The following is a 230,686-nucleotide window of genomic DNA, read 5'->3' as shown; positions in this document are numbered from 1 at the left end:
GGCGCGCGCGGACTGCGCCGGAAGGCCGACACTTCCGGGCGCCCGGTGAGCCACAAGCGCCACGGCCGATCGGCCGCCTGAGACACCCCGACCCGCGGCCCACTGCTCTGCAGACCACCTCCACCGAGTTGCAGCGTCACCGGCGAATCCGGGTCGAACACGTCGACGCCGTTGTCCTCCATCGCGACGCCCAGCGCCGAACACAGGTTGCCGGGCCCGCGGGCCAGCGCCGTCGGGCGCACCAATGCGCCCCGGCGGGCCTGGGCCAGATCCAGCCCCGACTCGATCGCGGCCGCCCGGATCAGCACCGCTGCCGCCGTGCCGTCCGGCCCACACACCACGTTGGCGCACACATGAATGCCGTGGCTTCGATAGGTATAGAGCCGACCGGGCGGACCGAACATCACCGTGTTGCGATTGCCCGGGCCCCGGAACGAGTGCGCGGCGGCATCCGGCCACGGCCCGTCCGGCGGGCCGCCGTACGCCTCGACCTCGACGATCAGTGCGCTGACTCCCCGGCAGCAGATCACCCCGCCGAGGAGCAGCCCGGCCGCCGAGACCGGGTCGGTGTCCAGCAGTTCGACGCTCACCAGAGGAAATTCTGCCCCAGGCATTGACCCGCCGGCATTCGGGGAGCATTATTCACCACGTGATGAGTTCATCGAGTGATGAATTATTGCCGGGTGATGCACCGGCCGCCGAAGCCGCGGTTCAGGCCCAGAACCTGAAAGTGGTGCGCGGTAAGCGGGTCGCACTGCACGACTTCTCCGTCCAGATCCCGCGCGGCACGATCACCGGGCTGCTGGGACCATCGGGCTGTGGCAAGACGACGCTGATGCGGAGCATTGTCGGCACTCAGATCGTGGCGTCCGGCACCGTCACCGTGCTTGGACATCCGGCCGGCTCCCCCGCGCTGCGTCACCGCGTCGGCTACGTCACCCAAGACCCGACCATCTACAACGACCTGCGCATCATCGACAACGTCCGCTATTTCGCGGCGCTCTACGGCGCTCCCCCGGAGACCGCCGACCAGGCGATCGACGATGTCGGACTGCGCGACCACGCCGGGGCCTACTGCGGCAATCTGTCCGGCGGCCAGCGCACTCGGGTGTCACTGGCCTGTGCCCTGGTCAGCCAGCCCGACCTCCTGGTGCTCGACGAGCCGACCGTCGGACTCGACCCGGTCCTGCGCGTCGATCTCTGGAACCAGTTCGACGCCCTGGCCCGCCGGGGCACCACCTTGCTGGTGTCCAGTCATGTGATGGACGAAGCCGACCACTGCAATGAGCTGCTGCTCATGCGCGAGGGCCGGCTGCTGGCCCACACCACCCCGGCCCGACTCAGAGAGGACACCGGATGCACGTCACTGGAGGAAGCGTTCCTCTCCGTCATCAGGCACAGCACCGCAACTCCCATAAGCTGAGCCCGCGCGCCTACCTCGCGACCACGGCCCGCATCCTGCGCCAGCTGCGCGCCGATCATCGAAGTGTCGCAATGATTCTCGTGGTACCCAGCGCGGTGATCACGCTGATGTACTTCATGTTCGACGACGTGCCGTCGTTCCCGGGCGCCGTGTCGCCGTTTCAGACCGCGTGCCTGATCCTGCTCGGGCTGTTCCCGCTGTTCGTGATGTTCCTGATCACGTCGATCACCATGCAGCGCGAACGGTCCTCCGGAACCCTGGAACGCATCCTCACCACCCCGCTGCGCCGGCTGGATCTGCTGGCCGCCTACGGCACGGCCTTCTCGGTCGCCGCTGCCGCGCAGGCGGTCCTGGCCTGCGTGGTGGCGTTCTGGCTGCTGGGGTTCGACACGAAGGGCAGTCCGTTCTGGGTGTTCGTCATCGCCGTCATCAACGCGGTGCTTGGTGTGGGCCTGGGATTGCTGGCAAGTGCGTTCGCCCGCACCGAGTTTCAGGCCGTGCAATTCATGCCGGTATTCATCGTCCCGCAGTTGCTGCTGGCCGGGATCATCGTGCCGCGCGATCAGATGCCGACCTGGCTGGAATGGATCAGCAACGCAATGCCGGCCAGCTATGCGCTGGAAGCCCTGCGGGAAGTCAACGCCCACACCGGACTGACCGATATCGCCATCCGGGACATCGTCGTGGTCCTGGCGTTCGCGCTGGTGGCGATGGCGCTGGCAGCGGCGACGCTGCGACGGCGCACTCCGTGAGCGCGGACCCGCAACCGAAACGTCCCGGCCGCCCCCGCGGCACCTCCGACACGCGAGACCGAATCCTAGTCAATGCGCGAGAGCTGTTCGCCCGCAACGGTATCGACAAAACATCGATCCGTGCGATCGCCGCGGCCGCCGGCGTCGACTCGGCATTGGTGCACCATTACTTCGGCACCAAGCAGCAGTTGTTCACCGCCGCGATCAACATTCCGATCGACCCGATGACCATTCTGGTACCGCTGCGGGATACGCCGGTCGAGGAACTCGGCCACGTCCTGCCCTCGATCTTGCTGCCACTGTGGGATTCGGAGATGGGCGCTGCGCTCATCGCCACGATTCGCTCGCTGATAGCGGGCTCCGACATCAGCCTGATCCGCTCGTTCCTGCAGGAGATCATCACCGCCGAGGTCGCACCCCGCATCGACAATCCGCCGGGAAGTGGGCGCCTGCGAGTGCAATTCGTCGCGTCGCAATTGGTGGGTGTGGTGATGGCCCGCTACATCATCGGCCTCGAACCGTTCGCGTCGCTGCCGGCGGAACGCGTTGCCGCGACGATCGCACCGACCCTGCAGCGCTATCTCACCGGGGACCTACCGACGGATTAAGACCCGGCCTGCGCCATCAAGCGCTCATGCTCTTCGGGTCCGACATCGACCGCCTCGTCGACCAGCAGCACCGGGATGCCGTCCTCGATGCGGTAGGCCTTGTGCAGGCGGGGGTTGTACAAAACCTCATCCACGAGGACCAGCGGACCGCGGTCGGCCGGGCACACCAGGATGTTGAGCAGCTTGTCGTCGAGCACAGTTCAGCTACTGGCCTGGCGGCAGGGGGTTGGCGGGGGCACCGCCACCGACCGGCACGCCGTTACCACCGATGGTCGGAGCGCCGTCGCTGGGCATCTGACCAGCGCCCATCACCGCATTGTTCTGCTGGCGCTCCTGCGCCTGCTGCAGAAGTGCCATCTGGGCGGCGATCTTCTGCTGGTAGCCCACGGTGTTCTGCAGCGCGGCGATCAGCGGCTTCTGGTTCGGGCGGTACTGCAGCGCGTTCTGGATCTCGGCGATGTTGGTCCGCGAGGGCTTGATGCCCTGGGCGCGCAACTTCATGACCTGCTTGATCAGGTTGGACATCTGGCCGCCGCCGGCGCCCATGTCGTACTCCTGATCAATGAAGGCCAGCAGCTGCTCGGCGCTCTGGAACTGCGGAACCCCGTTGCTGTCGGCGCTCGGGGTGGCCGGTGTGGTCGTCGGATCAGCCAGCGCCGGCTGCGTGCCCACCGCGACCAGCAGACCAGCGGTCAGGGCACCGATCGCCGTGCCGCGGACGGCGCGACGCCAGTGACGTGAAACGGTCTGGGTTGGCATGCATTCCTCCGACGCGTTGGCACCTGGGACTCTCGGCGAGCCTAACAGCGCTGCGCGACCTGGGCAGAAGCTCAGTCCTCGGTACCGGATAGATGAGCACGTGCCGCAGCCGTTAAGCGCTTGTACTTGCCCGTATCGGGCTCCAAGTGCCAGGCGTTACGAGACGCCTTCGGCACTCCCTCGGCCCGCAACGCCGACGCCGTCGGTCGAGAAGTGGCGCTGAGCGGGATTTCCGGCACCACGTGGACGACGTCGGGCGCCGGTCCGACCGGCATCGCCGCGAACGCGTCGGTGAGGTCGGCGCCGGTGACGGTCATGCCGGGCCGCAGCGTGATCGCGGTGACGGCGATCGTGCCGCCGGGCACGTCGACCCCGTATGTCGCGGCGACGTCGACCGCACCGATCCAGGTGACGGCGTCAGTGACCGACTCCGGGAACACCACACCGCGTGCGGTGCGGATCAGCAGCGGGCGGTTGCCCAGCAGCCAGAAGTCGCCGTCGGCGTCGCGGCGGAACACGTATTCGGTGGAGATCCAGGTGTCACCAGGGGCGAAGACTCCCCGCTTGACGGACGCGGTCGGGTCGATCGGCCCCCACGGCCGGGCCAGCAGCACGCCGACCTGGTTGGGTTCGGCGACCACGACGAACCCGCGGTCGTCCTCAAGGATCAGGTCGTCGGTCGCGTCGTAGGCGGCCAATTCGACCTGGCCGCCGCCGGGCAGCGGCCGGCCCTTGCTGCCGATTTTGGCCCCGGCCACGTTGGCCAGGACAGCCTGGCCATCGGTGGTGGCGAAGAACTCCACGATGTTCGCCGGCGCGAACGCCTCGACGGTCCGCAGCCACAGACCGGGCGGCATGCCCGAACCGATGAACAACCGGACCGGATGGTTGCCGCGCAGCAAGAGGGACGGTTCGACAGCGTCTTCCACCACGTCGCGCAGCATCGTCCAGGTGTAGGACACGACAGTCACGCCGTACTGGCGGATTTCGGCGCGGAAACGGTCGGGCTCCAGCCCGCGCGAGAGCGCGATCCGGGTGCCGCCGACGACCGCACCGCCGAGGCTGACCAGCAGCCCTGATTGATGGTGCAGCGGGGTCAGGCAGTAGACGGTGTCGCCGCGGCCAAGGGCGGCGGCCGAGGCCGTGCCGAACGCCGACAGCGCCCACCGGTAGTTGGTCATCTGCTTGGGCACCAAGACCCCGCCGACCGAATTGAAGGCGACGAAGGCCAGGTCACGGGCGAAACCAGGGTTGGGCCGGTACCAGCCCGGCAGCTCCACGGCGTCCGGGTCGATCTTCTCCATGTCGACGACGTTGCTGCCGCCGGGCAGATTGAGGTCACGGCTCTCGCCGCCACCGAGGACCAGCGCCTGGACCGGCAGCTTGAGCGCCGCCTCGAGGTTGCCCGGGTCGGTGATCACCTCGGTGACCCCGCCCAGCCGGACCGCCTCTTCGAGGTCGGCGTCCGGGGGCATCAGTACGGCGACCGCACCCAGCCGGGACAGCGCGGCGATGGCCACCAGTGCCGACGGCCGGGTGTCCATCAGCACACCGACCCGTCCGCCTTGACGGACGCCGACGCCGATGAGCCCGCGGACGACGTTGTTGATCCGGCGGTTGACCGCCTCATAGGTGTGCACCCGGCCGTCGAACAACAGGAATTCGCCGTTGGGGGCGCCCGCGGCCTGCTCGTCGATGATGCGGCCCAGCGAGATCCGGGTGTGGTCGTTGATCTGCCCCAGCCGGGTCAGTCTCGGCAGTGTGCGGGCGGTCTCCACCGCCAGCGTGCGCATCGACTTGTTGGCGTTGACCACCGCGTCGGCCGCGCCGCGCGCCGCCGACAGTGCCAGGCCCGAGACCTCGGCCGCCGTGTGCATCAGGCGCGCGGACAACGCCACCCCGCTCTCGTCGGCGTCGGCGGTGTTGTCCTGCATCGGCGCGATATTGGCCGGCCGGGAGTCCTGGCCGGCCTGCCAGCGCACCCAGTCCGCCACCGTCGGCCACGTGGCCGTCGCCGCCTTGGATCCCACGACCAGGCCGAAGTGGCCGGCCCGGATCATCACCTCGTAGACGTCGGCGGCGGGTGCGGCGCGTTTGATACCGCGCACCGACGCCGGCTGGCCGATGTCGTCGACCTCACCGATGAACGCCAGCACCGGGCAGGTGATGTCGGACAACGTCACCAGCTGGCCGTTGATCGCGAACCCGCCCGACATCATCCGGTTGTGCGCGATGAACTGCTTGAGCAGTTCGGACACCGCCGGGCCGGACCAGGCGATCCAGCCCTCCGAGTCCAGGAAGCGCCGCTGCTGCTCACGCGGCAGCAAGGCGTCGCGGTCGTGCAACTGGAACAGGAAGTCCAAGCGCGCCTTGGCGGTTTTCAGCGGGTCCAACATCTGAAATCCGGTGCGGGCCAGCCAGCCCGGGATGTCGATGTGATTGAAGACGTGGTCGGCCATGAAGTCGGCGGCGACCGCACCGAGGTTGGGCGGGATGCCCATCGGCAGGGCCGCCAGGGTGTCCACCGGCGAGCCGAACGCCACGATGCTGGCGATGTCTTTGGTGCGCCGGTAGGCCGCGGTCTGATAGCAGAACATGCCGCCCTGCGAGTAGCCGGCCAGATGCACGCTCTGGCCGGTGGCCTCCTTGACAGCGTCGATGGCCTCGCTGAGCGCGACAATGTGGTCGGTGAGGTTGCGTTCCATGCCGCCCTCGACCTCGTCGGGCGAACCGAAATCGATGACCCACGGGTCGATCCCGCCCGCGTGCACGATGCCGACGGCGCCGTCCTCGCGGGTGACGTCCCACATGTTCGCCGACATCATCATCGGGTGGACCATCAGGACCGGCGGCCCGGCGGGCCGCTGTCCCGGCCTGTTGTCCGGCGGGAAGTAGCGCCGCAGTTTGTACATCGGCTTGTTCTCGACGATCTGGAACGGCGAAGGCACCGCGCCGGTCTCCAGGCCGCCCCAGCGCAGCACCTCGAAGCCGTTCTGCGCCGTCGCCATCAGGCGTTCCACAGGCCTGGTGACCGCCGAGAAGTTCAGATCCACAGGTGTTCTCCCCTGTCCCACGTCGCTGTCCCACGTCGCTGTATAGGGCCCCGACAGCCAGGACATCATGGCATAACGCCCATCTGCGTCCCGGGCGTTTGGTGCCCCAGCGGGCACCACCAGTACCGTCTTCCCAGTGGCACACCTGCTCGGAGCTGAAGCCCTGCATCTGCAATTCCCGACGCAGGTGGTCTTCGAGTCGTTGACGGTCGGAGTCAACGAGGGCGACCGCATCGGCATTGTGGGCCGCAATGGCGATGGCAAATCGAGCCTGTTGGGCATGCTGACTGGCCAACTGACGCCCAACGCAGGGCGGGTGACCCGTCGCACCGGCGTCCACGTGGGCGCACTCGACCAAGCCGACACACTGGATGGCGACAGCACGGTCGGGCACGTTCTGGTCGGCGATCTGGCTGACCACGAGTGGGCCGGCGACGCTAAGGTCCGCGACGTCGTCGGCGGTCTGGTCGCGGACATCGCGTGGGATGCGCTGGTGTCCACGCTGTCTGGCGGTCAGCGCCGCCGCGTCCAGCTGGCCCAGTTGTTGATGGGCGACTGGGATGTGATCGCGCTGGACGAGCCCACCAACCACCTCGACGTGGAGGGCATCACCTGGCTGGCCGGGCACCTCAAGACACGTTGGGCCCGCACCAGCGGCGGCCTGCTGGTCGTGACCCACGATCGGTGGTTCCTCGACGAAGTTGCGTTGACGACGTGGGAGGTTCACGACGGTATCGTCGAACCGTTCGATGGCGGCTACGCGGCCTACATCCTGCAGCGGGTCGAACGGGATCGCCAGGCCGCGACGGTGGAGGCCAAGCGCCAGAACTTGATGAAGAAGGAGCTGGCGTGGTTGCGGCGCGGGGCGCCCGCTCGGACGTCGAAACCGAAGTTCCGCATCGAGGCCGCCAATCAGCTGATCGAAGACGTGCCACCACTGCGCAACCCGATCGAACTCGCCAAACTGGCGACCGCCCGGCTGGGCAAAGAGGTCATCGACCTGCTGGACGTCGGGGTGGATTACGACGGCCGACACGTGCTGCGCAATATCGAGTGGCGAATCGCGCCCGGCGAGCGCACCGGAATTCTCGGCGCGAACGGTGCCGGTAAGTCGACGCTGCTCGGCCTGATCGCCGGCACTGTCGCGGCCACCTCAGGTCGCGTGAAGCGCGGCAAGACCGTCAAGTTGGCGATGCTTGACCAGCAGGCAGGCATTTTGGCCGCCGTCGAGGGCGAGATGGTCCGCGAAGTTCTTGCCCAGCTGCAGACCGACTTTCAGGTCGACGGCAAGGACATCACGCCAGCACAGCTGCTGGAACGGCTGGGGTTCCGCCGCGAACACCTGTCCTCGCGGGTCGGGGAACTCTCCGGTGGCCAACGGCGTCGGCTCCAGCTGTTACTCACGATTTTGTCCGAGCCGAACGTGCTGGTCCTCGACGAGCCCACCAATGACGTCGACACCGACATGTTGGCGGCCACCGAGGATCTGTTGGACTCGTGGCCCGGCACGCTGATCGTGGTCTCGCATGACCGCTACCTACTCGAGCGCGTCACAGATCAGCAGTACGCGATCCTCAACGGTCACCTGCGTCATCTGCCCCGCGGCGTCGACGAGTATCTGCAGCTCGCCAAAGCGCAATCCACTGCCGTGACGCCGGACTCACCTACCCGATCCGGCTCTGCGCCGTCGACCGAGGCGCTGTCGGGTGCCGAGCTCCGTAACGTGCAAAAAGAGATCACGTCGATCGAGCGGTCATTGGTCAAACTTGACGGCCGCATCGCCGCACTGCACGCCGAGCTAGCCGCACACGATCAGTCCGACCACATCGAAATTGGAAGGCTGACAATGGAATTGCGCAGTCTCGAGGACGAAGTGGCCGCGGCCGAAGCCCGCTGGCTGGAGCTCTCGGAGCTGGTCGACTAGGCAGGCTGGTTGTGCGGGACGGCGCCGGGCATCGGAAAGACGCGAACCAGCAGTAACCCGGCCGCTGCGAACAAGCCGCAGATCAGGATCGTGGTGCTTACCCCGACCTGGGTCGCGATGAGGCCGAACAGGAAACTGCCCGCGGCCAGCGAACCCTGAAGGACCACCGTGTAGAACGACGTCATCAGACCGCGCATCTCGTCTGGCGCCGCCGTCTGCACCGACCACTGGTGAGCGACGGTCAGAATGCCCCAGCCGAATCCGGCGACCAGCAGGAACGACGCGTCGAGCAGCATGCTGTCCCACTGGCTGACGCCAAGCACCGCCAGTGAAAAAAAGGTCAGCGCAACGGAACTCAGCGTGTTCATGGCGGCCCGGTCCTGCAACCATGGCATGAGGGCGACCGCGGACACCGTGCCCACCGCGAGCGCCGTCAGCAGCCCGCCGTAGCCGATCACCTCGGTCTGGATGTTCAACTTGGCTTCCAGCGGCAACAGGGCGACCATGCCCGAGCACGGCAGCATGAACACGACACAGCGGATCATCGGCCCGTACAACGGGCGCGACGTCCGAAGGTACCCCCAGCCGTGGGTGAACGACTGTGCCGCCTCACCGAAGGATCCGGCGTCGGTGCGGTCACCGGATTTCGGCACCCGCCTCACCACAGCCATCATCACGAGGTGGGACAGGCCACGGGTGCCGAACACAATGAGCGCTCCCCTGGTGCCGACCAACACGCCACCGAGCAGCGGGCCGGCCACCTGGGCGAGCTTGTTGCTGAGCGAGTTCAGCGAGATCGCGCCGACGAGTTGATCCGACGGAAGTAGCTGGTGCAGAAAGGGTTTCCAGGCGGCCTGCTGGAACACCAGTCCGATTCCGATCAACGCCAGCCCCGCGAGCAGCCAGGCGGGATTCAGGTGGTGGCCGAGGGTGACGACCGCCAGCCCCGACACACACAGCAGCATCCAGGTGTGCGCACCGAGCAGCAGCCGCCGGTGGCCGTAAAGATCCGACATGATCCCGGCGGGGATCCCGAGCACCAGGAACGGGAGGCTGGTGACGGTCTGCACCATGCTCACCAGCAGGGGATTCGACGTCATCGTCGTCATCACCCAGGCGGCGCCCAGCAGCAACATGACCAGACCGAAACTGGTCAGCAGGTTCGCCGACCACAGTTCGCGGAACTGGCGCAGCCGAAAGAGCGCATATCCCCCACTCACCCCGGAAAGTTATCAGCGCATTCCTAGAATGTCCGGTATGCGCTACCTGTTGCGGCCGTTCAGCGTCTGGGCGCGGTACTTCCCGCAACTGATTGCCTGCTATCTGCTGGGTCTGCTTGGCCGGCACCTGGCGATCGATTGGGCAGCATGGGCCGGCTACGACAATGACTGGTGGGCCTCGCTGATCATGCCGCTGGCCGGTATGGCGCGGCTGGGCTCATATGTGGCGATGTTCCTGGTGCTGCGTGCGGCGTTCCCGGTACTGGCCACTTTCGGCCGCCGTCCGGCCCGCAGCATCGATCTGTTTTCCACCGTCATCGTGCCGTTCTTCGCGGTCTATCTGGCCTGGCAGATGTTCCGGGAGGACTGGCTCGCGTTCGAGAGCCGAGCCCTGACCTACCGCATCGGTGACTCGATGATGGCCGTGGCAGCCGGAGGGCCACCGACTGAACTGCATCCGCAATCGCTGCCCGTCGGGGCGGGCACCTGGGTGTTGATCGGCGCAGCGTTGGTGATCCGCACGGTGTTGAGCAAGCTCAAGGACCGATTGCCGTCGTGGCTCGTCGCGGTCCGGCTCTATGTCGATGCGCTCTGGGTGTTCCTGGTGCTGAGCTTCTCGGTCAATCAAGGCCTGACGGTGCTCATCAATCCGACCGGGTGGATCGCGCAGCGCCGAATCATGGTGTGGCTCAGTAGCACCCGGGCCGACCTGTTCTCACATTTCGCGCCGCTGGAGAAGGTCTGGGACGCGGTCATGTGGACGCTGGGCACCGCGTTCGGCGGCGCGGCAGTCCCGCTGATCTGGCTGGCGCTGGCCGGCATCGTCTACGGCGTCACACTGACCACCGGCTGGCGCAGCGTGGCCCAGCGAGTCGTCGGCCGTCGTGCCAACGTGGTCTTCGAGCGATCCGCCCCGGCCGGCAAGCGGTGGCAGAAGCGCTGGACCGGAGTACCGAAGACGCTGCGGGAGAAGGTCACCGAGCACGCCGTCGGGCAGCTCGGCAAATTCCGCCCGATCACCGACTCGGCGCGCGTCGTGCTGCACGCCGGCGTGCTGGCGCTGGCACTGTATGTCCTGGCCTATGCCGGTCTGGCGTGGCTGGATATGAGCGGCAGCTTTTACCGGGCGCAGCTCGGCGACAGCTATCTGCTGCGCGGTGCGGCGTGGCTGCTGGGTCCACACCCGGAGCCGTTCTGGGACGGGTTCGGCCAGACGCTGAGCCTGATTTCGCACGCCATCATCGAACCCCTGCGAATCTGCTTGATCGCCAGCACCTTTGCATATTGCCTGGAGCAGGTCGTCCAGGATCCGGCGCCGCAGCAGCCGGCTACAGCTCCAGTCGTACCCTGATCCGACCGTCCAGATCGAGCACGTCGACCGCAGTCGGTACGACATCATCCGGCAGCAGGAAACTGAACTGCACCGGCCCTTTGCCCGTGCAGCGGTTGGACGCGCCGTCTGCCACCGGCGGGCCGTACCCCGTCAGCCCCTCAGCCTGCCAGCGGCGCGGACCATCGGTGATCATGCCGGTGCACATGTCCCCATCGGGGGCACCGGTCCGGGCGATCGAGACCACCTCCAGCACCGTGCCGGCCGGTAGCGGCTTGGCCCCCGGGCCGCCCGCCTTGTCGAGGTGGCGGACCCCGGTGATGGTCCACGTCTGCCCGTCGAACGACCCGGTTTGACCCGCTGCCACGACATGAGCCGGGGCGACGGTATGCCGGTAGCGCGACCAGTCCGGAGCCAGATCGGTCACCACGAGCACCGTGAGCGCGAGTGCGGCGACGACAGCGCCGATGATGTTGCGCTGCCACAACGTGGCGGGCACTCGGAGTCGGCTCATTGTTTCACCGTCTCGGCCGGCGGCACGACGATCACCTGCGGCCGGTTGACGCTGGCGTCGCCGAGCGGAATGTCGATGACCAACCGCGAGTTGAGCCGCTCGTCACCGTCCCACACCCGCAGCACGACCGATTTCACCGAGTTCAGCAGGTCCACCGGAACGTCGAAGATCCACGCGCAGCGCAGCGTGAGGCCGGGCTGCACCATGGCATTGGTCGACAGCAGCCGATCGGTCGGCGCGTAGGTGTTGGGTCCTACCTGCAGATCGGCGCGCGGCAGCACGGGCGCATTCTTGACGTCCAGCGAGGTCGCCGCCATCAGCCAGGTCCCGGCCGCGGCGACCGGCTTGCCCGACGGCTTCTGGATCGTCGCGGCGATGCCGGCGCCGGTCACGATGGCCGAGAGGTTCTCCCCCACCGCTTCAGTATTGATCCCGGCGTGCACATCGAATGGCGCATAGATGTCGGACGGGGCAGGCAGGTGATGCCAGATCAGCGCGGCCAGTGCGACCGCGACAACGGTGAGCACTGCGGCGCCTGCGGACCGGCGGTTCACGGCGCCACCTTGACCGGGACGGTGACCTGGCCGTAGTCGGTGAGACTGTCCACCCAGGTCTGGCCGTAGGTGACCATCAGTTCGTGGAACTGCTTTTTCCAGACTCGCAATGTCACCGAATCACCATCGCGCAGTGCATCTTCCGGCAGTGTCCACAGTGTCGCGACCTGCTCGCTCAGGCCCGGCCCGAGCCGGGTGATGCGGCTGCCGTCGGCGATCCGAAACACCCCGAAAAAACGTTTGCCCGGCTCGTCGTGGAGATCGAGTTCGTTGTCGACCGAGGCGGGTACGGTGCCGTCGTTACGCAGTGTCGCGACGACGGCGAGATAGCGCAGGCCCGCGGCCTTCGGCGCCACCAGCCATGTGCCCGCGCGGACCTCGCGCGGAAACGACGCACGGTCGATGGTGATGGTGAATGCACCGTCGCTGAACTGGTCACCCGGTTTGAACGGGGTCACGGTGGTGCTGACGGTGTCCAGACCGCCGAACAGGGCGGTGGCCGCCAGGAGCGCCACCGTCAGCAGTTGGCCCATCTGCGAGAACCCGAGCCCGGCGAACCAGCGCCGGACCCGCCCCCCAGCCTGTGTGCCCGCCACGACAACGATCGTAGTGGGTCTGACAACGGGGTCAGCGTCGCAAACGAATCCGCAACCTGTCCGCGGTATCTCGCACGACGCCGAGTTGGTTGGCCACCTGCACCGGCGCCGTTCCACCGCGGGCGTCGCGGGAGGACACCGATCCGCCGATGGTCAGCACCTCACGTACCTCGGCGGTGAGCTCCGCGCTGATCTGGGCCAGCTCGTCGTCGGTCAGCTCATCGAGCCCGACGCCGCGACCCTCGGCTGCACGTACCGCTTCCCCGGCGGCTTCGTGGGCCACCCGGAACGGCACCCCTCGGCGCACAAGCCATTCGGCGACGTCGGTGGCCAGGGTGTAGCCGGCCGGGGCCAGCGCCGCCATCCGTTCGGTGTCGAATAGCAAGGTCGCGACCAGCCCCGCCATCGCGGGCAGCACCATCTCCAACTGCGCGACGGAGTCGAACACCGGTTCCTTGTCTTCCTGCAGATCCCGGTTGTAGGCCAGCGGCTGGGCCTTCAGGGTGGCGAGCAGACCGGTGAGGTTGCCGATCAGCCGCCCGGACTTGCCGCGGGCCAGCTCGGCGATGTCCGGGTTCTTCTTCTGCGGCATGATCGAACTGCCAGTGGACCAGGAGTCGTGCAGCGTGGCGTAACCGAATTCGGTTGTGCTCCACAAGATGATGTCCTCGGCCAGCCGGGACAGGTCGACGCCGATCATCGCCAGCACGAAGGCGGCTTCCGCCGCGAAGTCCCGGGATGCCGTGGCGTCAATCGAATTGTCCGCCGCCGCAGCGAATCCCAGCTCTTCCGCGATCGCGTCGGGATCCAGGCCCAGCGACGAGCCGGCCAGCGCGCCAGAACCGTAGGGCGATATCGCGGTCCGGTCGTCGAAGTCGGCGATGCGGTCGACGTCCCGCAACAGCGGATGGGCGTGGGCCAACAGATGATGCGCCAGCAGGATCGGCTGAGCGGCCTGCAGGTGGGTTTTGCCGGGCATGATCGCGGTCGGGTGCGCGGCGGCCTGCGTCGCCAGTGCCGACACCACTTCGAGCGCACCGTCTGCGACGCGGCGCATCGCGTCGCGCAGCCACATCCGAAACAGCGTGGCCACCTGGTCATTGCGGGACCGGCCTGCCCGCAGCCGGCCGCCGAGATCGGGGCCGACCCGGTCGATGAGGCCGCGTTCAAGTGCCCCGTGCACGTCCTCGTCGGTGACCAGCGGGGTGAAGCTGCCGTCGGCGACGTCTTGTCCCAGGCTGTCCAAACCGGCGAGCAGCCCGTCACGCTGCTCGTCAGTCAGCAAGCCCGCCCCGTGCAGCACCTTGGCGTGTGCCTTGGAGGCGGCGACGTCATACGGCGCGAGCACCCAGTCGAAATGCGTGGACTTGCTCAGCGCCGCCAGCGCGGGCGCGGGCCCGTCGGCGAAACGCCCACCCCACAGCGAGCCCTCGTTGGTGCTCACGTCTGATTGCCTGCCAAGTCCCGCCGTGCGGCGATCTTCGACGACAGGCCGTGCACGTGCACGAAGCCCTTGGCCGACGACTGATCGAAGGTATCCCCCTCGTCGTACGTCGCCAGATTGAAGTCGTACAGCGAGGTCGGGCTGCGCCGTCCGTTGACGGCAATGTGCCCGCCGTGCAACACCATCCGGATCTCACCGGTCACATGTTCCTGAGTGTTGGCCACGAACGCTTCCAGCGACCGCTTCAGCGGCGAGAACCACAGGCCGTCATAGACCAGCTCGCCCCACTTGCGGTCGGTCGTGCGCTTGAACCGGCCGAGCTCACGCTCCAGCGTCACGTGCTCGAGCTCGGTATGCGCGGTGATCAACACCATCGCGCCTGGGGCTTCATAGATTTCCCGGCTCTTGATGCCGACCAACCGGTCCTCGACGACGTCGAGACGGCCGACGCCCTGGGCACCGGCGCGCCGGTTGAGCTCGACGATCGCCTCCAAGACGGATACACCGCGCCCATCTACGGATACCGGCACCCCCTTCTCGAAGCCGACGATCACTTCGTCGGGGGTGTTCCAGTTGAGCGTCGGATCCTCGGTGTAGTCGTAGACATCCTTGGTGGGGGCATTCCAAAGATGCTCAAGGAAGCCGGTTTCCACCGCACGGCCCCACACGTTCTGGTCGATGGAGAACGGCGACCGCTTGCTGACGTTGATCGGGATGGCGTTCTCCTCGGCGAACGCGATCGCCTTCTCCCGGGTCCAGGCGTAGTCACGGACCGGGGCGAGCACCTCCAGATCGGGTGCCAGCGAGGCGAATCCGACCTCGAAGCGGACCTGGTCATTGCCCTTACCGGTGCAGCCGTGCGCGACGATACCGCCGCGGTGTTCACGCGCCGCAGTCACCAGGTGCTTGACGATCAGCGGCCGGCTCAGCGCCGACACCAGCGGGTAGCGGTCCATGTAGAGAGCATTGGACTGGATGGCCGGCAGGCAGTATTGCTCGGCGAACTCGTCGCGGGCATCGACGACGACCGCTTCGACGGCGCCGCAATCCAGGGCACGCTGGCGAACGACGTCCATGTCCTCGCCGCCCTGGCCGAGATCGATGGCCACGGCCACGACCTCTTTACCGGTCTCCTTGCCGATCCAGCTGATCGCCACCGAGGTGTCCAGGCCGCCGGAATACGCCAAGATGACGCGTTCGGACATGAAGTGCTCCTTTATCTTTGGTCTCTAGTGAATGGTCTCGAACATGGTGGCCAGTTGCGCGCCGGTCATCGGCTCGCGGGCCACCACAAAGATCGTGTCGTCACCGGCGATCGTGCCGACGACGTCGGGCAGCGCTGCCCGGTCGATGGCACTGGCCAGGTAATGGGCCGCCCCGGGCGGAGTCCGCAGCACGGCCAGGTTGCCACTGGCGTCGGTGGACACCAGCAGATCGGCGAGCAGGCGTGAGACGCGCTCAGTGCCGCCCGACACCCCCCGCACCGGACTGCCGTCCTCGGGCACTACGTATACGCCGACGCCGCCATCGGCGCCGCGCAGCTTGACCGCGCCGAGCTCCTCGAGGTCGCGGGACAACGTCGCCTGAGTGACGTCGATCCCCTCGTCGGCGAGCAGGGTCGCAAGCTCACTCTGGCTGTGCACCGACTGCGAGGACAGGAGCGCCACGATCCGGGCTTGACGCCCGGCTCGGGTGGTACTGACCTCGCTGGTCATGGTCGCTCCAGCAGCCACACCAGCAGCGCCTTCTGTGCATGCAGCCGGTTCTCGGCCTCGTCCCACACCGCGCTGTGTGGTCCGTCGAGCACCTCATCGGTGATCTCGTGCCCGCGGTGCGCCGGAAGGCAATGCAGTACAACGGCTTCGGAGTCAGCATGGCCGAGCAGGCCGGCGTTGAGCTGGAACGGGCGGAATGGTCCGACACGGTCCAGTCCGTCGTTCTCCTGCCCCATCGACGTCCACGTGTCGGTGACCAGCACATCGGCACCCTTGGCACCGGCCACCGCATCCGCGGTCAGCGTGACCGTGGCGCCAGTCTGCTGGCCCCTCTGCTGGGCCGCGGCGACGAACAGCGGGTCGGGTTCGAACCCGGCCGGGGCGGCGATCGTGACGTGAATGCCTGCGGTGACTCCGCCGAGCATCAGCGAGTGCGCCATGTTGTTGGCGCCGTCACCGAAGTAGGTCATCCGCAGCCCGCTCAGTGAGCCCTTGCGTTCGGCAAGGGTCTGCAGGTCGGCGAGCACCTGGCAGGGGTGACACTCGTCGGACAGCGCGTTCACGACCGGAACCGTTGCCCCGAAAGCCATTGCGTTGAGCCGCTGCTGGGCGAAGGTGCGCCAGACGATGGCGTCGACGTAGCGCGACAGCACCCGCCCGGTGTCCTCGAGGGTCTCCTCCCGGCCGAGCTGGGTGGCGCGGCCGTCCACCACGACGGCGTGCCCACCGAGTTGGGCGACGCCCATCTCGAAGGAGAACCGGGTGCGGGTGGAGTTCTTGTCGAAGATGACCGCAACACCGCGCGGGCCCTCGAGCGGGCGCCGGCTCATCGGGTCTTTCTTGAGTGCCGCGGCCAGCTCCAGGATTTCGGCCTGCTCCTCGGGAGTCAGGTCGTCGTCGCGCAGAAAGTGCCTCAGGGTGCTCATTGGGCCGCCTCGTCCAGGATCGCCGGTAATGCCGTCAAGAAGTCATCGATCTGAACTTCGGTGATGATCAGCGGAGGTGCGAGCCGGACCACGTCCGGTGCGGCCGCGTTCACCAGGAATCCGGCATCGCGAGCGGCGATTTCGACGGCCTTGCCCTGCGGTGCGGTCAGCACCACACCGCGCAACAGCCCGCGTCCTCTGACGTGGTCGACGAGCGGATGGCCCAGCGACTCGATGCCGTGGCTCAGCGACTTGCCGAGCAGATCGGCGCGGTTCACCAGGTCTTCGGCGGCCAGCACCCGCAGCACCGCCAGCGCGGCCGCGGTGCACACCGGGTTGCCGCCGAAGGTGCTGCCGTGCAGTCCGGGCGTCAGCAGGTCCGCCGTGGGACCGACGGCCAGGCATGCCCCGATCGGCAGTCCCCCGCCGAGACCCTTTGCCAGCGTGATGATGTCGGGGCTGATGCCGTCGTGCTGATGAGCGAAGAAGGTGCCGGTGCGCCCGACCCCGGTCTGGACCTCGTCAAGGACAAGCAGCGCACCGTGCCGGCTGGTGATCTCGCGCGCGGCCACCAGGTAGCCCTCCGGCGGTACGACGACGCCGCCCTCGCCCATGATCGGCTCGAGGAACAACGCGGCGGTGTCATCGGTGACAGCGGCTTCGAGCGCGTCAACGTCCCCGTACGGCACGTGCGTGACGTCGCCGGGCAGCGGTTCGAACGGCGCCTGCTTGGCCGGTTGTCCGGTCAGGGCAAGCGAACCCATCGTGCGGCCGTGGAAGGCGCCTTCGGCGGCAACGAGTTTGGTGCGCCCGGTCAGCCGGGTGATCTTGAAGGCGACCTCGTTGGCCTCGGTGCCGGAGTTGCAGAAGAACACCCGCGCCGGGGCGTCGAGCTGGTCGAGGAGTGCCTCGGCCAGCGCGATACCCGGTTCGGTGGCATACAGATTCGACGTGTGGCCCAGGGTGTTGAGCTGGGTGGTGACGGCCTCGATGATCGCGGGGTGACGATGGCCGAGGATGTTGACCGCGATGCCGCCGAGCAGGTCGAGGTAGGACTTGCCGTTCTCGTCGGTCACCACGGCACCGTCACCGCTGGCCAGTGCCAGCGGCGGTGTGCCGTAGTTGTCCATCATGACGTCGGACCATCTCTCGATCAGGCTCATGTGGGAATCACTTTCGTGCCGGTGCCTTCGTCAGTGAATAGTTCGACCAGCACACAGTGTTCGACGCGGCCGTCGATCACGTGCGCGCTGGGTACCCCGCCCTCGACGGCCCGCAGGCAGGCCTCGATCTTGGGGATCATGCCGGTCTCCAGGCTGGGCAGCAGGCCGGTCAGGGTCGCCGTGTCGATCTGGCTGACCAGCGAATCCCGGTCTGGCCAGCGGGTGTAGAGGCCTTCGACATCGGTGAGCATCAACAGCTTCTCGGCGCCAAGCGCTTCCGCCACGGCGGCGGCGGCGGTATCGGCATTGATGTTGTGCACCACGCCGTCGATGTCCGGGGCGATCGTCGAGATCACCGGAATACGGCCGGCGGCAATGAGATCCAGTACCGCGGCGGTGTTGACCCGCTCGACGTCGCCGACCAGGCCGATGTCGGTGACCACTCCGTCGACCGTGACCCCGCGCCGCACCGCGGTGAACAGGTGCGCGTCCTCGCCGGTGATACCGACGGCATAGGGGCCGTGGGCATTGATGAGATTCACCAGCTCACGACCGACCTGGCCGAACAGCACCATGCGGGCGACGTCGAGCACCTCGGGGGTGGTGACCCGGAAGCCGCCCTTGAATTCCCCTGCGATGCCGAGCCGTTTGAGCATTGCGCTGATCTGCGGTCCGCCGCCGTGCACCACCACCGGGTGAATGCCGGCGTTGCGCAGGAAGACCATGTCGTCGGCGAAGGCGGCCTTGAGCCGGTCGTCGGTCATCGCGTTGCCGCCGTACTTGACGACGACGATCTTGTCGTGCAGCGCCTTGAGCCAGGGCAGCGCCTCGGCGAGGATCGCAGCTTTGGTGTTCACGGTTGCGGTCATGAGCTGTAGGCCGAGTTTTCTTCGACGTAGGCGTGGGACAGGTCAGTGGTGCGGATGGTCGCCTGCCCGTCGCCGAGCTTCAGGTCGACGGTGACGTCGATATCGGCACCGGCCAGGTCCACGTCTCGGGCCCCGGGTGCGCCTGCGCCGTCGACACAAACCGGGAAGCCGTTGAACGACACGGTGATCCGCTGCGCATTGATCTCGAAGGGCACCATGCCGACCGCGGCCAGCACCCGGCCCCAGTTCGGGTCGGAGCCGAACAGCGCCGTCTTGACCAGGCTGTCGCGCGCGACGATCCGGGCCGCGATCACAGCGTCGTCGTCGGTCAGTGCGCCGGTGACGGTGATCGCGATCCGCTTGGTGACGCCTTCGGCGTCGGCCTGCAGCTGCGCGCACAGGTCGTCGCACACCCGCAGCACCGCCGCGTCCAGATCCTCTTGGCTGGGCGCGATCTCGCTGGCGCCGGAGGCCAGCAGCAGCACGGTGTCATTGGTCGAGCAGCTGCCGTCGACGTCGAGGCGGTCGAAGGTTTTGGCGGTGGCCCGGCGCAGGGCGGTGTCCAGCGCGACGGCGTCGGCCACCGCATCGGTGGTCAGCACCACCAGCATGGTGGCCAGCGAGGGTGCGAGCATCCCGGCACCCTTGGCCATGCCGCCGACCGTCCAGTTCTCCCCCGACTCGATCGAGTGGTGCAGCGCAACCTGTTTGGGCACGGTGTCGGTGGTCATGATGGCGCGCGCGGCTTCCTCACCGCCGGTGAGCCCGCCACCGAGTTCGTGGACGATCTCGGTCACGCCGGACAGGACCTTCTCCATCGGCAGGCGATCGCCGATCAGACCCGTCGAGCAGATCGCGACCTCGACCGGTCCGGTCTCGGTGCCCCATTCACTGAGCGCGGCGGCGACGGCTTCAGCAGTGGCGTGGGTGTCCTGGAAGCCGCCCGGCCCGGTGCACGCGTTGGCGCCACCGGAATTCAGCAGCACCGCGCGCAGCCGGCCGGTGCTGAGCACCTGCTGGCTCCACAGCACCGGGGCGGCCTTGACCTGGTTGCGGGTGAACACCCCGGCGGCCGCATAGTCGGGGCCTTCGTTGAACACCAGCGCCAGGTCCAGTGCACCCGAGGCCTTGATGCCTGCGGCGATCCCTGTCGCACGGAAGCCGGCGGGGGCGGTAACCCCTTGATTCCGAACCAGTTTGGTCTCATTTGTGACCGTCACGGCGCCACTCCCACGATCGATAATCCTTCGGTCTCCGGCCAGGCCAGCGCGAGGTTCATCGACTGCACCGCCGCACCGGCCGTGCCCTTCACCAGGTTGTCGATGGCGCACACCGCGACCAGAACGCCGGCGTCGACGTCGACGGCCACGGCCAATTGCGCGGCGTTGCTGCCGATCACCGCACCGGTGCGGGGCAGCTGGCCTTCGGGCAGCAGGTAAATGAAGGGCTCCGCGTCGTAAGCCTTCTCGTAGGCCGCGCGGATCTCGGACACCGACGCCTGAGTCCGGGCGGTGCAGGTGGCCAGGATGCCGCGTGAGGTCGGGATCAGCACCGGCGTGAACGAGACGGTGACGGTGCGATCGGTGACCGCGCGCAGACCCTGGGCGATCTCCGGGGTGTGCCGGTGCGCACCGGCGATGCTGTAGGCCCGCGCCGAGCCGATCACTTCCGAGCCCAGCAAGTCGACCTTGGCAGCGCGGCCCGCACCCGACGTGCCGCTGACCGCGACGACGGTGACAGCCGGCTCGACGAGGTCCGCGGCGACGGCGGGCAGCAAGGCCAGCAGCGCGGCCGTCGGATAACAGCCGGGCACCGCGATCCGGGTGGCCCCACGCAGCCGGTCCCGGCCGCCGGGCAGTTCGGGCAGCCCGTACGGCCAGCTGCCGGCGTGCGGGGAGCCGTAGAAACGCTGCCAGTCGTCGGCGTCGGTGAGCCGGAAGTCAGCGCCGCAGTCGATGATCAGGGTGTCGGGGCCGAGCTGTTCGGCCAGGGCCGCGGAATGGCCGTGCGGCAGGGCAAGGAACACCACGTCATGACCGGCAAGGATGTCGAGCTCGGTGGGCTCGAGCACCCGGTCGGCCAGCGGCAACAGATGCGGGTGATGCTCCGAGAGCTGGGTGCCCGCGCTGGCAGCGGCGGTGAGCGCACCGATGGTCAGGCGGCCACCCGTGTACGCCGGATGCCCGAGCAACAAGCGCAGGATCTCACCGCCGGCATAGCCACTGGCGCCGGCAATCGCCACCGAAGTCATGCGCCGATTCTGCATGGTTATGCAGAACGATGCAAATACATTCCAGATGGGTTCGCCGAGATCGACGAAATGGCGCGATCTACTCGCACAAGTTCGCCCGTTTGTCGGTTTGGGCGAACAGGGCGAGGTCAGGCGCGGAGTTCGGCGCCGACGCGCTCGGCGGCCGCGGCCACCGCGGCGTCGCGGGCAGCGCTGGCCTCGTCCTCGGTCAGCGTCCGATCCGGCGCCCGGAACCGCAACGCCAACGTCAGCGACTTGCGGTCCTCGCCGATCTGGGGCCCGGTGTAGACGTCGAACAGCGCCACGTCTTCCAGCAGCTCCCCGGCGCCGTCGCGCACCGCGTCGACCACGGCCTGGGCCGCGACATCACCGGCCACGACCAGGCTGACGTCCTGGAACACCGCCGGGAACGGCGACACCCGTGGGGCAGGCAGGCTCTCGGTGATCGGCACGGCGTCCAGATCCAGCTCGACCGCGCAGGTGCCCTTCGGCAAGCCCGAACGCTCGATCACCGCGGGATGCAACTGGCCCGCGTGCCCGACGACCCGTCCGTCGACCACAACCTCGGCACAGCGGCCCGGATGCCATGGCAGGTGCTGCGTGGCGCGCAGCGTCACGTCCACCCCGGCGGCGCGGGCGATGATGCGCACCGTCTCGAAGGCGTCGGCGGCCTCGACCGGGCGCCCCGGCCCCCACGGGCCGCGCGGCTCGCGCAGCCCGGTCAGCACGGCGCCGACGTGGACAGGCTGGTTGGGCAGCGAGGCGTCCAGCGCCGCGATTTCCTCATCGCTCGGCCGGCGATGCGTCGGGATCAGCTCGACGCCCCTGGTCTGCTCTGTCGGGTGCACGACCTGCGCGATGGAGAACAATGCGACATCAACGAAGCCACGGGAGACGTTGCGGGACAAGGCTTCCAGCAGCGCCGGCAACAGCGTGGTGGCCAGGTGCGGCCGGTCGGCCTCCAGCGGGTTGAGCACCGAAACGACGGATCGCCTGGAATCGTCGGGCGCAAGACCCCACGTATCGAAGATCCCGGCGGGCAGGAACGGGGTGGGTAGCACCTCGACATGCCCCGACAGACCCAGCGAGATGCCGATCGCGCGGCGCCTCTTCTGCTGCGCGGTGAGTCCGCGGCCGGCCGGTGCGGCGGGCAGCACCGACGGGATCTTGTCGAGCCCCTCCAGCCGCATAACCTCTTCGACCAGGTCGGCGGGCTGTACCAGGTCCGGCCGCCAGCTTGGCGGGGTCACCACGAGGATGGCGCGGTCGGCGTCGTCCTCGGTCACAACGGCACCGATCTGGGTCAACCGCTTCACCGCGGCGCCGGCTTCGTACTCGACACCCGCCATCCGGTCGGGCAGGTCGAAGCGCATCCGCACCGGCGCCTGCGACCAATCGTCGCGCGGCGGGTCACCGCGCCAGTCGGTCAGCGTGGGCTCGACGGTGCCGCCGGCGATCTCGGCGAGCAACGCGGCGCACCGGTCCACCGCGGCCACCGAAATGGCGGGATCGACCGAACGTTCGTAGCGTCGGCCCGCTTCGCTGACCAGGTGCAGGCGGCGGATCGTGCGGGACACCGCGGCGGGATCCCAGACCGCGGCCTCCAGCAGGACGTCGGTGGAGTCGTCGTCGATCTCGGTGGTGCCCGCACCCATCACGCCACCGATGGCGGCGGTCGCGACATCGTCGACGATCAGCACGTCGGCCGGATCGAGTTTGCGGTCGACGTCGTCGAGCGTGACGACGGTCTCCCCTGGCTTGGCGAACCGGACGATGAACTCGCCGTTGATGCGGCTGCGGTCGTGCGCGTGCATCGGATGCCCGATTTCGAGCATCACGTAGTTGGTGACGTCGACGGCCGGTGAGATCGGGCGAATGCCGGACAGCATCAGCCGCCTGCGCAGCCACCATGGCGACTGCGCCTTGGGGTCGATACCGGTGACCGGGCGCAGCGCGAAACGGCTGACGCCGGTGCCGGATTCGACGGTGACCGGCAACGCCGGCCCCTCGACGGGCAGCGGTGGCACGTCGGCGGGGTCGACGAAATCGAGGTCGTATGCGCACGCGATCTCGCGGGCGATGCCGCGCACCGACATGCAGTAGCCGCGGTCCGGGGTGACCGCCAGGTCGAAGATCACGTCGTCGAGACCGAGCACCGCGATGGCGTCGGCTCCGGGTTCCGCGGTTCCCGGCGGCAGCACCATGATCCCGGAATGATCTGCGCCCAAGCCCAATTCGGCGGCCGAACAGATCATGCCGTCGGACAGCCGCCCGTAGGTCTTGCGGCTGGCGATGTGGAAGTCGCCGGGCAGCGTGGCGCCGGGCAGCGCCACCACCACGAGGTCGCCGACGGCGAAGTTCGTTGCACCGCAGACGATATCGCGGTCGCCTTCCTCACCGACGTTGACCTTGCAGGCGCGGATCGGCTTCTTGAACTCGGCGAGTTCCTCGATCTCGGTGACCCGCCCGACGGTCAGCGGCCCGCTGACCGGTCCGAGGGTGATGATGTCGTCGACCTCGTGGCCGACGCGGATCAGCGCCTGCTCCAGGTCATCTGGCTGCACGTCCCAGCCCGGGGCGCCGCGCTGAACGACCTCACGCAGCCAGCTGTAGGGAAGGCGCATCAGACCCCGACCCCGAACGGCAGCGAGAACCGCACATCGCCCTCGACCATGTCGCGCATGTCGGGAATGCCGTTGCGGAACTGCAGTGTGCGCTCCAGGCCCATGCCGAACGCGAACCCGGAGTACACCTCCGGGTCGATACCGGCGGCGCGCAACACATTCGGGTTGACCATGCCGCAGCCACCCCATTCGACCCAGCCGGCGCCGCCCTTCTTGTTGGGGAACCAGATGTCCACCTCGGCCGAGGGTTCGGTAAACGGGAAGAAGTGCGGCCGCATGCGGGTGCGGGCGGTCGGCCCGAACTCCGAGCGGGCGAACGCGTCCAGCGTGCCGCGCAGGTGGGCCATTGTCAGGCCGCGATCCACCGCGAGGCCCTCCACCTGGTGGAAGACCGGCGTGTGGGTGGAGTCGAGCTCGTCGGTGCGGAAGGTGCGGCCGATCGAGACGATGTAGACCGGCAGTTCGCGGTCGAGCAGGGTGCGCACCTGCACCGGGGAGGTGTGCGTGCGCAGCAGCTGTCGCGAACCCTCCGGTGCGATGTGGAAGGTGTCGGACTCGCTGCGCGCCGGATGGTCGGGCGGGAAGTTCAGCGCGTCGAAGTTGAATTGCTCGGTCTCGACCTCGGGACCTTCGGCCAGCTCCCAGCCCATCGCGACGAAGGTGTCTGCGACGTGCTCGGCCAGGATGGTGATCGGATGCCTCGCCCCGATGGGCTCGCGGGTCGAGGGCAGGGTGACATCGATGGCCTCGGCCACCAGCACCGCCGCGTCGCGTTCGGCGCGCAGTGCCGCCAGCCGCTCGTCGTAGCTCCGCTGGGCGTCGCCGCGCGCGACGTTGACCAGCTTGCCTACCTCGGAGCGGTCCTCCTTGGGCAGGGTGGCCAGCGCTTGGCGGGCCAGCGCCAGCGGTGCGCGGTCGCCGAGGTGCTCGGTCTTGGCGCGGGCCAACGCGTCCAGGTCGGCGGCCAGCTCGAAGGCATGCCGGGCCGCGCTGACGGCCTTCGTCAACGATTCGTGCGACAAGTCGACGGGTTGGTCACCCACGCGGCGAGACGCTCCTTTAGAGACCGGGGCTGTTTGCACCACGGATGTGACGCAAGTGCCGATCATAGGTGATGCCAGAATGACGCCTCGCAGGCATTTCACCCCAAAGGACGCCCCATGCTCAGAGCCCTCGCCGTCGCAGCCGTGTGGGCGGTAGCGCTGGCCCTGGCGGGGCTGGCGCTGGAATTCGGCCCGTGGTGGTGGCTGCTCGCGGCGCCGGTGGCGGCGGTCGCGGCACTGGGCACGTGGGATCTGCTGCAGACCCGGCACACCATCCTGCGGTCCTACCCGGTGCTCGGGCACTTCCGGTTCCTGGCCGAAGCGCTGCGCCCGGAGATCCAGCAGTACTTCATCGAGTCGAGCACCGACGGCCGCCCCTTCGACCGGGAAACCCGCGACATGGTCTACGAGCGGGCCAAGGGCACCAAGAGTGACGAGCCGTTCGGCACCGAGCGCGACGTCAATGCGCTGGGCTACGAGTTCCTCCGCCATTCCCTACGCGCTCATTTCGCCTCGGAGGTGGCGCCCCGGGTGCGCCTCGGCGGCCCGGACTGCGCGCGGCCGTATGACATCGCGTTGTTCAACGTGTCGGCGATGAGCTTCGGGGCGTTGTCCGGCAATGCCATCGAAGCGCTCAACGGTGGCGCCGCCCGCGGCGGGTTCGCCCACGACACCGGCGAGGGCGGGATCAGCCCGTATCACCTCAAGTACGGCGGTGACCTGATCTGGGAGATCGGCTCGGGGTACTTCGGGTGCCGCAACGCCGACGGGCAGTTCGATGCCGCGCTGTTCGAGGAGAAGGCTGCGCTGCCGTCTGTGAAGGCCATCTCGATCAAGCTGTCTCAGGGCGCCAAGCCCGGCCTCGGCGGGGTGTTGCCCGGCGCCAAGGTGAGTGCGGAGATCGCGGCGACGCGCGGGGTGCCGATCGGCCTGACCGTCGTCTCGCCGCCGGCGCACACCGCATTCCACACGCCGGTGGAGATGATGAATTTCATTGCGACGCTGCGCAGCCTGTCCGGTGGTAAGCCGATCGGCTTCAAGCTGTGTATCGGGGCGCGCACCGAATTCCTGTCCATCTGCAAGGGCATGCTGCACACCGGTATCACCCCGGACTTCATCATCGTCGACGGCGCCGAGGGCGGAACCGGCGCGGCCCCACAGGAATTCGAGGACCACGTCGGTATGCCGCTGACCGAGGGCCTGATGCTGGTGCACAACAGCCTGGTCGGAACGGGGCTGCGCGGCCACATCCGGATCGGCGCATCGGGCAAGGTGGCCAGCGGCGTGGACATCGTCAGCCGGATCTGCCAGGGCGCCGATTTCACGATGTCGGCGCGCGCCATGATGTTCGCGGTGGGCTGCATCCAGGCGTTGAAGTGCAACACCAACAGATGCCCGACCGGGGTGGCCACCCAGGACCAGGGCCGGGCGCGGGCGCTCCATGTCCCGGACAAGACCGAGCGGGTGGTCAACTTCCAGCGGGCCACGGTGGCCAGCGCCGCACAGATCGTCGCGTCGATGGGCCTGAACGGATTCGACGAGCTCGAGCCCGCAATGCTCAACCGCCGCATCGAAGGTCAGCGCACCCGCACCTATGCCGAGATCTACGAGTGGCTGATGCCCGGCGAGCTGCTCGACGATCCACCCGAGTCCTGGCGCTCGGACTGGATCGAATCATCCGCCGACCAGTTCCGCTAGCTCGCCGCCGCGAGGTCGTCGAGTGCCGCGTACGCGGCGTTGTAGCCAGGGACGAACGTGATACCCGGCCCGCCGTGGCACCCGGCTCCCCCGAGATACAGGCCGTCGATCGGAATCGGAATATCCAGGAAGCCCTTGGGGCCAGGCCGATTCGGCCCCATCAGGTCCGGGTGCAACAGGCCGTGGCAGAAGTCACCGTCGGGTGCGGCGAACATAGTCTGCATGTGATACGGCGCGAACGTGATGTGGCGGATCTGAATGTCCTTGAAGTTCGGCACGAATTTCGTGATCTTGTTGATGACCCGGTCCGCCATTTCGTTTTTCAGGCGGCCGTGCTGGTCCCGCGGCGCTTCGACGGGGAACCCGTAGGCATACGCGCTCGCGGCGTGCATCCCGGGCGGCGCCAGTGACGGATCGGTCACCGAAGGAATCTGCATGCCGAACGACGGGTTATCGGGAAGCATTCCCGCCCTTGCTATTTCCCATTGTCGCTGCTGCTCTTCCGGTGTGCCGAACACGCCGATCGACTGCTGCATGCCGGGTTCGTTGAGGATCTCGTAGGGGGCCGCGAACCTCGGCAAGCCGCTGAGGGCGAAATGCATCTGGATGAACGTGGCGCGATGGTCGCGCCCGGTCAGGCGTTCCACCAGATTGCCGGGCAGGTGCTCGGCGCCGACCATGTCGATCAGCGTCAGGTCCGGCGACAGGTTCGATATCACCACCGGCGCAGTGAGGTCCGACCCATCGCGCAATCGAACACCCGTGGCACGCTCATTGTCGACGAGGATCTGCTCGACCTTGGTGCGGTAGCGGATTTCGCCGCCGGTGGCGATGAACACGTTCTTCAGGTGTTCGCACACCGCACCGATGCCGCCCTCGAGTTTGGTCATCATCATCGCGTCCATGCTCGGAACCGCCATGGCGAAGGCCAGACACGTTGCGCTTCCCGGCGTGAACGGGCCGCGATAGGTGGAGTTGATGGCCAGGAACGCCAGCATGCCCCGGATCGTCGCGTACTTGTCCTTGTCCGGGAAGTTGCGGTCGATGACGTCCATCGCGCTGCCGAACAGCATTTCGTGGATCGCGCGCCGCTCGGATTCGGTTGTCGCGCAGGCATACATCTGATCGAGTGTCTTCGGCGGCGTGCGCGCTTCGAATCGGCCAAGCGCACGCGCCGGGCCGGTGGCCCATTCGAGCATCTTGGCCATGCCCAAAACCGCGTCGTCACCGTGCTTCTCGGACAGGTGCGTCATATATCGCATCGGGTCGCTGTAGAGGATCATCGGCTCCTCCCCCGATTCACCGAGATTCACCGACTGCACTTCGGCGTGCACCTTCGGAATCGTGTGCAACTCCAGCGCATCAGCGACTTCCGGCGCGGTCGGAAACTGCACCGAACCGGCGATCTCGTAACGGAATCCGTCGATCAGCTCGACCGTTGCGGCCATCCCGCCGGCGTAGGTGTTCTGCTCAAGAACCACCGTCCGCAGACCCGCACGTTGCAGGATCACCGCCGCGGTCAGGCCATTGTGGCCGGCACCGACCACAATCGCGTCGTAGTCACTCATGCTTCCTCCTGATCGGCGCTTCACTCTTTGGCGAAAAAGACTGTGCGAGAATGCCGTAATGACGAACTCGCACGAGCGGCGAAAGACTTCGACGCGCGACGCGCTGCGCGAGGTGGCGCTGACGCGTTTCGCCCGTGACGGTTTCGCCAACGTGACCGTCGCTCAGCTCGCCGACGACGCGGGCGTCACCCAGCGCACGTTCTTCCGGCACTTCCCGACCAAAGAAGCCGTGCTGTTCCGGGACTACGAGACTCAGCTCGAATGGTTCGCCGAGGCATTGGCGCGGCGTCCGGCCAACGAGTCGCTCTTCGATGCGGTGCTGGGCAGTGTGGTGAGCTTCCCGCACGATCTGGAGGTCGTCCGCCAAGCCGCGATCCTGCGGGCGACGCTGATCGACGGCGACCGCGCGGCGGGGCACCTGCGGGTGGTGCAGGCATCGTTCGCCGAGGTGCTGACCGAGTTCGTCAAGCGGCGCTACCCCGACCTGCCCGACGTCGACCTGATCGCGGAAGTGGCCGGGGCCGCATTGGCCGCCGCACTGGTCACCGCGGTCGAGCGGTGGGGCCGCGACGGGTGCACAACCGACCTCAGCGAAGTCGTAGCCACCAGTGTCGATCTGGTCCGGACTGGCCTGGCACCGCTCGCCTGACATGGCGACAATCTATGTCATAACTGACTAGATTCATGTCACAACTGACAAATTGCTCCGCTACGAGGCCGCGGGCAGTGCCGCGACGGTGATGGCCAAGGCGCGACGTACCGCCCGCCTGCGGGCGATGTAGGCGACCACCAGCGCACCGAGCACGCCCAGGGTGGCCGTCATCAGGATCGACGGTCCGGTGTTGGCCATGATCAGGTAGCCGAACGACGCCGCCACCGCGAGTAGTGCGTACCGCGCGGTGGTCCAGTGCGCCGGGTGGCCGAAGCGGGTGCCGACCACCATGCCGAGGACCAGGGCGACACCATGGCCGACGTTGGTGAAGTCGGCACCGGCGCTCACCGCCGAACCGAGCGCCACCGCCAGCCACCAGCCGGTCCATGCCGCGCGCCAGCGGCGCGGGATCGCCGCGGTGAGCGCTCCCAGAACACCGACCGCGCCGTAGCTCATGCCGACATCGGTGACGTTGGCGATCGACCACGAGGTCAGCCCGGCGGCCAGTGCCGCGGCCAGGCCGGCGGCGACCAGCAGGGTTGCTCCGATGTGGCCGACGACGAACGCCAGCGCCATCCGGCGGCTGCGCCACAGCAGTTCGGCCAATCCGAGAATGGCGAACAGGCCCGGCAGCCACACGTAAATGGGTCCCCGGTCGGTGACGAAGGCGCTGCCGATGAGCGTGCCCAGGTGGCCTTCACCGAGATTGTGCAGATTGGTGCTCGTCCGCCAGACGACCTGGTCGCGGACGTGCGGCCCGAGCGCCAGCAGAACGACCGCCACCGCCGACAGCGCGGCGGTGTAACCCAGCGTGACCCGAACGCGGTCCAGCCGCGAGAGCAGTGCAAAAACCATCGCTACCTACTATGCCTGGGCCTCAAGGTCGTCCCCGTCGTCTTCGACTGGCAGATCCCTGCGGGTTTTGAGGCGATACATCACCAAATCGGTGGGTACCCCGGTTGCCCGCGGGGCGAACACCTGGCGCCGGATCCGCTTGACCGTGACCCCCAGTGAGTCGAGTTCGTCGGGCTCGATCAGCTCCAGGGTCTTCTCCGAGACGATCAGCCCGCCACGGGTGGCACGGTCCATCACCCGGGCGGTGATGTTGACGTCGACGCCGAGCCAGTCCGAGCCGATGCGTTGCGGTCGGCCGGTGTGGACACCGGCGCGCATCCGCGGCGTATACCCGTCTACCTCGACTGTTCGGACCGCGTCGCGGGCCGCCATGGTGGCGCGCACCGCGGTCGCCGGGTCGGTGAAGACGGCCATGATGCCGTCGCCCATGCGCTTGACGATGTGGCCGCCCGCGTCGAGCAGCGGCGGCTCGACGACTTGGGCGACGCGGCGCAGCAGCCGCAGGGTGGCGTCGTCGCCGGCCTGCAGCGACCAGCTGGAGAACCCGACGAGGTCGGTGAAGACCAGCGTCACCTCCCGGTCGCGTGGCCGCCCGGAGACCCGTTCAGTGAGCGCCTGCCAGAGCTGAAGTGTGGCCAAGCTCACCTCGCGGCTGGCCGCTTCGCGGTCGCGCAGCAAACGGTCGGCGGCACGCGCGGCGGCGCGGGCACCGCCATCGCCAGCTGCCGAGAGCGGGTCACCGAAGTCGGGATCGCCGGGCAGGATCCGCCGGGCACGACGAACGAGGGCGATGACGCCCGGGTTGTGGTTGGTGTTGTGCCACCACGCCGCGGGCCCTCGCCCGGGGTGGTTGACGTCAACGAGGGGATCGGGTTGATCCTCCAACGGCTCGACGTCCACGAGATCCAGCCTAGGGAACGGATTTCCGGCGAGCCAACTGTGTGACGCGGCCAACGTATCGCTATGCCAAACGTGTGGTCACAGCTTCGTCGTCAACATGGACAACGGGTGTTGTCAGTCCTATCGTGATTCGATGAGGTCAACGAAGACCACTCGCCCCGCCACGCCGACCCCGCTCGGGCCGGACTCGCTGACATGGAAATACTTCGGCGATCTGCGCACCGGAATGCTCGGGGTGTGGATCGGGTCTCTGCAAAATATGTACCCGCAGCTCGGCGCCGGGGTGGAAGAGCATTCGATCCTGTTGCGCGAGCCGCTTCAGCGGGTCGCGCGATCGGTCTACCCGATCATGGGCGTGGTCTACGACGGCGAGCGCGCCCGCCTGACCGGTGAGCAGATCAAGGGGTTCCACAAAGGGATCAAAGGCGTCGACAGCGCGGGACGGCGCTATCACGCACTGGACCCCGAGACGTTCTACTGGGCGCACGCCACGTTCTTCATGCTGATCCTGAAGGTGGCCGAGTACTTCTGCGGCGGCCTGACCGAGGCCGACAAACGCCAGCTGTTCGACGAGCACGTGCAGTGGTACGCGATGTACGGCATGAGCATGACGCCGGTGCCCGACACGTGGGAGAAATTCTGCGAGTACTGGGACCGGGTCTGTCGCGACGAGCTGGAGATCAACAAGGCGACCCTGGAGATCTTCGACATCCGGATCCCGAAGCCCAAGTTCGTCCTGATGCCGACGCCGGTCTGGGACCAGTTGTTCAAGCCGATGGTGGCCGGCCAACGCTGGATCGCTGCCGGCCTGTTCGATCCCGCGGTGCGCGAGCGGGCCGGGATGCGCTGGACACCCGGTGACGAGGTGGCGTTGCGGCTGTTCGGTAAGGCCGTCGAGTTGGCGTTCTGGGCGGTGCCCGACGAGATCCGGCTGCATCCGCGGGCGTTGTCGGCCTATCAGCGAGCCGCCGGGAAGATCCCGACCGACGCTCCGCTGGTCGAGGCACCCGGTTTCACGGCACCCCCTAAAGACCGTCGTGGCATGCCCATGCACTATGTCCCTCGACACAAGAGCCTCGTCGCCCGTGCGGGGTCGCTGGTCCACACGACGTTCTCACTTGCCGGTTTGCGGCCCGCCCGAGGACGTAACGCCGCCGCCTGAACCGGAGAACCCATGATCGAATGGTCCGACGTCGATATTGCCGTGCGCGACGCCGTCCGCGAGTTCGTCGACAAAGAGGTGCGCCCGCACATCGACGAGCTGGAGAGCGGCGATCTGGAGCCCTACCCCATTGTCCGGAAGCTGTTCACCACCTTCGGCATCGATGAGATGGCACGGGAGTCGCTGACCAAGAGGTTGGACCGGATGCGGGCCGGCACCGAGAAGAAGTCCAGCGGCGGTGGCGGCATGTTCGGCGACGGTGGCTCGGCCGGAATGGGTTTCGTCGTGATCAGTGAGCTATGCCGGGTGAGCATGGGGCTGGTCACCGGGATGGGTGTGAGCCTGGGGCTGACGGTGCCGACCATCCAGAGCCGCGGCACGCTGGCCCAGCAGGAGCGCTGGCTGCCTGGGCTGGTGACCTACGAGAAGATCGGCGCCTGGGCCATCACCGAGCCGGATTCAGGTTCGGATGCCTTCGGCGGCATGAAGTCCTACGTCGTGCGCGATGGGGACGACTACATCCTCAACGGGCAGAAGACGTTCATCACCAACGGGCCCGACGCCGACGTCGTCGTCGTGTACGCCAAGTTGGACGAGGGTGATCCATCGGTCAGCAAGCGCGACCGCAAGGTGCTGACATTCGTGTTGGATCGCGGGATGGAAGGCTTCGTTCAGGCTAAGCCGTTCCGCAAGATGGGAATTCACAGTTCGCGCACCGGTGAGCTGTTCTTCAACAACGTCCGCCTTGGCCGCGATCGGCTGCTGGGTGAGACCGAGGAGAACAAGGCCGGCGACGGCCGGGACAGCGCCCGATCGAGTTTCGCCGCGGAGCGCATCGGTGTGGTGTCGATGGCGCTCGGCGTGATCGAGGAGTGCCTGCGGCTGTGCACGGACTACGCCAAGACACGGACGTTGTGGGGCAAGGAGATCGGGCAGTTCCAGTTGATCCAGCTCAAGCTGGCCAACATGGAGGTGGCCCGAATGAACGTGCGCAACATGCTGTTCCGGGTCATCGAATGCGGGCAGACGGGTACGCCGATCTCGCTGTCCGAAGCGTCGGCGATGAAGTACTACAGCTCGCAGGCGGCAACCGATGTGGCCATGGAGGCGATCCAGCTGTTCGGCGGTAACGGGTACATGACCGAGTACCGCGTGGAACAGCTTGCCCGCGACGCGAAGTCGTTGATGATCTACGCCGGCAGCAACGAGGTGCAGATCACGCACGTAGCCAAGGGGCTGCTCAGCGAGTGAGCGTTGGGGTCGGGTCTGGTTCTCCCCACTACTAGGGTTGGTGCCCGCCTCCGAGCGACAAACTGCGCGCTTCGGCCCGTAATGCCGCAACACGCTGGTGTATTCGATGCTCGGTCCCACGTGGAATGCCCTGCGTCGCCACATATCGCCCGCGGCCACGGCGGCGAACTCGATCCCTGCCGATCTCCCATCGCAGGGCATCCGAGATTGTCTTCGACGGCCTGCCCACAACTGCGAACCCCCAACCGTCGATTGCCCTGATGAGGGCGGCGACGGTCGTCGGACCGTTCAGTTGTAGATAGCGGGTCAACACGTAGCGGAGCTCGGTCCCCCGCAACACCAGCGAATGACTCATGCCGACAACGTCGCAGAACCCACCGACAATGCACCTGTTGTCGCTCAGAGGCGGGCACAGACCCTATAGGTCGTTCAGGATCAGATCGGCAGCACGCCAGGCCATCGCCATGACCGGACCGTTGAGATTGCCGGCCAGCATCGTGGGCATCGCCGAACAATCCACGACTCGCAGGCCGTCGATCCCCCGCACCCGCAGCTGATCGTCGACGATGTCGTCGTCGCCGGGACCCATCGCGCAGCTGCCGATCGCGTGATAGCCGCTGTAGCCACCGTCGAGCGCCGCATCGGCCAGCTCGTCGTCGCTGCGCACATCGGGCCCCGGAAACAGCTCGTGGCTGATCCGGTCGGCGATCGGCGACTCGGAGAAGATCTCCCGCGCCCTGCGCACCAGGGCGGCGCTCGTCTCACGGTCGTAGTCGCTGGTGAGGTAGTTCGGTTCCAACCGAAGTGTGGCGTCGGGGTCGTTCGAGGTGATCTCGACGCTGCCTTCCGACGTCGGCCGCAGCACGAACCCCAGAACCGAGAGCCCCGGCTGGCGTTCGATGCTCATCGGTTCACCCACCTGGTAGGCCGGGATCGAGAACGGGCCGAGCAGCAGTTGGCCGTCCACCCGCGGAAGGTCGGGCGCGGTCTTGACGAACGCCAGTACGTCGAAGGTCGGCGTCGCCATCAGCCCCTTGCGGGTGAGCAGGTACTGGGCCGCGGTGGCGCCCTGTCCCATCGGGGATGACAGCTTCCGGTTGTATCCCAGGTCGGCGTTGAGCCGGTAGCGCACGACCACACAGCGGTGTTCGCGCATCCGCCGGCCCACGTTCTCACGTTCCAACAACACCGGCACACCCGCGGCGGCGAGAACCTCGCGCGGGCCAATCCCGGAGAGCTGCAACAACTTCGGGCTGCCCATGCTGCCCAGCGACACGATGACTTCCCGCCGTGCGCGGAGCTGCGAGACACCGCCCCCGCGGCGGACCTCCAGCCCAACAGCGCGCCCGTGCTCGACGACGATGCGATCGACGACGGTGCCGGTGATCACGGTGAGATTGGGGCGGCGCCTGATTGGCTTGAGGAAGGCGTCGGCGGCGCTGACCCGGCGTCCGTTCTTGATCGTCGCGGTGCTGTAGCCGATGCGCTCGTCGTCGGACTCATTGATGTCTTGGACTTCACGCAGCCCGTTTGCGGCCCCGGCCGCAACGATCTCGCCGCATAGCGGATCGAGGTCGTCCGCAACCGAAATATGCAGCGGGCCACCGGCGCCGCGCGTCGGCGAGGAACCGAATTGGTTGTCCTCGAACCCCTTGAAGATCGGCAGGATCTCGTCCCAGTTCCAGCCCTTGTTGCCGCGGCGCTCCAACTCGTCGTAATCAGCCTGCTGGCCGCGGTTGTACACCATCCCGTTGACCGAGCTTGACCCGCCGAGAACCTTCCCGCGCGTCCAGAACTCGGATTTGCCGTTCGGACCGAACGGTGCCGTGGCGTAGCGCCACACGTACTTTTCGTTCTCCAGAAGCACGGCCGAGGCCTTGGGAATGTGGATCAGCGGATGGCGGTCCGGGCCGCCCGCTTCGACCAAAAGCACCGTGGTGCGCGGGTCTTCCGACAGGCGGTTCGCCAGTACACAGCCGGCCGAACCGGCTCCCGCAATGATGTAGTCGTAACGGGTCATCGCTCCCCCGGCTCCGTCGACGATCGAGCTTTACAGATGACGCCCGAAATGTATCGTCGAGAAAGATAGCACGGCTCACCAATTCGCTTCGGCGGATTAGCCCCGCCGCAACGAACGAGCGCTCTCGTACATGCAGATAGCCGCCGCCGCGGCCACGTTCAGGCTCTCCGCACTCCCCCACATCGGCACCCGGACACGCTCGTCCGCCAGCACCGCGACGTCGGCGGCGAGGCCGTGTGCCTCGGATCCGAACAGCCACGCCGTCGGCTGGGTGAGATCCACCGCGTCCACGGTGTTGTCGGCGTCCAGCGTGGTGGCGCGCACCGCCAGTCCCGCCGACCGCAACTCGGCGACGAGCGCGGCGGAGTCGGGAGCTTCGAGCACCGGCAGCGAGAAAATGCTGCCCGCCGACGCGCGCAGGCACTTGCCGTTGTATGGGTCGACGCTGTCGTCAGTGAACACCACGGCGTCGGCGCCCATCGCATCGGCGATGCGGATCAGCGTGCCGGCGTTGCCCGGTTCGGACGTCGCGACGGCGACGAGCATGAGCCGCGGGCCTGCTGCGAGAACGTCGGCGAGGGCGACATCGGGTGGCGTGCACACCGCGTACAACCCAACCGGAGTGACGGTGTCGGACAACGACTTCGCGGCCTTGTCGGTGATTGTGTGCACCGCGACGTCGGTGAGCAGATCGGTGTAGCGCGCCAAGGCCACGTCAGTGGCGAATACCTCCACTGCCAGGCCGTGGCGCAGGGCCGCCTCGATGAGGTTGGCACCCTCGACGAGGAACCTCCCGGCACGACGACGGCCCGCCAGTCGCAGCAACTTGGCTGCCGCGACTACACGGGCCGATCGCTCGTTGAGCGGGAGGTCTATCAGGCCGCCTCGCCCGACGGTGCGTTGACATCCTCCGGCAGTGCGGCCTTGGCGACCTCGACCAGCGCGGTGAACGCAGCCGGGTCACTGACGGCGATCTCGGCGAGGTTCTTGCGGTCAACCTCGACGCCAGCGGCCTTGAGACCCTGGATCAGCCGGTTGTAGGTGATGTCATTGGCGCGGGCCGCCGCGTTGATGCGGGTGATCCACAGCTTGCGGAAATCGCCCTTGCGGGCACGACGGTCCCGGTAGGCGTAGGTCAGCGAATGCAGCTGCTGCTCTTTGGCTTTGCGATAAAGCCGCGAGCGCTGGCCGCGGTAGCCCTTGGACGCCTTCAGTATTGTGCGCCGCTTCTTCTGGGCATTCAGTGCGCGCTTCACGCGTGCCATTGCGGTCTTCCTTATTCTCGTTCGGTCAAAAAGTTAACGGGTTACGGCGCTTAGCCGTTCAGCATCGCGTTGACACGGCGGGCGTCATTGGGCGCAACAGTGGTGCGGCCGTCGAGACGACGGGTCCGCTTGCTGGCCTTGTGCTCGAGCAGGTGGCGCTTACCCGCCTTCTGCCGCACGATCTTGCCGGTGCCGGTCTTGCGGAACCGCTTGGAAGCGCCGCTGTGAGTCTTGGCCTTGGGCATTAGTCCTCAGTTCTACGTGGTCTCAGGTGTTTCGGTGGGCTGCGGCTCGGCCGGACGCCCCGCGGGGACGTCGGCGTCGTGCGCCGCCTTGGCGCGAGTCTTCGCGCCGCGGTGCGGTGCCAGCACCATCGTCATGTTGCGCCCATCCTGCTTGGCGGACGTCTCGATGAAGCCGTAGTCGGCGACATCGGCGCCCAGCCGCTGCAGGAGTCGGTACCCGAGTTCGGGCCGGGACTGCTCGCGCCCGCGGAACATGATCGTGACCTTGACCTTCGACCCCGCCTCGAGGAAGCGGATGACGTGACCCTTTTTGGTCAGGTAGTCGTGATCGTCGATCTTCGGGCGGAGCTTCTGCTCCTTGACGACGGTCTGCTGCTGGTTCTTGCGAGACTCGCGCTCCTTCAGAGCCGTCTCGTACTTGAACTTGCCGTAGTCCATGATCTTGCAAACCGGTGGTTTTGCGTCTGGAGCTACTTCGACAAGGTCGAGATCGGCGTCTAAGGCGACGCGGAGAGCATCTTCGATGCGCACGATGCCTACCTGCTCCCCACCCGGTCCGATCAATCGGACCTCAGGTACGCGGATGCGCTCGTTGACGCGGGTCTCAGTGCTGATGGGGCCTCCCTGGTTCGATTTCCTCTGCGGACCATCGCGGTGTCACACGGTGGGAGCAGCTGGGAAGAATCACGCCACCAGCATTCTGCTCAATCGAACAGAAAGGCCCTGCAAAAAGCAGGGCCCAATGCCGACCGATCACGGCTGACGCCGCCTGCGAAACCGCAGAACGGATACCGTTGAGGTATCCGTGACCGGACCGTTTACCTGCGGAAATATCCGTGGCGAACGGTGGGAGTGGGACTCCACTTGCTGTCCCTGGCGTACGCCGGGACGGTCGTGCGTGCCAGTCTAGCAGGCATGACGGACCCTACTGACATCCGCGACCTGGCCGAGATTCCCGCCGTCGAGGTGATCACCCGCGCCGCGGTGATGCTGATGAGCGCCGCCGCCGAGAAAATCGGGCTGTCCTCCCCCGATCCCGATGCCAGCGAACACCGGGACCTCGACGAGGCCCGCCGGCTGATCACCGCGCTGGCCGGCCTGGTGACCGCGTCCGTGGAGTATCTCGGCCCGCACGCAGGCCCGGTTCGCGACGGCCTGAAGAGTCTCCAGTTGGCCTTCCGGGAAGCCAGCGCGGTCCCCGACGAACCCGGCAGCGGGCCGGGCGAAAAATATACCGGCCCTGTCTGGTAGCGCACCACAGACAATTCGTATGCCGAGGGAATATCCTCGCGGCCTATGACCGTCACCACGAGTCGGCCAACCTCACGCTTCCGGTGGGTGCCTGCCGCAGCCGGCTGGATCATCGGCGTCATCGCGACGCTGTCGCTGCTGTCGAGCGTGTCCACGATCGTTCGGCACCTCATCCGGATGCCCAGGGAGTTCATCAACAGCTACCTGTTCAACTTCCCGGACACCAGCTTCGCGTGGGCGTTCGTGCTGGTGCTGCTGGCCGCCGCGCTCGCAGCCCGCAAGCGCATCGCCTGGTGGATTCTGGTGTTCTACATGGTGGCCGCGTCGGTCTGGAACATCGCCGACCTGGTGACCGGCGACGAGACAGCGGCCGTGGACGCGGGCGAGGTCATCGGCCTGATCTTCCACCTCACCGCGGCCGGCGCCCTGGTGCTGGCCTACAAGGAATTCTGGGCCCGTGTCCGGCGCGGTGCGTTGGTCAAGGCGGCCGCAGCCCTGGTGGCCGGCCTGGCCGTCGGCACGCTGATCGGCTGGGGCGTGCTCGAGTTCTTCCCCGGCACCCTGGCCCGCGAAGATCGCTTCTGGTACGCCCTGAACCGCGTCAGCGCGTTCGCCGGTGCCGGCGCCGAATCCTTCGAGGGCCATCCGCACACCTTCATCAATGCCCTGCTCGGCCTGTTCGGCGCGCTGGCGTTGATGGTGGCGGCGGTGGTGCTGTTTCAGTCCCAGCGCGCCGAGAACGCGTTGACCGGCGAGGACGAATCCGCCATCCGCGGTCTGCTGCAGGCCTACGGCAAGAACGACTCCCTCGGCTATTTCGCCACCCGCCGCGACAAGTCCGTCGTGTTCGCGGCCAACGGCCGCGCCGCGATCACCTACCGCCTCGAGGTGGGCGTCTGCCTGGCCAGCGGTGACCCGATCGGCGATCCGCGCGCCTGGCAGCAGGCGATCTCGGCATGGCTGTCGCTGTGCCAGGACTACGGCTGGGCGCCCGGCGTCATGGGCGCCAGTTCCACTGGCGCCCAGGCGTACCGCGACGCGGGCCTGAACGCGCTGCAGCTGGGCGATGAGGCGATCCTCTACCCCGACCAGTTCCACCTGTCCGGCCCGGACATGCGCGCCGTCCGCCAGGCTGTGACTCGCGCACGCCGCGCCGGGCTGACGGTCCGGATGCGGCGGCACCGCGACTTCTCCCAGGACGAGATGGCCGCGGTGACCGCCCGTGCCGACGGCTGGCGCGACACCGAGACCGAACGCGGCTTCTCGATGGCACTGGGTCGGCTCGGCGACCGAGCCGACGGTGACTGCCTGCTGGTGGAGGCCGTCGACCCCGACGACCACGTGGTCGCGATGCTCTCGCTGGTGCCGTGGGGCAACAACGGATTGTCACTGGACCTCATGCGCCGGTCGCCGACCTCTCCCAACGGAACCATCGAACTGATGGTCACCGACCTGCTGCAGAACGCCGAAGACATCGGCGTCAGCCGTATCTCGCTGAACTTTGCGATGTTCCGCGCGGCCTTCGAGCAAGGCGCCCAGCTCGGTGCCGGTCCGGTCGCGCGGCTGTGGCGGGCGATGCTGGTGTTCTTCTCGAAGTGGTGGCAGCTGGAGACCCTGTACCGATCCAACATGAAGTACCAGCCGCAGTGGGTACCGCGGTACGCCTGCTACGAGGACGCCCGGCTGGTCCCCCGGGTCGGCGTCGCCTCGGTGATCGCCGAAGGCTTCCTGGTGCTGCCGTTCACCCGGCGCAGCAAGCAGCACACCGGGCACTATTCGGCCGTCCCGGAAGACCTTGCCGCCACCGGGCGCCTGCACGCCGACGGCACCGCGCCGGATCCCGATGAATCCGAGGACGCCGACACGCAACGCGGACAGCGGCTGCCCGACCAAGTACGGGTCCGGATGGCCAAGCTGAAAACCTTGCAGCGCAACGGTGTCGACGCCTACCCGGTGGGTCAGCCGCCCACCCACACGATCGCCGCGGCGTTGACCGCCGACGACACCGTCACCCTCAGCGTCGCCGGCCGGATCCTGCGGGCCCGCGACTATGGCGGCGTGGTGTTCGCCCAGCTGCGCGACTGGTCCGGTGATGTACAGCTGCTGCTGGACAAGACCGCGCTCGACGGCGCGGCCGAGGACTTCGCCGCCGTCGACCTCGGCGATCTCGTCGAGGTGACCGGACACATGGGCCACAGCAAGAACGGCACCCGCTCGGTGCTCGTCAAGCAGTGGCGCATGCTCGGAAAGTGCTTGCGCCCCTTGCCCGATAAGTGGAAGGGCCTGCAGGACCCGGAGGCCAGGGTCCGGGCCCGTTACGTCGACCTCGCGATCAACGCCGAAGCCCGGGATCTGATCCGCGCCCGCAGCAATGTCCTGCACTCGATCCGGGAAACCTTGTTCACCAAGGGTTTTCTCGAGGTCGAGACGCCGATCCTGCAGCAGATCCACGGCGGCGCCAACGCCCGGCCGTTCAAAACCCATATCAACGCCTACGACCTCGACCTGTATCTGCGCATCGCACCCGAGCTCTATCTGAAGAAGTTGTGCGTCGGCGGCGTCGAGCGAGTCTTCGAGCTGGGCCGGGCATTTCGCAATGAGGGCGTCGACTTCAGCCACAACCCGGAGTTCACGCTGCTCGAGGCGTACCAGGCGCACGCCGACTACCGGGTGTGGATCGACGGCTGCCGCGAGCTGATCCAGAACGCGGCGATCGCCGCCAACGGTTCCGCGGTCGTGATGCGACCCCGCGATGGCGCCCCCGACCAGCTCGAGCCCGTCGACATCTCCGGGACGTGGACGGTCAAGACCGTGCACGACGCCGTCTCCGAAGCACTCGGCGAACAGATCGACGCCCAGACCGAGCTCACCGAGCTGCGCCGGTTGTGCCACGGGGCGCATATCCCCTACCTGACGCACTGGGATGCCGGCGCGGTGGTGCTGGAACTCTACGAACGGCTGGTGGAGGACGCCACCGAGGCACCGACGTTCTACACGGACTTCCCGACATCGGTGTCGCCCCTGACGCGCCCGCACCGCAGTAAGCCCGGTGTCGCGGAGCGCTGGGACCTGGTCGCGTGGGGCGTCGAGCTGGGCACCGCCTACAGCGAGCTGACCGATCCGGTCGAACAGCGGCGCCGCCTGCAGGAGCAGTCCCTGCTGGCCGCGGGCGGCGACCCCGAGGCGATGGAACTCGACGAGGACTTCCTGCAGGCGATGGAATACGCGATGCCGCCGACCGGAGGTCTTGGAGTCGGCGTCGACCGGGTGGTCATGCTGATCACCGGGCGCAGCATCCGGGAAACGCTGCCCTTCCCGCTCGCCAAACCGCGTTAGCCACGCGGTCGGGCTCACAGCGACCGCCAAGGAAGCTTGGTCACCATGAGAGCGTGACACCGACGGATCACCAACACATTTCGTTGATGCACGGATGGTTGCCGCTGACGGTGCAGATCGTGGCCGGACTCGTTCTGGTGTTGGCTGTCGGCTGGCGGACGCGCCGCTGGCGACTGGTGTGGCTGCCGCTTGCGGCCATCGTCGGGATCGCCACCGCGTGGTACGCCCAGTGGAGCATCTCCGATGGCGGACTGGCCGGCGATCCGGCGCCGCACCAGCTGTGGGTATGGATCGCCGTGACGACCCTGGCCGCTGTGGTGGCGATCGTGGGCTGGCGTGGCGCCCGCTGGTGGCGGCGTGGAGTCTCGGTGCTGGCGATACCGCTGTGCGCGCTGGCGGCGGCGCTGATGCTCAATGTATGGGTGGGGTACTTCCCCACCGTGCAGACCGCCTGGAACCAGGTGTCCGCGGGGCCGTTGCCGGACCAGACCGACCGCGCCACCGTCACCCAGATGGTGGTCGCGCACACCGTCCCCGCCAAGGGCACCGTGGTTCCGGTGACAATCTCTTCGGACGCATCGCATTTCGCGCACCGCCAGGAATTCGTCTACCTGCCCCCGGCGTACTACGCCACCAATCCGCCGCCCAAACTGCCGACGGTGATGATGATCGGCGGGGAATTCAACACGCCGGCCGACTGGCTGCGGACCGGCAACGCCATCACCACGATCGACGACTTCGCGGCCGCCCATCACGGCAACGCGCCGGTGTTCGTGTTCGTCGACTCCGGCGGAGCGTTCAACAACGACACCGAATGCGTCAACGGCCCGCGCGGCAACTCCGCCGACCACCTGACCAAAGATGTTGTGCCGTTTATGGTCTCGAACTTCGGCGTCAGCGCGGACCGCGCGAACTGGGGCGTCGTCGGCTGGTCCATGGGCGGCACCTGCGCGGTCGACCTCACCACCATGCATCCCGACATGTTCAGTACGTTCGAGGACATCGCGGGTGACTTCGCCCCGAACTCCGGCACCAAGACCCAGACAATCACCCGGCTCTTCGGCGGCAACGCGGCCGCCTACGCGAGCTTCGATCCGTCCACGATCATCACCAGACACGGTCCTTACCAGGGTGTTTCGGGATGGTTCGCGATCTCGGGCAATCCATCAGCCCAGCGCGCACTCCCGCGAGCAGCCCCGAGTCCCGGCGACCCGACCGGCGCCGCGAACGCGTTGTGCGGGGTGGGCAGCGCCAACGGGATCGACTGCGCGGTGGTGGCCGAGCCGGGTAAGCACGACTGGCCGTTCGCGGCCCGCGCGTTCGCCAGCGCGCTGCCGTGGGTGGCCGGCCGGATCGAAACGCCGGGCATCCCTTCGGTCGCCCTGCCCGGGCCGCCGGTTCGTCCACCGGGCCCGGTCACGATCGCGGCCGCAGGGAGTCCACCGGGAGTACGGTGACTCCTATGCCCGACGAACCCGTCGCCGAACCCGCACCGGATACCGGCTATAGCGACTCCGGTGTGCCCACTTTCGAATCGGTCCAGGAAAAGATCGAGACGCGGTACGGAACCGCGCTCGGCTCAGCCGAATTGGCCGCCGAAACACCCGAGGGTCGCACCGTCGAGGAGCAGTACGAAGCCCGGCAGAAGGCGGCCGCCCAGCGGCTGGAAGAAATCCGCTCGTCGATGCACAAGCCGGATCAGCCCTGACCGGGCCGGTCGTTGCGATCACCGGCGCCAGCAGCGGTATCGGCGCCGCGACGGCGCGGCTGCTCGCCGGGCGCGGTGCGGCCGTCGTCCTGGGTGCGCGCCGTGAAGATCGGCTGCGCGAGTTGGCCGACGAGATCCGGGGTGCGGGCGGGACAGCACTGACCGTCGTCACCGACGTGACGCAGCGCGCCGACGTCGAGCGACTGGTCGACGCCGCCGTACACGAGTTCGGCCGTCTCGACGTGTTCGTCGGCAATGCCGGCATCAGCAAGATCGGGCCAACGACCGACCTCGACGTCGACGGCTGGTCGGCGATGATCGACGTCAATGTTCGGGGCGTCCTGCACGGCATCGCCGCGGCGCTGCCCGTCTTTCGCCGGCAGGGTCACGGCGATTTCGTCACCGTGGTGTCGACAGCCGGCATCAAGATCGTTCCGAACATGGGCGTCTACGCGGCCACCAAGAACGCCGTGCGCACCCTTCTCGAGGCGTTGCGTCAGGAATCCACCGACGGCGTCGTCCGCACCACATCGATCTCACCCGGCTACGTCAACACCGAGCTGGATTCGTCGATCGAAGACCCGGACGCCCGTCGTCAGGCCCGTGCGGCCATGGACAGTTTCGGCATGCCACCCGAAGCGGTCGCTCGGGCAATCGCGTTCGCGATCGAGCAGCCGCGTGATGTCGAGATCGGGGACATCACCATCCGGCCGACGGTCCAGGGCTAGCTGACCTTGCGCCGCCGGGGTGCCCGGGTCGGCCGTTTGGGTGCGGGTGCCTTCAGCACGTTCGCGAGGAACGTGCCGGTGTAGCTTTCGGGCACCACAGCCACGTCCTCCGGTGTTCCCTGCGCAACCACGGTGCCGCCACCGGAGCCACCCTCGGGTCCCATGTCGATGAGCCAGTCCGAGGTCTTGATGACGTCCAGGTTGTGTTCGATGACGACCACCGAATTGCCCTTGTCGACAAGGCCGTTGATGACCTTGAGCAGTTTGCGGATGTCCTCGAAGTGCAGACCGGTGGTCGGCTCGTCGAGGATGTAGACGGTGCGACCGGTCGAGCGCTTCTGCAGTTCGGCCGCCAACTTGACGCGCTGTGCCTCACCGCCGGACAGCGTCGGCGCCGGCTGTCCCAGCCGCACGTAGCCCAGCCCGACGTCGACGAGTGTCTTGAGGTACCGGTGAATCGACGAGATCGGCTCGAAGAACTCGGCCGCGTCCTCGATGGACAGGTCGAGCACCTCGGAGATGGTCTTGCCCTTGTAGTGCACCTCGAGCGTTTCGCGGTTGTAGCGCGCGCCGTGGCACACCTCGCACGGCACATAGACGTCGGGCAGGAAGTTCATCTCGATCTTGATGGTGCCGTCACCCGAACACGCCTCGCAGCGGCCACCTTTGACGTTGAACGAGAACCGGCCGGGCTGGTAGCCGCGGACCTTGGCCTCGGTGGTGGCGGCGAACAACGTGCGGATCTTGTCGAACACCCCGGTGTAGGTGGCCGGGTTGGAGCGCGGCGTACGACCGATCGGCGACTGGTCGACCCGCACCAGCTTGTCGACATGCTCGAGCCCGTTGATCCTGGTGTGCCGGCCCGGGACCTGGCGGGCACCGTTGAGCTTGTTGGCCAGCACGGAGGCCAGGATGTCGTTGACGAGCGTGGACTTGCCCGAGCCTGACACCCCGGTCACCGCGGTCAGCACCCCGAGCGGGAACGCGACGTCGATATCGCGCAGGTTGTGCTCGCGTGCGCCGATCACGGTGAGTTGCTTGCGGCGGTCGATCGGCCGCCGAATCTCCGGCACGTCGATGCTCTGCTTGCCGGACAGGTAGGCCCCGGTGATGGAGTTTGGATTGCGCAGCAGGTCGGCATACGTCCCGCTGTGCACCACTTGGCCGCCGTGCTCACCGGCCGCCGGGCCGATGTCGACCACCCAGTCCGAATGCGCGATGGTGTCCTCGTCGTGTTCGACGACGATCAGGGTGTTGCCCAAATCCCGCAGGCGCGTGAGGGTTTCGATGAGACGACGGTTGTCGCGCTGGTGCAGCCCGATCGACGGCTCGTCGAGCACGTAGAGCACGCCGACCAAACCCGACCCGATCTGGGTGGCCAGCCGGATGCGCTGAGCCTCACCGCCGGACAGGGTGCCCGCCGCGCGGGACAGCGACAGATAGTCCAGCCCCACGTCGAGCAGGAACCCAAGCCGGGACTGCACTTCCTTGAGCACCTGCCCGGCGATGGCCGATTCCCGGCTACCGAGCGTCAGGTCGTTGAGGAACTTCGAGCAGTCGGCGATCGACAGCGCGGAGACCTCGGCGATCGACTTCGCGCCGTGCTCCCCCGCGGCCAGCGTGACCGCGAGGATCTCCGGCTTCAGCCGGGTGCCGTCGCAGACCGGGCAGGGCACGTCGCGCATGAACCCGTCGTAGCGCTCCTTCATCTGCTCGGAGTCGGTCTGCTCCATGCGACGGTGCAGGAAGGCCATCACGCCTTCGAATTCGGCGTAGTACGAACGGGTCCGGCCGTACCGGTTCTTGTAGCGGACGTGGACCTGCTCGTCGCAACCTTCCAGAATTGCCTTGCGCGCCTTGACCGGAAGCTTGCGCCACGGGGTGTCGACGTCGAAGCCCAACGCCTCGCCGAGGCCCGCCAGCATCCGGGTGAAGTACTCCGCGGTGTGGCCCATGGCCCAGGGCGCCACCGCACCCTCGGCCAGTGTCAGGTCCGGATCGGGGACGACCAGCTCGGGGTCGACCTCCTTGCGGATGCCCAGGCCGCTGCACTCCGGGCAGGCGCCATACGGCGAGTTGAACGAGAACGACCGTGGCTCGAGGTCGTCGACGGCCAGGGCGTGGCCGTTGGGGCAGGCCAGTTTCTCGGAAAACCGCTGCTCGCGGTGTGGGTGGTCGTCGTCACGGTCGACGAACTCCAGCACCACGATGCCGTCGGCGAGGCCCAGGGCGGTCTCGACCGAGTCGGTCAGCCGCTGCTTGGCGCTGGTCTTGACGGTCAGCCGGTCGACCACCACCTCGATGTCGTGCTTTTCCTGCTTTTTCAGCTTGGGTGGGTCGGTGAGCGGGTGCACCACACCGTCCACCCGGACGCGGCTGTAACCCTGGCTGTTGAGCTTGTCGAAGAGGTCGACGAATTCGCCCTTGCGGGTGCGCACCACCGGGGCCAGCACCTGGAACCGGATGCCCTCGTCCATGGCCAGCACCTGATCGACGATCTGCTGCGGGGTCTGGCGGGCGATGCGTTCACCGCAGACCGGGCAGTGCGGGGTGCCGGCGCGGGCGTAGAGCAGACGCAGGTAGTCGTAGACCTCTGTGATGGTGCCGACCGTCGAGCGCGGGTTGCGGTTGGTGGACTTCTGGTCGATCGAGACGGCCGGCGAGAGCCCCTCGATGAAGTCGACGTCCGGCTTGTCCATCTGCCCGAGGAACTGGCGGGCATAGGCCGACAGCGACTCGACGTAGCGGCGCTGGCCCTCGGCGAAAATCGTGTCGAACGCCAGCGAGGACTTGCCCGATCCGGACAGCCCCGTGAACACGATCAGAGCGTCGCGGGGTAGGTCCAAGTCGATGCTGCGCAAGTTGTGCTCGCGAGCGCCTTTGACGATTAGGCGGTCAGCCACCAGCGCCCCTTCCTGCAGGTTTGTGGGCACGAAGAAGCCGCCGAGAGAACATTCCCTCTCGTACGCGGCTCATTGATCCCCATGCTATGTCGACCCACCGACAAGTAACGTGGCGACCATGACAGTCGTCGACGACACCTACACCGGACACGTCGAACCGCAGGCCGCAGCCCGCCGGACCCTGCCCGGCGCCACCATCATCAAGATGTCGGTGGGCCCGATGGATAACAACACCTACCTGGTGACGTGTTCCCGGACCGGCGAGAGCCTGCTGATCGACGCCGCGAACGATCCGGAACTACTGGTCGACCTGGTGCGCGAGCATGGGCCCAAGCTGGGCCTGATCGTGACCAGCCACCAGCACTACGACCACTGGCAGGCGCTGGAAGCCCTGGCCGCGGCGACCGGGGTGCCGACCGCCGCCCACCAGCTCGACGCCGAGCCGCTGTCCGTCGCGCCGGACCGCTTCCTGGCCGGCGGCGACACCATCACCGTGGGCGACCTCACCTTCGACGTGATCCACCTGCGCGGGCACACCCCCGGCTCGGTGGCGCTGGCGCTGCGGCCCGCCGGCGAGCGGACCGCCACTCACCTGTTTACCGGCGACTGCCTTTTTCCCGGCGGGGTCGGCAAGACGTGGGAGCCCGGCGGGTTCGAGCAACTGCTCGGCGACGTGGACAGCCGGGTATTCGGCGCCTATGGGGATGACACCGTCGTCTACCCCGGCCACGGGGACGACACGAACCTTGGCGCAGAGCGGCCGCACCTCGACGAATGGCGTGAGCGCGGCTGGTGACGGCGGTCTAACCCGGCGCAGAAGAGGCCTGCAGGCTCTCGGCCTCCGACGCCACGATCGTCGCCTTCGGCAACCGCTTCTTCAGCCGCGCACTCTTGCGCATTTGAATGATGAGGTTGGTCGCGGTGAACATCGGGATCACCCCGAGGAACGTCCGCTCCGACGCCGTATGACCGTGCAGGTACTCCAGGCTTCCGAAGACGTAGAAGATCCCCATGGTCATGAACGTGGCAGGCACTGAATAGGCAATCGGGGATCGCCGGATGTCGATGATCCGCTCGGCGAGGTTCCATTCCTCCTGCGACATGGGCTCGTTCTTGCGGAGCTTGTGCAACGCCTTCTGGTAACTGTTCAGCTCGTCGCTGCCCGGGAGCGCCCGCAACCGCATGAGCCGTCGGGTGTAGATGAACGCCAGTGTCGCGAAGACGAACTCGAGTCCCAGGGCAATGAACATCAGCAGGCCCCAGAGACCGAAGCCCGCAGTGTGGGTGCTGAAACTCATCGCGCCACCTCCAGGAATTTCGACGGCAGCGGTCGCGCGCGCACCAGCGTCGGCCACCAGAACCACGGCCCGAGAAGCCGAATCAGCGACGGCACAATGAATGACCGCACGATCAACGTGTCCAGCAGCAGCCCGATACACACCGTGGAGCCCACCTGAGCGATCGTCGTCAAGTCACTGACGAGCATCGCGAGCATGGTGAAGGCGAACACCAGACCGGCCGACGTCACCACGCCACCGGTGCTGCCGAGCGCTCGGATCAGCGCGGTGTGCAACCCGGTGGTCTGGTACGCGCCGCCGATCTCTTCTTTGACCCTGGCGATCAGGAGCAGGTTGTAGTCCGAGCCCACCGCCACCAGGATGACGAACGTGATGGGTAACACCAGCCAGTGCAGGTGTAGGCCAATCAGGTGCTGCCACACCAGAATTGACAATCCGAACGCGCCTGCGAACGAGAACGCGACCGTGCCGGGGATCACGATGGCGGCCATCAGACTCCGAGTCAGCACCAGCATGATCAGGAAGATCAGGACGAAGGCGGCGATCGCCACGATCTTGAGATCCGAGGCGGCGTATTCCTTGATGTCCTTGTTGTTCGCGGCCGCACCGCCGATGTAGATCTTCGCCCCGGCCAACGACGTTTCCTTCAACGCCGCCTTCACCGCGTCGGGAAACGCGTTGACGTGGTCGATGCCCTCGGGTGCCATCGCGTTGCCCTCGTGGGTGATGACGAAGCGGGCAGCCTTGCCGTCCGGCGACATCATCAGCTGCATACCGGTTTTGACGTCTTCGTTGTCGAAGGCTTCTCTGGGCATGTAGAAGTAATCGTCACTGCGCGAGGTATCAAAATCGTTGCCGACGTTGATCTGATCGTCGAAAGTCTGGTTGGTCTGGGTCGATTGCAGATGCGCCGGACCGTAGTTGTTGACGATAACGGTCTGCAGCGCCTGGGTCTCGTCGCGCGTGACTTTCAACTGGGCGACCATCTGCGGCATCAGGGCATCGACGGCCTGAAAGTCGCCGACGGCGTTATGGATCTGTGCGTCCAGAGCATCGATCCCGTCGAGCCCGTCGAACAACGATCGGAATGAATAGCAGAGGGGAATGTCGTAACAGTGTGGCTCCCAATAGAAATAGTTCTTCAGGGGCCGGAGGAAATCATCGAGGTTCGAGATGTCTTCATTCATCTCGTCGGTGACCTGTTGCAGATTCTCCAGCGTAAGAACCGTGGCGTGCAGATCGTCCGCCAGCTTCTGGGTCAGGTCGATGGTCTTGCTCAGTGTCGCCACGGTGTCGGCCTGGATCTGGGCCTGCCGATCGGTGTTGTCGTTGGCATGTTCGTTGAAGGGCAACTGTTGACCGGCGGCTCCGCCCTGGACGGTGAACAGGTAAGGGATGTTCGCGTGGTCCAGTGGCCGGCCGAGCGGCCTGGTGATGCTCTGCACCATCGCGACGCCGGGCAGCCGGATCAGGGCCTTCGCGACCCGGTCGAGGGAGATGAAGTCCGCCGAATTGCGCATGTCGTGGTCGGACTCGACCATCATCATCTCGGTGAACAGCTTGCTTGGCGGGAAGTGCCGGTCCGCGGACGCGAAACCCTGGTTGGCCGCGCCAGTGGCCGGCTGGTAAGCCCGGTCGTCGTAGCTCACCCGGTAGCTCGGCACGAAGATGGCCCCAAGTAACACCACCGCGGTGCTGGCCGCGAGAATCGGCACCGGCCAGCGCACCACACTGGCACCGATCCGCCGGTACAGCCGTCCCCGGTGGGGCTGCTTGGGATCGAATAACCCAAACAGGGTGCCCAACACCAGAAGTGCCGGGGCGAGCGTCAGCGCTGCGGCGATGGTGAAGAGCATGCTGATCGCCACTGCCGGGCCCATGGTGTGGAAGTAGTCCAGACGTGCGAACGTCAGGCAGAAACACGAACCGGCGATCGTCAGTCCCGAACCGATGATGATCGGGGCCACGCCGCGGTAGGCCGTGTAGTAGGCCTCTTCCCGGCTTTCACCCAACTGCCTGGCCTCGTGATAGCGGCCCATGAGGAAGATGCCGTAATCCGTTCCGGCACCCAGAGTCAGCGATACGACGATGTTCACCGCGAACGACGACATCGGGATGAAGCCGTAGTGCCCCAGCGTCGACACGACGCCCTTGGCGATGAGGATCTGGAACAACACGCTGTACAACGGCACCGCCACGTTGGTCAGCGAGCGATACACCAACAGCAGCATCACGAGGATCAAGATGATCGTGATGATCGTGATGTTGTTCAGGCTCGAGTTCGCGATCGACAACGTGTCCGACGCCATCGGTGCCGAACCGCTGACGTAGACCTTCAGGCCCGGCGGCGGACTGTCGTGCTTGATGGTGTCGCGCACGGCTTCGACGGATTCATTGGCCTGGATCTGGCCGACGTTGCCCGCCAGCCGCAGCAGCACGTACGTGGCCTTGCCGTCGATGCTCTGCGCACCGGCCGCGGTGATCGGCTTGCCCCAGAGATCCATGACGTACTGGACGTGTTGGGTGTCTTGTTTCAGGCGCTGCACCAGGCCGTCGTAGTACTGGTGGTCCTTGTCGTCGAGCGGGTGATCGGCCTCCAGCACGACCATGGTCAGGCTGGTGGAGTTGGACTCCTGGAACTTGTCGCCGATGTGCAGGAGGGCGAATTGTGAGGGCGCGTACGTCGGGACCATGGGTCCGGCGAGTTCGGTGGCGACGTCCTCCACCTTCGGGACGAAGGTGTTGGACACGACGGCAAGAAGCGCCCAGAAGATGATGATCGGGATCGCCAGCACGCGCACCATTCTGGGAAAGAACGGCCGCTTCGCCTGATGTGCGCTCACGCGGACTTCACCCTGCAGGTGACGTCGGCATCGTCGCGGGTCGCGGATTGTTCGTCGCGCACAACGTCATTGACCAACATTCGGCAGCCGACGTGTCCGCCGTGCACTTGGGCCGAGATGCTGCCTGACACCACCGTCAGCGTCGTGGTCTCGGTGTGCGACCACGGCAGATCGGTGAGATTGACCGTGTGCGGATGGCCGTCGATATCGATGTAGGACAGCATTCCCCCACTACCGACGTCGCCGAACAACTCGTAGGTCAGCCGCTTGGGCGTGAACTCTTCAGGGGCCTGCGGGGGGTTGACGGCCAGGATCGGTCCAGGAGCCGTCGACTGGTGCACCTTGTACATGCACAGCGCCCCCACGCACACGGCGATGACGCACACCAGGGGCAGCCAGGTTCTCGACAGGATTGCCCGGCCCGTCGGACGCCCGCCGTTCGCCGCTTGTCCCATTCGCTAGCCTCCCGGAACCCGTACTCAGGTCATTGGGATTTATATCCTATGCAGAATAGATTGTTCAACCGGAACCGGCGCGCTTACGCATCCGATCCACAAAGGCTGTGAAGTTGCTGTCAGCATAGCCAGCCATACCCAGCTCTTCAGGCAGGTCAGCCGTCAACATAGCGATGCGCTTGTTTATTCCATCTACATTACTTAGATGATATAAAGGCCGCATGGAATCAGCGGCCGCAGACGGAATCGAGTCCATCTCCGAGATGATCTCGCTCGCGACAGACACCATGTGGCGCTACCTGATCGACCGCGATGAGCTGAGTGCGAGCGCGCTGTTGGTGCTCAATCGCTTGCATCGCCAGGGCCCGATGCGGCTGACGGCGCTGGCGGCCGCCGAGGGTGCCAGCCAGTCGGGCATGACGCAGCTGGTTCAGCGTCTGGAACGGCAAGGTCTACTCGAGAGGTGGAGCGATCCCGAGGACGGTCGAGCGTCGCTGGTGATGCTCGGGGAAGCCGGCCAGCGGAACTGGGCCGCACGCGCCAAGGCCCGCACGCAACACATCGCCGAGTGGATGCCCGGCGTCTCCGAGGACGATCAAGTCGCCCTGTGGCTGGCGGCAAAGGTGGTTGTCCGCGTGCTCGGCCAGATGCGGGAAGCGGCCGGCTAAAGGCAGATGGCGTCGACGGGCTTGGGTTGACCGTCGATCATCACCTTGGCCGCTACCGACCCACCGGTTGGTGCCGTAGGCGCGATGGACGAATCATCCTTCGGACAGGCCACCGCGCCGACCATCAAAATCGCCACGGCGCCAACGACATTCACACACCGGACCGTCATCGCGTTCCCCTCGAGTCCCCGTCGCCGCCGGCCGAGCCTAGCCTGCTGGCAAAAGTCCATCCGCCGCTCGCGACGCGCCAAGGACGATCGAATGCGATGCCCCCTACCCAGCCGCTATATCGGTTACTCTGAGCTCGCTCTGCACCGCTACCCTGTCCAAAATTTCGGAGGCGTCGATGTCCCAGCAACCTTATGCTCCACCACCGGCACAGCAGCCGAAGAACAACTTGGCGCTCGCGATCCTGGCGACCATCTTCTGTTTCCCGATCACCGGAATCGTCGCGATCGTGAAGGCCGCCCAGGTGAATGGGTTGTGGGTTCAGGGTCAGTACGGCGAAGCCCAGGCTTCGGCCAAGGCAGCGAAGAAGTGGGTGATCTGGAGCGTCGTCATCTGGGCCATCCTCGTCGTCGTCTACATCATTCTGCTCTCTACCGCCGTCATCAACATGGACGTCGACACCACCACGTCGTGATCTCGACAGAGGCTGGGCAGGCGGCCACCGGTCGCCTGGCCCGCCTCGGCCCGCCGCTGCTCGTGGGTGCACTGGCGGCGGGCACCTGCGTGGCCGTGTGGATCGGCGATCCGACCACACCCGGCGGGTTCATGCCTATCTGCCCGACGAAAGCCCTTCTGGGCATTGACTGTCCGGGCTGCGGAACCCTCCGCATGCTCTATTCACTGCTGCACGGCGATCTCGTTGCGGCGATCAGGTTCAACGCGTTTGCGTTGGTTGCGCTCGGTTTCTTGGCCGTCGCCTACGGGACCTGGACGTATGGACGCGTCACCGGCCGGCAGATCATCGGCTGGCAACACCATCGATGGGCCGCCCCGATAGCACTGGTGTTGGTGGCGGCGTGGTTCGTCGCGCGCAACCTGCCCTTCGCACCGTTCACCGGGCTCTACGTCTGACGGGCTACAGCCAGCCCTTCCGTTTGAACACGACGTAGAGCAAGCCGGACATCAGAATGATGATCACTGCGCTCGACACCAAACCGACGACACTCTGAAATCCCGGGTACGGCACGTTCTGGCCGTACCACCCGGTCACCGCGGTCGGCACAGCAATGATGGCCGCCCAGCCGGTGAGCTTCTTCATGATCGTGTTGAGCCGGGCGTCCTGCAGCGACAGGTTGGTCTCGAACACCGTGGTGATCATGTCGCGCAGCGACTCCGTCCACTCCGCCGCGCGGATGACATGGTCGTACAGATCCGAATACCAACCGTCGAGCTCGACGGAGTCCGGATGTTCGGCCCGGCGGCGCATGATCGTGTTGATCACTTCGCGCATCGGCAGGACGACCCGGCGCAGCTCCACAAGTTCCTTGCGCAGCCGGTAGGTGGAGCGCTGGATCGTGCGGGTCACCGCGCGGTCGTCGAACAACCCGTCCTCAAGTGATTCGATCGCGTCATCGAGTTGCTGGATGGTGTCGAACTGACCGTCGACAATCACATCGAGCAGGCCGTGCAACAGCGCAGGCGGCCCCATCTTCAGCAGGTCGGCGTTCTCATCCCACCTGCGGACCACCTCGTCGATGTCGAAAACCGGTTGCTGTGGGTCGATTTCGTGCCGCACGGTGACAATCCCGGCGGGTAGCACGAAGATCGACACCCGCGCCAACAACAGCCGCGACTCGAGGTCGTTGGTCATTGGTGGCGCGAGCGCGGTGGCGTACACGGTGAGAAAGGTGTGTGACGCGTACCGCGTGGCCTTGGTGCGTTCGGCATGCGCGACGGTGTCTTCGACGGCGTGTTGATCGAAGCCGAGTTCGTCGGCCAGCTGACACAGCACGTCGTGATCCGGGTTGCACATGTCGACCCACACCAAGGCCCCGTCCTCAGACAGGTGGTCGGAGACGTCTTGGAGGGGGAAATCCTCGGTCTTCAGTTCGCCATCGACCCACAGTCGGGTTCGGCAGTGGGTCATCAGTCCAGTTTGCAGCAGCCTGGCGTGGGCCTAACCGGTGGTGTGCACGATCAGCACGTCGGTCTTGGACCGGCGCGCCACATTGGCAGGCACCGAGCCCAGCAGGCGACCGGCGATCGTGCTCAACCCGACGTTGCCGACGATCAGCAGATCAGCGCCGACCTCTTCGGCCAGTTCCACCAGGGCGTCGACGGGGGCGCCGACAACGGCGCGCTCTTCGACCTCGGCGGCTCCGGCGGCCTTGGCGCGGTCACGCGCCTCGCGAAGGATTGCGTAGATGGGGGCGTTGCCCGCCATCTTGTAGCCCTCGTCCTTCAGCAGGTCGGCCGCGCGGGTGTCCTCAGAAGCCGGGAAGTAGGCGGTCGCCACGATGACCTTGGATCCCGGGCTGGAGGCAAGGTAGCCCGCCCGTTCGACTGCACGCAGCGATGAATCCGAGCCGTCCGTGCCGACGACTACGGTCTTGTAACCGCCCATTCGTACCCTCCCAGTCTGCAATTTCAACGCCGTCTGGAACATTAACGCCTCAGCACCACGCAAGGACGCGATTCACGCCACGCGGCAATTCCAGACAGCCAGGCGATGCCACTCTACCGGGGAAAATAGTGCACCCGACAGTGGCGTGAGCTGCCCGACACCAACCACAGTTGTAAATCCACATCGCATCGGATTCGCGATTGTCGGGGCCACCACACATCAATGATGACCAATGGGCCGAATTCAAAACCTGGTGAATTTGCCAGTTTTGGGTCCGACCGGCGTTCTTTGGTCGCGACAGGGCTACGCTCCCGCTCAACAGAAAGCGAGTCGCATGTCCGGACCTGGCGAAAACCTGACTCTGCGACTGCGCGACGGGCGGTCGGTGTGTTACGCGCAGTACGGCGCGTCTGACGGGGCCGTCGTCGTCAGCGCCCACGGCGGCCTGGCCTGCCGGCTCGACGTGGCGGCGGCCGACGCCGCGGCAGGAGCGGCCGGGGTTCGGTTGATCTCACCGGACCGCCCTGGCATCGGCGGCTCCGATCCACAGCCGGGCCGCACCATGCTGGACTGGGCCGGCGACGTGGCGGACATGCTGGATCAGCTTGGTGTCGAGCGCTTTTCGGCGATGGGCTGGTCGATGGGCGGCCAGTACGCGGCCGCACTTGCCTGGGCGCTGCCCGATCGGATGAAGCGCGTCGCCATCATCGCCGGAGCGCTGCCGCTGACCGAGCCGGGTGTGTTCGATCAACTCCCTGCCTTCGACCGGGCCTATACCCGGCTGTCGCAACGGACCCCGTGGCTGATGAAACCCATCTTCCGTGCTGCGGCGCTGGCTCCCCGAACCGCTCCCACGCTCTACGGCCGCTTCGCCGCGGGCCAGCTGGGCGCCGCCGACGCCGCCGTGCTGCGGGACCAGGGCTTCGACGAGTTCGCGCGGATGTCCGCGGAGGCGCTGCGCCGCCCCGGTGGGGTTGTCGAGGACTACCGGGCCTGGACGCGACCGTGGGGCTTCAACCCGGAACAGATCGCGATCCCCGCCGACGTCTGGGGCGGCCAGCAGGACGAGCTGGTGAAACCTGCCTGGCCGCGCGAGCTCGCGCGTCGCATTCCCGGTGCGACGCTTCACGAGCGGCCAGGTGGACACTTCCTGGCCCATCTTTACTACCCGGAAATCCTCGCCCGCCTGGCGCAATAGCACGCCCTCAGTTGTCGAACCACCGGTTCATCGGGGGCTGCTCCGTGCCGAGGATGGCGCCGGCCGGCGCCCCGGTTTCGGTGCCCGACTTCGTTGCCGACCATCCGGTGCCCATGCACAGCAGATCGCGCGGCGACGAGATCGTCGACGGCAGTGGGATACCGAAGCCCGGGATACCGGGGATCGTGATCTGCGGCGGCGAGAGCAGCGTGGCCACGCCTTGCGCCATCGTTCCGAACAGCTGCGCCGGCGGGGTCGGCAGGGTGCCGGCGGCGTCGGAGATCGGCGCCGACGGGATCAGCGTTCCCAATCCACCCGGCGTCGGTCCGACATAGTTGCCCGGGCCACCGGGGATGACTCGCGGCGGCGTCGGCGGGGTCGCGACGTGGTTGGCGCCGGGCGTGCCCGGGGTTGCGGCGGGAGGTGTCGGGATTCCGCCACCACCGCCACCACCGGGACCACCGGGCACCGCGGCGGGCGGGATGCCCGGGGTGTTGATCTCGTTGGTGAACGGAGCACCCGGGACCGCGGCCGGCGGAGTACCCGGCACGCCACCCCCACCCGGCACAAAACCAGGAGGCACAGCAGCGGGCGGAGTACCCGGCACGCCACCCCCACCCGGCACAAAACCAGGAGGCACAGCAGCGGGCGGAGTACCCGGCACGCCACCGCCACCCGGCACAAAACCAGGAGGCACAGCAGCGGGCGGAGTACCCGGCACGCCACCGCCACCCGGCACAAAACCAGGAGGCACAGCGGCCGGCGGGGTCGGGACGCCAGCACCGCCACCACCGACAGCCGCGGCGGGCACTGCCGCGCCGGCGTCTGCGGGCAGACCGGCAGCCGCCGCGGCAATCGCTTCCGCGGGAACGCCGGCCGACGGGGCAATCACGCCCGACGCGTCGGCGACTGGTGCGCCGACGGCGCCACCTGCACCGCCTGCGGTTCCGGGGACGCCGGCACCTCCGGCTCCGGCACTGTCGGACAGTGCGGCCGCCGGTGCGCCGGCTGCTCCGGCATTGTCGGTGATCGGCGCGGCCGGAACTGCTCCGGCGTTATCGGTGATCGGCGCGGCCGGTATCCCTCCAGCGTTGTCAGCGATCGGCGCGGCGGGGACTCCGCCGGGGCCAGGAACGCCACCGCCTTCGCCGACTGGCACGCCGGGCACAGCGCCCGGAGGTGTCGGCAGACCACCACCGCCACCCTCACCCGGCGTACCCGGCACAGCACCAGGAGGAGTCGGAATACCACCGCCACCACCCTCACCCGGCGTACCCGGCACAGCACCAGGAGGAGTCGGAATACCACCGCCACCACCCTCACCCGGCGTACCCGGCACAGCACCAGGAGGAGTCGGAATACCACCGCCACCACCCTCACCGGGCGTACCCGGAATGCCGGCGGGCGGGGTCAATCCGGTCTCCACGACGTTGCCGCCGGGTGTTCCGGGGACTGCCGCCGGCGGGGTGGGCACACCGCCGCCGGTACCGCCACCGGGCGCGCCGGGGACGGCCGCGGGCGGGGTCGAAAGCTCGTCCACGCCAGGGCTTCCCGGCGTGCCGGGGATGACGGTGTCCGGAGTCGGCGGAGTCATCATGCCGGGGGTTCCCGGGGTGCCGGGAACTTCGATGGGGGCACCGGGCACGTTCACGTTCAGTGGGACTCCAGGGCCGCCTGGCACCGCGGCCGGCGGCGTGCTGATGCCCGGGATGGAGGCCGCGCTGGGGACGCCGGGCAGGGTCATCCCCGGTGTGCCGGGAACGTTGAGCATGCCGCCGGGGGTTGGGACGCCCGGAATCGACGCACCGGGAGGGGGAAGAGTTCCCGACGAGTTGTTGATGACATTGCCTGGTGTCGCGGCAGGCGGAATCCCTGGCGTGTTGAGGGACAGGTTGTCGCCGCCGCCCGGGCCGCCGGGAGCCGCCGCCGGCGGGGTATCAACATGCACGGGCACTTCGCTACCGGGCACGGCAGCCGGTGGAACCGGCGGAGTTCCGCCACCGCCGGGGATCTCGCCACCGGGGACCGCGGCCGGCGGAACCGGTGGCGTCACAACAGTTTCGGGCACGTTGCCACCGGGAACGGCGGCCGGCGGGGTCCCTGGGACGCCACCACCACCGGGAATCTCGCCACCGGGCACACCGGCGGGCGGAGTCCCGGGGACGCCACCACCACCGGGCACCCCGCCAGGGGGCACTGCAGCGGGCGGAGTCCCGGGGAAGCCACCGCCACCGGGCACCTCGCCAGGGGGTACCGCAGCGGGCGGGCCGGGAGGAAAGGCGTCGGCGCCGGGAACCGGCACGGGCGGAGCAGCGGCCGGCGGCGCCGGCGCGAGACCGGACGCATCGGCCAAAGGTGCGGCGGGCACGGCGGCTGCCGGGGGCGGGACCAGTCCATTCGCATCAGAGATCGGAAGACCACCGGGAAGGGCGCCGGCTGCATCTGCCACCGGAGCACCGGGTGCACCAGCGCCAGCACCAGCACCCGAGCCGCCACCGGCACCGGCACCACCACCGGCACCGCCGCCACCACCGGGCAGACCGGCTGCCGCGGGAGCGCCACCGTCGCCCGGCAGGCCGCCGGCCGCGTCAGCTACGGGAGCGCCGATAGGTCCGGCGGGGATACCGGCGGCGTCATTCACCGGAGCAGGGGGCAATCCCCCTGGCGGGGTCGGAATGCCACCGCCACCACCACCGGGCGGAGTGCCGGGAACACCAGCGGGCGGAGTCGGGATACCGCCGCCACCACCACCGGGCGGAGTACCAGGAACACCAGCGGGCGGAGTCGGAATGCCACCGCCACCACCACCGGGCGGAGTACCAGGAACACCAGCGGGCGGAGTCGGGATACCGCCACCACCACCACCGGGCGGAGTACCAGGGACTGCGGCAGGAGGCGTCGGGATGTTGCGGGTAACGGTGGTGCCGGGAGCGCCAGGGACAGACGCCGGCGGGACGGTCACCCCGCCGGTACCTGGCGTTCCCGGCGAGCCGGGGACGCTCGCCGGCGGCACCCGGACGCTGCCGGGCACGGTGGCGGGCGGAATCGGGCCGCCGGTATTGGGCGGAGTGTTGGTGAAGATCGAGTTCGACGTGCCGGGAATGCCCTGGGACAGGTCAGGCGGGGACGTGAGGCCTTGATGGAGGATCCCCATGCACGGAATACCGGGGCTGCCGATATCGGCAACCGCACGGGGGCTGAACATTGGAACAGTCCAGAAAAACCCCGCAGTCGCCATGGCGGTGACCGCCGCCATGCGAGAGCTGGTCCGAGACATTATTTCCCCGTTTCTGTGAGAGGCCTGATGGGGAAACTACAGACGTGTAAGTACAGAAACGGGGGGCCATCCAGGGGGTTACCGAACTGATGCGAAGCAGTGTTGCTGCGGTTACACCGGCGACAATTTCACTGCGCAACTATGCGCTGAAGTGGGCCTCGCCTCGCAGAGGCTCTCAGGACTTCCGCGCTCGTTTGAACACCTTGTCCAAGTCCTTGCCGGTGATGCCCATCCGCTCGGCCTTGTGGACCTTGTGCAGCACGAGTGGACAGCGCTTACACCGGGGCTTGCTGCGGCAGCACTTTTTCTTCGGCTTCATGCCGGAGAAATCTCGCGCTTTGGCCACGGCGGAATTCTTCCAGCAGCGCTGAATCGATTTGCGAGCGAGTGACGGGATTCGAACCCGTGTGAACGGCTTTGCAGGCCGGTGCCTAGCCACTCAGCCACACCCGCGTGTCAGTCAATGACTCTGACAGTGCGGCGCCGACGCGCCCATCGTTTGGCTCAGCGTGATTGCTGACCGGACCGGCTTACGGCACATACGGTGGCGACATGCAGACCTGGTTGGCCGATCCCCCACTGCTCGGCGGTCCCGGACAGGGCACCCGGCAGGTCCTCGAACTGCTGATCGCCTTTGGCCTGACCGCCCTGATCGGCCTGGAACGCGAAATTCACGGCAAAAGCGCGGGTCTGCGTACTCAGGCGATCGTCGGCACGGCATCGGCCCTGATCCTGATCGTCAGCAAGTACGGCTTCTTCGACGTGCTGAGCGCGGGCCTCGTGGAGGTCGACCCGTCCCGGGTCGCCGCCCAGATCGTGTCGGGGATCGGCTTTCTCGGCGCTGGGCTGATCATCACCCGCCAGGGCGCGGTACACGGGCTGACCACCGCCGCGGCGATCTGGGAATGCGCGGCGATCGGCATGGCCGCGGCGGCCGGTCTGGTCAAGCTGGCGATCATCGTCACGATCCTGCACTTCGTGATCATTCTGGCGTTCAACCCGCTGAGCAGGCGCCTGACCGCGCGACTGGCGGGCTCGGTACGCCTGCGCGTCACGTACGACACTGACCACGGCGTGCTCAGCCACATCCTGGCCGTCTGCGACAAACACCAGTGGAGCCTGACCGAGCTGAGCAGCGACCCCGACGGCGGTGTCCTGCTGACACTCTCGGGCACCAAGATCCTGCACGCGCCGACGACGCTCGCCTGCGTCGCGGGCGTCACCGGCGTTCGCCGGCTCGACGAGAAGGAGGAATAGCTACTGCGCCCGGCCGCGGCCGGACCGGTAGGACGCCACGCTGCCGACGGCCGCCAGCACGGCGAACGCCCCGAACAACAGCGAACTCGCCGTCGCGTCGGGTGCGGCCCGCAGGTTCACCACAACCCCGGCCAGCCCGGCGCCGAACGCCCCGCACATGAGCTGGACGGAGTTGATCGCCGCGGCGGCCACCGCTTGCTGCGCCGGGTCGTCGACCACCGCGCCCATCGCCCACGCCGACAAGTGCGGCCACGCCATTCCAATGCCCGCACCGGTGATGACCAATGCCAGCGCCCAGAGGACCACGACTCCGCTTGGAGCGCGGTCGGTTTGGGTGAACGCCGCCAACGCCAGACCCGCGGCCATCACCAGCGGAGCGATCGCCACCACCCGCACGGTGGCCCGGACGTTGGTGATCGACGCGCTCGCGATCTCACCGACGGTCCAGCCCACCGACAGCGCCGCGCCCAAAAAGCCCGCCACGACGGGTGCCAGGCCGCCCAACCGCTGCCCGAACAGCGGGACATACATGTCCACCATCGTGGCCGCCATCAGCAGGCCGAGCGTCAGGTAGATCCACTTGAGCGGGCCAGGCTCAAAAGCCTTGCGTGGCAACACCGCAGCCGACACGCGGCGGTCGACGACGAAGAACACCACTACCAGCGCCACACCCACGGCGAGCAAGCCCGCGATGGCGGTGGCGCTATGCGGGAGCACCGCGACACTGACCGCGAGCGCCGCCATACCGAGCAGCAGTAATGACCGCAGCGGGATCCGCGTCCGGGTCAACCCTTCATCCGCTGCCGCCCGGGCCGGCAAGGCCAGCGGAACCAGCAGACTCATCGCCACGGCGAGGATCGCGAGGAGCCCGAATCCCCCACGCCAGAAACCGAATTGGGCGAACAATCCGCCGGTCGCCGGACCCACCAGCGTGCCGATCCCCCACATCGCCGATACCACCGCCGACGCACGGGTCCATAACCGGTCGGGCAACGCCGCGCTGATCACCGCATACCCCAGACCGGCCAGCACACCGCCGGCCAGGCCCTGGGCCACCCGGCCGACCAGCAGCAGCGGCATCGTCGGCGCCAACGCGCACAACGCGCTGCCGACGGCGAAGGACAACAGCGCACCCAGATACGCCGCCCGCGGCCCGAACCGCGTCAGCACCGGCCCGACCGTCGTCGCCGCCATCACCGACGCCACGAGATACACCGTCGTCACCCACGCGTACAGGCGCTGGCCGCCGATATCGGCGACCGCGCTGGGCAGCAGGCTGATCGTGATGAACTCGTTGGTGGCATAGATCGCCACGCCACCGGCCAAGACAACGGTGGCTCCGAGATGGTTCCCCAGCAGCTCCCGCCAGCTGCCCGCGGCAGACGCCGTCGTCTCGGTCATGGCATCACCGTAAAGGCTCAACCGCGGTTGAGCTCAAGCGCGCCTGCCTACTTCAGGCCCGCGGCATCCATGCCGCGCAGTTCCTTTTTCAGATCGGCGATCTCGTCGCGAATCCGGCCAGCCAACTCGAACTGCAGATCGCGTGCTGCCGCCAACATCTGAGCGGTCAAATCCTTGATCAGATCGGCCAATTCGGCCCTCGGCATGTTCGAGGTGTCGCGGCCCTCGATGATGCCCGCACTCACCGCCCGACCCGGCTCGCCCTGCGCGCGCCGTCCGCGTGAGGCGTTGCGCCCCGATCCGCCGATCTCGACCGCCTCGGTATCGTCGGCCTCCCGGTACACCTGATCGAGGATGTCGGCGATCTTCTTGCGCAACGGTTGTGGATCGACGCCGTGAGCCTCGTTGTAGGCGACCTGCTTGGCGCGGCGGCGGTCGGTTTCGTCGATCGCCTGCTTCATCGAGTCGGTCATCTTGTCGGCGTACAGATGCACCTCACCCGAGACGTTCCGGGCGGCACGGCCGATGGTCTGGATAAGGCTGCGGGCAGAGCGCAGGAAGCCTTCCTTGTCGGCGTCGAGGATCGACACCAGCGACACCTCCGGAAGGTCCAGACCCTCGCGAAGCAGGTTGATGCCGACCAGCACGTCGTAATCCCCCAGCCGAAGCTGGCGCAGCAGCTCGACCCGGCGCAGGGTGTCGACCTCGGAGTGCAGATAGCGCACCCGGATACCGGTCTCCAGCAGGTAGTCGGTGAGGTCCTCGGCCATCTTCTTGGTCAGCGTGGTGACCAGGACCCGCTCGTCACGCTCGGCTCGGGCTCGGATCTCCCCGATCAGGTCGTCGATCTGGCCCTTGGTGGGCTTGACGATCACCTTCGGGTCGATCAGTCCGGTCGGGCGGATCACCTGTTCGACGAACTCGCCGCCGGTCTGGCTGAGCTCATAGGGACCTGGCGTCGCCGACAGGTACACCGTCTGCCCGATCCGGCTGGCGAACTCTTCCCAGGTCAGCGGGCGGTTGTCGACCGCGGACGGCAGCCGGAACCCGAAGTCGACCAGGTTGCGCTTACGGGACATGTCGCCTTCGTACATGCCACCGATCTGCGGGACGGTGACGTGCGACTCGTCGATCACCATGAGGAAGTCTTCGGGGAAGTAGTCGATCAGGGTGGCGGGTGCGGACCCGGCTGCGCGGCCGTCGATATGGCGCGAGTAGTTCTCGATGCCTGAGCAGAACCCGACCTGGCGCATCATCTCGACGTCGTAGTTGGTGCGCATTCGCAGGCGCTGCGCCTCCAGCAGCTTGCCCTGGGATTCCAGTGCGGCCAGCCGCTCTTCCAACTCCTGCTCGATGCTCGAGATGGCCATCGCCATTCGCTCCGGCCCCGCGACATAGTGTGTGGCCGGGAAGATGCGCAGCGAGTCGACCTTTCGGACGACGTCACCGGTCAGCGGGTGCATGTAGTACAGCGCCTCGATCTCGTCCCCGAAGTACTCGATGCGCAGCGCCAGCTCTTCGTACGACGGGATGATCTCGACGGTGTCACCGCGCACCCGGAACGATCCGCGGGTGAAGGACATGTCGTTACGGGAGTACTGCACGTCAACCAGCAGCCGCAGCAGCGCGTCCCGCGGAACCTCGGTGCCGACCTGGAGTTCCACTGAACGGTCCAAGTAGGACTGGGGGGTGCCGAGGCCGTAGATGCACGACACCGAGGCGACCACCACCACGTCGCGCCGCGACAGCAGACTCGACGTGGCCGAGTGGCGCAGCCGCTCGACGTCGTCGTTGATCGAGCTGTCCTTCTCGATGTAGGTGTCGGTCTGAGCGATGTACGCCTCGGGCTGGTAGTAGTCGTAGTACGAGACGAAGTATTCAACCGCGTTGTGCGGCAACATCTCCCGCAACTCGTTGGCCAGCTGAGCTGCTAGCGTCTTGTTCGGGGCCATGACCAACGTCGGCCGCTGCAGCTTCTCGATGAGCCAGGCCGTGGTGGCCGACTTGCCGGTACCGGTGGCGCCCAGCAGGACGACGTCGCGCTCCCCTGCCAGGATCCGACGTTCGAGGTCTTCGATGGCGGCCGGCTGGTCCCCCGCGGGCGAATACTCGCTGACCACCTCGAAGCGACCATCTGAACGCACCATGTCCTCGACAGGGCGATGCTCCGAGTGCGCGAGCACCGGGTGTTCGGTAGCGAATGCCATAGCGTCCAGGTTAAGCGCCCCCACCGACACATTCATTCCCCATTACGCTGACACCGTGGCCGTCCATCCGCCCAAGCAGGAGACGTTCGACCTGGTCGGCTACACCAACACCGACCCGAAAGGCATCGTGCGGGCGGTCGACGAATACCTCGTCACGCCGTGGGGGCTCTACATGGCCCGCCCAACCCCAGGCCGCGCCCAGTTCCACTACCTGGAGTCATGGCTGCTGCCATCGCTGGGGCTGCGGGCCAATGTCTTCCACTTCAACCCTGGCTACGAGCGACCGCAGGACTACTACCTCGACATCGGGCACATCGAGGTCGGTGACACCGTCTGGCACACCGAGGACCACTACCTCGACCTGGTGGTCTACACCGGAGACCGCACCGACCTGATCGACACCGACGAAGTGTTCGCCGCGCACCGCGACGGCCTGCTGACCACCGAGACCGCCGAGGCGGCGCTGCAGCATGTCGTCGTCGCCATCGAGGGGCTGGCCCGCCACGGCCATGACCTCAATGCCTGGCTCGCTGCCGACGGAATGAACCTGACCTGGCGCTCTGCCGCTGCCGGCGGGCAACTAATCGGCACCCCCGTACCGAACGAGTAGTCTCGCTTCCTATGAGTCCCATCAAGCGCGGATGCTTGAGGTTCACCGCCGCGGCCGCCGTGGTGGTGGGTTCTCAGTTAACCGCGGCGACTGCGGTGGCCGACCCGGTACCGGCGCCGCCGCCCATGCCGACACCCGCGGCAAACAGCGATCCCGACCCTCAGGTGCTGCACAACATCACCTACCGGGCGCGAGCCGACGGCACCTCACGCGGGGCAATCGTCGCGTACAAGATCGACGACAACAACGTCAACAGTGACCAGCCGACACTACTGCCGGGCATGACCTTCGAGGTCAACACCGTTCTCCACGATCCCAAGAACGCCGGGATGGAAGTCTCCATCCAGTGGCCCTACGGATCGAACCTGCACTGCGAGATCCTGGTGGACGACGAGATCGTCGCGCAGGCGGACCAATTCATCGCACCGCGGCTGTTTCACCCCAAAGATGACCCGCTCTACGGCACGCTGCAATGCGGCGCTCCCCTCGACGTGCCCGCCCCGACGGCAGCGCCTGCCGAGCCAGCGCCTCCCCCGCCGCCAGCGCCCACGACCTAAAGGGACGCCCATGCAGAAATCAAATCGTGTCGCCGAAACCGGCGCCTGGCTGCTGGAAAACGGCCACCGCCTGGCGCTCGCCCTCACCGGTGGCCGCTACCCGCGCACCGTGATGGGGATGTTGACCATCGAGTTGCACACCGTCGGCCGCAAGTCCGGGAAACCGTTCGCCAACCTGTTGACGTCCCCGATCCACGACGACTCCCGCATCGTCGTCGTGGCATCCAAGGGTGGGCACCAAGATCACCCGGACTGGTACAAGAACGCGATCGCCACCCCGGATGTCACGGTGACCGTTGACGGCGCGACGGTTCCGATGCTGGCCCGTTCCGCCAACCCGGAAGAGCGAGCAGAGTTGTGGCCCCAAGTGGTGAAGGCCTACAAGGGGTATGAGGGATATCAGCGCAACACGTCCCGGGAAATCCCGTTGCTGATCTTGGAGCGCCGCTGATCGTCGCGGGATGCGACGTCAGGGACGCCAGCCGGTCGCGTCGGCCCATGCCCACGCCTGCTGGTAGACATCGTTGACCGCGAGATCGTCAGCCCGCACATCGGGGTTGGCCGCCAGCCAAGCCACGAACAGCAACGCGAACCGCTGATTGGGCCACCCGTCGACCCGGATGTGCACGTTGGTGGGTCGGCCCGGATCTCCCGAAGCATGTAAACGCTTGCCCCACAACGCCGCATCGGTGCCAGGCTTGGGCACGTCGGCGGTCACCGAATCGACCCGGGGATAGCCGGTCCGCAGTAGGTCGTCGGCGAGTTCGTCGGCAACCTCGAGGGAAGCGACCGTCACCTGGACGTCGATGACATCCTTGGCGTCCATGCCGGGCACGGCCGTCGACCCGATGTGGTCGATGCGCACGGCCCGGTGCCCGCAGGTGGTGTTGAGCCGTGCCACGATCCGCCGGGCTTGGTCGGCCCAGGTGGGGTCGGCCGGGACCAGTTCGGGCGCATTGGGTGCCGGAGTGCGGGTGGTGAGGTTGTGCGCGAACGGCAGGATGCGCTCAAACCAGAGCTCACGGGCTTGCTCGACGAGTTGATCCGAGCTGCCGGAGTTGTCCAGCCAGACGTCGGCGACCAGTCTTCTCTGCTCCTCAGTGGCCTGCGCGGCGATGCGGGCCCTGGCGTCGTCCTCGCTGAACCCGCGGTATTCGATGAGCCGCTTCACCCGGACCTCGGGGTCGGCGTTCACGATGATGACCAGCGGGAACATCGGCGCCATCTGCGATTCGACCAGCAGCGGGATGTCCTCGACGATCACCGCGTCGTCGCCCGCGGCCGCGATCAGTTCCGAGCGACGCGTGCCCACCAGCGGGTGCACGATGCTGTTAAGGGTCTGCCGCTTCTCCTCGTCGCTGAACGCGATCGCGGCCAACGCCGGCCGGTTCAGGGCGCCGTCGGGCAGCAGGATCTGAATTCCGAACGCGTCGACGAGCTTGGCCAGTCCCTCAGTGCCGGGCTCAACGACCTCACGGGAGATGACATCCCCGTCGACGACGATGGCGCCATATTCACTGAAAGTGGCTGACACAGTGGACTTTCCGGCGCCGATACCGCCGGTCAAACCGATTCGCAGCAATGCCCCGCCCTCACGTGAACAAGTGGGTGAACAAGAACCGCGCAGCACGTCTGAGACCTGCTGCGCGGCTTCACTCGGCGAATGAGTGTCTTGTGTTACGCGTTCCCGGCGAGCTTCTCGCGGAGAGCCGCGAGCTGGGCATCGCTGGCCAGCGACCCGCCAGCGGACTCACCCGAGCTCGACGACGACGAAGACGACGAGCCGTTGGCCGTTGCCGGCCGGCTGGCGGCTTCGGCCTCGGCAGCGGCGAACTTCTCCATCTGCGTGGTGTGCATCTTGTGCCGGCGCTCGGCCTCCGCGTAGCGGGCCTCCCACTCGGTGCGCTGCTTGTCGAAGCCCTCGAGCCATTCGTTGGTGTCGGGATCGAAGCCCTCCGGGAAGATGTAGTTCCCGGCCTCGTCGTAGCTGTCGGCCATGCCGTACTTCGAGGGGTCGAACTCCTCGGTGTAGTCCTCGTTGGCCTGCTTGAGGCTCAGCGAGATGCGGCGACGCTCCAGGTCGATGTCGATGACCTTGACCATGGCGTCGTCGCCGACCTGCACGACCTGATCCGGCACCTCGACGTGGCGCTCAGCCAGCTCGGAGATGTGCACCAGACCCTCGATGCCCTCTTCGACGCGGACGAATGCACCGAACGGCACCAGCTTGGTGACCTTGCCCGGCACGATCTGGCCGATCGCATGGGTGCGGGCGAAGTGGCGCCACGGATCTTCCTGAGTGGCCTTGAGCGACAGCGAAACCCGCTCGCGGTCCATGTCGACGTCCAGCACCTCGACGGTGACCTCGTCGCCCACCTGAACCACCTCGGACGGGTGATCGATGTGCTTCCAGGACAACTCGGAGACGTGCACCAGGCCGTCGACCCCACCGAGGTCGACGAATGCGCCGAAGTTGACGATCGAGGACACGACACCCTTGCGGATGGCGCCCTTCTGCAGCTGGTTGAGGAACTCGCTGCGCACCTCGGACTGGGTCTGCTCCAGCCAGGCGCGGCGGCTCAGCACCACGTTGTTGCGGTTCTTGTCCAGCTCGATGATCTTGGCCTCGATCTCCTTGCCGATGTACGGCTGCAGATCGCGGACACGACGCATTTCGACCAGCGACGCGGGCAGGAAGCCGCGCAGGCCGATATCGAGGATCAGGCCGCCCTTGACGACCTCGATGACGGTGCCCTTGACGGCCTCGTCCTTCTCCTTGAGAGCCTCGATGGTGCCCCAGGCGCGCTCGTACTGAGCCCGCTTCTTGGACAGGATCAGGCGGCCTTCTTTGTCCTCTTTGGTGAGAACGAGGGCCTCGATCTCATCGCCCACGGAAACGACCTCATTCGGGTCGACGTCGTGCTTGATGGAGAGTTCGCGGGAAGGAATGACACCTTCGGTCTTGTAGCCGATGTCGAGGAGAACCTCGTCCCGGTCCACCTTGACGATGGTGCCTTCGACGATGTCGCCATCGTTGAAGTATTTGATGGTCTTGTCGATAGCGGCGAGGAAGTCCTCGGCCGAGCCGATGTCGTTGACGGCTACTTGCGGCGAGGTGACGGTGGGACTGGGCATATTGTTGGGTTGCTCCGGACAGCTTTGGTCGTAGGGATAGTGCTTCTGGGTGATGTGCCTGTGGAGATGTACCCGCAAAGTGCACACAGGTACTGTCAGAGACTACTCGACTAGGCACACGCTGGACAAACCCGGGTCTGTGAGGCCGCTGTAGGCCCACTAATCTGCAGGGGTGACTAGCCAAGGGATGCCGCCACCGCCCTACGCCGCCCCGCCGCTGCCCCGAGCGATCCGCAAGGTCGGCGCACCCTTGGCGGTCATCATCATTCTCGGCACCATCGCCGGATTGGTCCTGGTCCTGCTGACCGCGGTGAACCCGGTCGGCACGACGATCGGGTTCCTTCTCGCTACCGTCGCGATGACCCTGGTGCTGCTGGCCTATCTCTGGCTGGATCGCTGGGAACCCGAACCGCCCCGACTGCTGATCCTGGCTTTCCTGTGGGGCGCATCGGTGGCGGTCGTGGTCTCCGTGGGACTGGAAATGATCGTCGACGCGGCGGTGAACACCGGCGGGACGGAGTCCAGCCCGATCACCATCGCGTTGGGCGCTCCGCTGATCGAGGAGGCCGCCAAGGGGCTGTTCCTGCTGCTGATGATGACGGGCGTGCGACGCAACGAACTCAATTCACTGACCGACTGCCTGGTTTACGCGGGTGTGACGGCGGTCGGGTTCGCCTGGCTGGAGAACATCTTCTACATCGCCGACGGTACGACGCTGGCCGATTCCCTTCTCACCGCGGGCATGCGCCTGGTGATGGGGCCGTTCGCCCACCCGCTGTTCACCACGTTCACCGCGATTGGCGTCTATTTCGCTCTGCAGCAACGTAATTGGCTGACGAAGGCGGGCTGCGTGCTGGTCGGCTATCTCGCCGCGGTGATCATGCACGGCTTGTGGAACGGCTCGACGCTGTTGGGCGCGGGCGCCTACTTCGGCCTGTATTTCGTGTGGATGATGCCGGTGTTCGCGCTGGCCGCAACGCTGGCCGTGCGCAGCCGCCGCCGCGAGCAGCGCATCGTCGCCGAGAAGCTGCCAGGGATGATCGCCGCCGGTCTGATCACCCCGGCCGAGGCCGGCTGGCTCGGGACGATCCGCACCCGCAAGCAGGTGGTCGCCGCAGCTACCGGGTTCGGCGGGCGACCGGCCGCGCGCGGGGTCAAAAAATTCGCCATCCAGGTCGTCGAGCTGGCGTTTGTGCGCGACCGCATCGACCGCGGTTTCGGTGACGCCCGGGTGCTCGCGCTGCAGCAACTCGAGGTCGACGGCGTTGTGGCGGCGCGATACGCCGCAGGACCGACGCTGCACTGGCTGAACGGTTATCGACCGCCCGTCGCCTAGGCGAATACCGAGCTTCGGCAGCATCAGATCGTTAGGCTCGGTGCGTGCCGGAAACGACGTACGCGTCCTGCGGCGACCTGAGCCTGGCGTATCAGGTGTTCGGCGACGGACCGATCGAGCTGGTGTACGCCGGGTCGTTCGTGAGTCACGCCGAATTGTTCTGGACCATGCCGGAGTTCGAGGCATTCATGCAGCGGCTGTCGACGTTCTGTCGCGTCGTCATGTTCGACAAAGCGGGCGTCGGGTTGTCGGATCCCGTACCGAAAGTCCGGACGCTCGACGATCGGGCGGGAGAAATCGAGGCCGTCATGGACGCCGTCGGCTTCACCAAGGCTGTCCTGTTCGGTGTCAGTGAGGGCGGCCCTGCCGCGATTGTGTTCGCGGCGACCCGTCCGCAACGAACGCAGGCGTTGATCCTCACCGGCACCTCTGCGTATTGCGGCTTTTTCGACGGATGGGCCGATGTCGACCGGGATCCGGCCGAGCTGCGGGCGCGGATGGTGTCCGAGTTGGGCGAGGACTACACGCCGTCGGCCGAACAGATCCGCCGTTGGCTCGAATTCGCCGGCGCTACCCGCTCACGATGGGGCAGCGGCGCGGCACTCCAGTGTCTCGTCCCGTCGGTGACCTCGCTGCGGCAACTGGCAATGCTGGAGCGGATGAGCGCGAGCCCGGGGATGGCTCGGGCCACACTCGAAGCCGTGATGCGACTCGACGTGCGACCGATCCTGTCCACGATCGCCGCACCGACCCTGGTCATTCACGCCTCCGGCGACGTGGTCCCGGTCCAGGGCGGCAGATACCTCGCCGACACGATTCCCGGTGCACGCTTGCTCGAGATCGAGGGCACCGACCACGCGCCGTGGTTGACCGATCCCAACATGATCTGCGGGGAGATCGAGGAGTTTCTGACCGGCAGCCACGCGGCGCCACCCCAATCCCACCGCGCCCTACGTACGGTGTTGTTCACCGACATCGTCGCGTCGACGCAGCACGCCGTGGCCAAAGGTGACGACGGGTGGCGGGCAGTGCTCCATCGCTTCGACGAGCTGACGATCGAGCGAACCCGACGGTTCGGCGGCACAGTGGTGAAAAGTACTGGCGACGGCCATCTTTCGACGTTCGATGGGCCGACGCAAGCGATCCGCTGCGCCGAAGCGTTGTGCTCGGACGCCCAGACGCTGGGCATCGAGATCCGCGCAGGCATTCATACCGGCGAATGCGAATTGCTCGACGACGACATCGGCGGAATCGCGGTGCATATCGCGGCGCGAATCCTCGGCCAGGCCGGCGCAGGGGAGATTCTCGTGTCCCGGACCGTGCGTGATCTCGTCGTGGGTTCCGGAACAGGCTTCGTCGATCGCGGCAGCGTCGAATTGCGCGGCGTGCCGGGAGTGTGGCAGCTGCTGGCGGTCGATCGCCGCGGCGCACGCGCGGGCTCCGCCGAAGCTCAGCTGGCTGCGACTCCGACTCCGGGACCGCGCAGTGGCATGCGCGCATCGGACCGGGCCCTTGCCGTGATGGCCCGACGGACGCCGCGGATCCTGAAGGGAATGGGGCGCCTCAACCAGGATCGGTAGGCGACTAGTGCGCCGCCGGAGCCGCTGGCGGCGACTAGTGCGCCGCCGTGTCCCAGCTGCGGCCGTAGCCGACCGACACCTCCAGCGCGACATCGAGCGGATAGGCGCCGCCCATCTTGTCGCGCACCAGCTCCTCGAGGGCGTCCCGCTCCCCCTCCGCGACCTCGAACAGCAGCTCGTCGTGCACCTGCAGCAGCATCCGGGAGTTCAGTCCGGAACTGCGCAGCGCCTCGTCGACCTGGATCATCGCGACCTTGATGATGTCGGCGGCGCTGCCCTGGATCGGGGCGTTCAGCGCAGCGCGCTCGGCGGCCTCGCGCAGCTGCCGGTTGCTGCTGTCGAGTTCCGGCAGATACCGCCGCCGGCCCAGCACCGTGGACGTGTAGCCGTCCTTGCGGGCCTGGTCGACCACGTCCATCAGGTAGTCGCGCACGCCACCGAACCGGGCGAAGTACGCGTCCATCTGGACCTTGGCCTCTTCGGTGGAGATCTTCAGCTGCGAGGCCAGCCCGTAGGCGCTCAACCCGTACGCCAGGCCGTACGACATGGCCTTGACCCGGCGTCGCAGCTCGGGCGTCACCTCGTCGATCGGCACCCCGAATGCCCGGGATGCGACGAAGGAGTGCAGGTCCTCCCCGGTGTTGAACGCTTCGATGAGCCCGTCGTCCTTGGACAGGTGGGCCATGATCCGCATCTCGATCTGGCTGTAGTCGGCGGTCATCAGTTCGCCATAGCCGTCGCCCACGATGAACGCGTCGCGGATCTCCCGGCCCGCGTCGGTGCGGATCGGGATGTTCTGCAGGTTCGGCTCGGTCGACGAGAGCCGCCCGGTGGCCGCGATGGTCTGGTTGAACGTGGTGTGGATCCGCCCGTCGGCGGCCGCCGATTTCAGCAGCCCGTCGACGGTGACCTTGAGCCGGGTGGCGTCGCGGTGGGCCAGCAGGTGTTCGAGGAACGGGTGCGCGGTCTTGTCGAACAGCGTCTGCAGCGCGTCGGCATCGGTGGTGTAGCCGGTCTTGGTGCGTTTGGTCTTCGGCATGCCGAGCTCGTCGAACAGCACGACCTGCAATTGTTTGGGCGAGCCCAGGTTGATCTGCTTGCCGATCACCTCGTAGGCCGCGTCGGCGGCCACCCGGATCTGCTCACCGAACTCGCGCTGCAAGGTGTCGAGCTTCTCCAGATCCACTGCGATGCCGACGTTTTCCATGCCGGCCAGCACCGCCTGCACCGGCAACTCCATCTCGCCAAGCAGCGACGACGAGTCGATACGGTCCAGCTCCTCGTCCAGCGCGACGGCAAGGTCGGCGACCGCTCGGGCCCGCAGGATGACGGTCTGCACCGCCTGGTCGTCCACGCCCTCACTGTCGTCGAGCAGCGAAAGTTGTTGTTGCTCAGGGTTATCGGCCCGGAGCTCGCGGCGCAGGTACCGCAGCGACAGGTCGTCGAGGGCGAAGCTGCGCTGCCCAGGGCGCACCAGGTACGCCGCCAGCGCGGTATCGGAGGTGACACCGCCCAGGTGCCAGCCCCGGCCTGTCAGGTCGTGCATGGCGATCTTGGCCTCGTGCAACACCTTCGGCGCACCGGTATCGGCCAGCCAGGCTCCCAGTGCGGCCTCGTCGTCGGGCGTCAGGATGGCGGTGTCGATATAGGCGCCCTCGCCGTCGGCGGTGGCGATCGCCAGTGCGGTGGCGTCACCGTCGTAAACCTGATGGGTGCCGACGACCGCGAGGCCGGAGCGGGCACCGCCGCTGGCGTGCTCGGCCAGCCAGGCCGCCACGGCACCGGGCTCCAGCGCCCCGCCGCGGACGTCGAAGCCCTCGTCCACCTCGGGTTCGACGGCGGACAGCGTGTCGAACAGGCGGTCGCGCAGCACCCGGAATTCGAGGTCGTCGAACAGCCGGTGGATCTGGTCCCGGTCCCACGGCTGCAGCCGCAGTGTGTCGGGGGTCTGGGCCAGCGGGACGTCCTTCACCAGGTCGGTGAGCTCACGGTTGAGCACGACGCTGGACAGGTTGTTGCGCAATGAATCGCCGACCTTGCCGCGCACCGAATCGACGTTGTCGACCAGTCCCTGCAGCGAGCCGTACTCGACGATCCACTTGGCCGCGGTCTTCTCGCCGACTCCCGGGATGCCGGGCAGGTTGTCGCTCGGGTCGCCACGCAGCGCCGCGAAATCGGGGTACTGCGTCGGGGTCAAGCCGTACTTCTCCACCACCGCATCCGGCGTGAACCGGGTCAGGTCGCTGACGCCCTTGCGCGGGTAGAGGACGGTGACGTCCGGGCTGACCAGTTGCAGGGCATCACGATCGCCGGTGACGATCAGTACCCGGTAGCCCTCCTGCTCGGCCTGGGTGGCCAGCGTGGCGATGATGTCGTCGGCCTCGAACCCGGGCTCGGCCAGCACGGTGATGCCGAGCGCGGCCAGCACTTCCTTGGTGATGTCGATCTGACCGCGGAACTCATCAGGGGTCGCCGAGCGATTGGCCTTGTACTCGGGGTACCGCTCGGAGCGGAAGGTCTGCCGGGACACGTCGAATGCCGCCGCGATGTGGGTGGGCTGCTCATCGCGCAACAGGTTGATCAGCATGGCGGTGAAGCCGTACACCGCGTTGGTGGTCAGCCCGTTCTTGGTCTTGAAGTTCTCGGCCGGCAGCGCATAGAAGGCCCGGAATGCCACCGAATTGCCGTCCAAGAGCAACAGCGTGGGCTTCTGGTCGGTAGCGCTCGCGGTCACGCCCCACACTCTATGCACCGCCGCCGACACGAAGTCGGCTGCGGGTCAGTACCCGAGGAGCTTGCGGAACCGCTGCCCGACGGCCATCGACTGGCCCATCCGCTGCACCCAACCGTCGAGCGCCGCCTTCGTGTCGGCCGCGTCCCACCCGCGCTCCTGACCAAGGGCGATCATGCCGGCCTCATCGGTGACACCGCGGGCCTGCGCCGCCAGCGCGAGCTCGGCGTAGTTCTCCAACGAAAGACCGTTGATCGGGGCCCAGATCGGGTCGTCGGCGGCTACTTCTCGGTTCGACGGGCCGCCCAACAGGGCGGGATCGCTCAGTTTCTTGAATAGTCCCATGCCACGAGTCCACCCCGTTTCGTGCGCTACCGATCCCAACTTCGCCCGCGCCGCGAAACTGGAACACGTTTCAATTCGCGAGTGTTGATCGCATACGATGGGCCTCGTGCCAGCTTCTCCAGACGCCCCCACCCAACTACCGGCGATCGACGGATGGTGGGACCACGACGACGCCGGTGTGCCGCATCTGATCGGCGGCAAGTGCCCGCAGTGCAGCACCTATGTTTTCCCGCCGCGGGCCAACAACTGCCCCAACCCGGCCTGTACCAGCGATGTGCTCGATGCCGTCGCGCTGTCCCGACGCGGCACGGTGTGGAGCTACACCGAGAACCGGTACAAGCCGCCACCGCCCTACCCCTCGCCCGATGAGTTCGAGCCGTTCGCCGTCGCTGCTGTGCAGCTCGCCGACGAGGGCCTGATCGTGCTGGGCAAGGTGGTCGAGGGCACGCTGGCCGCGGATCTGAAGGTCGGCATGGAGGTCGAGCTGACCACGATGCCGCTCTATACCGACGACGACGGCGTCGAGCGCGTCACCTACGCCTGGGAGATTGCGAAATGAGTGGAACTCCTGACCCGGTCTACATCCTCGGCGCGGGCATGCACCCGTGGGGCAAGTGGGGCCGCGACTTCACCGAATACGGCGTCGTGGCCGCCCGTGCCGCGCTGGCCGAATCCGGCTTGGACTGGCGCCAGATCCAGCTGGTCGCCGGCGCCGACACCATCCGTAACGGCTACCCCGGCTTCGTGGCGGGCGCGACGTTCGCGCAGAAGCTCGGCTGGAACGGCATCCCGGTCACCTCGAGCTACGCGGCCTGCGCCAGCGGCTCCCAGGCCCTGCAGAGTGCGCGAGCGCAGATCCTCGCCGGATTCTGTGACGTCGCCCTGGTCATCGGTGCCGACACCACGCCGAAGGGCTTCTTCGCCCCGGTCGGCGGTGAGCGCCGTGACGATCCGGACTGGCAGCGCTTCCACCTGATCGGCGCCACCAACACGGTGTACTTCGCGCTGCTGGCCCGCCGGCGGATGGACCTCTACGGCGCAACGCTCGAGGACTTCGCCGCGGTGAAGGTCAAGAACGCGCGGCACGGGCTGAACAACCCGAACGCCCGCTACCGCAAGGAGGCCAGCGTCGAGGACGTACTGGCCAGCCCGGTGGTGTCGGATCCGCTTCGGCTGCTGGACATTTGCGCGACCTCCGACGGCGCGGCCGCACTGATCGTGGCCAGCAAGGCGTTCGCCGAGAAGCACCTCGGATCGGTCGAGGGTGTGCCGTCGGTGCGTGCGGTGAGCTTGCAGAGTCCCCAGTACCCGCAGCATCTCCCCGAATTGCCAGATATCGCAACGGATTCCACCGCAGTGGTGCCCGGCCCGGAGCGGGTGTTCAAGGATCAAATCCTGGACGCCGCCTACGCCGAAGCCGGCATCGGCCCCGAGGATCTGTCCCTGGCCGAGGTGTACGACCTGTCCACTGCCCTGGAGCTCGACTGGTACGAGCACCTCGGGCTGTGCGCGAGGGGCGAGGCCGAGCAGCTGCTGCGCAGCGGCGCCACCACGATCGGCGGCCGGATTCCGGTCAATGCCTCCGGTGGTCTGGCGAGCTTCGGCGAGGCCATTCCTGCCCAGGCCATTGCCCAGGTCTGCGAATTGAGCTGGCAGCTCAAGGGTCAGGCCACCGGCCGTCAGGTCGAGGGCGCCAAGGTCGGCGTCACCGCCAACCAGGGTCTGTTCGGCCACGGCTCGTCGGTGGTCGTCGCCAGGTAGATTTGCCCGGCATGATCGAACTCAAGACCGCCAAGGAAATCGACAAGATGGCGGTCACCGGCCACTTCGTGGCGCAGACGCTCGCCGCGCTGACCCAGAGCGCCGAGCCTGGGGTGAACCTGCTGCAGCTCGAGCTCCAGGCCCGGGCGCTGGTCGCCGATCGCGGTGCGACGTCGTGCTACTGGGACTACGCACCCTCGTTCGGCCGCGGACCGTTCCGCAACGTCATCTGCCTATCGGTCAATGATGCGGTGCTACATGGTCTTCCATGGGACTACGTGCTGCGCGACGGTGATCTGCTCAAGATGGACTTCGCGGTCTCGATCGACGGCTGGGTGGCCGATTCGGCTGTCACCGTCGTCGTCGGCGAGAGCACGGACCCGGCGGACACCGCGCTGATCGACTCCACCCGACGGGCCCTGGACGCCGGTATCGCCGCCGCCGTCCCTGGCGGTCACCTCGGTGACATATCCGCGGCCATCGGTGACGTCGCCGCCACCGCCGGATACGCCGTCAACACCGACTTCGGCGGCCACGGCCTCGGCCGCACCATGCACGAGGACCCGCACGTCGCCAACCGCGGCCGGCCCGGGCGCGGGCTGGTGCTTCAGCCGGGCCTGACCCTCGCGCTCGAACCCTGGTGGGGACGCGGATCCAACCGATTGACCGTCGACCCGGACGGTTGGACCCTGCGCTCAGCCGACGGCTCGAACACCGCGCATTCCGAGCACACCATCGCCATCACCGAGCATGGCCCGCGCGTGCTCACGCGGGTGGTCGACTGATGTTGGGATGGGACACTTTTGCCGTCATCGTCGGCGGCGTCGGTGGTGCGCTCGTCGGATTGCTCTTCGTGGCGATCTCCATCCACGCTAAGCAGATCGGGTCCTCGGCAAGCCTGCGCGCCCGCGCCGCCCAGACGTTGGTGGTGTTCGCCACGCTGCTCTTGGTGGCGGTCGTGCTGGCCGTGCCATCGCAACCGAACCGGGTGATTGGCGCCGAGCTCACCGTGCTGGCGGTGGGGGCGGCGATCCTCATGCTCTTCCTCGACCGCAAGGCCGGGGACAGCGCCGCGGACAATGCGCTCGGCCGAACCCTGAAGCGGTTCACCCCCAATGTCACCACGGCATTGGGTATCGCGCTCACGGGCGTGCTCTTGCTGACCGGGGCGCACTGGGCTCCGTACACCCTGCTTCCCACCACGTGCGTCGCGATCATCGGAGGGTTGACCAGCGCCTACCTCTTGCTGACCAAACTCTCGGAGTGAGAGCCCACTCGCCGCTCAGGCCACGCCGAGGTAAGCCGCGCGAATACTGTCGTCGGCCAACAACTCTCGGGCAGGGCCAGTGCGGGTCACCGAACCGGTCTCCAAGATATAGGCGCGGTCGGATCGGCTCAGCGCCTGCTGCGCGTTCTGCTCCACCAGCAGCACCGTGGTGCCCTGCGCGTTGATCTCCGAGATGATCTTGAAGATCTGCGAGATGATCATCGGCGCCAGGCCCATCGACGGCTCGTCGAGCAACAGCACCCGCGGCCGCGCCATCAGCGCCCGCCCGATGGCCAGCATCTGCTGTTCGCCCCCGGACAGCGTGCCGCCGACCTGTGTCCGGCGCTCGGCCAGCCGCGGGAATGTCTCGAAAACCCAGTCCAGCTTTGCGCGACGAGCCGCCTTGGACTCAAACTTGCGTCCGTAGCAACCCATTTCGAGATTTTCCGTGACGGTCATGCCGGGAAACACGCCGCGCCCCTCGGGCGCCTGGATCAGCCCGTCGATGGCGCGCTGATGGGCTTTGACCCGGCTGATGTCGCGGCCCTCGAACCAGATCGATCCCGATGTCAGCGGTCGCAGGCCGGAGATGGCCCGCATCATCGTGGTCTTTCCCGCACCGTTGGATCCCAGCAGCGTCACCAGCTCGCCCTGCCGCACCTGCAACGAAACCCCGTGCAGCGCTTCGATCCTGCCGTAGTGCACCACGGCATCGCGAATCTCGAGAAGCACCTCGGCCTCAGAGCTCGTCATCGGGCACCCCCAGGTAGGCCGCGATGACGGCCGGGTCGTCGCGAATCTCGGCGGGCAGACCGTCGGCGATCTTGCGGCCGAACTCCAGCACCACAATCCGGTCGGTGACCCCCATGACCAGCCGCATGTCATGCTCGATCAGCAGCACCGTGTACCCGTCGTCGCGGATGGCGCGGATCAGCTCGATCAGCGCGGCCTTCTCACTGGGATTGAAGCCCGCGGCCGGCTCGTCCAGACACAACAGTTTCGGCTCGGTGGCCAGCGCGCGGGCGATCTCGAGGCGGCGCTGGTCCCCGTAGGGCAGGTTCTTGGCCTTCTCGTCGCCGCGGTGCGCGATACCGACGAATTGCAATAGTGCGGCGGCCTTTTCGATAGCCGAACGTTCCTCGCGGCGGTGCCGCGGCGTGCGAAGCAGGGCTCCGGGCACCGACGTCTTGTGCCGGGCGTCGGTGCCGACCACCACGTTCTCCAGCGCGGTCATCTCGCCCCACAGCCGGATGTTCTGGAAGGTCCTGGCAATCCCCCGCCGGGTGATCTGATGGCGCTTGATCCGCCCCAGTGGTGCCCCGTCGAACGTCACCGAACCCGAACTGGGCCGGTAGACACCGGTGATCGCGTTGAAGCAGGTGGTCTTGCCTGCGCCGTTGGGCCCGATCAGCCCGAGGATCTCACCGCGCTTGATGTCGAAGCTCACCGAATCCAGGGCGGTCAGGCCGCCGAATTTCACGGTCAGATCTTTGGTCTCCAACAGCGTTTCGCCCTCGGCGACCTCGGTGTCACGGGTGAATACGGCCAGGCTCTCGTCGATCGGGGTGGCCGGGTCGTCCTGGGTGCGGCCGGCTGCGGGTTGAGTCATACGGGCGCCTTGGAATCGTCGGCGTTGCGCAACAGGTAGCGCGCCCGTTTGCCGTAGGTCAGCAGCTGCTGGCGCACCGGGAACAGGCCCTGCGGACGGAAGATCATCAGCACCACCAGCGCAAGGCCGAAGAACAGGTACTTCAGGTCGCCGAGGTTGATGCCAAGGAAGTGCACGCCGAGCAGGCGGTTGGGCAGGTAGACGATGATGAACGCGCCGAAGATGACGCCGAGCTTGTTGCCCTGTCCGCCGAGTACCACCGCACACAGGAACAGCATCGAGTTGATGATGTTGAACGTCGGCGGCGCGACGTACTGCACCTGGCCGGCATAGAGCGCGCCGGACAGCCCCCCGATCGCGGCACCGATGACGAACGCCCAGAGCTTGAACCGGAAGGTGTTGACGCCCATGACTTCCGCGGCGTCTTCGTCTTCCCGGATGGCCACCCAAGCCCGGCCCGCCCGGCTGCGCTCGAGGTTGCCGACCAGCAGCAGGATGCCGACCATGAGGATCAAGCCCAGCCAGAACCACCACGTTCCGTAGTTCGCATGGCCGGACGAGTTACCGCTGGAGAACACCCCTTCGGGCAGGTGCTCGGTCTGCCCGACGCGCGGATAAGCCACCTTGTTGAGGCCGCGGGAGCCGTTGGTGATATCCGAGAGGTTGTCGGCCAAGAGTCGGATGATCTCGCCGAAACCCAGTGTGACGATGGCCAAGTAGTCGCCGCGCAACCGCAGGGTGGGGATGCCCAGGATCAACCCGGCGAGCGCAGTGGCGGCCATGGCGAGCGGCACACACGCCAGCCAGGCCCACTTGTCGCTGAAGGCCCCGCTGGCGGTGAGTTTGTTCCACGGGCTGTCGGGGCTGGTGAGCAGGGCAACGGTGTAGGCGCCGACGGCGTAGAAGCCGACGTAACCCAGGTCGAGCAGGCCGGCCTGGCCGACCACGACATTGAGACCGATCGCGATGATCGCGACCATGGCGAACTGAGCCATGGTGCCGCCGAAGCTGATTCCCGGAGTGTCGAAGAACGGCGGCGGATGCAGCGGCGACAGGGCCAGCAGCGTGAAGCCCAGCACACCGAAGACCCACTTCTGCACTCGGCTCAGGCCCGACCACCACTCACGCAGCCGGTCCCCGGGAGCAAGTACCCTGCCGCCCCACTTCCCCGGCGGTGCCGGTGCCTGATGACGAGCGTCGCTCATGCGCGCGCCTTTCCGAGGCTTTCCCCGAGTATCCCGGTGGGCCGGATCAGCAGCACGAGAACCAGCAGAACGAAGGCGACGACGTCGCGCCACTGGGTGCCGAACACCGCCTGGCCGTAGTTCTCCATGACGCCCAGGATCAGGCCGCCGAGCAGCGCGCCGCGCAGGTTGCCGATCCCGCCGAGTACCGCGGCCGAGAACGCCTTGATGCCCAGCAGGAAGCCGCCGGAGTAGATGATGCCCTGGGGCACCTTCAGGGTGTAGAGCAGCGCTGCCGCACCGGCCAGCAGGCCGCCGATCAAGAACGTGGTCATGATGATTCGCTCCCGGGATACCCCCATCAGCGTCGCGGTAGTCGGGTCCTGGGCCACTGCACGGATTCCGCGACCGAACTTCGTCCGGTTGATCGCGATATCGGTCAGTGCCGCCAGCAGCAGCGCCGCGGCCACCACCACAATGGTGACGTTGGAGACGGCCGCGCCGAACACCTCGAACTGAGTCTTGGGCTGTACCAGGATGATCGGCTGCTGAGCATTACTGCCGCCGTAGCCCTTGATGATCTTGGGCAAGACGAAATGCACGAACTCCTGCAGAACGAACGACATACCGATCGCGGTGATCAGGAAGGTCAACGGGCGCGCGTTTCGCCGCCGCAGCGGCCGATAGGCGACCGCCTCCAAACCCATTGCGGCCGCGCCGGATACCAGCATGGCGAACAACATTGCGATGACGAGGTAGAACACCGTCAGCAGCACGCCCTTGTTGTAGGCATTGCCGCTTGGCGAGAACCCCAGGATCATGTCCAGGCAGAAGTACGCGCCGAACATCCCCAGCATGAAGATCTCGGAATGCGCGAAGTTGATCAACCGCAGCACCCCGAATACCAGGGTGTAGCCGACGGCCACCAACGCGTAGATGGCGCCCCAGGACAGCCCATCGATGGTCAACTGCCAGAAACCATCTCGCAGATTGTCGATATTGAAACCGATATCACTGGCGAGACACGAGATCTGGCCGAGGCACTCGTGGACCATCTAGGGGGCAGCCTCCTTGGTGTCTGAAACGAGAACGCGTCCGGGCCTTGCGGTCCCGGACGCGTCTCGCGAATCAGCTACTGAACCTTGTAGATCCAGATCAGGGTGGTGGTGAGCTCACCCTTGTCGGTCCACTGGTACTTACGGGCAACGCCCTGTCCGTTGTAGTTCTTGACCCAGTCGAGCAGGTCCGGACGGGTGATCTTGCCCGCGTCGATGCCCTTCAGCAGAACGGTACCGAGGTCGTAGCCCTCGGTGCTGTACGTGCCGGGAGCCTGACCGAACTTCTTGGTGTACTCGTCGGCGAAGGTGCCGGTGGCCGGGCCGCAGGGGCAGGACAGGATGGCGTCCTTGGAGGCTTGGCCGGCCGCCTTGACGAACTCCGGATCCTTGGTGCCGTCGGCGCTGACGAACTTGCCGGTGTACCCGCCGTCGCGCAACTGCTGCACGAACGGAGCGGCTTCGGCGTAATAGCCGCTGTAGAACACCGAGTCCGGTGACTGGCCCTTGACCTGGGTCACCGCGGCCGAGAAGTCCTTGTCGCCCTTCTTGACCGAGATGTTGCAGGCGGACACCGCCACCGGGCCGAGGGTCTCCCGGACCGCCTGAGCGAGACCGGTGCCGTAGTCGGTGCTGTCGTCGACGACGCAGATTTTCTTCTGCGACAACGTGTTCTTCAGATAGTTGGCGACAGAGGGACCCTGCACACCGTCGTTGGCCAGGCCGCGGAAGAAGGTCTTCCACCCCTGCTCGGACAGCGTGACGTTGGTGGCCGACGCGGTGGCGGCGACCAGACCGGCTTGATCGAACACCGCGCCGGTGGCCTTGGTCTCGCCCGAGAACGCCGGGCCGACCAAGCCGATAGTGAAGGCGTCGTTGATGATCTGCGGAGCGATCGCCGTGGCCTTCTGCGGGTCACCCTCGGTGTCGAAGGGCTTCAGCTGCACCTGGCAGCCGGGGTTGGCCGCGTTGTGCTTGTCGATAGCCAGCTGCACGCCGTACTTGATGTTGATGCCCAGTGCGGCGTCGGGCCCGTTGAGCGCACCGGCCATCGCGATGGACACCGGCGGGCAGGTGGCCTTGCCGTCACCGGCAGGGTCAGCCGGCGTCACGCCCGTATCGGACTTGACCTCGGCACCGTTCTGGTCGATCTGTACCTGCTCGACGATCTTCAGATCGGCTTGCGAGGAGTTCCCACCATTCGACGGGGACTGCTGGTTGCAGCCGGCGATACCGAACACCGCCAGCAGCGCCGAGCTTGCGGCGATTGCACTGCGTGTCGCGCGTCCGCGCACGTTCCACCTCCGGGTCAGTTGTTTCTCAGCGCCGACATCACAGACCACTGTCCGGCCCGCTCTCGACGCTGCGGTTGAACATAGCCAACCAGTGACCGCAGCGCGTCATCTTGGCCAACGCCTGGCCGTGAGCATATTCCGGATCGCCACAAACGGCGCGGTCAGAGGAAACGCAAAGTTAACGGATCAATTCGACGGCGAGGGGTCGTTCGGCGTGTCGAGGGTCTCCAAAACGACCTCGGCGACCCGCTTCATGGTGGTCCGCCGGTCCATTGCGGCGCGCTGAATCCACTTGAACGCCTCGGGCTCGGTCATGCCCTGGTTGGTTTGCAGAAGGCCCTTGGCCCGCTCGACGAGCTTGCGCGTCTCGAGCCGGTCGGACAGGTTGGCCACTTCACGCTCGAGTTCGGCGATCTCACTGAACCGGCTGACGGCAACCTCGATGGCCGGGATCAGATCGCTGATCGAGAACGGCTTGACCAGGTAGGCCATCGCCCCGGCGTCCCGTGCCTTTTCCACCAGGTCACGCTGGCTGAAGGCGGTCAGCACCACGATCGGAGCGATGCGCTTGCTGGCGATCTCGGCAGCCGCATCGATTCCGTCGCGGCGCGGCATCTTCACGTCCATGATCACCAGGTCGGGGCGCAGTTGCTCGGCCAGCTCGACGGCCTCCTGGCCGTCGCCGGCCTCGCCAACGACGTCATAGCCCTCTTCACGAAGCATCTCGGCCAGATCCATCCGGATCAGCGCCTCGTCTTCGGCGATGACTACCCGGCGGGAGGGACGGTCTTGCGCGTCGGTGGGCCCGGTCATGCAGCCATTGTGGCGTGGCCGGGCGCAAACAGCGAACCGCAGGCGCCCAGACCCACCGGTTGGCAGCTCTGGCCCGGCAATCAACTATGGTGGGACACCGCCACAGCGGCCGGCCCTCGTATCCCAACTGGCAGAGGAAACGGATTCAAAACCCGTGCAGTGTGAGTTCGAATCTCACCGAGGGCACCAGCAACAGCCGAAGCCTCACATCGGGCACAATGCTCGCCATCGGCACCACATTCGCTCGGCCCCGTTTGGCACTGGTCTTGCTCTCCGCGGGCCTATTCGGTGTCCTCGCATTCCTGGCGGTCGAGGTCAACTCTTGGTGGCTGACACTGCTCGACACGTCGGTCTGGAATTGGTTCGACGCTCACCGGTCTCACCGGGGACAGGGCGATTCACTCGGCATCTTCGCCTATATCGGTCAACCCGTTCACGTCGCGGTCGCCGGGCTGGTGAGCGGAACGCTGCTGTCATTGCAGGCGCGATCGGCGATGCGGCTCGTTGTCGTGACCGGAGCAGTCGGCGCGGGCGCGGCGATCGAACAGACGCTCAAGGCGATAGTCGAACGGACGCCGCAGAATTTGTCCCAGTTGCGCAATGGGCCGGTGCTCGACTGGTCAATCGTTGACTACTACGCCCATTCGTTCCCCTCCGGCCATGTCACCGGAAGCGCCACGCTGTTCGGGATGAGCGCGGTATGTCTCGCTGCCGGCCGGAGTCGTGCTGTGCGGACGGCGATTTCAGGCGCGGCGGTGACTGGCGTCGTCGCCGTCTCCTGGCTCGCGTTGTACGTTCGCGCCCACATCTTCACGGATGTCATCGGCGGAATGGTGCTGGGTGGCGCGATCGTGGCCCTGTGCGCAGCCGCGATTGTGTTGCCGAACCGTACAGTGTGAGTGCGAATCTCACCCGAGGCCACCAGGAGCGCAGCGTCATGAGCATCAAACGTTCTGTGCGTCACGCAGCAGCAATCACTCTGGCCGGGGGCGCTCTTCTGGTCGGCCTAGCCGGCCCCGCCGCCGCCGACCCGGCGCCGAACTGCACTAAGGCCGATATGGCCGGCGTCATGTCGGGCGTCGGTTTCTCGATGTCGGGTTATTTGTTCACCCACCCCGACGTCAACAACTTCTTCACCAGCCTGCAGGGGCTGCCCAAAGCGCAGATCCGCGCCAAGGTTCAGGATTACCTTTCCGCCAACCCACAGGTGCGTGACGACATCAACGCGATTCGCCAACCCACCACCGATTTCCGCAGCCGCTGCGACGTCTCGGGGAACGCCGGCTAAGCCGCCCAGCGTTGGCTAGGCGGCTCACCGAATCAGGTCAGCGAACGCAGTTGTTGCCGACGATTTCCTTGCAGATCGCGCCAGGAGGTGCGGGGTTGACCGTCGGTGAGAACGAGTTGGGACCACCCGGCGCCACCGCTTTTTCGGTGGGCGACGGTGCCACGGACGACGACGGAGTGGTGGTCGTCGACGGGCTGTCCTTCGCGTTCGAGCTGCAGGCGGTCAACGCCCCCATCCCGACGATCGCGGCTCCGCCAGCAAAGAGTGCGATCTGGCGGGTAAGGCGACCATAGCTCATAGCGTTTCCTATCTGTGTGTGCCGAATGTCTGGATCATCCTGGTTTGCTGGCTCGGCTGATTTACCAACGGCCTCAGGAGGCTGGACGATCGCTGTATGTAGTTACCTCGCATTTTGCAGAGATCATACGACAAAAGCTCGCAGGATGGGCATTAGCCGTCGAATCTTGGTCCACCTCCGCGGTGAGTCGCCATTCCAACCACTCACCTGGCCATCCAGGCAAACCTTCTCAGTATAAATCGACACGCCGGTCCGAGAGCAGGTCGACGTATTCCGTCAGCGTCTTGTCATGCGTGCGGGACAGATCGACGTCGGCGATCGCGAGCCCAGGCCCCGAACCTGCCTCGGCGACCACCCAGCCGTCCGGATCGATGATGACGCTCCCCTCGGTCCACGGCTGGCCGCGCTCGACGCCGGCGCGATCGCACACCGCGACGACGACCCGGTTCAGCCGGCCGGTGGACATCGCGGTGATCACCTCGCCGGGCCGTTCCCCTTCGGGCCGTGGGAACAGCGGCCAGTTGACCGGCGCGACGATCAGCTCCACGCCGTCGACCGCGACCTGCCTGGTCACCTCGCCGAACTCGAGGTCGTAGCAGACCATCACCGCGATCACCCCGTGCCGCGTCGGCAGTACTGACGGCAGTTCGGCACCGCGGGTGAAGATCAGCTTCTCCCGGTCCCACAGATGCGTCTTGCGGTAGGTGGCGATCACGCCGTCGCGATCCAGCGCCACCGCGCTGTTGTAGAGCAGCCCGTCATCGCCGAGTTCGCAGAACCCGCCGACGACAATGGCCTCGCCGGCAGCCGAACGCCAGGCATCGAATGCGGGATCGGTGGAGCGCAACGCCGCCGAGCGGGCTTCGTCGGCATCGGCGAACATATAGCCGGAGGTCGCCAGTTCGGGCAGCACCACGATGTCGGCACCCTGCCCGACAGCGTCGGCGACGGCGTCCGCGGATAGTTCGAGGTTCGCGGCGACGGCCCCGAAGGTGGGCTCGATCTGTGCGCAGGCGATGCGGGTCACCCTTGCAGGCTAGCCTCGCCGCAACGGCTCGGCAGAGGAGAGAAACATGGCATCTGACAACGGGTTCTTGCCGGGCGACGCCGGCGTCGTCGGACCTGTCGACGCGACCAAATACCCCCGCTACACCGAACCGTCGACGTTCGCGCGGCTGCCGAGGATCTCCGACGTGCCCGGCGCCGACGTCGCGATCGTCGGTGTGCCATTCGACAGCGGGGTGTCCTACCGGCCGGGCGCGCGGTTCGGGCCCTCGCACGTGCGGGCGGCTTCCAAGCTGCTGCGGCCGTTCAACCCGGCGCTCGGTGTCGCGCCGTTCGCCACCCAGCAGGTGGCCGATTGCGGCGACATCGCGGTGAACCCGTTCAACATCGACGAAGCGATCGCGACGATCGACACTGCGATGACCGACCTGCGCAAAGACGGGGCGACCGTGCTGACGATCGGCGGTGATCACACCATCGCGCTGCCGATCCTTCGCTCGGTGGCCCGCGACCACGGCAAGGTGGCCGTCCTGCATTTCGACGCCCACCTCGACACCTGGGACACCTATTTCGGGTCGCCGTACACCCACGGCACCCCGTTCCGGCGAGCCAGTGAGGAAGGGCTGATCGACATGGAGCGCTCGCTGCACATGGGCATCCGCGGCCCGCTGTACAGCAAGACCGACCTGGAGCAGGATTCCGTGTTGGGCTTTCAGGTCATCCGCTCCGACGATTACGAATTCGACGGTGTCGCAAGCATTGTCGAGCGGATGCGCAAACGGCTCGAGGGCGGCCCGGTCTATGTGTCGATCGACATCGACGTCCTCGATCCGGCCCACGCACCCGGCACCGGAACACCCGAGGCCGGCGGGCTGACCTCCCGCGAGTTGCTCAACACCCTGCGCGGGCTGGTAGGCCTCGACATCGTCGGCGCCGACATCGTCGAGGTGGCCCCGGCCTACGACCACGCGGAGATCACCGGCATCGCCGCCGCCCACGTCGGATTCGAACTTCTCTCGGTGCTGGCGGCCAACCGATAGGCTGCGATCGTGGGCAGCCTGCGGAAATGCGCTGGTTCGGTGTCATCGGACGGGCCGAACCAGCGTGCGGACTGTGAGCGCATGCAACGCCGCGCCCCGGCCCGCAACCTGCACTGGGCCGAATCCATCAACCGCCGCCAGCGGGTGCTCAACATCGCGGCAGCCATGGCAGCCGTCGTCACCGCCGTGGTCGGGGTCCTGCAGTTCGTCACCGGCGAGCACTTGGTGGCCATCGGGCTGGTCAACCTGGGCACCGCGGCCATCTTCGCCGCGATTCCGCTGCTGCATCGTTTTGGCGAGATCCTGGCCGCGGTGACGTTCGTCTTCTTCGCCTTCGTGTCGCTGACGATCGTCGGCTGGCAGGTCGGGACGGACTCGGGGATCCAGTTCTACTACCTGGTGTCGGCGTCGCTGGCGGTCCTGGTGCTCGGGATCGAACACGTCGTCTTGGCGTCAACGATCGTCGCGATCGGCGCCGGGCTGACCATCGCGTCGCAGTTCCTGGTGCCCGGCGACACCGGGATCCAGCCGCGCTGGCTGGTCAATGCCGGTTTTGTCATCACCACGGTGTCCGCGTGCGCAATGGTGTTCGCGACGGTCTGGTACGCGATGCGCGAGGTGTCCCGGGCCGAGGCGGCGATGGAGTTCGAATACTTGCGGTCCGAGGCACTGCTGGCCAACATCCTGCCCGCGAGCATCGCTGCCCGGCTGAAGGATCCGGGCCGTGGTGTGATCGCCGACCGCTTCGACGACGCCTCGATCCTGTTCGCGGATATCGCCGGGTTCACCGAGCGGGCCAGCCAGATTCCGCCCGCCGAACTGGTGCGATTCCTCGATCGGCTGTACACCACCTTCGACCGCCTGGTCGACAAGCACGGCCTGGAGAAGATCAAGACCACGGGCGACTCCTACATGGTGGTCAGCGGCGTTCCCCAGCCCAGGGACGACCACGCCGAGGCGCTGGCGAACCTCGCCCTCGACATGGCCAAGGCCGTGCGCGACCTGCGCGACCCCAACGGACAGCCGGTGCCCTTGCGGATGGGCATGGCCGCCGGGCCGGTGGTGGCCGGAGTGGTCGGCGCACGCCGGTTCTTCTACGACGTCTGGGGCGACGCCGTCAACGTCGCCTCCCGGATGGAGAGCACCGACCCCGAGGGGCGCATCCAGGTGCCGCAGGATGTCTACGAGCGGCTCCGGGACCACTTCGTTCTCGAGGAGCGCGGCGATGTCGACGTCAAGGGCAAGGGCATCATGCACACCTGGTATCTGGTGAGCCGTCGACCAGCGCCTGCCCCGGACAGCGGTCGACCCGCCCAGGAAGAGTCTGGGCGGGTCGAAAGTTCAGCGAGTTAAACCTTGCGGTTCTCGGATTTGATCAGCCATGCCAGCTTTTCCAGCCCGTCGATGACCTGATGCAGGATGTCGGCGGTGCTGGGGTCCTCGCCGTCGACGGCATCGTGGACCTCGCGCAGGGTGCCGACGACCGCGTAGGCCGCGGTGGTGATCAGATCGACCACTTCGGTGGTGGTGTGCTCGTAGCCGGGGATCTGCGGGACGGTCGTCGTGGCCGCGACGGTGTCAGAACGCCCGTCGGGCACCGCGTCGAGTGCCCGCATGCGCTCGGCGATCGTGTCGCTTGACTCGCGGGCGAAGTCGACGAGTTCGTCGAGCTGCAAGTGCAGATCGCGGAAGTTCGTCCCGACCACGTTCCAATGCGCCTGCTTACCCTGCAGGTGCAATTCGATGAGATCCACGAGCACCCGCTGCAGGTTGCCGGCAAGCTCGGGAGATGCTTGGAATCCAGTTACGTCCGCGGAGTTTCGTCGTTGTCCGGTCGCTGTCGTCATGGCAGTTTCAACACGGCGCGAGCGGCATTTCCTGCCCGGATTCGCTGTCGGTTTCGTCACGTCTGGCGGCCAGGCTGCGCGCATAACCGGTGCCCATGGCCAGCAGCACCAACCCGACCACGATGAAGGCCACCACCCGGAAGATCCCGTCGAGCGTGCCCAGATCGAACAGGAACAGCTTGGCCATCGCGGCCGAGGTCAGCACCAGCCCGCCGGCGATCGGTGCCGCCCGCAACTCGGGCCGACGGGTCCGCAACGCCGCGGCAAACAGCCCCGCCGCCAACCCGATCCAGCAGATCGTGGCCGCCATGTGGCCGGCCAGGAACCCCTTCTCGGGCCCGCCGATCAGCACGCCGGTAGTCACCGTGAACACCGTGACCGCATAAACCGACACCAGGGCGGCGGCGCCCCAGCCGACGCGGGCCTCATCGGTGGCCACCGCGCGACCGAACCACGCCCACGCCACGGTGCCGACCCAGGCCACCAGCACGGCGCTGCCAACGAGAGCCGACACCGCAGACGCAGCCGTGAGGCGCCAGCCGTCGGCCAGGATATCGGGCGCGTTGTCGAAGAACATGACCGCGCCGGCGAAGCCCAATCCTGTTGCCGCCCAACGGGTGATGAGATCGCGGCGACCGGCGACAGCGACCACGGCGCCCAGCGCCAGCAGAACCGGTGCGGCGACCTCCCCCTCGAAGGCCACCGTGACCGCCACCAGGGCGGCCGCCGCCGAGGCCGCCGACCATACCTGCGCCACCACCCCCGCGACGCCGGGTAGCCGATCGGCGAGCAGCACGATCGCCAGCAGGCACACGGACACGGCGGCGGCCAACAGCGCCGCGAGCCAACGGTCCATCGCAATGCCCGCGGCCAGCACCGGCACCAGACCGCCGACGGTCACGATCGCCATTCCGGCCCGGTTCGCGGTCGACGGAAGCAGCAGCAGGGCACTGACGAGCGCCAGGAGCGCGGCGACGCCGGTGGCCGCACCGAGCAGCCAGGCGTCCACGGCCGACCCGAAGTAGGCGGCCACCAGCGCAACCAGCAGCGGCAGGGTCACCGCCGCCATGCGCGCCGCGTGCATCCACAGCCAATCCCGGCCGATCTGGACCAGCAGCGCCGCCGCCGACAGCGCGATCATGAACCCGATCAGCAGCAGTGTCACTCCGTCGGTGATGACCGGGGCGAGCACCACCAGCGGCACCAGAACAAGAACGGCAAGCTGCTCGGAGCCCCAGCGCCGGGCCAGGCTCAGCCCGCCGCCGCCGACGAGCGCGCCGATCACCAACGCGACCGGCGCAGCCACCCAGTCATAGATCGTCGTGACCGCCATGACATCCATGTAGAGCGCGGCAATACCGGTGGCGCTCAACGCGATCGCGCCGACTCGCCCGCCCGGCCGGGCGTGCAGCCGCATGCCGATCCCGACCAGTACCGCCCCCAGCACGCCACCGGCGGCCACCCGCAGTTCGGGTCGCAGCAGGCCGGCCTGCGCGGCGAGCACCAGCAGCAGCACCACCCCGATCAGGGTGACGCCGACGCCCGCGACGGCCAGCGCCTTGCCGATCCAGCCCCGATCCGGATCCCCCGCTGTAACCGCCGCCGGCCGTGGCGGCGCGTAGGTAGGTGTCGGGATCGGCTGCGGGTAATACTGCTGCGGATACGCCTGTGGCGGCCAATAGGGCATGGGCTGCGGCGGCGCCTGCTGCGGCTGAACCGGAGCAGAACCAAGATCCAGTTGGTTCAGAGTCGCCGAGATCCGGGCCATCTGCGCAGACATTGCGGCGAATTCCTGGGACAACCGGGCCAGCACGGCGCGCTGCGGATCGTTCATGAGTCCATCGTCAGCGCCGGCTGGCGCGGGCGGATGAGTAGTACTACCCGATCACTGCTCTTTGTCGAGCCCGTGTTCGATCGCGTAGCGGGCCAGCTCAACCCGGTTGGCAACCTGCAGTTTCCCGAAGGTGGCCTGCACGTGATTTTCCACCGTGCGGTGACTCAGCGAGAGCTTGGCGGCGATCTGCTTGGCGGTCAAGCCTTTTGCCACGTACCGCAAGATCTCGGTCTCTCGCTCGGTCAGGCTCGCGGCGGGGCCGTCGGGACTCTTCGCCATCCGGCGGTACTCCCCCAGCACCAGTCCGGCCAGCCCCGGGGTGAACACCGCACGCCCGGCAGCGGTGGCCCGCACCGCCTCGGCGAGCTCAACGCGCGACGCGCTCTTCACCAGATACCCGATCGCACCCGCCTTCACCGCCTGCAGGACATCGTCGCGCTCACCTGATGCCGACAGCACCAGCACCCGGGAGGACGGCGACACCTCCAGCACCTGGGCGGTGGCCTGCGCACCGTCGCCGTCGCCAAGACGCATGTCCATCAGCACGACGGCCGGGTGTATCACCGCGGCGCGACGGCGCGCGGAGGCCACTCCGTCGGCCGTCGCGACCACGTCGAAACCATCGTCGGCGAGGTCGCGGGCGACGGCGTCCCGCCAGATCGGGTGGTCGTCGACCACCATCACCGTCGTCGGCTCAGCCACGACCGGTCCCCCTCGGCACGCTCAGCTCCCACTCGGTTCCGCAGGAATCGCTCGACAATGTCGCGGAGCCACCCAGTGAGTGCAGCCGCCCCACAATCGATTTCGATATTCCTACCCGGCCCTCTCCGGCAGCCTGCTCGAGGCGCCCGGCCGGGATGCCCGCCCCATCGTCGCGGACCGTGACGGTGACGGCGTCGCCGAGGTCCTCCACGAACACGAACGCGCGGGCGCCCTGGCCGGCATGCGCGACCACGTTGTCGAGCGCATTGCCCACTGCAGCGTCCAATTCGGCGGCCACCGCGGACGCCAGGAGCACGGCGGTGCCCGGCAGGCTCAGCGATACCCGGTCGGATTCCCGGCGGGAGAACAGCATCCGCAAATCGACCGAGCCGGCCGTCTGCTCGGGCCCGGCGCTGGAGATCAGGCGTCGCAACGCGCGCTCCTGCTCACCGGCCAGGTTGGCGAGTTCGGTTGCCTCACCGCCCCATTCGCGGCCCTTCTTGGCCATCAGCGCCAACACCTGAACCACGCCGTCGTGCACCTGGCGCGAGAGCCGTTCCCGCTCCTCCAGTGCGGCCGAAAGGCGCACCGCGCGTTCCAGTTCGGCGTGTGCGCGCCGTGCCGTCTGGGCGGCCATGCCAACCGCCAGGCCCACCGCCAGCTCGATGACGATCGAGGCATTGCGGCCGACATCGAGGTTGACCTGGCCCTTCATCGCCGCCGCGGTGGCCATCACGGCCAGCCCGGCCGCCATTCCGCCGACCGGGCCGAGCACGATCGCGGCCGAGATCGTCGCATTGGTCGCCCACAACGTCGTCGCCAGCGACTGATTGTCCGCCACCCATTGATCGGAGGCCACGAGTTCGGTGCTGAGCATCAGGGCCACCACAACGACGATCTCGGCGATCACCCAGCCGGCTCGGCGACCGAACCCCTGCAGATAGGCCACCGCGCACGCCAGCGTCCACGCGCTGAGCACACCGAAGAAGACCCAGCCCAGCGCCGGCCGCTCCAGCTCGCCGATGCGGGTGACGACGAAATAGGCGGCGTAGCCGTAGCTGAGCAACCGGAACACCTGCGCCGCTCGCCATAGCGGCGTCGTGGGGTCCGCGCTGACCAGCACTGCGGGCTACATGACTTTCGACAGAAAGGCCTTGGTGCGGTCGTGCTGGGGATTGCTCAGGACATCCCGGGGCGCGCCGCTCTCGACGATCACGCCACCATCCATGAACACCAACTCGTCGGCGACCTCGCGGGCGAAGCCCATCTCGTGGGTCACCACGATCATCGTCATGCCCTCGCTGGCCAGCTTTTTCATCACACCCAGCACCTCGCCCACGAGCTCGGGATCCAGTGCCGACGTCGGCTCGTCGAACAGCATCAGCTTGGGGTCCATCGCCAGCGCGCGGGCGATGGCCACCCGCTGCTGTTGGCCGCCGGACAGCTGCGCCGGGTAGGCGTCAGCCTTGTCCGACATGCCCACCTGGTTGAGCAGGTCACGGGCCCGCTCCACGGCAGCAGCCTTCTTGACCCGCTTGACGTGCACCGGCGATTCGAGGATGTTCGCCAGCGCCGTGCGGTGCGGGAACAGGTTGAAGTGCTGGAACACCATCCCGATGTCACGCCGTTGCTTGGCGGCATCTCGCGGGGCCATCTCATGTAGCTTCCCGCCGCGTTCGCGATAGCCGATCAGGTCCCCGTCGACGTAAAGCCGCCCGGCACTGACATTCTCGAGGTGGTTGATGCACCGCAGGAACGTCGACTTGCCCGACCCCGACGGGCCGACGAGCACCAACACCTGGCCGCGGCCCACCGTCAGCGTCACACCCTTGAGCACTGAGAGTGCACCGAAGTCCTTGCACACCCGTTCGGCGCGCACCATGGGCTCGGTGGTGGTCATACGTGTCCAGCCTCCGTCACGGTCTGCGCCTTCGCCAATGCCTCGAGTTGCTTGGTGGTCAGCTTCCTGGAAATCCCGCGGGAGAAGTACTTCTCGAGGTAGTACTGCCCCACCATCAGCACGCTGGTGATCACCAGGTACCAGGTCGCGGCCACCAGCAGCAGCGGGACCGGTTCGAAGATCCGGGCGGCGATTTCGCGGGAGGCGATGCTGTAGAGGTCATACGAGTAGGGCACGGCGGTCACCAGTGAGGTGGTCTTCAGCATGCTGATGACCTCATTGCCGGTCGGCGGGATGATGACCCGCATCGCTTGGGGAAGCACGGTGCGCCGCATCGTCATTCCCCACGACATGCCCAGTGCGGTCGATGCCTCCGACTGCCCCTCGGGCACGGAAGTGATTCCGGCCCGGATGATCTCGGCCATGTAGGCGGCCTCATTGAGCCCGAGACCGACCACCGCCAGCAGGAACGGAATCGACAGATCCTGCAGATCGAGATGGAAGAACGACGGGCCGAACGGGATACCGAGCTGGATGTTCTGGTAGACCGTCGGGATCAGCCCCCAGAACACCAACTGCACGTACACCGGTGTGCCGCGGAAGATCCACAGGAAAACCCATGCCACCGCGCCGAATACCGGGTTGGGTGACAGTCGCATCACCGACATCACCACGCCGAGCACGATGCCGATCACCATCGCGTACACGGTCAGCTGCAGCGTGTTGAACACGCCGAGCATGATGCGGTCGTTGAACAGGTAGTCGCGATAGGTCGACCAGCCGTAAGCCGGGTTGGTGCCCGCGCCGTAGATGAACAGTGCGACCAGCACGATGATGACGGCCGCCCCCACCCACCGCCAGGGATGACGAAGTGGTACCGCGTTGATGGCAGATGGGGCCGACTCGTCGACACTCATATTGCTTAGCTGGCGCCTGAGTTAATGGCCGGCTTGGTGATCATTCCCGACTCGACGCCCCAGTTGCCGGCGATCGTCTTGTAGTCACCGGAATCGATGAGGTGTTGCAACGCCTTCTGCAGCGAGGCCGCCAGCGGCGAGCCCTTGGCGATCGGCCAGCCGTACGGAGCCGAATCGAAGATCTCACCGGCGGCCTCGAGCTTGCCGTTGCTCTGCTTGATGGCGTACGCCGTCACCGGCGAGTCTGCGGACATGGCATCAGCCTGTCCGAGCACAACGGCGTTGGTGGCGGCATCCTGGCCGTCGAACTTCAGGATCTCGATGGCGGGTTTGCCAGCGTCGGTGCACGCCTTGCTCTTACCGGGCAGCTCGTCGGTTTCCTCGGTGGTGGTCGCCTGCACGGCCACCTTCTTGCCGCACGCGTTGGTGGGGTCGATCGGCGAGCCGGGGCGCTGCGCCCAGAGCATGCCCGCCGAGAAGTAGTCGACGAAGTCCACCGACTGCTGGCGCTCCTTGGTGTCGGTGAACGACGACATGCCGACGTTGAAGGTGCCCTGCTGGATCGACGGGATGATCTTGGCGAAATCGGCTTCGCGGTACTCGGCGGTCAATCCGAGCGTGGAGGCGATGGCGTTCATCAGGTCCACGTCGAAGCCGACGATCTTGCCGCTGGAATCCTTGAATTCATTTGGCGCGTAAGGAATATTGACGCCGACGACCAGCTTGCCCGACTTCTTGATGTCGTCGGGAACGGTCGCCGCGATCTCGTCGACCTTCGGCGCCTTGGCGGCGGTCGTCGCGGTCGACGGGCCTGCGCCGGTGTCGTTCTTGCTGCTGCAGCCCGACAGGGCCAGGGAGCCTGCGACGGCGACCACCCCAGCGATGCGCCACCAGTTCTGTGTTGCCCGACGGTCTTGACATCCTGTACGCACGGTTGCCTCTTTCTCTCGACTGCATTCGGGCTGAACAGTAGTAGAGGTGCAACCATCTGGCAGCGGAACCACAGGTGCGGCCAGCTAGCGTGGCCCACCATGCCTGATCTGAGTCGAGTTCATTTCGCCGTGATGGACGGCCCGACGGCCGCGACGCTGGCGCAGGTTTTGCCGGTGCTGTTGTTGAGCCTCATGGTCGAAGTGCGCCGCACCCAGCTGCACCGTTCGACGGCCCGGTTGTACATCGGTGTGTTCTTCCTGTTTTTCGCCCTCGTCGAGACCGTTATGGTGCTGTCCATCGACGGCGAGGTCTATCCGTTCCAGTGGTCGGATCTGATCGCGGCGCTGCTCATTTTCGGGCTGATCACCATGTTGTACCGGCTGTCGGTGGCCGAGCAGACCAAGGACGACGACGAGCTCTGAGCCCAGCGTTGTGAACTGCCCAAATACCGCAACTGGCCGGGGCGCTGTGGAAGACTTCCGGCCATGACAACCACCTCTACCCCACCGCTGCTGCCGCATTTGTGGAAGTCGGTCCTGCTGTCGGGAGTTCTGGCACTCGCCCTCGGCGTGCTGGTACTCGTCTGGCCCGCCAAAACAATCATCGTCGTCGCGATCTTCTTCGGCGCCTACCTTTTGGTGACAGGCATCTCGCAGGTCTTCCACGCCTTCACGTTGCACGTGTCGGCAGGCGGGCGGGTCATGCTGTTCATCAGCGGCGCTGCCGCCATCATCCTCGCGGTGCTGTGCTTCCGCAGCCTGCAGAACTCGATTCTGCTGTTGGCCATCTGGATTGGTATCGGGTTCATCTTCCGTGGCGTCGCGACCGCGGTTTCGGCGATCAGCGATCCCGAAACCCCAGGGCGCGGTTGGGAGATCTTCATCGGTGTCATCAGCTTCATCGCGGGCTTGGTGGTGTTGGGCTCGCCGTTCGAGTCGCTGGGCACGCTGACCCTCGTGGTGGGCATCTGGCTGGTCGTGATCGGTGTCTTCGAGATCGTGGCGTCCTTCGGCGTTCGCAAAGCGTCCACGAAACTTGCCGCATCATTCACACCACCGATCACGGCCCCCTAACTCGTCACAATCTTGGGCCCAAAGCCCCTAGCGCGAACGGCGCGGATCTCTACTACACTTTGTCGTAGATAGGCGATCCGCGCCTTTCGCTTGCTTGGAGAGTTCCGCCATGAGCGCTCTTGATGTGTCCCGGTGGCAATTCGGAATCACGACCGTCTACCACTTCATCTTCGTTCCGCTCACAATCGGGCTGGCACCCCTTATCGCCGTCATGCAGACCATCTGGGTGGTGACCGACAACCCGGCCTGGTACCGAATGACGAAGTTCTTCGGGAAGATCTTCCTGATCAACTTCGCCATCGGCGTCGCGACCGGCATCGTGCAGGAATTCCAGTTCGGTATGAACTGGAGCGAGTACTCCCGGTTCGTCGGTGACGTCTTCGGTGCACCGCTGGCATTGGAGGGCCTGGTCGCCTTCTTCCTGGAGTCGACCTTCATCGGTCTGTGGATCTTCGGCTGGACCCGGCTGCCCCGATGGCTGCACCTGACCTGTATCTGGCTGGTGGCGATCGCGGTCAATCTGTCGGCGTACTTCATCATCACCGCGAATTCGTTCATGCAGCATCCGGTCGGCACCCGGTTCAATCCGGCAACCCGCCGCGCCGAGCTGCAGAGCATCGTCGAGTTGTTCACCAACAACACCGGGGTGGCGGCCTTCTGGCATGCCGTGGCGTCGGCCTTTCTCGTCGCGGCGACGTTCGTGGCGACGGTGTGCGCGTGGTGGATGGTGCGCGCCAAGGGCAGCCCGGACGCGACGAGCATGTACCGCCCCGGCGCGATCCTCGGCTCGCTGGTCGCCCTGGCCGCCTGTGTCGGTTTGTTTTTCACCGGCGACACGCAGGGCAAGCTGATGTTCCACCAGCAGCCGATGAAGATGGCGGCCGCGGAGTCGCTGTGTCACACCGAAACCGATCCGGGCTTCTCCTTCCTGACCGTCGGCACGCACAACAACTGCGACAGCATCACCCGGGTCATCGAGGTGCCCTACATCCTGCCCTTCCTGGCCGAGGGGAAGTTCAGCGGCGTCACACTGGAAGGCACCAAAGACCTTCAGCAGCAATATGAACAGAGGTTCGGCCCGGAGTGGTACGTGCCCAACCTGTTCGTCACCTACTGGTCGTTCCGCGCCATGATCGGCCTGATGGCGATCCCCTTCCTGTTCGCACTGGCCACCCTGTGGCTCACCCGCCGGGGCCGGGTGCCGGGCGGTCGGTGGTACTCCCGCGCTGCGTTGGTGACGCTTCCGACGCCGTTCCTTGCCACCATTTCCGGCTGGGTCTTCACTGAGATGGGGCGCCAGCCCTGGGTGGTCGCACCCAATCCCGATGGGGACCAACTGGTTCGGCTGACCGTCCGCCAGGGCGTATCGCTGCACGGGCCCGGCCTGGTCTGGGTGTCGCTGATCTCGTTCACGTTGCTCTATGCGGTGCTCGCGGTGATCTGGTTCTTCCTGCTGCGTCGCTACATCACCACCGGTCCGCTCGAGCACGACTCCGAACCGGCGCCGCCCACCCCACCCGGGGACGACGAGGTCGCACCTCTGTCGTTCGCGTACTGAGCCAAGAGAGGAGTTACATCATGGGACTGCAACAGATTTGGTTCATCATCGTGGCGGTACTGTTCCTCGGCTTCTTCGTCCTTGAGGGGTTCGACTTCGGCGTCGGGATGGTGATGGCCTGGCTGGGCCGGATCGGCAAGGGTGATCCCGAGTCGCACCGCCGGGCCGTGCTCAACACCATCGGGCCGGTCTGGGACGGCAACGAGGTGTGGCTGATCACCGCGGGCGGAGCCATGTTCGCGGCCTTCCCGGAGTGGTATGCCACGGTGTTCTCGACGCTGTACCTGCCGCTGCTGGTGATTCTGCTGTCGATGATCGCGCGCATCGTGGCCATCGAATGGCGGGGCAAGATCGACGATCCGAAGTGGCGCAGGTGGTGCGACATCGGGATCGCCATCGGGTCATGGCTGCCTGCGGTCCTGTGGGGCGTGGCGTTCGCGGTTCTGGTCAACGGCCTACCGGTCGGGCCGGACAAGAATGTCGTCGGGCTGTCGGTCGCCGATGTGCTCAACCCGTACACGCTGCTGGGTGGGCTGGCCACCTGCGCGCTGTTCCTGTTCCACGGTGCGGTGTTCCTCGCGCTGAAGTCCGGCGGGGCCGTGCGCACCGATGCGGTCGGACTGGCCCGCAAGCTCAGCGTGCCCGCCACGGTGCTGGTGGCCGCGTTCGGCCTGTGGACCCAACTGGCGCACGGAAAGACGTGGACATGGGCGGTGCTGGCGGTGGCGGTGGTCGCACAGCTGGCCGCCGTCGCGGCCGCGTGGGGCGTCCGTGAAGGCTGGGCATTCCTGGCGACGACGATCGTCGTCGCCGCGGTGGTGACTCTGCTGTTCGGGTCGCTGTACCCGAATCTGGTGCCGTCGACCACCGACCCGGCCTACAACCTGACGATCTTCAACGGCTCGTCGAGCCCGTACACCCTGAAGGTGATGACTTGGGCCGCACTGATATTCACCCCGATCGTCCTGATGTATCAGGGTTGGACCTACTGGATCTTCCGTAAGCGGATCTTCGCCGAGTCGATCCCGAAGTCGGTCGGTCTGCCGCTGAGGCGCGTGCCCTGAAGCGGCTGTGGGCGGCCTCGTCAGCGGTGCGCGGTTATCTGGTCGCGACGATCGCCTGCGGGACGCTGATCTCCGGCTGCGCCATCGCCGGCGCCGTCGTCCTCGGCCATGTGGTGGCCGGTGTCATCACCGACCCGCCCACCCGCAGCATCGGCTACTGGCGCACCGATCTGGTGATCCTGGCCGGGCTGTGGCTGATGCGGGCTCTGGCGCAGTGGGGGCAGGGCCGGTTGGGCCAGCGCGGCTCCAGCGCGGTGATCGCCGACCTCGGCGGCCAGGTGTTGCGGACGGTCACCGCCGCGCCGCCCGGGGTGCGCAACGCGCGCCGCGACGAGGCCGCAACGGTGATCACCAGCGGGCTCGACGGTCTGCGCCCGTATTTCACCGCTTACTTGCCCGCGCTCTTCCTGGCGGCGATCCTCACCCCGGCCACCGTTGTCGTCATCGCATTCAACGACCTTCAGTCGGCGGCGATCGTGCTCGTCGCACTGCCGCTGATCCCGGTGTTCATGGTGCTGATCGGGCTGGCCACCGCGGAGCGCTCGGCGGGGGCCCTGGAGGCGATGACCACGCTGCAGGCACGGCTGATGGATCTGATCGCGGGTATCCCCACACTGCGCGCCCTCGGCCGGGCCGATGGCCCGGCCGACCGTATCGCCAAACTCAGTGCGGCCCATCGCCGGTCGGCGATGGCCACCCTGCGCATCGCGTTCCTGTCGGCCTTGGTGCTCGAACTCATCGCCACGCTGGGGGTGGCCCTGGTCGCGGTCAGCATCGGGCTACGGCTGGTGTTCGGCGAGATGAGCCTGTCCGCCGGGCTGACCGTGCTGCTGCTGGCACCCGACGTGTTCTGGCCGCTGCGCCGCGTCGGCGTCGAGTTCCATGCCGCGCAGAACGGAAAGGCGGCCGCCGACAAGGCGTTCGCGCTGATCGAGCAATACCCCGAGCCGCCGGCCGGCACCCGGACCGTCGACGCCGCCGGTGCGGTGATCGTGCTCGACGACTTGTGTGTCGCCGGGCGAGACGGGATGTCGCCGCACCTGCTGTCGGGCCGGTTGCCTCCCGGTCAGATCACCGTGCTCACCGGTGCCAACGGCGCAGGCAAGACCACAACCCTGCTCGCGATCGCCGGCCTGGTCACCCCCACTCGCGGCCACGTCACGGTCGACGGTGTGGACGTCGGCGACCTCGACCGCCAGGCCTGGTGGCGGCAACTGGCCTGGCTGGCCCAGCGCCCGGTGCTCATCCCCGGCAGCATCGCCGACAACCTCAATCTGTTCGGACCGCTCAACGATCCCGAATCCGCCTGCCGGGCAGCGGGTTTCACCGAGGTCATCGAGCGACTACCGAACGGTCTCGACACCGTGCTTGGCCGGAGCGGAATGGGGTTGTCGCTGGGGCAGCGCCAGCGACTCGGCCTGGCACGCGCACTCGGGTCCCCCGCACCGGTACTACTGCTCGACGAACCCACATCGCACCTCGACGAGGCGACCGAATGTACTGTGCTGCAAGCGATCAGCCGACGAGCCGCGCAGGGCGCCACCGTCGTGCTCGTCGCCCACCGCGACAGTGTGGTCCGAATCGCCGATCACGTCATCGCGGTGGAGGCCAATCACCATGCCGGCGTCTGAGATGCGGGCGCTGCTGCGGCCGCGGCTGCCCCGGCTCATGCTGGCGATCGCGCTCGGCTCGCTGGCACTGGGCAGTGCGCTGGCCCTGGCCGGCGTTTCGGCCTGGCTGATCACCCGGGCCTGGCAGATGCCCCCTGTGCTGGACCTGTCGGTGGCCGTCGTGGCCGTGCGGACGTTCGGCATCTCCCGTGGTGTGCTCGGGTACTGCGAGCGGCTCGCGTCCCACGACACCGCACTGCGGGCGGCAGCCAGCGCCCGCAGCGAGATCTACCGCCGGTTGGCTCACGGCCCGGCCGACGTCACCGCACGCCTGCACAGCGGTGACGTGCTGGCCCGGGTCGGCGCCGATGTCGACACCCTCGCCGACGTCCTGGTTCGCGCCCTGGTCCCGATCGGGATCGCCACCGTCCTCGGAGTGGCCGCCACCGGCGTCATCGCCCTGATCTCCCCCGCCGCCGCTGTCGTCCTCGCGCTGGCTCTGCTGATCGCCGGCGTGCTCGCGCCGGGACTGGCCGCACGGGCGGCGCGCGCTCAGGAAGCGGTTGCCCGCCGCCTTCAATCCGACCGCGACATCGCCGCGGTCACCGCGCTCAAGCACGCGGCCGAGTTGCGGGTCGCCGGCCGACTGCCTGCCGTGATCGCGCAGGCCGAACAGCGGCAACGTGACTGGGGGGCGGCGATCGATCGGGCCGCGGCACCGGCCGCCGCGGCAGCCGCGGTGCCGACCCTGGCGATCGGTGCCAGTGTCATCGGCGCCGTCATCGTCGGCATCGGAATCGCCGCCCAGACCGCACCCACGACGCTTGCGGTGCTGATGTTGTTGCCGCTCTCCGCGTTCGAAGCCACCATCGCGCTCCCAGGCGCCGCGGTCGCGTTGACCCGCGCACGCATCGCCGCCGCAAGACTTGCCGATCTCACACCGGCTGCGACGACGACGGAGCCCGTCTCGGTCACCACCGGCGTCCGCACACCGGAGCTGCGCGCCACCGACGTTCGCGCCGGCTACCCCGGCGGTCCAGCCGGCCACGTGGTCACTCTGGCACTGCAACCCGGTGCCCGAGTGGCGATCACCGGCCGCAGCGGCGCGGGCAAGACTGCCCTGCTGATGACCCTGGCCGGCCTGCTTCCACCGGTCGGCGGTGAGGTGACTGTCGGCGGTGTCTCTACCGAGTCGCTCAGTGAATCCGAATTGCGCAGCGCCGTCTGCTATTTCGCTGAAGATGCGCACTTGTTCAGCACCACGGTTCGGGACAACCTGCTGGTGGCACGCGGCGACTGCAGCGACGAGGAGATCACGCACGCACTCTCGGCCGTCGGCTTGGGCAACTGGGTGGGTGGCCTGCCCGACGGGCTGAGCACTGTGCTGGCCGGCGGTGCTGCCGCGGTGTCGGCGGGGCAACGGCGCCGGCTGCTGCTGGCGCGGGTCTTGTTATGTCCCGCGCCGATCGTGCTGCTCGACGAGCCGACCGAGCACCTCGATGCCGTCGACGGGCAGCGGATCCTGCGCGCCCTGCTCGATGACCGGCACGGGTTGCTGTCACCGCGACGCACCGTGGTGATCGCCACCCATCAACTTGGCAACGACATCGCCTGTCCACGACTATCGATCGACAACGACGGGTAACGTGCACCTCATGACTGAGCCCCCAGAGCAGGCACCTCAGCAACCCACTCCGCCGCCCCCTCCGCAGGGGTATCCCAACCCCTATCCGACAGGCCCCTATCCGGGCTACCCGCCCGCCCCGCCGCAGCCGTATGCGGGCTACGCACCGCCGCCGGCCGCCCCGCGCAACGGACTGGGCATCGCCGCACTGATCATCGCGATCGTCGCGCTGCTGGCCTCGTTCTCCGTGGCCGGTGGCATCGTTTTGGGCATCGTCGCGGTGATCATCGGTTTCGCGGGCCGCAGTCGCGCCAAACGCGGTGAAGCCAATAACGGCGGCGTCGCACTCGCCGGCATCATCCTCGGCTTCGTCGCCATCGTCGTCGGCCTGGCCTTCATCGCCGTCTGGGTCGGGCTGTTCAAGGGCGTCGGCGCCACCGACTACATCGACTGCCTGCAGAAGGCCGGCCAGGATCAGTCTCAGGTCCAGCAGTGTGCCGATGAATTCAAGCAATCCGTGGAGAACAAGTTCAGCGTCACTCTGACGCCGACGCCATAGGGACGGGCAGGCGCCGCCGCCGCGGCAGGAACTCCAGCGACAACAGCACCACCAGCAGCGGCAGCACCTGACTCAGCGGCAGCAGCACGTACCGGCGGTCGCCGAGTGCATGGAACTTGCGCAGGTACCGGTACAGCGACTCCAGTGCGATCAGCGAGTCACCGAGGTGGATCGCCGCATAAAAGAAGCTGCGCAGTGGCCCGCGTTCCTTGTCGTTGAAAATCTCCGGGAACGCCGCGAATGCCAGTGAGAGACGCTGTGCACCAAGGTCTTTCATCGCATCGATCATGTCGACTGATAACCGCTCGTCAATGCCGTTGGGGGCGCCGCGACGCCGCCACGGAACATCGAGGGTGACATCGCTGCCGCCGCCGGCCACTGCGTAGCGATGGAATCCCTGCACCCGGCCGGCGTTGTCGCGCGCGACGATCAGCACGATGCCCGGATAGTCGCCGGTGAGTGCGCCGTCCAGGATCATCGAGAAGCCGCGCTCGGTGCGCGCACCCTTGGCCGAGGACAGCAGCACATCGGTCAGCTCGGCCAGCAGGCCGTCGTCCAGCTCTTGTTCGGCGACGATCTCGGTGGTGATGCCCACGTTGTGGGTGCGCTGCACGGCCTGGCGCAGGTTGCGGAACCGGCGGCCCACCATGGCGAACCCCGGCACGTCGATCACCACGTCGCGGCCGATCGGCACCGGCCGCAGCGTCTGGCCGATCACCGCCGGATCCCGCCACAGCCCGAGCCTGCGCTCGCTGCAGCCCAGGACCACCACCCGCCAGCCACGGGTGTGGCACATCCCGACGAAGTCGGCGATCACCTCGGTGAATCGGTCTTGGTCGCCGATCGGGTCGCCGCTGACCACGGCGTAGCCCAGCCGGGTGCGGTAGGCGATCGCCGCGGTGCCGTCGGTGCTGAAGTAGTAGCTCTTGAGCATCTGCATGGCGAACGGCGCCACCGGGTCGCCGCCAGTCGCCGTCACCAGCGCCCACACCCGGGGCAGCTGTTCCGGTTCCGGCCGTGCCGCCGTCGGCCACATCAGCGCCAGCCCGGACGACGCAATCAGGACGTCGCCGGTGACGTCGAAGGCCAGCAGATGGGCCGCAAAACCGGCGACGACGGCCGCGGCGGCCGCGATTGCGTGCGCGGCGGTCACCGGACGGCCAAGGAAGATGCCCCGCGCGATCAACGCGACCGCGGCCAGGATGGTCAGCGACCAGGCCAACCGCCCGTCGGGATGCCAGTTGGCGTGGCGGTGGGTGCGGACCACGAGTACGGCGAGCCAGCTGGCCGCGATGAGCAACCCCAGCGCGCCCACCCAGCGGGCGGCCAGGGTGTCGACATGCACGACAACCCGTTCCCTGGCGCGAAGCCGCAACGCTTCCTGGACCGGCAGTTCGGTCACCAGAAAAACGATACGCCCTCTATCAGGCATTTCCCGGGAAGTGCTTGACGATTCCTTCCTGGACGACGGTGGCCACCACGTCGCCGATCGGGCTGAAAAAGTGTCCGGTGCCCAGGCCCCGCGACTCGGCGGCGACCGGCGAGTTCGTTGAATACAAAACCCAGTCCGAGAAATCGACCTGACGGTGAAACCACACCGAATGGTTGACGGTCACCGCGAAGATCCGGTCCCAGCCCCAGGACAGGCCGTGGGTGGTGATGATCGAATCCAGCACCGTGGTGTCCGACGCGTAGACCATCGCCGCGGTGTTCAGCGTCGGGTCGTCGGACATCACCCCGTCGGCCTTGAGCCACACCTGATTTGCCGTGAGCATGCCGCCCTTTTCGCGCATGATCCAGGACGGGTCGTTGGTGTAGCGCCACTCGATCGGGCGCAGCGCCTCGACGAATCCGGGCACCACCTTTTCGTAACCCACCAGCAGCTGATCAATCGTGGGCAAGGTCTCCGGCAGGGGCAGATCAGGCATCGGGATGTTGTGCTCCAGCCCGCTGCCCGCGGACAGGTAGGACACCAGCGCGGTGGCCAGCAGCGTCCCGTTTTGCATCGCGTCGACGCGCCGGTTGGCGAAGCGTCGCTCGTCGCGCAGCCGGACGACGTGATATTCGATATCGGCGGTCGGGTCGCCACCGGCGATGAAATGCACCGACAGCGCGCTGGGCGCGATGTTGTGGACCAGGGTGCGGCTGGCCGCCACAAAGGACTGCGCCATCAGTTGCCCGCCGAAGGTGCGCGGCGGATTCTTACGGGGGTGGGCGCCGGCGAACACGTCGTCGCCCAATGGAGTGAGGTCGAGAATGGCCAGCAGGTCGTCGAGGTCTGACGTGGCCAAAGTTCTCCCTAGTGGTCGTCCTCACCGATCCGGTGCACGTGGATCAGGTTGGTCGAGCCTACTGTGCCCGGCGGAGCGCCCGCGACGATGATGACCAGGTCGCCGCGCTTGTAGCGGCCAAGATCCAGCAGCGACTTGTCGACCTGGCGAATCATGTCATCGGTGGTCTTCATGTGATCGACGATGAAGGTCTCGGTGCCCCAGGTCAGCGCCAGCTGGCTGCGCACCTCGGGCAGTGCGGTGAACGCCAGCAACGGCAGGTGCGTGTGGAGCCTGGCCAGCCGTTTGACCGTATCCCCGGACTGGGTGAACGCAACCAGCGCCTTGGCGTCGAGCCGCTCGCCGATATCGCGGGCGGCGTAGGAAATGACGCCACGCTTGGTGCGGGGCGTGTGGGTCAGCGGCGGCGCCGCGATCGAGTTGTCCTCGACGGCCTGGATGATGCGGGCCATCGTGCGCACGGCCTCCATCGGGTATTTGCCGACCGATGTCTCGCCGGACAGCATCACCGCATCGGCACCGTCGAGCACGGCGTTGGCGACATCGGAGGCCTCGGCCCGGGTGGGCCGGGAGTTCTCGATCATCGACTCGAGCATCTGGGTGGCCACGATCACCGGTTTGGCGTTCTCCCTGGCCATCTGGATGGCCCGCTTCTGCACCAGCGGGACCTCTTCGAGCGGCAGCTCGACGCCGAGGTCGCCGCGGGCGACCATGACCGCGTCGAAGGCCAGCACGATGGCCTCGAGATTATCGATCGCTTCGGGTTTCTCCAGCTTCGCAATGACGGGGACGCGCCGGCCGACCCGGTCCATCACCTCGTGCACCAATTCGACATCGGTTGGTGAGCGCACGAACGACAGCGCCACCAGGTCGACACCGAGGCGCAGCGCGAACTCCAGGTCGTCGATGTCTTTCTCGGACAGTGCGGGCGCCGAGACGTTCATACCGGGCAGCGACATGCCCTTGTTGTTGCTGACTTTGCCGCCTTCGGTGACGGTGCAGACCACGTCGTCGCCGTCGATGTGCTCGACGACGAGCCCGACGTTGCCGTCATCGACCAGCACCCGGTCGCCGGGGCTGGCGTCCTGGGCAAGCCGCTTGTAGGTGGTCGACACCCGGTCGTGGTTGCCTTCGAAGTCCTCGACCGTGATGCGCACGGTCTCGCCACTGGCCCAGTAGGTCGGGCCATCCGCGAACCGTCCGAGCCGGATCTTGGGTCCCTGCAGGTCCGCGAGGATGCCGACGGCATGGCCGGTCACGTCGGAGGCCGCGCGCACACGTTTGTAGGCGGCCTCGTGGTCGGCGTAGTCACCATGGCTGAAGTTGAGGCGGGCGACGTCCATGCCGGCCTCGACCAGAGCCCTGACCGACTCATCGGTGCCGGTGGCGGGGCCGAGAGTACAGACGATTTTGCCGCGTCTAGTCACAACGCCTCAGCATAGTCGCGGTTCACGGGCATCTCGACCGATACAGATCGCGGTGACGGGCTATTCACTCAGCCGACAGCCAACGGCAATTGGTGCGGCCGCACCGGCTCGGGGAGATCGGACTCCCCCATCAGAAAGGCGTCCACCGCGTGTGCGGCGGCCCGGCCTTCGGCGATCGCCCATACCACCAGCGACGCGCCACGATGGGCGTCACCGCAGACGAACACACCCGGTGCATCGGTCTGCCAATCCGAGCCACAGCTGATCGCCCCGCGCGGGCTCAGCGCGATATCGAGATCGTCGAGCAGCGTCATGTGCTCCACACCTTCGAACCCGATGGCCAGCAACGCCAGATCGCAAGGGATTTCCAGTGATTCACCGACCGGCGTGATGACCCGGCGCCCGTCGACGCGTTCGACCTTCACCTCGGCGATCTGCATGCCGCGCAGATTCCCCTTGTCGTCACCGACGAAGCGCTGCACGGCGACCTGGTAGTGAACGGTGCCGCCCTCGGCGTGCGCGGGCGAGCTTCGCAGCACCAAAGGCCAAGTGGGCCACGGGGACAGCTCGTCATCGCGGGCATCCGGTGGTTGCGGGTTGTAGTCCAGCTGCGTCACCGAAGCCGCACCCTGGCGGTGCGCGGTGCCGAGGCAGTCGGCGCCGGTGTCGCCGCCGCCGATGATCACCACATGCTTGCCCTTGGCGGAGATCTCCGACGGTCCGTCACCCTCGCACTCCCGGTTGGCCGGGACCAGGTGTTCCATCGCGAGGTGGACCCCGTTGAGGTGACGCCCCTCGACCTCGCTGTCGCGCCCGCGCAGCGCACCGACCGCCAGCACGACGGCGTCGAACCGGTTACGCAACTCCTCGACCGACAGATCGACACCGACCTCGCACTCGGTGACGAAACGTGTTCCCTCGGCCCGCATCTGCGACAGCCGCTGGTTCAGGGTGGCCTTCTCCAGCTTGTACTCGGGGATCCCATAGCGCAGCAGGCCGCCGAGTCGGTCGTCGCGTTCGTAGACGGTGACGTGATGCCCGGCACGGGTCAGCTGTTGGGCCGCAGCCAATCCCGCAGGCCCCGAGCCGACCACGGCGACGTTCTTACCGGTGCCGATAGCGGCGGGCTGCGCCTCGATGATGCCCAGGCGCCACGCCTGGTCGACGATGGTGTTCTCGATGCGCTTGATCGTCACGCTGCCACCGGTCTGTTCCTCCCCGATGGACAGCACACACGCCGACTCGCATGGCGCAGGACAGAGCCGGCCGGTGAATTCGGGGAAGTTATTGGTGGCGTGCAGGCGTTCACTGGCGGCATCCCAGCGGCCGCGGCGGACCAGGTCGTTCCATTCCGGGATCAGGTTGCCCAGCGGGCAGCCGGCAGTTCCGGAGTGGCAGAACGGGATTCCGCAGTCCATGCAGCGACGGGCCTGTTGCGACACCTCGCCTGCGCGGTCCTTGGGGTCTTGACGCTCATAGACCTCACGCCAGTCGCCCACCCGCTCGTCGACGGTCCGCTTGGCGGCTTCGATCTTGGGAACCTTCAGAAATCCGCTGGGATCAGCCACGTGTCGCCTCCATGATCGCGGTGTCCACGTCACGCCCCTCGGCCTTCGCCATCCGGGTGGCTTCGAGCACCTTCTGGTAGTCGGTGGGCATGATCTTGGTGAATTGGGCGCTGCGCCTTGGCCAGTCCGAGAGCACCGATTTGGCCAGTGTGCTGCCGGTGTGGTGGACGTGTCGGGCCACCACCTCGTGCAGCCATTCCAGGTCGTCGGGGTCCAGGCTCTGCAGTTCGACCATCGCGGTGTTGACCTTCGCCGGATTCAGGCCCAGCACATAGGCGATACCACCGGACATCCCGGCCGCCATGTTGCGCCCGGTGCGGCCCAGTATGACGACGCGACCGCCGGTCATGTACTCGCAGGCGTGGTCGCCGACCCCTTCGGTCACCGCCAGCGCACCGGAGTTGCGGGCGGCGAACCGCTCCCCGACGCGGCCGCGCAGGAAAACCTCGCCCGATGTGGCCCCGTACAGCAGGGTGTTGCCGGCGATCACGTTGTCCTCGGCCAGGAACAGCACGTCGTCGGGTGGCCGGACGATCACCCGGCCACCGGAAAGACCCTTGCCCACATAGTCGTTGGCGTCACCGATGAGGTCCAGGGTGATACCCGGCGGCAGGAACGCACCGATGGACTGACCGGCCGACCCGGTCAGCGTGATGTGGATGGTGTCGTCGGGCAGGCCCGCAGCTCCGTAGCGGCGGGTGACCTCCGAGCCCAGTAGCGTGCCGACGGTGCGGTTCACGTTGCGGACCGGCAATTCCAGGCGCACCGCGTGGGCATCCTCGAGAGCACCCTCGGCCAGCGCGATCAGAGTCTGGTCGAGTGCGTGTTCGAGACCGTGCTCCTGATCGCGCAGGCGGCGGCGCTGGGTCAGCCGGTCGCCGTTGGCGTCGGTGGGGACGGCGAAGATCGGGCTGAGGTCCAGGCCCTTGGTCTTCCAGTGCGCCACACCATCATCGGTGTCCAGCATCTCAGCGTGCCCGACGGCCTCGTCGATGCTGCGGAAGCCCAGCTCGGCCAGCATCGTGCGGACGTCCTCGGCGATGAACCGGAAGAAGTTCTCGACGAACTCCGGCTTGCCGTTGAAACGTGCTCGCAGTTCCGGGTTTTGGGTGGCCACGCCCACCGGGCAGGTGTCGAGGTGGCAGACCCGCATCATGATGCAGCCCGCCACGATCAGCGGAGCGGTGGAGAAGCCGAACTCCTCGGCACCGAGCAGAGCGGCGACCATGACATCGCGCGCAGTCCGCAACCCGCCGTCGCACTGCACGGTGATGCGGTCGCGAAGGCCGTTGAGCACCAACGTCTGCTGGGTGTCGGCCAGGCCGATCTCCCACGGCGCACCGGCGTGCTTGAGGCTCGTCAGCGGGGCCGCGCCGGTGCCCCCGTCGTAGCCCGAGATCAGCACGACGTCGGCGTGCGCCTTGGACACCCCTGCCGCCACGGTGCCGACCCCCACCGAGCTGACCAGCTTGACGTGAATCCTGGCCTCGGAGTTGGCGTTCTTCAGGTCGTGGATCAGCTGGGCCAGATCCTCGATGGAGTAGATGTCATGGTGCGGTGGCGGTGAGATCAGCCCGACGCCGGGTGTGGAGTGCCGGGTCTTGGCGATGTTGGGATACACCTTGAAACCGGGCAGCTGCCCACCCTCGCCCGGTTTGGCCCCCTGAGCCATCTTGATCTGGATGTCGGTCGCGTTGACCAGGTAGTCGCTGGTGACGCCGAACCGGCCGGACGCCACCTGCTTGACGGCGCTGCGCCGGCGCGGGTCGTAGAGCCGGTCTTCGTCTTCGCCGCCCTCCCCGCTGTTGGAGCGCCCGCCGATGTTGTTCATGGCGATCGCCATGGTCTCGTGGGCCTCTTGCGAGATCGAGCCGTAGCTCATGGCGCCGGTGTTGAACCGGGCACAGATGTCCTCGACGGACTCCACCTCGTGCAGTGGGATCGGCGGGCGAACACCCTTTTTGAAGCCGAACAGCCCACGTAGCGTCCCGCCCTCGCGGGACAGGCGATTGACCTCGTCGGAGTACTTGGCGAACACCTCGTTGCGGCCGGTGCGGGTCGAATGCTGGAGCAGGAAAACGGTTTCCGGGGTGAACAGGTGCAGCTCGCCCTCACGCCGGAACTGATATTCACCACCCACCTCAAGCCTGCGGTGCACCCGCTCGGTGGGGTTCTCCGGGTAGGCGCGGCGGTGCCGCTGCTTGACTTCCTCGGCCAGCACGTCGAGCCCGACGCCACCGAGCTGGCTGACGGTTCCGGTCAAGTATTCGTCGACCACATCCTTGCTCAGCCCGATGGCTTCGAAAGCCTGTGCGGCCGTGTAGGACCCGACGGTGGAGATGCCCATCTTGCTCATCACCTTCATGACGCCCTTGCCGAGCGCCTTGAGGTAGTTGCGTACCGCCGTGCCCGCGTCGATGCCGGTGAGCTCACCTTCGCGGATGAGGTCCTCGATCGATTCGAACGCCAGATAGGGGTTGACCGCGGCCGCGCCGTAGCCGATCAGCAGGGCGATGTGGTGGACCTCGCGGGCGTCACCGCTTTCCACGACGAGCGCCACCATGGTGCGCTGTTTGGTGCGCACCAGATGGTGGTGCACGGCCGCGACGGCCAGCAGCGACGGGATCGGCGCCCTGGTGTGGTCGGAGTCGCGATCGGAGATCACCAGTGTGCGTGCGCCTTTGGCGATCGCTTCAGTTGCCCGGTGGCGCAGCTCCTCGACGGCGTCGGCGAGTCCTTCTCCACCGCGTTCGACGTCGTAGAGCGAGCGCAGCACGGCGGTCTTCAGGCCCGGCTGTTCACCGTCATCGTTGATGTGGACGATGCGGTTCAGCTCGTCGTTGTCCAGAACCGGCCAGTGCAACAGGATCTGGCGGCAGGAGGCCGCGGTGGGTTCCAGCAGGTTGTGCTCGGGGCCCATGACGCGGGCCATCGAGGTGACGATCTCCTCGCGGATGGCGTCCAGCGGTGGGTTCGTCACCTGGGCGAACAGCTCCACGAAATAGTCGTAGATCAGCTTGGGGCGCTGGGACAGCACGGCCACCGGGGTGTCGGTGCCCATCGACCCGAGCGGCTCCTGGCCGGACGCCGCCATCGGCGTGAGCATGATCCGCAGGTCTTCTTCGGTGTAGCCGAACGCGATCTGACGGCGGACCACCGATTCGTGGTTGGGCGAGATGCGGGTGCGGGCCGGCAGGGTCGTGATGTCGAGCAGACCGGCGTGCAGCCATTCCCCATACGGGTGCTCGGCGGCCAGCTGACCCTTGATCTCGTCGTCGGACACGATGCGCCCGGCGGCGGTATCGATCAGGAACATCTTGCCCGGCTCCAGCCGGCCCTTGGCGACGACTTCGCCCGGCGGGATGTCCAGGACCCCGCTCTCACTGGCCAGGATCACCCGATCGTCGATGGTGCGCCACCACCGACCGGGCCGTAATCCGTTGCGGTCCAATACCGCTCCGACGACGGTGCCGTCGGTGAACGTCACGCAGGCCGGGCCGTCCCACGGCTCCATGAGTGACGCGTGGAACTGGCAGAACGCCCGCCGCGCCGGGGCAAGAGTGGTGTTGTTCTCCCAGGCCTCCGGGATCATCATCATCACCGCGTGCGGCAGGCTGCGACCGCCGAGATGCAGCAGCTCGAGCACCTGGTCGAAGGATGCCGAGTCGGAGGCGTCGGGGGTACAGATCGGCGACAGCCGGCTCAGGTCGCCGGGGATCTTCGCGCTGGCCAGCATGGCTTCCCTGGCATGCATGCGGTTGCGGTTGCCGCGCACGGTGTTGATCTCGCCGTTGTGCGCCACGAAACGGAACGGGTGCGCCAGCGGCCACGACGGAAAGGTGTTGGTGGAGAAGCGGCTATGCACGATCGCGATCGCACTCAGGCAGCGCTCGTCGCGCAGGTCGGCAAAGTACTTGGGCAGCTGCATCGTGGTGAGCATGCCTTTGTAGGCGAGCGTGCGGCTGGACAGCGATGGGAAGTAGACGGCGTCGGGACCCTGCTCGGCGCGCTTGCGTACCGGGTAGACCAGGCGGTCGAGGTCGATCCCGCCGGGGCGATTGCCGTTTCGCTCCGGAGCGGCGATGAACAGCATCGACATGTGCGGCATACACCCCAGTGCCGTCGCACCGACTTCGGCGCCGATCGGGTCGACCGGGACCGTGCGCCATCCGAGAACCTGAAGGCCCTCCTCGTCGGCGATGTCGTGCAGCCGGTCCACGGCGGCCTGTCGCGTGACGGGGTCCTGCGGCAGGAAGCAGATACCGGCGGCAAAGGTGTTGCAGCCGTTGCCCGTCGGTGCGGGCAGATCGAATTCGACGACGTCCCGGAGCAATTCGACAGGCAGCTGCAGCAGGATCCCCGCGCCGTCACCGCTGTTCGGCTCGGCGCCGGCAGCACCGCGGTGCTCGAGGTGTTCCAGCGCGGTCAGGCCGTCAGCGACGATCTGGTGCGACCGGCGGCCCTTGATATCGGCCACCATCGCGACGCCGCACGAGTCGGACTCGTGCTGCGGGTCGTAGAGACCCTGCGCTTTGGGAAGTGCTGAGAACAGCATTCCAGGCTCCTCCGCGGTCGGTCATGCGGCGGGAAAGCTGGTGTGCGCGCGACGCGCTGGCTTTGTGGCCTTGCCGCAATCTGACGTGTGATGTCTGGGACTGCGTCGGCCCGATGATTCGGCGCGAAGTTTGCGTCGCACCGATTGCCGAGTGTATCAGCGCAGGCGGATCACTACTGAGTGATTAATGTCGGCACCAGCGGGAAGCCGGGCAGGTTGCGGACCACCGTCCAGATGACCGCGGTGACCGTGATCACGGCGACCGCGGGCAACGGAAAGGCTCGCTCCCCTCGCCTGATCCGCCACAGCACCCAGATGGCCAACAGCGGCAGACCGACCAGCGCGAAGACGTTGTCGACGACGGCGGCGCCCACGTCGCCGTGAAGCAGGTCGTGGGTCATGCGCAGACCACCGCAGAACGGGCAGTTCCAGCCGGTGAGGAGATGGAACGGGCAGGGCGGGAACAGCGTGCCGGGCAGGTGTGGGTCGACCATGCCGACGTAGGCCAGGGCGCCGACCGCGAGGGCACCCGTTCCGATCGAAAGGGCACCCGTCCTAATCGAAAGAGCGCTACGTGCCATCGCGCAGGGGCCGCCCCTGCGGGTCGCGCACCTTGTCGGTGAGGATCATGATGGCGTCGATGATGCCCCAGACGATAGCGCCGATCGTGCAGGTGAGTAGTCCGACGACCAGCTGGATGATGCCCAGTTTGGTATCGCCGAGGTAGATGCGGCCGATGCCGACGAGGCCGAACAACCCGAGCAGCTGCAGCAGCCCAGCCACGACCTTGGACTTGTCCGACAGCGGCTCACCCGTGACGGGATGGCGTCCGAAAGGCGCGGCAGGGTCTACGTAGCCGCCCGGGGCCGGATACTGCGGTGGCATCGGGTAATTCGACGGGGGCAGGTTGTTGGAGGGCGGTACGCCCTCGGTGCCTCCGAACTGCGGCTCAGTCATGCCACACAGCATGCCAGAGCGGCGACCAACCTAGAAGGGTGGCGCGTCGTCGCTTGAACCGGATGGCGCCGGCCGACGCCCAGCGGCAGGTGTGCGATCTCTCCGGTTGAGGGCGCGTTCGTTGGCGATGTGGTGGGCGCGGTTTTGTCTTCGGGTCGTTGACCGCCTGGGCATCATCACCGACCGGTCGCTGCAGCGGTGGACTGCTGGAGGCGGGGTCGCCGGTGGGCCGGTCGGCGTCATGAGTGCGGGAAACAGCAGGACACTCCCCGGAGTCGTCACGTAGGTCTCGCCGTCCGGGAGTTTCCAGATCACCGTGCCGTCCGACCCTGGCGCTTGCTGTCAGCACTCGAATGGCACCTCGCTGGAGGGGACACCGTCGCGCAGGCCAAGTCGGTCACGGCGGCCGCCGCCGCCGCCCAGTTGATGACACGAAATCCGACTGGTGTCCCGAGCTTTTCCAGGCTACTGCTGGGGCCGACGGGCTCCCACTTCGCCGCACCGCCGCACCGGCGCACCGATTCAGCTCGGAGCAGCGGGACGCCATCATGCTGCGCGAGGGCTGGCGACTGCAGCCACGTCGACGTACAACTGACGAGGACCACCGACTACTGACTGGTCGTCTTCGCCGGATCGCCCTGGGAGGCGCAACTGGCGGGTGGACCAGGTGGCGGCACCGTCGTCGGCGTCGGCGTTCGGTTGCTCACCGAAGTGCTAGTGCCCGAACTCATTTCGGCCCGGGCGTGGCAGGCAGCCCCTCGTTCACGTACACAGGTCGATGATCTGCTTCCTGGTTGAATCAGCGTGCGCCATCCTGGCGGACTGATCAGGATCGGTGTTCGCCCTCCCGGCCAGCGCGTTCAGTCCGACGTCCTGCAGATCGTCGGCGAATGAGCGGATGGCATCGGCCAGCTCCTGCGGAGTGAGCGGGTCGAGACGGCTCAGCAGGTATTGACCGCCGCCGACGAGTGAAAGGCGAGCGTTACCGGCTACCGCCTCCTGCGCGACCGGATCGGGGCCCAGGTCGGCGTGGGTTTGACCCGACACCGCTTTGCTGACCGTGTCGAAGGCGTTGCATACGCGGACCTTTGGATCCCCCGCCAAGATGGCAGCCGTCGGTGCCCTCGTCAACGACCAGGTGGCGAGACCAACGGCGACCACTGCAAGCAGCAGGGCGGCCGGGGCAAGCCACCGCCACAGGGCGCGTACCGGCGCTGGCACCTGCCGTGCCCTGCGATGCGCCCGCGTCACGGCCGCGTCATCCGATGTGACAGTCACGGGGTGCCGCCGCTGCCGCCGCTGCCCCCGGACCCGCCACTGGTACCGGTGCCGCTCGAGCCGGTGCCGCCGGTGGTGCCGGGTGTCCCGCTGCCACTTGCGCCGCCAGCGCCGCCGCCGCCGCTTGCGCCGCCCTTGCCGCCGGTCCCCGCAGTGCCGTTTGCGCCGGATTGGATGCCGCCGGCGCTGCCGGCACCGCCAGAGCCGCCGCTGCCGCCAGAGCCGCCGCGGCCGCCGGTCCCGCCAGTGCCACCGGCACCTGCCGTCCCGCTGCTGGTGAGGAGTGGCAGCAGACCGCCGGATCCGGCTTTGCCACCGTTGCCACCTGTCCCGCCGGTGCCGCCCACGGAGCCAGCGGAGCCTTTGCCGCCCTTGCCTCCGTCTGCGCCGAATAGTATGCCGGCGCCGGCCGGGCCCCCGGCGCCGCCACTGCCGCCGGGGGCACCGGAGCCGCCCTGGCCGCCCACGCCGCCCACGCCGCCGCGGCCGCCGCTGCCGACGAGAGCACCGCCGGCGCCGCCGGCACCGCCGTTGCCGCCCGCGGTGCCGTTGCCAGCGGTCGCAGTCGAGGCCGCGCCGTTGCCGCCGTCGCCGCCATTGTTGCCGCCGCGGTCAGCCCCGCCGGCACCGCCGTTGCCGCCGTTGCCGCCGCTGGCCAGGGCGTTGCCGCCGTTGCCGCCGGTGCTGCTGATGACGGTCGTCGACCCGTCGGCGCCGCTGCCGCCATTGCCGCCGTTACCACCGAGGAGTCCGCCGTTGCCGCCGTTGCCGCCTGGGATTGCGGGGAAGTCATGTGATCCTTGGGAGGCGACGCCGTTGCCGCCGTTCTGGACGCTGACGCCGTTGGCCCCGTTGCCCCCGTTCCCGGTTCCCGCCGCGGCCGTGTTCGTGGTAGCGGGGTTCAGCCCTGAGAGACCGGTACCCCCTACACCACCGTTACCGCCGGCGCCGCCGTTGCCGATGAACATCGACGCAGCGCCACCGTTACCGCCGTTGCCGCCCGGGAGGACGTCACTGCCGGGGGCGCCGTTGCCGCCGTTGCCGCCGCTGCCGAAGAACAGCCCCGCCGCCCCGCCGTTACCCCCGTCCAACTGCGCAATGGTCTGGCTGTAGCCCTTACCGCCGTTACCGGCCAAGATCCCGCCGTTGAAGCCGTCGGGATGCAGTGCGGTGCCGTCAGCGCCGTTGCCGATGAAGATGTTCAGGCCCGGGACCAAACCGGCCAAACCCAGGAAATCCGTGGGCAACCCCAACGGATCAGCCAGGCTGCTCGCCACGCTCGACCCCAGACTGCCTGGCACGCACGACCCGAACAGCGGACACAACTGATCACTCACCGGGGGCGGCGCAGCCTGGGCCACCGGAGCAGCCAACAACGCCGCCACTGGAGCCCCCAACACCATCCCCGCCCCGCCAATCGCGACCGCGGTGGCCAACAGTGGCCGCGCGGGCTTCCTAGCGCCGCTGCCGCGCCGACGATGCTTCGCCATGTCAAGTCTCCTCGAATCGTGTCCGGACCAGCGCTCGGTCTGGTCATCGCGCGTCGACGCTATGCGGTAAGAGACCCCGCAGAATCAGGTGTTTCCCTACGGCTGACGCGCGACACTGCCGTCCAGCGCTGAACCGCTCGGCGTCAGGGACCACCAGGCCGTCCAGCACTACGGCGACCGCGAGCCACGAGTCCGACCAAAATGCCTGCCGCCCCGACGATCACCAACGGGACGGCCCAGTGACGCCGCCCGGATATCGCGGATTCGCATTCGGCGACGTAGTCAAGATGGAGGACGACCTGATTGGCGACCGGAACACCTGCCGCCGTCGCGTCGTTCGCCGCCCGCGGCACGGTTTGGTCGGCGACCACCGCGTTGCCGCATCCGATGGTCGAACTGTTGCCGTCGAATACCGACACCGGCAAAAAGAGTCCGATTGCACCGGCGATCAACACCGCCGCACCTACCACCACATTCCGCAGCCGATTTGCCATGCTCTACTCCTTTGGGTCGTTGATGGGTAGGCGGTAGTTCGGGCAGCGGATCTATCGTCGAGGAAATGGTGTTGTCCGCTGGGTGAGCGGGGTCTACGAGGCCGCCCCCGCCGCGGGTACCTTGGACAACCGCCCGCCGCCGGCGCCGCCCGTGCCGCCGGCGGCGCCTGCGCCCGGTGAGCCGTCGGGTGAACCGGGGCTGCCCTGGGTGCCATTGGTGCCCGTTTGGCCAGGGTTGCCGTTGCCGCTGGCGCCGCCGGTGCCGCCAGGCCCACTGTTGCCGCTGCTGCCGCCGTAGCCGCTGTGGCCGAGGTGTCCGAACAACCCGGCGGTGCCCGTCGTGCCGCCGGTGCCGCCGGTGCCCGCGGTGCCGCCCGATCCGCCGGAGCCGCCGTTGCCTGCGGTTCCAGTACCGGATGCGCCGGACCCAGGTGCACCGCCGGAGCCACCGGAGCCACCGGAGCCGCCGTAGCCGCCTGGGCCGCCTGGGCCACCGGAGCCACCGGAGCCACCGGAGCCATCGGGAACGGCGTTGCCACCGTTGCCGCCGCTGCCGCCGGTACTGCCGGTCCCGCCGGTCCCGCCAACGCCGCCGACACCGCCGTTGCCGCCAACGCCGGAGACCGAGCCGCCACGGCCCCCGGTACCGCCCTGGCCGCCTGCGGTGCCGGTCTTACCGTTGACACCGTCGGCACCGGCGCCGCCGTTACCGCCGTCGCCGTCGCCGGCGGGGCCCGCGCCGCCCTTGCCGCCGTCGCCGCCGTTGCCGCCACCGGATATCGCGTTGCCGCCCGCGCCGCCGTTGCCGGCACGAACACGTTCAGTGCCTGGGCTGCCGTTAGCGCCATCACCGCCGTTGCCACCGAGGTTGCCGGCGTCGCCGCCATCGCCGCCTGGGAACGTACCTCTGCCGCCGTTTTGCAGGCCGACACCGTTGGCCCCGCGCACCGGGTTGGGGGCCCCCGTCGGGTTGACGCCGTTGGCGCCTGGACCACCGTTGCCGCCGTCGCCGCCGTTGCCGCCGTTGCCGAACAAACCGGCGCTGCCGCCGTTGCCGCCATTGCCGCCGGGCGATTGCAGAACCACGCCGAAGGGGGTGTTGTAAGCGCCGCCGGGGGCACCGTTGCCGCCGCTGCCGCCGTTGCCTCCGAAGAGCCCGGCACTGCCGCCGTTGCCGCCGTTGGTGAATCCAGGAACTGTGGTGGTGGGGCTGTAGCCGCTACCACCGTTGCCGAAGAGCAGCCCGGCGTTGCCGCCGTCGGGGTGTGCTGCGGTGCCATCAGTCCCGTTGTGAACGAAGATATTGAAGATCGGGATCTGACCGGCCAGGCTCATGAAGGCGGACAACGGCGCATTCGCGCCGGCGGCCAGCGCGTTCGGCGTCGGCGCCGCCAGGCCCGCAAGGGCACCGATTCCCGAACCCGGGCCCACGAGCGCGCAGCCGCCGAACGGCGGACACACGGGGTTCGCCGCGGCCGGGGCAGCCTGGGCCACCGCAGGAGCGGCCAACAGCGCTGCGCCCGGCGCGGCCAGCACGATCCCGGCCCCGCCGATCGCCGCTGCCGTAGCCGCCCAGGCACGGCCCGGCCGGTGCGACGGCTCAAAACCCTTACCCCGCTGACGATGATTGGCCATCTCGAATCCCCCTTGGACGTCTCAGTACTGGAGCGGTGTACCAACTCCAGGCGCCGACGCTATTGGCTCCTCGCATCCGCAGAATCAGGTGTTTCCCTATGGCTGACGCGCGGTTCGGCAGGAAGAGACCAGGCCGAGCCGATCACCAAGGTCAGGCACGCTCGATCTCCCGACGGCGTGCCTCGGTCAGCTCGGGCCGACACCGCTCGATATCGACGAGATCACGTTTTCCCCTACAGATCTGTTCGGCCCACGTGACGGCCGGGCTCGGCGCGCGAGCGGATGCCGAACTTGCGGTAGACACGGGAGAGGTTGACCTCCAACGTCTTTAGGCTGATGAGCAGCGCTTCGGCGGCGTCCTTGGGCCGTTGACGACACTGAATGTCGCCAAGCAGCAGCTTGGTGCGAGCGCGTTCTAAGCGCGGTTACGCGCTGCCGCCGGTGCCGCCCGCGCCGCCGGTACCGCCGGTGCGGCCGGTCCCCGCGGTGCCGTTGCCGCCCTGTTGGCCGGTCGTGCCGTTGCCACTCGCGCCGCCGGTACCGCCGTTGCCACCCGTGCCGCCGACGCCGTTGGTGCCCGCGGTGCCGGCGGTGTCGCCCTTGCCGCCCTTACCGCCTTTGCCGCCGTCGCCGGCGTCGCCGCCGAGGCCACCGTCGCCCCCGGGGCCAGCCGTCCCGGGACCTGACGCACCGGACCCGGGTGCGCCGCCGTTACCGCCGGTGGCGCCGTCGCCGCCGTTGCCGCCTTTACCGCCGTTGCCGCCGTTGCCGTCAACGCTCACGTCGCCGGTTCCGCCGGTTCCGCCCTTGCCGCCCTTGCCGCCGTCGCCACCGTCGTTGGAGGTGCCCAGGTTGTTGCCGGAACCGCCGCCGCCGGTTCCGCCGGCGCCGCCGTTGCCGCCGAAGCCGGAGACAGAGCCGCCGTGGCCTCCGGCACCGCCGTTGCCGCCAGCGGTGCCATGGCCAGGTTCGGCGCCGTTGCCGCCGTTGCCGCCTTTGCCGCCGTCGCCGCCGTTGCCGCCGATCTCGTTGTTGCCGCCGTTGCCGCCGTCGCCGCCGTTGCCGCCCCCGCCGCCGTTGCCGCCCCTCCCGCCGTCTCCGGCCGCGACGTTGCCAGTTCCCAGCGCGCCGTTGGCGCCGTCGCCGCCATTGCCGCCGAGGAATCCACCGGCGCCGCCGTTGCCGCCCGGAGACTGGCCGTCGCCGCCGTTCTGCACGCCGACACCCGTTCCCCCTGGCACGGGGTTGGGGGTGTTGGTCGCCATGTTCGCCTGGAAGATGTCATCGCCGCCGTTGCCGCCCCTGCCGCCGTTGCCGCCGTTACCGAACAACCCGGCGCTGCCACCGTTGCCGCCGTTGCCGCCGGGGCGCGGTTGAGGGTCGTTCTGGCCGATGATGTTGGGGCTGGCGCGGCCGGGGGCTCCGTTGCCGCCGTTGCCGCCGTTGCCGCCGAACAACCCCGCTGTTCCGCCATTGCCGCCGTCACGAGGGGTAGGGCCGTTGCCGGGACCAACTGTGGTGTAGCTGTAACCGTTGCCGCCGCTGCCGATGAACAGCCCGGCGTTGCCGCCGTCGGGATGTGCCGCGGTGCCGTCAGCCCCGTTACCGATGAAGATGTTGACGAACGGGATCTCACCGGCGATACCGATGAGGGCAGACAACGGCCCGTTCACGCCGGCTCCAATTACCCCGGCGGCCAGCGCATTCGGCGTCGGTGCCGCCAGGCCCGCAAGGGCACCGATTCCCGAACCCGGGCCCACGAGCGCGCAGCCACCGAACGGCGGACACACGGGGTTCGCCGCGGCCGGGGCGGCCTGGGCCACCGCAGGAGCGGCCAACAGCGCTGCGCCTGGCGCGGCCAGCACGATCCCGGCCCCGCCGATCGCCGCTGCCGTAGCCAGCCACCGACGACCCGATGAACCCGAACCCCCAGAACCGCTACTCCGCTGGCGATGATTGGCCATCTCGAATCCCCCTTGGACGTCTCAGTACTGGAGCGGTGTACCGACTCCCGCGCGCCGACACTATTGGCTCCTGGCATCCGCAGAATCAGGTGTTTCCCTATGACTGACGCGCGGTGCGGTTGAAACAGACCCGAGCTTGATCGACGCCGCCACGGGTGGTGGCGACGAGCACGACCGCGCTGAACCTTAGGGAAACACCTGATTCTGCGCGCCGCGCCGCTGCCTAGCGTCGAGCCGCATGAGGGTCAGGGAGGTTCGGTCATGACACGGTCACACGGCGCGACGGCAGCCGGCACGGGTCACCACATCGGGGGCAACCGCGGCGCTGGCGGTCGACACCGCGCGACGCCCACGCCGAATCGGTTGCTGCTGGCGACCACCGCGGCGGTGGGCGGGGCTGCGGTGGTAGCGGTCGTCCCGGCCATGGCATTGTTCGCCGCCCCGGCGGCCCAGGCGCAGACGGATGCGACCTGCACCTTCACTTCCCTCGCGTTGTGCGCCACCGCCGCGGCCGGACCGGCCCCCTCGTCGACGACGATGGCGACGCTGTTCGGGCCCGCGGCCAACGTCGACACCCGATCGGCCACGAACGCCATCGGCTCGCCGGACGACCTGCTGGCGGCGCTGCTACGACCCGTCGTCGAGAGCCCGGCGTTCACCATCGTCAGCGCGATCCCGTTGCTCAACATCCTCGTCGGCAACGGCGGCGACGGGACTGCCGCGCACCCCGACGGCGGCAACGGCGGGTTCTTGTTCGGCAACGGCGGCGCCGGGTACAGCCCCACCACCGCAGGCGCCAGCGGAGGCAAGGGTGGCAACGGCGGCGGCCTGTTCGGCAACGGCGGGGCCGGCGGCAGCGGCGCGGCCATGATCGTGAACTCCGGCGATGCGGTCGGCGGCAACGGCGGGGCCGGCGGCCAGGGGGCCGGCAGCGGCAACGGCGGCAGGGGCGGCAGCGGTGGCAACGCGGTGACCGGCAGCGGCAACGCCGCCGGCGGCGCCGGCGGCACCGGCGGGTCGGTCCCCGGCAACGGCGCCCCCGGCAACGGCGGCAGCGGCGGCGACGCCACCGGTTCCGCCCCCAGGCACGTCGTCAGCCTCATCGGTGACGGCTCCACCTACACCACCACCACTTACACCTCGGTCACGGTGACCGGCGGCAAGGGCGGCGACGGCGGCGCCGCCCAAGGGTTGAGCGAGTTGGGGCCCGACATCCCCAAGTTCGGTGGCAATGGCGGCAGCGGCGGCAGTACCAACGCCACCGGCGGCACCAGTATTGGCGGGGCAGGCGGCAACGGGGGCAGCGGCGGCACCATCGGCGTGGGCGGCAACGGCGGCACCGGGGGTGGGGCGTTCGAGGCAAGTGTGCTCAACGAAACCGACAGCACGGTGAACGGCACCGAGAGCGTTTCGGGATCGTTGGTCGGCGGCAACGCGACCGGCGGTAGTGGTGGCACTGGCGGTAGCGGCGTCTCGGGTGTCGGCGGCAACGGTGGGAGGGGCGGCGCGGCCATCGACTACGGCGGCGACGCGACCGCCGGCGACGGGGGAGTCGGCGGCGCAGGGGGCACTGGCTACGTCCCGGCGAACACCACCGGCCACCTCGGGAAGGGCGGCAACGGGGGCAACGCGGTCGCGCTCCCGGAGCCAAGCACCGTCAGCGTCACCGCCGCCGAAGCCACCATCGGACCCCTCGTCGGCGGGAACGCGACCGGCGGAAACGGCGGCACCGGCGGCGTGGGCAACGACAACGCCTTCGCAGGCGGAGACGGCGGCAACGGCGGCTACGCGCATGGCTACAGCTCGGAGACAGTATTGGGCCTACAGAGCACGGTACCGGTGACCACCGACGGCAAGGGCAACGTCACGGTGCGCCCTGGCGTGCTGAGCCCGAAGCCCTGCCTCGGTTCGCCGTGCACGTCCGGGGTCTCGGCGACCGGCGGTAAGGGCGGTGACGGCGGCGGCGCCACTCAGACCGTCGTCAACGACATCGGCTTACAGGACGGCGGCAACGGCGGCAAGGGCGGAGCGGCCGTCGTCGCCGGCGGCTCCTCCCACCCGACCGGACCTGCCAAGGGCGGCGACGGTGGCAACGGCGGCGACGGCGGGAAGCCGCCCAACGCGGGCGGCGCCGGAGGCACCGGCGGGAGCGCGTCTGGAGGATCCACTGCCTCCCCCGGCAGCCACGGCACAGATGGCACCCCGTGACGGCGAACCATGGTGAAAGCGAAAACCACAGGGCCGCAACGCGGATCATCCTCGAGAACGGACTCAAACCCATGCCCGAACACCATCATCGGCAACTCTCCCCGACCGGCGGACGGCACCGGAGCGCCCGCCCGCCCGCGCGCCCGGTGCTGGCCACGGCGGCGGTGATCGGTGTCGCCTTGGCCGCCTCGGGCGCGGCGTTCTGGGCTGCCGCGCCGGTAGCGAATGCCGAGCCGACCGCGCTGTGCTCCGTGCGCCCGCTGGCGTCGTCGTGCGGCGCGTCCACGACCGGGGCCGTCACCCCGGTTGTCCAGAGCGGGCCGACCGACACCGTTGGCGTCGGCAACCCGCTCGGGCTCCTCATCGGGACCGCGCTGAACAGTCCCCTGCTCAACCTGGTCGGTGCCGTCCCGGTCCTGAACGTATTGATCGGCAACGGTGCGAACGGCACCGCAGCGCACCCGAACGGATTCGACGGCGGGCTGTTGTTGGGCAACGGCGGCAACGGGTACAGCCCTGGCCCGGCCGAGAGCGGGGCCCGCGGAGGTAACGGCGGGGCAGCCGGCATGTTGTTCGGAAACGGCGGCAACGGTGGAAACGGCGACTACGGCAACGCCGTGCTCGGCCTGCCTGGCGGCAACGGCGGCAACGGCGGCCGAGCGGGCCTGCTCGTCGGCAACGGCGGCTCTGGCGGCACCGGCGGCAGCGGCGCCCAAGCCGCCAGGAACCCCGGCCAACCCCAGGACGGCGCCGACGGCCAGTTCCCCGGCGGCGACGGCGCCAATGGCGGAACGCCCTACGGTGCTGGCGGTGACGGCGCCAACGGCAGCCCCGGCAATGCCAACGCCCCCAGCGGTGACGGCGGCAATGGTGGCAACGCCTCGGGGCACGTCACCGACCCCGGTGGCGACGGTGGCAACGGCGGCAACGGCCCGGCCGGCGGTGGCGACGGCGGAAACGGCGGAAACGGCAACGACGGCCGGGCGTTCGGCTACACCCCGACCGCGGGAGGCACTGGCGGCGCGGGTGGCAGCGGCGGTGCGGTCGCCGGGTTCGGCGGCAGCGGCGGCGTCGGCGGCGTCGGCGGGTCGGGCATCGGCTCGTTCTCCGGCGGCGGGGGTGGTCGAGGCGGCGACGGTGGCCAGGGCAGTACCCCCCGCGGCGACGGTGCCGCGGGCTCCGGTGGCGACGGCGGCGAGGGTGGCAACGGCCAGGCTGGAGCCGGCGGCGGCAACGGCGGTGCAGCCGGGATCGGTGCGTCCGGCAACGGCAGTCCTGGTTCCGGCGGAGCGGGCGGCGACGGCGGCCGCGGCGGCAACGGTGGCGGCGGCGGTGGCGGTGGCACCAGCCGGGCGGGCACCGACGGCAGCGACGGGGACGGGGGCGACGGCGGCCGGGGCGGCAAGGGTGGAGCTGGCGGTGCCAGCGGCGACGGCACCCCGGGGCAGACCGGACAGCCCGGCCACGCCGGCACCGGCACCGCCGGAAGCAGTGGCGGCGCAGGGGGCGCCGGGGGTGCCGGTGGAAGCGGCGGCACGCCCTAACCTAACGGAAAGTGTTGTTGCCGAATGGGAATCGAGCGGTCAGCCTGTCGGGTCTCGGCACTATCGGGCTTCTGGCATGTGCAGAATTAGGCGTTTCGCTTAAAGATCGGCTTGGCTCATATAGCGGCCGAGTTCGGCCCGCGAGCGGATACCGAGCTTGCGGTAGACGCGGGATAGGTTGACCTCCACCGTCTTTGGGCTGATGAACAGCGCGGCGGCGACGTCACGGTTGGTCATGCCCGAGGCTGCCAGTTCGGCGACCCGCCGTTCGGCCGGAGTGAGTCCGCCGGCCCGGCGCGGCACGACGACGCAACGGGCCAGCTCGGCGCGGACCCGCTCGGCCCACAGCGGGGCTCCCATCGCTTCGAAGCTGGCCAGCGCTTCACCCAGCGTCTCGGTGGCGGCGTCCTTGCGGCGCTGGCGACGGTGGATCTGGCCTAGCAGCAGTTGGGTGCGTGCGCGTTCGAACGGCATCGGCAAGCGCGCGTGTTCCACCAATGCCTGTAACACTGACGCATTGGCTCCCTCGAGGTCGCCGCGGGCGGCCAACAGCATTGCGCGGCAGCGCCCACCGACAGCCAGCATCCACGCGCGGTCGAGCCGGGCTCCGTTGCGTTCGAGCCGCTCGATCATGGGCTCGGCCTCGGTGAGCCGATCCAGCTGAATCAGGGCCTCGACGGCGTCGGGCACGAATGACGCGGCGATGACCTCGGTTCCGTCTGGTGCGGCGGCCAGCCTGGCCATCTGGTCCCCGAGCGCGGTCACCGCTGCGGCGTAGTTGCCGTGGGACACCTCGAGAAAGCCGAGGATGGTGTCCGGCCACACCGACATCGTGGTCGAGTGGCTGCGCTGGCCTGCCTCGAGCGCCGCGGTCGCATCGGAGCGAGCATCATCGACCCGACCGGCGTAGGCGGCGACCGCAGCCTTGACGGTCAACGCAATGAACAGTGGCAAGTCGCCGCCGAGCAGCCGCGCGCGCTCCATGGCGTCCCGGGCGATCTGGGTGGCTTCGGCGAAATCGCCTCGCCAGATTTCGATCAATGCGCCGTGGAAGGCGAGGAACATCAGCTCGTTCTCCTCGCCGTACTCGATGCAGCGGTGACGGATGGCGAGCATCTCGTGATGTGCCCGGTCGAGCCGTCCGGTCCACGCGAGTATGGCCGCGTTTTGGAGACTCGGGCGAAAGGGCAGGGGGACGGGCGCTTTCGGGTCCTCGAGCTCGAGTGCCCGCTGCAATGCCTGCTCGTCGAGGCCGTCGCCGCGCACCACGTGGGCAATGACCTGCATACCGAGCGCCTGGCTCAGCAGACCTGGGTGGCCAAGCCGCTCAGCGTCGGCCACCGCGTCGTCGGCGCTCTCGGCGGCGGCGTCGTACCTGCCGACGTTGCCCTGCGCGAAGCACAACGTGACCAGCATCTGCACCCGCATCGCCAGGTCGTCGCCGACATCGTTGAGCCCGCGCTCCAGCAGGCCGATGGCGTCGAGGAAGCTGTCGTCGGTCAGCCGCACCATGGCCAGCAGGCACAGCGCCGCGGCCAGTAGTGGACCCGCCTTCAACACCCCGACGGTCTTCTCGAGCAGGGCGCGGGCGCGCATAGGGTCCCCGGCCTCGAAATGGTGGCTCGCCGAACGGATCCGGCGCTCTGCGGTGTCGCCGCCGAGCTTCACGGCAAGGTCGACCAGCTCGGCCGCGGCCGCGGGCGCACCTCGCATGCGCGCCATCTCGGCCGCCTCGTCCAGAGATGCCCAGGTGGCCGAGTCACCCGTGGTGGCGGCTAGAGCCAGATGCCTTGCCGCAGGCTCGGATTCGGTGACGACCTCGGCCAAGCGGCGATGCATCGCCCGTCGCCGTGCCGGGGACGCATCCGCATAGACGCCCCTGGCCAACAACGGATGAGCGAAGCTCACCGTGGTGCCGTCGATGGTGACGATACCCTCGCTCTCGACGTTCTCGAGCAGCCGCAAGGCCTCTCGGGCATCGGTATCCGTTGCGCGGGCCAACAGTTCCACCGTCGGCGCGGCGGCACAGGCGGCCGCCAGCAACACATCGTGAACCTCGCCGTCCAGGCTGTCGATCCTCGCGCGAACCAACTCGGCGAGCGTGCTCGGCAATGACCCCTCCGCGTCGGTGGTGCCGTCCGCCATGGCCCGTGCAAGCTCGAGTGCGTAGAACGGATTGCCCCCCGAGACCTGCTGGATGTGCACCATGGCCGGGCGCGGGAAGGACCGTCCGAGTCGCTCGGATACCACGGCGTGCAGACTGCCAATGGTCAACGGGGCCAGCTGAATACACTCAACGAAAGGAGCACCAGAGGACCGCAACCAGGATGCGGCACCGCCGCCGTCCGGATCGATGCGCGCAGCACAGAGTACCCCGACCGGCGCCGCGAGTCGCCGCACCGCGAACGCCAGCACACGCTCACTGGAGGGGTCCAGCCACTGCACGTCGTCGATTGCCACCAGCACGGGCTTCACGTCCGCCAGGCGTTCGACGATCGAGAGGAAGCCCGCCGCCACCGCGCGCTGATCCGTCGGCTCGTCACCGCCGGCCCGGAGCAGGACCCGGTCGATCGCGTGCCGCTGCGGGTACGGCAGGGCGGCCAAGATGGCCTCGTCGACGCCGCCTAAAAGGTCGGCCAACGCGGCGTAGGCCAGTACCGACTCCGCCACCGCGGGCCGGGCCGACAACACCCGGAACCCGCGGTCATGCGCCTGCTTCACCGCGGCAGACCACAGCGTGGTCTTGCCGATGCCCGCCTCGCCCTTTACCAATAGTGCTGACGGCTGCTTACCCGCAGAGGCGAGGAACTCGGCAACCGACCGAGCCTCGGCGGGACGGCTCACGTCATCGGTGGACACGGTAGAACCATCTCCGAGGGCGCCGCGCACCGCGCTGACAGTCGCAGCAACATGTCTCTGACCGTTTCCGCTCATGGGCTTGCTCGGCAAATCGTACAGTCTGCCGTGGCAGGGTGACGGGTTGTGCCGCGCGACCGAGAATGTCGCGGGTAGTTGACTACCTGATTGACGCTGCCGTCGGTTTACGGGTCAAAGTGATAGCAAACCGGTCAGAAGCGGAACACCTAGTCGCGGTGGACGTCTACGCCCCACAGCACACGACGGACGACGGCGCGGAATTCGCGGCGCTGGGCCGGCGGTACTGCTGCAGCGACGGGCTCGGGTTCCGGCTCCGGTTCCGGTTCCGTTTCCGGTTCGGGCTCCGCTTTGGCTTCAGCCTCGGGTTCCGGCTCGGGCTCAGGCTCGGGCTCGGCTTCGGCTTCAGCCTCGGGTTCCGGCTCGGGCTCAGGCTCGGGCTCGGCTTCGGCTTCAGCCTCGGGTTCCGGCTCGGGCTCAGGCTCGGGCTCGGCTTCGGCTTCAGCCTCTGCTTCGGCCTCTGGTTCCGGCTCGGGCTCGGCTTCGGCTTCAGCCTCTGCTTCGGCCTCTGGTTCCGGCTCGGGCTCGGCTTCGGCTTCTGCCTCGGGCTCTGCTTCTGCTTCTGCCTCTGCTTCAGCCTCCGGTTCCGGCTCAGCTTCAGCCTCCGGTTCCGGCTCAGCTTCGGCTTCCGGCTCAGCCTCGGGCTCCTCGACATCACCGGCGGCCGCGGCATCTTCGGGGTCATGTTCGGCGGCCACGCTCACGGCGGCGGCGATACCACCGCCGGTGGCGACCGCCACCAGATCCTCGGCCATCTTCTCGGCGGGCGATTCCTCATCGGGCCCATCGCTGGCCTGCCTACCACCCAACGTGGCCGGATCCTCGCGCCCCTTGGGCGCAAGGAGGATGTACACGATCGCGCCGATGAACACGAACACCGACGTGAACGAGTTCACCCGAATGCCCGCGATGTGCGTGGCGGTGTCGTCGCGCAACAACTCCACCCAGAACCGGCCGATGCAGTACGCCGCCACGTAGGTCGCGAACAGGCGACCGTGACCCATCTTGAACCGCCGGTCGAGGTAGATCAGGACGAAGAACACCGCGAGGTTCCACAACAGCTCGTACAGGAACGTCGGCTGCACCACCGCGGCGACCTGCCCCGTCGACACCCCGTCGAGGGAGTGCACGTCGACCATTCCGGACGAGTCGCGCCGGTAGAAGATCTCCATCCCCCACGGCGCCGTCGTCTCGCGGCCGTACAACTCTTGGTTGAAGTAGTTACCGAGCCGGCCGATCGCCTGCGCCAGGATGATTCCGGGCGCAATGGCGTCACCGAACGCCGGCAGCGGAATCCCCCTGCGCCGGCACGCAATCCAGGCACCGACACCACCTAGGGCAACCGCACCCCAGATCCCGAGGCCGCCGTCCCAGATGCGCAGCGCCGCGCCGATGCCCGCGCCACCCTCGGCGAAATACGTTTTCCAGTCGGTCATCAGGTGGTAGAGCCGGCCACCGATCAGACCAAACGGCACCGCCCACAAGGCGATGTCATAGATGACGCCCCGCTCGCCACCACGCGCCACCCACCGGCGGTCACCGATGACCAACGCGGCGATGATGCCCGCAATGATGCACAGCGCGTAGGCCCGAATCGGGACCGGGCCCAAGTGCCACACACCTTGCGGCGGACTCGGGAAATAAGCCAAGACGGTTGTCGTCACGAGGCAGACACTTTCTGTCGCACACCCACAGCCAGCTCTTCGGTCAGCGTCCGCACAGCCGCCAACCCGTCGGTCAGGGCCGACACTAACGCTGAACCCACGATCACGCCGTCCGCGAACGCCGCGATCTCGGCGGCCTGCTCACGCGAGCGGACACCGAGCCCGACGCCCACCGGTATGTCCGAGAGCTCCTTAACCCGTCCCACCAGTTCCGGCGCCGCACTGGACACCACGTCACGCGCACCGGTCACACCCATCGTCGATGCCGCATAGACGAACCCACGCGAGGCCTCCACGGTCTTGGCCAGCCGCTCCGGGGTCGACGACGGCGCCACCAGGAAGATCCGGTCCAAATCGTGGGCCTCGGAGGCCGCCAACCACTCGTCGGCCTCATCCGGAATAAGGTCCGGGGTGACCATGCCCAATCCCCCGGCCGCCGCGAGATCGCGCGACCAGGCGTCAATTCCATAGTGCAGCACAAGATTCCAGTACGTCATGACCACCGCGTTGCCACCCGCGGCGCTGATGGCCTCCACCGCGCGCAGCGTGTCGCGAACACGAACGCCGCCCTGCAGGGCAGCCTCCGTCGCGGTCGCGATCACCGGTCCGTCCATGCCGGGATCGGAATACGGAACACCGACTTCGATGATGTCGCAACCGGATTCAACCAGTGCCACCATCGCGTCGATCGACACGTCGACAGCGGGATAACCGGTCGGCAGATATCCGATCAGGGCAGCCCGGCCTTCGTCGTGACATGCCGCAAAAATCGAACCCAGCCGACCCGACTGGCTGTGCTGAACCGTCATGAGACTCCCGGGCCGGACGTGTCGAACAGCCCGAACCACTTGGCCGCCGTCTCGACGTCCTTGTCACCGCGACCCGACAGGTTGACCAGGATGATGGCACCGGGGCCGAGCTCGGGCGCCAGTTTCACCGCGCCCGCCACCGCGTGGGCCGATTCGATGGCCGGAATGATGCCCTCCAGGCGGCACAGCAGCCCGAACGCGTCCATGGCTTCGGCGTCGGTGATCGGCTGGTACTCAGCGCGCCCGAGCTGCTTGAGGAAGGCGTGCTCGGGGCCGACACCCGGATAGTCCAGCCCGGCCGAGATCGAGTGCGACTCGATGGTCTGACCGTCCTCGTCCTGCAACAGGTACGAGTACGAACCCTGAAATGCCCCCGGCGTTCCACCGGTGAAAGTTGCTGCGTGCCTGCCGGTTTCGACTCCATCGCCAGCCGCCTCGAAGCCGACCAGGCGCACGGCGGGGTCGTCGATGAACGGGTGGAAGATGCCGATCGCGTTGGAACCGCCACCCACGCAGGCGACAACGGCATCGGGCAGCCGGCCGGCTTGCGCCTGGATCTGCACCCTGGCTTCGAGCCCGATGATGCGCTGGAAGTCGCGCACCATCGTCGGGAACGGATGTGGCCCGGCCGCGGTCCCGAAGCAGTAGTAGGTGCGATCGGCGTTGGTGACCCAATCACGGAACGCGTCGTTGATGGCGTCCTTGAGCGTCTTGGACCCGGACTCCACCGACACCACCTCGGCACCCAGCAGCCGCATCCGCGCCACGTTCAGTGCCTGGCGGGCGGTGTCCACCGCACCCATGTAGATCACGCATTCCAGACCGAGCAGTGCGCAGGCCGTCGCGGTCGCCACACCATGCTGGCCGGCGCCGGTCTCGGCGATCACCCGGGTCTTGCCCATCTGCTTGGCCAGCAGCACCTGACCCAGCACGTTGTTGATCTTGTGCGATCCGGTGTGGTTGAGGTCTTCGCGTTTGAGGAACACCCGCGCCCCGCCGAGGTGCTCGCTCAGCCTGACCGCCTCGTAGAGCGGCGACGGGCGCCCGGCGTAGTGGGTCTGCAAATTGTCGAGCCGGTCAAGGAATTCCTGGTCGGTGCGCGCCTTTTCGTAGGCGGCGGTCACCTCTTCGATGACGGCCATCAGCGCCTCGGGCACATACCGCCCACCGAACACTCCGAAGTGTCCACGGGCGTCGGGATCGTGCGCCGTCGGCTCGGCGACAGCCGCACTCATGCGCGGCACGTTCGGCGTGGAGGTATCGGCCACGACTCAGCGAGAGGGTTTCGGGCAGGAGGGGTGCGCGCCGGCGGTCACCAGGTCGGCGACGGCGCTGCGCGGGTCCCCGCTGGTCACCAGACCTTCACCGACGAGCACGGCGTCCGCGCCCGCGCCCGCATAGGCGAGCAGGTCACCGGTGCCGCGAACTCCCGATTCGGCGACCCGGATCGTGTCCGACGGCAGGCCCGGCGCGATCCGCGCGAAGCAATCCCGGTCGACTTCCAGCGTCTTGAGGTTGCGGGCATTCACACCGATCACCTTGGCGCCGGCCTGCAGCGCCCGGTCGGCTTCTTCCTCGGTGTGGACCTCGACCAGCGCGGTCATCCCCAGCGATTCGGTGCGCTCCAGCATCGACTCCAGGGCCGGTTGCTCGAGGGCCGCCACAATCAGCAGCAGCATGTCCGCGCCGTGCGCCCTTGCCTCGTGGATCTGGTAGGGCCGAACAATAAAGTCTTTGCGCAGCACCGGAATTCGGACGGCGGCACGCACCGCGTCGAGGTCTGCCAGTGAGCCGTGGAAGCGACGCTCCTCGGTCAGCACACTGATCACCCGGGCGCCGCCGCTCTCATAGGCGCGAGCCAATTCGGCGGGATCGCCGATATCGGCGAGTTGGCCCCGGGATGGGCTGGCGCGCTTCACTTCGGCGATGACGGCGATGCCCGGCGCGCGAAGCGCGGCCAGTACGTTCAGCGGAGCCGGCGCCGCCTCTGCGGCGGCCTTGACCTCGGCCAAACTCACGATCGCCTCGCGGGCGGCAACGTCTTCGCGAACTCCCTCGATGATGGAGTCGAGCACGGTTGCCGAACTCATGCGAACCGGATCCCTTCTAGCGCCCTGACGATCTCGCTTATGTCCTTGGAAGGGTAGTCGTAGTACACCGCGCATTCGTCACCGACCCTCGGTGTCGGGGCGACCATCTGTGGGATCGACACCCTCGTCGAGTGCGTCCCACATGCCCCGCTCCGAGATGGTGGGGTCGGCGTCCTCGCTGCGCGCGGCGCTTCGGCGGGCCGCAGGCGCGGCGTATTTGGCCGTCGCCCCCCGCCCCGAGCCCGCCGAACGCATCAGCAGTACCGCAGCGACCAGCGCACACACCGCCGCGGCGATGGTCAGCCCGGCACCGACGTAGTGCCGGTCGCTGGCCACCAGCGAGGCCACCGGAAACTGGGCCAGGTCGGCGGCGCGTGGGCCGACGTCGGGCGTGACGATCAGGCTGACACCGAGATACCCCAGCAGCAGGGTGACCACGGCGACGAGCACCGCGACCGCCCGCAGACCCCAACCCCGCACAGCCAGCCCGGCCACCGCCGCCGCCAGCAGCAGCACGGCCAGCGGCAACAGGGCGGTGGACCAGCTGGCACCGGTCAGCGTGACGGTCTTGGGCTGGCCAAGGCCGTCGAACGACGTCACCGAGACCCACACCAGGCGCGAGCCCGCCCACAGCAACAGCGCGGACGCGACCAGCAGCAGCTGCCCGATCCGAATCACGGGGCGTCCAACGTTTCCGCGGCCGCGATCGCGCTGAGCACCGCCTTGGCCTTGTTGGATGCCTCGGTGTACTCGTAGGGACCGTTGGAGTCGGCCACCACCCCACCGCCCGCCTGCACGTAGGCGGTGCCCTTGCTCATCAGGGCGGTGCGGATGGCGATGGCGAAGTCGGCGTTGCCTGCGAAGTCCAGATACCCGACGACGCCGCCGTAGAGGCCGCGGCGGGTCTTCTCCACCTCTTCGATGAGCTCCATCGCGCGCACCTTCGGCGCTCCGGTCAAAGTGCCCGCCGGGAAGCACGCCGTGACCGCGTCCAGCGCCGTGCGGCCGTCCGCGAGCAGGCCGGTGACCGTCGACACCAGATGCATGACGTGGCTGTAGCGCTCGATGTGGCTGTAGTCCTCGACCCGCACGGTGCCCGGCACGCACACCCGCCCCAGGTCATTGCGGCCGAGATCGACCAGCATCAGATGCTCGGCGCGTTCCTTCTCGTCGGCCAGCAGCTCCTTCTCCAGCAGCTGGTCTTCCTCTTCGGTCTGACCGCGCCACCGGGTTCCGGCGATCGGATGCGTTGTGGCCCAGCCGTCCTTGACCGTCACCAGCGCCTCGGGGCTGGAGCCGACGATCGAAAATGCCGTTCCCCCAGCCTCATCCGGGATGTGCAGCAGATACATGTACGGACTCGGGTTGGTGACCCGCAACATCCGGTACACGTCGATCGGGTCGACGGCGGTGTCCATTTCGAAGCGCTGTGACGGCACCACCTGGAAGGCCTCACCGGCCTCGATCTCCTTGACCAGCCGCTCGACGATCGCGCTGTACTCCTCGGGCGTGCGCTGCGAGCGGTGCTGAGCCTGGGGCCGGGAGAACGTCGCCACACTCGACGACAGCGGCTGGCTCAGCGCCTCGGTCATCACATCGAGGCGGGCGACGGCGTCGTCGTAGGCCCAGTCGACCCGGTCGTCGGTGCCGTTCCAGTTCACCGCGTTCGCGATCAGGATGATCGTGCCCTCGTGATGGTCGACGGCGGCCAGATCGGTGGCCAGCAGCAGCAGCATCTCGGGCAACCCGAGATCGTCGACGGCCAGTTCCGGCAGTCGTTCGAGGCGCCGGACGAAGTCGTAGGCGAAGAACCCGACCATGCCGCCCGACAGCGGCGGCATTCCGGCGAGCGGACCCGTGGACAGCAGTGTCATGGTCTGGTGCAGCGCCGCCAGCGGGTCACCGCCGGTCGGGGCGTCCTGCGGGGTGGCGCCCAGCCACACCGCTTCCCCGTCGCGGACCGTCAGTGCCGAGGGCGCACCCGCCCCGATGAACGACCAGCGTGACCACGACCGCCCGTTCTCGGCGGATTCGAGCAGGTAGGTTCCTGGCCGGTTGGCAGCCAATTTCCGGTACGCCGACAACGGGGTCTCGCTGTCCGCGAGCACCTTGCGGGTCACCGGCACCACGCGATGTTCGGCGGCGAGCGCACGGAACTCCTCGCGTGTGGTGGTGGCGGCGAGGTTGGATTGCACGGATACATCCTCCCAGACCGGCTGGCCTGCTTTGACCGGCGTAGCCTGCAGCCCATGAAACGTGGAGACCAGGTTGCGGACTTCGAACTGCCGGATCAGACCGGCACCATGCGCTCGCTGACGAGCCTGCTGGCCGATGGGCCGATTGCGCTGTTCTTCTATCCCGCCGCAATGACGCCCGGCTGCACCAAGGAAGCCTGTCATTTCCGCGACCTGGGCACCGAGTTCGCCGCGTTGGGTGCCAGCCGGGTGGGCATCAGCACCGACGCCGTCGAGAAGCAGGCCCGGTTCGCCGACTCGCAGAGTTTCGACTACCCGCTGCTGTCCGACTCCGATGGCGCGATCGCCACGCAATTCGGCGTCAAGCGTGGATTGCTTGGCAAGCTCATGCCGGTCAAGCGCACGACGTTCGTGATCGACACCGATCGCACGGTGCTCGAGGTCATTTCCAGCGAGGTCCGAATGGACACTCATGCTGACCAGGCACTGCAGGTGCTCAAATCGCGTTGACCTGACGCCGTAGACTACTCCTCAGACAAGTTGAGGAGTTGATCGTGGTTTCACCTGTCTCGCAAGTACAGCGCAGTCCGCTGGCCGCGCAAACAGCGCAGCTATTGCTGTCGCGCATCCGCGACGGCGAATGGCCCCTGGGACACCGGCTTCCCGGTGAGACCACCCTGGCCGCGCAATTGGGCGTCGGTCGCTCGACCCTGCGCGAGGCGATCCGCGAGCTCGCAGGCAAGGGTGTGCTCGACAGCCGCCAGGGCGCCGGCGTATTCGTGACAGCGCTGGACGCTGCCGAAGACTGGGACACCATCCTGCGGCGCACGACGATCGCCGCGGTGATCGAGGCGCGGATCGCGATCGAAGCCGAGGCCGCCGCGCTCGCCGCCGATCGGCGCACGCCCGCCGATCTCCGGGCAATTCGCCGCACCCTGACCGCGCGCGGGGTCATGGGTTTGGCTGTCCCCGACCATGTTGACGCCGATACCGCGTTTCACCGTGCCGTCGTCGTGGCCGCGCACAACGACGTACTGACGCAGTTGTTCGACGCGTTCCTGCCGCGGTTGCGGCTCGCGATGATCGACATGCTCAAGATCCGCCCGGTCCCTTCCGAAGAAGCTGACCACGCCGCACACCAGGAACTCGCGGACGCGATCGCCGACCGCAATCCTGCCGCTGCCGCCGCCGCGAGTCGCGCGCATTTGAGTTCGTTGAAGGAGTCCTACTCATGACGCCGGTTCTGGAACTGTGCGACGTGACCTTCCGCCGCAACGGCAAGCAGATCATCGACGGCATCTCGCTGACCGTTCAGGCGGGCGAACACTGGGCGCTGTTGGGGCCCAACGGCGCCGGCAAGAGCACGCTGCTCGGGTTCTGCGCCGCGGTGACCTTTCCGACCACCGGTGCGGTGCACATCCTCGGCAGCCGGATGGGACGTACGGACCTGGCCGCACTGCGGCGGTCGATCGGACACGTGAATCCCCGTCACCGGCTGCAGTATTCGCTGACTGTGCGCGAGGTGGTGCTGACCGGCATCACGGCCACCATCGACCTCCCGCTGCGCTGGACGCCGAACCCGGCCGAGAGTGAGCGGGCCGACGCGATGATCGCCGCGGTGGGCATGACCCGCAAGGCCGACGACGTGTGGCCCACGCTGTCGCAGGGCGAGCGGGGCCGCGCTCTCATTGCGCGGGCGCTGGTTTCGGAGCCCGATCTGCTTCTGCTCGACGAGCCGACGACGGGGTTGGATGTCGCGGCGCGTGAACAATTGCTCGAGACCATCGACTCGCTCGACCGGACGCACCCCGATGTCGCCTCGATCCTGGTGACCCATCACCTCGAAGAGTTACCGACGACCACGACGCACGCATTGCTGATCGCCGACGGCCGAACGGTAGCCAGCGGCCCTGCCCGCGAGACGATTTCGACGGACAACGTCACGACCGCGTTCGCACACCCGATCGCGGTGGGGTACGACGAGGGCCGCTGGACCGCACGGGCCAAGGGTTCCGCGATCGACGTCTAGCTCAGCTCGTAGTTCGACAGCGACATCATCCGGGGATAGAGGATCGCCGGACCGAGCCATCGCGCCACAAAGCGGCGCAGCTCGAGCCCTCCGCGTTGGTGCTGTCCCGGATCGGTGAGCAGGGATTGCACGGTACGCAACATCATTTCGGCAAGTTCGCGAAGAGCGTCGCCCTCGAGGCCGTGCAGGCGCCAGTCCACCTCGAATCGGTGAAAGACCGACAAACAGAAGGTGGTTGCGGTGTCGGACGTCAGTGAGGTGATGGCTTCGCCCTCGTGCCGGCCGGTCAGCAGATTTTCCAGCTGTGGGTCGCCGGCGAGGTTCTCTATTCCGAATGACACACTTTCGACGACCGCAGCCACCGGGTCATTGAGTCCTTTGACACGGTTGACGACCTGGTCGATGAACCCGTTGACCGCGCGCATCGAGCTGGCCATCAGTAGCGCATCCGCATTCGGGAAGTAGCGGTACACCGTCTGGCGAGTGACCCCGAGCTCCCGGGCGACGTCGGCTAGGCGGATCGCCGGCCCGTGTTCGGTGACCACTTCGTCTACGGCATCTAAAATCCGGGCGATCGCCTCCTCGTCCGAGGCGGGTGTAAGACCTGCCCAGCCGCGACTACGCATTCGCTGTTGCCAGCATGTCGACGTCGAACTCGATGGGAAGCGTTGTCGGGCCGGTCATTCCCAACACAGATTTCCACGGGGCCGGACCGACGCGCTGCGGTGCAGAGAGGCGGCTGGTGAGGACGACGAGCGCCTCCGCCAATTCCCGTCGTGCGAGATTCGCCCCGAGGCAGTAATGGGCGCCGCCGCCGAAGGTCAAAATCGCCGGTACGTCCTTGCGGGCGATGTCGAAGCGGTCGGCATCGTCATAGATCGCTGGATCACGGTTGGCTGCAAAGGTGTTCACGAGCACGAACGTCCCCGCCGGGAACAGGTAGCCACCGAACTCGGCATCCTCAACGGCGGCGCGCGGCACGATACAAGCCGCGGGCGAATGACGCATGCTCTCCTCGACCGCCTGCATCGCAAGTTCGGGTTGGTCGCGCAACTTCGCCCATTGATCGGGATGCTCGCAGAGCACCTGCACCGACGCGGCCAGTTGGTTACGCGTCGTGTCCGTTCCCGCCATCAAGAAGCCGGCGACCAGACCGCGGAGTTCCTCGAGATTCAGCCGGTCACCGTCGCTTTCCGCGCGAATGAGCTCCGACACCAGGTCGTCGGTCAGATTGTCCCGGCGGGCCGCAACCATGCCACCCACGTAGTCGTCGAGTTCGCCCCACGCGCGCATGATTTCGGACTCGTCGAAGTTGAGATCCGGCTGGAAGTTGAAGGCTTTGAAGACCTCCTCTGTCCAATCCGCGAACAACTGCCAATCCTCAGGAGGTGCACCGAGCAGCGCGCAGATGATCGGGGTCGGGTATCGACGTGCGATGTCGGTCACGACGTCGCAACGCCCCGCGTCCATCACCCGATCGATCAGCCCGTTCATCACCTCGTGGATCGTGTCCGACAGGCGGGACGTCGCGCGGGGTGTGAACGCCTTGGAGACCAGTTTGCGCAGCCGAACATGTGGTGCGCCCTGCAGGCCAAGGAGGCTGTTCATCAACTTGTCGAACAGCGGACCAGACGTAATCCCTTGTGCTGCCAGCGTGATACCGGGCGGTAGGCGGAATCTGTTGTCACGCAGCATGTCCCGAGCGAGATCGTACGACAGAATTTCTGGCCCCATGGGCCCGATCGCGATGGGTGAGCGCGATTGCGCACTTCGTAGGTCATCCAGGAGGTCGTGTGGCGTGGCGGTGAAGCCGTAGTTGATCGTGGGGAGGCCAGCCTCGAAGACGCTGGGAACGGCGTTGTTCACGGTCATCGAAGTCTCCACGTCAAGATCGTCGGCAGGATGGACATTTATGGCTCGACTGTATGACCAGAATTACTCAGGGTCAACGTTGAACAAGAATTCACGCGACTCAACGCGAGCATCGCTGCACTTGGTCATACATATCCACGGATAATGTCCGTAGCGCCGTCTAGCTCTCCGGCCCCAAGAGCTGGTCGGCGTCGAAGCAGCTGTGGTCACCGGTGTGGCAGGCCCCGCCCACCTGGTCGACCTCGAGCAGCACCGCGTCGCCGTCGCAGTCCAGCCGCACCGAATGCACACGCTGGGTGTGTCCGGACGTCGCGCCCTTCACCCACTGCTCGCCGCGGGAGCGGGAATAGTAGGTGGCTTCCCGCGTCTCCAGGGTGCGGGCCAGGGCCTCATCGTCCATCCAGGCCACCATCAACACGGTGCCGGTGCCCCGCTCCTGCGCGATTGCCGCGAACAGGCCATTGGCGTCACGCTTGAGGCGCTTGGTGATTTCCGGGTCAAGGCTCATCGGACCGTAATACCTTCTGCGGCCATCGCCGCCTTGACCTGTCCGATGGTGAGTTCGCGGAAGTGAAAGACGCTGGCCGCCAGGACCGCATCGGCTCCGGACTCCACCGCGGGTGCGAAATGGTCCACCGCACCGGCACCGCCGCTGGCGATCACCGGCACCGTGACGGCCTTGCGCACCGCACGCAACATCCTCAGGTCGAAACCGGCTTTGGTGCCGTCGGCGTCCATCGAGTTCAGCAGAATCTCGCCGACCCCGAGTTCGGCACCGCGCGTTGCCCATTCGACCGCGTCGATACCGGTCCCCTGCCGTCCACCGTGGGTGGTGACCTCCCAGCCCGACGGCGTGGGCGCCGAACCGGCGGGCACCGTCCGGGCGTCCACCGACAACACGATGCACTGCGAGCCGAACTGCCTGGACAACTCGGCCAGCAGTTCCGGGCGGGCGATCGCGGCGGTGTTCACCGACACCTTGTCCGCGCCTGCGCGCAGCAGCATGTCGACGTCGGCCACCGAGCGCACGCCGCCGCCGACGGTGAGCGGGATGAAGACCTGCTCAGCGGTGCGGCGCACCACATCCAGCATCGTTGAGCGCCCCGACGAGGATGCCGTGACATCCAGGAAGGTCAGCTCGTCGGCGCCCTCGGCGTCGTAGGCGGCGGCCAGCTCGACGGGATCGCCCGCGTCACGCAGGTTTTCGAAGTTGACACCCTTGACGACCCGGCCGGCGTCGACGTCCAGGCAGGGAATCACACGTACGGCGACGTCCATTACAGGTAATCCTCCGGTGGGCCGACCCTGTCCAGGATCTCCATGAGTTGGGCGTGCACGCCGGGTGCGGCGGCGAGCGCCGAGCGCGACGACGGGGTCCACGACTGGCCCGACAGGTCGGTGACGATGCCGCCCGCGGCGCGCACCAGTGCCACACCCGCGGCGTGATCCCAGATGTGATCGCCGAAACTGATGGCCGCGCCCATCACTCCCGCTGACACGTACGCGATGTCGACGCCCGTCGCGCCGTGCATCCGCAGCTTCGAGCACACCCGGCTCAGGTTCTCCAGCACCGCCAACCGATAGCGGCCCGGGAACCGGCCCTTCCAGTCGACGTTGAACGTGCCGATGCCGACCACGCACTGACCGATCTCGTTATGCCCGATCGGCGGCTGGGCGACGCCGTTGTAAAACACCGGGCCGCCCTGCACCGCGGTGTAGCGCTGATCGGTGAACGGCAGCCAGGTCAGGCCCGCGACCGGCTCGCCGTCGCGCAGCAGCCCCAGCAGGATCGCGGCCATCGGTGAACCGGCGGCGTAGTTGAACGTGCCGTCGATCGGGTCGAGCACCCACACCAGCGGGGAATCGATGGGTGCCCCGCCGAATTCCTCACCGTGCACACCGATCCCGGTAGTCGCCTCCAGCGCCTGCACTACCTGCCGTTCGATGGCCAGGTCCACCTCGGTGGCGAAGTCGTTGCCCTTCTTCTGCACAGCCGACGCGGCCCGGTGCCCGGCGATGAACGGTGTGGACGCCTCGTCCAGAATCACCGCAGCGTTAGCCACCAGAGCCTCAAGATCTCCCGACTGTGCGGTCATCGGGTTACTGGCTCACCGCGGCCAGCGCCTCCGGCAGCGTGAATCGGCCTGCATAGAGCGCCTTTCCGACGATCGCACCCTCTACCCCACTGTCGGTCAGTGTCGCGATCGCGCGCAGATCGTCGAGGCTCGACACCCCGCCGGAAGCGATCACCGGCGCATCGGTGCACTCGGCCACGCCCTCGAGCAGGTCGAGGTTGGGTCCGGTGAGTGTGCCGTCCTTGGTGACGTCGGTGACGACGAACCGCGAGCAGCCCTCGCTGTCAAGGCGTTCCAGCACATGCCACAGATCACCGCCGTCGGTCTCCCAGCCCCGGCCACGCAGCCGGTAGCCCCCGTCGGCCGTGGAAAGGTCAACGAGCACGTCCAGTCCGACGGCAACTTTGTCGCCGTACTCGGCGATCGCGGCGGCACACCACAGCGGATTCTCCAGCGCCGCAGTGCCGATGTTGACCCGGGCGCAGCCGGTGGCCAACGCTGCCTTGAGCGAATCGTCGTCGCGGATGCCCCCGGAGAGTTCGACTTTCACGTCGAGAACCCCGACCACTTCGGCGAGCAGCTCGCGGTTGGATCCGCGGCCGAACGCCGCATCCAGATCCACCAGGTGGATCCATTCGGCACCGTCGCGCTGCCAGGTCAGCGCGGCGTCGAGCGCCGAGCCGTACTCGGTCTCGCTGCCGGCCTTGCCCTGCACCAAGCGGACCGCCTTACCCTCGACCACATCGACGGCAGGCAACAAAATCAGTGGCACTCTTACAGCCCCTCAACCCAATTCGCGAGCAGCGCCGCACCGGCGTCACCGCTCTTCTCCGGATGAAATTGTGTCGCCGACAGCGGACCATCCTCGATGGCGGCCAAGAACCGCGCATCGTGGGTGGCCCAGGTCAGCAGCGCGTCAGGTGCGCCCTCCCACTTCTGTGCGGCATAGGAGTGCACGAAGTAGAACCGGGTGTCGGCGTCGAACCCCTTGAACAGCAGGCTGCCCGGCGCCGCGTCGACGACATTCCAGCCCATGTGCGGGATCACCGGCGCGTCGAGGCGGGTCACCGATCCCGGCCACTGGCCGCAGCCGGTCGACTCCACCCCGAACTCCACGCCCCTCGCGAACAGGATCTGCATACCCACGCACACACCGAGCACCGGCCGGCCCGCGGCCACCCGCTCGGCGATGATCCGCTCGCCGCCGATCCCGCGCAGCCCGGTCATACAGGCTTCGTACGCACCGACGCCGGGAACGACCAGGCCGTCGGCGTTCAGCGCGCGCTGCGCGTCGGCGGTCACCTCGACATCGGCACCGACGCGTTCCAGCGCCCGTTGCGCCGAGCGCAGGTTGCCCGAACCGTAGTCCAGGACCACGACGGATTTCGGTGTCACAGCGTCCCTTTGGTGGACGGCACGCCCGACACCCGCGGATCGGGCTCGACGGCCTGCCGCAGCGCCCGGGCCACCGCCTTGTACTGCGCCTCGGTGATGTGGTGCGGATCGCGACCGTAGATGGTCCGCACGTGCAGCGCGATGCGGGCGTTGAACGCCAGCGACTCGAACACGTGCCGGTTGACCACCGTGTGGTAGGGCACGCCCGAGCCGGCGATCGTGAAATCGACCATGTAGTCCGGTTCGCCGGTGTGCACGAAGTACGGCCGCCCGGAGACGTCGACGGCGGCGTGCGCCAGCGTCTCGTCCATGGGGATGAAGGAGTCGCCGAATCGGCGGATGCCCTTCTTGTCGCCGAGGGCCTGGCCCAGTGCGGTGCCCAGCACGATCGCCGTGTCCTCGATGGTGTGGTGACCCTCGATGTCGACATCGCCCTGCGCGGAGATCGACAGGTCGAAGCTGGCGTGGGTACCAAGCGAGGTCAGCATGTGGTCGAAGAACGGAATCCCGGTGCGCACACTGACATCGCCGGTGCCGTCCAGGTCGAGTTCGACGACGATGTCGGACTCGCGGGTCTTGCGCTCGACCTTTGCGATGCGGCTCACGGTGCTCCTACTGTTGAGGCCAGTGCAGAGGCGGCCAGCCGGGCACTGGCGGCCAGGAAGGCGTCGTTCTCGTCGGCCAATCCGATTGTGGTGCGCAGGTATCCACCGATCCCGACATCGCGGATCAGAACACCGTCATCGAGGTAGCGCTGCCAAGCCGCAGCGGCGTCGGCGAATTCACCGAACAGCACGAAGTTCGCATCACTGGGAATAACGCGGAACCCGAGTTCGGCCAGCGCCGCACAGACCCGCTCCCGCTCAGCGATCAGCGTCGCGACGCTACCCAGGGTGTCGTCGGCATGCCGCAGCGCGGCCCGGGCCGCGGCCTGGGTGAGCACCGACAGGTGATAGGGCAGCCGGACCAGCAGCACGGCGTCGATGATCGCCGGGGCCGCGACCAGGTAGCCCAGCCGGCCCCCGGCGAACGCGAAAGCCTTGCTCATGGTGCGGCTGACGATGAGCCGGGTCGGATACTCGTCGATCAGCGCGATCGCGCTGGGCTGGCTGGAGAATTCGCCGTACGCCTCGTCGACGATCAGGATGCCGTGGCTCATGGCTTCCAGCAGCCTGCGCAGATCTTCCAGCGGAATGCTCTGTCCGGACGGGTTGTTCGGACTGGCGATGAACACCACGTCGGGATCGCGGGCGGCAATGACGGTCGCGGCGGTTTCCGCGTCGAGGCTGAAGTCCGCCGCGCGCACCGACTCGATCCACTCGGTCTGGGTGCCGTTGGAAATGATGGGGTGCATCGAGTACGACGGCACGAAGCCGATCGCGCTGCGGCCGGGCCCACCGAACGCCTGCAGCAGCTGCTGCAGGATCTCGTTGGATCCATTTGCCGCCCAAAGATTTTCGGCCTGGACCTCGACGCCGGTCTGGGCCCGCAGGTAGGCGGCTAGGTCGGCACGTAACTCGACGGCGTCCCGGTCGGGATAGCGGTGCAGCTCGGCGGCGGCGGCCTGCACCGAGCGCGTCACATCGTCGACCAGCGCCGGGCTGGGCGGGTGCGGGTTCTCGTTGGTGTTCAGCCGTACCGGCACCTCGAGTTGCGGTGCGCCGTACGGGGATTTACCGCGCAGGTCGTCGCGCAGCGGCAGATCGGCCAGGGTGATCTGGGCCCCGGGGATGGTCATCGCTCGAACCTCCGCCGGACCGCTTCGCCGTGCGCAGGCAGGTCCTCGGCCTTGGCCAGCGTGATGACGTGTCCGGCCACGTCTTTCAGTGCCGCCTCGGTGTAGTCGACGACGTGGATGCCGCGCAGGAAGGTCTGCACCGACAGGCCGCTGGAGTGCCTGGCGCAGCCCGCGGTGGGCAGCACGTGGTTGGACCCGGCGCAGTAGTCACCGAGGCTGACCGGCGACCACGGGCCGACGAAGATCGCGCCTGCCGCGCGGATGCGACCCGCCACCTCGCCGGCATCGACAGTCTGGATTTCCAAATGTTCTGCGGCATAAGCATTCACGACTCGCACGCCGGTGTCGATGTCGTCGACCAGCACGATGCCGGACTGGCGCCCGCGCAGCGCCTCGGTGACCCGCTCCCGGTGCTTGGTGGTGCTCAGCTGCACGGCCAGTTCGGCTTCGGTGGCTTCGGCCAGCGCGGTGCTGTCGGTCACCAGCACGCTGGCGGCCATCACGTCGTGCTCGGCCTGGCTGATCAGATCGGCCGCGACGTGTACCGGGTCGGCGGTGTGGTCGGCCAGGATCGCGATCTCGGTGGGGCCGGCCTCGGCGTCGATGCCGATCTGCGAGCGGCAGATTCGCTTGGCGGCGGTGACGTAGATGTTGCCCGGCCCGGTGACCATGTCGACCGGCGCGAGTTCGGCGCCGTCGGTGTCGGTGCCGCCGTAGGCCAGCAGCGCCACCGCCTGGGCACCTCCGACGGCCCACACCTCGTCGACGCCGAGCAGTGCGGCCGCCGCGAGGATCGTGGGATGCGGCAGGCCACCGAAGTCGGCCTGCGGCGGGCTCGCCACCACCAGGGACTCCACCCCGGCAGTCTGTGCGGGCACCACGTTCATCACCACGCTCGACGGGTAGACCGCGTTGCCGCCCGGCACGTACAGGCCGACCCGTTCCACCGGCACCCAGCGCTCGGTGACCGAGGCGCCCGGTGCGAGGGTCGTGGTGGTGTCGGTCCGACGTTGGTCGGCGTGCACGAGCCGGGTGCGCTCGATTGCCACCTCGAGCGCGGCGCGTACTTCCGGGTCGAGTTCGGCGAGGGCAGCGGCCAGGCGCGCCGCGGGTACGCGCACCGTCTCCGGCCGCACCCCGTCGAACTGCTCGCCGTACTCCAGCGCAGCCGCCGCACCCCGTTGGGCGACATCGTCGACGATCGGCCGGACCCTGGGCACCACGGCGTCGACGTCCACACCGCCGCGCGGGAGCGCCGCGCGCAGTTGGGCGGCGGTCAGCGTGCGGCCACGCAGGTCGATCCGGTTCATGGCGAAGCTGGTCATCGGTTCAATTGTCCCCGATCAATGCACCCGAATAAAAATCCATTGAACGCGAGGCGCGGCGGCCCCGATACTGCCGTTATGCAATGGGAGCTGTGGCTGGCCTTCGTGGGCGCCGCGATCGCCATCAGTGTGTCGCCCGGGGCGGGTGCCATCCAGTCCATGGCGACCGGTCTGGCGTACGGTCTGCGCCGCGGTTATTGGAGCATCACCGGGCTGGAGATCGGCCTGATGCTGCAACTGTCGGCCGTCGCCGTCGGCCTGGGCGCTGCGGTCGCGCAATCGGTCGTCGCCTTTACGGTCATCAAGTGGATCGGGGTGGTCTACCTGGTGTACCTGGCCGTCCGCCAATGGCGCGCCCGGCCCCTCGACCTGGGCGAACAGCTCAAACCCGAGGCCAGCGGCGGCCGGCTGGCCCTGCTCGTGCGCGGAATTCTGGTCAACGTCACCAACCCCAAGGGTCTGGTGTTCCTGCTCGCGGTACTTCCCCAGTTCGTCGTGCCGACCGCCCCGCTGCTCCCCCAGTATCTGGCCATCGGCGCCACGATGGTGGTCGTTGATCTGGTGGTGATGGGCGGCTACACGGGCCTGGCGGCCCGGCTGGTGGGCTGGCTGCGCACCCCGCGCCAGCAGACCGTGCTCAACCGGACATTCTCGGGCCTGTTCGCCGCTGCGGCGGTGGTGCTGTCGCTGGTGCGCCGCGGCGCCGCGGCCTAACCTTGGCGCCATGGCGACCAAGGATCACCCCAACAACGCCCCCGGCGTGCCGATGAAGTTCCCCGTCTGGTTCGAGAAGTTCCAGATCAAGTACTTCAACCCGGCGGTGAAGCCGCTGGCCAAGTTCATGCCGGGCATGTCGGTCGTCAAGCACCGCGGGCGCACCTCGGGCACGCAATACGAGACCGTGGTCTCGGCCTTCCGCAAGGGCGACACCATCGCGATCATGCTGGGCCACGGCAAGACCAACTGGGTCAAGAACATCCTGTCCGCCGGCGAGGCCGACATCCGCCACGGACGCCACGAGCTGCATCTGGTCAACCCGCGGGTGGTGCCTGCCGGTACCGACGATCCGTCCCTGCCCGGGGTTGCCCGCCGGGGCGTCAAACGTGGCGTCGGTGCCTTCGTCGCCGATATCGCCTAGACGTCCTCGGGAATCAGGTTCGTGATGCAGAACGGGTGACCGGCGGGGTCGACGAGCACCCGCCAGTTGTCCGGCTGCGGTTGGACGTCGGCCTTCGTGGCACCGAGCCCGATGATGCGGCTTTCTTCGCTGTCGAGATCGGACACCGCCAGCTCGAGGTGGATCTGCTTGGGGACCGGACCTTCTGGCCAGTCGGCCGCACGATGATCGGCGACGCGCTGGAAGGTCAAGAACACGCTGCCCGCACCCTTGAGTGCCACGAAATCGGGCGAGGACATCATTTCGTCCAGGCCGAGCATCTCGCGATAGAACTCGGCGAGGGCCACCGGGGCGGCGCAGTCCAGCGAGATCGCGCCCAGGCGCGCAGTTCCCGTCATGGCAACTCCTAAATGTTCCTCGAGATCGCCTGCATGGTCTCTCTGTTGGCAGTCTCAATCGCCATCATTTTGTCGCGGATGTCTCTTTGGAGGTCCATCATCTGCTGAACAAGGTCGGCTTGCTGGTCCGCCCCTTCGAAGGTTTGGGCCTCGGCTTGGGCCTCGGCTTGGGCCGCCAGGATCGCCTTGGTCTCGTCGGAGTTGTACTGCTGAAGGGACTCCATCGCGCCGAGCCCATTCATTATCTGACTAATCCCCTGCGCAACCGCAGAATTGCCCCGGGTTTGGTCGGCGAGGGTGTCCACCAGCGATCGCTTCGCGTCGATCATCGCTTGTCTGTCGTTGGCGGACTGCTCAAGCAACCCTTTTAAGGCGGCGGTGTCGTTGGCGCCAAGGGCAGCCAGAACCGCGGCCTCGTCGGCGGCATCCGACATCTCCAGCGCCAACGCAGACTGAGCCGAGCTGAGCTGCTGCACAGTGGCGGCCCTGTCCTGGATGGCGCCGACCGTGTCGTTCTCCTGCTGCGTCACTGCGTCGATTTGGGCCTGGTAATCCGGGTCGAGCTGGCTCCTGAGTTCGTCCCGCCGTTGTCTGGCATCCATCCGTGTCTGCGCGATTTGGGTCTCGAGGACCTTTGCTTCTGCCGCGGTCAGCTCGTCCGCCTGCTTTGCGGTGGTGACTTCGAGGTCCTGCCACGCCTTGGCTTCGGTCGCGGCCTTGGATCCCCTAGCGGCGCTCGACGGGGTCTTCGGCGAACTGTCGTTCGCGCTGCGTGAAGAACCGGCGGATTCGGTTGAGCCCGAATCCGAAGGGGACGGCTCCGCGGTCGCGACCGGGGCGCTCACGACCCCGGCCACGATCATGACTGCCACAAATGGTGCTTTTCGTCTAACGGCCATGAGTCCCCCGACTTACTGGTTAGAGGTCCAAGCCGATGTCGAGGACCCGTACCGAGTGAGTCAACGCACCAACGGCCAAGAAGTCCACCCCTGTGCCTGCGTATTCAGCGGCACTGTCCAGGCCGAGGCCGCCGGAGGACTCCAGCAGGACCCCCGGCGCGTTGGCGTCGCGGCGCTGCACCGCGATCTGGGTCTGCCAGACCGGGAAGTTGTCCAGCAGGATCAGTTGCACGTCCTCGGCGAGTACCTCGTCGAGCTGTTCGAGGGTGTCCACCTCGACCTCGCACGGCAGGTCCGGGGCGGCCGCCCGAACGGCCCGCAGCGCAGCGACCACCGACCCGGCGGCCGCGACGTGGTTGTCCTTGATCAGCGCGGCATCACCCAAACCCATCCGGTGATTGACCCCGCCGCCGACCCGTACGGCGTATTTCTGCAGCGCCCGTAGCCCCGGCAGGGTCTTGCGGGTGTCGCGGATCTTGGCCTTGGTGCCGTCGACCGCGTCCACCCAGGCCGCGGTGGCGCTCGCGATGCCGGACAGATGGCAGACCAGATTGAGCAGCGTCCGTTCGGCGGTCAGCAGGCCGCGGGTCGGGGCCTGCACCCGTAACAGCACGGCACCGGCATCCAGCCGGGTGCCGTCGTCGACGCGGTCCAGGACCGTGTAGCTGTCCTCACCGAGCACCGCGTCGAGAACCAGCAGGGCCACGTCGATGCCTGCGGCCACGCCGGGCTCCCGGGACACCAGCGACGCCACCGTGGTGGCGTCTTCAGGAACGGTTGCCAGCGTGGTGATGTCGGGTCCGTAGCGGAGGTCTTCATCGAGGCCGCGACGGATCACGATACGAGCTTCGGCGAGCTCGTCGTCGGTGAGTTTCATCGCAGGCACGCCTCCGCGTGGTCGCCATGCAGGGTTCGACTGAAGGCCTGGGCCGGGTCGGCGTCGGGATGGTCGCCGCGGTGGTGGCAACCTCGAGATTCGGTGCGCGCCAACGCCGCTGCGGCCACCGCGCGGGCAGTCACCGTGAGCGCGACGTCCTCGGCGGCGGCGCGGGTGGTCATCGGCCGCGGCGTCGCCGCACCCAGCGCGTCGGTGAGGCGCGCCAGCCCGGCAGCGTCGCGAACCACCGAGGCGAACTCGGTCATCGCGGCCTGCAATACCTCGCGGTCCAGCGCACTGTGTTGGCGCTCTTCGGCTTTCGCCATCGGGGCGCCGGCGTTGCGGGCATGCTCGACGGCGATGCGGCCCGCGCGAGCGCCGACGACCAGGCCTTCCAGCAGGCTGTTGGATGCCAGCCGGTTGGCGCCGTGCATGCCGGTCCTTGCCACCTCACCGGCGGCGAACAGCCCTGGCAGATCGGTGCGGCCGTCCACGTCGGTCGCGACGCCGCCGCAGCTGTAGTGCGCGCCGGGCACGACCGGAATCGACTCACGGGTGGGGTCGATGCCTGCGGCCTGGCAGGCGGCCGTGACCGTCGGGAAGCGTTGGGCGAAGCGGTCGATGGCGCGCGCATCGAGGAACACGCACTCGTCACCGGTGCTCCGCAGCCGCGCCTCGATGGCCGCGGCCACCACATCCCGCGGGGCGAGGTCGCCCAACGGGTGCATACCGGCGGTGACCGACTCGCCGCGGGCGTCGCGCAGCACCGCGCCTTCGCCGCGGAGTGCCTCGGTGATCAGCGGGCGGCGCCCGGAGCCGTTGCGGTCGAACAGCATCGTCGGGTGGAACTGGACGAATTCAATATCGGTGACACCGACACCCGCCCACAGTGCCAGCGCGATGCCGTCGCCGGTGGAGCCTTCCGGATTGGTGGTGGCGCGGTAGAGATGGCCGAGCCCACCGGTGGCAAGGATGACCGAGGGCGCATGCACGATGCCCACCCCGTCGGAGTTGCGGACAAGCACCCCGGTAACCGCCGAACCGTCGTTCAGGATCTGCAGGGCAACATGATTGCGCCGGATGTCCAGGGTGGCGGCCGCGTGATCGAGTGCGCGCTGCACCTCGGCGCCGGTGGCGTCGCCCCCGGCGTGGATGATGCGCCGACGGGAGTGGCCGCCTTCCCGGGTGAGCGCCCACTGCCCTGGGGCACTCTCGTCGAATCGGGCACCGTCGTCGACCAGGTCGGCCACCGCACGGTAGCCGTCGCCGACGATCGAGCGCACCGCGTCGGGATCGCACAGGCCGGCACCTGCGGCCAGGGTGTCGCGCACATGGGCGTCCACGGAGTCGTCGGTGTGCGGCAGCACCACCGCGATACCGCCCTGGGCATAGAACGTGGCGGTATCCGGAGCTTTACTCAAAATGACTGTGCGGCTGCCCTTTCGGTGCGCGGCCAGCGCCGCGGCCAAACCTGCTACACCGGTACCAATCACCACGACATCGGCGCGCTGCTGCCAGTCCACGCCCGCGGCACCGACTCCGCAGGCGATCGGGCGGCTCATTCGCCGCCGCCGCCGGGCTGACCGATCTCGATCATCCGCTGCACACTGGCACGGGCCAGCAGGGCGGTATCCGGATCGACGTCGACCTCATCGGCGCCCTCGACCAGGCAGCGCAGCAGAGCGGCGGGGGTGATCATCTTCATGTATTTGCAGGAGGCTCGGTCGTTGACGGCCTGGAAGTCGATACCCGGTGCGGCACGGCGTAACTGGTGCAGCATGCCGACTTCGGTGGCGACCAGCACCTGCTTGGCGCGTGAGGCCTTGGCGGCATCGAGCATGCCGCCGGTGGACAGGATCTTGACCCGGTCGGCCGGGAAGGCGCCTTCGCCGGCGAGGTATAACGCCGAAGTGGCGCAACCGCATTCGGGATGCACGAACAGTTCGGCATCGGGGTGGCTGCGGGCCTGATCGGCCAGCTCGTCACCGTTGATCCCCGCGTGCACGTGACATTCGCCTGCCCAGATGTGCAGGTTCTTGCGGCCGGTCATCCGGCGGACATGGGCACCCAGGAACTGGTCCGGGCAGAACAGCACCTCGCGGTCCTCCGGAATGGAGGCCACCACCTCGACCGCGTTGGACGACGTGCAGCAGATGTCGGTGAGCGCCTTCACCGCAGCGGTGGTGTTGACGTAGGACACCACGACCGCGCCGGGGTGCTCGTCTTTCCAGCCCTGCAGATCCTCGGCGGTGATGGAGTCGGCCAGCGAGCAGCCGGCGCGCTGATCGGGAATCAGCACCGTCTTCTCCGGGGACAGGATCTTGGCGGTCTCGGCCATGAAGTGCACGCCGCAGAACACGATGGTGCCTTCGGCGGCTTCGGCCGCGATGCGGGACAGTGCCAGCGAGTCGCCGACATGGTCGGCAACGTCCTGAATGGCCGGCAGTTGGTAGTTGTGCGCCAGGATGGTCGCGTTGCGCGCGGTGGCCAGGCGGCGCACTTCGGCGGCCCATTCCTCGTCACCGTCCACGCCGGCATAACCACCGGGGCCATTGGTGATGCGGGCGACAAGGTCATCATCGACAGCATCGGCACGATCCAGGACGGTCATTTCCGCCTCCTGTCTTGCTTTCGAGGTTTTCGACTTATAATCGAAAACGTGCCCCATACTAGCACCGAACACGAAGTGCTCGCCGTCGTATTCCAGGTTGGCGACGTCAGCTCCCGTAAACCCACGCTTAACGTGCTGTTATGGCAACGCGCGCTGGCGCCGGAGCGGGGCAAGTGGTCACTGCCCGGCGGCCGGCTGAGCGCCGACGAGGACCTGACCAGTTCGGTGCGCAGGCAGCTCGCCGAGAAGGTCGACGTGCGTGAGATCGCCCACTTGGAGCAACTGGCCGTCTTCTCGGAGCCGGGCCGGGTGCCCGGCGTTCGCACGATCGCCTCGACGTTCCTCGGACTGATTCCCTCCCCCGCGACCCCGGTACTGCCACCGGACACTCGCTGGCATCCGGTGAACGCACTACCGGACATGGCGTTCGACCACGCGCCGATGGTCGACTACGCCAGGACCAGGCTGGCCGCCAAGCTCTCCTACACCAATATCGGATTCGCCTTGGCGCCAACAGAATTCGCACTCTCGACGCTACGCGACATCTACGGCGCCGCGCTGGGTTACCAGGTCGACGCCACCAATCTGCAACGGGTGCTGGCCCGCCGCGGCGTCATCACGCCGACCGGAACCACCGCCAATCCCGGCCGCGCCGGCGGCCGGCCGGCGGCCCTGTATCGCTTCACCGACTCCCAGATTCGGGTCACCGACGAGTTTGCTGCGTTGCGGCCGCCCGGGTGAGTCGACTGGATTCTTAGACCCTTCTTAAGGTATGAATGTCTGAATGCATCCGGTTGACGCCGGGGCGCCGCGCCCCGAATGGATCGGGCGCGCCCCGCACGAGGAGATCGCGCGAGGCGCGCACCCCGTGCTGCCGACCGAAGACCCGTTCTACGAACCTCCTGCAGGCTTCGAGCACGCCGAACCGGGGACCGTGCTGCGCTCCCGCGACGTCGAGCTGGGCTTCCTCGGGCTGATCCCGCAGCGCGTCCGCGCCACCCAGCTGTTGTATCGCACCACCGACCACAACGGGCTGCCGCAGGCCACCGTCACCACGGTGCTCATCCCCACCGGCCACACCCCCGCGCAGGTCCGCAACGTCGTCTCCTATCAGTGCGCCATCGACGCGGTGGCGTCGCGCTGCTTCCCGTCCTATGCGCTGCGCAGGCGCGCCAAGTCCCTCGGCTCGATCGCTCAGCTGGAATACCTGCTGATCGCGGCCGCGCTGGCCGAGGGCTGGGTGGTGTCGGTCCCCGACCATGAGGGCCCCGAGGGCATGTGGGGCGCGCCCTACGAACCGGGCTACGCCGTGCTCGACGGACTGCGGGCCGCACTCGGCTTCGAGCAATTCGGCCTCGCCGCGGACAACCAGATCGGGTTATGGGGTTACTCCGGCGGCGGGCTGGCCAGTGCGTGGGCGGCCGAAGTGCATGCCGAGTACGCCCCCGAACTCAACGTCGTCGGCGCGGTGCTTGGCTCGCCGGTCGGCGACCTCGGCCACACGTTCCGCCGGCTCAACGGCTCCTATCTGGCCGCGCTGCCCGCGCTGGTGGTGTCCGCGCTGGCGAAGACCTACCCCGACCTCAACCGAGTCATCGAGCAGAACGCCACCGAGGACGGCAAGGCGCTGTTGCACCGGCTCGAGGAGATGACGACCGCGGAGGCGGTCATCCGGCTGTTCCGCACCGACATGGACGATTTGGTGCGCCCGCCGCTGGAAGACGTGCTGGCGATGCCCGAGGTCCAATACGTCTTCGAGAACATCAAACTCGGCAAGGCCGTGCCCGATATTCCGGTGCTGATCGTGCAGGCGGTGCACGACTCGGTGATCGCTGTCGAGGACATCGACGACCTGGCGCACACCTATTCATCGGGTGGCGCGCAAGTGACCTACCACCGGGACATGTTCAGCGAACACATGCTGCTGCACCCGATGTCGGCGCCGATGGCACTGCGCTGGCTGACCGACCGGTTCGACGGGCGCCCGATCGACGAGAACATCGTGCGCACCAAGTGGCCGACGCTGTTCAACCCGGTGACCTACGCGGGCATGATGCGCCTTGGCGGAATCGTCGCGCGGGTGGTCTGCGGCGGCCGGGTGCCACTGCGCCCCCTCTAGTTTGGTGCGCCGGCCCCGAGCGGTGTGCGGTCCATCGGCGGTGAGGCGCCGAGGTCGTCACGCGGCGTGGCCACCGCCATCAAGGCATAGGTGAGCGCGGCGATCGCCGCTGGGAACAGCAGCGTCGTCGCCACCTGCAGCGGGCCACGGGCGAAGAACACCGGCGGCGCCTCGGAGTAATAGAAGATCCGGTTCTCTGGCGTGACCGGGGCGGTGTCGAACGGCACCGCGCCGTAGTGCCAGTGCACGAGCGCCGCACCGACGGCCGCGGCAGCACCCGCGGCGAACACCAGGCCCACCCATAGCGCCGTCGCCAGCAACGGTCCGCGGTGGGCACGCCACTGCCACACCAGCACGGCGGCCACGATCGCCATCGACGTCAGCAGCCCGATGAGCATCGCCGCCGACACGAACAGATGGTCCGATTCGCTGCCCAGGTAGGTCTGCACCCGCTGACCGGAGCGGGTCAGCGCGACCACGCCATGGGCCGCCGGAGCCAGCCACGACCACAGCCCGCCGATCACCGCACCCGCCAGTGTCAATCCGACCACGACAACGCCCGCCGCTTTGCGCCGATTCATCGCTGTACCTCGAGGTCGTGGGAATCGACGCGGCCGTGCCGCGTGCATTTGGCCCACCAGCCGTCCGGCCGCACCTGCACCACCATCCGCCGGCCGCACTCGGCGCAGAACCGCGGCGGCTCCAGCCCCAGCTGGGCCGCGGTGGGCACCACACTGCCGGCCGGTCCGCCGGTGTACACGTTGTAAATCCCAGCACCAACCGGCGCGGGCAGCTGTTCGACCATCACCTTGCCCTTTGTACAGATAATCGGGCTACAGGCTGGCGTTAAGGGCCTTGATCGGCATCTGCAGATCTTCGAGCAACTCGAGATCCGCCTCCGCCGGCCGGCCCAGCGTGGTCAGGTAGTTTCCGACGATCACGGCGTTGATACCGCCGAGAATGCCCTGCTTGGCACCGAGGTCACCGAGGGTGATCTCCCGGCCGCCGGCGAAGCGGAGCATCGTGCGCGGCAGTGCGAGGCGGAACGCGGCGACTGCCTTGAGCGCCTCGGACGCGGGCAGCACCTCAAGATCGCCGAACGGCGTGCCCGGCCGCGGGTTCAGGAAGTTCAGCGGTACCTCGTGCGGATCGAGTTCGGCCAGGTTGGCGGCGAATTCGGCGCGCTGCTCGAGCGTCTCCCCCATGCCGAGGATGCCACCGCAGCACACCTCCATGCCGGCCTCGCGGACCATCTCCAGCGTGCCCCAGCGCTCTTCCCACGAGTGAGTCGTCACGACGTTCGGGAAGTAGGACTGCGCGGTCTCCAGGTTGTGGTTGTAACGGTGTACACCCATTTCCTTGAGGCGATCCACCTGCTCCTGCGTGAGCATGCCCAGCGAGCAGGCGATCTGGATGTCGACCTCGTTGCGGATGGCCTCGATACCGGCGGCGACCTGAGCCAGCAGGCGCTCGTCGGGACCGCGCACGGCGGCCACGATGCAGAACTCGGTGGCGCCTGACTTGGCGGTCTGCTTGGCCGCCTCGACCAGACTCGGGATATCCAGCCACGCGCTGCGCACCGGCGAGGCGAACAGGCCCGACTGCGAGCAGAAGTGGCAATCCTCCGGGCAGCCACCGGTTTTCAGGCTGATGATGCCTTCGACCTCGACCTCGGGGCCGCACCACTTCATCCGGACTTCGTGGGCCAACGCCAGGAGATCTTCGAGGTGGTCGTCGGACAGCTGCAGGACTTCGAGCACCTGATCGCGGGTCAGACCCTCGCCGCGCTCGAGCACCTGCTCGCGCGCCAGTGCCAATACGTCTACCGCTGCCTGCGTCACCTGCATGTCCTCCATACGTTCAGTGAACTTGAACAGTGTTCAGGCTAGGCTACCGGTGTGCAGCTGCACAAACGCGACGTGGTCACCAAGGCGGCGGCGATCCTGGATGGCTACGGGATCGCCGACCTCACGATGCGCAGGCTGGCCAGGGAACTCGAGGTCACCCCCGGCGCGCTGTACTGGCACTTCGCCAACAAGCAGGAACTTCTCGGCGCCGTCGCCGACCATGTGCTGGCCCCGGCCTGCGCCGAGCCCGCCGAGATGCCCTGGCGGGACCGCATCGAGACGGTGTGCCGCGGCCTTCGGGACGCGCTGCTGTCCCACACCGACGGGGCCGAGCTGGTGTCGGCCAGCTTCTCCGCCGGACAATCGCGGGCCGTCGAGCAGATTCTGGGCATGCTGGCCGAAGCCGCCGGCGAGGCGGGCGTGGCTGCCGCGCATACCGAATTGGCGGCCCGCACAGTCCTGTACTACGTCTTTGGCTTCACCGCCGACGAGCAATCCCGCATGCAGTGGGATGCCGCCGGAGCCGAACTGCCCGAGGCGCCCTCGTTGCTCGCTGATCCGTCCGCCGGTTTTGCGTTCGGGCTGCGCCTGGTCACCGACGGGTTGGCCGCTCAGCGAGCCTTCGCGATGTGATCACCGTCGACCAGGTCCGGCCCATCGCACTTGCGCTGCCGCGGGCCTACGAGACGGTGGTTCGCGACCGGATCACGTTTCGCGTCGGCAGGCTGGTATTTCTCGCGTTCTCCCCCGACGAGACCGTGATGGGCGTCGGTTTCCCCAAGGAGGAGCGAGAGGCGATGGTGGCCGCCGAGCCCGAGAAGTTCACGCTGCCACGCAAATCGGACATGCGCTACAACTGGATTCACGTCCGCCTGGACGCGGTCGACATCGACGAAGTTCACGATCTGGTGATCGACGGATGGAAGATGTGCGTGCCGAAAAATATTGCAGCGCCGTACTAGTCGATCAGGTACTCCCGTTTGGCGTCGCCGTCCCAGCGCCGCAACCCCACGATGCCGGCCCGAATGTCGGCGGTGATCCCGTCGACCGCCGCCAATGCCTCACCCACCTGAGCGGGAGTCAACCGGCGGCCGAGCGTGACGTGCGGGGTCCACCGGCCGGGGGCACTGTGCGCGAACATATTCGATACGAACGGCCGGCACACGTCATAGACAAGTTCGTGCGCGTCCAGCAGTGAGTCCGACGGAACCACAAGCCTGGCCAACGTCAATCGGTCACCGCCGAAGACTACCGGTGCGCCCAGCACCGCAGGCCGGGGAAGCTCCGCTGCCAACCAGGTCAGCTCCTCGTCGACGTCGGGCGCAATCCGCTCGGCGGCGATCAACGTGATGTGCGGGCGGTTGGTGTCCGCAGTGACCTTGAGCTGGCTGGGCAGACCGGCGTCGGCCAGCGCCCGCCACATTTCGCGGACGGCGGTGTCGGCACGCTCGTCGAGGAGCAATTCGATGGAGTGCGCCATCTCAGATCAGGCCGGCCACCCAGTCCGGATCGAACGCCCGAGCGCTGAACAGCGCGAAGTCTTTCGGCGACACCCCGGCCACGCCGGCCGGCAACGCGGCCCGGACGGGAGCCAGCCGGGCCAGTGCGTCGCGGTTGGATTTCTCTGCCGCGCCGGGTTGCGCCGGCCATGCGCCGATCACCAAGCCGGCACACGAAAGGCCTTTGGCGGCAATACCTTCCAGGGTCAAGGAGGTGTGGTTCAGCGTGCCCAGTCCGGGTTCGACGACGACGAGCACCGGCGCGGCCAGTTCCACCGCCAAATCGCGCAGCGTCACGCCACCCGCGGCGAGCTCCACCAGCAGGCCGCCCGCCCCCTCGACGAGAGTCAGCCGGCCGGGCCGGTCAACGCCACGGATCGAGGCCAGCAGCTCCTCGGCGTCGGGTAGCGGTCGGCCGGCACGTTCGGCGGCGGCGGCCGGTGCCAACGGATCGGGATACCGGGCGACGCCAACCAGTTCGGTGACCCCGGAGAGCCGGGCGACCTCGGCCAGGTCGTCGTCACCGTCGGCGGTGCCGGTCTGAACCGGTTTGCACACCGCGACGTCACGCTCGGCCACCCGGGCGTGGCAGGCCAGCGCGGCCGTCACCACGGTCTTGCCCACACCGGTTCCGGTTCCGGTGATGACCAGGACACTCATCGCGGGTGAGTACCCAGAACGGTGGACAGGACATCGCGGGCGGTGTCCATCTCGTCGTCGGTCAGCGATGCCCGCGCGGTCAGCCGCAGCCGCGAGGTGCCCGCCGGCACGGTCGGCGGGCGGAAGCAGCCCACCCGCACACCGGCGTCCAGGCAGGCGGTCGCCGCGGCCACCGCGATCTCGGGATCGCCGAGGATGACCGAAACCACCGCCGATTCCGGAGTTTCGGGCACGTCGCACATCTCGGCGAGCTGGCGGGCCCGCGCGATGACCGCACCGGCCCGCTCCGGCTCGGCGGCCAGCACCCTCAGCGCGGCCAGCGCGGCGCCGATCGGCGCGGGGGCCAGTCCGGTGTCGAAGATCATCGTGCGCGCGGCGTCGATCAGGTGGTCGCGCACCGCGGCCGGACCGAGCACCACGCCGCCCTGGCTGCCCAGTGACTTCGACATGGTGGTCGTCATGACCACGTCGGGCGCGCCGGCCAGGCCGGCCTCGTGGATCAGGCCGCGGCCGCCGATGCCGCGCACCCCGAGCCCGTGCGCCTCGTCGACCAGCAGCACGGCCCGGTGTTTGCGGCACACCTCGTGCAGCCGACGCAGCGGCGCGAGCGCGCCGTCGGTGCTGAACACCGACTCGGTGATGACCAGTGCGCGTTCCTCGTCACGCTCGGCCAGTGCGGCCTCCACGGCGTCGACGTCACAGTGCGGGGCGACGACCACCCGGGCCCGGGACAGCCGGCAGGCGTCGACCAGTGAGGCGTGCGAGAGAGCGTCGGACACCACCAAGGAGCCCGGCCCGGACAGCGCGACCGTGGCACCGATGTTGGCGGTGTAGCCCGAGGAGAAGACCAAACCCGCTTCGGCACTGACGAATTCGGCCAGCGCGGTCTCGAATTCCTCATGCAGTTCGGTGTTTCCGGTGACCAGTCGAGAGCCGGTGGAGCCGGCCCCCCAGGTGCGCAACGCGGCCACTCCGCCGTCGATGACCGCCGGGTGCTGGGACAGGCCAAGGTAGTCATTGGACGCCAGGTCGAGTTCGGTGGCGACCGCGGGCCGCGTCCGCAGCGAACGGCGCAGGCCGGCCTGTCGACGCTGCTGCTCGACGGTGTCGAGCCAGGCCAGCGGTGAGAGACCTACGCGGGTCATCGAGCCCTCCTACGTCGACACATGCCGGGCTCCCCGCCCGAGGCGTGCCTTGAACACCGTTCAGGTTAGTGCACGCGCGACGGCCACCATCGCGGAGGTGACCTGCGCGATCTCGTCGGGGGTGCAGATGAACGGCGGCATTGCGTAGATCAGGTTGCGGAACGGGCGCAGCCAGACGCCGTTGTCCAGGGCGACCGGGGTGGCGACCGTCAGATCGACGGGCTGGTGCGTCTCGATCACCCCGATCGCGCCGCACACCCGGACGTCGGCGACACCGGGCAGGTCGCGCGCCGGCGCCAGCCCCTCGGCCAGCCCGGCACTGATCTCGGCGACTCGGCCGCGCCAGTCCTGCGCGAGCAGCAACTCCACCGAGGCCACCGACACCGCGCACGCCAGCGCGTTGGCCATGAACGTCGGGCCGTGCATCAGGGCGCCGGCGTCGCTGCCGCTGATCGTGCTGGCGATCTCGAGCGTGCACAGCGTCGCCGCGAGGGTCACGTAACCGCCGGTCAGTGCCTTGCCGACACACATGATGTCGGGGCTGACCCCGGCGTGATCGGCGGCGAACAGCTCCCCGGTGCGGCCGAATCCGGTGGCGATCTCGTCGAAGATCAGCAGCACGCCGGCGCGGTCGCACATCGCGCGCAGATCGCGCAGGTAGCGGGGATCGTGGAAGCGCATGCCGCCGGCACCCTGCACCACCGGTTCGACGATGACCGCGGCCAGCTCGTCGGCATGCTCGAGCAGCTGCGCCTCGAACGCCGCGATGTAGGCCGGGTCGTAGTTCGAGGGCACCGGCGGGGCGAAGACTTGCGGGAACAGGACGTCGGTCCACAGCGAGTGCATGCCGCCGTCGGGGTCGCACACGCTCATCGGGGTGAACGTGTCGCCGTGATATCCGCCACGCCAGGTCATCAGCCGCCGCTTGCCGAACCGGCCGGCGCTGCGCCAGTACTGCAGCGCCATTTTGGCCGCGACTTCGACGGCCACCGAGCCGGAGTCGGAGAAGAACACGGTGTCCAGGCCCTGCGGGGTGATGTCGACGAGCAGCTGCGCGAGCCGGGCGGCGGGCTCATGGGTCAGCCCGCCGAACATGACGTGGTTCATCACCGACAGCTGGCGGGTGACCGCGGCGTCGAGCACCGGATGTCCATGCCCGTGCACGGCCGTCCACCAGGACGCCATCGCGTCGAGGACGCGGATCTGGGCACCGTCGCGGACCAGGGTCAGCCACGCGCCGTCGGCGCCGACGGCCACCACCGGGGGCATCGCCTCGGCGCCGATCGTGCTGTACGGGTGCCAGATGTGCGCGGCGTCGATCGCGCTGATCTGTTGGGGGGTCAACGCCGACACGCTGTGTGAGCCTAGTCGGCCGACAGCGCATGCCTAAACGGCGTTTGCTCCACGAAACTTCGGCCCTCGCCACGCGGTTCGCTGGAGATGAGAGATATACCCGGGTTGGGTAGATTGATTTCCAATCATGTTGCTCCTTAGTCCGACCCGCCCGTCGGCGACGATTGACGCGGGTCCTGTCCCGCGCGCCGCGACCGAATCGCGGAAATCGGGGTTCTATCGCCACGACCTCGACGGGCTTCGCGGTGTCGCGATCGCGCTCGTGGCGGTTTTCCACGTGTGGTTCGGGCGTGTCTCCGGCGGGGTCGACGTCTTCCTGGTGCTGTCCGGCTTTTTCTTCGGCGGGTCACTGCTGCGCACCGCGCTGAACCCGGACTCGTCGCTGTCACCCTGGGCAGAGATCCGGCGACTGATCCAGCGACTGCTGCCTGCACTCGTCGTGGTGCTTGCCGCAGGCGCCGTTTTGACGATCCTGGTGCAGCCGCAGACGCGCTGGGAGACGTTTGCTGACCAGAGCCTGGCCAGCCTGGGCTACTTCCAGAACTGGGAGCTGTCGGCGACCGCGTCGAACTATCTCCGCGCCGGTGAAGCGGTCAGCCCGCTGCAGCACATCTGGTCAATGTCCGTTCAGGGTCAGTTCTACATCGCGATGCTTGCGCTTATCTTCGGGTTTGCCTACGTGGCGCGCCGACGGCTCGGCCCATCGCTGCGCCCGACGCTCGTGACGTTGCTAGCTGTTCTCACCGTCGCGTCATTCAGCTTTGCCGTCGTCCTTCACACGTCCGATCAGACGGCCGCCTACTACAACAGCTTCGCCCGCGCCTGGGAGTTGCTGCTTGGCGCTCTCGTCGGCGCGATGGTCCCCTACGTCCGATGGCCGACGTGGCTGCGCACCGTGCTGGCCGCGGCCGGGCTGGCTGCGATCGTCTCGTGCGGCGCCTTGATCGACGGCGTGCGGGAGTTCCCCGGCCCGTGGGCACTGGTGCCGGTCGGCGCGACGGTGCTGATGATCCTGGCCGCGGCGAACCGCCAGGCCAGCCCCTCGACCCGGGACCGGCTGCCGCTGCCCAGCCGCCTGCTGTCCGCGCGGCCGTTGGTGACGCTCGGCGCGATGGCTTATTCGCTGTACCTCTGGCACTGGCCGCTGCTGATCTTCTGGCTGGCCTACACCGACGAGAGCCATGCCGGCTTTGTCGACGGCGCGGTGATCCTGGCGATCTCGGGTGGGCTGGCCTATCTCACGATGCGCTACGTCGAGGAGCCGCTGCGCTCCGGGCGGCGGTCGGCATCGGCACCGACTCCGCAGCCGATCGCGATCCCGTGGCGCACCCGCCTGCGCAGGCCCACGATCGCGTTGGGAACCACGGTGGGCCTACTCGGGGTGACGCTGACGGCGACGTCGTTCACCTGGCGTGAACACGTCACCGTGCAGCGCGCCAACGGTAAGGAACTGGTCGCGCTGTCGACCGACGGCTACCCAGGGGCGCGGGCATTGACCCAACACGCGCGGGTGCCGAAGCTGCCGATGCGGCCGACCGTGCTCGAGGCCCAAAGCGATCTGCCCGAGTCGACCAACGACGGCTGTATCAGTGATTTCGACAACACCGACGTCATCAACTGCACGTACGGCGACCGGCAGGCGACCAGGACGATCGCGCTGGCCGGCGGCTCGCACGCCGAGCACTGGATCACCGCGCTGGACGCCCTTGGCAAGATGCACCACTTCAAGGTCGTCACCTATCTGAAAATGGGCTGCCCACTGACGACCGAGGAATTGCCGCTGGTGATGGGCGACAACCGGCCGTACCCGAACTGCCACGACTGGAACCAGAAGGTGATGGCCAAACTGATCGGCGAACACCCCAGCTTCGTGTTCACCACCTCGACCCGGCCGTGGAACATCAAGCCGGGCGACGTGATGCCGTCGACCTATATCGGGATCTGGCAAACCTTGTCGGACAACAAGATTCCGATCCTTGCGATGCGCGACACACCGTGGCTGGTGCGGAACGGCGCGCCCTTCTTCCCGACGGATTGTCTGGCCAAGGGCGGCGATTCGGTGTCGTGCGGGATCGACCGTTCCGAGGTGCTCTCCGACCGCAACCAGACCCTGGATTTCCTGGCCCAGTTCCCCCTGATGCGGGTCCTCGACCTCAGTGACGCGGTGTGCCGCGAAGACACATGCCGCGCGGTCGAGGGAAATGTGCTGATTTATCACGATTCTCATCACATCTCCGCGACCTACATGCGCACCCTGATCCCGGAACTGGGCAGGCAGATGGGTGCGGCCACCGCTTGGTGGTGACATCCTGAGCATCCGGTACGCCACGTCGATAAGGTCGAGAGATGTCGTCGAGCGAAACCGCGCGGACCACGGTGTGGCCCGGCACCGCCTACCCGCTCGGTGCCACCTATGACGGCGCGGGCACGAATTTCTCGCTGTTCTCCGAGGTTGCCGATTCGGTCGAGCTCTGTCTGATCGCCAAGGACGGCACCGAAACCCGCATCGAACTCGACGAAGTAGACGGCTTCGTCTGGCATGCCTATCTGCCGACCATCACTCCCGGGCAGCGTTACGGCTTCCGCGTGCACGGCCCGTGGGACCCGTCGGCCGGCCATCGGTGCGATCCCAGCAAGCTGCTGCTCGACCCCTACGGCAAGTCCTTCCACGGCGACTTCGAGTTCAGTCAGGCGCTGTACTCCTACGACCTGGACGCCGAGGACCCCGCTTCGGGCGGGACGCCGCCGATGATCGACTCACTGGGCCACACGATGACCAGCGTGGTCATCAACCCGTTCTTCCAGTGGGGCTCCGATCGCGCCCCGCGGACGCCCTACCACGAGACGATCATCTACGAGGCCCACGTCAAGGGCATGACGCAAACCCATCCCGGCGTCCCCGAGGAGTTGCGCGGCACCTACGCCGGGCTCGGCCACCCGGCGGTGATCGATCACCTCAAGGCCCTCAACGTCACCGCCATCGAATTGATGCCGGTCCACCAATTCCTGCACGACCACCGGCTGCTCGATCTGGGGTTGCGAAACTACTGGGGCTACAACACTTTTGGCTTCCTGGCCCCGCATTACCAGTACGCGTCCACCCAGCACGCCGGTGGCGCGGTCGCCGAGTTCAAAACCATGGTGCGCTCGTTCCACGAAGCCGGCATCGAGGTGATCCTCGACGTGGTCTACAACCACACCGCCGAGGGCAACCACCTGGGCCCGACGATCAACTTCCGCGGTATCGACAACGCGGCCTACTACCGGCTGATGGACGACGACCTGCGGCTCTACCGTGACTTCACCGGCACCGGCAACAGCCTCAACCCCCGCCACCCGCACACACTGCAGCTCATCATGGACTCGCTGCGCTACTGGGTTCTTGAGATGCACGTCGACGGATTCCGCTTCGACCTGGCATCCGCCCTGGCCAGGGAGTTCTTCGAAGTCGACCGATTGAGTGCGTTCTTCGACATCGTGCAGCAGGATCCGGTGATCAGCCAGGTCAAGTTGATCGCCGAGCCGTGGGACGTCGGCGAGGGTGGCTACCAGGTCGGCAACTTCCCCAGCTTGTGGACCGAGTGGAATGGCAAGTACCGCGACACCGTGCGCGACTACTGGCGCGGTGAACCCGCCACCTTGGGCGAGTTCGCATCCCGGCTGACCGGGTCCTCGGATCTCTACGAGGTCAACGGCCGTCGCCCCAGTGCCAGCATCAACTTCGTCACCGCGCATGACGGCTTCCCCCTGGCCGACCTGGTGTCGTACAACGAGAAACACAACGAGGCCAACGGCGAGGACAACCGCGACGGTGAGAGCCACAACCGGTCGTGGAACTGCGGGGTCGAAGGTCCGACCGATGACCCGGAGATCCTGGCGCTGCGCCAGCAGCAGATGCGCAACATCCTGGTCACCCTGATGCTGTCGCAGGGCACCCCGATGATCGCCCACGGCGACGAGATCGGCCGCACCCAGCAGGGCAACAACAACGTCTACTGCCAGGATTCGCCACTGTCCTGGATGGACTGGAGCATGCGCGAGACCAACGCCGATCTGCTCAAGTTCACCAAGAAGGTGACCGGACTTCGCAAGGCACATGCCGTTTTTCGGCGGCGCCGCTTCTTCGACGGGGAGCCGATCCGCACCGGCGATCAGGTTCGCGATATCGCCTGGCTCACCCCGGCCGGCGACGAGATGACGCACGACGACTGGGGCTCGGGGTTCAAGTTTGTCGGCGTGTTCCTCAACGGTGATGCCATCGACGCACCCAACTCCCGCGGCGAGAAGGTTGTCGACGACTCATTCCTGCTGTGCTTCAACGCCCACAGCAAGCCGATCGACTTCGTCGCTCCCGACGGCGACTATGCCGAGCAGTGGACGGCCGTGCTGGACACCTGGGATGCCACCGGCACCACCGACGCGATGGTGAAGGCGGGCGAAACGATCACCGTGCCGGGTCGATCGGTCCTGGTGCTTCAAAAGACCGGCTAGCGGGAACAGGGACAGCTATGCCCTACCCGGTGTTATCCACCTATCGCCTCCAGTTACGCGGCCCTTCGGCCGGTGACGCGTTCACCTTCGCCGACGCCGAGAAACTTCTCGACTATCTCGACGGCCTTGGCGTCAGCCACCTCTACCTGTCCCCCATCCTGACCGCCGCGCCCGGCTCCACACACGGCTACGACGTCACCGATCCCACCACGGTGTCCGAGGAACTGGGCGGCTCCGAGGGTTTGGCCAGGCTGGCCGAGGCCGCCACGTCACGCGGCCTCGGGTTGATCGTCGATATCGTCCCCAACCACCTCGGAGTGGACCAGCCCGAGCACAACCCGTGGTGGTGGGATGTGCTGCGCAACGGTCGCCAGTCTGGCTACGCGAAGTTTTTCGACATCGACTGGTCGGTGGATACCGAGGGCCGAATCCTGTTGCCGGTATTGGGTTCTGATGACGATGCCGCTGACCTCGTGGTCGATGGCGACACGCTGCGGCTCGGCGACCTTGCCTTCCCGATCGCGCCGGGCACCGGCGATGGTGACGGCCCGGAGGTGCACGATCGCCAGCACTACAAGCTGATCGGCTGGCGCAACGGTGTGTGCGGGTACCGCAGATTCTTCTCGATCACCTCGCTGGCCGGTCTGCGCCAGGAGGACCCAGCGGTGTTCGAGACATCGCACGCCGAGGTGGCTCGCTGGTTCCGCGACGGTGTGGTGGACGGGGTGCGCATCGACCATCCCGACGGCCTGACCGATCCGACCGGATATCTTGAGCGGCTGCGCGATTTGGTCGGACCGCAGGCCTGGATCGTGATCGAGAAGATCCTCGGTGTCGGCGAGCCGCTGGACCCGGCGCTGCCGATCGACGGCACCACCGGCTACGACGTCCTGCGCGAGGTGGGCGGCATCTTCGTCGACCCGACCGGTATCGAAGCCCTGACCGACCTGGTCGACGGCAACGGGTTCGACTACGCGGGTGCGCCGGATCTGCTGCGGCAGTTGAAATTCAGCGCTGCCACCACCACGCTCGCCAGCGAGCTCGCCCGGTTGCACCGCTCGATCGTCGCCGCCGTCGGGGCCGACCACCCGCAGCTGCCCGACGCGGTGGTCGCGTTGCTGGCCGAAGTCGGGGTCTATCGGTCGGACTACCAGAACCTGTCGGCGCTGCTGTCGGCGGCGATCGCGCAGACTGTCACGTCGCAGCCGGCGCTGGCCGCCCCGTTGGAGCTGGTGTCGGCGGCGCTGGTCTCGGCAGAACCGGCCGCTCGACTGCAACAGCTGTGCGGAGCGATGACGGCGAAGTCGGTGGAGGACTGCTACTTCTACCGCGACCCACGCCTGGTGTCGCTCAACGAGGTCGGCGGCGAGCCCGCCCATTTCGGCATCAGCGCCGCGGAGTTCCACCGCAGCGCCGAGGTTCGCGGACGGCTATGGCCGCGATCGATGACCACCCTGTCGACCCACGACACCAAGCGTGGGGAGGATGTGCGCGCCCGTATCGGCGTGCTGTCCCAGGTGCCGTCGCTGTGGGCCGAGTTCGTGGCCAGTTGGCAGACCACGACCCCGGCGCCGGATTCCGCGACCGCATTGTTCCTGTTGCAGAACATCTTCGGGGTGTGGCCTGCCGACGGGGAGATCACCGAAGAGTTGCGCATCCGGTTGCACGCCTACACCGAGAAGGCGATCCGCGAAGCCGCTTGGCACACCTCGTGGAATGAGCCGGATACCGAGTTCGAGGATGCCGTGCACACGTGGCTGGACGCCATCCTCGACGGCCCGGTCGCCACCGAGCTCACCGGAGTGGTGGTCCAGCTCGAACCCCACGCACACAGCGACGCGCTCGGACAGAAGATGCTGGCCCTCACCGTGCCCGGCATCCCGGACGTCTACCAGGGCACCGAACTGTGGGAGGACAGTCTCGTCGACCCCGACAACCGCAGGCCGGTCGATTACTCCGCGCGCGGTGGCGAGCTGGAACGCTTGTCGCATCCCAAGATTCGGGTCGTGCGGGCGGCACTGCAGGCCCGGCGGGATCGCCCCGACACCTTCCTGTCCGGTCAATACCGGCCGGTGCTCGCCACCGGTGACGCCGCACACCACGTCGTGGCGTTCGGCCGGGGTTCCGACGTGCTGGTCGCAGTCACCCGCTGGACGGTCCGGCTGCGTCACGACGGCTGGGGTGACACGATGCTGCCGTTGCCGGAAGGCGGCTGGACCGATCGGCTGACCGGTGCGCGGTTCAGCGGGCCCACGCCCGCCGGTGTGCTGTTCGGCGAATTGCCCGTCGTCCTACTGGAGCGCTCAGATGCCTGAATTCGCGGTATGGGCACCACTTCCGAAGCTCGTGCGCCTTGACGTCGACGGCCAGCTGCACGAGATGTCGGTCGGCGACGACGGCTGGTGGCACGCCGATGTCGACTGCGCGCTGAACGCCCGGTACGGCTTTGTCCTGGACGACGATCCGGCGGTCCTGCCCGATCCGCGGTCGGCTCGTCAGCCCGACGGTGTGCACGAGCGGTCCCAGCTCTGGGACGCCGCGGCCGTGCGGTGGTCGGATCAGCAGTGGCACGGCCGCTCGATCGAGGGCGCGGTGATCTACGAACTGCACACCGGCACGTTCACCGCCGACGGCACCTTCGATGCCGCCATCGAGAAGCTGGACTACCTGGTGGATCTGGGTGTCGACTTCGTCGAGCTGATGCCCGTCAACGCCTTCAACGGCATCCACGGTTGGGGTTACGACGGGGTGCTGTGGTACGCGGTGCACGAACCCTACGGCGGCCCTAACGGTTTGGTGCGCCTGGTCGAGGCGTGCCACCAGCGCGGACTCGGCGTGCTGATCGACGCGGTGTTCAACCATTTCGGCCCATCGGGCAACTACCTGCCCAAGTTCGGGCCCTACCTGTCCGCGGTGAGCAACCCGTGGGGCGAGGGCGTCAACCTGGCCGGACCGGACGCCGACGAGGTGCGCGGCTACATCATCGAGTGCGCACTGCGCTGGATGCGTGACTTCCACGTCGACGGCCTCCGGCTGGACGCGGTGCACGCCCTGGTCGACAACACCGCGATCCACATCCTTGAGGAGTTGGCCGCCGAAACCGACGCGTTGTCAGCGGTTCTGGGTCGTCCGCTGTCGCTGATCGCCGAAAGCGATCTCAACGATCCGCGGCTGATCACTCCCCGGGATCGCGGTGGCTACGGCTTGACCGCCCAATGGGACGACGACATCCATCACGCCATTCACACCGCGGTCTCCGGCGAACGGCAGGGCTACTACGCCGATTTCGGTTCGATGGCCACACTCGCCTCGACCCTGCAGAACGGCTACTTCCACGCCGGCACGTACTCGTCGTTCCGGCACCGTAGACACGGCAGGCCACTGGACAAGACATTGATCCCGGCCACTCGCCTGATGGCCTACACCACCGACCACGACCAGGTCGGCAACCGGGCGCTCGGTGATCGGCCGTCGCAGAACCTGGATTACGGCCAGCTTGCGATCAAGGCCGCCCTGGCCCTCGGGTCGCCTTACACGGCAATGCTTTTCATGGGTGAGGAATGGGGCTCGTCACATCCGTTCCAGTTCTTCAGCTCCCACCCCGAACCCGAGCTGGCGATCGCGACGGCCGAAGGGCGCAAGGCGGAGTTCGCCGACCACGGGTGGGACGCCGACGATGTCCCCGACCCCCAGGACCCGCAGACTTTCCTGCGCTCCAAGCTGGACTGGGACGAGGTCGACGACACCGACCACGCCCGGCTGCTGGCGTTTTACCGCGGGTTGATCACGCTGCGCGACACCGAGCCGGACATGGCCGACCCGTGGCTGAGCCACTTGGTGGTCGACTACGACGAGGACGAGCGCTGGATCGTGATGCGCCGTGGCCGAATTGCGATCGCGTGCAACCTCGGCGAGCTGCCGGTCAGGGTGCCGGTCAACGGCGAGGTGGTGCTGGCCTGGGGCGAGCCCGAGGTCGGTCCAGCTGGTTCCGCCCTGCCCGGCCATTCCGTGCTGGTCACGCGAAGCCGGGGCGGTGGGTGAGCAACATTTTGGGAAACACACAGGTTCGCGCCGACGCCCGGTAGCGTCATCCGCTGTGGACGAGTCGTCCCTCCCGGGGGTGTTACAAGAGCGTGCCCGCACGCAGCCAGATGAGCCAGCGTTTACGTATGTCGATTACGAGCTGGATCCCGCAGGTGTTGCCGAGACCCTGACTTGGGCGCGGCTCTACCGGCAGACGTCGAACGTCGCGCGGGAGCTGAAAGCGTGCGGCTCAACCGGCGACCGCGCGGTGATACTTGCGCCCCAGGGAACCGAATACTTTCTCGCTTTTCTCGGCGCACTGCAGGCCGGCCAGATCGCGGTTCCGCTGCCGCTTCCGATGCCCGGCTCCGGGGATGAGCGCGTCAGTTCGGTGCTGCTCGACGCGTCGCCGGCGACCATCCTCACCACGTCCGCCGTCGCAGGCGACATCGCCCAGTACATCAGGCCCAAGCCCGGCGGCGATGCGATAACGGTCGTCGAGGTCGATCTGTTGGCTCTCGACGACGAGACCGGGGCCGCCGCTGACGTCGACAGCCTGCCGAGTACCGCGCATCTGCAGTACACCTCTGGCTCGACCCGCACGCCAGCGGGAGTTATGGTCTCCCACAAGAACATTCAAGTCAATTGCGCGCAGCTGAGGTCCGCGTACTACCAGGACGGAATCGCTCCGGCGGATACCACTGTGGTGTCGTGGCTGCCCTTCTTTCACGACATGGGCCTGATCCTCAACATCGCCTTCCCCATTTTCGGCGGATTCCACAGCGTGCTCACGAGCCCACCGGCGTTCCTGCAGCGGCCAGCACGGTGGATGCAACTGCTGGCAAGCAACAGTCACGCGTTTTCGGCAGCTCCGAACATCGCCTTCGAACTGGCGGCCGCGAAGACTTCCGATAAGGACCTGGCCGGGCTTGACCTCGGCGGCGTCCGAACCATCCTCAATGGCGCCGAACGGGTGAATCCGCCGTCGCTGCGGCGATTTGCTGAACGATTTGCTCCCTTCAATCTTCGCCCGGAGGCCCTGCGGCCCTCCTATGGCCTCGCGGAGGCCACGCTCTACGTGGCGACCCGTGAAACCGGTCAGCCGCCGGAAACCGTGTACTTCGACTCCGAGAAACTGACTGCCGGCGAGGCGCAGCGGTGTTCGAGCGGAGAAGGCACACCGCTGGTGAGCTACGGCATGCACGGATCCCCTATGGTCCGCATCGTCGACCCCGAGGCCCGTGTCGAATGTTCCGAGGGAACCGTCGGCGAGATCTGGGTGCACGGCGACAATGTGTGTGAGGGGTACTGGCAGAAGCCGGAAGAAACTGAACGCACCTTCGGCGCAGAGCTTGTCGATCCGTCTGACGGCGCGCCCGAGTCGCCGTGGCTGAGAACCGGTGACCTGGGCTTCGTCTCCGACGGCGAGATGTTCATTGTCGGCCGGATCAAAGATCTGCTGATCGTCTACGGACGCAATTACGCGCCCGACGACATCGAGGCGACGATCCAGGAGATCACCGCGGGCCGTGTCGTCGCGGGAGCGGTCCCCGGCGAAGATGGTGTCGAAAAGCTGGTCACCATAGTCGAATTCAAGTCCGGGGGCGATTCCGAGGAGGCCGCGCAGCGGGTAACCGACGTCAAGCGCAAGATCACCGCGGCGGTTTCCAGGACCCACGAATTGGGGATTGCCGACCTCGTTATGGTGCCGCCCCATTCGATTCCGCTGACGACCAGCGGCAAGGTCCGGCGGCGGGACTCGCTGAAGCTCTATCTGGGCGGCGAGTTCTCCCGGCTCAACGAGGTGATCCCACGGCCGAAGAGGCAAACAAGCGACGGCGCAGATGCCCCCACCGCACCGGACCCGGGGTGGTCGCAACGACTGGCCACGCTGCGCCAGCAGCAGCATGACGTGTTGGTGGGGCTGGTGCGCTCGCAGGTGGCCACTGTGCTGGGCACTCTCAGCCCCGACGATTTCGACCCGGAGATCCCGTTCCGGGATATGGGATTCGACTCGGTGAAGGCGACCGAGTTGATCGACCGACTCAAGAACGTCACCGCGCTGGCATTGCCCCCGACGTTGGCCTTCGACCACCCCACCCCGAATGCGCTGGCCACTCATCTTGGGCACCTGTTGGGCGGATCTGTCCCCTCTGCCGCACCGGCGGCGGCACAGGTGGAGTCGACAGAGCCAATTGCCGTGGTGGGCATGGCCTGCCGTTTTCCCGGTGGCGTCGAATCGACGACGGCGTTGTGGGATGTGGTGGCCACCGGCCGCGAGGCGCTGTCCGAATTTCCGACTGACCGCGGCTGGAATTTGGCGGACTTGTTCGATCCCGACCCCGACGCCGCCGGCAAGACCTACACCCGAGTGGGCGGGTTTCTGGCCGAGGCGGCCGGCTTCGATGCGGAGTTCTTCGCGATCTCGGACCGCGAGGCCCAAACGATGGATCCGCAACAGCGGCTGTTGTTGGAGGTGTGCTGGGAAGCGCTGGAAACCGCCCGGATCGATCCCGCCGGTTTGGCGGGTTCGAGGACGGGTGTATTCGTCGGGGCGTGGTCCCAAACCTATGGTGCGGGAGGTTCCGACGGCGCGGAAGGGTACGCCCTGACCGGTGGTTCCCCCAGCGTTGTCTCCGGGCGCATCTCCTACACGCTGGGTTTGCAGGGACCCGCGATCACCATCGACACGGCGTGCTCGTCCTCGCTGGTAGCCAGCCATTTGGCATGTCAGTCGTTGCGCAGCGGTGAGTCCAGTCTGGCGCTGGCCGGCGGGGTGACCGTGATGACCACACCATCGGTGTTCACCGAGTTCGCCAGGCAACGGGGCCTTGCCGCCGATGGGCGTTGCAAAGCGTTCTCCGCCGACGCCGATGGCACCGGCTGGGGTGAGGGCGCGGCCATGGTCGTCCTGGAACGGCTCAGCGACGCGCGCCGCAACAACCACCCGGTGCTGGCGCTCATCGCGGGATCGGCAGTCAACTCCGACGGCGCCTCCAACGGATTGACCGCGCCCAACGGGCCTGCCCAACAACGCGTCATCACCGAGGCCGCCGCCAACGCCGGTGTCGGGCTGGATCAGGTCGACGTCGTCGAGGCCCACGGCACGGGCACCACACTGGGCGACCCGATCGAGGCCGGCGCACTGCTCGCCACTTACGGTGCGGCGCGCGAAGATTCACACCCGCTGTGGCTGGGCTCGATCAAATCCAACATCGGCCACACCCAGGCGGCCGCAGGCGTCGCCGGAATCATCAAGATGGTCGAGGCGCTCAACCGCGACAGCCTGCCCCCGACCCTGCACGTCGATCGCCCCAGCCCCCACATCGACTGGTCGACCCGCACCGTTCAAATTCTCACCGAACCTGTTCCGTGGCCGGCGACCGATCACCCGCGCACGGCGGCGGTGTCGTCGTTCGGGATCAGCGGCACCAACGCGCACCTGATCTTGCAACAAGCCCCGGCGGCCGACCCGGTTGACCGCACCGCGACCGCCCGTGACGACTTCCAGGTGCGGATGTGGCCGGTATCTGGGCGCACCCCGGCGGCGCTGTGCGCGCAAGCCGACCGGCTCCATCATTTCCTGGCCGGCAATCCCGATCTGGATCTGACCGACGCGGCTTACAGCCTGGGCGCCACCCGCGCGCACCACCCTTATCGGGCCGTCATCGCCGCACCGGCGGACTCGGGCACCGAGCGCGATGACCTGCTCGGTGCTCTGGACGCCCTGCGCAGAGACGAATCTCATCCGCATCTGATTCGCCACCACTTCCTGGCCCGCCTTCGGGGGAAGACGGTGTTCGTCCTCCCGGGCCAAGGCGCCCAGTACGCGGGCATGGGCCGGGAACTCTACGAACACCACCGCGTCTTCGCCGAAACCGTCGATGCCTGCGATGAGGCGTTGCGACCCCTCACCGGCTGGTCAGTGCGCGAGGTCCTACGGCAAGAGCCGTCGGCGCCGTCGCTGGACCGAGTCGATGTGGTTCAGCCCGTGCTGTTCACCATGATGGTCTCGCTGGCCGAGGTATTGGCCAGCTATGGGATCGTCCCCGACGCGGTGATCGGTCACTCTCAGGGGGAGATCGCCGCGGCGTACATCGCCGGGGCGTTGTCCTTGCCCGAGGCCGCCGCGGTGGTCGCACGCCGCAGTCAGGCGCTCAGCGCCCTGCGTGGTACCGGCGGCATGGCGTCGGTCCTGCTGGCGGCCGAGCGTGTGGAGCCACTCCTGCAACCCTGGGGTGATGCTCTCAGCATCGCCGCGGTCAACGGCCCGTCACACACCATCGTCAGCGGGGACCCCGCCGCGTTGGAGGAGTTCAGTGCGGCGTGCGATCGCGACGGCATCCACTTCCGCCGTATCGCCGTCGACTACGCCTCGCACTCCGCTCAGGTGGAATCAGCACGTGCGCGCCTGCTGGACGAACTGGCCGACCTGAAGCCCACGGCCTCCGCTATCCCCTTGTATTCGACTGTGGGAGAAGCGCTCGACACCGATCCCCTCGACACGACCACGATGACCGCCGAGTATTGGTATCGCAACCTGCGCGAGCCGGTGCGGTTCCACGACCGGGTGCTGCAGCGTCTGGCTGCCGGCCAGACCACATTCGTGGAGTTGTCGCCGCATCCGGTACTGGCCCCGGCGATCACCGACACCGTTGCTCAATCCACCGGGTCAACCCAATCCACAGGGTCAGCCCAATCGGCGGTGGTGATCACGTTGCACCGCGACCGGCCCGACCGCGACAGCCTGGCCACCGCGTTGGCGCAGCTGCACGCGCACGGACACAGCCCGACGTGGGCGGCCCTGTACCCCGGAGCCCGCAGCGTCGAGTTGCCCACCTACGCCTTCCAACACCGCCGCTATTGGATGACACCCACCCCGACGGCCTCCGTGGTCAGCAGTCCGGCCGAAGGGGCGCTGTGGAAGGCGCTGCGGCGCAGGCGAGTGTCTCGACCGGATATCACCGAATCCAGCAGCGGCACAGCAATAGCGAGCGCATCGGCACTTCGCGAAACGCTGGCCGATCAAACCTCCGAACAACAGCGACACACCTTGGCCGCCCTGGTGGCCGGTGCCACTGCCACGGTGCTGGCCCACCCCGACCCGGACGCTCTCCATAACGACGTGGCGTTCAAAGACCTCGGTATGGACTCGCTGACCGCCGTCGAACTCCGCAACTCCCTCGGCACCCAGACCGGGCTCAGCCTGCCGGCGACCCTGATCTTCGACCACCCCACCACCACGGCACTGGTCACCCACCTGGCCGACCTGCTGACCGAAACGTCTACGGCCGCAGCGGCTGCCACCGGCACCACCAGCGCCACGGCAAGAGACAATAGGCTCGCACTCACGGATCAGGCGTCCTATCACGCGGAGCGAGCGGTCCATAGTGCGCTGATCCAATTCACCTGGCTCTACAACCGTGGCGTAGATGTCGACGGGTTACGGCGGTTTCACCGCAACCTTGGGTTGGGGTTGTTGGGTCGCAAGATCGAGCGGTCTCCGATACCGTTCGCCCGTCATCGGTGGGTCGCATCCCCGGCGTCGGAGGACATCGACTTCGCCGCGACGCCGCGACGGCGCTCCGACATAAGCGATTGGGCCGACGAGCGGGCGCGCGTACCTATCGATGCGGAACGGGGACCCGGCTGGCATCTCGGGGTGCTTCCGCTCGAAGATGGCGGGGCAGCAGTAACTTTGGTGGTTTCGCATAACATCGCCGACGGGCGGGCTGTCCTCCGGGTGATAACAGATGCTGTTGAGGGCAGGACGCCCGAGCTCGGCTATCCACCTGCGCGATCCCGCACCCGCAGCCACGCATTCCGTGAGGATCTACGGCACACCGTCACAGAACTGCCTGACGTGGCCAAGGCGGTCGTCGCCGTGGTTCGACGCGCGCGGCAGGGCGATGAATTCGCGTCATCGACCAAGGGAGCAACACCTGCCCCGAAGACCGCGGGCGGCGGTCACGCAGTAGACGTGCCCGTCCTGACCGCATTCGTCGACCTGGCAGATTGGGATGCTCGCGCGAAAGATCTTGGCGGGAGCAGTAACTCGCTCGTAGCAGGCTTCGCCTGCAGACTCGCGGCGAGGGTGGGGCACGTTTTCGACGACGGAACGGTCAATCTACGACTTCCGGTAACCCTACGGACCGCAGACGACAACAGTGGCAATTCGCTGACGGCTGTCGACGTCCGGATCGACCCGAACCTCTCGGTGACCGAGCTCGGCGAGCTGCACGCCAAGATCACCAAGGCAACGCTGGAGGCGATGGAGAGCTCCGACGAATTCCTGGCACCGCTCCCACTCGTGCCGCTGACGCCGAAGTGGGTGATCCGGAAGCTGGCGGGGGCGTTGGCCGGTGGTGCCGGCCTCGTCACGTGTTCCAATGTCGGCGACCTTCCACCGGCGGTGAACCGGCCTGACGGCAGCGATGCCGATTACGCGTACATGACACCCGTCGAGCCCGATATCACCAAGCGCATCCTGGAACTCCTCGGCGGGCGGCTGTTGGTCGGTTCGGGGCGGCTGCAAGGGAAGATCGTCATCACGATCTCCGCATATCTTCTCGGCGGACCAAATACGAAAGCTGAACTACGAGAGGTCATTTCGGAGACCTTCGCCGAATTCGATCTGATCGCGGAGATGGGCGACTAGGTCAGGTAGCGGTAGGCCGCTGAACCGGGCTGCAGCGCCTCGACGTGAAGGCCGGAGGCGGCCATCCGCGCCCGCAGCCCGTCGAGTCCGGTGGCCGAGCCGAGCTCGACACCGACCAGTGCCTCACCGGTCTCCCGGTTGTTGCGCTTGACGTACTCGAACAGCGTGATGTCGTCGTTCGGCCCGAGCACCTCGTCGAGGAACCGGCGCAGCGCGCCGGGCTCCTGCGGGAAGTCGACCAGGAAGTAGTGCTTGAGGCCCAGGTGCACCAGGGACCGCTCGAGCACCTCGCCGTAGCGTGACACGTCGTTGTTGCCACCGGAGATCAGGCACACCACCGTCGACCCGGGGGCGACGTCGGCCTCCAGCAGACCCGCCACCGCCAGTGCCCCGGCCGGCTCGGCGACGATGCCCTCGTTCTGGTACAGATCCAGCATCGCCGTGCAGACCGCGCCCTCGTCGACCGTCGTGACCGAGACCATGTTCCCGGCCGCGGCCAGTGCCTGATACGTCAGCGCACCGACCTGCTTGACCGCCGCCCCGTCGACGAATTGGTCGACGTGCTCCAGGGTGACCGGGCCACCGGCGGCCAGTGCCGCGATCATCGACGCCGCGCCAGCCGGTTCAACACCGAGCACCGCGGTGTTCGTCGTCCGCTCGGCCAGGTAGGTGGTGATCCCGGCGATGCACCCGCCGCCGCCGACCGGGACGACCACCAGGTCCGGCTCGCCATCGAGCTGGTCGAGGAGCTCCACCGCGATCGTGCCCTGGCCGGCCATCGTGCGCGGATCGTCGAACGGCGGGACCAGGGTGGCCCCGGTGCGCGCGACATCTTCCAGCGCGGCGTCGGCCGCCAGGTCGTAGGTGCTGCCGCCGACGATCAGCTCGATGAACTCGCCGCCGTGATAGCGGATGCGGTCACGCTTCTGCTTCGGGGTCTTGGCCGGCACGTAGACCCGGCCGTGCACGCCCATCGAGCGGCAGGCCAGCGCGAAACCCTGCGCGTGGTTACCGGCCGACGAGCACACCACCCCGGCGGTGAGCTCGGCCTCGGACAGTTGGCGCAGCAGGTTGTAGGCGCCGCGCACCTTGTAGGACCGCACGCTCTGCAGGTCCTCGCGCTTGAGGTAGACCTCGGCGCCGGTGGCCTGCGAAAGCCGGTCGCTGTGCTCCAGTGGGCTCTGGCTGACCACGCCGGAAATTCGCCGCGCAGCCTCATCGATGTCAGCCGCGGATAGCGGCGCTGACAGTCGGTGCTGGCTCAGATCGGCGGACACCGCTCAATGGTGCCACCATCCGGGGTCAATCAGAGAATCGGGGTGAGGACGAACACCGGGATCTGGCGGTCGGTTTTCTGCTGGTACTCGGCGTAATCGGGCCACGCCTCGACCGCGCGCTCCCACCAGGCGGCCTTCTCGTCGCCGAAGACCTCGCGGGCCTGGTATTCGGCGTGCGTGGTGCCGTCCTGCAGCTCCACCTGCGGGTGGGCCTTGATGTTGTAGTACCAGACCGGGTTCTTCGGGGCGCCGCCGAGCGAGGCGACGACCGCGTAGTCGCCCTCGTGCTCGACCCGCATCAGCGGGGTCTTGCGGATCTTGCCGGTCTTGGCGCCGACGGTGGTCAGCAGGATGACGGGCTTCCCCTTGAGCTCGGTGCCCTCGGCCCCGTCCGACGACATGATGAGCTCTGCGTTTTCGCGCGCCCAGTCCGAAGTGCTCGGTTCGTAATCTCCAGTCAGTGGCATGACGTCCAGCGTAAGCCGACCGGCACGCTGAAGCGATGGGCCAGCAGCGCCACCAGATCGGGGTGCGCACCCAGCGGCTCGGTCACCGCATGCGCACCGCACTGGCCGAGTTTGGTGTGGAACACCCCGGGTGCCAGCAGGTAGGAGGCGATGAACACCCGCCGTCCGGATCGTTTGAGCCGGCGCACGATATCGGCGACGGTCGGGACGCCGGTGGCCACGAAGCCGAGGTGGACCTCCCCCACCAGTTCGCCAAGTAGCGCCGCGGCCTGGGCGAGTTCACGCCGGGCGGCGGGATCCGAGGATCCGGCCGCCGCCATCACCACCGCGTCGCCGGGTAACCAGCCGACCTCGAGCAGCCGGCCGTGCATGATCTCGGCCAGGACCGGATCGGGTCCCAATGCGGGGGTGATCGTGACGTTGTCATGGCCGCTTTCGGCCACCCGGGCCGGCAGGTCGGTGTTGACGTGGTAGCCCGATGCCAGGAAGGCGGGTACCACGATCGCCGGTGACGCCGAATCAGCCAGCACCTCACGGGGATTGGGCCCGAGTACGTCGACGAAGGCGGTGCGCACCGCACCGACATGTTCGGCGACGGCCGCCGCGATCTCGGTGATGGTGGCCAGTCCCAGGGGATTTCGGGTGCCGTGGGCGACCAGCACAAGTTCTTGTGTCATGTCGTGGCGGTGTCCAGCGCCAGGCGATAACCGCGTTTGACCACAGTCTGGACCACGCGGGGGGCGGCTAGCGCCGAACGCAGGCGGGCCATCGCCGTCTCCACCGCGTGAGTGTCGTCGCCGCCACCGGGCAGTTCGGCCAGCAGTTCTTCCCGGGACACCACCAGGCCCGGTGCCACCAGCAGCCGGCGCAGCAGCGCCATGGCGGCCGGGGGCAGCACCTTGAGCTCGCCGTCCACCTCGACGCTGGCGCTTCGGACGCTGATGTCGTGCCCGCCCGCCCTGTACTGTTTTGCCAGGCAAGGCAATTCGTCGGTGATCAGCCGAGCCAGCGCACCGAGCCGGTAGCGCTGCGGGTACCGGGCGTCGATTCCGAGCCGGATGAGCGGGGTGGCGGTGACCGGGCCGACGCAGAACACCGCGACGTCGTTGCGCAGTGCGTTGATCAGACATTCCAGGGCGCCAAGGGCTTTCGCGCGTTCCAGCGTCGCCGCAACGGCGGGTGCGCTGGTGAAGCTCACCGCGTCGACGTCGGCGCTGACGATCGCCGCGATCAACGCATCGACGCGCCGCGAATCCTCCGGCGCCTCCCAGCGATAGACCGGCACCTTCGCGACATAGGCACCCGCCCGGGTCAACGCGTCACAGATGTCGGTGTCAGGCTCCCATTCGCTGGCGGCGCCGTGCAGCTGCACCGCGATGCGTAGTTGATCCACCCCCTCGGACAGCAGGCGCTCCAGCACTTCCACCGACGATTCCGACTCCGGGCTCCACTCCTCGCACAGCCCGGCCTGCCGGACCGCGCCGCGCGCCTTGGGCCCGCGGGCCAGGATGCGGGTGGATCCGAGCGCGGCGCTCAGCTCATCGGGAACATCCCAGCCGTGCGCGGCCTCGATCCAGCCCCGAAAGCCGATCCCGGTGGTCACCACGACCACGTCGGGCGGTTGCTCGATGAGCTGGGTGGTCACCCGGCGCAGCTCGACATCGTCGACCAGCGGCACGATCCGGATCGCCGGCGCATGGACGACGGTGGCGCCGCGACGCTCCAGGAGCGTGATGAATTCCTCGGCCCGGCGCGCGGCGGTCACCCCCACGGCGAAGCCGGCCAACGGGTCAGCGACTTCTGATCTCGACGAATCCATCGACCACCCTGACGTCATAGACCGGCAGCACATGTGACTCGTCGTCGAGGCACCGACCGTCGACAAGGGAGAAAACCTGCTTGAGTAACGGCGATGCCACGGTCGGCTCGCCGCGCCGATCCCCGACGATGCCACGCGACATCACTGCGGCGCGACCGAAGGGGTCGATATTGCCGACCGCGGCCAGCGTGCCGTCGGCCAACAGGAACAGCGCGGCCTGCGCACCATCGGGCAGCAGCACCGCCACGCCACGGCCGGCGAGCAGGGCGCTGCGCGCGCAGGCCGGCGTCCAGATATCAAGGTCGAGCCCGGCACTTCTGTCCGCGAGAACTGTCATGGTTTCAAGCCTCCAAGCTCTTGATAGAGGGGTCGTGTTTCACAACTGTTACGGGCGGCTTTCCGCAGCGTTGACGCTGCTCGGCATTCCCAGCAGCAGCGGCACCTTGCGCGGCCCGGTCTCGTCGAACACCACGGTCGGGTCCGGCTCCCCCGGCGCATTGACGAACGACACGAAGCGGCCCAGTTTCTCCTGGTCATTGAGCACGCCGGCCCACTCGTCGGAGTAGCCGTCCACATGCCGGACCATGGCGTCATCCAGATCCGCGGCGATACCCAACGAGTCCTCGCACACCACATCCCTGATGTGATCAAGCCCACCCTCGATGGTCTCCTGCCAGACCGCGGTGCGCTGCAAGCGGTCTGCGGTGCGGATGTAGAACATCAGGTAGCGGTCGATGTAGCGGACCAGCGTTTCGGAGTCGAGATCGCCGGCCAGCAGCTGCGCGTGCTTCGGAGTGGCGCCGCCGTTGCCGCCGACGTAGAGGTTCCAGCCCTTCTCGGTCGCGATGACACCCACGTCTTTGCCGCGCGCTTCGGCGCACTCGCGTTGGCAGCCGGACACACCCATCTTGATCTTGTGCGGGGAACGCAGCCCGCGATAACGCAATTCGAGGTCGACGGCCATCGCCACCGAGTCCTGCACCCCGTAGCGGCACCACGTGGAGCCCACGCAGCTTTTCACCGTTCGCAGCGACTTGCCGTATGCGTGCCCCGATTCCATCCCGGCGTCGACCAGTCGCTTCCAGATCTGCGGGAGCTGTTCGACGCGGGCGCCGAACAGGTCGATGCGCTGGCCTCCGGTGATCTTGGTGTAGAGGCCGAAATCCCGGGCCACCTCGGCGATCACCATCAGCTTCTCCGGCGTGACCTCGCCACCGGGCAGCCGCGGCACCACCGAATACGTGCCGTTGCGCTGAATGTTGGCCAGGAAGTGGTCGTTGGTGTCCTGCAGGCCGGCCGTCTCGTCGTCCAGGATGTGATCGGACGACGTGGACGCCAGGATCGAGGCCACGACGGGCTTGCAGATGTCGCACCCGGTGCCGGTGCCGTGCTCGGCGATCAGGGCGGAGAAGGTGCGGATCCCGGTCGTCGCGACGATCTGGAACAGCTCGGCGCGGGTCTGCCCGAAATGTTCACACAGCGCCTTGGACATCGCCACGCCCTGCGCTTCGAGCAGCCGTTTGAGCATCGGAATGCAACTGCCGCAGGAGGTTCCGGCGGCGGTGGCGCACTTGATGGCAGGCACGTCGTGCGCGCCGTCAGCGATGGCGCCGCAGATACTGCGTTTCGTCACCGCATTGCACGAGCAGATCTGCGCCTCGTCGGGCAGCGCACCCACCCCCACCTCGGCGCCTGCCGGTGAGATCAGCGTCGCCGGGTCGGCGGGCAGCGGCCGCCCGACCAGCGGGCGCAGGGTGGCGTACGCGGTGGCGTCGCCGACCAGGATCCCGCCCAGCAACGTCGAAACATCATCGGAGACCACGAGTTTGGCGTAGGTCTGGTTGACGGCGTCGTTGAGCACGACTTCCAGCGCACCGGGGGTGGTGGCGTGGGCGTCACCGAAGCTGGCCACGTCGACGCCGAGCAGCTTGAGTTTGGTGGACAGGTCGGCACCCGGGAATTCGGCGGTCCCGCCGACCAGCCGGTCGGCCACCACCTCGGCCATCGTGTAGCCGGGCGCGACCAAGCCGTAGCAGCGGCCCTCGACCGCGGCGACCTCACCGATGGCGAACACGCGCGGATCCGAGGTGGCACAGCTGATATCGGTCAGCACCCCGCCGCGTTCGGCGAGTGGCAGGCCGCATTCGGCCGCCAGCTCGTCACGCGGACGCACACCCGCGGAGAACACCAGCAATGCGGCGTCGAGCTGTTCGTCGTTGGACAGCGACACCGTGATCCCGTCACCGTTGTCGACGACGTCGGTGGACGCCACGTCGGTGTGCACCGTGATACCGAGCTCGGTGATGAGGCGATTCAGCAGCGCGCCACCGCCGTCGTCGACCTGGATGGGCATCAGCCGCGGGGACCGTTCCAGCACATGCGGTGTCAGGCCCAGCATCCGCAGCGCATTGGCCGCCTCCAGGCCCAGCAGACCACCACCGACGACGATGCCGACGGCCCCGGGCCGGGCCGCCGATGCCGCCCCCCGGATGGCGTCGAGGTCTTCCAGCGTCCGGTAGACGAAGCAGCGCTCGAGATCGCTGCCGGGGATCGGCGGCACGAACGGGTACGAGCCGGTGGCCAGCACCACCGCGTCGTACTCGATGCGCTCCCCCGCTGATGTGATGACGTGACGGCCCTCCCGGTCGATCGCGGTGGCCGGCTCGCCGACCCGGAGATCGACCAGATCGTCTCCGGCGTAATCGTTTCCGGACAGCGCCAGCGTGGAGCGATCCCACCCGTCGATATAAGAGGACAACCCCACCCGGTCGTATGCCGCGGTGGGTTCCTCGCACAGCACCACGACCCGCCAGGCTCCGTCGCGGTCCCGGTCCCGCAGCGCCTCGACGAAGCGGTGCCCGACCATGCCGTGGCCGACGACCACGACGGTCCGCACGGCGGTCATGCGGCCACTGCGGCGTTGTCGACCGCGGGGGTGTCGGAGCCGATGACGCTGGCTTTCTTCGGTGTCCGCACGTAGGCCACCCAGGTGATGACCGCGCACAGCACGTAGAAGCCGAGGAACACCCAGAAGGCCATCGTTGCCGATTTCGCCGGCGACAGGTAGGACGCTCGCAGCGCGATGTTGACGCCGACCCCGCCGAGGGCGCCGATGGCCCCGGCGATGCCGATCAGCGCGCCCGACATGCGCAGTGACCAGGCCCGCTTTTCGGGTGGGCTGAGGCTGTCCAGGCCGCGCGACTTCGCCTCGAAGATCGACGGGATCATCTTGTAGGTAGAGCCATTTCCCATGCCGGACAACACGAACAGGGCGATGAAGCCGGCGATGAAAGCGATCATCGTGGCACCCGAGGCCGGACCAGGAGTGGCGTCGTCGATCTCGCCGGCCCCAACGAGCCAGCCCGCCGCGAGGATCATCGCACCGAACGTGTAGAGGGTGACCTTGCCGCCGCCGAAGCGGTCCGACAACCAGCCGCCGAACGGGCGGGACACCGAGCCGAGCACCGGGCCGATGAAGGCGATCTGGGCGGCGTGCAGCGATGCCTGGGCCGTCATCGCCGCGGTGACCGGTCCGCCGTGCGCCAGCCCGGCCAGGAAGTTGATCTGCAGCACCTGTCCGAAGGCGAAGCCGAACCCGATGAACGACCCGAACGTGCCGATGTAGAGCAGTGAGATCAGCCACGAATCACGGTGTGCGAGCACCTCGATCAGCGAGCGCGCATCGCTGCGCTGGTTGGTCAGGTTGTTCATGAAGAACGATGCGCCGACCGCCGCCAAAGCAATCAACACCAGGTAGGTGGCACAGACCAGGTGCGGGGACCGGTTGCCGACGCTCGCGATGACCAGCAGGCCGACAAGCTGGATGACCGCGACACCGATGTTGCCGCCGCCGGCGTTCAGACCCAGCGCCCAGCCCTTGTACCGCTGCGGGTAAAAGGCGTTGATATTGGTCATCGACGAGGCGAAGTTTCCACCACCCAGTCCGGCGAAGGCGGCCACGACCAAGAAGGTCGTGTACGACGTTCCCGGGTGTGCCATGAAATACAGCGTCATGACGGTGGGCACCAACAGCGCCAGCGCCGAGAAGATCGTCCAGTTGCGGCCCCCGAAGTGGGCGGTAGCGAACGTGTAGGGGATGCGCAGGATGGCGCCCACCAGGGTCGGGATCGCCACCAGGAAGAACTTGCCTGCGGCGTCGATGTGGTAGACGTTCTGCGGCATGAACAACACCATCACCGACCAAATCGACCACACCGAGAATCCGACATGCTCGGCGAAAATCGACCAGATCAGGTTGCGGCGTGCGATTTTCGCGCCGCCGTTGTTCCAGGCGCCGACGTCCTCGGCATCCCAGTCGTCGATGTCGTAGCCACTGCGAGTGGTTGAGGTCTGCATGGGTTCACGGTACGAATTCTTTGTTGCGCCTTCGCTGCACGCGGTGATCGCAGTGTCACAACCTTCTCACTCTGACGCGGACGCCACGGTGAGGTCAGTACACGTCGCGCAGATACCGCTTGTCGGCGACCAGTTCGCGCTTGTAGTCGCGGGCGGCTTCGGCGCTCAGATGGCCATGGGTGCCGATGATCGTCTCGAGTGCGGCGTCGACGTCTCGCGCCATGGCGGCGGCATCGCCGCAGACGTAGAGGTGAGCGCCGTCCTGCAGCCAGGCCCATAGCTGCGCACCTTTGTCGATCATGTTGTCCTGCACATAGATTCGCTTACGCTGGTCGCGGGAGAACGCGAGGTCGAGCCGGTTGAGGAAGCCGTCGGCGACCATGTCGGTCAGATCGTCGCCGTAGTAGAAGTTTTCGGTGCGGTGCCGGTCGCCGAAGAACAGCCAGTTGCGCCCGATGTGGCCCAACGCGCGGCGCTCCTGAAGGAAGCCGCGGAACGGTGCGATTCCGGTGCCCGCACCGATCATCACGATCGGCGCGGTCGTATCTTCGGGCGGGCGGAAGTGCGGCGACTTCTGCAGGAACACCGGAACGTCGCAGGCGCGGTCGGCGAGGAACGTCGAGCACACTCCCCCACGCTCGGCGCCATCCGGCGCCTGGTAGCGGACGATCGAGACGGTCAACTGCACCTCGTGCGGACTGACCAGCGGGCTCGACGAGATCGAGTACAACCGAGGTGTCAGCCGAACAAGGACTTCCTGCCATTGCTCGGCGGCGGCGTGGACTCCGAAGGCGCGAACGACGTCGATCCCGTTGCGCCCCAACCGCCAGGTGTCCAGCTGCGCGCGAGCGGCCCGCAGGTCTCTGGCGGCCGCCTTGTCCGCCGTGGTCTCGGCAAGGAAGGCCAGCAGGTTCGGGGTGATGCGACAGATGTCGTAGCTTTCGGTGAGGGCTTGGCGCAGTGCGCATTCCGTCCCGTCGACCTCGACTACGTCGTCCCCACTCAGGCCCGTCGCGGTCAACCAGGCGGCGACGTCGTCGTCGCTGTTGGTGGGTAGCACCCCTAGGGAGTCGCCGACGGCGTAGCTGACGTCGTGTTCGGAGATGTCAAATCCCAGCTGCCGCACCTCTTTGGCCGCCGACGCCGGGGTCAGTCTGGTGTTGCGCGCCAACCGGGCGGCGACGGGCCTGGCGCGGGTGAACGGCTCGGCGGGCCGGGCGACGGCGGGTGCGTCGAGCGCTGCCGGTGCCGATTCGCCCGCGTTGACCACCTCGATCACCCGCTGGGCCCACCTCGTCACCGAGTCCTCGTCGTGCACCTCGCAGTCCCTGCGGTCGAGCAGGCGGGCACCACCGAGTTCGGCCAGCCGCGTGTCGAGCGACCGGGCATGACCACAGAACTGGCCGTAGGACCGGTCGCCGATTCCCAGCACGGCGAACCGAAGGCCTTGCAGGTCTGGGGCATCCGGTGCCCGGAGCCGGTCCCAGAAACCGGCGCCGTTATCGGGCGGATCACCGTCGCCGAATGTACTGGTGACCACGAGGACGTCACGTGCCGCGAGATCGCTGACGGTGCAGTCGTCCATGCTGACCAGCCTGGCCGCAAGCCCGGCCGCACCGAGCTGATCGACGAGTCGGGCCGCGAGTTCCTCCGCGTTTCCCGTCTGCGATGCCCACAACACCCACGGGCCGGGAACCGGCGTAGCGGGCTCATTGGAGGTCCGCGAATACGTTCCGGCCAGAAGACCGTCGATCCACAGTCGTACCGGCCTGCTGATCGGCGCAGCCTCGGGCAGCACGGGGACGCCGACGACATCACCGCCTAGCGCCGCGAAAAACCCTGCCAGGTACTGCCTTTCGTCATCGGTGAAGGAGGGTTCCTGCCCGGCGGGTTCGTTGGGTGGAACGCTCTTGGTTGGGCGCAGACTCACCGCGCACACCTTCAGCTCGGGTTGCAGGGAATCCGCGTCAACGGCGTCACTGGTCAAGGCGTTGATCGCCAGGTACTCGCCGTGCTCGTCGTTCCAGTGGAACGGCGCGAAGCAATTGCCCGGCCGAACCCGGTCGGTGACGACGGCGGGCAACACAGCTCTGCCCCGCCGGGACTGCAGCTCGACGGCGTTCCCGTCGGCGATGCCGAGGGCGGTGGCGTCGTCGGGATTGATCTCGATGAAGGGCTTGCCGTTGAGTTTGTTGAGCTTGGCGACCCGGCCGGTCTTGGTCATGGTGTGCCACTGATGGGCGAGCCGGCCGGTGTTCAACACGAAGGGGTAGTCGTCGTCCGGCAATTCGCGCGCATCCATGTGCGGGCGGGGGTGAAACACCGCCCGGCGCGACGGTGTGGGGAATGCCAGGACACCGTCGGTGAGGTAGCGAATCGGGTGCCGATCCTGATCGTCGTCGGGCGGGCACGGCCACTGCAGCGGCGTTTCACGCAATCGCTGATAGCTCGCGCCGCGAAGGTCATAACCGGTCTTGGGATTGGCGAACTGCCGGATCTCGTCGAAGATCTGCTCGCTGGATTCGTAGCCGAAGTGCGCACCGAACCCCATGGCGTCGGCCACCTGACAGATCAGCTGCCAGTCCGGCCGGGACTGCCCCGGGGGTGACACGCATTGGCGCGTCAGCGTCAGGGTGCGTTCGGAATTCACCATCACCGAGTCGGCCTCGGCCCACAACGCCGCGGGCAGCACGACATCGGCGTAGCGGTTGGTCGCGGTGTCGCGGTAGGCGTCCTGGGTGACGACCAGCTCCGCGGTCTCCAGGCCGGTGATGACGGTGGTGCGGTTCGGCACGGTGGCCACCGGGTTGGTGCAGATGATCCAGCAGGCCTTGATGTCGCGAGAGGACATCTGCTCGAACATGTCGATGGTGCCGCGGTTGATGTCGCTGCGGATCGTTCCCGGTGCCAAGCCCCACACCGCTTCGACGAAGGCGCGGTCGTCGTCCGCGGTCACCGAGCGCTGCCCCGGCAAACCCGGTCCCATATAACCCATTTCGCGACCGCCCATGGCGTTGGGCTGGCCGGTCAGTGACATCGGACCGCTGCCGGGCCGGCAGATCGCCCCGGTGGCCAGGTGGAGGTTGCAGATGGCGTTGGTATTCCAGGTGCCGTGGGTGCTCTGGTTGAGCCCCATCGTCCACAGCGACATCCATTCGCCCGCGTCGGCGATCATCGTTGCCGCGGTACGGATATCGGCTTCGGCCAGTCCGGTGAGTTCGGCCACCCGCGCCGGCGGATAGTCGGCGAGAAACTCGCCCATCGCGTCCCAGCCCTCGGTGTGCTCGGCGATGAAATCGGCATCGATGTCGCCGGAGGCCACCAGTAGGTGCAACAACCCGTTCAGCAGCGCCAGATCAGTGCCCGGCCGGATCTGCAGATACAGGTCGGCCTTGTCTGCGGTGGCGGTGCGGCGCGGGTCGACGACGATGAGCTTGGCCCCGGCCCGCAACCGGTCGGCCATGCGGAGGAACAGGATCGGATGGCAGTCGGCCATGTTCGCGCCGATGACGAAAAACAGGTCAGCACAGTCGAAATCAGCGTAGGAGCCGGGCGGCCCGTCGGCCCCGAGGGATTGCTTGTATCCGGTCGCCGCACTGGCCATGCACAGCCGCGAGTTGGATTCGATGTTGACCGTGCGGATGAACCCCTTGGCCAGTTTCGTGGCCAGATACTGCGCTTCCATGGACATTTGGCCGGAGACGTAGAGGGCGATCGAATCCGGACCGTGCCGGTCCAGGATGTCGCGTAGCCGGGTGCCCACCGTCGCGACGGCATCCTCGACCGGGGCGGTGACGAATTCCTCGCCGCGTCCCGGCCGGATCAGCGCGTCGACCGCGCGGCCTTCGGGATTGCCCATCAACTCGGCGTGCGTGGCGCCCTTGGCGCAGAGCCGACCGAGGTTGGTGGGGTGAAGCCGGTCACCGACAACATTGGCGATGACCGGGCCCGTCGGGCCGGCCTTGGTGCGCACCTCGATGCCACACCCGACACCGCAGTACGAGCACGCGGTCCGGGTGGCCTCAGCGCAGTCATCCCCGGCAGCCACGGCTTCACCGTGCCCGGCGGACATTACGGGAGGTGCCGGGGCGCGTTATCGCGACAATAAACCGCGCTCACTTCGCCGGAAGGGCGGGTGTGAGATGTCGGGCAGCCCGAGAACGGCATTACCCGAAGTATAAGTTTCGGGTGGCCGAAATCGCGGTATAGTCGAGCCATGACGAGCGTGGACCAGGTGCAGATCGCGGGGGTGCCGTGGCCGCGCTACAAGCTCGTCGCACTGGCTCTCGGCCTGGTCGTCTTCGTCGTGGTCGCCCTGGTCACGGTCGACCCAGCGCCTGCCGTGCTGGTGGCCGCGGCCACCTCCACCGTGGTGTGGCTGGCCTACGGCCTGCGCCGTCCGCGCCAGCGCTAACGCTCCAGAATGCGTTTCAGGGTGGCCAGATCTCTGGCCACCGCCGCCGCGTCGGCCACATAGTCGTCATCGGACATCTCGGGCCTGCGCCGCAGGGTGAACACCACCTCGGACCAGTCCTTACCGGCGGGCACCACCCGCAGCGGATTGAACACCGGTTCGCCCGACGGCAGATTGACCACATGGTCGAGCACCCCGAGATCGTTGGCAGGGGTGAATTCGATGGTGATCTCCCCCATCGGGGACTGCGCCACCCAGGTGTCGCCGACCCGGGTCAGCTCGCTCTGGGCCAGGCCCGCGGCCCACTCGGGCAGGTGCGCCGGATCGGATGCGTAGCGGTACACGTCGATCGCCGAGCGATTGATCCACGCGCTGAGGTGCTGGGACTCGTTCGCAATGTCGACAGAATCGTTCATGCTTCCCACGTTACTGACAGGCCATCGCCCACTCGATGATCCCGCGGGCCCGCGCCAGAGTCGCCATCTGCGTATCGATCTCGGCGAGCTTGGCCTGCGCCAGCGTTCGACTGGCCGGGCGCCCGGGTGCGTCGTCGTCGAGCAGCACCGCGATTTCGTCGAGGGTGAACCCGGCAGCCTTGCACAACCCGATCACCTCGAGCCTGGTCAGTATCGCGTCGTCGTAACGACGCTGCCCGCCGGCGCGCGACGGCGCGGCCAGCAGTCCGATCTTCTCGTAGTAGCGCAGCGTGGTCGGGGCGACGTCGGTGCGGCGCGCCACCTCGCCGATGGTCAGTGCACCGCTCATGGTCACCTTCGCCTCGATGCTTGACTTGGAGCCAACTCTAAGTCCTTGACTATGTCCCATGGACTCTCTGCGCGCCAGCCGCTATGCCCTGCTGCGGACCTACCGCCGTGACGGCCGCCCCGTCGACACCCCGATCTGGTTTCACCTGGACGGGACCACGCTGGTGTTTCGCACCAAGATCGGACCCAAGACGAAGCGGATCACGAACAACCCGCACGTCGAACTGCAGGTCTGCGACTACAAGGGCCGGGTCCCCGACTCCGCCCCGACGCTGCGCGGGCGGGCCGTCGTCCTCGATGGCGCCGACGCCGAACGAGCCAATCGGCAGCTGCACACCCGATATGGCTGGCAGTACAACCTCGTTCCCCTGCTGCACCTGCCCGGCGTCAAGAACGTCGACGCCGGCCTGCCGTGGCGGGAGAAGTGGCAGCGCCTCCGCAACCCGAACGTCTGGCCCGAAAGCGCGATCGTGCGGGTGGACCTAGCCGCCTAGGCAGCCGGGGCCCAGCAGCGCCTTCAAGTCCCCCATCAGCGCGGACGACGGGGTCACCCGCAGCGACTGGTCGAGTTCCAGTGTGGTGATGCGATCGCCGCTGATCAGCCGCAGGTGCACCTGCGAGGTGCCGGGATGGCGGGCCAGCACCTGCTTGAGCGCGGTGACCTTGTCGATGGTGCACTGTCGGGTCGGCAGACTCACCGCCACCGGCCGGTCCACCTGGGCATGCGAGAAGTCCGGCACCACAAGCTCATTGGCGATCAACGAGATCCGGTCATCCTGGATGCGAACCTTGCCGCCCACGAGGACCACCGCGTCGTCGGCGATCTCGGCGCCGAACATCGTGTACGTCTGCGGGAAGAACATCACCTCGATGCCACCGGTGAGGTCTTCCAACTGCGCTGAGGCCCAGGGCATTCCGTTTTTGTTGACACGCCGGTTGACGCCGGCCAGGATGCCGCCGACCCGAACCTGGGTGTCGTTGGCGACGTCGCCGGCGAGAATGGCCGGGATCTGGGTGTCGACCTGCGCGGCGAGCAGATGCGCCACCCCGTTGAGCGGGTGCCCGGAGACGTACAGCCCCAGCATCTCCCGTTCGAGGGCGAGCTTGTGCTTGTCGTCCCACTCTTCGTCGGGCACGCGGATGGTGAACGCCGAATCACTAGCGTCCCCATCGTCATCGGAGCCACCGCCGAACAAGTCGAACTGGCCGATCGCCTCGGCCTTCTTGGTGCCCAGCACCGAATCGACGGCATCGGTGTGGATCAGGAACAGGCCCTTGCGGGGATGGCTCAGTGAGTCGAAAGCCCCTGCCTTGACCAAGGATTCGGTGACCTTCTTGTTGCAGGCCGAGATGTCGATCTTGTTCAGGTAGTCCGAGAAGTCGGTGAACTTGCCCTTGTCGGTGCGGGTGGCGACCAGCGAACTCACCACGTTGGCACCGACGTTGCGGACAGCACCCAGCCCGAACCGGATGTCGTGGCCCACCGACGCGAAGTTCTGCACCGACTCGTTGACGTCGGGCGGCAGCACGGTGATGCCGAGTCGACGGCAGTCCGCCAGGTAGACGGCGGCCTTGTCCTTGTCGTCACCGACCGAGGTGAGCAGCCCGGCCATGTACTCGGCCGGGAAGTTGGCCTTGAGATAGGCGGTCCAGTAGGACACCAGTCCGTAACCGGCGGCGTGCGATTTGTTGAACGCGTAGCCGGCGAACGGCAGGATGGTGTCCCACAACGCCTTCACGGCTCGTTCGGAGAAGCCGTTGGCGGTCATCCCCTCCTTGAAGCCCTGGTATTCGGCTTCGAGGACCTCGAGCTTCTTCTTGCCCATGGCTTTTCGTAGCGCATCGGCCTTGCCCATCGAATAGCCGGCGACCTTCTGCGCGATGAACATGATCTGCTCTTGGTAGACGATCAGGCCGTGGGTCTCGGCGAGGATCTCCTTGAGCGGCTCCTCCAGCTCCGCGTGGATCGGCTTGACCGCCTGCCGGTTGTTCTTGCGGTCGGCATAGTCGTTGTGCGCGTTCATGCCCATCGGGCCCGGCCGGTACAGCGCCAGCACGGCGACGATGTCGTTGAACTCGGTGGGCTGCATGCGCCGCAGCAGGTCCCGCATCGGGCCGCCGTCGAGCTGGAACACCCCCAGGGTGTCGCCGCGTCCCAGCAGTTCGTAGGCCAAGGGGTCATCGAGCGGCAACGCGTCGAGATCCAGCTCGATGCCGCGGTTGGCTTTGATGTTCTCGATGCAGTCGCCGATGATCGTCAGGTTCCGCAGGCCGAGGAAGTCCATCTTCAGCAGGCCGATGGCCTCACACGACGGGTAATCCCAGCCGGTGATGATCGCGCCGTCCTGCGGCCGCCGCCACAGCGGAATCGCCTCGATGAGCGGCTCGGAACTCATGATCACCGCGCACGCGTGCACGCCCGCGTTGCGAACCAGGCCCTCCAGCCCGCGCGCGGTTTCGTAGATGGTGCGCACGTCGGGATCGGTGTCGATCAGGGCGCGAACCTCGGCGGCTTCCTTGTACCGCTCGTGGTTGGGGTCGGTGATACCGGCCACCGAGATGTCCTTGGCCATGATCGGCGGCGGCAGCGCCTTGGTGATCCGGTCGGCGATCGCAAAGCCCGGCTGGCCGTAGTGGACGCGCGCCGAATCCTTCAGCGCCGCCTTGGTTTTGATGGTGCCGAAGGTGATGACCTGGGCGACCCGGTCACTACCCCACTTCTCGGCGGCGTAGCGCACCATCTCACCGCGGCGGCGGTCGTCGAAGTCGATATCGATATCGGGTGCCGACGGACGCTCCGGGTTGAGGAAGCGCTCGAAGAGCAGCCCGTGCGGGATCGGGTCGATGTTGGTGATGCCCAGCGAGTAGGCCACCAGCGAGCCTGCGGCCGACCCACGACCGGGCCCCACCCGGATGTCTATCGAGCGCGCGTAGTTGATCAGGTCGGCGACGATCAGGAAGTACGACGGGAAGCCCTTGCCGCAGATGACGTCGATCTCGAAGCTGGCGCGCTCGGTGTACTCCGGTGGCACCACATCCGGAAAACGCCGCCGCAGACCGGCTTCGACCTCGTGACGCAACCAGCTGCCCTGGTCGTACCCCTCGGGCACCGGGAAGATCGGCATCCGGTCGGTCGGGGCCCACACGTCGGCGTAGGACTGCACCCGCTCGCCGATCAGCAGCGACGAGTCGCAGGCCTCCGGAACCTCGGCGTCCCACAGCGCGCGCATCTCGGCGGCCGACTTCAGGAAGTAGCCGTCACCGTCGAACTTGAACCGGTTGGGGTCCGACAGCGTCTTGCCGGTCTGGATGCACAGCAGCGCTTCGTGGTTGTGCGAGGCATCGCGGGTCACGTAGTGGCAGTCGTTGGTTGCCAGCGCCGGGATGCCGAGCTTGCGGCCGACCTCCAGCAGGCCCTCGCGGACCCGGCGCTCGATCGACAGCCCGTGGTCCATCAGTTCCAGGAAGTAGTTCTCCGGGCCGAAGATCTCCCGCCACTTGGCGGCCGATTCCAGCGCCTCCTTCTCGTGGCCCAGCCGCAACCGGGTCTGCACCTCACCGGAGGGGCAGCCGGTAGTGGCGATGATGCCCGCGGCGTGCTCGGCGATGATCTCGGCGTCCATCCGCGACCACTTGCCGAGCTGGCCCTCGAACGAGGCCAGCGTCGACAGTTTGAACAGGTTGCGCAGGCCGGTGGCGTTCTCGGCGACCATCGTCATGTGGGTATAGGAGCCGCTGCCCGACACGTCGTCGCTCTTCTGGCCCGGGTCACCCCACAGGATGCGGCGGGTGTCGAAACGGGAGCCGGGTGCGATATACGCCTCGACACCGATGATCGGCTTGATGCCGACCTTGGTGGCGGCGTTGTAGAACTCGCTGGCCCCGAACATGTTTCCGTGGTCGGTCATGCCGATGGCGGACATCCCGAGGCGCTGCGCCTCGGCGAACATGGGCGTGATCTTCGCGGCGCCGTCGAGCATCGAGTACTCGGTGTGGTTGTGCAGATGTACGAAGGAGTCGTTCGTGCCCATAGGCCCGTCAGTCTAGGGCCGCGGACCGACAGCCTTCGGCGTGTCGCGGTACGTGTCTGGCCGGTGGCGGCGTTTCTCCTCTGATCTCTCCCGCGCGCGCCGCCGGCACTGATAGGCAGGGGACTATGTTCGCCCGCAAACCCCCGCTGCGCAGCGTGGGCACCGATCCCGATTACCGGTTCACGCTGGCCAACGAGCGGACCTTTCTGGCCTGGCTGCGCACTGCACTTGCGCTGCTGGCCGGTGCGATCGCGCTGGCCAGCCTGGTCCACGACTTCGGCCCGCGGCAGTTCCGGATCGCGATCACGGTGCTGTTGCTGACCCTGGCGCTGGCGATAACGGTCGGGGCGTACGCGCGCTGGGACCGCACCGAGCGGGCGCTGCGCGAACAGCGTCCCCTGCCGAACGATCCGCTGCCGCGGATCGTCGTCTCCGGCATCGCGATCATCGTCGTGGCCGCGGGCGTGCTGGTCTTCCTTGCGGAATTCAGTCGGTAGATGGAAGACCGGGAGTCTGCACTGCTGGACGTCGCGGGAGCGGCCGAACGCACGGCGCTGGCCTGGCAGCGCACGATCATCGGCACGCTGCTGGTGGGCGCGCTGATCGTGCGATGGAGTGTGACCGAGCGTTTCCCGCCGGGACCGGGTGTACTCGTCACCGTGGTGGCCGCCCTGGCCAGCCTGATCCTGGTCGGCCGGCGCTATCAACGGGTCCGCGACACTGTGATCGCCGGGCAGACGCCGCTGTCGCGCTATCTGGTGCCCGGAGCCACCGTGTTCATGATCGTCGTCGTGCTCGGCACCGGCGCGGGCATCGTGGCCGAGTACACCCGGCTCTAGGCTTCGTCTTTCAGGCTTCGTCCTTCAGCATTCTGGCGATCTCGGCGGCCTGCTCGCCCGTCACCTCACCGGAGAGCTGCAGCACCTCGCCGTCGATCTTTTCGGTGATCTTCGGTGCCCACACGATGACGCCGGCCCGCACGAACGCGACTTGCTCGTCGATGTGCGCGGCGGTGTAATCGGCGAACGCGCGGGCCGATTCTTCCGTCATGGTGACCTGCACGGTTTGCTTGGCGGTCAGCGGGTTGAGGAACGAGTCGACGTCGGTCAGCTGAATCCGCAGCGCTTCCGGCCCCAGGGTGTACACCGCGGACTTGAGGATGTCGCACGTCCGCAGCGGCTGATCCGGCGGTGTCGGCGGGGGCGGGGCGCAGTCGTCGCCTTGCGGGACGTAGGCGGGGCCGATCACCGGGCGCAGCGCCAGCGGCTTGATGGTCAGCGGACGCGGGGCGGTCGTGGTCGTGGTGAGCATCGCGGAGTCACTTTGCTTGTCGAACAGCACGCCCGGCGTCAGCAGGACACCGGCAACCGGCACCACGATGGCCGCCGCCGCGATCGCCGCGACGATCGCGATCCTGATCCGCCGGTTGCGTTGAGAGTTGTCGGTCATGCGCTCCTCGATCTGCGTTCTCTCCTGCTCACATGGGAACCGGCGCGCCAAAGCCGGGAATGATCCCGATCGGGATCACCGCAAGCAGGATGGCGCCGACGGCGAACACGATCAGCGTGCGCCGGGTCGGCGGCTGGTCGACCTCGGGCTGATTGCGGGTGTACAGCAGGAACACGATGCCGAGGTCGAAGGCGATGATGACCCACCAGCGGACCCAGTCCACGCCGGTGGCGAACACCGGCAGGATCATCAGCAGCCCGATCACCAGGGCCACCGGCCGTCCCCGCAGGATCGCGCCGAACCGCCGCACCGGGACGCCCGAAACATGGCCGATCGCCACCATGCTGATGGCCAGCGCCACGATCCCGTACACGGTCGAGCCAGCCAGCGCGACGACACCGATGCTGCCGACGAATCGCAGACCCTCGACGAGACTCATGTCGAACAGCGGCAGGAAGGCCCGGCAGAACCAGTCGTGGTAGTCGACGTAATAGTGGAAGCCGTGCAGCAGCTGGCTGACGGTGGGCTTGCCGGCCAGCGGATGGTTCATCATCCCGTGCTGCACCTGCTCGCACAGCTGGCCCGAAACCTTTTTCCGACCGAATGCTGCCAACGCCAGCGCGACGACAAGCCCCGGCCCGAGCGCCAGCACGACAGCGGCCCGAAACGCCTTGGCGTCCAGCCGGTCCGCCAGCACGATCAGCGCCGCCAGCACGCCAAGGCCGAACAGGAATGGGGTGGCCTCGTGGATCAGGGTCAGTACCGCCACCACCAGGCCGTAGATCGCACTTGAGATGACGGTCGCACGGGCGGTGGTGACCCGGGTCAGCACAACCGCGAACGCCACGAGTGCGGCGCCGCCCAGTAGATCGGTGCGCGCCGAGAACAAGGCGAAGGCGAACCCGAAGGGCAGCACAGGAACCAGCAGGGCCAGCAGCCGTCGTCGCTGCGAACGGCCCGACGTGACCGCGACCGACCAGGCCACCGCCGCGAGGCCGAGCACGAAGAACGCCGTCGGAATCCAGCGCAGCACGACGAGCCCACCGAAGTAATGCTGCGGGCCGAACAGGCCGAGGATCTCGCCGGCCAATCCGCGCCGAATGAAGCCCGTGGTGTAGTCGATGACGAAGTACGAATACCAGTAGCCGTCGGGGATCAGGGTGAGCGCGATCGTCAGCAGTACGGCGGCCCACACCGCCAGCAGGACGGTGAAGGTGATGAAGAAGCCACGCCGGCCACCGGTGTTGACGACGCTGCTCGGCATCTGACCCCCACTGGTGTGCGGCGGCCCCGTACCGCCGGGCGCGGCCAGGCCGCGTCGATGAGTATAGGGTCGGTTCGCGTGAGCCAAGATGCGACGGTCGCCTATCTGGGCTTCCACGAGAAGGCCAATCTCGGCGACGACGCGATCTACGACGCCGTCAGATCGCAGCTCCCCGGGGTCACCTTCAACGACATCCCGCGCCTAGCCCATGAGTTCGTGTTCCCGCCCGCCGCGGCGCTGGAAAGGTTGCGCCGGCCCAGCACGCTGGTCATGGGCGGCGGGACGCTGGTCGGGGTGCGCTACTTCCGGATGCTGGCCAGGATGGGCCTGGCGGTCACCAAGAACAACGGAAAGTACGCGATCGGCGTCGGCGTCCAGGATCCCGGCTATACCGGACGCGGCAGCGGATCGGGCGGGAGCGAGCTCACCAAGTGGAAACCCATTCTCGCCACGTTCGACTCGGTGTCGGTGCGAGGACCCCGAAGCGTCGAACTGCTCGCCGACATCGGCGTGTCCGCACAGGTCACCGGTGATCCGGCGCTGATCCTGCCGCGACCCGAGATTCCGGTCGAGGACGGCCTGATCGGGGTGAACCTCGGCTACGGCGACGACCTGTGGGGACATGACCCGGCCGGCGTCGCCGAGCAGATCGGCATCGCCGTGCGCGAGCTCGCGGGCCGCGGCCACCGGTTCGTCGGAATCCTGATGAACCCGGACGATCGCAAATGGGTGGAGGTGGCGTTCAAGGACGTCCGCGCCGACATCCTGCTGCCGGCCGACGCCGCGACGGCCGCGCGGGAATTCGCGCGCTGCTCGGCGGCCATCGTCTGCCGGCTGCACGCCGGCATCTTGGCGGCGCTGTCCGACACCCCGGTGGTTTCGCTTGAGTACCAACCGAAATGCCGCGATTTCGCGCTGTCCATCGACGACGAGGGCTCGCTGATCCGCACCGATCAGGTGACCGGTACCGCCGTCATCGACCGGGTGCTCGGCGCGCTGAGCGACGCCACCACCATCCGGGCGACCAAGCGCGCTGCCGTTGACCGGCTCCGCGTCCAGCTGGACTCCGAGTACGGGGCGCTGCGCCGTCAGCTCGGCGTCGCCGGCGCCTGACGGACCCGACGGGTCCGGCGCAGCGCGTCACCGCTGAACACCAGCAGCGCCAGCCAGATCAGCGCGAAGCCGACCCAGCGCGCCGGCGGCATCGGCTCGTGGGCCACCACCACTCCCCAGGTCATCTGCATGGCCGGGGTGAGGTACATCAGAAGGCCGAGCGTCACCAGCGGCAGGCGCTGGGCGGCAGCGGCGAAAAACAGCAGCGGGATCGCGGTGATCGGACCCGAGAGGATCATCAGCGCTATGTGGCCCGCGCCGTTGTTGGTGAACTGGCCGTGCCCGGACAGCTGCAGCACCGCGATGTAGACGATGGCGAACGGCGCCGCGATCGCGGCCTCAAGTCCGACGCTGACCCGCGGGTCGGTGGGCACCACCTTCTTGACCGCGCCGTACAGACCGAACGAGAACGCCAGACCGAGCGCGATGAACGGTGGGCCGCCGACCTCGATGGCCAGCAGCACCACCGCGGCCAGCGCGATCGCGAGCGCCACGACTTGGGCCCGGTTGAGCCGCTCCCGGAAGATCAGCACCCCGAGCAGCACGCTCACCAGTGGGTTGATGAAGTAACCGAGGGCGGCATCGACCACGTGGCCGTTGTTGACGGCGTAGACGTAGATCACCCAGTTGGTCGACACCAGACCCGACGCGCAGACCAGCAGCAGCCAGGTGCGGCCGGTGATCGATCGGACAGCGGACAGCTTGCGCATGGCCACCACCACGCCGACCATCAATACCAGCGTCCAGACGATGCGGTGGGCCAGGACCTCCAGTGCGCCAGCGGGTTTCAGCAACGGGAAGAAGGCGGGGAACAACCCCCAGGATCCGTACGCGCCGATGCCGTAGAGCAGCCCGCCGGGCTTGGTATCCGGTTGGCTCGCCGTCACGATTCGACGCGCAGCACGTCCAGCGCGTGTTGCAGATCAGCCGGATATGGGCTGGTGACCTCGAAGCGCCGACCGTCGGCCGGGTGCGCGAACGCCAGTGACCGCGCATGCAGCCACTGCCGTTCCAGGCCGAGCCGCTTGGCCAGCACCGGATCGGCGCCGTACGTCGGATCGCCGGCGCACGGGTGGTGCAGCGCAGCGAAATGCACCCGAATCTGGTGGGTGCGGCCGGTTTCCAAATGAACGTCGAGAAGGCTTGCCGCCCGGAACATTTCGAGGGTGTCGTAGTGGGTGATGCTGTGCCGCCCAGATTCGGTGACGGCGAATTTCCAGTCGTTGCTGCGATGCCGGCCGATCGGCGCGTCGATGGTGCCACTGGAGGGATCCGGATGGCCTTGCACCACAGCGTGATAGCGCTTGTCGACGGTGCGCGCCTTGAATGCGCGCTTGAGCACGGTGTAGGCGCGCTCGGACAGTGCGACCACCATGACCCCGGACGTGCCGACGTCGAGACGGTGCACGATGCCCTGGCGTTCGTGGATGCCTGAGGTGCTGATCCGGAATCCCGCCGCGGCCAGCCCGCCGAGCACGGTGGGACCGTGCCAGCCGACCGTCGCGTGAGCGGCCACGCCAGGGGGCTTGTCGACGGCGACGATATCGGCGTCGGAGTACAGGATCGTCATGCCCTCGATCTCGACGGGCGTGTTCTCCGGCGGCGGGGCGTCCTCGGGGATGTGGACCTGCAGCCACGCGCCGGCCTCGAGTTTGTCGGACTTGCCGGCACGCACGCCGTCGAGCTCGACGCCGCCATCCTCGGCGATCGCGGCCGCGGTCGTCCGGGACAGTCCCAGCAGCCTGGCCAGACCGGCGTCGACCCGCATGCCGGCCAGACCCTCGGGAACCGGCATCGAGCGTTCTGCCATCAGGCGGACTCGGCCTTGTCGTCGGCCGTGTCGTCGGCCTTGGCGGACTCGCTGGTTCGTCGGCCGGCGGTGTCGAAGTCGTAGCCGAACAGGGAAAGGGCGACCAGCAGGATGGCCCCGCCGACCACCGCCGGGTCGGCCACGTTGAACACCGGCCACCAGCCGATGGACAGGAAGTCGACGACGTGTCCGCGCAGCGGGCCAGGTGAACGGAAGAACCGGTCGACCAGGTTGCCCAGCGCGCCGCCGAGGATCATCCCCAGTCCGAGGGCCCACCAGGGCGACACCAGGCGCCGGCCCATCCAGAAGATGCCCACCACCACGCCGGTGGCGACCAGCGTCAGCACCCAGGTGTAGCCCGTGGCCATGGAGAACGCCGCGCCGGAGTTGCGCACCAGCGTCCAGGTGACGGTGTCGCCGATGATCGACACCGGTTGCCCAGGGGTCAGCCACCGCACCGCCAGCACCTTGGTGATGACGTCGAGAGCCAGCACCACGGCAGCCACCGACACCAGCATCCGCAGCCTCTTCGGCTGCGATTGCGGCTCGGCGCTAGCGGTGGATTCGTCGGTCACTCCCCCATCATTCCCTACGGGTTGTTGATGGCATTCCCTAGTCTGTTTGGCATGCCGCGACTCGTCGTCATCACCACCGGCGGGACCATCTCCACCAGCGCCGACGACGAGGGCGTGCTGCGGCCCGTGCATGGTGGCGCGGAGCTGGTGTCGGGCTTGGATGCGCAGGTGATCGACCTGTTCACCGTGGACAGCTCGCAGCTGACCCCCGCCGAATGGCTGCGTATCGGCGCCGCCGTCACCGAGGCTGCGCACGACGCCGACGGGATTGTCGTCACCCATGGCACGGACACGATGGAAGAGACGGCGCTGTGGCTGGAGCTCACCTACGCCGGCGCGGCGCCCGTGGTGGTGACCGGTGCGGCCCTGCCTGCCGACGCCCCCGACGCGGACGGGCCGGGCAATCTGCGCGACGCCCTCGCCGTTGCCGCCAGCCCGCTGGCGCGGGATCTGGGGGTGCTGATCTGCTTCGCCGGGGCGGTGCTGCCCGCGCTGGGCACCGCCAAGGTGGGCGGCCCCGGCCTGTTCGGCGGTCGCCCGCCGGTGGGCGCGGTCGCCGGTGGCATCTTCCGGGTGACGGGCAGCAAGCAGCGCGCCTATCTTGGCTCCGCCGACGACGTTGCGCGAGTGGACATCGTGGCGGCCTACCCGGGTGCCGACGCGGCGGCCATCGACGCGTTCGTCGACGCGGGCGCGGCCGGCCTTGTCGTCGAGGCGGCGGGTGCGGGCAATGCCGGCACCCCGATCGTCGAGGCAGTGCGGCGCGCGGGTGCCCGCGGGGTCGCCGTTGTGGTGACCACCCGCGTGCCAGGAGGCCGCACCGAGGCGCTGTACGGACCGGGCCACGACCTGGTCGACGCCGGGGCGGTGATGGTGCCGCAGTTGCGCAGCAGCCAGGCCCGCGTGCTACTGATGGCGGCGCTGAGCTTGGGGCTACCCGTGGTCGACGTCATCGCCCGGTGGGGCTGACCGGGCCAGGTCGTCCAGATACTCGCCCCAGTCCAGGCTGTCGACCGGGTTTGCCTTGAGGAGCTCCGGCTCGCCGGTCGCGAAGGTCCGCATCACGCCGGGGCCGCTGCCGCGGGTCTCGAACCGCACGCTGACCACCCCGTGCCCGGCGCCCTGTACCCAGCCGTGGCCGAAGCCGACGTGGCTGACGTCGTCGCCGATGCGCCAGCCACCGGCGTCGGGTACGGACTCGGGCACCGGCACGGGAGTGTCCAACGTGTCGGCCACCGCTGCATCCATCTGGTCGAGATCGGGGAACAGCGACTCCTGGCGGACATCGGAGAGGCCCGAAAAGCCAACGCCGAGAAGACGAATGGGGCCAACCTCGCGGGGGTCGAGCAGCAGCCGGTGCGCGGTGGCGGATAGCGTGCCTGCGTCGCCGGTGGCGTAGGGCAGCGTCGCCGAGCGGGTCAGGGTGGTCATATCGGACCGCTTGAGCTTGACGGTGACCGTGCGGGCGCCGCGGCCGTCGCGTTCCAGGCGCCGGTGGGCGTGCTCTGCGATCGGGCCGATGGCGTCGCGCAGCTGCTCGATGGTGGTGAGGTCGGCGGGGAACGTCGACTCCGCGCTGATCTGTTTGGCCTCCGCGCGCTCGGCCACCGGCCGGTCGTCGATGCCACGGGCCAGCCGGTGCAAGGCGGGGCCGACGGTGGCGCCCAGGATGCTGGCCGCTTCGGTATCGGACAGCGCGGCCAGCTGCCCGACGGTGTCGATGCCGAGCCGGTGCAGTTTCTCCTCGGCCACCGGGCCGATGCCCCACAGCCTGCGCACCGGAAGCCCGTCGAGCAGGGGACGTTCCTCGTCGCGGCGGACCACCCGCAGCCCGTCGGGTTTGGCCAGCTCCGAGGCGATCTTGGCGATCTGCTTGCCCGATCCGGCGCCGACCGAGGCCACCAAGCCGGTCTCTTCGTGGACGCGCCGCCGCAGCAGCACGGCGAATTCCTCGACGTCCGCGGCGCTGGCCCCGACCAGTTCGGCCGGTTCCCCGAACGCCTCGTCGAAAGACAGCTGCTCGAGCACCGGCACCATGGCACGCACGGTGTCGAGAACCCGACGGCTGGCGACGCCGTAGACCACCCCGCGAGGCGGGAGCACCACCGCGCCGGCCCCGACCATGCGGCGGGCCTGGTGCATCGGCATCGCCGAGCGGGCGCCGAACACCCGCGACTCATAGCTGGCCCCGGCCACCACACCGCGGCCACCAAGGCCGCCGACCAGGACCGGCCGGCCGCGCAGGGTCGGGCGGGTCAGCTGTTCGACGGACGCGAAGAACGCATCCATGTCGAAATGCAGGACCCAGCGCTCCATGCGGGTGGGTCAGGCCTTGTTGATGGCGACCCGCACGCCGTCGCCGATCTCCACCCCGCCGACGGGCTCGCCGAGTTCGAAGCTGGTCGCCAGGATCTCCCCGGCGATGAGATCGGTGTGGGCCCTGGCCCATTCGGCCCGCTCGGCGGGCACCGACATCACCACCGTGATGCGGTCACTGACATCCAGTCCGGTCGCCTTGCGCAGATCCTGCAGTTCGCGGATGCGATCCTTGGCCCAGCCCTCGGCCTCCAACTCCGGGGTGACGGTGCCGTCCAGCACCACCAGCCCGGCGCCTTCGGGCAGCGCCGCGGTCCACTCCGGATCCGCGGCCACGAGTTTGGCCGTGAACTCTTCTGGCAGCAGCACCGCTGGTCCCGCGGTAAGCGTGCCGTCGGCATTGAGTACGTAGTCGCCGGCCTTGACAGCCTTGATCGCAGCCTGCACATCCTTGCCGATGCGCGGTCCCGCTGCTCGGGCGTTGACCGCGAGCTCGAAGCGGCCGTAGGCGGGGATGTCGTCGGTCAGCTCGACCGCCTTGACGTTCAGCTCGTCGGCGATCAGATCCGCGAACGGCGCCAGCGCATCCGGATTCTCCACCGCGACAGTCAGTTTCGGCAAGGGCAGACGCACCCGCAGCTTGTTCGCCTTGCGCAGCGAGGACGCCGTCGAACATACATCCCGCACCTGGTCCATGGCCGTCACCAACGCCGGGTCCGCGGGGACAACACCCGCCTCCGGCCAGTTGGTCAGATGCACCGAGCGCTCACCGGTCAAGCCCCGCCAGATCACCTCGGTGGCCAGCGGCAGCAGCGGGGCCGCCAGCCGGGTCGTCACCTCGAGCACGGTGTGCAGGGTGTCGATGGCGTCGCGATCCTCTTCCCAGAACCGCGAACGCGACCGGCGCACATACCAGTTCGTCAGCGCCTCGGTGAACTGGCGCAACTGCTCGCAGGCACCGGAGATATCGCACACGTCCATCGCGCCGGTCAGCCCGTCGCGCAGTTCGGCGAGCTTGGCCAGGATGTAGCGGTCCAGCACATGGGTCGAATCCGTGCGCCAGGTACCGATTTTCGGCGCATACAGGGCCAGGAAGCTGTAGGCGTTCCACAACGGCAACAGCACCTGCCGAACGCCTTCGCGGATGCCCTGTTCTGTCACGACGAGGTTGCCGCCGCGCAGGATCGGCGAGGCCATCAAGAACCACCGCATGGCGTCGGAGCCGTCGCGATCGAACACCTCGTTGACATCGGGATAGTTGCGCAGCGACTTGCTCATCTTGGCGCCGTCGTTGCCGAGCACGATCCCGTGTGACACACAGGTTTTGAACGCAGGCTTGTCGAACAACGCAGTGGCCAGCACGTGCAGGGTGTAGAACCAGCCGCGGGTTTGGCCGATGTACTCGACGATGAAGTCGCCGGGGAAGTGACTCGCGAACCAGTCCTGGTTCTCGAACGGGTAGTGCACCTGGGCGTACGGCATCGACCCGGAGTCGAACCACACGTCGAAGACGTCCTCGATGCGGCGCATCGTCGAATTGCCGGACGGGTCATCGGGATTGGGCCGCGTCAGCTCGTCGATAAAGGGCCGGTGCAGGTTGTCCGGGCGGACTCCGAAATCCCGCTCGAGCTCATCGAGGCTGCCGTAGACATCGATCCGCGGGTGCGCCGGATCGTCGGAGACCCACACCGGAATGGGCGTGCCCCAGTAGCGGTTTCGCGAGATCGACCAGTCCCTGGCGCCTGAGAGCCACTTGCCGAACTGGCCGTCCTTGACGTGTTCGGGATACCAGGTGATCTGCTGGTTGAGTTCGACCATCCGGTCGCGGAACTCGGTGACCTTGACGAACCACGACGACACCGCGCGGTAGATCAGCGGATTGCGGCAGCGCCAGCAGTGCGGGTAGGAGTGCTCGTAGGTTTCATGGCGAATCAGCACCGGAGTGTTGACCGCGGCAGGCCCGGTCCCGTTCTTCAGATCGCGGATGATCTGCGGGTTGGCGTCGAATACGTGCTGGCCCTGATAGTCCGGCACCGTGACGTCGAAGCGGCCCTTGGAGTCCACCGGGGTGACGGGCACGATGTCGACGGTGTCGGTGGTGGCCTTGTCGTCCTCACCGTAGGCCGGTGCCATGTGCACAATGCCGGTGCCGTCCTCGGTGGTGACGAAGTCGCCGCGCAGAACCTGAAAAGCGTTGGTGGAGTCCAGGAAATACGGGAACGGCGGCAGGTAGTGCACCCCGAGGAGTTGCGCACCGGACACGGTGGCCAGCACCTCGGGGTCCTCCCCCAGCTCCCGCGCGTAGGCGCCCAGCCGGGCCTGCGCCAGCACGAGCCTGCGGTCGTCGACCCGCACCACGACGTAGTCGACGTCGGGGTTGACCGCCACCGCCTGGTTCGACGGCAGCGTCCACGGCGTGGTGGTCCAGATCAACAGGTAAGCGCCGTCCAGATCCGATCCCGGCTCGTTGACCCGGAATCCGACGGTGATGGCCGGGTCCTGCCGGCTCTGATAGACGTCATCGTCCATCCGCAGCTCGTGGCTGGACAGCGGGGTCTCGTCGTTCCAGCAATACGGCAGTACCCGCACGCCTTGATAGGCGAGGCCCTTGTCCCACAACTGTTTGAACGCCCAGATGACCGATTCCATGAACGACAGGTCGAGGGTCTTGTAGTCGTTGTCGAAGTCGACCCAGCGGGCCTGGCGGGTCACGTAGTCGCGCCATTCGCCGGTGTACTTGAGCACCGATTCACGGCAGGCGTCGTTGAATTTCCCGATGCCCATCTCTTCGATCTGGGCCTTGTCGGTGATGCTGAGTTGGCGCTGCACCTCGAGCTCGGCCGGCAGCCCGTGGGTATCCCAGCCGAACCGGCGCTCGACTTTGTAGCCGCGCATCGTGCGGTAGCGCGGCACGATGTCCTTGACGTACCCGGTCAGCAGGTGACCGTAATGCGGCAGGCCGTTGGCGAACGGCGGGCCGTCATAGAAGACGTACTCCGGCGCGGCGGCCCGTCTTTCCAGGCTGGCGCGGAAGGTGTCGTCGGCCGCCCAGTAGTCGAGGACCTCGAGTTCGAGGGCCGGAAAGTTGGGTGAGCCACCGGCCGGCTTCGGATAGCCATTCTCGGTCACGTGCGCGTTCGTCTCCTGTGCCAGCTGCCTGGACACGGGGACGACGACGCGCCGGTGCGCGAGCGCCGCGGTACCACCCCGCTTACGCACGTAGACGTGCGTCGCTCTTCACAGGCTGTGACGGGCCCGCCCGTTCGGTTCTACTCGGCCCAACCAGGGCTGTTCTTCCGAAGGCTCCCCGGTGATGGCCGGATCGATGCCGCTGGGAAGATTCTAGCCTCAGGCCGGAATGGCCTCGGAGGTCAGACCGATCAGACCGAGCCGGAACTGAGTCGTCAGTTCTTCGACGGTGCAGTGGTCGAGCCGCCGGCCGTCAAACCACCAGTCCATCTGCAGTTCCCCGTCGGCACGGTAGGCCAGCACACCCAGGGCCGGACCGTCGGTCAGCTGAAGCGGACCGAGCGCAGGATCGGGCGGCAGCCCCAGGAACGAGAACACCACGTCGGCCGGCGAATTACTGAGCTGCCGGGCTGGCGTCAGCGCATCGCGGACGTCGGCCAACAACGCGTTGGCGTCCATGTCTCGCTCTTCGGCACAGCACAGCCGGATTGGCGCCACGGTGGTCAGTCCGCTGACCGTCACCACACCGACGCCGATGGTCCGGGCGATCGCCCGGCCCAGAGCGGCCAAAAGAACGTCCTCGACACCGACGCCGGCGAACTCGACGGCTCCGTCGAGTTCAGCGGTCAGTTCGTAGGACAGCGGAGCCGACAACCGGACCACATCTTCTGGTCGGGGCGGGCCAAGAATCTCATCGTCAACTACCCGCACATTGCTAGACGGGTAGGTCACAGGTGCAACCATGTCCCCCACCGTAGCGGCCGTGTCCCATAAATGGGAGACCAATCCCACAACTGTGACGACCATGTCAATAAATTCAACAATTTCCGGAAATCAGTTCCAAGTACCCATTACCGGGAGTTCCGGGTTATTCTGGGGCGTGCCTCGGACCGATGAAAACGGACGCCAGCTCAAAACCTTGCTGGACTACCTCCTCGACGGAGACATCGACGCAAAGGACATCTATGACGCGCTCGGCACGTCTAGCAGCACTTATTACCGGCGAGTGAAGGATAGGGACTACCCGAACGCCGAAGAGTTGCGGTTGGTGGCAACACGATTCGGCTTGAGCTATCCCGACCTGCAGGTCCGGTTCGGGCTCATGAGCCGCGAGGAAGTCCAGCAATACGTTGATTCCACTCCATTTACGGTGGCGACAATTAATACCGTAACTGCGACATATATTCCAGCGAAACTCTCAGAATTGAAGCCTCGACTGGATGCTCCATCGCTGTAGTATTTGCTGAAGTTATTCGGGGACGTAAGGCGACGACGAGATGGGTCTCGGTGCATTAATCACGGTCACGCTGGCCTGCATGGCGTGGAGCCTGTGGATTCGGCGTGTCACATGGGGCTGCCGGTGGGAAATCGCGGCCACCCTGAACATCGCACTGCAGGCCGCTGCCGTGCTGCTGATGTCGCCGTTGGCCTCCGAAACCGTCGGGCAGTGGCTGCACTCGCTGACCGGAATATGGAACCTCGAGGATTACATCGGGCACGACCTTTATGTCGTGGCCGCCTCGGCGATCGTGTACAACGCGCTGGGCCGCCTGCAGGACGACAATGCCATGCAGACCGCATTCAAGCAGTACGTCGAGCGCCCCGCGACTTTATGCATTCCGCTATTGCTGGCCGCGTTCTCACTCGGCAACGGCGCCAAGGTCTATCGCTCCGACTTCTTCACCGTGCCCACCGATTTCTGGCTGTCCCTGTATTGGCTGTTGCTGTGCGGCACCCTGATCTACCTGCTCGGCTACGGCGCCCGGGCCCTGCTGGTCTTGCGCCAAGATCCGCGGTCACGGCGGATCGCCAACATCTACTTGATGGCCTCGGTCAGCGGCATCACCGCATGCGTCATTCGCATCGCGACCGCCTACGTCCCCGCGCTGCAGGAGCTCGAGGGCGGCAAGCTGGTCTGGCTCTTCGCCTGCGCCTGCGGTGCCGGCTTCGCCCTGACGTCGGCGCACTCGTGGCGGATCAAGACCAAGTGGTTCACCCGGGCATCCAGCTGACGGCGCGGGTCGTCCCCGATAATGGGGATCGATGAAATTCGCGGTGAGTATCCACGGGACGCGTGGTGACGTCGAACCCTGCGCGGCGGTAGGCCTCGAGCTGCAGCGTCGCGGCCACGACGTGCACATGGCGGTGCCACCCAACCTTGTCGGCTTCGTCGAGTCAGCGGGCCTGGCGGCCACCATCGGCTACGGGCCCGACTCGCAGAAACAACTCCAGGGCGACGTCTTCGAGCGGCCGGACGCCCTCACCGCGGCCGGTCCGGCGGACTGGGTGCGACTGGGCAACCCGTTGAACGCGTTACGCAAGGCGAGGGCGGCGGCCACCCGCGGCTGGACCGAGATGAGCGACGCGCTGCTGTCGATGGCCGACGGCGCGGACCTGATGGTCACCGGCACGGCCTATCAGGAGATCGCGGCCAACGTCGCCGAATTCCGCGGCCTTCCGCTTGCCGAGGTGCACTATTTCCCGGTCCGGGCCAACACCCAGGTCCTGCCGGTGCGGCTGCCGTCCCCCGTGGTCAAGGCCGCCTATTCGATGGGTGAATGGATGCACTGGCGGTTGCTGAAACCGGCGGAGTCCGAGCAGCGTCGCGTCCTGGGCCTGCCCGCGGCGACCACCCGGCCGGTGGCCCGCATCGTGGCCGCCGGCTCGCTCGAGATCCAGGCCTACGACACGGTGTTCTTTCCCGGGCTGGCCGACGAATGGGGTGCGCGCCGCCCGCTCGTCGGCTCCATGACGCTGCAGCTGCCCACCGAGGTCGACAACGAGGTGGCGACCTGGATCGCCGCGGGAACGCCGCCGATCTACTTCGGCTTCGGCAGCATGCCGATCGACTCCCCTGCCGAAACGGTCCGCCTGATCAGCGATGTCTGCGCCGAACTGGGCGAGCGCGCCCTGATCTGCGCCGGGTTCTCCGATTTCGACGACACCGCCACACCCGAGCACGTCAAGGTGGTGGCCTCGGTCAACCACGCCGCCGTGTTTCCGTCCTGTCGGGCCGTGGTGCACCACGGCGGGGCGGGCACCACCGCGGCCGGCATCCGCGCCGGAGTCCCCACCCTGGTGCTGTGGGTGGCGGCCGAGCAACCGTTGTGGGGCAAACAGGTAGAACGGCTCGGTATCGGCACATCCCGGCGATTCTCAGCCTCGACACGGTATTCGCTGCTGGCCGACCTACGAGCCGTGCTTGCTCCGCAAACAGTTCAACAGTCTCGTTTGCTCGCCACGCGGATGAGCCCGGCGGCGGGCAGCGTCGCCGCCGCGGCCGACCTTCTCGAGGAGACCGCCCGCAACCGTCGCCACGGGTGATGTCAACGCTGCCCGCGACAGCCCGGCAAGGTAGAATTTCGCTTCGTGTGGACAACCGTGGTGCTGCTCGGCCTCGCGGTGAGTATCGAGCCCGCCCGCATCGCATTGATCGCACTTCTGCTGACCCGGCCACGTCCCGTGCGGCATCTGTTCGTCTTCCTCGGCACCGGCCTGGCGATGAGCCTCAGCGTCGGCTTCGCGGTGCTCTTCGTCTTCCACCACACCTTCCTGGGCAAGGCCAACTTCAACCCGGCGCTGATCCAGATCGGCATCGGTGTCGTCGCCCTTGTGCTCGGCGCGCTGTTGGCGTCCAACATTCCGTTGCGGCAGTTCGCCCGCAAGGAAGTGGTCGAAGTACCGGCCGGCGCCGCTGACAGTGCGGTGGTGGTGCAGGATCCCCCGCCGCCGGGCCGGTTCAAGCGGCTGTCCACCAAGGTGCGTGGCTTCGCCAAGGGCGAGTCTTCCTGGTTCTCCGGGTCCATCGGGGCGGCGCTGGCGATGCCGAGCGTCGACTACATGGCCCTGCTGGCGTTGATCATCGCGTCCAAGACCCCACCGATCGAGCAGGCGACGGCCCTGGTCACCTTCCTGCTGCTGGCCAGTTGGGCCGCGGTGGTCCCGCTGGTGAGTTTCCTCATCGTGCCGGGCAAGACCCGGATCTGGGTGCAGCGCTTCAACGAATGGATCCGCACCCGCACCCGCAGGCACGCGGGCGCGTTCGTCGCAGTGGTTGGCGTGATCCTTCTGGGCGTCGGCCTACACGGCCTGTGACGCCCACTCACGCGATGACGGCGGTGAGCCCGAACTCGGCCAGTGTCGCCTCGGCGAGATCGCGCAATCGCTGCTTGCTGTTGTCCGCGCCGATCTCGTAAGCCTCGATCGAGATCGAGACCTTGCCGTTGACCCGCGCGGACACCACGACGAGCTGACCGTGCGAACGCTGCATCTCCTGCATGGTCACGTTTTGATCCAACGCACGCAGAATCACCAACTCGGCAGTCGTGCCGTCGACCTGAGCGATCTGCGGCGGCAGATCACCGAGGTTCGAGCAGGACACCGGCAGGTCCTCCGAGTAGGAGAACAGCAACTCGGCCACCCCTTTGACGGCGGCCTTGGGCAACCACGGCATAAGCGGAAGCAGTTCCATGGTGGGGTCGGTCTGGTTCTTGGCCATCTGCCGGGACTCGCGCACAACCGTGCGGGACTCGGTCAGGTCGACGGTCACCTTCTCCGGGTCGACGGTCGCGTTGGCGAAGGCCATGGCAAGGGCGCGGTCGTCTTCCAGGCTCTCGCGGAGGTTGATCGCGATCACCAGCGTCACCGCTCCGTCGGAGCGGCGGCGGCGACCCAGTCGCTCGGCCAGCTTCGCAGTGAACCCCACCAGGAGTGAATAGCCGTTTCCGCCAAGGCTTGCCGCGCGCGCATCCCACTCCGCGATGTCGACGATGACCGCCACCGACGGTACCGAGACGAACTCCTCGATCGGCTGGTCGGCGCGCGTCTTTCTGGATTGGGCGAGCTCGCGCCGCTTCCCCCACACGAGCTTGGCGCCTTTGGCCAGCGCCCGGCGAGTCTCGGGCAGATCACGAATGACCTGGCGCGCGTCGGCGGCCAACGCCTGTCGCCGGGCCCGCGCGCCCGGTCGGTCATATCCCGGATCGCGGATGTTGCCGGTGACCGCCTCGAAGATTGCCAGCCCGGCGCCGGTGCCGTCCCCGATCACGTGCGACGCCACCATGCTGACCGCGGTGGAGCCGTCGGTGAGGGGTTGGACGACGAGATACCACGTCGGGCCGTGCTCGGGGTCGATCGGCAGGCTACCGAGCTCGTCGGCCCACTCCATGAGTTCGGCACGCGGACGCGGCGTTTCGTTGAACTGGATCTCCGACGGAGCATGATCGGGCTTGACCCACCGCGGCCGGCCGAACGGCAACGGCGAGCGCTCGATGTGGCGTCCGCCGAGCGACTGGGCGATGTTGCGGTGAAACCGCCGCAATCCCTCGATGTCGACGGAGTGCTCGTAGACCCAGACGCACTGCATCAGCTGGCCGCGCCCGGTGGCGCGCATCATCTCGAACGCAGTCTGGTCGAAGAACTCGAGCCGGTGGTCCTGCGCTGCACTGGTCACTGATCAAACCTCACTCGATCACGCCGGAAAGATCGAACTCTGCCAGAGTCTGGGCCATCACCTCGCGAAGCCGCGTGCGCGAGTTGTCCGCGCCAGGTTGGTAGCTCATCACCGGGAGGATTACCTTGCCGCCAAGACGCGCTGCAGCCACGGTCATCAGGCCGCGCCGCCGTTCGAGGACATCACCGCTGAGATTACGGTCCACGCCGCCGAAGTACAGGCGTTCGGCCTTGGTGCCGTCGAGGCGAAGCATGTCGTCGGGGACGTCGCCCATGTTCGAGCAGGACACCGGGAGGTCCGAGGAGAAGCCGAAGGCCATGTCGGCGATTCGCCCCATCGCCCGCTTGGGCAGAAACGGAATCAGCGGCAGCAACTCCACCATCTCGTCCGGCGTCTGCCGCGCGGTCACCAACCCCTGCTTGATCGCCGCGCGGGCGCTCGTGAGATCCGTCGCGACCGGGCCCGGGTCGAATGTGACGTTGGCGATCGTCACCACGTTGCCCCCGGTGTCACCCGGATTGTCACGCTCACTGACGGGAATCATCAGCGTCACCGCGCCATCGGTCGCGCGCGTTCGGCCGATATTCTCCGCTAGCTTGCCGGCGAACCCTGCTACGAGCGCAAAATGATGTCCGCCAAGGCTTTTCGCTCGAGAATCCCACTCGTCCATGTCGACGACGGCCGTGGTGAACGCCGTCATCACAGTCCCGGCGCCGCCGGTGGGTACGGACACCGGTTCATTCGGGCGCACCAGCTCGTCCTTGCGGCGCAACGCGACCTTGATCGCTTTGACCAACGTTCGCCAGATCTCCGGCAGATCCGCCGACAGTTGGCGTACGTCCTCGATCACGGCGCGCGAGCGGGTACGGGAGCGCCGCGGCGGATAACCGAGATCTTTGCCGTCATCGTTGATCGCGGCGATCGCTGATGCCACTGCACCGCCGCCGTCGACGACGGTGTGCGAAATGACCAGGCTCACCGCGCTGCTTCCATCGGTGAACGATTGGACGCCCAACCGCCAGGCCGGTCCCCACTCGGGGTCGAGCGGCAGCTCCACCTGCTCGTGCGCCCAGTCCCACAACTCGTCCCGCGACCGCGGCTGCTCGGCGATGTCCAGAGGAGTCTGGGGGCCCGGCACCGAGACCCACCGATGCCGGCCGAACGGCAGCGGTGACCGTTCGACCACCCGGCCGACCAGCCCGCGGCCGAAGTTCTGATGGAAACGGCGAACGCCGTCCAGGTCAAGGTCATGTTCGTAGATCCAGATGATCTGCATGACAGCCTCTTGGCCGGCACCGCGCAGCGCCAACAGCAACGCCTGGTCGGCGTAGGGCACTACATTGTCGGGCCGGCGATCCTCGCCCACCGGCGTCAGACCGTTGCGACGGGCAAGCGAGACGACGACACGAGTTCGGAGCGGCCATCGGCCACCCGGAGATAAATGCACTTCATCAGTTCGACGAACTCGGCGACCGATTCGCGGGCGATCGGGTTGTCCGGGTAGGCGACGGTGATGATGGTGCCGCCGGTACGCCGGTTCACCCACATACCGACCTGATTGGCCGCGCCCAGATCGGTGTAGATGTGCCCGTTCTGCGCATACCACTGGGACATGATGATCGGGTTCAGCGGCGGCAGGCCCACGTCGAGGTAGGACAGCATGGGCACACCGGCACCGGCCGGGCGGATCCGCGGGGCGGACTCCGACTCGGCGAGCTCGTAGACCCGCTCGATCGGCACGTTCGCCAGCGGCATTCCGGAGTCGAACGACTCCTGGGCGGCGCGGGCGACTTCGGCGAAGTTGCGGGCGGCGACGGGCACCGACAGCGGAACGACGCCGGTGAACCACCCGGTGGTCATGAACTCCGCCGGAGTGCTGCGCGTGGTCGTGGGGGTGATGACGTAGTAGTCGTCGTCACCGGTCAGCTGGCGGTGGGCGATCGCCGCGGCGGCGAACACACCACCGATGAAGCGGACACCGGCCGCGGTGCACGCCGACTCGAAGCGGTCCGACTCGTGATCGTCCATCAACTGGACTGTCAGCAGATCACCGCTGCAGTGCACCGACGGATCGCCCAGCGGCAGCGGGAACGTCGGCATGGTGCCGCCATTGCTCTCCAGGAAGTCCAGCCAGCCGCGAACGTCCGGCGAATCCATGGTCAGCTGCTCGGTGTACTCGTGCTGGCGCATGCAGTAGTCGCTGTAACTGCCGGCATCCGGCAGCCGCAGCGGGGCGCCACCGCCGGCCAGCGCCTCGTAGTTCATGTGCATTTCCACGAACAGCGCCATCATGAGCATCGCATCGGCGTGCAGGTGATCGACGCTGACGTAGAACGTGAAGTGGTCGGCGCGCTGGATGACACCGAACCGGAAGCAGTCCCACTGCAGCGGGCTCGGGGTGTCGAGCACGTGCATCTTCCACTGCGCGGAGCTCATCTCGCCGTGCTTGGTGGCGACGAACTGGATGTCGTTCGGGTTCTCCACGGTGTGGCGGATGACCTGGTCGGCGTCGTCGGAGGCGAACTCGAACCAGCTGTGGTACGTGTCGTGCCGGCGCAGGTAGGCGTTGATGACGAAGGTCATCGCCCGGACGTCGCACTTGCCCGGCATGTTCCACGCCGGAATCAGGAGCCGCGCCATCTCCAGGCCGTTGGCCGTGTGATTGCGGTAGCTACGGATGTGCTGGCCCTGCTGGTAGCTCGCAGGTACATCAGTGACCGGCGCGTCCTGAACCTTCTTCAGGCATGCCGGCGACGGGCTCCACGACACGACCGTGCCCGGCGCGTCAACCCAGTCATGGATTGCGGTAAGTGCAACCACTGTCAGATTCCCCTATCGACCCTATTAGTCAGCGTGCAGACGTGATGACGCCGGCAAGCGTTTCGCACAGGCTTTCGGCCAGCGACCGGACTGTCGTTATATCCATCGATCGAACGCGTATTCCCGTTTCAGTTTCGATACGAGTTCGCAGCTCGAGATTCCCCAGTGAGTCCAAACCGTACTCCGAAATCGGCCGGTCTGGGTCGATGGAGCGGCGCAGAATCAGGCTGAGCTGCTCGGATACCAGGCGGCGCACCCGGGTCGGCCACTCGTCGCGCGCCAAGTCGTGCAATTCGGCCCGGAAGCTGCTGGTGTCCGCCGGCCGGTCGCCACTGGCTTGGAACGCCTCGGCGAACGGGCTGCGCGCGGCCAGATCGGTCAGCCACGGCGTCCCGATGATCGGCGCGTAGCCGCTGTAGGCGCGATCGTGGCGCAGCAGCGCCTCGAACGCATGGGCGCCCTCGTCCGGGCTGATCATCGCGGTGTCGCCGGCGGCGGCCAGATGCTTGCCCGCACCGATCTCGTCCCACGCCGCCCACGCGATCGCGGTGGCGGGCAGCCCCTGCGACCGACGCCAGTGGGTGAATCCGTCCAGCCAGCTGTTGGCGGCCGCGTAGGCACCCTGTCCCGGCGAGCCCATCAGGGCGGCCGCCGAGGAGAACGAGCAGAACCAGTCCAGCGGCTGTGCCGTGGTGGCCCGATGCAGGTGCCAGGCGCCGTAGACCTTCGGGGCCCAGTCCCGGTCGATCAGCTCGTCGCTGATGTTGGTCAGGATGGCGTCCTCGACGACGGCGGCGGCGTGCAGGACACCGCGCACGGCCATGCCAGTCGCGGTGGCCACTTCGACCAGGCGGTCGACGGTCTCCGAGAGTGCGATGTCGCCGCTGACGACCTCGATCTCGGTGCCGGCGGCCCGCATGCGGGCGATTTCCGCCAGCGCTTCGGCCTTCGGCTCCGACCGCGAGTTCAGCACGATCCGGCCGCAGCCGGACCCGGCCATCTTCGACGCGAGGAACAAGCCAAGGCCGCCGAGACCGCCGGTGATGATGTACGAGCCGTCCCTGCGGAAGACCTTGGCCTGCTGCGGCGGCACGACCACATTGCTGTGGCCCACCTTCGGCACCGAGAGCAGCAGCTTGCCGGTGTGCTCGGCCGCGCCCATCACGCGGATGGCGGTGGCCGCGTCGGCCAGCGGGTAGTGCGTCGTTTCCGGTTGCGGCAGAACGCCCTCGGCGGTCAGCCGGTAGACGGTGCTCAGCAGGTCGCGGATCTGCTCGGGGTGCGTGGTGGCCATCAGCGCCAGGTCGACACCATAGAAGGACAGGTTGCGCCGGAACGGGTACAGCCCGAGCCGGGTGTCGCCGTAGATGTCCTTCTTGCCGATCTCGACGAACCGGCCGCCGAAGGCCAGCAGATCGACGCCGGCCCGCTGGGCGGCACCGGTCAGCGAGTTCAGCACGATGTCAACGCCGTAGCCGTCGGTGTCCCGGCGGATCTGATCGGCGAAGGAGGCGCTGCGCGAGTCGTAGACGTGGGTGATGCCCATGTCGCGCAGGATGTCGCGACGCTCCTCGGTACCGGCGGTGGCGAAGATCTCCGCCCCGGCGGCGCGCGCGATCGCGATCGCGGCCTGGCCAACACCACCGGTGGCGGAGTGGATCAGGACCTTGTCGCCGGACTTGATCCGGGCCAGGTCGTGCAGGCTGTACCAGGCGGTCGCCGACGCGGTGGACACGGCCGCGGCCTGATCGTCACGCAGGCCCGCGGGCAGCGTCACGGCCACATCGGCGTCGCAGGTAACGAACGTTCCCCAGCAGCCGTTGGGCGACATGCCGCCCACATGGTCGCCCACCCGGTGCGAGGTGACCTGCGGGCCGATCGCGGTGACCACACCGGCGAAGTCGATGCCCAGCTGCGGGTGCAGACCCTCGAAGCTCGGGTAGCGGCCGAAGGCGAGCAGGACGTCGGCGAAGTTGAGGCTCGACGCGGTGACCGCGACCTCGATCTGGCCCGGTCCCGGCGGGATGCGGTCGAACGCGGCCAATTCCAGCGTCTGCATATCGCCAGGGGTACGGATTTCCAGGCGCATGCCGTCGCGGGAATGGTCGACGACGGTGGTGTAGCGCTCCTCGGGCCGCAGCGGGCTGGGGTGCAGGTGCGCGGTGTACCACTGACCGTTGCGGAAGGCGGTCTCGTCTTCTTCCGAGCCCGTCAGCAGAACTCGGGCCAGCAGCTTGGAGTCGACATCGTCGTCGACGTCGATCTGGCTGGGGCGCAGCTGCGGGTACTCGGCGCCGACCACCCGCAGCAGGCCCCGAAGGCCGGCCTGCTCGAGGTTCGGCCGGTCGTCGGCCAGCACGGTCTGAGCGTTGCGGGTGATGACATAGAGACGCGGCGGCTCGCCGGCGGTGTCGGCCAGCTCACGGGCGATGCGCACCAGGTGACGTACGTGCTCTCCCCCGCGATGCGGCAGCTGCTCTTCGGGGCAGCCGTTGGCTGCGCCGCTGACGACGACGACGTTGGCGAAGCCGCCTTCGGTGAAGTACGACCCGAGCCGCTCGGCGTTGGCCGCGTGGTCGGCCTGATGCGGCCAGGACATCGTGGTCACGTCGGCGTCGTTCAGCTTGAGCGCGTCGGTGAGCGCCGAGGCCAGCAGATCGGCGACATCGGACGTGCTGACGACCAGCCACGTCGCGGAGGTCGTCTGGGTGATCTCGGCGACCTGGTTCTGGCGCCACTCGATGCCGAGCAGTCGTTCGTTGAGGACGCGATCACCCTCGTGGTCCTCGGACATCCCGGTGCCCATCCGCAGACCCTGGACGGTGAACAGCACCGTGCCGTAGTCGTCGAGCAGATCGATATCGGCCTCGACCGAAGAACCGTCCAGCGAGGTGACCCGGGTCAGGCAGTACCGCGCATTGCGGGTCGCGCCGTGCACCCGCAGGCGGTCCACGCCCAGCGGCAGCAGCAGTCCGCCGGTGCCGGAGGCCTGCACGCCCGGATGGGCCGCGACCGACTGGAAGCAGGCGTCCAGCAGCGCCGGGTGGACGCCGTAGGAGGTCTGCTGGTTGCGGATCGAGCTGGGCAGGCCGATCTCGGCCAGCACGGTGTCGGCGGTCTCGTCGGCGGCGTTCACGGCGACCAGCGCGGTGAACGCCGGGCCGAACTGCACGCCGCGACCGTCGAACCACTGCCGCACACCGTCGCCGTCGGCGCGGTTCGGATGGGCGTCGCGCAGCGCGTCGATGTCGTAGGTGTTCGGCTGGCCGGCGGCCTCGCCGGCGTGCAGCGCAGCGCTGGCGCGGCGCTCCCGCTCGCCGTCCAGGTCGGTCTCGACGACGAACTCGAGGACGCCGGAGCCGTCGGCCGCGGCGACCGCGCTGACCGGGGTCTCATCCTTGAGCAGCAGCATTGCCTCGAACGTGACGTTGCGGACCTCGGCGTCGTCACCGAAAACGGTGCGCGCGGCGGCGAGCGCCATTTCGCAGTACGCCGCACCGGGCAGCGCCGCGACGTTGTTGATCTGATGGTCGACGAGCCAGGGGTGTGCGCCGGTACCGACCTCGGCGGCCCAGGCGTGGCGCTCGGGCTCCTCCAGCAGTCGGACGTGCGAACCCAGCAGCGGGTGGGCAGCCACCAGGTGCGCGCCGCGCGCCTGATCGACGCCGTCGGCGATCAGCATCAGGCTGCGGTGCGTCCAGGTGGGCAGCGGTGCGTCGACCAGCCGGCCGACCGGGTAAAGAACCGAGAAATCCACCTGCGCGCCTGCCGAGTACAGGTCGCCGAGGAAATCACCCATGCCGTTGGGTACTTCCTGGCCGCGGCGCATGCCGGCCAGGGCCGCGACGCTGATGTCCAGCGTGCCCGCGGTCTGATCGATGGCACGGATCAGCAGCGGGTGCGGGGCCAGCTCGCCGAACACCCGGAAGCCGTCTTCCAGCGCCGTCTGCACGGCGGCCGAGAACCGAACCGTGTGGCGCAGGTTGTCCACCCAGTAGTCGGCATCGCAGTAGGGCTGCTCGCGGGGATCGAACGACGTCGCCGAGTAGAAGGGCACCTCGGGGGCCATCGGCGTGATGTCGGACAGCATGTCGGCGAGCTCGTCGAGAATCGGATCGACCTGCGGCGAGTGCGACGCCACGTCGACGTTGACCTCGCGGGCCATGATCTCGCGGGCCTCCCAGCCGGCGACGATTTTGCGGACGGTGTCGGTGGCGCCACCGATCACCGTCGACTTGGGCGATGCGACGACAGCGACGACCACGTCCTCGATGCCCTGCTGCTCGAGTTCTTCGCGGACCTGCTGGGCAGGCATCTCCACGGAGGCCATCGCGCCACCGCCGGCCAGTCGCAGGCACAGCAGCGAGCGACGGCAGATGACCTTGACGCCGTCCTCAAGGGACAGTGCGCCGGAAACGACGGCTGCGGCGACCTCACCCAGCGAGTGGCCGATGACCGCGCCGGGCTGCACACCGTAGGACTGCATGGTGGCCGCCATCGCGACCTGCACGGCGAAGATGGTCGGCTGCACCCGGTGGATGCCCTCGACGGTCTCCTCGGCGGTCATCGCCTCGGTGACCGAGAAGTTCGACTCGGCAGCGATCAGCGGCTCGATCTCGGCGATCTTGGCCGCGAACACCGGCTCGGTGGCCAGCAGCCCGGTACCCATCGAAGCCCACTGCGAGCCCTGCCCGGAGAAGATCCAGACCGGTCCGCGGTCGTCGTGACCGACGGCGGCCTGGTAGGGCTCGTCACCGCCGGCGACCTGGCGCAGTTGCTCGATCAGCGAGCCGCGATCCTCGGCGATGACCGAGGTGCGCATCGGGCGATGCCCGCGGCGGCGGCTCAGTGTGTAGCCCAGATCCGGCAGCGACAGCTCGTCGCCTGCAGTCTCGACCCAGTCCGCGAGATTCGCCGCGGTGTTGCGGAGTTCCTCGACCGACGTGGAGCACACCGGGAAGACCAGCAGATCCTTGCCCGCACGCTGGGCCTGGTCGGCGTCGACGACCAGGGGCGCCTCGGGGGCCTGCTCCAGGACCGCGTGCACATTGGTGCCGGACATGCCGTAGGACGAGACGCCCGCGCGGCGCGGGCCGTCTTCCTTCGGCCACGGGATGTTCTCGGTCGGGACGAACATCCCGGTCTTGACCTTGGCGTTCTTGTCGGACAGCCGGTTGAAGTGCAGGTTCTGGGGAATGACGCCGTGGTGCACCGCGAGGACGGCCTTCATCAGGCCGAGGACACCCGCCGCGGATTCGGCGTGGCCGAAGTTGCTCTTGACCGAGGTGAGAGCACAGGGGCCGGCGTTGCCGTAGACGGTCGAGATGCTGTTGAACTCGATCGTGTCCCCCACCGGCGTGCCGGTGCCGTGCGCCTCGACCATGCCAACGGTCGCGGGGTCGACGCCCGCGGCGGCCAGCGCGGCCTGGAAGACCGAAACCTGGGCGTCCCTGGACGGGGTCAGGATGTTCTCGGTGCGACCATCCTGGTTCGACGCGGTGCTCTTGATGACAGCCAGCACGCGGTCGCCGTCGCGCTGGGCGTCGTCGAGACGCTTGAGGACGACGACGCCGCAGCCCTCGGCGCGAACGAAGCCGTCGGCGGCGTCGTCGAACGAGTGGCAGCGACCGGTCGGCGACAGCATGCCCTGGCCCGAGGATGAGGCGTAGAGGCGCTTGTCCAGCATCAGCATCACGCCGCCGGCCAGCGCCATATCGCTCTCGCCGTCGTGCAGGCTGCGGACGGCCTGGTGCACCGCGACCAAACTCGACGAGCACGCGGTGTCCATGGTCACTGCGGGGCCGTGCAGACCGAGCGCGTGAGAGATGCGGCCCGACGCCATGCTGAACGGGGCGCCGGTGAAGGCGTAGGCCTGATCGAAGGCACCGGCGTCGCTGGTGACCATCGCGTAGTCGTCGTGGGACATCCCGATGAAGACACCGGTCGATGTGCCGGAGAGCGACGACGGCGTGAAGCCGGCCTGCTCGGCGGCTTCCCAGCAGGTCTCCAGCAGCACGCGGTGCTGCGGGTCCATCGCGGTGGCCTCGCGCTCGTTGATGCCGAAGAAATCGGGGTCGAAGCCGGTGACGTCGTCGATGAACGCACCCCACTTCGACACCGAGCGGCCGGGCACACCGGGCTCGGGGTCGTAGAGGTCGTCGGCGTCCCAGCGGTCGGCGGGAATCTCAGTGACCAGATCGGCACCCTCGAGCAGTGCCTCCCACAGCTTGTGGGGCGAGTCGATACCACCGGGCAATCTGCAGGCCATGCCGACAACGGCGATGGGGGTGACAGATGTCTGACGCACCGCTCACACCTCACTTCTTGACACTGGGCAAGGCAACCCGTTCCGACCATGCAGTGGTAACTACCCAGTCGACGTTGCCAATGTGCTCGGTAGCTTAGCCGTTTTTTGTTAAGACCGCGAGAAATGTTTCATGTTTTTGATTAGGGATTGAGCAATGTGACCTTTGGCCCTAACGTCGTGCCCGGTCAGGCCCATATCCGATTGCTGCGGTTCCCGTCGCGACGACCGGCGGGATCGCCGTTACGTTCTTGAGATGCCACATAAAAAACGCCTCTACCTGCATATTTGTTGAGAGTAGTTCGGCTACGCAATCGCCAGGAAGGCTTCCCCCGGCCCGCCCACGGTGGCGAGGAGGAAGTTGCAGAGTGTTTACCATCGCATTTGGGACACAAATTGGTATCAATGCGGATATAGCAAATAACGGTAATCGACCTGCCCAATGGCGTCGACGCGCTGCCCTGAATTGCATTGCTCTGGTAAATGGATAACGTCGAATACTGACATAAATGCGGCCCGAGCAGACCTCGTTCACGCTGCCATCCTGAGAGTTTCCGCAACATGGCCTCAGGGTCGCGTAACCCCATAGCCTGGGGTTATCATCTCCTCACACAGGAGATGGCTACTAAGCTGAGAGTAGGCTGAGATTTCAATATCGGCAATCGGCTAAACGTGATCCAGACCACATTTCTGATGGTATGGAGGCCTCGATTACCAGTTCGCCGATATTTCTCGCAGTGAGTCAGCAAACGCGACAGGATAAATGACCGGCTATTCGTGGATATTTGGCGAACTTTCCATCAGAGATGAACTTCGGGTTGGTTCACACGACGCCCCGTGACATTAATCACCCCAATAGCCGCGTCTTGTGAACTCCCTGTGAAAGTTTGCTGGAAGGCATTTGGCCAGGTCGCCGGCGCCGACGGGGAACCCCGCGACCAGGCAACACGCCGAACGAGAGCCATGCCAGCAAGGAGCCGGCACGAGCAACGAAAGGGCCGAATTACCCTGCGACAACCCCGGCAGACAAGGGCCCGAAGGGTGCACCGAACTCGGTGACGGGCTGGAAGCCACGCTTGCGAGCCGCCGCGGCACCACGTCGAATCAACGCCGCGGTGGCGACGAAACCGGCCTGATCGGCGACCACAAGCGGGGTCAACAAGCGGTTATGGACGAAACTGAACGACAATCCCGATTCCGGAATCGCCCAGCCCAGCGAACCGCCCAGCCCCACATGCCCGAAGCCGGGCAATACACCCGGGAGCGGCAGCGAGTGGTAACCCAGGTGGAACCCGAGCGGCATGATCAGATTGCGGTCCGGGGTCAGATTGCGGCGGCCGGTAAGGCCGGCGACCAGGTCCCGCGACAGGTAACGCTGGCCGTCGATCTCGCCGCCGTTGGCGATCGCGCCATACATGCGGGCCAGGCTGCGGGCGGTGGCGACACCGTTGGCCGCAGGGAGCTCACTATCAAGCAACGGCATGGCGCCCTGGACCGTCGCCCTCATGCCCGGGAAGTACATCGAACCGAAGATCGCCGACATCTCCCAGGCTGCGAGCCGGGGCGCGACAGTGTTGAAGAACGGGTTCGGGATGTTCAGCTGGGGTCCGATGATGCTCGCGGCCCGGGTCGGCGCACCGGCCGGCGGCCGGCCCAGGTGAATCCCGTCGGTGTTGAGCGGCGCGGCCACCTCGGTGCGGATCAGCTCGCGCATCCCCGTCCCGGTGACCGCTCGGGCCAGGCCGGACAGCAGCCAGCCGTAGGTGAGCGCGTGATACGCGGGCTTGCCGAAGTAGCGCCCGACCGGCGCTGCCGCGATGCGATCCTCCATGACCAGGTGGTCGAGCAGGTCCCGCGTGCGCACGCCGCGCAGGTGCGACAGTCCCGCGCGGTGCTGCATCACCTCACGAACGGTGATATCCGCCTTGCCGTTGGCACCGAACGCAGGCCAGTACTCGGCCATCGGCGCGTCGTAGTCGATCAGGCCGCGGTCGACGAGCCGGTGGATGACCGTCGAGGCCACGCCTTTGGTCGCCGAGAACACCATGGCCCCGGTATCGGCGGACCAGTGCTCCCGGCCCCGCCGGTCCGACCAGCCGGTCCACACGTCGACAACGGGCTCGCCATCGAGATAGACCGCCAGTGCACCGCCGCCGAAGCGCGGGTGCGGGAACATCGCCGCGAAGCTGCGCAGCGCGGAGGCGAAGTTCGGGTCAGCGGCACCCTGCACCCCATGGGGCAGTGTGTCGCGTTCACGCATCACCTGAGTCACAGATGGAAATTTAACCGGTCTAAGCACATCTGCAGCAAATTGTTGCCAAAACGTTAACTTGACTGGCGGCCCGTCAGGTTGACTGCTCGGCCTCGTCGAGGATTCGCTGGGCGGCCAGCGCGGGGGTGAGCTCGCCGTCGCGGACCTGGCGTTCGATCTCAGCCCGCTGCGCGCGCACGGCCGGGTGGCTCAGCACCCGGTCGAGGACGGCGTCACGCACCATCGACCAGGTCCAGTCGACTTGTTGTGCGCGGCGGCGGGCGTCGAACTCGCCGGCCTTGGTCAACAGGTCGCGATGGGCGAGAACGGTGTCCCATAGCTGCCGCAGGCCGGTGCCCTCGATCGCGCTCATCGTCAATACCGGTGGGCGCCAAAGGGTTTCGCGTGGGTAGATCAGCCGGATCGCCGCCGACAACTCGCGTGCGGCGGACTTGGCCTCGATCGCGTGCGCACCGTCGGCCTTGTTGACCACGACGATGTCGGCGAGCTCCAGCACCCCCTTTTTGATGCCCTGCAGCTGGTCGCCGGTACGCGCCAGGGTCAGGAACACGAAGGTGTCCACCATGTTGGAGACGGCCACTTCGGACTGCCCGACGCCGACGGTTTCCACCAGGATCACGTCGAATCCGGCGGCCTCGACGAGCACGATCGTCTCCCGGGTCGCCTTTGCCACGCCACCGAGGGTTCCCGACGTCGGTGACGGACGGATGTAGGCATCGTCATGTACGGCAAGCTTCGCCATGCGGGTTTTGTCCCCCAGGATCGAGCCGCCGGTGCGCGTCGACGACGGGTCGACGGCCAGCACCGCGACGCGGTGGCCCTGCTCGATGAGGTACATACCGAGCGCCTCGATCGTGGTCGACTTCCCCACTCCCGGCACCCCGGTGATACCGATGTGGAGAGCCTTCCCCGCATCGGGCATCAGCGCCAGCAGTAGACGCTGGGCCTGATCGCGGTGATCGGCACGGGTCGACTCCACCAGCGTGATGGCTCGCGACAGTGCCGAACGATCACCGGCGCGGATCGCCTCGGCCAGTACATCGACGTCGGCGGACATCAGGTGAGGTCGTAGCCGAGCCGCTCGGCGAGCTTGCGCAGTAGATCCCCCGCGGCATCGGCGATGACCGTGCCGGGCGGGAAGATCGCGGTGGCTCCGGCGGCGTATAGCTCGTCGAAGTCGCCGGGCGGGATGACACCGCCGACGACCACCATGATGTCGGGACGGCCCGCCTCGGCGAGTGCATCGCGCAGTGCCGGCACCAGCGTCAGGTGTCCAGCGGCCAGCGAGGACACCCCCACGACGTGGACGTCGTTGTCGGCGGCTTGCCGCGCGACCTCCTCCGGGGTGGAGAACAGCGAACCCACGTCGACGTCGAACCCGATATCGGCGAAGGCCGTCGCGATGACCTTCTGCCCCCGGTCATGACCGTCCTGACCCATCTTGGCCACCAGGATGCGCGGCCGGCGACCGTCGGCTTCGGCGAATTTCTCCACCAATTCGATTGCGGCACTCACATTCTGGGCCTTCCCGACCTCATCCCGATAGACGCCCGCGATGGTTCGGATCTCGGCCTGATGCCGGCCGTATACCTTCTCCAGCGCGTCGGAGATCTCACCGAGGGTGGCCTTGGCGCGCGCGGCGTTGATGGCCAGTGCCAGCAGGTTGTTGCCAAGACCGTCCTCGCCGGCAGTACCCGAAGCTTCTGCGGCACGGGAGAGTTCGGCCAGCGCCGCCTGGCAGGCCGCCTCGTCGCGCTCGGCGCGTAGCTGCGCCAGCTTGGCCAGTTGCTCGGTGCGCACCCGGCTGTTCTCGACCTTGAGGACCTCGATCTCTTGATCCTCGGTGACCTGGTACTTGTTCACCCCGATGAGGGGCTGGGCACCGGAGTCGATGCGTGCCTGGGTGCGTGCGGCGGCTTCCTCGATGCGCAGCTTCGGGATGCCCTCGCCAATGGCTTGAGCCATGCCGCCATGCTCGGCGACCTCGGCGATGTGCGCGCGGGCCTTCTCGGCCAGCTGGTGGGTCAGCCACTCCACGTAATAGGAGCCACCCCAGGGGTCGATCGGCCGGGTGGTGCCCGACTCCTGTTGCAACAACAGCTGGGTGTTGCGCGCGATGCGTGCGGAGAAGTCGGTGGGCAGCGCCAGTGCCTCGTCGAGTGCGTTGGTGTGCAGCGACTGCGTGTGCCCCTGGGTGGCGGCCATCGCCTCCACGCAGGTCCTCGCGACGTTGTTGAACGCATCCTGGGCGGTCAGTGACCAGCCCGAGGTCTGCGAATGGGTGCGCAGCGACAGCGATTTGGGATTCTTGGCGCCGAACTCGGCGACCAGTTCACTCCACAGCAGCCGGCCTGCGCGCAGCTTGGCGACCTCCATGAAGAAGTTCATGCCAATGCCCCAGAAGAAGGACAGCCGCGGCGCGAATTTGTCGACGTCGAGCCCGGCATCCCGGCCGGCCTTGAGGTACTCCACCCCGTCGGCCAGCGTGTAGGCGAGCTCGAGATCGGCTGTGGCTCCGGCTTCCTGGATGTGGTAGCCGGAGATCGAGATCGAGTTGAACTTCGGCATCTTGGCGCTGGTGTAGCCGAAGATGTCCGAGATGATCCGCATCGACGGCTTCGGCGGATAGATATAGGTGTTGCGGACCATGAACTCTTTGAGGATGTCGTTCTGGATGGTCCCGGCCAGCTTCTCCGGCGGCACCCCCTGCTCCTCGGCGGCGACCACGTACAGCGCCAGGATCGGCAGCACGGCGCCGTTCATCGTCATCGACACACTGACGGTGCTCAGGTCGATACCGTCGAACAGCTGGCGCATGTCCAGGATGGAATCGATTGCCACACCGGCCATTCCGACGTCGCCGGCGACCCGCGGATGATCGGAGTCGTAGCCGCGGTGGGTGGCCAGGTCGAAGGCAACCGACAGACCCTTCTGACCGGACGCCAGGTTGCGGCGGTAGAAGGCGTTGGATTCGGCGGCGGTGGAGAACCCGGCGTACTGCCGAATCGTCCACGGCTGGTTGACGTACATCGTCGGGTAGGGGCCGCGGATGAACGGCGGCTCGCCGGGGAAGCTGTCCAGCGGATATCCCGCGGCGGCGATGGCGTCGCGGTCGGCGCCGACGTACACCGGCTTGACGGCGATGCCCTCGGGGGTCTGCCACTCCAGCTGCTCGGCGGTGTAGCCGTGCGCCGACGCGGCCGCGGCGACATGCTCGGCGACGGCAGCTTCGGTCGGTGCGGCGGTCGCGCGGTCGCCGTGCAGCGGGACGTCGGCGAAGCTCGGTACGGTGCCAGTGGTGCTGGTTGTCATCAGGCCCCCAATCGGGTGAGCAGGGACGAAAGCGCTTCAACCGCATCGATTTTCGCGGTCAGGTAAGCGTCCGGCTTGTCCGCGGCGTCGGCGACCGCCTTCTCCGGGCCTGCCAGGTAGATCTGGGTCACGCCCGCGGCTCGCGCAGCGGCCACCACATCGGAGGCATCGGTGCCGTAGCGGGTGTCGGTGCCGCAGAGCACCGCCACCGAGGCACCGGCGTCGGCGATCGCGGCGGACGTCCCTGCGGCGTCGACGGTGCCTGGGTTGACCGCTTCGATCCCGCCGGAGGCCAGCAGGTTGACCGCGAACGTGGCCCGGATGTTGTTCTCGGCCAGCGGCCCCAGCGGGAGCAGCAGCACCAGGGGTCGTGCACCGGTGCGCTCCAGGTAGGCGTCGGACCGGTCGCGCAGCGCCTCGAACCCGGCCGCGTAGCGACGCACCGTTTCCGACGAACTGTAATGCGGCAGGGGCGGTTCGGACAGATTCGGGAACTCGTTGATACCGGTGAGCGCGGTGCGGCGGTGGGCGATGTCGTCGGCCCGGCGCACCCGGACCTCCTCGATCTGCTCGGCGATGTGATCGCGTGCGGCCACGAACCCACCCCGGGACTCGATGTCCTGGAAGTGCGACCATGCTTGAGCCGCAAGGTTCTTGGTGAGGTCCTCGACGTACCAGGAACCGCCCGCGGGATCGAGCACCCGCCCGATGTGTGACTCTTCGAGCAGCAGCAGCTGGGTGTTGCGTGCGATGCGGCGGGCGAAACTCGCACCGATCCCGGGGAACCCGTTCGGGATCGCCACGTCGAACGGCAGCACCGTCACGGTGTCCGCTCCCCCGACGCCGGCACCGAATGCGGCCAGCGTGGTACGGAGCATGTTCACCCAGGGATCGCGCTGGGTCATCATCGGCAGCGAGGTGACCGCGTGCACCGTCGCCGCCCCACTGTCCGGCTGACCGAGCACATCGGCGACCCGAGCCCAGAGTTGGCGGGCCACACGGAATTTGGCGATCGTCACGAACTGATCGTCATCGGCCACCAGCCGGAAACTGATCTGGCGCAGCGCGTCGGCGACGTCGATGCCCGCGTCGACGAGCGTCCGCACATAGTCGACGGCGGCGCCCAGCGCGCCGGCGAGCTCCCAGGCCGCATTGGCGCCGCGGTTGTGGAACGCAGGCCCGTCGACAGTGATCGCGCGTACCCCGGCGGTGCCGGCCAGGTTCGCCGCGACATGGGCGACATCCTCGACCGCCGCAGCGCTCAGCCCGCTCAGCGGGGCGGTGAGCGGGTCGGCGCCCAGGTCGATGGACATCGTTGCCCGCTGGGCGTCCTCAGCCCCGGCGACCAACGCCAGCACCGCCTCGGCGGCGGAATCGAACTGCGCCCCCGCATCGAGGATCACCGGCGCGAGCTCCAGGTAGACGCCTTCCAGAAGTCGATCCAGGTCGGCGGGGGCCACCCCGTTCTCCCCCACGCGCAGCACGAGCGCGCTGACCCCGTCACCGAGAGCGCTCAACACCGCGGCATTGCCGTCGGCGACGGCGCCGGTGAAGTCGGGTCCCGGGAACACCTCGGCGACCTTCCAGCCGGCCACGACATCGCGGCGGGCGTCGGCGCCGCGGACAAACGGCCAGGCGCCGGGCAGCGGCGGTTCCGGCAGAGCGTCGAGCGCGGTGTAGAGCGGCCGGACCGGAAACCCCTCATAGGTGGGCGAGTCCAGCAGCGTCTCGGGTTCGTCGGGCAGATCCGCCGGGTCACGCCGGCTGCTCTTGGCCAGCACACCGGCCACCGCGGTGCGCCAGCGGGCGCGACGCGCCTCTATCTCAACCGACACCTCTACCGACACCGGCAACTCCTGTTGTCGCAGCAAGTGGGCGCCCCTTCCGGGGCGCGCCATCAGACCATCAGGCTAAATGATGGCCTCATGCGTCACGCCGCCGAGTAGGCGGGCCCGTAATCTTGGTAGATGTGACCTCCAAGACCCGCAGCACACTGCGCAGCGTGAGCTCAGCGGTGGTCTCAACAGCCCGCCAGGTGTCCCGGACCCGCATTGCCGTCACCGCAATCGCCACTGTGATTCTCGTCGCAGTCGTGCTGCTGGTGCCGCTCCCAACGGCCCTGCAGCTGCGGGATTGGGCGACGTCGCTCGGGGCGTGGTTCCCGTTGGCCTTCTTGGGCGCGCACATCGTCGTCACCGTGTTTCCGTTCCCCCGCACCGCATTCACCCTGGCGGCCGGCCTGTTGTTCGGTCCCGGCCTGGGGGTGCTGATCGCCGTGGTCGCGAGCACCGTGAGCGCGCTGATCGCGTTGCTGCTGGTGCGGGCGCTGGGCTGGCAGCTCAGCAAGCTGGTCAGCCATCCCGCGGTGGAATCGGTGGACGCCCGGCTGCGCGCCCGCGGCTGGCAGGCGATCTTCTCGCTGCGGATGATTCCCGCCGTCCCGTTCTCGGTGCTCAACTACGCCGCCGGCGCCTCGGCTGTGCGCCCGCTGCCGTATTTGTGGGCGACGCTGGCCGGGCTGATTCCGGGGACCGCCGCGGTGGTGTTCCTCGGCGACGCACTGACCGGCAACATCAGCCCGTTGCTGATACTGGTGTCGGTGTGCACTGCGGCCGTCGGTGTGGCCGGGCTGGTGTACGAGGTGCGCGCGCATCGGCGCCACCACGACACGATCAGCGGCTGACCGACGGCCCCTGCACGGTCATCGCCGCATACAACGCCAGCAAGACCGTCGCCGGCACCGTGCTGGCCACGGAGTCCCGCACCCGCAGATGCGCACCGACGGCGAGGACGAAGTACACCGTCAGCATGAAGGTGGTCAGCCGCGCCAGCGCCGGAAAACGACGGGCCGCGAGCAGGCCGATCACCGACATTGCCTTGACCGTCGGGAGCACCGGCCGAAGTCGCTGCGGCACCTCGAGAGTGTCGAGCGACCGCTCGATGTAGGCCACCGGGATCCCGCACGCAACGGTGTCGAACGCCTGGAACGCGGCCAGCGCCGTGTAGGTACGCGGCGAGGTCAGGGCACCCATGAACTACTGGCCGGCGCCGTGCCGCGGCGGCCCTGGCGCGTATTGCGGGTCAGCCGGCGGCGCTTGCTGCTCGGACAGCGGCGGATAGGAACGCTGCGGCGGCGCAATGGCCTCCTGGGGCGGCGGCACCGGGGCCGCGCCGACCGGAGGTACCGAGGTGCGGGCCTCGGCCTCGGCCCTCGCCACGGCCTGCGCGATCGCGGGGTCGGTCTTGGTGTCGAACCAGTCGGCGACCTCTTCGGAGTCGTCGTCGGCCTTGGCCAGGTTCTCCTCCACCGGTGACGGCGTGTACCGGAACACGCCGTCGTCACCGGGCGCGCCGAGCATCTTGGTGAATCCCTGCAGCGCCGAACCGAAGTCGCTGGGAACCAACCACACCTTGTTGGCCTCACCCTTGGCCATCAGCGGCAGCGTCTGCAGGTACTGGTAGGCCAGCATCTCCGGGGTGGGCCGGCCCGCCTTGATGGCGGCGAACGTCTTCTCGATCGCCTTCGCCTGGCCCTGCGCCTGGAGGTAGGAGGCGGCGCGCTCGCCCTGAGCCCGCAGGATCCGGGATTGCCGGTCGGCCTCCGCAGCCAGGATCGCGGCCTGCTTGGCGCCCTCGGCGGACAGGATCTGGGCTTGTTTCTGGCCCTCGGCCTGCTTGATCGCGGCCTCCCGGCTGCCCTCGGCGGTCAGGATCATCGCGCGCTTCTCACGGTCGGCGCGCATCTGCTTTTCCATCGAGTCCTGGATGGACGGCGGCGGGTCGATGCTGCGCAGCTCGACGCGGGCCACCCGAAGGCCCCAGCGGCCGGTGGCCTCGTCGAGTACGCCGCGAAGCTGGCCGTTGATCTGGTCACGGCTGGTCAGCGTCTGCTCAAGGGTCATGCCACCGACCACGTTGCGCAGCGTGGTGGTGGTCAGCTGCTCGACGCCGACGATGTAGTTGCTGATCTGGTAGACCGCCGCCTGCGGGTTGGTGACCTGGAAATACACCACGGTGTCGATGTTGACGGTCAGGTTGTCCTCGGTGATCACCGGCTGCGGCGGAAAGGACACCACCCGCTCGCGCAGGTCGACCCGGGCACGGACCCTGTCCACGAACGGAACCAGCAGGGTCAGCTGACCGGAGACGGTCTTGCTGTAGCGCCCGAGCCGCTCGATGACGGCCGCCTCGGCCTGTGGGATCAGGGCGACGGACTTGGCGACGACGATGATCGCGAAGATCACCAGCACCGCCAGTAGGACTAGACCGGCTACTGCACCGTCCATGAAGGGTTCTCCTTACCCGTTCTTCCAGACGACCGCGGTCGCACCGTCGATGTGCATGACGGTGACGTGGTCGCCCGGCTCGTAGACATCGTCGTCGTTCAAGGGGCGCGCCGTCCAGACTTCGCCGTCGAGCTTCACCTGGCCTTCATGCTGTGCCACCCGGTCGAGCACCAGGGCGTTCTTGCCCTCCAGTGCCTTGACCGGTTCGAGCAGCCCCGCACCCGCGGTGAATTTGCGGCGCAGCGCGGGGCGCACCACCAACAGGAGCAGCACCGAAACCACCAGGAACACCGCACCGTCGGCCCAGACCGGCAAGTCCAGCAGCCAGCTCGACCCGGCGGCGGCCAGTGCGCCACCGGACAGCATCAGCAGGAACATATCGCCCGTCAGCGCCTCGGCACCGGCAAGGCCCAGGGCGAACACTAGCCAGATCAGTGCCGCGGGCATGCGTTCAGGGTATCGCGGCAAACCTCGGGGTGGTTGTGGAAAGCCGGTTCAAGGTGGAACCACTACACTGCGAGCATCATGTGGTGCCCGAGTGTTTCCCTGTCCCTGTGGGCCAATGCCTGGCTCGCCGGCCAAGCCGCGCCCGACGACGTCCTTGACGCGCTATCGGCTTGGGCACCAACGCATTCGGTGACCGCCTACGATTCGGTTGCGGCTGGTCATACCGGCCTGCCGTGGCCGGATGTCGACGATGCGGGTGCGGTGTCGCTGTTGCAGACACTGCGGACCGTCGCCGGCCGTTCGATCGATTCCAGGCCCCCGGCGATCAGCGTCGCGCTGCCGGTGCCCGGCGACGTGCGCGGCCTGGCGGCGGGCACCCAGTTCCAGCGTGACGCACTGGCTTCCGGTGAGGCGATCATCGTCACCAGCCCGACCGGCGACACCATCGGCCTGGTCCCTGATTTCGAGTACGACGATGTCGACGACGAGCTGCCCGACTGCGACCGGGTTCCCGAGCTGTGCGCGCTGTCGTGGACCGTGTACTCACTGCCTGCGGCTCCGGTGGTCGACCACCTCGATCTCGGCGAGGCCGAGTACACCTTGCGGTCAGCGGTGCGATCGGCCGCCGACGCGCTGGGCGCGCTGCAGCTCGGTGCCGCCGGCAGTATCGACGACCCACGCGGGCTCGTCGAGCAGGTGCTGGAAACCGGAAGGCACCACCGCGCCCCCGATCATGCTCCGACGCGGGCGCTTCGGGTGCTGGAGAACGCCGCGCACGTCGACGCGATCATCACCGTCAGTTCGGGATTGATGCCGATCGGCACCCAGAGCGCATCGGAGGCGCAGATCGCCAACGACGCGCTGCGGCCGCTGGCATCGATCGTGCGCTCGGCGCGGATCGCCGCGGTTACCGCGATCCTGCACTCGGCCTGGCACTGACCGCACACGCGGGCGTGCAGAACCGGCCGTCGATGCTGGCGCCGTAGCCCGGAACCGGCTGGGCGCCAACCACTCTCATGGGTTCGCTGCCATCGCGCGCCTCATCGACAAGGTCGAGGACCAACTGCGCGAAGCGGCGCTGCGCGTTGGGCGTCGACGCGCGCGCCAACGCGATCCCAAGGTCATCGGCCTGCTGACGCAATTCGTTGTCCAGGTCCCAGACCACCTCGATGTGGTCGGAGACGAACCCCACCGGGCAGACCAACACGGCCTCTGTACCCGATGCGGCCAGCGCCGAGAGATGCTCTCCGACATCGGGTTCCAACCACGGCACCTGCGGTGGTCCGGACCGGGACTGCCAGACCACGTCGTAGTCCGGGTAGCCGGCGGCGGCCGCCACCAGAGCCGCCGCGTAACGGACCTGACGGGCATAGAGATCCGGTCCGCAGCGGTCGGCGGCGCGTAGCGGTATCGAGTGGGCGGTGAACACCAGCCTGGCATTGGCGCGCAGCGAGTCCGGTAGCGTCGCGGCGGCATCCGCGACGGCGTCGGCGAACATCGCCACCAGGAGCGGATGATCGAAGAACTGCCGCAGCTTCACCAGTTCCGGGGCGCCGTCGCCGACGGCGTCACGAGCGCGGGCGATGTCCTCCTGGTACTGCGCGCAGCCGGAATAGCCGCCCCATGCCGAGGTGGCGAACACCGCGGCACGGCGCACGCCGTCGGAAGCCATTGCGGCAACGGTGTCTTCGACGAGCGGATGCCAGTTGCGGTTGCCGAAGTACACCGGCAGCTGCTCACCACGCTCGGCGAGTTCGGCGCGGATCTCGTCGATCAGGGCGCGGTTGATGGCGTTGATCGGAGACACCCCGCCGAAATGGAGGTAGTGCTCCGCGACCGCGGCCAGGCGCTCGGGCGGGATCCCCCGACCGCGAGTGACGTTCTCCAGGAACGGCATCACCTGTTCGGGGCCCTCCGGTCCGCCGAACGACAGGACCAGCAGCGCATCAAACATGGTGGGCTACAGCAACTGCGTGCTGGCGCCGCCGTCGGCGAAGATGATGGTGCCGGTGGTGGCCGGCAGCCAGTCCGACAGCAGGGCGCACACCGTCTTGGCGACCGGCGTGGGGTCCTTCATGTTCCAGCCCAGCGGCGCACGCTGATCCCAGCCCTCTTCGAGCAGCTTCATCTGGGCGCCGGCTTCTTCACCGAGTGCGCCACCGACGATGGCGCTCATCGCCAGGGTCCGGATCGGGCCCGCGGCAACGAGATTCGAGCGAACCCCGAACTGGCCGGCTTCACGGGCGACGAACCGGTTGACCGATTCGAGTGCGCTCTTGGCCACCGTCATCCAGTTGTAGGCCGGCATCGCGCGCGTCGGGTCGAAGTCCATGCCGACGATGCCGCCGCCGGAGTTCATCACGGGCAGCACGGCCTTGGCCAGCGAGGCGTACGAGAACGCCGAGATGTGGATGCCCTTGGCGACGTCCTCATAGGGTGCGTCGAAGAACGGGTTGATGCCCATGCCGGTCTGCGGCATGAATCCGATCGAGTGCACCACGCCATCGAGCTTGTTGCCCTCGCCGATCTCGGCGGTGACGCGCTCGGCCAGCGTCGAGAGGTGCTCCTCGTTCTGCACGTCGAGCTCCAGCAGCGGTGCCGGCTTGGGCAACCGGTCGGCGATGCGCTGGATCAGTTTCATCCGGTCGAAGCCGGTGAGCACCAGTTCGGCGCCCGCTTCCTGGGCCACCTTCGCGATGTGGAACGCGATCGACGAGTCGGTGATGATCCCCGTGACGAGGATGCGTTTGCCTTCGAGAATCCCTGTCATATCAGTCCTTATCTCTTAGTGGCCCATACCCATGCCGCCGTCGACGGGGATGACCGCCCCGGCGATGTAGCCGGCATCCTCGGACGCCAGGAAGCTGACCGCTCCGGCGACCTCCTCGGCCGTCCCTACCCGCTTGGCGGGGATGAAATCGAGCGCACCCTCCTGGATCCGCTCGTCGAGCGCGCGGGTCATCTCGGTGTCGATGTAGCCCGGGGCGACGACGTTGGCGGTGACGCCGGCCTTCGACATCTCGCGGGAGATCGACCGCGCCATACCGATCAGGCCGGCCTTGGCGGCGGCGTAGTTCGACTGATTGCCGATGCCCCACATCCCCGAGACCGATCCGATGAAGATGATCCGGCCGAACCGCTTGCGCTGCATGCTCCGCGAGGCCCGCTGGGCCACCCGGAACGCACCCGTCAGGTTGGCGTTGATGACGCTTTCGAAGCGCTCCTCGGTCATCCGGATCATGAACGCGTCCTGGGAGATGCCGGCATTGGACACCAGCACCTCGACCGGGCCCTGGTGCTCCTCGACCTCGGTGAAGGCGCGATCGACGGCCGCGCTGTCGGTGACGTCACACACGACGCCGAACAGCCCCTCGGGTGCACCGGAACCGCGGTGGGTGACCGCGACCTTGTGGCCATCGGCGGCCAGCCGCTGCGCGATCGCCAGGCCGATGCCCCGGTTTCCGCCGGTGACCAGTACAGAACGGGAGACAAACGCCGGCTTCCCGACTGGACTGTTAGTGGCAGTTTCACTCATTCACGCCAACTTAGTGCCTGCGGTTCCTCGCGCCGAAATCGACACGAGCGCGTCAGCCCGGCAGGCGACGGTTGACCAGCAGCGCGGCGAGTGCGGCGACGGCCAGTACCAGCGCGCCCAGCCGCAGCCAGCCGGTGCTGGCCTCACCCTTGATGGTCTCGTAG

Annotated in this window: 199 protein-coding genes and 2 tRNA genes (2 of these 201 running past the window's edge); 69 read left to right on the top strand and 132 right to left on the bottom strand. The window is 67.5% G+C overall.

The features are described from left to right. Window positions 1–614 carry the 5' portion of a DNA-3-methyladenine glycosylase gene (locus tag SLQ31_RS24030; protein WP_413642875.1) on the bottom strand. It extends 22 nt beyond the left edge of the window, so 614 of the gene's 636 nt are visible here — the first part of the coding sequence; its start codon is at window positions 612–614; its stop codon lies off the left edge, out of view. A gap of 35 nt (window positions 615–649) precedes the next feature. Here SLQ31_RS24030 and SLQ31_RS24025 point away from each other — a divergent pair, with 35 nt between their 5' ends. Genes SLQ31_RS24025 through SLQ31_RS24015 form a run of 3 tightly spaced genes read left to right on the top strand, consistent with a single transcriptional unit; the run spans window position 650 to window position 2,783 of the window. Further along, window positions 650–1,423: an ABC transporter ATP-binding protein gene (locus SLQ31_RS24025; RefSeq protein WP_319436613.1), complete on the top strand. Its 774-nt coding sequence runs from the start codon at window positions 650–652 to the stop codon at window positions 1,421–1,423. Beyond that, window positions 1,357–2,175 carry an ABC transporter permease gene (locus SLQ31_RS24020; RefSeq protein ID WP_319436612.1) on the top strand — a complete coding sequence of 273 codons (819 nt, stop codon included), beginning with the start codon at window positions 1,357–1,359 and terminating at the stop codon, window positions 2,173–2,175. The genes SLQ31_RS24025 and SLQ31_RS24020 overlap by 67 nt, the downstream gene beginning before the upstream one ends. Beyond that, window positions 2,172–2,783: a TetR family transcriptional regulator gene (locus SLQ31_RS24015; RefSeq protein ID WP_319436611.1), complete on the top strand. Its 612-nt coding sequence runs from the start codon at window positions 2,172–2,174 to the stop codon at window positions 2,781–2,783. Before SLQ31_RS24020 ends, SLQ31_RS24015 begins: the two co-directional genes overlap by 4 nt. Here the strand turns inward: SLQ31_RS24015 and SLQ31_RS24010 are convergent. The 3 genes from SLQ31_RS24010 to SLQ31_RS24000 all read right to left on the bottom strand — a co-directional run bounded on the left by SLQ31_RS24010 (window position 2,780) and on the right by SLQ31_RS24000 (window position 6,595). Then, on the bottom strand, window positions 2,780–2,980 hold the full coding sequence (locus SLQ31_RS24010) for a Trm112 family protein (RefSeq protein WP_319436610.1): 201 nt from the start codon (window positions 2,978–2,980) through the stop codon (window positions 2,780–2,782). The two genes, SLQ31_RS24015 and SLQ31_RS24010, sit on opposite strands and share 4 nt — an antisense overlap. A 7-nt stretch (window positions 2,981–2,987) precedes the next feature. Further along, window positions 2,988–3,542: a hypothetical protein gene (locus tag SLQ31_RS24005; RefSeq protein WP_319436609.1), complete on the bottom strand. Its 555-nt coding sequence runs from the start codon at window positions 3,540–3,542 to the stop codon at window positions 2,988–2,990. A gap of 71 nt (window positions 3,543–3,613) precedes the next feature. Further along, on the bottom strand, window positions 3,614–6,595 hold the full coding sequence (locus tag SLQ31_RS24000) for an acyl-CoA synthetase (protein WP_319436608.1): 2,982 nt from the start codon (window positions 6,593–6,595) through the stop codon (window positions 3,614–3,616). A gap of 136 nt (window positions 6,596–6,731) precedes the next feature. Between SLQ31_RS24000 and SLQ31_RS23995 the strand changes: the two genes are divergently transcribed. Then, a complete protein-coding gene (locus SLQ31_RS23995; protein WP_319436607.1) occupies window positions 6,732–8,519 on the top strand; it encodes an ABC-F family ATP-binding cassette domain-containing protein in 1,788 nt (595 codons plus the stop codon). Here the strand turns inward: SLQ31_RS23995 and SLQ31_RS23990 are convergent. Continuing rightward, the gene (locus tag SLQ31_RS23990; RefSeq protein ID WP_319436606.1) at window positions 8,516–9,739 is read right to left on the bottom strand and encodes an MFS transporter; all 1,224 of its coding nucleotides are present in this window, start codon (window positions 9,737–9,739) and stop codon (window positions 8,516–8,518) included. The two genes, SLQ31_RS23995 and SLQ31_RS23990, sit on opposite strands and share 4 nt — an antisense overlap. A 37-nt stretch (window positions 9,740–9,776) precedes the next feature. Here SLQ31_RS23990 and SLQ31_RS23985 point away from each other — a divergent pair, with 37 nt between their 5' ends. Continuing rightward, the gene (locus tag SLQ31_RS23985; protein WP_319436605.1) at window positions 9,777–11,090 is read left to right on the top strand and encodes a hypothetical protein; all 1,314 of its coding nucleotides are present in this window, start codon (window positions 9,777–9,779) and stop codon (window positions 11,088–11,090) included. Here SLQ31_RS23985 and SLQ31_RS23980 read toward each other — a convergent pair. From SLQ31_RS23980 to pheS, 13 genes are all read right to left on the bottom strand, one after another. After that, the gene (locus SLQ31_RS23980) at window positions 11,068–11,583 is read right to left on the bottom strand and encodes a hypothetical protein (protein ID WP_319436604.1); all 516 of its coding nucleotides are present in this window, start codon (window positions 11,581–11,583) and stop codon (window positions 11,068–11,070) included. The genes SLQ31_RS23985 and SLQ31_RS23980 overlap by 23 nt on opposite strands. Then, the gene (locus SLQ31_RS23975) at window positions 11,580–12,137 is read right to left on the bottom strand and encodes a hypothetical protein (protein ID WP_319436603.1); all 558 of its coding nucleotides are present in this window, start codon (window positions 12,135–12,137) and stop codon (window positions 11,580–11,582) included. The genes SLQ31_RS23980 and SLQ31_RS23975 overlap by 4 nt, the downstream gene beginning before the upstream one ends. Next, complete coding sequence (locus tag SLQ31_RS23970) at window positions 12,134–12,733, bottom strand: hypothetical protein (protein WP_319436602.1); 600 nt, start codon at window positions 12,731–12,733, stop codon at window positions 12,134–12,136. The genes SLQ31_RS23975 and SLQ31_RS23970 overlap by 4 nt, the downstream gene beginning before the upstream one ends. Window positions 12,734–12,764: 31 nt before the next feature. Beyond that, window positions 12,765–14,177 (bottom strand): argininosuccinate lyase, encoded by a 1,413-nt coding sequence (gene argH / locus SLQ31_RS23965; protein WP_319436601.1) that lies wholly within the window; start codon window positions 14,175–14,177, stop codon window positions 12,765–12,767. Then, window positions 14,174–15,382 (bottom strand): argininosuccinate synthase, encoded by a 1,209-nt coding sequence (locus SLQ31_RS23960; RefSeq protein WP_319436600.1) that lies wholly within the window; start codon window positions 15,380–15,382, stop codon window positions 14,174–14,176. Before SLQ31_RS23960 ends, argH begins: the two co-directional genes overlap by 4 nt. A 24-nt stretch (window positions 15,383–15,406) precedes the next feature. Then, window positions 15,407–15,892 (bottom strand): arginine repressor, encoded by a 486-nt coding sequence (locus SLQ31_RS23955; RefSeq protein ID WP_319436599.1) that lies wholly within the window; start codon window positions 15,890–15,892, stop codon window positions 15,407–15,409. Next, complete coding sequence (gene argF, locus SLQ31_RS23950) at window positions 15,889–16,818, bottom strand: ornithine carbamoyltransferase (RefSeq protein WP_319436598.1); 930 nt, start codon at window positions 16,816–16,818, stop codon at window positions 15,889–15,891. The genes SLQ31_RS23955 and argF overlap by 4 nt, the downstream gene beginning before the upstream one ends. Continuing rightward, entirely contained in the window at window positions 16,815–17,981 is a 1,167-nt protein-coding gene (locus SLQ31_RS23945) for an acetylornithine transaminase (protein WP_319436597.1), read from the bottom strand. The genes argF and SLQ31_RS23945 overlap by 4 nt, the downstream gene beginning before the upstream one ends. Then, entirely contained in the window at window positions 17,978–18,850 is an 873-nt protein-coding gene (gene argB, locus SLQ31_RS23940) for an acetylglutamate kinase (RefSeq protein WP_319436596.1), read from the bottom strand. Before argB ends, SLQ31_RS23945 begins: the two co-directional genes overlap by 4 nt. Further along, complete coding sequence (gene argJ, locus SLQ31_RS23935) at window positions 18,847–20,070, bottom strand: bifunctional glutamate N-acetyltransferase/amino-acid acetyltransferase ArgJ (RefSeq protein WP_319436595.1); 1,224 nt, start codon at window positions 20,068–20,070, stop codon at window positions 18,847–18,849. Before argJ ends, argB begins: the two co-directional genes overlap by 4 nt. Next, on the bottom strand, window positions 20,067–21,116 hold the full coding sequence (gene argC, locus SLQ31_RS23930) for an N-acetyl-gamma-glutamyl-phosphate reductase (RefSeq protein ID WP_319436594.1): 1,050 nt from the start codon (window positions 21,114–21,116) through the stop codon (window positions 20,067–20,069). The genes argJ and argC overlap by 4 nt, the downstream gene beginning before the upstream one ends. A 113-nt stretch (window positions 21,117–21,229) precedes the next feature. Further along, window positions 21,230–23,725 (bottom strand): phenylalanine--tRNA ligase subunit beta, encoded by a 2,496-nt coding sequence (gene pheT, locus SLQ31_RS23925; protein WP_319436593.1) that lies wholly within the window; start codon window positions 23,723–23,725, stop codon window positions 21,230–21,232. Further along, the gene (gene pheS, locus SLQ31_RS23920; protein ID WP_319436592.1) at window positions 23,725–24,768 is read right to left on the bottom strand and encodes a phenylalanine--tRNA ligase subunit alpha; all 1,044 of its coding nucleotides are present in this window, start codon (window positions 24,766–24,768) and stop codon (window positions 23,725–23,727) included. The genes pheT and pheS overlap by 1 nt, the downstream gene beginning before the upstream one ends. Before the next feature lie 117 nt (window positions 24,769–24,885). Between pheS and SLQ31_RS23915 the strand changes: the two genes are divergently transcribed. Beyond that, on the top strand, window positions 24,886–26,466 hold the full coding sequence (locus SLQ31_RS23915; RefSeq protein ID WP_319436591.1) for an FMN-binding glutamate synthase family protein: 1,581 nt from the start codon (window positions 24,886–24,888) through the stop codon (window positions 26,464–26,466). Here SLQ31_RS23915 and SLQ31_RS23910 read toward each other — a convergent pair. Beyond that, window positions 26,463–28,034, bottom strand: a complete 1,572-nt coding sequence (locus tag SLQ31_RS23910; RefSeq protein WP_319436590.1) for an NAD(P)/FAD-dependent oxidoreductase — start codon at window positions 28,032–28,034, stop codon at window positions 26,463–26,465. The genes SLQ31_RS23915 and SLQ31_RS23910 overlap by 4 nt on opposite strands. 58 nt (window positions 28,035–28,092) lie before the next feature. Here SLQ31_RS23910 and SLQ31_RS23905 point away from each other — a divergent pair, with 58 nt between their 5' ends. Next, window positions 28,093–28,683 (top strand): TetR/AcrR family transcriptional regulator, encoded by a 591-nt coding sequence (locus tag SLQ31_RS23905; RefSeq protein ID WP_319436589.1) that lies wholly within the window; start codon window positions 28,093–28,095, stop codon window positions 28,681–28,683. Window positions 28,684–28,743: 60 nt separating this feature from the next. Here the strand turns inward: SLQ31_RS23905 and SLQ31_RS23900 are convergent, their stop codons facing one another. Next, the gene (locus SLQ31_RS23900; RefSeq protein WP_319436588.1) at window positions 28,744–29,541 is read right to left on the bottom strand and encodes a rhomboid-like protein; all 798 of its coding nucleotides are present in this window, start codon (window positions 29,539–29,541) and stop codon (window positions 28,744–28,746) included. 9 nt (window positions 29,542–29,550) lie between these two features. Next, complete coding sequence (locus tag SLQ31_RS23895; RefSeq protein ID WP_413642888.1) at window positions 29,551–30,426, bottom strand: adenylate/guanylate cyclase domain-containing protein; 876 nt, start codon at window positions 30,424–30,426, stop codon at window positions 29,551–29,553. A 148-nt stretch (window positions 30,427–30,574) separates the two neighbouring features. Between SLQ31_RS23895 and SLQ31_RS23890 the strand changes: the two genes are divergently transcribed. After that, window positions 30,575–31,603: an oxygenase MpaB family protein gene (locus SLQ31_RS23890; protein ID WP_319436587.1), complete on the top strand. Its 1,029-nt coding sequence runs from the start codon at window positions 30,575–30,577 to the stop codon at window positions 31,601–31,603. A gap of 12 nt (window positions 31,604–31,615) precedes the next feature. Further along, a complete protein-coding gene (locus SLQ31_RS23885; RefSeq protein ID WP_319436586.1) occupies window positions 31,616–32,854 on the top strand; it encodes an acyl-CoA dehydrogenase family protein in 1,239 nt (412 codons plus the stop codon). A gap of 418 nt (window positions 32,855–33,272) precedes the next feature. Here SLQ31_RS23885 and SLQ31_RS23875 read toward each other — a convergent pair whose 3' ends face one another. The 5 genes from SLQ31_RS23875 to infC form a co-directional block, all read right to left on the bottom strand. Then, window positions 33,273–34,874: a GMC family oxidoreductase gene (locus SLQ31_RS23875; protein WP_319436584.1), complete on the bottom strand. Its 1,602-nt coding sequence runs from the start codon at window positions 34,872–34,874 to the stop codon at window positions 33,273–33,275. Window positions 34,875–34,970: 96 nt separating this feature from the next. After that, window positions 34,971–35,699: an RNA methyltransferase gene (locus SLQ31_RS23870; RefSeq protein ID WP_319436583.1), complete on the bottom strand. Its 729-nt coding sequence runs from the start codon at window positions 35,697–35,699 to the stop codon at window positions 34,971–34,973. Window positions 35,700–35,749: 50 nt separating this feature from the next. Then, window positions 35,750–36,139 (bottom strand): 50S ribosomal protein L20, encoded by a 390-nt coding sequence (rplT, locus tag SLQ31_RS23865; protein ID WP_319436582.1) that lies wholly within the window; start codon window positions 36,137–36,139, stop codon window positions 35,750–35,752. A 50-nt stretch (window positions 36,140–36,189) separates the two neighbouring features. Further along, the gene (gene rpmI / locus SLQ31_RS23860) at window positions 36,190–36,384 is read right to left on the bottom strand and encodes a 50S ribosomal protein L35 (RefSeq protein ID WP_319436581.1); all 195 of its coding nucleotides are present in this window, start codon (window positions 36,382–36,384) and stop codon (window positions 36,190–36,192) included. 12 nt (window positions 36,385–36,396) lie between these two features. Then, a complete protein-coding gene (gene infC / locus SLQ31_RS23855) occupies window positions 36,397–36,999 on the bottom strand; it encodes a translation initiation factor IF-3 (RefSeq protein WP_319436646.1) in 603 nt (200 codons plus the stop codon). 300 nt (window positions 37,000–37,299) lie between these two features. Here infC and SLQ31_RS23850 point away from each other — a divergent pair, with 300 nt between their 5' ends. From SLQ31_RS23850 to SLQ31_RS23830, 5 genes are all read left to right on the top strand, one after another. After that, on the top strand, window positions 37,300–37,635 hold the full coding sequence (locus tag SLQ31_RS23850; RefSeq protein ID WP_319436580.1) for a DUF1844 domain-containing protein: 336 nt from the start codon (window positions 37,300–37,302) through the stop codon (window positions 37,633–37,635). A 45-nt stretch (window positions 37,636–37,680) separates the two neighbouring features. Then, window positions 37,681–40,971, top strand: a complete 3,291-nt coding sequence (gene lysX, locus SLQ31_RS23845; RefSeq protein ID WP_319436579.1) for a bifunctional lysylphosphatidylglycerol synthetase/lysine--tRNA ligase LysX — start codon at window positions 37,681–37,683, stop codon at window positions 40,969–40,971. Window positions 40,972–41,057: 86 nt separating this feature from the next. Continuing rightward, on the top strand, window positions 41,058–42,428 hold the full coding sequence (locus tag SLQ31_RS23840; RefSeq protein WP_319436645.1) for an alpha/beta hydrolase: 1,371 nt from the start codon (window positions 41,058–41,060) through the stop codon (window positions 42,426–42,428). Window positions 42,429–42,433: 5 nt separating this feature from the next. Then, window positions 42,434–42,679, top strand: coding sequence for a hypothetical protein (locus SLQ31_RS23835; RefSeq protein WP_319436578.1), 246 nt, complete (start codon window positions 42,434–42,436; stop codon window positions 42,677–42,679). Further along, the gene (locus SLQ31_RS23830) at window positions 42,676–43,407 is read left to right on the top strand and encodes an SDR family oxidoreductase (protein WP_319436644.1); all 732 of its coding nucleotides are present in this window, start codon (window positions 42,676–42,678) and stop codon (window positions 43,405–43,407) included. Before SLQ31_RS23835 ends, SLQ31_RS23830 begins: the two co-directional genes overlap by 4 nt. Here the strand turns inward: SLQ31_RS23830 and uvrA are convergent. After that, window positions 43,404–46,310, bottom strand: coding sequence for an excinuclease ABC subunit UvrA (gene uvrA, locus SLQ31_RS23825; protein ID WP_319436577.1), 2,907 nt, complete (start codon window positions 46,308–46,310; stop codon window positions 43,404–43,406). The two genes, SLQ31_RS23830 and uvrA, sit on opposite strands and share 4 nt — an antisense overlap. Window positions 46,311–46,428: 118 nt before the next feature. Between uvrA and SLQ31_RS23820 the strand changes: the two genes are divergently transcribed. Beyond that, entirely contained in the window at window positions 46,429–47,106 is a 678-nt protein-coding gene (locus tag SLQ31_RS23820) for an MBL fold metallo-hydrolase (RefSeq protein WP_319436576.1), read from the top strand. A gap of 7 nt (window positions 47,107–47,113) precedes the next feature. Here SLQ31_RS23820 and SLQ31_RS23815 read toward each other — a convergent pair whose 3' ends face one another. From SLQ31_RS23815 to SLQ31_RS23805, 3 genes are read right to left on the bottom strand one after another with little or no spacing between them, the layout of a single operon-like run. Beyond that, window positions 47,114–47,608, bottom strand: a complete 495-nt coding sequence (locus SLQ31_RS23815; protein ID WP_319436575.1) for a hypothetical protein — start codon at window positions 47,606–47,608, stop codon at window positions 47,114–47,116. Beyond that, a complete protein-coding gene (locus SLQ31_RS23810) occupies window positions 47,605–50,412 on the bottom strand; it encodes an RND family transporter (RefSeq protein ID WP_319436643.1) in 2,808 nt (935 codons plus the stop codon). The genes SLQ31_RS23815 and SLQ31_RS23810 overlap by 4 nt, the downstream gene beginning before the upstream one ends. 35 nt (window positions 50,413–50,447) lie before the next feature. Continuing rightward, window positions 50,448–50,864, bottom strand: a complete 417-nt coding sequence (locus SLQ31_RS23805) for an MmpS family transport accessory protein (protein ID WP_319436642.1) — start codon at window positions 50,862–50,864, stop codon at window positions 50,448–50,450. A 263-nt stretch (window positions 50,865–51,127) separates the two neighbouring features. Here SLQ31_RS23805 and SLQ31_RS23800 point away from each other — a divergent pair, with 263 nt between their 5' ends. Beyond that, window positions 51,128–51,574: a MarR family winged helix-turn-helix transcriptional regulator gene (locus SLQ31_RS23800; protein ID WP_319436574.1), complete on the top strand. Its 447-nt coding sequence runs from the start codon at window positions 51,128–51,130 to the stop codon at window positions 51,572–51,574. On the opposite strand, the gene SLQ31_RS23795 is transcribed toward SLQ31_RS23800, so the two are convergent. Next, window positions 51,571–51,744 (bottom strand): hypothetical protein, encoded by a 174-nt coding sequence (locus tag SLQ31_RS23795; RefSeq protein WP_319436573.1) that lies wholly within the window; start codon window positions 51,742–51,744, stop codon window positions 51,571–51,573. The genes SLQ31_RS23800 and SLQ31_RS23795 overlap by 4 nt on opposite strands. Window positions 51,745–51,920: 176 nt before the next feature. Here SLQ31_RS23795 and SLQ31_RS23790 point away from each other — a divergent pair, with 176 nt between their 5' ends. Together SLQ31_RS23790 and SLQ31_RS23785 are read left to right on the top strand one after the other, a co-directional pair. After that, complete coding sequence (locus tag SLQ31_RS23790) at window positions 51,921–52,217, top strand: CD225/dispanin family protein (RefSeq protein WP_319436572.1); 297 nt, start codon at window positions 51,921–51,923, stop codon at window positions 52,215–52,217. Next, entirely contained in the window at window positions 52,214–52,654 is a 441-nt protein-coding gene (locus SLQ31_RS23785) for a DUF2752 domain-containing protein (RefSeq protein ID WP_413642859.1), read from the top strand. The genes SLQ31_RS23790 and SLQ31_RS23785 overlap by 4 nt, the downstream gene beginning before the upstream one ends. 4 nt (window positions 52,655–52,658) lie before the next feature. Here the strand turns inward: SLQ31_RS23785 and SLQ31_RS23780 are convergent, their stop codons facing one another. Both SLQ31_RS23780 and SLQ31_RS23775 read right to left on the bottom strand, forming a co-directional pair. After that, a complete protein-coding gene (locus tag SLQ31_RS23780) occupies window positions 52,659–53,669 on the bottom strand; it encodes a magnesium transporter CorA family protein (protein ID WP_319436571.1) in 1,011 nt (336 codons plus the stop codon). A gap of 30 nt (window positions 53,670–53,699) precedes the next feature. Continuing rightward, window positions 53,700–54,146 (bottom strand): universal stress protein, encoded by a 447-nt coding sequence (locus tag SLQ31_RS23775; RefSeq protein ID WP_319436570.1) that lies wholly within the window; start codon window positions 54,144–54,146, stop codon window positions 53,700–53,702. Window positions 54,147–54,480: 334 nt separating this feature from the next. Here SLQ31_RS23775 and SLQ31_RS23770 point away from each other — a divergent pair, with 334 nt between their 5' ends. Continuing rightward, window positions 54,481–55,344 carry an alpha/beta hydrolase gene (locus tag SLQ31_RS23770; RefSeq protein ID WP_319436569.1) on the top strand — a complete coding sequence of 288 codons (864 nt, stop codon included), beginning with the start codon at window positions 54,481–54,483 and terminating at the stop codon, window positions 55,342–55,344. 7 nt (window positions 55,345–55,351) lie between these two features. Here SLQ31_RS23770 and SLQ31_RS23765 read toward each other — a convergent pair whose 3' ends face one another. The 3 genes from SLQ31_RS23765 to SLQ31_RS23755 all read right to left on the bottom strand — a co-directional run bounded on the left by SLQ31_RS23765 (window position 55,352) and on the right by SLQ31_RS23755 (window position 59,074). Continuing rightward, window positions 55,352–58,549: a hypothetical protein gene (locus SLQ31_RS23765; RefSeq protein WP_319436568.1), complete on the bottom strand. Its 3,198-nt coding sequence runs from the start codon at window positions 58,547–58,549 to the stop codon at window positions 55,352–55,354. Window positions 58,550–58,796: 247 nt separating this feature from the next. Further along, complete coding sequence (locus SLQ31_RS23760; RefSeq protein WP_319436649.1) at window positions 58,797–58,967, bottom strand: hypothetical protein; 171 nt, start codon at window positions 58,965–58,967, stop codon at window positions 58,797–58,799. Window positions 58,968–59,003: 36 nt separating this feature from the next. Beyond that, a tRNA-Cys gene (locus SLQ31_RS23755) sits at window positions 59,004–59,074 on the bottom strand. Window positions 59,075–59,173: 99 nt separating this feature from the next. Here SLQ31_RS23755 and SLQ31_RS23750 point away from each other — a divergent pair. After that, a complete protein-coding gene (locus SLQ31_RS23750) occupies window positions 59,174–59,878 on the top strand; it encodes an MgtC/SapB family protein (protein ID WP_319436567.1) in 705 nt (234 codons plus the stop codon). Here SLQ31_RS23750 and SLQ31_RS23745 read toward each other — a convergent pair whose 3' ends face one another. Both SLQ31_RS23745 and uvrB read right to left on the bottom strand, forming a co-directional pair. Next, window positions 59,879–61,279 (bottom strand): MFS transporter, encoded by a 1,401-nt coding sequence (locus tag SLQ31_RS23745; protein ID WP_319436566.1) that lies wholly within the window; start codon window positions 61,277–61,279, stop codon window positions 59,879–59,881. A 47-nt stretch (window positions 61,280–61,326) separates the two neighbouring features. Then, window positions 61,327–63,486, bottom strand: coding sequence for an excinuclease ABC subunit UvrB (gene uvrB, locus SLQ31_RS23740; protein ID WP_319436565.1), 2,160 nt, complete (start codon window positions 63,484–63,486; stop codon window positions 61,327–61,329). Between the two features lie 91 nt (window positions 63,487–63,577). Between uvrB and SLQ31_RS23735 the strand changes: the two genes are divergently transcribed. Genes SLQ31_RS23735 through SLQ31_RS23725 form a run of 3 tightly spaced genes read left to right on the top strand, consistent with a single transcriptional unit; the run spans window position 63,578 to window position 65,104 of the window. Next, window positions 63,578–64,096, top strand: a complete 519-nt coding sequence (locus tag SLQ31_RS23735) for a DUF402 domain-containing protein (protein ID WP_413642884.1) — start codon at window positions 63,578–63,580, stop codon at window positions 64,094–64,096. A gap of 11 nt (window positions 64,097–64,107) precedes the next feature. Next, complete coding sequence (locus SLQ31_RS23730) at window positions 64,108–64,653, top strand: hypothetical protein (RefSeq protein ID WP_319436563.1); 546 nt, start codon at window positions 64,108–64,110, stop codon at window positions 64,651–64,653. Window positions 64,654–64,663: 10 nt separating this feature from the next. After that, window positions 64,664–65,104, top strand: coding sequence for a nitroreductase/quinone reductase family protein (locus SLQ31_RS23725; protein ID WP_319436562.1), 441 nt, complete (start codon window positions 64,664–64,666; stop codon window positions 65,102–65,104). Window positions 65,105–65,122: 18 nt separating this feature from the next. Here SLQ31_RS23725 and coaE read toward each other — a convergent pair whose 3' ends face one another. Beyond that, window positions 65,123–66,235: a dephospho-CoA kinase gene (coaE, locus tag SLQ31_RS23720; RefSeq protein ID WP_319436561.1), complete on the bottom strand. Its 1,113-nt coding sequence runs from the start codon at window positions 66,233–66,235 to the stop codon at window positions 65,123–65,125. A gap of 95 nt (window positions 66,236–66,330) precedes the next feature. Continuing rightward, a complete protein-coding gene (rpsA, locus tag SLQ31_RS23715) occupies window positions 66,331–67,788 on the bottom strand; it encodes a 30S ribosomal protein S1 (protein ID WP_319436560.1) in 1,458 nt (485 codons plus the stop codon). A gap of 172 nt (window positions 67,789–67,960) precedes the next feature. On the opposite strand from rpsA, the gene SLQ31_RS23710 reads away from it, so the two are divergent. Next, window positions 67,961–69,124: a PrsW family intramembrane metalloprotease gene (locus SLQ31_RS23710; protein WP_413642854.1), complete on the top strand. Its 1,164-nt coding sequence runs from the start codon at window positions 67,961–67,963 to the stop codon at window positions 69,122–69,124. 44 nt (window positions 69,125–69,168) lie between these two features. Next, window positions 69,169–70,704, top strand: a complete 1,536-nt coding sequence (locus SLQ31_RS23705) for an adenylate/guanylate cyclase domain-containing protein (protein WP_319436559.1) — start codon at window positions 69,169–69,171, stop codon at window positions 70,702–70,704. Between the two features lie 34 nt (window positions 70,705–70,738). Here SLQ31_RS23705 and polA read toward each other — a convergent pair whose 3' ends face one another. Together polA and SLQ31_RS23695 are read right to left on the bottom strand one after the other, a co-directional pair. After that, window positions 70,739–73,447 carry a DNA polymerase I gene (gene polA, locus SLQ31_RS23700; protein ID WP_413642852.1) on the bottom strand — a complete coding sequence of 903 codons (2,709 nt, stop codon included), beginning with the start codon at window positions 73,445–73,447 and terminating at the stop codon, window positions 70,739–70,741. A 36-nt stretch (window positions 73,448–73,483) separates the two neighbouring features. After that, entirely contained in the window at window positions 73,484–73,780 is a 297-nt protein-coding gene (locus tag SLQ31_RS23695) for a hypothetical protein (protein WP_319436557.1), read from the bottom strand. Between the two features lie 106 nt (window positions 73,781–73,886). On the opposite strand from SLQ31_RS23695, the gene SLQ31_RS23690 reads away from it, so the two are divergent. From SLQ31_RS23690 to SLQ31_RS23675, 4 genes are read left to right on the top strand one after another with little or no spacing between them, the layout of a single operon-like run. Further along, on the top strand, window positions 73,887–74,339 hold the full coding sequence (locus SLQ31_RS23690; protein WP_319436556.1) for a Zn-ribbon domain-containing OB-fold protein: 453 nt from the start codon (window positions 73,887–73,889) through the stop codon (window positions 74,337–74,339). Then, entirely contained in the window at window positions 74,336–75,541 is a 1,206-nt protein-coding gene (locus tag SLQ31_RS23685; protein WP_319436555.1) for a lipid-transfer protein, read from the top strand. The genes SLQ31_RS23690 and SLQ31_RS23685 overlap by 4 nt, the downstream gene beginning before the upstream one ends. Before the next feature lie 11 nt (window positions 75,542–75,552). Beyond that, window positions 75,553–76,326 carry a type I methionyl aminopeptidase gene (gene map / locus SLQ31_RS23680; RefSeq protein WP_319436554.1) on the top strand — a complete coding sequence of 258 codons (774 nt, stop codon included), beginning with the start codon at window positions 75,553–75,555 and terminating at the stop codon, window positions 76,324–76,326. Continuing rightward, complete coding sequence (locus tag SLQ31_RS23675; RefSeq protein ID WP_319436553.1) at window positions 76,326–76,808, top strand: hypothetical protein; 483 nt, start codon at window positions 76,326–76,328, stop codon at window positions 76,806–76,808. The genes map and SLQ31_RS23675 overlap by 1 nt, the downstream gene beginning before the upstream one ends. Before the next feature lie 15 nt (window positions 76,809–76,823). Here SLQ31_RS23675 and SLQ31_RS23670 read toward each other — a convergent pair whose 3' ends face one another. The 6 genes from SLQ31_RS23670 to SLQ31_RS23645 form a co-directional block, all read right to left on the bottom strand. Continuing rightward, the gene (locus SLQ31_RS23670; RefSeq protein ID WP_319436552.1) at window positions 76,824–77,561 is read right to left on the bottom strand and encodes an ABC transporter ATP-binding protein; all 738 of its coding nucleotides are present in this window, start codon (window positions 77,559–77,561) and stop codon (window positions 76,824–76,826) included. Next, window positions 77,548–78,417: an ABC transporter ATP-binding protein gene (locus SLQ31_RS23665; protein WP_319436551.1), complete on the bottom strand. Its 870-nt coding sequence runs from the start codon at window positions 78,415–78,417 to the stop codon at window positions 77,548–77,550. The genes SLQ31_RS23670 and SLQ31_RS23665 overlap by 14 nt, the downstream gene beginning before the upstream one ends. Then, on the bottom strand, window positions 78,414–79,622 hold the full coding sequence (locus tag SLQ31_RS23660; protein WP_319436550.1) for a branched-chain amino acid ABC transporter permease: 1,209 nt from the start codon (window positions 79,620–79,622) through the stop codon (window positions 78,414–78,416). Before SLQ31_RS23660 ends, SLQ31_RS23665 begins: the two co-directional genes overlap by 4 nt. Further along, entirely contained in the window at window positions 79,619–80,656 is a 1,038-nt protein-coding gene (locus SLQ31_RS23655; protein WP_319436549.1) for a branched-chain amino acid ABC transporter permease, read from the bottom strand. Before SLQ31_RS23655 ends, SLQ31_RS23660 begins: the two co-directional genes overlap by 4 nt. A 77-nt stretch (window positions 80,657–80,733) precedes the next feature. Next, window positions 80,734–81,951 carry a branched-chain amino acid ABC transporter substrate-binding protein gene (locus SLQ31_RS23650; RefSeq protein ID WP_319436548.1) on the bottom strand — a complete coding sequence of 406 codons (1,218 nt, stop codon included), beginning with the start codon at window positions 81,949–81,951 and terminating at the stop codon, window positions 80,734–80,736. A gap of 186 nt (window positions 81,952–82,137) precedes the next feature. After that, window positions 82,138–82,764 carry an ANTAR domain-containing response regulator gene (locus SLQ31_RS23645; RefSeq protein WP_319436547.1) on the bottom strand — a complete coding sequence of 209 codons (627 nt, stop codon included), beginning with the start codon at window positions 82,762–82,764 and terminating at the stop codon, window positions 82,138–82,140. Between the two features lie 112 nt (window positions 82,765–82,876). Between SLQ31_RS23645 and SLQ31_RS23640 the strand changes: the two genes are divergently transcribed. The 3 genes from SLQ31_RS23640 (at window position 82,877) to SLQ31_RS23630 (ending at window position 84,052) form a co-directional block, all read left to right on the top strand. Then, a tRNA-Leu gene (locus SLQ31_RS23640) sits at window positions 82,877–82,953 on the top strand. Further along, window positions 82,926–83,663 (top strand): phosphatase PAP2 family protein, encoded by a 738-nt coding sequence (locus SLQ31_RS23635; protein ID WP_319436546.1) that lies wholly within the window; start codon window positions 82,926–82,928, stop codon window positions 83,661–83,663. The genes SLQ31_RS23640 and SLQ31_RS23635 overlap by 28 nt, the downstream gene beginning before the upstream one ends. Before the next feature lie 38 nt (window positions 83,664–83,701). Beyond that, window positions 83,702–84,052 (top strand): heme-binding protein, encoded by a 351-nt coding sequence (locus tag SLQ31_RS23630; RefSeq protein ID WP_319436545.1) that lies wholly within the window; start codon window positions 83,702–83,704, stop codon window positions 84,050–84,052. Window positions 84,053–84,089: 37 nt separating this feature from the next. On the opposite strand, the gene SLQ31_RS23625 is transcribed toward SLQ31_RS23630, so the two are convergent. Together SLQ31_RS23625 and SLQ31_RS23620 are read right to left on the bottom strand one after the other, a co-directional pair. Next, a complete protein-coding gene (locus tag SLQ31_RS23625) occupies window positions 84,090–84,350 on the bottom strand; it encodes a hypothetical protein (RefSeq protein ID WP_319436544.1) in 261 nt (86 codons plus the stop codon). Window positions 84,351–84,579: 229 nt separating this feature from the next. Then, window positions 84,580–85,377 carry a nitrilase-related carbon-nitrogen hydrolase gene (locus tag SLQ31_RS23620; protein WP_319436543.1) on the bottom strand — a complete coding sequence of 266 codons (798 nt, stop codon included), beginning with the start codon at window positions 85,375–85,377 and terminating at the stop codon, window positions 84,580–84,582. 46 nt (window positions 85,378–85,423) lie between these two features. Here SLQ31_RS23620 and speB point away from each other — a divergent pair, with 46 nt between their 5' ends. Next, the gene (gene speB, locus SLQ31_RS23615) at window positions 85,424–86,395 is read left to right on the top strand and encodes an agmatinase (protein WP_319436542.1); all 972 of its coding nucleotides are present in this window, start codon (window positions 85,424–85,426) and stop codon (window positions 86,393–86,395) included. A gap of 81 nt (window positions 86,396–86,476) precedes the next feature. Beyond that, window positions 86,477–87,748 carry an adenylate/guanylate cyclase domain-containing protein gene (locus SLQ31_RS23610; RefSeq protein WP_319436541.1) on the top strand — a complete coding sequence of 424 codons (1,272 nt, stop codon included), beginning with the start codon at window positions 86,477–86,479 and terminating at the stop codon, window positions 87,746–87,748. On the opposite strand, the gene SLQ31_RS23605 is transcribed toward SLQ31_RS23610, so the two are convergent. Genes SLQ31_RS23605 through SLQ31_RS23575 form a run of 7 tightly spaced genes read right to left on the bottom strand, consistent with a single transcriptional unit; the run spans window position 87,745 to window position 94,527 of the window. Continuing rightward, on the bottom strand, window positions 87,745–88,242 hold the full coding sequence (locus tag SLQ31_RS23605; protein WP_319436540.1) for a DNA starvation/stationary phase protection protein: 498 nt from the start codon (window positions 88,240–88,242) through the stop codon (window positions 87,745–87,747). The two genes, SLQ31_RS23610 and SLQ31_RS23605, sit on opposite strands and share 4 nt — an antisense overlap. Window positions 88,243–88,249: 7 nt before the next feature. Then, complete coding sequence (locus tag SLQ31_RS23600; protein WP_319436539.1) at window positions 88,250–90,076, bottom strand: DUF2339 domain-containing protein; 1,827 nt, start codon at window positions 90,074–90,076, stop codon at window positions 88,250–88,252. 51 nt (window positions 90,077–90,127) lie between these two features. Then, window positions 90,128–90,757 carry a response regulator transcription factor gene (locus tag SLQ31_RS23595; RefSeq protein WP_319436639.1) on the bottom strand — a complete coding sequence of 210 codons (630 nt, stop codon included), beginning with the start codon at window positions 90,755–90,757 and terminating at the stop codon, window positions 90,128–90,130. Window positions 90,758–90,770: 13 nt separating this feature from the next. Then, window positions 90,771–91,901, bottom strand: coding sequence for a MacS family sensor histidine kinase (gene macS / locus SLQ31_RS23590; RefSeq protein ID WP_319436538.1), 1,131 nt, complete (start codon window positions 91,899–91,901; stop codon window positions 90,771–90,773). A 6-nt stretch (window positions 91,902–91,907) separates the two neighbouring features. Beyond that, window positions 91,908–92,678, bottom strand: coding sequence for an amino acid ABC transporter ATP-binding protein (locus tag SLQ31_RS23585; protein WP_319436537.1), 771 nt, complete (start codon window positions 92,676–92,678; stop codon window positions 91,908–91,910). After that, window positions 92,675–93,595 carry an amino acid ABC transporter permease gene (locus SLQ31_RS23580; protein ID WP_319436536.1) on the bottom strand — a complete coding sequence of 307 codons (921 nt, stop codon included), beginning with the start codon at window positions 93,593–93,595 and terminating at the stop codon, window positions 92,675–92,677. Before SLQ31_RS23580 ends, SLQ31_RS23585 begins: the two co-directional genes overlap by 4 nt. A gap of 5 nt (window positions 93,596–93,600) precedes the next feature. Next, window positions 93,601–94,527, bottom strand: coding sequence for an ABC transporter substrate-binding protein (locus SLQ31_RS23575; protein WP_319436535.1), 927 nt, complete (start codon window positions 94,525–94,527; stop codon window positions 93,601–93,603). A gap of 99 nt (window positions 94,528–94,626) precedes the next feature. On the opposite strand from SLQ31_RS23575, the gene SLQ31_RS23570 reads away from it, so the two are divergent. The 7 genes from SLQ31_RS23570 to SLQ31_RS23540 all read left to right on the top strand — a co-directional run bounded on the left by SLQ31_RS23570 (window position 94,627) and on the right by SLQ31_RS23540 (window position 102,016). After that, complete coding sequence (locus SLQ31_RS23570) at window positions 94,627–94,950, top strand: hypothetical protein (protein ID WP_319436534.1); 324 nt, start codon at window positions 94,627–94,629, stop codon at window positions 94,948–94,950. A 63-nt stretch (window positions 94,951–95,013) separates the two neighbouring features. Further along, entirely contained in the window at window positions 95,014–95,601 is a 588-nt protein-coding gene (locus SLQ31_RS23565; protein ID WP_319436533.1) for an HdeD family acid-resistance protein, read from the top strand. 109 nt (window positions 95,602–95,710) lie between these two features. Further along, window positions 95,711–97,159 (top strand): cytochrome ubiquinol oxidase subunit I, encoded by a 1,449-nt coding sequence (locus tag SLQ31_RS23560; protein ID WP_319436532.1) that lies wholly within the window; start codon window positions 95,711–95,713, stop codon window positions 97,157–97,159. 20 nt (window positions 97,160–97,179) lie between these two features. Beyond that, window positions 97,180–98,223 carry a cytochrome d ubiquinol oxidase subunit II gene (gene cydB / locus SLQ31_RS23555; RefSeq protein ID WP_319436531.1) on the top strand — a complete coding sequence of 348 codons (1,044 nt, stop codon included), beginning with the start codon at window positions 97,180–97,182 and terminating at the stop codon, window positions 98,221–98,223. Window positions 98,224–98,273: 50 nt separating this feature from the next. Further along, window positions 98,274–99,854: a thiol reductant ABC exporter subunit CydD gene (gene cydD, locus SLQ31_RS23550; RefSeq protein ID WP_413642881.1), complete on the top strand. Its 1,581-nt coding sequence runs from the start codon at window positions 98,274–98,276 to the stop codon at window positions 99,852–99,854. Next, entirely contained in the window at window positions 99,841–101,478 is a 1,638-nt protein-coding gene (gene cydC, locus SLQ31_RS23545) for a thiol reductant ABC exporter subunit CydC (RefSeq protein ID WP_319436529.1), read from the top strand. The genes cydD and cydC overlap by 14 nt, the downstream gene beginning before the upstream one ends. Before the next feature lie 10 nt (window positions 101,479–101,488). Beyond that, the gene (locus SLQ31_RS23540) at window positions 101,489–102,016 is read left to right on the top strand and encodes a DUF4190 domain-containing protein (protein ID WP_319436528.1); all 528 of its coding nucleotides are present in this window, start codon (window positions 101,489–101,491) and stop codon (window positions 102,014–102,016) included. Here SLQ31_RS23540 and SLQ31_RS23535 read toward each other — a convergent pair. The 12 genes from SLQ31_RS23535 to SLQ31_RS23480 all read right to left on the bottom strand — a co-directional run bounded on the left by SLQ31_RS23535 (window position 101,994) and on the right by SLQ31_RS23480 (window position 119,675). Further along, the gene (locus SLQ31_RS23535) at window positions 101,994–103,448 is read right to left on the bottom strand and encodes a bifunctional lysylphosphatidylglycerol flippase/synthetase MprF (protein ID WP_319436527.1); all 1,455 of its coding nucleotides are present in this window, start codon (window positions 103,446–103,448) and stop codon (window positions 101,994–101,996) included. The two genes, SLQ31_RS23540 and SLQ31_RS23535, sit on opposite strands and share 23 nt — an antisense overlap. Continuing rightward, complete coding sequence (locus SLQ31_RS23530; RefSeq protein ID WP_319436526.1) at window positions 103,441–104,307, bottom strand: acyl-CoA thioesterase II; 867 nt, start codon at window positions 104,305–104,307, stop codon at window positions 103,441–103,443. The genes SLQ31_RS23535 and SLQ31_RS23530 overlap by 8 nt, the downstream gene beginning before the upstream one ends. A gap of 8 nt (window positions 104,308–104,315) precedes the next feature. Then, window positions 104,316–105,734, bottom strand: a complete 1,419-nt coding sequence (gene pyk / locus SLQ31_RS23525) for a pyruvate kinase (RefSeq protein WP_319436525.1) — start codon at window positions 105,732–105,734, stop codon at window positions 104,316–104,318. Window positions 105,735–105,802: 68 nt separating this feature from the next. Then, a complete protein-coding gene (locus SLQ31_RS23520; RefSeq protein ID WP_319436524.1) occupies window positions 105,803–107,302 on the bottom strand; it encodes a glutamate synthase subunit beta in 1,500 nt (499 codons plus the stop codon). Beyond that, window positions 107,295–111,857, bottom strand: a complete 4,563-nt coding sequence (gltB, locus tag SLQ31_RS23515) for a glutamate synthase large subunit (RefSeq protein WP_319436523.1) — start codon at window positions 111,855–111,857, stop codon at window positions 107,295–107,297. The genes SLQ31_RS23520 and gltB overlap by 8 nt, the downstream gene beginning before the upstream one ends. A gap of 173 nt (window positions 111,858–112,030) precedes the next feature. Further along, window positions 112,031–112,438, bottom strand: coding sequence for a DUF2752 domain-containing protein (locus tag SLQ31_RS23510; RefSeq protein ID WP_319436522.1), 408 nt, complete (start codon window positions 112,436–112,438; stop codon window positions 112,031–112,033). Then, window positions 112,428–112,814 (bottom strand): NINE protein, encoded by a 387-nt coding sequence (locus tag SLQ31_RS23505; RefSeq protein ID WP_319436521.1) that lies wholly within the window; start codon window positions 112,812–112,814, stop codon window positions 112,428–112,430. Before SLQ31_RS23505 ends, SLQ31_RS23510 begins: the two co-directional genes overlap by 11 nt. Window positions 112,815–113,576: 762 nt before the next feature. Then, window positions 113,577–114,092 (bottom strand): hypothetical protein, encoded by a 516-nt coding sequence (locus tag SLQ31_RS23500; RefSeq protein WP_319436520.1) that lies wholly within the window; start codon window positions 114,090–114,092, stop codon window positions 113,577–113,579. Then, a complete protein-coding gene (locus SLQ31_RS23495) occupies window positions 114,089–115,582 on the bottom strand; it encodes a PGRS repeat-containing protein (protein ID WP_319436519.1) in 1,494 nt (497 codons plus the stop codon). The genes SLQ31_RS23500 and SLQ31_RS23495 overlap by 4 nt, the downstream gene beginning before the upstream one ends. Before the next feature lie 143 nt (window positions 115,583–115,725). Beyond that, the gene (locus SLQ31_RS23490) at window positions 115,726–116,076 is read right to left on the bottom strand and encodes an aminopeptidase (RefSeq protein ID WP_319436518.1); all 351 of its coding nucleotides are present in this window, start codon (window positions 116,074–116,076) and stop codon (window positions 115,726–115,728) included. A 93-nt stretch (window positions 116,077–116,169) separates the two neighbouring features. After that, window positions 116,170–117,711 (bottom strand): PGRS repeat-containing protein, encoded by a 1,542-nt coding sequence (locus tag SLQ31_RS23485; RefSeq protein WP_319436517.1) that lies wholly within the window; start codon window positions 117,709–117,711, stop codon window positions 116,170–116,172. A gap of 425 nt (window positions 117,712–118,136) precedes the next feature. Then, window positions 118,137–119,675, bottom strand: a complete 1,539-nt coding sequence (locus tag SLQ31_RS23480; RefSeq protein ID WP_319436516.1) for a PGRS repeat-containing protein — start codon at window positions 119,673–119,675, stop codon at window positions 118,137–118,139. Between the two features lie 261 nt (window positions 119,676–119,936). Here SLQ31_RS23480 and SLQ31_RS23475 point away from each other — a divergent pair, with 261 nt between their 5' ends. Together SLQ31_RS23475 and SLQ31_RS23470 are read left to right on the top strand one after the other, a co-directional pair. Beyond that, on the top strand, window positions 119,937–121,883 hold the full coding sequence (locus SLQ31_RS23475) for a PGRS repeat-containing protein (protein ID WP_319436515.1): 1,947 nt from the start codon (window positions 119,937–119,939) through the stop codon (window positions 121,881–121,883). A gap of 71 nt (window positions 121,884–121,954) precedes the next feature. After that, entirely contained in the window at window positions 121,955–123,427 is a 1,473-nt protein-coding gene (locus tag SLQ31_RS23470; RefSeq protein ID WP_319436514.1) for a PGRS repeat-containing protein, read from the top strand. A 99-nt stretch (window positions 123,428–123,526) separates the two neighbouring features. Here the strand turns inward: SLQ31_RS23470 and SLQ31_RS23465 are convergent, their stop codons facing one another. The 7 genes from SLQ31_RS23465 to SLQ31_RS23435 form a co-directional block, all read right to left on the bottom strand. Next, window positions 123,527–126,286 (bottom strand): AAA family ATPase, encoded by a 2,760-nt coding sequence (locus tag SLQ31_RS23465; protein WP_319436513.1) that lies wholly within the window; start codon window positions 126,284–126,286, stop codon window positions 123,527–123,529. A 224-nt stretch (window positions 126,287–126,510) separates the two neighbouring features. After that, window positions 126,511–128,025 carry a prolipoprotein diacylglyceryl transferase gene (gene lgt, locus SLQ31_RS23460; protein ID WP_319436512.1) on the bottom strand — a complete coding sequence of 505 codons (1,515 nt, stop codon included), beginning with the start codon at window positions 128,023–128,025 and terminating at the stop codon, window positions 126,511–126,513. Further along, the gene (gene trpA / locus SLQ31_RS23455) at window positions 128,022–128,834 is read right to left on the bottom strand and encodes a tryptophan synthase subunit alpha (RefSeq protein ID WP_319436511.1); all 813 of its coding nucleotides are present in this window, start codon (window positions 128,832–128,834) and stop codon (window positions 128,022–128,024) included. Before trpA ends, lgt begins: the two co-directional genes overlap by 4 nt. Then, window positions 128,831–130,069: a tryptophan synthase subunit beta gene (gene trpB, locus SLQ31_RS23450; protein WP_413642836.1), complete on the bottom strand. Its 1,239-nt coding sequence runs from the start codon at window positions 130,067–130,069 to the stop codon at window positions 128,831–128,833. The genes trpA and trpB overlap by 4 nt, the downstream gene beginning before the upstream one ends. Before the next feature lie 36 nt (window positions 130,070–130,105). Beyond that, a complete protein-coding gene (gene trpC, locus SLQ31_RS23445; protein WP_319436509.1) occupies window positions 130,106–130,924 on the bottom strand; it encodes an indole-3-glycerol phosphate synthase TrpC in 819 nt (272 codons plus the stop codon). Between the two features lie 78 nt (window positions 130,925–131,002). Further along, a complete protein-coding gene (locus SLQ31_RS23440) occupies window positions 131,003–131,602 on the bottom strand; it encodes a TIGR02234 family membrane protein (RefSeq protein WP_319436508.1) in 600 nt (199 codons plus the stop codon). Then, on the bottom strand, window positions 131,599–133,119 hold the full coding sequence (locus SLQ31_RS23435; RefSeq protein WP_319436507.1) for an anthranilate synthase component I: 1,521 nt from the start codon (window positions 133,117–133,119) through the stop codon (window positions 131,599–131,601). Before SLQ31_RS23435 ends, SLQ31_RS23440 begins: the two co-directional genes overlap by 4 nt. Before the next feature lie 54 nt (window positions 133,120–133,173). On the opposite strand from SLQ31_RS23435, the gene SLQ31_RS23430 reads away from it, so the two are divergent. Genes SLQ31_RS23430 through SLQ31_RS23420 form a run of 3 tightly spaced genes read left to right on the top strand, consistent with a single transcriptional unit; the run spans window position 133,174 to window position 135,148 of the window. Further along, window positions 133,174–133,629, top strand: coding sequence for a peroxiredoxin (locus tag SLQ31_RS23430; RefSeq protein ID WP_319436506.1), 456 nt, complete (start codon window positions 133,174–133,176; stop codon window positions 133,627–133,629). Window positions 133,630–133,673: 44 nt separating this feature from the next. Beyond that, window positions 133,674–134,354, top strand: coding sequence for a FadR/GntR family transcriptional regulator (locus SLQ31_RS23425; protein ID WP_319436505.1), 681 nt, complete (start codon window positions 133,674–133,676; stop codon window positions 134,352–134,354). Beyond that, the gene (locus SLQ31_RS23420; protein ID WP_319436504.1) at window positions 134,351–135,148 is read left to right on the top strand and encodes an ABC transporter ATP-binding protein; all 798 of its coding nucleotides are present in this window, start codon (window positions 134,351–134,353) and stop codon (window positions 135,146–135,148) included. Before SLQ31_RS23425 ends, SLQ31_RS23420 begins: the two co-directional genes overlap by 4 nt. Here SLQ31_RS23420 and SLQ31_RS23415 read toward each other — a convergent pair. The 10 genes from SLQ31_RS23415 to hisD form a co-directional block, all read right to left on the bottom strand. After that, on the bottom strand, window positions 135,145–135,774 hold the full coding sequence (locus SLQ31_RS23415) for a TetR/AcrR family transcriptional regulator (protein WP_319436503.1): 630 nt from the start codon (window positions 135,772–135,774) through the stop codon (window positions 135,145–135,147). The two genes, SLQ31_RS23420 and SLQ31_RS23415, sit on opposite strands and share 4 nt — an antisense overlap. Beyond that, entirely contained in the window at window positions 135,767–137,020 is a 1,254-nt protein-coding gene (locus SLQ31_RS23410) for a cytochrome P450 (RefSeq protein WP_319436502.1), read from the bottom strand. Before SLQ31_RS23410 ends, SLQ31_RS23415 begins: the two co-directional genes overlap by 8 nt. Before the next feature lie 160 nt (window positions 137,021–137,180). Continuing rightward, a complete protein-coding gene (hisI, locus tag SLQ31_RS23405) occupies window positions 137,181–137,528 on the bottom strand; it encodes a phosphoribosyl-AMP cyclohydrolase (protein ID WP_319436501.1) in 348 nt (115 codons plus the stop codon). Further along, window positions 137,525–138,298, bottom strand: a complete 774-nt coding sequence (gene hisF / locus SLQ31_RS23400) for an imidazole glycerol phosphate synthase subunit HisF (protein ID WP_319436500.1) — start codon at window positions 138,296–138,298, stop codon at window positions 137,525–137,527. The genes hisI and hisF overlap by 4 nt, the downstream gene beginning before the upstream one ends. Continuing rightward, window positions 138,298–139,116 carry an inositol monophosphatase family protein gene (locus SLQ31_RS23395; RefSeq protein WP_319436499.1) on the bottom strand — a complete coding sequence of 273 codons (819 nt, stop codon included), beginning with the start codon at window positions 139,114–139,116 and terminating at the stop codon, window positions 138,298–138,300. The genes hisF and SLQ31_RS23395 overlap by 1 nt, the downstream gene beginning before the upstream one ends. A gap of 4 nt (window positions 139,117–139,120) precedes the next feature. Next, a complete protein-coding gene (priA, locus tag SLQ31_RS23390; protein WP_319436498.1) occupies window positions 139,121–139,867 on the bottom strand; it encodes a bifunctional 1-(5-phosphoribosyl)-5-((5-phosphoribosylamino)methylideneamino)imidazole-4-carboxamide isomerase/phosphoribosylanthranilate isomerase PriA in 747 nt (248 codons plus the stop codon). Between the two features lie 2 nt (window positions 139,868–139,869). Next, window positions 139,870–140,490, bottom strand: coding sequence for an imidazole glycerol phosphate synthase subunit HisH (gene hisH, locus SLQ31_RS23385; protein ID WP_319436497.1), 621 nt, complete (start codon window positions 140,488–140,490; stop codon window positions 139,870–139,872). Then, window positions 140,487–141,095, bottom strand: coding sequence for an imidazoleglycerol-phosphate dehydratase HisB (hisB, locus tag SLQ31_RS23380; protein ID WP_319436496.1), 609 nt, complete (start codon window positions 141,093–141,095; stop codon window positions 140,487–140,489). Before hisB ends, hisH begins: the two co-directional genes overlap by 4 nt. After that, the gene (locus SLQ31_RS23375; protein WP_319436495.1) at window positions 141,092–142,228 is read right to left on the bottom strand and encodes a histidinol-phosphate transaminase; all 1,137 of its coding nucleotides are present in this window, start codon (window positions 142,226–142,228) and stop codon (window positions 141,092–141,094) included. The genes hisB and SLQ31_RS23375 overlap by 4 nt, the downstream gene beginning before the upstream one ends. Next, entirely contained in the window at window positions 142,225–143,553 is a 1,329-nt protein-coding gene (hisD, locus tag SLQ31_RS23370; RefSeq protein WP_319436494.1) for a histidinol dehydrogenase, read from the bottom strand. Before hisD ends, SLQ31_RS23375 begins: the two co-directional genes overlap by 4 nt. Before the next feature lie 78 nt (window positions 143,554–143,631). On the opposite strand from hisD, the gene rhtB reads away from it, so the two are divergent. Further along, on the top strand, window positions 143,632–144,267 hold the full coding sequence (gene rhtB, locus SLQ31_RS23365; protein ID WP_319436493.1) for a homoserine/homoserine lactone efflux protein: 636 nt from the start codon (window positions 143,632–143,634) through the stop codon (window positions 144,265–144,267). A 10-nt stretch (window positions 144,268–144,277) separates the two neighbouring features. Then, window positions 144,278–144,691 carry a nitroreductase family deazaflavin-dependent oxidoreductase gene (locus SLQ31_RS23360; RefSeq protein WP_319436492.1) on the top strand — a complete coding sequence of 138 codons (414 nt, stop codon included), beginning with the start codon at window positions 144,278–144,280 and terminating at the stop codon, window positions 144,689–144,691. Here the strand turns inward: SLQ31_RS23360 and SLQ31_RS23355 are convergent. Genes SLQ31_RS23355 through nadA form a run of 5 tightly spaced genes read right to left on the bottom strand, consistent with a single transcriptional unit; the run spans window position 144,688 to window position 149,455 of the window. Further along, window positions 144,688–145,068 (bottom strand): VOC family protein, encoded by a 381-nt coding sequence (locus SLQ31_RS23355; protein WP_319436491.1) that lies wholly within the window; start codon window positions 145,066–145,068, stop codon window positions 144,688–144,690. The genes SLQ31_RS23360 and SLQ31_RS23355 overlap by 4 nt on opposite strands. An 8-nt stretch (window positions 145,069–145,076) precedes the next feature. After that, window positions 145,077–145,940: a hypothetical protein gene (locus tag SLQ31_RS23350; protein ID WP_319436490.1), complete on the bottom strand. Its 864-nt coding sequence runs from the start codon at window positions 145,938–145,940 to the stop codon at window positions 145,077–145,079. 46 nt (window positions 145,941–145,986) lie between these two features. Further along, the gene (gene nadC, locus SLQ31_RS23345; RefSeq protein ID WP_319436489.1) at window positions 145,987–146,844 is read right to left on the bottom strand and encodes a carboxylating nicotinate-nucleotide diphosphorylase; all 858 of its coding nucleotides are present in this window, start codon (window positions 146,842–146,844) and stop codon (window positions 145,987–145,989) included. Then, a complete protein-coding gene (locus SLQ31_RS23340) occupies window positions 146,841–148,406 on the bottom strand; it encodes an L-aspartate oxidase (RefSeq protein WP_319436488.1) in 1,566 nt (521 codons plus the stop codon). Before SLQ31_RS23340 ends, nadC begins: the two co-directional genes overlap by 4 nt. Further along, window positions 148,403–149,455 (bottom strand): quinolinate synthase NadA, encoded by a 1,053-nt coding sequence (nadA, locus tag SLQ31_RS23335; RefSeq protein WP_319436487.1) that lies wholly within the window; start codon window positions 149,453–149,455, stop codon window positions 148,403–148,405. Before nadA ends, SLQ31_RS23340 begins: the two co-directional genes overlap by 4 nt. Before the next feature lie 48 nt (window positions 149,456–149,503). Here nadA and SLQ31_RS23330 point away from each other — a divergent pair, with 48 nt between their 5' ends. Continuing rightward, window positions 149,504–150,196, top strand: coding sequence for an NUDIX hydrolase (locus SLQ31_RS23330; protein WP_319436486.1), 693 nt, complete (start codon window positions 149,504–149,506; stop codon window positions 150,194–150,196). 43 nt (window positions 150,197–150,239) lie between these two features. After that, window positions 150,240–151,574, top strand: coding sequence for a lipase family protein (locus SLQ31_RS23325; RefSeq protein WP_319436485.1), 1,335 nt, complete (start codon window positions 150,240–150,242; stop codon window positions 151,572–151,574). On the opposite strand, the gene SLQ31_RS23320 is transcribed toward SLQ31_RS23325, so the two are convergent. Genes SLQ31_RS23320 through bioB form a run of 3 tightly spaced genes read right to left on the bottom strand, consistent with a single transcriptional unit; the run spans window position 151,571 to window position 153,421 of the window. Next, window positions 151,571–152,155: a DUF2567 domain-containing protein gene (locus SLQ31_RS23320; protein ID WP_319436484.1), complete on the bottom strand. Its 585-nt coding sequence runs from the start codon at window positions 152,153–152,155 to the stop codon at window positions 151,571–151,573. The genes SLQ31_RS23325 and SLQ31_RS23320 overlap by 4 nt on opposite strands. Continuing rightward, window positions 152,152–152,379 carry a hypothetical protein gene (locus SLQ31_RS23315; protein ID WP_319436483.1) on the bottom strand — a complete coding sequence of 76 codons (228 nt, stop codon included), beginning with the start codon at window positions 152,377–152,379 and terminating at the stop codon, window positions 152,152–152,154. The genes SLQ31_RS23320 and SLQ31_RS23315 overlap by 4 nt, the downstream gene beginning before the upstream one ends. Before the next feature lie 28 nt (window positions 152,380–152,407). Beyond that, on the bottom strand, window positions 152,408–153,421 hold the full coding sequence (gene bioB / locus SLQ31_RS23310; RefSeq protein ID WP_319436638.1) for a biotin synthase BioB: 1,014 nt from the start codon (window positions 153,419–153,421) through the stop codon (window positions 152,408–152,410). A 51-nt stretch (window positions 153,422–153,472) separates the two neighbouring features. Here bioB and SLQ31_RS23305 point away from each other — a divergent pair, with 51 nt between their 5' ends. Continuing rightward, on the top strand, window positions 153,473–154,054 hold the full coding sequence (locus tag SLQ31_RS23305; protein WP_319436482.1) for a TetR/AcrR family transcriptional regulator C-terminal domain-containing protein: 582 nt from the start codon (window positions 153,473–153,475) through the stop codon (window positions 154,052–154,054). After that, window positions 154,051–154,383 carry an MmcQ/YjbR family DNA-binding protein gene (locus tag SLQ31_RS23300; protein WP_319436481.1) on the top strand — a complete coding sequence of 111 codons (333 nt, stop codon included), beginning with the start codon at window positions 154,051–154,053 and terminating at the stop codon, window positions 154,381–154,383. Before SLQ31_RS23305 ends, SLQ31_RS23300 begins: the two co-directional genes overlap by 4 nt. Here SLQ31_RS23300 and SLQ31_RS23295 read toward each other — a convergent pair. Genes SLQ31_RS23295 through SLQ31_RS23280 form a run of 4 tightly spaced genes read right to left on the bottom strand, consistent with a single transcriptional unit; the run spans window position 154,380 to window position 158,078 of the window. Then, a complete protein-coding gene (locus tag SLQ31_RS23295; protein WP_319436480.1) occupies window positions 154,380–154,901 on the bottom strand; it encodes a 2'-5' RNA ligase family protein in 522 nt (173 codons plus the stop codon). The genes SLQ31_RS23300 and SLQ31_RS23295 overlap by 4 nt on opposite strands. A 1-nt stretch (window position 154,902) precedes the next feature. Beyond that, complete coding sequence (gene bioD, locus SLQ31_RS23290) at window positions 154,903–155,580, bottom strand: dethiobiotin synthase (RefSeq protein WP_319436479.1); 678 nt, start codon at window positions 155,578–155,580, stop codon at window positions 154,903–154,905. After that, entirely contained in the window at window positions 155,577–156,725 is a 1,149-nt protein-coding gene (locus tag SLQ31_RS23285) for an 8-amino-7-oxononanoate synthase (protein ID WP_319436478.1), read from the bottom strand. Before SLQ31_RS23285 ends, bioD begins: the two co-directional genes overlap by 4 nt. Before the next feature lie 60 nt (window positions 156,726–156,785). Continuing rightward, complete coding sequence (locus SLQ31_RS23280; protein ID WP_319436477.1) at window positions 156,786–158,078, bottom strand: adenosylmethionine--8-amino-7-oxononanoate transaminase; 1,293 nt, start codon at window positions 158,076–158,078, stop codon at window positions 156,786–156,788. A gap of 127 nt (window positions 158,079–158,205) precedes the next feature. Here SLQ31_RS23280 and SLQ31_RS23275 point away from each other — a divergent pair, with 127 nt between their 5' ends. From SLQ31_RS23275 to SLQ31_RS23255, 5 genes are read left to right on the top strand one after another with little or no spacing between them, the layout of a single operon-like run. Next, the gene (locus SLQ31_RS23275) at window positions 158,206–160,383 is read left to right on the top strand and encodes an acyltransferase family protein (RefSeq protein WP_319436476.1); all 2,178 of its coding nucleotides are present in this window, start codon (window positions 158,206–158,208) and stop codon (window positions 160,381–160,383) included. A 41-nt stretch (window positions 160,384–160,424) separates the two neighbouring features. After that, window positions 160,425–162,569 (top strand): glycogen debranching protein GlgX, encoded by a 2,145-nt coding sequence (gene glgX, locus SLQ31_RS23270; protein WP_319436475.1) that lies wholly within the window; start codon window positions 160,425–160,427, stop codon window positions 162,567–162,569. Between the two features lie 17 nt (window positions 162,570–162,586). Further along, the gene (treY, locus tag SLQ31_RS23265) at window positions 162,587–164,884 is read left to right on the top strand and encodes a malto-oligosyltrehalose synthase (RefSeq protein ID WP_319436474.1); all 2,298 of its coding nucleotides are present in this window, start codon (window positions 162,587–162,589) and stop codon (window positions 164,882–164,884) included. Continuing rightward, window positions 164,877–166,610, top strand: a complete 1,734-nt coding sequence (treZ, locus tag SLQ31_RS23260) for a malto-oligosyltrehalose trehalohydrolase (RefSeq protein WP_319436473.1) — start codon at window positions 164,877–164,879, stop codon at window positions 166,608–166,610. Before treY ends, treZ begins: the two co-directional genes overlap by 8 nt. Before the next feature lie 55 nt (window positions 166,611–166,665). After that, window positions 166,666–173,250: a fatty-acid--AMP ligase gene (locus SLQ31_RS23255; protein ID WP_319436472.1), complete on the top strand. Its 6,585-nt coding sequence runs from the start codon at window positions 166,666–166,668 to the stop codon at window positions 173,248–173,250. On the opposite strand, the gene ilvA is transcribed toward SLQ31_RS23255, so the two are convergent. The 8 genes from ilvA to SLQ31_RS23215 form a co-directional block, all read right to left on the bottom strand. After that, entirely contained in the window at window positions 173,247–174,527 is a 1,281-nt protein-coding gene (gene ilvA / locus SLQ31_RS23250; RefSeq protein WP_319436471.1) for a threonine ammonia-lyase IlvA, read from the bottom strand. The genes SLQ31_RS23255 and ilvA overlap by 4 nt on opposite strands. A 29-nt stretch (window positions 174,528–174,556) precedes the next feature. After that, entirely contained in the window at window positions 174,557–174,994 is a 438-nt protein-coding gene (locus SLQ31_RS23245; protein ID WP_319436470.1) for a nitroreductase family deazaflavin-dependent oxidoreductase, read from the bottom strand. Then, window positions 174,985–175,671 carry a sirohydrochlorin chelatase gene (locus SLQ31_RS23240; RefSeq protein WP_319436469.1) on the bottom strand — a complete coding sequence of 229 codons (687 nt, stop codon included), beginning with the start codon at window positions 175,669–175,671 and terminating at the stop codon, window positions 174,985–174,987. The genes SLQ31_RS23245 and SLQ31_RS23240 overlap by 10 nt, the downstream gene beginning before the upstream one ends. Beyond that, window positions 175,668–176,813: a uroporphyrinogen-III synthase gene (locus tag SLQ31_RS23235; protein WP_319436468.1), complete on the bottom strand. Its 1,146-nt coding sequence runs from the start codon at window positions 176,811–176,813 to the stop codon at window positions 175,668–175,670. The genes SLQ31_RS23240 and SLQ31_RS23235 overlap by 4 nt, the downstream gene beginning before the upstream one ends. Beyond that, on the bottom strand, window positions 176,785–177,150 hold the full coding sequence (gene nirD / locus SLQ31_RS23230) for a nitrite reductase small subunit NirD (RefSeq protein WP_319436467.1): 366 nt from the start codon (window positions 177,148–177,150) through the stop codon (window positions 176,785–176,787). Before nirD ends, SLQ31_RS23235 begins: the two co-directional genes overlap by 29 nt. A 48-nt stretch (window positions 177,151–177,198) precedes the next feature. Further along, window positions 177,199–179,718 (bottom strand): nitrite reductase large subunit NirB, encoded by a 2,520-nt coding sequence (gene nirB, locus SLQ31_RS23225; protein WP_319436466.1) that lies wholly within the window; start codon window positions 179,716–179,718, stop codon window positions 177,199–177,201. Beyond that, window positions 179,715–181,169, bottom strand: a complete 1,455-nt coding sequence (locus SLQ31_RS23220) for a nitrate/nitrite transporter (RefSeq protein WP_319436465.1) — start codon at window positions 181,167–181,169, stop codon at window positions 179,715–179,717. The genes nirB and SLQ31_RS23220 overlap by 4 nt, the downstream gene beginning before the upstream one ends. Window positions 181,170–181,263: 94 nt before the next feature. After that, window positions 181,264–185,241: a molybdopterin-dependent oxidoreductase gene (locus SLQ31_RS23215; protein WP_413642819.1), complete on the bottom strand. Its 3,978-nt coding sequence runs from the start codon at window positions 185,239–185,241 to the stop codon at window positions 181,264–181,266. A 144-nt stretch (window positions 185,242–185,385) separates the two neighbouring features. On the opposite strand from SLQ31_RS23215, the gene SLQ31_RS23210 reads away from it, so the two are divergent. Continuing rightward, window positions 185,386–185,583, top strand: coding sequence for a hypothetical protein (locus SLQ31_RS23210; RefSeq protein WP_319436463.1), 198 nt, complete (start codon window positions 185,386–185,388; stop codon window positions 185,581–185,583). Here SLQ31_RS23210 and SLQ31_RS23205 read toward each other — a convergent pair. Together SLQ31_RS23205 and SLQ31_RS23200 are read right to left on the bottom strand one after the other, a co-directional pair. Continuing rightward, window positions 185,580–185,999: an SRPBCC family protein gene (locus SLQ31_RS23205; RefSeq protein ID WP_319436462.1), complete on the bottom strand. Its 420-nt coding sequence runs from the start codon at window positions 185,997–185,999 to the stop codon at window positions 185,580–185,582. The genes SLQ31_RS23210 and SLQ31_RS23205 overlap by 4 nt on opposite strands. 10 nt (window positions 186,000–186,009) lie before the next feature. Then, window positions 186,010–186,348, bottom strand: coding sequence for a MerR family transcriptional regulator (locus SLQ31_RS23200; protein ID WP_319436461.1), 339 nt, complete (start codon window positions 186,346–186,348; stop codon window positions 186,010–186,012). Between the two features lie 58 nt (window positions 186,349–186,406). Here SLQ31_RS23200 and SLQ31_RS23195 point away from each other — a divergent pair, with 58 nt between their 5' ends. After that, a complete protein-coding gene (locus SLQ31_RS23195) occupies window positions 186,407–186,841 on the top strand; it encodes a PPOX class F420-dependent oxidoreductase (RefSeq protein WP_319436460.1) in 435 nt (144 codons plus the stop codon). Here SLQ31_RS23195 and dnaE read toward each other — a convergent pair. Beyond that, a complete protein-coding gene (gene dnaE / locus SLQ31_RS23190; protein ID WP_319436459.1) occupies window positions 186,830–190,378 on the bottom strand; it encodes a DNA polymerase III subunit alpha in 3,549 nt (1,182 codons plus the stop codon). The two genes, SLQ31_RS23195 and dnaE, sit on opposite strands and share 12 nt — an antisense overlap. 125 nt (window positions 190,379–190,503) lie before the next feature. Between dnaE and SLQ31_RS23185 the strand changes: the two genes are divergently transcribed. Continuing rightward, window positions 190,504–190,875 carry a DUF202 domain-containing protein gene (locus SLQ31_RS23185; RefSeq protein WP_319436458.1) on the top strand — a complete coding sequence of 124 codons (372 nt, stop codon included), beginning with the start codon at window positions 190,504–190,506 and terminating at the stop codon, window positions 190,873–190,875. After that, window positions 190,876–191,217, top strand: coding sequence for a DUF202 domain-containing protein (locus SLQ31_RS23180; RefSeq protein ID WP_319436457.1), 342 nt, complete (start codon window positions 190,876–190,878; stop codon window positions 191,215–191,217). A gap of 10 nt (window positions 191,218–191,227) precedes the next feature. Here the strand turns inward: SLQ31_RS23180 and SLQ31_RS23175 are convergent, their stop codons facing one another. Further along, window positions 191,228–191,827, bottom strand: a complete 600-nt coding sequence (locus SLQ31_RS23175) for a SecDF P1 head subdomain-containing protein (protein ID WP_319436456.1) — start codon at window positions 191,825–191,827, stop codon at window positions 191,228–191,230. Window positions 191,828–191,855: 28 nt separating this feature from the next. Continuing rightward, window positions 191,856–193,091, bottom strand: coding sequence for a hypothetical protein (locus tag SLQ31_RS23170; RefSeq protein ID WP_319436455.1), 1,236 nt, complete (start codon window positions 193,089–193,091; stop codon window positions 191,856–191,858). 78 nt (window positions 193,092–193,169) lie between these two features. Between SLQ31_RS23170 and SLQ31_RS23165 the strand changes: the two genes are divergently transcribed. Continuing rightward, on the top strand, window positions 193,170–194,204 hold the full coding sequence (locus SLQ31_RS23165; RefSeq protein WP_319436454.1) for a polysaccharide pyruvyl transferase family protein: 1,035 nt from the start codon (window positions 193,170–193,172) through the stop codon (window positions 194,202–194,204). On the opposite strand, the gene rarD is transcribed toward SLQ31_RS23165, so the two are convergent. Genes rarD through lspA form a run of 3 tightly spaced genes read right to left on the bottom strand, consistent with a single transcriptional unit; the run spans window position 194,180 to window position 196,532 of the window. Beyond that, the gene (gene rarD / locus SLQ31_RS23160) at window positions 194,180–195,091 is read right to left on the bottom strand and encodes an EamA family transporter RarD (RefSeq protein WP_319436453.1); all 912 of its coding nucleotides are present in this window, start codon (window positions 195,089–195,091) and stop codon (window positions 194,180–194,182) included. The genes SLQ31_RS23165 and rarD overlap by 25 nt on opposite strands. Beyond that, entirely contained in the window at window positions 195,088–196,014 is a 927-nt protein-coding gene (locus SLQ31_RS23155; RefSeq protein WP_319436452.1) for an RluA family pseudouridine synthase, read from the bottom strand. The genes rarD and SLQ31_RS23155 overlap by 4 nt, the downstream gene beginning before the upstream one ends. Continuing rightward, a complete protein-coding gene (gene lspA, locus SLQ31_RS23150; protein ID WP_319436637.1) occupies window positions 196,014–196,532 on the bottom strand; it encodes a signal peptidase II in 519 nt (172 codons plus the stop codon). The genes SLQ31_RS23155 and lspA overlap by 1 nt, the downstream gene beginning before the upstream one ends. 108 nt (window positions 196,533–196,640) lie before the next feature. On the opposite strand from lspA, the gene SLQ31_RS23145 reads away from it, so the two are divergent. Continuing rightward, on the top strand, window positions 196,641–197,558 hold the full coding sequence (locus SLQ31_RS23145) for an asparaginase (RefSeq protein WP_319436451.1): 918 nt from the start codon (window positions 196,641–196,643) through the stop codon (window positions 197,556–197,558). Here SLQ31_RS23145 and SLQ31_RS23140 read toward each other — a convergent pair. The 3 genes from SLQ31_RS23140 to SLQ31_RS23130 form a co-directional block, all read right to left on the bottom strand. Continuing rightward, complete coding sequence (locus SLQ31_RS23140) at window positions 197,523–198,905, bottom strand: DNA polymerase IV (protein WP_319436450.1); 1,383 nt, start codon at window positions 198,903–198,905, stop codon at window positions 197,523–197,525. The two genes, SLQ31_RS23145 and SLQ31_RS23140, sit on opposite strands and share 36 nt — an antisense overlap. A 9-nt stretch (window positions 198,906–198,914) precedes the next feature. Beyond that, complete coding sequence (gene ileS, locus SLQ31_RS23135) at window positions 198,915–202,034, bottom strand: isoleucine--tRNA ligase (protein WP_319436449.1); 3,120 nt, start codon at window positions 202,032–202,034, stop codon at window positions 198,915–198,917. A gap of 219 nt (window positions 202,035–202,253) precedes the next feature. After that, the gene (locus SLQ31_RS23130) at window positions 202,254–202,838 is read right to left on the bottom strand and encodes a hypothetical protein (protein WP_319436448.1); all 585 of its coding nucleotides are present in this window, start codon (window positions 202,836–202,838) and stop codon (window positions 202,254–202,256) included. 136 nt (window positions 202,839–202,974) lie between these two features. Between SLQ31_RS23130 and SLQ31_RS23125 the strand changes: the two genes are divergently transcribed. Genes SLQ31_RS23125 through SLQ31_RS23110 form a run of 4 tightly spaced genes read left to right on the top strand, consistent with a single transcriptional unit; the run spans window position 202,975 to window position 206,189 of the window. Then, complete coding sequence (locus tag SLQ31_RS23125; protein ID WP_319436636.1) at window positions 202,975–203,331, top strand: XRE family transcriptional regulator; 357 nt, start codon at window positions 202,975–202,977, stop codon at window positions 203,329–203,331. Window positions 203,332–203,371: 40 nt separating this feature from the next. Next, the gene (locus SLQ31_RS23120) at window positions 203,372–204,106 is read left to right on the top strand and encodes a hypothetical protein (protein ID WP_319436447.1); all 735 of its coding nucleotides are present in this window, start codon (window positions 203,372–203,374) and stop codon (window positions 204,104–204,106) included. Window positions 204,107–204,137: 31 nt separating this feature from the next. Beyond that, entirely contained in the window at window positions 204,138–205,418 is a 1,281-nt protein-coding gene (locus SLQ31_RS23115) for a glycosyltransferase (protein ID WP_319436446.1), read from the top strand. 45 nt (window positions 205,419–205,463) lie between these two features. Beyond that, entirely contained in the window at window positions 205,464–206,189 is a 726-nt protein-coding gene (locus SLQ31_RS23110; RefSeq protein ID WP_319436445.1) for a GAP family protein, read from the top strand. Between the two features lie 7 nt (window positions 206,190–206,196). On the opposite strand, the gene SLQ31_RS23105 is transcribed toward SLQ31_RS23110, so the two are convergent. From SLQ31_RS23105 to mutA, 8 genes are all read right to left on the bottom strand, one after another. After that, window positions 206,197–207,546, bottom strand: a complete 1,350-nt coding sequence (locus SLQ31_RS23105; protein ID WP_319436444.1) for a hypothetical protein — start codon at window positions 207,544–207,546, stop codon at window positions 206,197–206,199. A gap of 10 nt (window positions 207,547–207,556) precedes the next feature. After that, window positions 207,557–208,912: a hypothetical protein gene (locus SLQ31_RS23100; protein WP_319436443.1), complete on the bottom strand. Its 1,356-nt coding sequence runs from the start codon at window positions 208,910–208,912 to the stop codon at window positions 207,557–207,559. Between the two features lie 5 nt (window positions 208,913–208,917). Then, complete coding sequence (locus SLQ31_RS23095) at window positions 208,918–210,366, bottom strand: condensation domain-containing protein (RefSeq protein ID WP_319436442.1); 1,449 nt, start codon at window positions 210,364–210,366, stop codon at window positions 208,918–208,920. 28 nt (window positions 210,367–210,394) lie between these two features. Then, window positions 210,395–216,673 carry a sulfolipid-1 biosynthesis phthioceranic/hydroxyphthioceranic acid synthase gene (gene pks2, locus SLQ31_RS23090; protein ID WP_319436441.1) on the bottom strand — a complete coding sequence of 2,093 codons (6,279 nt, stop codon included), beginning with the start codon at window positions 216,671–216,673 and terminating at the stop codon, window positions 210,395–210,397. 1,000 nt (window positions 216,674–217,673) lie between these two features. Further along, the gene (locus tag SLQ31_RS23085; protein WP_319436635.1) at window positions 217,674–218,930 is read right to left on the bottom strand and encodes a serine hydrolase domain-containing protein; all 1,257 of its coding nucleotides are present in this window, start codon (window positions 218,928–218,930) and stop codon (window positions 217,674–217,676) included. Window positions 218,931–219,015: 85 nt separating this feature from the next. After that, window positions 219,016–219,999, bottom strand: coding sequence for a methylmalonyl Co-A mutase-associated GTPase MeaB (gene meaB / locus SLQ31_RS23080; RefSeq protein WP_319436440.1), 984 nt, complete (start codon window positions 219,997–219,999; stop codon window positions 219,016–219,018). After that, window positions 219,999–222,254, bottom strand: a complete 2,256-nt coding sequence (gene scpA, locus SLQ31_RS23075; protein ID WP_319436439.1) for a methylmalonyl-CoA mutase — start codon at window positions 222,252–222,254, stop codon at window positions 219,999–220,001. Before scpA ends, meaB begins: the two co-directional genes overlap by 1 nt. Further along, window positions 222,254–224,101 (bottom strand): methylmalonyl-CoA mutase small subunit, encoded by a 1,848-nt coding sequence (mutA, locus tag SLQ31_RS23070; protein ID WP_319436634.1) that lies wholly within the window; start codon window positions 224,099–224,101, stop codon window positions 222,254–222,256. The genes scpA and mutA overlap by 1 nt, the downstream gene beginning before the upstream one ends. A 122-nt stretch (window positions 224,102–224,223) precedes the next feature. Between mutA and SLQ31_RS23065 the strand changes: the two genes are divergently transcribed. Continuing rightward, a complete protein-coding gene (locus SLQ31_RS23065) occupies window positions 224,224–224,937 on the top strand; it encodes a TVP38/TMEM64 family protein (RefSeq protein WP_319436438.1) in 714 nt (237 codons plus the stop codon). Here the strand turns inward: SLQ31_RS23065 and SLQ31_RS23060 are convergent. Genes SLQ31_RS23060 through SLQ31_RS23050 form a run of 3 tightly spaced genes read right to left on the bottom strand, consistent with a single transcriptional unit; the run spans window position 224,927 to window position 226,987 of the window. Then, window positions 224,927–225,286 (bottom strand): DoxX family protein, encoded by a 360-nt coding sequence (locus tag SLQ31_RS23060; protein WP_319436437.1) that lies wholly within the window; start codon window positions 225,284–225,286, stop codon window positions 224,927–224,929. The two genes, SLQ31_RS23065 and SLQ31_RS23060, sit on opposite strands and share 11 nt — an antisense overlap. A gap of 3 nt (window positions 225,287–225,289) precedes the next feature. Continuing rightward, complete coding sequence (locus tag SLQ31_RS23055) at window positions 225,290–226,540, bottom strand: SPFH domain-containing protein (protein WP_319436436.1); 1,251 nt, start codon at window positions 226,538–226,540, stop codon at window positions 225,290–225,292. 12 nt (window positions 226,541–226,552) lie between these two features. Then, a complete protein-coding gene (locus SLQ31_RS23050; protein WP_319436435.1) occupies window positions 226,553–226,987 on the bottom strand; it encodes an NfeD family protein in 435 nt (144 codons plus the stop codon). A 78-nt stretch (window positions 226,988–227,065) separates the two neighbouring features. Here SLQ31_RS23050 and SLQ31_RS23045 point away from each other — a divergent pair, with 78 nt between their 5' ends. Next, window positions 227,066–227,926: a hypothetical protein gene (locus SLQ31_RS23045; RefSeq protein ID WP_319436434.1), complete on the top strand. Its 861-nt coding sequence runs from the start codon at window positions 227,066–227,068 to the stop codon at window positions 227,924–227,926. On the opposite strand, the gene SLQ31_RS23040 is transcribed toward SLQ31_RS23045, so the two are convergent. The 4 genes in view from SLQ31_RS23040 to SLQ31_RS23025 are tightly spaced (at most 52 nt apart) and all read right to left on the bottom strand, a layout consistent with a single transcriptional unit that may run on beyond the window. Then, window positions 227,895–228,941, bottom strand: coding sequence for a ferrochelatase (locus SLQ31_RS23040; RefSeq protein ID WP_319436433.1), 1,047 nt, complete (start codon window positions 228,939–228,941; stop codon window positions 227,895–227,897). The genes SLQ31_RS23045 and SLQ31_RS23040 overlap by 32 nt on opposite strands. A 6-nt stretch (window positions 228,942–228,947) precedes the next feature. Continuing rightward, window positions 228,948–229,757 carry an NADH-dependent enoyl-ACP reductase InhA gene (gene inhA, locus SLQ31_RS23035; RefSeq protein ID WP_319436432.1) on the bottom strand — a complete coding sequence of 270 codons (810 nt, stop codon included), beginning with the start codon at window positions 229,755–229,757 and terminating at the stop codon, window positions 228,948–228,950. Between the two features lie 15 nt (window positions 229,758–229,772). Beyond that, on the bottom strand, window positions 229,773–230,522 hold the full coding sequence (fabG1, locus tag SLQ31_RS23030) for a 3-oxoacyl-ACP reductase FabG1 (RefSeq protein ID WP_319436431.1): 750 nt from the start codon (window positions 230,520–230,522) through the stop codon (window positions 229,773–229,775). Between the two features lie 52 nt (window positions 230,523–230,574). Next, window positions 230,575–230,686: the 3' end of a VWA domain-containing protein gene (locus SLQ31_RS23025; protein ID WP_319436430.1), read on the bottom strand. 896 nt of this gene lie beyond the right edge of the window; only the last 112 of its 1,008 coding nucleotides appear in the window; the start codon falls outside the window, past its right edge — the gene reads right to left on this strand; the stop codon is at window positions 230,575–230,577.

It is taken from the genome of Mycobacterium sp. RTGN5, from assembly GCF_033804465.1.
In the GTDB taxonomy this organism is placed as follows: Bacteria; Actinomycetota; Actinomycetes; order Mycobacteriales; family Mycobacteriaceae; genus Mycobacterium.
This window is presented reverse-complemented; position numbering and strand designations above follow the sequence as displayed.

Excerpts from the sequence above, each read along its gene's own strand:
- SLQ31_RS24020 (WP_319436612.1), top strand. The coding sequence starts at position 1,357 with ATGCACGTCACTGGAGGAAGCGTTCCTCTCCGTCATCAGGCACAGCAC.
- SLQ31_RS24005 (WP_319436609.1), bottom strand. The coding sequence starts at position 3,542 with ATGCCAACCCAGACCGTTTCACGTCACTGGCGTCGCGCCGTCCGCGGC.
- SLQ31_RS23985 (WP_319436605.1), top strand. The coding sequence starts at position 9,777 with ATGCGCTACCTGTTGCGGCCGTTCAGCGTCTGGGCGCGGTACTTCCCG.
- SLQ31_RS23980 (WP_319436604.1), bottom strand. The coding sequence starts at position 11,583 with ATGAGCCGACTCCGAGTGCCCGCCACGTTGTGGCAGCGCAACATCATC.
- SLQ31_RS23960 (WP_319436600.1), bottom strand. The coding sequence starts at position 15,382 with ATGTCCGAACGCGTCATCTTGGCGTATTCCGGCGGCCTGGACACCTCG.
- SLQ31_RS23955 (WP_319436599.1), bottom strand. The coding sequence starts at position 15,892 with ATGACCAGCGAGGTCAGTACCACCCGAGCCGGGCGTCAAGCCCGGATC.
- argF (WP_319436598.1), bottom strand. The coding sequence starts at position 16,818 with ATGAGCACCCTGAGGCACTTTCTGCGCGACGACGACCTGACTCCCGAG.
- SLQ31_RS23945 (WP_319436597.1), bottom strand. The coding sequence starts at position 17,981 with ATGAGCCTGATCGAGAGATGGTCCGACGTCATGATGGACAACTACGGC.
- argB (WP_319436596.1), bottom strand. The coding sequence starts at position 18,850 with ATGACCGCAACCGTGAACACCAAAGCTGCGATCCTCGCCGAGGCGCTG.
- argC (WP_319436594.1), bottom strand. The coding sequence starts at position 21,116 with ATGCAGAATCGGCGCATGACTTCGGTGGCGATTGCCGGCGCCAGTGGC.
- pheT (WP_319436593.1), bottom strand. The coding sequence starts at position 23,725 with ATGCGCCTTCCCTACAGCTGGCTGCGTGAGGTCGTTCAGCGCGGCGCC.
- SLQ31_RS23915 (WP_319436591.1), top strand. The coding sequence starts at position 24,886 with ATGCTCAGAGCCCTCGCCGTCGCAGCCGTGTGGGCGGTAGCGCTGGCC.
- SLQ31_RS23910 (WP_319436590.1), bottom strand. The coding sequence starts at position 28,034 with ATGAGTGACTACGACGCGATTGTGGTCGGTGCCGGCCACAATGGCCTG.
- SLQ31_RS23905 (WP_319436589.1), top strand. The coding sequence starts at position 28,093 with ATGACGAACTCGCACGAGCGGCGAAAGACTTCGACGCGCGACGCGCTG.
- SLQ31_RS23900 (WP_319436588.1), bottom strand. The coding sequence starts at position 29,541 with ATGGTTTTTGCACTGCTCTCGCGGCTGGACCGCGTTCGGGTCACGCTG.
- SLQ31_RS23890 (WP_319436587.1), top strand. The coding sequence starts at position 30,575 with ATGAGGTCAACGAAGACCACTCGCCCCGCCACGCCGACCCCGCTCGGG.
- SLQ31_RS23885 (WP_319436586.1), top strand. The coding sequence starts at position 31,616 with ATGATCGAATGGTCCGACGTCGATATTGCCGTGCGCGACGCCGTCCGC.
- SLQ31_RS23875 (WP_319436584.1), bottom strand. The coding sequence starts at position 34,874 with ATGACCCGTTACGACTACATCATTGCGGGAGCCGGTTCGGCCGGCTGT.
- rplT (WP_319436582.1), bottom strand. The coding sequence starts at position 36,139 with ATGGCACGCGTGAAGCGCGCACTGAATGCCCAGAAGAAGCGGCGCACA.
- rpmI (WP_319436581.1), bottom strand. The coding sequence starts at position 36,384 with ATGCCCAAGGCCAAGACTCACAGCGGCGCTTCCAAGCGGTTCCGCAAG.
- SLQ31_RS23850 (WP_319436580.1), top strand. The coding sequence starts at position 37,300 with ATGACGGACCCTACTGACATCCGCGACCTGGCCGAGATTCCCGCCGTC.
- lysX (WP_319436579.1), top strand. The coding sequence starts at position 37,681 with ATGACCGTCACCACGAGTCGGCCAACCTCACGCTTCCGGTGGGTGCCT.
- SLQ31_RS23840 (WP_319436645.1), top strand. The coding sequence starts at position 41,058 with ATGCACGGATGGTTGCCGCTGACGGTGCAGATCGTGGCCGGACTCGTT.
- SLQ31_RS23835 (WP_319436578.1), top strand. The coding sequence starts at position 42,434 with ATGCCCGACGAACCCGTCGCCGAACCCGCACCGGATACCGGCTATAGC.
- SLQ31_RS23820 (WP_319436576.1), top strand. The coding sequence starts at position 46,429 with ATGACAGTCGTCGACGACACCTACACCGGACACGTCGAACCGCAGGCC.
- SLQ31_RS23815 (WP_319436575.1), bottom strand. The coding sequence starts at position 47,608 with ATGAGTTTCAGCACCCACACTGCGGGCTTCGGTCTCTGGGGCCTGCTG.
- SLQ31_RS23810 (WP_319436643.1), bottom strand. The coding sequence starts at position 50,412 with ATGGTGCGCGTGCTGGCGATCCCGATCATCATCTTCTGGGCGCTTCTT.
- SLQ31_RS23800 (WP_319436574.1), top strand. The coding sequence starts at position 51,128 with ATGGAATCAGCGGCCGCAGACGGAATCGAGTCCATCTCCGAGATGATC.
- SLQ31_RS23795 (WP_319436573.1), bottom strand. The coding sequence starts at position 51,744 with ATGACGGTCCGGTGTGTGAATGTCGTTGGCGCCGTGGCGATTTTGATG.
- SLQ31_RS23790 (WP_319436572.1), top strand. The coding sequence starts at position 51,921 with ATGTCCCAGCAACCTTATGCTCCACCACCGGCACAGCAGCCGAAGAAC.
- SLQ31_RS23780 (WP_319436571.1), bottom strand. The coding sequence starts at position 53,669 with ATGACCCACTGCCGAACCCGACTGTGGGTCGATGGCGAACTGAAGACC.
- SLQ31_RS23775 (WP_319436570.1), bottom strand. The coding sequence starts at position 54,146 with ATGGGCGGTTACAAGACCGTAGTCGTCGGCACGGACGGCTCGGATTCA.
- SLQ31_RS23770 (WP_319436569.1), top strand. The coding sequence starts at position 54,481 with ATGTCCGGACCTGGCGAAAACCTGACTCTGCGACTGCGCGACGGGCGG.
- SLQ31_RS23765 (WP_319436568.1), bottom strand. The coding sequence starts at position 58,549 with ATGTTCAGCCCCCGTGCGGTTGCCGATATCGGCAGCCCCGGTATTCCG.
- SLQ31_RS23750 (WP_319436567.1), top strand. The coding sequence starts at position 59,174 with ATGCAGACCTGGTTGGCCGATCCCCCACTGCTCGGCGGTCCCGGACAG.
- SLQ31_RS23745 (WP_319436566.1), bottom strand. The coding sequence starts at position 61,279 with ATGACCGAGACGACGGCGTCTGCCGCGGGCAGCTGGCGGGAGCTGCTG.
- uvrB (WP_319436565.1), bottom strand. The coding sequence starts at position 63,486 with ATGGCATTCGCTACCGAACACCCGGTGCTCGCGCACTCGGAGCATCGC.
- SLQ31_RS23730 (WP_319436563.1), top strand. The coding sequence starts at position 64,108 with ATGAGTCCCATCAAGCGCGGATGCTTGAGGTTCACCGCCGCGGCCGCC.
- SLQ31_RS23725 (WP_319436562.1), top strand. The coding sequence starts at position 64,664 with ATGCAGAAATCAAATCGTGTCGCCGAAACCGGCGCCTGGCTGCTGGAA.
- rpsA (WP_319436560.1), bottom strand. The coding sequence starts at position 67,788 with ATGCCCAGTCCCACCGTCACCTCGCCGCAAGTAGCCGTCAACGACATC.
- SLQ31_RS23695 (WP_319436557.1), bottom strand. The coding sequence starts at position 73,780 with ATGGGACTATTCAAGAAACTGAGCGATCCCGCCCTGTTGGGCGGCCCG.
- SLQ31_RS23685 (WP_319436555.1), top strand. The coding sequence starts at position 74,336 with ATGAGTGGAACTCCTGACCCGGTCTACATCCTCGGCGCGGGCATGCAC.
- map (WP_319436554.1), top strand. The coding sequence starts at position 75,553 with ATGATCGAACTCAAGACCGCCAAGGAAATCGACAAGATGGCGGTCACC.
- SLQ31_RS23675 (WP_319436553.1), top strand. The coding sequence starts at position 76,326 with ATGTTGGGATGGGACACTTTTGCCGTCATCGTCGGCGGCGTCGGTGGT.
- SLQ31_RS23670 (WP_319436552.1), bottom strand. The coding sequence starts at position 77,561 with ATGACGAGCTCTGAGGCCGAGGTGCTTCTCGAGATTCGCGATGCCGTG.
- SLQ31_RS23665 (WP_319436551.1), bottom strand. The coding sequence starts at position 78,417 with ATGACTCAACCCGCAGCCGGCCGCACCCAGGACGACCCGGCCACCCCG.
- SLQ31_RS23660 (WP_319436550.1), bottom strand. The coding sequence starts at position 79,622 with ATGAGCGACGCTCGTCATCAGGCACCGGCACCGCCGGGGAAGTGGGGC.
- SLQ31_RS23655 (WP_319436549.1), bottom strand. The coding sequence starts at position 80,656 with ATGGTCCACGAGTGCCTCGGCCAGATCTCGTGTCTCGCCAGTGATATC.
- SLQ31_RS23645 (WP_319436547.1), bottom strand. The coding sequence starts at position 82,764 with ATGACCGGGCCCACCGACGCGCAAGACCGTCCCTCCCGCCGGGTAGTC.
- SLQ31_RS23630 (WP_319436545.1), top strand. The coding sequence starts at position 83,702 with ATGAGCATCAAACGTTCTGTGCGTCACGCAGCAGCAATCACTCTGGCC.
- SLQ31_RS23625 (WP_319436544.1), bottom strand. The coding sequence starts at position 84,350 with ATGAGCTATGGTCGCCTTACCCGCCAGATCGCACTCTTTGCTGGCGGA.
- speB (WP_319436542.1), top strand. The coding sequence starts at position 85,424 with ATGGCATCTGACAACGGGTTCTTGCCGGGCGACGCCGGCGTCGTCGGA.
- SLQ31_RS23610 (WP_319436541.1), top strand. The coding sequence starts at position 86,477 with ATGCAACGCCGCGCCCCGGCCCGCAACCTGCACTGGGCCGAATCCATC.
- SLQ31_RS23605 (WP_319436540.1), bottom strand. The coding sequence starts at position 88,242 with ATGACGACAGCGACCGGACAACGACGAAACTCCGCGGACGTAACTGGA.
- SLQ31_RS23600 (WP_319436539.1), bottom strand. The coding sequence starts at position 90,076 with ATGAACGATCCGCAGCGCGCCGTGCTGGCCCGGTTGTCCCAGGAATTC.
- SLQ31_RS23595 (WP_319436639.1), bottom strand. The coding sequence starts at position 90,757 with ATGGTGGTCGACGACCACCCGATCTGGCGGGACGCCGTCGCCCGCGAC.
- SLQ31_RS23585 (WP_319436537.1), bottom strand. The coding sequence starts at position 92,678 with ATGACCACCACCGAGCCCATGGTGCGCGCCGAACGGGTGTGCAAGGAC.
- SLQ31_RS23580 (WP_319436536.1), bottom strand. The coding sequence starts at position 93,595 with ATGAGTGTCGACGAGTCGGCCCCATCTGCCATCAACGCGGTACCACTT.
- SLQ31_RS23570 (WP_319436534.1), top strand. The coding sequence starts at position 94,627 with ATGCCTGATCTGAGTCGAGTTCATTTCGCCGTGATGGACGGCCCGACG.
- SLQ31_RS23565 (WP_319436533.1), top strand. The coding sequence starts at position 95,014 with ATGACAACCACCTCTACCCCACCGCTGCTGCCGCATTTGTGGAAGTCG.
- SLQ31_RS23560 (WP_319436532.1), top strand. The coding sequence starts at position 95,711 with ATGAGCGCTCTTGATGTGTCCCGGTGGCAATTCGGAATCACGACCGTC.
- cydB (WP_319436531.1), top strand. The coding sequence starts at position 97,180 with ATGGGACTGCAACAGATTTGGTTCATCATCGTGGCGGTACTGTTCCTC.
- cydC (WP_319436529.1), top strand. The coding sequence starts at position 99,841 with ATGCCGGCGTCTGAGATGCGGGCGCTGCTGCGGCCGCGGCTGCCCCGG.
- SLQ31_RS23540 (WP_319436528.1), top strand. The coding sequence starts at position 101,489 with ATGACTGAGCCCCCAGAGCAGGCACCTCAGCAACCCACTCCGCCGCCC.
- SLQ31_RS23535 (WP_319436527.1), bottom strand. The coding sequence starts at position 103,448 with ATGCCTGATAGAGGGCGTATCGTTTTTCTGGTGACCGAACTGCCGGTC.
- gltB (WP_319436523.1), bottom strand. The coding sequence starts at position 111,857 with ATGCTGTTCTCAGCACTTCCCAAAGCGCAGGGTCTCTACGACCCGCAG.
- SLQ31_RS23510 (WP_319436522.1), bottom strand. The coding sequence starts at position 112,438 with ATGGCACGTAGCGCTCTTTCGATTAGGACGGGTGCCCTTTCGATCGGA.
- SLQ31_RS23505 (WP_319436521.1), bottom strand. The coding sequence starts at position 112,814 with ATGACTGAGCCGCAGTTCGGAGGCACCGAGGGCGTACCGCCCTCCAAC.
- SLQ31_RS23495 (WP_319436519.1), bottom strand. The coding sequence starts at position 115,582 with ATGGCGAAGCATCGTCGGCGCGGCAGCGGCGCTAGGAAGCCCGCGCGG.
- SLQ31_RS23490 (WP_319436518.1), bottom strand. The coding sequence starts at position 116,076 with ATGGCAAATCGGCTGCGGAATGTGGTGGTAGGTGCGGCGGTGTTGATC.
- SLQ31_RS23485 (WP_319436517.1), bottom strand. The coding sequence starts at position 117,711 with ATGGCCAATCATCGTCAGCGGGGTAAGGGTTTTGAGCCGTCGCACCGG.
- SLQ31_RS23480 (WP_319436516.1), bottom strand. The coding sequence starts at position 119,675 with ATGGCCAATCATCGCCAGCGGAGTAGCGGTTCTGGGGGTTCGGGTTCA.
- SLQ31_RS23475 (WP_319436515.1), top strand. The coding sequence starts at position 119,937 with ATGACACGGTCACACGGCGCGACGGCAGCCGGCACGGGTCACCACATC.
- SLQ31_RS23470 (WP_319436514.1), top strand. The coding sequence starts at position 121,955 with ATGCCCGAACACCATCATCGGCAACTCTCCCCGACCGGCGGACGGCAC.
- trpA (WP_319436511.1), bottom strand. The coding sequence starts at position 128,834 with ATGACGGTTCAGCACAGCCAGTCGGGTCGGCTGGGTTCGATTTTTGCG.
- trpB (WP_413642836.1), bottom strand. The coding sequence starts at position 130,069 with ATGAGTGCGGCTGTCGCCGAGCCGACGGCGCACGATCCCGACGCCCGT.
- trpC (WP_319436509.1), bottom strand. The coding sequence starts at position 130,924 with ATGAGTTCGGCAACCGTGCTCGACTCCATCATCGAGGGAGTTCGCGAA.
- SLQ31_RS23430 (WP_319436506.1), top strand. The coding sequence starts at position 133,174 with ATGAAACGTGGAGACCAGGTTGCGGACTTCGAACTGCCGGATCAGACC.
- SLQ31_RS23420 (WP_319436504.1), top strand. The coding sequence starts at position 134,351 with ATGACGCCGGTTCTGGAACTGTGCGACGTGACCTTCCGCCGCAACGGC.
- SLQ31_RS23415 (WP_319436503.1), bottom strand. The coding sequence starts at position 135,774 with ATGCGTAGTCGCGGCTGGGCAGGTCTTACACCCGCCTCGGACGAGGAG.
- SLQ31_RS23410 (WP_319436502.1), bottom strand. The coding sequence starts at position 137,020 with ATGACCGTGAACAACGCCGTTCCCAGCGTCTTCGAGGCTGGCCTCCCC.
- hisI (WP_319436501.1), bottom strand. The coding sequence starts at position 137,528 with ATGAGCCTTGACCCGGAAATCACCAAGCGCCTCAAGCGTGACGCCAAT.
- hisF (WP_319436500.1), bottom strand. The coding sequence starts at position 138,298 with ATGGACGTCGCCGTACGTGTGATTCCCTGCCTGGACGTCGACGCCGGC.
- SLQ31_RS23395 (WP_319436499.1), bottom strand. The coding sequence starts at position 139,116 with ATGACCGCACAGTCGGGAGATCTTGAGGCTCTGGTGGCTAACGCTGCG.
- SLQ31_RS23375 (WP_319436495.1), bottom strand. The coding sequence starts at position 142,228 with ATGACCATCCCCGGGGCCCAGATCACCCTGGCCGATCTGCCGCTGCGC.
- hisD (WP_319436494.1), bottom strand. The coding sequence starts at position 143,553 with ATGACCAGCTTCGCCATGAACCGGATCGACCTGCGTGGCCGCACGCTG.
- rhtB (WP_319436493.1), top strand. The coding sequence starts at position 143,632 with ATGCAATGGGAGCTGTGGCTGGCCTTCGTGGGCGCCGCGATCGCCATC.
- SLQ31_RS23360 (WP_319436492.1), top strand. The coding sequence starts at position 144,278 with ATGGCGACCAAGGATCACCCCAACAACGCCCCCGGCGTGCCGATGAAG.
- SLQ31_RS23355 (WP_319436491.1), bottom strand. The coding sequence starts at position 145,068 with ATGACGGGAACTGCGCGCCTGGGCGCGATCTCGCTGGACTGCGCCGCC.
- nadC (WP_319436489.1), bottom strand. The coding sequence starts at position 146,844 with ATGAAACTCACCGACGACGAGCTCGCCGAAGCTCGTATCGTGATCCGT.
- SLQ31_RS23340 (WP_319436488.1), bottom strand. The coding sequence starts at position 148,406 with ATGAGCCGCCCGATCGCCTGCGGAGTCGGTGCCGCGGGCGTGGACTGG.
- nadA (WP_319436487.1), bottom strand. The coding sequence starts at position 149,455 with ATGACCGTCCTGGATCGTGCCGATGCTGTCGATGATGACCTTGTCGCC.
- SLQ31_RS23325 (WP_319436485.1), top strand. The coding sequence starts at position 150,240 with ATGCATCCGGTTGACGCCGGGGCGCCGCGCCCCGAATGGATCGGGCGC.
- SLQ31_RS23320 (WP_319436484.1), bottom strand. The coding sequence starts at position 152,155 with ATGAATCGGCGCAAAGCGGCGGGCGTTGTCGTGGTCGGATTGACACTG.
- SLQ31_RS23315 (WP_319436483.1), bottom strand. The coding sequence starts at position 152,379 with ATGGTCGAACAGCTGCCCGCGCCGGTTGGTGCTGGGATTTACAACGTG.
- bioB (WP_319436638.1), bottom strand. The coding sequence starts at position 153,421 with ATGCAGGTGACGCAGGCAGCGGTAGACGTATTGGCACTGGCGCGCGAG.
- SLQ31_RS23295 (WP_319436480.1), bottom strand. The coding sequence starts at position 154,901 with ATGGCGCACTCCATCGAATTGCTCCTCGACGAGCGTGCCGACACCGCC.
- bioD (WP_319436479.1), bottom strand. The coding sequence starts at position 155,580 with ATGAGTGTCCTGGTCATCACCGGAACCGGAACCGGTGTGGGCAAGACC.
- SLQ31_RS23285 (WP_319436478.1), bottom strand. The coding sequence starts at position 156,725 with ATGACCCGCGTAGGTCTCTCACCGCTGGCCTGGCTCGACACCGTCGAG.
- SLQ31_RS23275 (WP_319436476.1), top strand. The coding sequence starts at position 158,206 with ATGTTGCTCCTTAGTCCGACCCGCCCGTCGGCGACGATTGACGCGGGT.
- glgX (WP_319436475.1), top strand. The coding sequence starts at position 160,425 with ATGTCGTCGAGCGAAACCGCGCGGACCACGGTGTGGCCCGGCACCGCC.
- treY (WP_319436474.1), top strand. The coding sequence starts at position 162,587 with ATGCCCTACCCGGTGTTATCCACCTATCGCCTCCAGTTACGCGGCCCT.
- treZ (WP_319436473.1), top strand. The coding sequence starts at position 164,877 with ATGCCTGAATTCGCGGTATGGGCACCACTTCCGAAGCTCGTGCGCCTT.
- SLQ31_RS23245 (WP_319436470.1), bottom strand. The coding sequence starts at position 174,994 with ATGCCACTGACTGGAGATTACGAACCGAGCACTTCGGACTGGGCGCGC.
- SLQ31_RS23240 (WP_319436469.1), bottom strand. The coding sequence starts at position 175,671 with ATGACACAAGAACTTGTGCTGGTCGCCCACGGCACCCGAAATCCCCTG.
- SLQ31_RS23235 (WP_319436468.1), bottom strand. The coding sequence starts at position 176,813 with ATGGATTCGTCGAGATCAGAAGTCGCTGACCCGTTGGCCGGCTTCGCC.
- nirD (WP_319436467.1), bottom strand. The coding sequence starts at position 177,150 with ATGACAGTTCTCGCGGACAGAAGTGCCGGGCTCGACCTTGATATCTGG.
- nirB (WP_319436466.1), bottom strand. The coding sequence starts at position 179,718 with ATGACCGCCGTGCGGACCGTCGTGGTCGTCGGCCACGGCATGGTCGGG.
- SLQ31_RS23220 (WP_319436465.1), bottom strand. The coding sequence starts at position 181,169 with ATGCAGACCTCAACCACTCGCAGTGGCTACGACATCGACGACTGGGAT.
- SLQ31_RS23215 (WP_413642819.1), bottom strand. The coding sequence starts at position 185,241 with ATGTCCGCCGGGCACGGTGAAGCCGTGGCTGCCGGGGATGACTGCGCT.
- SLQ31_RS23210 (WP_319436463.1), top strand. The coding sequence starts at position 185,386 with ATGACGAGCGTGGACCAGGTGCAGATCGCGGGGGTGCCGTGGCCGCGC.
- SLQ31_RS23205 (WP_319436462.1), bottom strand. The coding sequence starts at position 185,999 with ATGAACGATTCTGTCGACATTGCGAACGAGTCCCAGCACCTCAGCGCG.
- SLQ31_RS23200 (WP_319436461.1), bottom strand. The coding sequence starts at position 186,348 with ATGAGCGGTGCACTGACCATCGGCGAGGTGGCGCGCCGCACCGACGTC.
- SLQ31_RS23195 (WP_319436460.1), top strand. The coding sequence starts at position 186,407 with ATGGACTCTCTGCGCGCCAGCCGCTATGCCCTGCTGCGGACCTACCGC.
- dnaE (WP_319436459.1), bottom strand. The coding sequence starts at position 190,378 with ATGGGCACGAACGACTCCTTCGTACATCTGCACAACCACACCGAGTAC.
- SLQ31_RS23185 (WP_319436458.1), top strand. The coding sequence starts at position 190,504 with ATGTTCGCCCGCAAACCCCCGCTGCGCAGCGTGGGCACCGATCCCGAT.
- SLQ31_RS23180 (WP_319436457.1), top strand. The coding sequence starts at position 190,876 with ATGGAAGACCGGGAGTCTGCACTGCTGGACGTCGCGGGAGCGGCCGAA.
- SLQ31_RS23175 (WP_319436456.1), bottom strand. The coding sequence starts at position 191,827 with ATGACCGACAACTCTCAACGCAACCGGCGGATCAGGATCGCGATCGTC.
- SLQ31_RS23170 (WP_319436455.1), bottom strand. The coding sequence starts at position 193,091 with ATGCCGAGCAGCGTCGTCAACACCGGTGGCCGGCGTGGCTTCTTCATC.
- SLQ31_RS23155 (WP_319436452.1), bottom strand. The coding sequence starts at position 196,014 with ATGGCAGAACGCTCGATGCCGGTTCCCGAGGGTCTGGCCGGCATGCGG.
- lspA (WP_319436637.1), bottom strand. The coding sequence starts at position 196,532 with ATGCTGGTGTCGGTGGCTGCCGTGGTGCTGGCTCTCGACGTCATCACC.
- SLQ31_RS23145 (WP_319436451.1), top strand. The coding sequence starts at position 196,641 with ATGCCGCGACTCGTCGTCATCACCACCGGCGGGACCATCTCCACCAGC.
- SLQ31_RS23140 (WP_319436450.1), bottom strand. The coding sequence starts at position 198,905 with ATGGAGCGCTGGGTCCTGCATTTCGACATGGATGCGTTCTTCGCGTCC.
- SLQ31_RS23130 (WP_319436448.1), bottom strand. The coding sequence starts at position 202,838 with ATGGTTGCACCTGTGACCTACCCGTCTAGCAATGTGCGGGTAGTTGAC.
- SLQ31_RS23120 (WP_319436447.1), top strand. The coding sequence starts at position 203,372 with ATGGGTCTCGGTGCATTAATCACGGTCACGCTGGCCTGCATGGCGTGG.
- SLQ31_RS23115 (WP_319436446.1), top strand. The coding sequence starts at position 204,138 with ATGAAATTCGCGGTGAGTATCCACGGGACGCGTGGTGACGTCGAACCC.
- SLQ31_RS23085 (WP_319436635.1), bottom strand. The coding sequence starts at position 218,930 with ATGCGTGAACGCGACACACTGCCCCATGGGGTGCAGGGTGCCGCTGAC.
- meaB (WP_319436440.1), bottom strand. The coding sequence starts at position 219,999 with ATGTCCGCCGACGTCGATGTACTGGCCGAGGCGATCCGCGCCGGTGAT.
- scpA (WP_319436439.1), bottom strand. The coding sequence starts at position 222,254 with ATGACAACCAGCACCACTGGCACCGTACCGAGCTTCGCCGACGTCCCG.
- SLQ31_RS23060 (WP_319436437.1), bottom strand. The coding sequence starts at position 225,286 with ATGGGTGCCCTGACCTCGCCGCGTACCTACACGGCGCTGGCCGCGTTC.
- SLQ31_RS23055 (WP_319436436.1), bottom strand. The coding sequence starts at position 226,540 with ATGGACGGTGCAGTAGCCGGTCTAGTCCTACTGGCGGTGCTGGTGATC.
- SLQ31_RS23050 (WP_319436435.1), bottom strand. The coding sequence starts at position 226,987 with ATGCCCGCGGCACTGATCTGGCTAGTGTTCGCCCTGGGCCTTGCCGGT.
- SLQ31_RS23045 (WP_319436434.1), top strand. The coding sequence starts at position 227,066 with ATGTGGTGCCCGAGTGTTTCCCTGTCCCTGTGGGCCAATGCCTGGCTC.
- SLQ31_RS23040 (WP_319436433.1), bottom strand. The coding sequence starts at position 228,941 with ATGTTTGATGCGCTGCTGGTCCTGTCGTTCGGCGGACCGGAGGGCCCC.
- inhA (WP_319436432.1), bottom strand. The coding sequence starts at position 229,757 with ATGACAGGGATTCTCGAAGGCAAACGCATCCTCGTCACGGGGATCATC.
- fabG1 (WP_319436431.1), bottom strand. The coding sequence starts at position 230,522 with ATGAGTGAAACTGCCACTAACAGTCCAGTCGGGAAGCCGGCGTTTGTC.